Source organism: Pseudohongiella sp., from assembly GCF_040877505.1.
GTDB lineage: Bacteria > Pseudomonadota > Gammaproteobacteria > Pseudomonadales > Pseudohongiellaceae > Pseudohongiella.
In genome coordinates, this window is the sequence record NZ_JBBDNQ010000015.1 from 1 (window position 1) to 230,686 (window position 230,686).

202 protein-coding genes, 4 tRNA genes and 2 pseudogenes (1 of these 208 cut by a window edge) are annotated in these 230,686 nt (G+C 56.1%); 107 read left to right on the forward strand and 101 right to left on the reverse strand.

The window, feature by feature from the left end; translation table 11 throughout:
* The 5 genes and pseudogenes from WD071_RS04495 to WD071_RS04515 all read right to left on the reverse strand — a co-directional run.
* Window positions 1-322 (reverse strand): annotated as a pseudogene (locus tag WD071_RS04495) (GNAT family N-acetyltransferase); the annotation flags it as partial.
* 52 nt (window positions 323-374) lie between these two features.
* Window positions 375-1,628, reverse strand: a complete 1,254-nt coding sequence (locus WD071_RS04500) for a DUF3526 domain-containing protein (RefSeq protein ID WP_368047147.1) — start codon at window positions 1,626-1,628, stop codon at window positions 375-377.
* The gene (locus WD071_RS04505; RefSeq protein WP_368047148.1) at window positions 1,625-3,067 is read right to left on the reverse strand and encodes a DUF3526 domain-containing protein; all 1,443 of its coding nucleotides are present in this window, start codon (window positions 3,065-3,067) and stop codon (window positions 1,625-1,627) included. Before WD071_RS04505 ends, WD071_RS04500 begins: the two co-directional genes overlap by 4 nt.
* A complete protein-coding gene (locus WD071_RS04510) occupies window positions 3,064-3,801 on the reverse strand; it encodes an ABC transporter ATP-binding protein (RefSeq protein ID WP_368047149.1) in 738 nt (245 codons plus the stop codon). Before WD071_RS04510 ends, WD071_RS04505 begins: the two co-directional genes overlap by 4 nt.
* Entirely contained in the window at window positions 3,801-5,957 is a 2,157-nt protein-coding gene (locus tag WD071_RS04515; RefSeq protein ID WP_368047150.1) for a TonB-dependent siderophore receptor, read from the reverse strand. The genes WD071_RS04510 and WD071_RS04515 overlap by 1 nt, the downstream gene beginning before the upstream one ends.
* Before the next feature lie 265 nt (window positions 5,958-6,222).
* On the opposite strand from WD071_RS04515, the gene WD071_RS04520 reads away from it, so the two are divergent.
* Together WD071_RS04520 and WD071_RS04525 are read left to right on the forward strand one after the other, a co-directional pair.
* Window positions 6,223-6,999, forward strand: coding sequence for a M48 family metallopeptidase (locus WD071_RS04520; protein ID WP_368047152.1), 777 nt, complete (start codon window positions 6,223-6,225; stop codon window positions 6,997-6,999).
* Window positions 6,999-7,886 (forward strand): acyltransferase, encoded by an 888-nt coding sequence (locus tag WD071_RS04525; RefSeq protein ID WP_368047153.1) that lies wholly within the window; start codon window positions 6,999-7,001, stop codon window positions 7,884-7,886. Before WD071_RS04520 ends, WD071_RS04525 begins: the two co-directional genes overlap by 1 nt.
* Before the next feature lie 115 nt (window positions 7,887-8,001).
* Here WD071_RS04525 and WD071_RS04530 read toward each other — a convergent pair whose 3' ends face one another.
* Window positions 8,002-8,691, reverse strand: coding sequence for a DUF2306 domain-containing protein (locus WD071_RS04530; RefSeq protein WP_368047154.1), 690 nt, complete (start codon window positions 8,689-8,691; stop codon window positions 8,002-8,004).
* 178 nt (window positions 8,692-8,869) lie between these two features.
* On the opposite strand from WD071_RS04530, the gene WD071_RS04535 reads away from it, so the two are divergent.
* Window positions 8,870-10,063, forward strand: a complete 1,194-nt coding sequence (locus tag WD071_RS04535; protein ID WP_368047155.1) for a helix-turn-helix domain-containing protein — start codon at window positions 8,870-8,872, stop codon at window positions 10,061-10,063.
* Between the two features lie 158 nt (window positions 10,064-10,221).
* Here the strand turns inward: WD071_RS04535 and putP are convergent.
* Window positions 10,222-11,711 (reverse strand): annotated as a pseudogene (gene putP / locus WD071_RS04540) (sodium/proline symporter PutP).
* 136 nt (window positions 11,712-11,847) lie between these two features.
* On the opposite strand from putP, the gene ald reads away from it, so the two are divergent.
* Entirely contained in the window at window positions 11,848-12,969 is a 1,122-nt protein-coding gene (ald, locus tag WD071_RS04545; RefSeq protein ID WP_368047156.1) for an alanine dehydrogenase, read from the forward strand.
* A gap of 27 nt (window positions 12,970-12,996) precedes the next feature.
* Here the strand turns inward: ald and WD071_RS04550 are convergent, their stop codons facing one another.
* Window positions 12,997-14,727: an NAD-dependent malic enzyme gene (locus WD071_RS04550; protein WP_368047157.1), complete on the reverse strand. Its 1,731-nt coding sequence runs from the start codon at window positions 14,725-14,727 to the stop codon at window positions 12,997-12,999.
* Between the two features lie 177 nt (window positions 14,728-14,904).
* Between WD071_RS04550 and WD071_RS04555 the strand changes: the two genes are divergently transcribed.
* A complete protein-coding gene (locus WD071_RS04555; RefSeq protein WP_368047443.1) occupies window positions 14,905-15,111 on the forward strand; it encodes an Arc family DNA-binding protein in 207 nt (68 codons plus the stop codon).
* 167 nt (window positions 15,112-15,278) lie between these two features.
* Here the strand turns inward: WD071_RS04555 and WD071_RS04560 are convergent, their stop codons facing one another.
* The 6 genes from WD071_RS04560 to WD071_RS04585 form a co-directional block, all read right to left on the reverse strand.
* Window positions 15,279-16,400, reverse strand: a complete 1,122-nt coding sequence (locus tag WD071_RS04560) for a beta family protein (RefSeq protein ID WP_368047158.1) — start codon at window positions 16,398-16,400, stop codon at window positions 15,279-15,281.
* Window positions 16,401-16,403: 3 nt separating this feature from the next.
* Window positions 16,404-17,618 carry an ImmA/IrrE family metallo-endopeptidase gene (locus WD071_RS04565; protein WP_368047159.1) on the reverse strand — a complete coding sequence of 405 codons (1,215 nt, stop codon included), beginning with the start codon at window positions 17,616-17,618 and terminating at the stop codon, window positions 16,404-16,406.
* A gap of 11 nt (window positions 17,619-17,629) precedes the next feature.
* A complete protein-coding gene (locus tag WD071_RS04570) occupies window positions 17,630-17,884 on the reverse strand; it encodes a type II toxin-antitoxin system HigB family toxin (RefSeq protein ID WP_368047160.1) in 255 nt (84 codons plus the stop codon).
* A gap of 232 nt (window positions 17,885-18,116) precedes the next feature.
* Window positions 18,117-18,193, reverse strand: a tRNA-Arg gene (locus WD071_RS04575).
* Between the two features lie 54 nt (window positions 18,194-18,247).
* Window positions 18,248-18,400: transfer RNA gene (locus tag WD071_RS04580), tRNA-Arg, on the reverse strand.
* Between the two features lie 81 nt (window positions 18,401-18,481).
* Entirely contained in the window at window positions 18,482-20,059 is a 1,578-nt protein-coding gene (locus WD071_RS04585; protein WP_368047161.1) for a M48 family metalloprotease, read from the reverse strand.
* A 237-nt stretch (window positions 20,060-20,296) separates the two neighbouring features.
* Here WD071_RS04585 and WD071_RS04590 point away from each other — a divergent pair, with 237 nt between their 5' ends.
* The 4 genes from WD071_RS04590 (at window position 20,297) to WD071_RS04605 (ending at window position 25,010) form a co-directional block, all read left to right on the forward strand.
* The gene (locus tag WD071_RS04590) at window positions 20,297-22,486 is read left to right on the forward strand and encodes a PQQ-binding-like beta-propeller repeat protein (protein ID WP_368047162.1); all 2,190 of its coding nucleotides are present in this window, start codon (window positions 20,297-20,299) and stop codon (window positions 22,484-22,486) included.
* Between the two features lie 251 nt (window positions 22,487-22,737).
* Entirely contained in the window at window positions 22,738-23,298 is a 561-nt protein-coding gene (gene ectA / locus WD071_RS04595) for a diaminobutyrate acetyltransferase (RefSeq protein ID WP_368047163.1), read from the forward strand.
* Window positions 23,295-24,569 (forward strand): diaminobutyrate--2-oxoglutarate transaminase, encoded by a 1,275-nt coding sequence (ectB, locus tag WD071_RS04600; protein WP_368047164.1) that lies wholly within the window; start codon window positions 23,295-23,297, stop codon window positions 24,567-24,569. Before ectA ends, ectB begins: the two co-directional genes overlap by 4 nt.
* 57 nt (window positions 24,570-24,626) lie before the next feature.
* On the forward strand, window positions 24,627-25,010 hold the full coding sequence (locus WD071_RS04605; RefSeq protein ID WP_368047165.1) for an ectoine synthase: 384 nt from the start codon (window positions 24,627-24,629) through the stop codon (window positions 25,008-25,010).
* A 113-nt stretch (window positions 25,011-25,123) separates the two neighbouring features.
* Here the strand turns inward: WD071_RS04605 and WD071_RS04610 are convergent, their stop codons facing one another.
* The 4 genes from WD071_RS04610 to WD071_RS04625 are packed head-to-tail and all read right to left on the reverse strand — an operon-like array spanning window position 25,124 to window position 27,631.
* Window positions 25,124-25,699, reverse strand: a complete 576-nt coding sequence (locus WD071_RS04610) for a hypothetical protein (protein ID WP_368047166.1) — start codon at window positions 25,697-25,699, stop codon at window positions 25,124-25,126.
* A gap of 5 nt (window positions 25,700-25,704) precedes the next feature.
* Window positions 25,705-26,193: a hypothetical protein gene (locus WD071_RS04615; RefSeq protein ID WP_368047167.1), complete on the reverse strand. Its 489-nt coding sequence runs from the start codon at window positions 26,191-26,193 to the stop codon at window positions 25,705-25,707.
* Window positions 26,194-26,222: 29 nt separating this feature from the next.
* Window positions 26,223-26,900 (reverse strand): nitroreductase, encoded by a 678-nt coding sequence (locus WD071_RS04620; RefSeq protein WP_368047168.1) that lies wholly within the window; start codon window positions 26,898-26,900, stop codon window positions 26,223-26,225.
* Complete coding sequence (locus WD071_RS04625) at window positions 26,900-27,631, reverse strand: SDR family oxidoreductase (RefSeq protein ID WP_368047169.1); 732 nt, start codon at window positions 27,629-27,631, stop codon at window positions 26,900-26,902. Before WD071_RS04625 ends, WD071_RS04620 begins: the two co-directional genes overlap by 1 nt.
* Window positions 27,632-27,939: 308 nt before the next feature.
* On the opposite strand from WD071_RS04625, the gene WD071_RS04630 reads away from it, so the two are divergent.
* The 4 genes from WD071_RS04630 (at window position 27,940) to WD071_RS04645 (ending at window position 33,606) form a co-directional block, all read left to right on the forward strand.
* On the forward strand, window positions 27,940-28,305 hold the full coding sequence (locus WD071_RS04630) for a DUF4156 domain-containing protein (protein ID WP_368047171.1): 366 nt from the start codon (window positions 27,940-27,942) through the stop codon (window positions 28,303-28,305).
* 105 nt (window positions 28,306-28,410) lie between these two features.
* Window positions 28,411-31,176, forward strand: a complete 2,766-nt coding sequence (locus tag WD071_RS04635; protein ID WP_368047172.1) for an RND family transporter — start codon at window positions 28,411-28,413, stop codon at window positions 31,174-31,176.
* On the forward strand, window positions 31,173-32,078 hold the full coding sequence (locus WD071_RS04640; protein ID WP_368047173.1) for an outer membrane lipoprotein-sorting protein: 906 nt from the start codon (window positions 31,173-31,175) through the stop codon (window positions 32,076-32,078). The genes WD071_RS04635 and WD071_RS04640 overlap by 4 nt, the downstream gene beginning before the upstream one ends.
* Before the next feature lie 103 nt (window positions 32,079-32,181).
* Window positions 32,182-33,606 (forward strand): hypothetical protein, encoded by a 1,425-nt coding sequence (locus tag WD071_RS04645; RefSeq protein ID WP_368047174.1) that lies wholly within the window; start codon window positions 32,182-32,184, stop codon window positions 33,604-33,606.
* 37 nt (window positions 33,607-33,643) lie between these two features.
* Here the strand turns inward: WD071_RS04645 and WD071_RS04650 are convergent, their stop codons facing one another.
* The gene (locus WD071_RS04650; protein ID WP_368047175.1) at window positions 33,644-34,945 is read right to left on the reverse strand and encodes a dicarboxylate/amino acid:cation symporter; all 1,302 of its coding nucleotides are present in this window, start codon (window positions 34,943-34,945) and stop codon (window positions 33,644-33,646) included.
* Between the two features lie 135 nt (window positions 34,946-35,080).
* Here WD071_RS04650 and WD071_RS04655 point away from each other — a divergent pair, with 135 nt between their 5' ends.
* From WD071_RS04655 to WD071_RS04690, 8 genes are all read left to right on the forward strand, one after another.
* Complete coding sequence (locus tag WD071_RS04655; RefSeq protein WP_368047176.1) at window positions 35,081-35,827, forward strand: ferredoxin--NADP reductase; 747 nt, start codon at window positions 35,081-35,083, stop codon at window positions 35,825-35,827.
* Window positions 35,828-35,923: 96 nt separating this feature from the next.
* On the forward strand, window positions 35,924-38,932 hold the full coding sequence (locus WD071_RS04660; RefSeq protein ID WP_368047177.1) for a M16 family metallopeptidase: 3,009 nt from the start codon (window positions 35,924-35,926) through the stop codon (window positions 38,930-38,932).
* A 4-nt stretch (window positions 38,933-38,936) separates the two neighbouring features.
* Window positions 38,937-39,869 (forward strand): ABC transporter ATP-binding protein, encoded by a 933-nt coding sequence (locus tag WD071_RS04665; RefSeq protein ID WP_368047178.1) that lies wholly within the window; start codon window positions 38,937-38,939, stop codon window positions 39,867-39,869.
* Window positions 39,869-40,729 (forward strand): ABC transporter permease subunit, encoded by an 861-nt coding sequence (locus WD071_RS04670; protein WP_368047180.1) that lies wholly within the window; start codon window positions 39,869-39,871, stop codon window positions 40,727-40,729. The genes WD071_RS04665 and WD071_RS04670 overlap by 1 nt, the downstream gene beginning before the upstream one ends.
* A 41-nt stretch (window positions 40,730-40,770) precedes the next feature.
* Window positions 40,771-41,721 (forward strand): PDZ domain-containing protein, encoded by a 951-nt coding sequence (locus WD071_RS04675; protein WP_368047181.1) that lies wholly within the window; start codon window positions 40,771-40,773, stop codon window positions 41,719-41,721.
* A gap of 1 nt (window position 41,722) precedes the next feature.
* Complete coding sequence (locus WD071_RS04680) at window positions 41,723-43,297, forward strand: FG-GAP repeat domain-containing protein (protein WP_368047182.1); 1,575 nt, start codon at window positions 41,723-41,725, stop codon at window positions 43,295-43,297.
* Window positions 43,294-45,066, forward strand: a complete 1,773-nt coding sequence (locus WD071_RS04685) for an FG-GAP repeat domain-containing protein (RefSeq protein ID WP_368047183.1) — start codon at window positions 43,294-43,296, stop codon at window positions 45,064-45,066. Before WD071_RS04680 ends, WD071_RS04685 begins: the two co-directional genes overlap by 4 nt.
* Before the next feature lie 51 nt (window positions 45,067-45,117).
* Window positions 45,118-45,363: a hypothetical protein gene (locus WD071_RS04690; RefSeq protein WP_368047184.1), complete on the forward strand. Its 246-nt coding sequence runs from the start codon at window positions 45,118-45,120 to the stop codon at window positions 45,361-45,363.
* 2 nt (window positions 45,364-45,365) lie between these two features.
* Here the strand turns inward: WD071_RS04690 and WD071_RS04695 are convergent, their stop codons facing one another.
* Window positions 45,366-47,336, reverse strand: coding sequence for an SLC13 family permease (locus WD071_RS04695; protein ID WP_368047185.1), 1,971 nt, complete (start codon window positions 47,334-47,336; stop codon window positions 45,366-45,368).
* A gap of 155 nt (window positions 47,337-47,491) precedes the next feature.
* Between WD071_RS04695 and WD071_RS04700 the strand changes: the two genes are divergently transcribed.
* The gene (locus WD071_RS04700) at window positions 47,492-47,929 is read left to right on the forward strand and encodes an NIPSNAP family protein (RefSeq protein ID WP_368047186.1); all 438 of its coding nucleotides are present in this window, start codon (window positions 47,492-47,494) and stop codon (window positions 47,927-47,929) included.
* Window positions 47,930-47,960: 31 nt separating this feature from the next.
* On the opposite strand, the gene WD071_RS04705 is transcribed toward WD071_RS04700, so the two are convergent.
* On the reverse strand, window positions 47,961-50,309 hold the full coding sequence (locus tag WD071_RS04705; protein WP_368047187.1) for an SLC13 family permease: 2,349 nt from the start codon (window positions 50,307-50,309) through the stop codon (window positions 47,961-47,963).
* Window positions 50,310-50,485: 176 nt separating this feature from the next.
* Here WD071_RS04705 and WD071_RS04710 point away from each other — a divergent pair, with 176 nt between their 5' ends.
* From WD071_RS04710 to WD071_RS04745, 8 genes are all read left to right on the forward strand, one after another.
* Complete coding sequence (locus WD071_RS04710; protein ID WP_368047188.1) at window positions 50,486-51,580, forward strand: TAXI family TRAP transporter solute-binding subunit; 1,095 nt, start codon at window positions 50,486-50,488, stop codon at window positions 51,578-51,580.
* A gap of 18 nt (window positions 51,581-51,598) precedes the next feature.
* Window positions 51,599-53,620 carry a TRAP transporter permease gene (locus WD071_RS04715; protein WP_368047189.1) on the forward strand — a complete coding sequence of 674 codons (2,022 nt, stop codon included), beginning with the start codon at window positions 51,599-51,601 and terminating at the stop codon, window positions 53,618-53,620.
* A gap of 59 nt (window positions 53,621-53,679) precedes the next feature.
* Complete coding sequence (locus WD071_RS04720; RefSeq protein WP_368047190.1) at window positions 53,680-54,087, forward strand: hypothetical protein; 408 nt, start codon at window positions 53,680-53,682, stop codon at window positions 54,085-54,087.
* Complete coding sequence (locus tag WD071_RS04725) at window positions 54,087-55,433, forward strand: DUF58 domain-containing protein (protein WP_368047192.1); 1,347 nt, start codon at window positions 54,087-54,089, stop codon at window positions 55,431-55,433. Before WD071_RS04720 ends, WD071_RS04725 begins: the two co-directional genes overlap by 1 nt.
* 28 nt (window positions 55,434-55,461) lie before the next feature.
* Window positions 55,462-57,687: a transglutaminase domain-containing protein gene (locus WD071_RS04730; RefSeq protein WP_368047193.1), complete on the forward strand. Its 2,226-nt coding sequence runs from the start codon at window positions 55,462-55,464 to the stop codon at window positions 57,685-57,687.
* A gap of 65 nt (window positions 57,688-57,752) precedes the next feature.
* Complete coding sequence (locus WD071_RS04735; RefSeq protein WP_368047194.1) at window positions 57,753-58,817, forward strand: AAA family ATPase; 1,065 nt, start codon at window positions 57,753-57,755, stop codon at window positions 58,815-58,817.
* Window positions 58,818-58,827: 10 nt separating this feature from the next.
* A complete protein-coding gene (locus WD071_RS04740) occupies window positions 58,828-60,939 on the forward strand; it encodes a hypothetical protein (RefSeq protein ID WP_368047195.1) in 2,112 nt (703 codons plus the stop codon).
* 25 nt (window positions 60,940-60,964) lie between these two features.
* Window positions 60,965-62,146 carry a multidrug effflux MFS transporter gene (locus WD071_RS04745; RefSeq protein ID WP_368047196.1) on the forward strand — a complete coding sequence of 394 codons (1,182 nt, stop codon included), beginning with the start codon at window positions 60,965-60,967 and terminating at the stop codon, window positions 62,144-62,146.
* 17 nt (window positions 62,147-62,163) lie between these two features.
* Here WD071_RS04745 and WD071_RS04750 read toward each other — a convergent pair whose 3' ends face one another.
* From WD071_RS04750 to WD071_RS04760, 3 genes are all read right to left on the reverse strand, one after another.
* Window positions 62,164-63,828, reverse strand: a complete 1,665-nt coding sequence (locus WD071_RS04750) for a Na/Pi cotransporter family protein (protein ID WP_368047197.1) — start codon at window positions 63,826-63,828, stop codon at window positions 62,164-62,166.
* A gap of 88 nt (window positions 63,829-63,916) precedes the next feature.
* Window positions 63,917-64,873 carry a copper resistance D family protein gene (locus WD071_RS04755; RefSeq protein ID WP_368047198.1) on the reverse strand — a complete coding sequence of 319 codons (957 nt, stop codon included), beginning with the start codon at window positions 64,871-64,873 and terminating at the stop codon, window positions 63,917-63,919.
* Window positions 64,874-64,880: 7 nt separating this feature from the next.
* Window positions 64,881-65,294, reverse strand: a complete 414-nt coding sequence (locus tag WD071_RS04760; RefSeq protein ID WP_368047199.1) for a copper resistance protein CopC — start codon at window positions 65,292-65,294, stop codon at window positions 64,881-64,883.
* 216 nt (window positions 65,295-65,510) lie between these two features.
* On the opposite strand from WD071_RS04760, the gene WD071_RS04765 reads away from it, so the two are divergent.
* On the forward strand, window positions 65,511-66,635 hold the full coding sequence (locus tag WD071_RS04765; protein ID WP_368047200.1) for a PQQ-dependent sugar dehydrogenase: 1,125 nt from the start codon (window positions 65,511-65,513) through the stop codon (window positions 66,633-66,635).
* A 22-nt stretch (window positions 66,636-66,657) separates the two neighbouring features.
* Complete coding sequence (locus WD071_RS04770; RefSeq protein ID WP_368047201.1) at window positions 66,658-67,293, forward strand: carbonic anhydrase; 636 nt, start codon at window positions 66,658-66,660, stop codon at window positions 67,291-67,293.
* Here the strand turns inward: WD071_RS04770 and WD071_RS04775 are convergent.
* On the reverse strand, window positions 67,285-70,407 hold the full coding sequence (locus tag WD071_RS04775) for an efflux RND transporter permease subunit (protein WP_368047202.1): 3,123 nt from the start codon (window positions 70,405-70,407) through the stop codon (window positions 67,285-67,287). The genes WD071_RS04770 and WD071_RS04775 overlap by 9 nt on opposite strands.
* A gap of 39 nt (window positions 70,408-70,446) precedes the next feature.
* Window positions 70,447-71,769, reverse strand: a complete 1,323-nt coding sequence (locus WD071_RS04780; RefSeq protein ID WP_368047203.1) for an efflux RND transporter periplasmic adaptor subunit — start codon at window positions 71,767-71,769, stop codon at window positions 70,447-70,449.
* 418 nt (window positions 71,770-72,187) lie between these two features.
* Here WD071_RS04780 and speB point away from each other — a divergent pair, with 418 nt between their 5' ends.
* The 6 genes from speB (at window position 72,188) to WD071_RS04810 (ending at window position 79,171) form a co-directional block, all read left to right on the forward strand.
* Window positions 72,188-73,135 carry an agmatinase gene (gene speB / locus WD071_RS04785; protein ID WP_368047204.1) on the forward strand — a complete coding sequence of 316 codons (948 nt, stop codon included), beginning with the start codon at window positions 72,188-72,190 and terminating at the stop codon, window positions 73,133-73,135.
* 55 nt (window positions 73,136-73,190) lie between these two features.
* Window positions 73,191-75,137, forward strand: coding sequence for a biosynthetic arginine decarboxylase (gene speA / locus WD071_RS04790; RefSeq protein WP_368047205.1), 1,947 nt, complete (start codon window positions 73,191-73,193; stop codon window positions 75,135-75,137).
* A gap of 58 nt (window positions 75,138-75,195) precedes the next feature.
* Window positions 75,196-75,582 carry a PH domain-containing protein gene (locus WD071_RS04795; protein WP_368047206.1) on the forward strand — a complete coding sequence of 129 codons (387 nt, stop codon included), beginning with the start codon at window positions 75,196-75,198 and terminating at the stop codon, window positions 75,580-75,582.
* Between the two features lie 2 nt (window positions 75,583-75,584).
* Complete coding sequence (locus tag WD071_RS04800; RefSeq protein ID WP_368047207.1) at window positions 75,585-75,899, forward strand: hypothetical protein; 315 nt, start codon at window positions 75,585-75,587, stop codon at window positions 75,897-75,899.
* A 201-nt stretch (window positions 75,900-76,100) separates the two neighbouring features.
* Complete coding sequence (locus tag WD071_RS04805) at window positions 76,101-77,852, forward strand: pyrroloquinoline quinone-dependent dehydrogenase (RefSeq protein WP_368047208.1); 1,752 nt, start codon at window positions 76,101-76,103, stop codon at window positions 77,850-77,852.
* 50 nt (window positions 77,853-77,902) lie between these two features.
* Window positions 77,903-79,171: a DUF2254 domain-containing protein gene (locus tag WD071_RS04810; RefSeq protein WP_368047209.1), complete on the forward strand. Its 1,269-nt coding sequence runs from the start codon at window positions 77,903-77,905 to the stop codon at window positions 79,169-79,171.
* Window positions 79,172-79,192: 21 nt separating this feature from the next.
* On the opposite strand, the gene WD071_RS04815 is transcribed toward WD071_RS04810, so the two are convergent.
* Together WD071_RS04815 and WD071_RS04820 are read right to left on the reverse strand one after the other, a co-directional pair.
* Window positions 79,193-80,215 (reverse strand): hypothetical protein, encoded by a 1,023-nt coding sequence (locus WD071_RS04815; protein WP_368047210.1) that lies wholly within the window; start codon window positions 80,213-80,215, stop codon window positions 79,193-79,195.
* Window positions 80,212-81,693 carry a glutamate-cysteine ligase family protein gene (locus WD071_RS04820; RefSeq protein WP_368047211.1) on the reverse strand — a complete coding sequence of 494 codons (1,482 nt, stop codon included), beginning with the start codon at window positions 81,691-81,693 and terminating at the stop codon, window positions 80,212-80,214. Before WD071_RS04820 ends, WD071_RS04815 begins: the two co-directional genes overlap by 4 nt.
* A 178-nt stretch (window positions 81,694-81,871) precedes the next feature.
* On the opposite strand from WD071_RS04820, the gene WD071_RS04825 reads away from it, so the two are divergent.
* The 9 genes from WD071_RS04825 to WD071_RS04865 all read left to right on the forward strand — a co-directional run bounded on the left by WD071_RS04825 (window position 81,872) and on the right by WD071_RS04865 (window position 92,051).
* Window positions 81,872-82,408, forward strand: coding sequence for a DUF924 family protein (locus tag WD071_RS04825; RefSeq protein WP_368047212.1), 537 nt, complete (start codon window positions 81,872-81,874; stop codon window positions 82,406-82,408).
* 177 nt (window positions 82,409-82,585) lie between these two features.
* Window positions 82,586-82,792 (forward strand): hemin uptake protein HemP, encoded by a 207-nt coding sequence (gene hemP, locus WD071_RS04830; protein ID WP_368047213.1) that lies wholly within the window; start codon window positions 82,586-82,588, stop codon window positions 82,790-82,792.
* 114 nt (window positions 82,793-82,906) lie between these two features.
* On the forward strand, window positions 82,907-85,171 hold the full coding sequence (locus WD071_RS04835) for a TonB-dependent hemoglobin/transferrin/lactoferrin family receptor (protein ID WP_368047214.1): 2,265 nt from the start codon (window positions 82,907-82,909) through the stop codon (window positions 85,169-85,171).
* A 45-nt stretch (window positions 85,172-85,216) separates the two neighbouring features.
* The gene (locus tag WD071_RS04840) at window positions 85,217-86,137 is read left to right on the forward strand and encodes a hypothetical protein (RefSeq protein ID WP_368047215.1); all 921 of its coding nucleotides are present in this window, start codon (window positions 85,217-85,219) and stop codon (window positions 86,135-86,137) included.
* A gap of 141 nt (window positions 86,138-86,278) precedes the next feature.
* Complete coding sequence (locus WD071_RS04845; RefSeq protein WP_368047216.1) at window positions 86,279-87,430, forward strand: diguanylate cyclase; 1,152 nt, start codon at window positions 86,279-86,281, stop codon at window positions 87,428-87,430.
* Window positions 87,431-87,531: 101 nt separating this feature from the next.
* Window positions 87,532-88,614 carry a calcium/sodium antiporter gene (locus WD071_RS04850; RefSeq protein ID WP_368047217.1) on the forward strand — a complete coding sequence of 361 codons (1,083 nt, stop codon included), beginning with the start codon at window positions 87,532-87,534 and terminating at the stop codon, window positions 88,612-88,614.
* Window positions 88,615-88,820: 206 nt separating this feature from the next.
* Complete coding sequence (locus WD071_RS04855; protein ID WP_368047218.1) at window positions 88,821-90,860, forward strand: carbon starvation CstA family protein; 2,040 nt, start codon at window positions 88,821-88,823, stop codon at window positions 90,858-90,860.
* Entirely contained in the window at window positions 90,860-91,087 is a 228-nt protein-coding gene (locus WD071_RS04860; RefSeq protein ID WP_368047219.1) for a YbdD/YjiX family protein, read from the forward strand. Before WD071_RS04855 ends, WD071_RS04860 begins: the two co-directional genes overlap by 1 nt.
* Window positions 91,088-91,331: 244 nt before the next feature.
* Window positions 91,332-92,051 (forward strand): aspartate/glutamate racemase family protein, encoded by a 720-nt coding sequence (locus tag WD071_RS04865; RefSeq protein ID WP_368047220.1) that lies wholly within the window; start codon window positions 91,332-91,334, stop codon window positions 92,049-92,051.
* Window positions 92,052-92,055: 4 nt separating this feature from the next.
* Here WD071_RS04865 and WD071_RS04870 read toward each other — a convergent pair whose 3' ends face one another.
* The gene (locus WD071_RS04870; protein WP_368047222.1) at window positions 92,056-92,484 is read right to left on the reverse strand and encodes a YqaA family protein; all 429 of its coding nucleotides are present in this window, start codon (window positions 92,482-92,484) and stop codon (window positions 92,056-92,058) included.
* Between the two features lie 109 nt (window positions 92,485-92,593).
* Between WD071_RS04870 and WD071_RS04875 the strand changes: the two genes are divergently transcribed.
* The gene (locus tag WD071_RS04875) at window positions 92,594-92,818 is read left to right on the forward strand and encodes a DUF2835 domain-containing protein (protein WP_368047223.1); all 225 of its coding nucleotides are present in this window, start codon (window positions 92,594-92,596) and stop codon (window positions 92,816-92,818) included.
* 12 nt (window positions 92,819-92,830) lie between these two features.
* Here the strand turns inward: WD071_RS04875 and WD071_RS04880 are convergent, their stop codons facing one another.
* Window positions 92,831-93,598, reverse strand: coding sequence for a class II aldolase/adducin family protein (locus WD071_RS04880; protein ID WP_368047224.1), 768 nt, complete (start codon window positions 93,596-93,598; stop codon window positions 92,831-92,833).
* Between the two features lie 132 nt (window positions 93,599-93,730).
* Window positions 93,731-94,237: an Lrp/AsnC ligand binding domain-containing protein gene (locus tag WD071_RS04885; protein ID WP_368047225.1), complete on the reverse strand. Its 507-nt coding sequence runs from the start codon at window positions 94,235-94,237 to the stop codon at window positions 93,731-93,733.
* A 198-nt stretch (window positions 94,238-94,435) separates the two neighbouring features.
* On the opposite strand from WD071_RS04885, the gene WD071_RS04890 reads away from it, so the two are divergent.
* From WD071_RS04890 to WD071_RS04900, 3 genes are all read left to right on the forward strand, one after another.
* Complete coding sequence (locus WD071_RS04890; RefSeq protein WP_368047444.1) at window positions 94,436-95,743, forward strand: D-amino acid dehydrogenase; 1,308 nt, start codon at window positions 94,436-94,438, stop codon at window positions 95,741-95,743.
* A gap of 392 nt (window positions 95,744-96,135) precedes the next feature.
* Window positions 96,136-96,594, forward strand: coding sequence for an SRPBCC family protein (locus WD071_RS04895; protein WP_368047226.1), 459 nt, complete (start codon window positions 96,136-96,138; stop codon window positions 96,592-96,594).
* A 19-nt stretch (window positions 96,595-96,613) separates the two neighbouring features.
* Window positions 96,614-96,928, forward strand: a complete 315-nt coding sequence (locus tag WD071_RS04900) for an ArsR/SmtB family transcription factor (RefSeq protein ID WP_368047227.1) — start codon at window positions 96,614-96,616, stop codon at window positions 96,926-96,928.
* Window positions 96,929-96,965: 37 nt separating this feature from the next.
* On the opposite strand, the gene WD071_RS04905 is transcribed toward WD071_RS04900, so the two are convergent.
* Both WD071_RS04905 and WD071_RS04910 read right to left on the reverse strand, forming a co-directional pair.
* Window positions 96,966-97,421 carry an EVE domain-containing protein gene (locus WD071_RS04905; protein WP_368047228.1) on the reverse strand — a complete coding sequence of 152 codons (456 nt, stop codon included), beginning with the start codon at window positions 97,419-97,421 and terminating at the stop codon, window positions 96,966-96,968.
* A 22-nt stretch (window positions 97,422-97,443) separates the two neighbouring features.
* Complete coding sequence (locus WD071_RS04910; RefSeq protein WP_368047229.1) at window positions 97,444-98,247, reverse strand: sulfite exporter TauE/SafE family protein; 804 nt, start codon at window positions 98,245-98,247, stop codon at window positions 97,444-97,446.
* Window positions 98,248-98,408: 161 nt separating this feature from the next.
* On the opposite strand from WD071_RS04910, the gene WD071_RS04915 reads away from it, so the two are divergent.
* Together WD071_RS04915 and WD071_RS04920 are read left to right on the forward strand one after the other, a co-directional pair.
* A complete protein-coding gene (locus WD071_RS04915) occupies window positions 98,409-100,052 on the forward strand; it encodes an alkaline phosphatase (RefSeq protein ID WP_368047230.1) in 1,644 nt (547 codons plus the stop codon).
* A gap of 212 nt (window positions 100,053-100,264) precedes the next feature.
* Window positions 100,265-101,131, forward strand: a complete 867-nt coding sequence (locus WD071_RS04920; protein WP_368047231.1) for a hypothetical protein — start codon at window positions 100,265-100,267, stop codon at window positions 101,129-101,131.
* 183 nt (window positions 101,132-101,314) lie between these two features.
* Here the strand turns inward: WD071_RS04920 and icmF are convergent, their stop codons facing one another.
* Complete coding sequence (icmF, locus tag WD071_RS04925) at window positions 101,315-104,587, reverse strand: fused isobutyryl-CoA mutase/GTPase IcmF (protein ID WP_368047232.1); 3,273 nt, start codon at window positions 104,585-104,587, stop codon at window positions 101,315-101,317.
* A 172-nt stretch (window positions 104,588-104,759) separates the two neighbouring features.
* On the opposite strand from icmF, the gene WD071_RS04930 reads away from it, so the two are divergent.
* From WD071_RS04930 to WD071_RS04940, 3 genes are all read left to right on the forward strand, one after another.
* Complete coding sequence (locus WD071_RS04930; protein ID WP_368047233.1) at window positions 104,760-105,215, forward strand: MerR family DNA-binding transcriptional regulator; 456 nt, start codon at window positions 104,760-104,762, stop codon at window positions 105,213-105,215.
* Between the two features lie 18 nt (window positions 105,216-105,233).
* Window positions 105,234-106,427 carry an acetyl-CoA C-acyltransferase gene (locus WD071_RS04935; RefSeq protein ID WP_368047234.1) on the forward strand — a complete coding sequence of 398 codons (1,194 nt, stop codon included), beginning with the start codon at window positions 105,234-105,236 and terminating at the stop codon, window positions 106,425-106,427.
* Window positions 106,428-106,538: 111 nt separating this feature from the next.
* Window positions 106,539-108,170: a methyl-accepting chemotaxis protein gene (locus WD071_RS04940; RefSeq protein ID WP_368047235.1), complete on the forward strand. Its 1,632-nt coding sequence runs from the start codon at window positions 106,539-106,541 to the stop codon at window positions 108,168-108,170.
* A 79-nt stretch (window positions 108,171-108,249) separates the two neighbouring features.
* Here WD071_RS04940 and WD071_RS04945 read toward each other — a convergent pair whose 3' ends face one another.
* The 3 genes from WD071_RS04945 to WD071_RS04955 form a co-directional block, all read right to left on the reverse strand.
* Window positions 108,250-108,897 carry a hypothetical protein gene (locus tag WD071_RS04945; protein WP_368047236.1) on the reverse strand — a complete coding sequence of 216 codons (648 nt, stop codon included), beginning with the start codon at window positions 108,895-108,897 and terminating at the stop codon, window positions 108,250-108,252.
* 46 nt (window positions 108,898-108,943) lie between these two features.
* Window positions 108,944-109,603, reverse strand: coding sequence for a peroxiredoxin (locus WD071_RS04950; RefSeq protein ID WP_368047237.1), 660 nt, complete (start codon window positions 109,601-109,603; stop codon window positions 108,944-108,946).
* Window positions 109,604-109,786: 183 nt separating this feature from the next.
* Complete coding sequence (locus WD071_RS04955) at window positions 109,787-110,584, reverse strand: hypothetical protein (RefSeq protein ID WP_368047238.1); 798 nt, start codon at window positions 110,582-110,584, stop codon at window positions 109,787-109,789.
* 139 nt (window positions 110,585-110,723) lie between these two features.
* Between WD071_RS04955 and WD071_RS04960 the strand changes: the two genes are divergently transcribed.
* Window positions 110,724-111,386: a Fe2+-dependent dioxygenase gene (locus WD071_RS04960; protein WP_368047239.1), complete on the forward strand. Its 663-nt coding sequence runs from the start codon at window positions 110,724-110,726 to the stop codon at window positions 111,384-111,386.
* 18 nt (window positions 111,387-111,404) lie between these two features.
* Here the strand turns inward: WD071_RS04960 and WD071_RS04965 are convergent, their stop codons facing one another.
* The 3 genes from WD071_RS04965 to yfbR are packed head-to-tail and all read right to left on the reverse strand — an operon-like array spanning window position 111,405 to window position 115,880.
* On the reverse strand, window positions 111,405-113,975 hold the full coding sequence (locus WD071_RS04965) for a phosphoenolpyruvate carboxylase (protein ID WP_368047240.1): 2,571 nt from the start codon (window positions 113,973-113,975) through the stop codon (window positions 111,405-111,407).
* The gene (locus WD071_RS04970) at window positions 113,972-115,255 is read right to left on the reverse strand and encodes an MFS transporter (RefSeq protein ID WP_368047242.1); all 1,284 of its coding nucleotides are present in this window, start codon (window positions 115,253-115,255) and stop codon (window positions 113,972-113,974) included. Before WD071_RS04970 ends, WD071_RS04965 begins: the two co-directional genes overlap by 4 nt.
* Window positions 115,239-115,880 (reverse strand): 5'-deoxynucleotidase, encoded by a 642-nt coding sequence (yfbR, locus tag WD071_RS04975; RefSeq protein WP_368047243.1) that lies wholly within the window; start codon window positions 115,878-115,880, stop codon window positions 115,239-115,241. The genes WD071_RS04970 and yfbR overlap by 17 nt, the downstream gene beginning before the upstream one ends.
* A gap of 313 nt (window positions 115,881-116,193) precedes the next feature.
* On the opposite strand from yfbR, the gene WD071_RS04980 reads away from it, so the two are divergent.
* A complete protein-coding gene (locus WD071_RS04980) occupies window positions 116,194-116,499 on the forward strand; it encodes a hypothetical protein (protein WP_368047245.1) in 306 nt (101 codons plus the stop codon).
* Between the two features lie 33 nt (window positions 116,500-116,532).
* On the opposite strand, the gene WD071_RS04985 is transcribed toward WD071_RS04980, so the two are convergent.
* Window positions 116,533-116,847, reverse strand: coding sequence for a helix-turn-helix domain-containing protein (locus tag WD071_RS04985; RefSeq protein WP_368047246.1), 315 nt, complete (start codon window positions 116,845-116,847; stop codon window positions 116,533-116,535).
* A 284-nt stretch (window positions 116,848-117,131) separates the two neighbouring features.
* Here WD071_RS04985 and WD071_RS04990 point away from each other — a divergent pair, with 284 nt between their 5' ends.
* Window positions 117,132-118,700, forward strand: coding sequence for an AbgT family transporter (locus WD071_RS04990; protein WP_368047247.1), 1,569 nt, complete (start codon window positions 117,132-117,134; stop codon window positions 118,698-118,700).
* Between the two features lie 346 nt (window positions 118,701-119,046).
* Here WD071_RS04990 and WD071_RS04995 read toward each other — a convergent pair whose 3' ends face one another.
* The gene (locus tag WD071_RS04995) at window positions 119,047-120,789 is read right to left on the reverse strand and encodes a hypothetical protein (RefSeq protein WP_368047248.1); all 1,743 of its coding nucleotides are present in this window, start codon (window positions 120,787-120,789) and stop codon (window positions 119,047-119,049) included.
* A 378-nt stretch (window positions 120,790-121,167) separates the two neighbouring features.
* Here WD071_RS04995 and WD071_RS05000 point away from each other — a divergent pair, with 378 nt between their 5' ends.
* On the forward strand, window positions 121,168-122,349 hold the full coding sequence (locus tag WD071_RS05000; RefSeq protein WP_368047249.1) for an acetyl-CoA C-acyltransferase: 1,182 nt from the start codon (window positions 121,168-121,170) through the stop codon (window positions 122,347-122,349).
* Window positions 122,350-122,513: 164 nt separating this feature from the next.
* Here WD071_RS05000 and WD071_RS05005 read toward each other — a convergent pair whose 3' ends face one another.
* The 4 genes from WD071_RS05005 to arfB form a co-directional block, all read right to left on the reverse strand.
* The gene (locus WD071_RS05005) at window positions 122,514-123,080 is read right to left on the reverse strand and encodes an outer membrane beta-barrel protein (RefSeq protein ID WP_368047250.1); all 567 of its coding nucleotides are present in this window, start codon (window positions 123,078-123,080) and stop codon (window positions 122,514-122,516) included.
* 302 nt (window positions 123,081-123,382) lie between these two features.
* On the reverse strand, window positions 123,383-124,507 hold the full coding sequence (locus WD071_RS05010; protein ID WP_368047251.1) for a P1 family peptidase: 1,125 nt from the start codon (window positions 124,505-124,507) through the stop codon (window positions 123,383-123,385).
* Between the two features lie 88 nt (window positions 124,508-124,595).
* Window positions 124,596-125,036: a VOC family protein gene (locus tag WD071_RS05015; protein WP_368047252.1), complete on the reverse strand. Its 441-nt coding sequence runs from the start codon at window positions 125,034-125,036 to the stop codon at window positions 124,596-124,598.
* 34 nt (window positions 125,037-125,070) lie between these two features.
* A complete protein-coding gene (gene arfB / locus WD071_RS05020) occupies window positions 125,071-125,475 on the reverse strand; it encodes an alternative ribosome rescue aminoacyl-tRNA hydrolase ArfB (protein ID WP_368047253.1) in 405 nt (134 codons plus the stop codon).
* A gap of 449 nt (window positions 125,476-125,924) precedes the next feature.
* Here arfB and WD071_RS05025 point away from each other — a divergent pair, with 449 nt between their 5' ends.
* The 3 genes from WD071_RS05025 to WD071_RS05035 are packed head-to-tail and all read left to right on the forward strand — an operon-like array spanning window position 125,925 to window position 128,992.
* On the forward strand, window positions 125,925-126,926 hold the full coding sequence (locus tag WD071_RS05025; RefSeq protein ID WP_368047254.1) for a S1/P1 nuclease: 1,002 nt from the start codon (window positions 125,925-125,927) through the stop codon (window positions 126,924-126,926).
* Window positions 126,923-127,822, forward strand: coding sequence for a MipA/OmpV family protein (locus WD071_RS05030; protein ID WP_368047255.1), 900 nt, complete (start codon window positions 126,923-126,925; stop codon window positions 127,820-127,822). Before WD071_RS05025 ends, WD071_RS05030 begins: the two co-directional genes overlap by 4 nt.
* Window positions 127,823-127,840: 18 nt before the next feature.
* Complete coding sequence (locus tag WD071_RS05035) at window positions 127,841-128,992, forward strand: DNA alkylation repair protein (RefSeq protein ID WP_368047256.1); 1,152 nt, start codon at window positions 127,841-127,843, stop codon at window positions 128,990-128,992.
* 20 nt (window positions 128,993-129,012) lie between these two features.
* Here WD071_RS05035 and WD071_RS05040 read toward each other — a convergent pair whose 3' ends face one another.
* A complete protein-coding gene (locus WD071_RS05040) occupies window positions 129,013-130,119 on the reverse strand; it encodes an FAD-dependent oxidoreductase (RefSeq protein WP_368047257.1) in 1,107 nt (368 codons plus the stop codon).
* A gap of 102 nt (window positions 130,120-130,221) precedes the next feature.
* On the opposite strand from WD071_RS05040, the gene ltaE reads away from it, so the two are divergent.
* Window positions 130,222-131,265: a low-specificity L-threonine aldolase gene (gene ltaE / locus WD071_RS05045; protein WP_368047258.1), complete on the forward strand. Its 1,044-nt coding sequence runs from the start codon at window positions 130,222-130,224 to the stop codon at window positions 131,263-131,265.
* Window positions 131,266-131,273: 8 nt separating this feature from the next.
* Window positions 131,274-132,071, forward strand: coding sequence for an alpha/beta fold hydrolase (locus WD071_RS05050; RefSeq protein ID WP_368047259.1), 798 nt, complete (start codon window positions 131,274-131,276; stop codon window positions 132,069-132,071).
* 11 nt (window positions 132,072-132,082) lie between these two features.
* On the opposite strand, the gene WD071_RS05055 is transcribed toward WD071_RS05050, so the two are convergent.
* Entirely contained in the window at window positions 132,083-132,559 is a 477-nt protein-coding gene (locus WD071_RS05055; RefSeq protein ID WP_368047260.1) for a hypothetical protein, read from the reverse strand.
* A gap of 38 nt (window positions 132,560-132,597) precedes the next feature.
* Window positions 132,598-133,527 carry an Hsp33 family molecular chaperone HslO gene (gene hslO, locus WD071_RS05060; RefSeq protein ID WP_368047261.1) on the reverse strand — a complete coding sequence of 310 codons (930 nt, stop codon included), beginning with the start codon at window positions 133,525-133,527 and terminating at the stop codon, window positions 132,598-132,600.
* A 114-nt stretch (window positions 133,528-133,641) separates the two neighbouring features.
* Here hslO and WD071_RS05065 point away from each other — a divergent pair, with 114 nt between their 5' ends.
* Window positions 133,642-134,727, forward strand: coding sequence for a HupE/UreJ family protein (locus tag WD071_RS05065; RefSeq protein ID WP_368047262.1), 1,086 nt, complete (start codon window positions 133,642-133,644; stop codon window positions 134,725-134,727).
* Here WD071_RS05065 and WD071_RS05070 read toward each other — a convergent pair.
* From WD071_RS05070 to WD071_RS05080, 3 genes are all read right to left on the reverse strand, one after another.
* The gene (locus tag WD071_RS05070; RefSeq protein ID WP_368047263.1) at window positions 134,662-136,944 is read right to left on the reverse strand and encodes an anthranilate synthase component I; all 2,283 of its coding nucleotides are present in this window, start codon (window positions 136,942-136,944) and stop codon (window positions 134,662-134,664) included. The two genes, WD071_RS05065 and WD071_RS05070, sit on opposite strands and share 66 nt — an antisense overlap.
* Window positions 136,945-137,244: 300 nt before the next feature.
* A complete protein-coding gene (locus tag WD071_RS05075; protein WP_368047264.1) occupies window positions 137,245-138,396 on the reverse strand; it encodes a histidinol-phosphate transaminase in 1,152 nt (383 codons plus the stop codon).
* Window positions 138,397-138,544: 148 nt separating this feature from the next.
* Window positions 138,545-139,237: an SDR family oxidoreductase gene (locus tag WD071_RS05080; RefSeq protein ID WP_368047265.1), complete on the reverse strand. Its 693-nt coding sequence runs from the start codon at window positions 139,235-139,237 to the stop codon at window positions 138,545-138,547.
* Between the two features lie 261 nt (window positions 139,238-139,498).
* Between WD071_RS05080 and WD071_RS05085 the strand changes: the two genes are divergently transcribed.
* Complete coding sequence (locus WD071_RS05085) at window positions 139,499-140,809, forward strand: serine hydrolase domain-containing protein (RefSeq protein WP_368047266.1); 1,311 nt, start codon at window positions 139,499-139,501, stop codon at window positions 140,807-140,809.
* On the opposite strand, the gene WD071_RS05090 is transcribed toward WD071_RS05085, so the two are convergent.
* The 9 genes from WD071_RS05090 to WD071_RS05130 all read right to left on the reverse strand — a co-directional run bounded on the left by WD071_RS05090 (window position 140,798) and on the right by WD071_RS05130 (window position 152,437).
* On the reverse strand, window positions 140,798-141,484 hold the full coding sequence (locus tag WD071_RS05090; protein ID WP_368047267.1) for a zinc metallopeptidase: 687 nt from the start codon (window positions 141,482-141,484) through the stop codon (window positions 140,798-140,800). The two genes, WD071_RS05085 and WD071_RS05090, sit on opposite strands and share 12 nt — an antisense overlap.
* Before the next feature lie 2 nt (window positions 141,485-141,486).
* Entirely contained in the window at window positions 141,487-142,632 is a 1,146-nt protein-coding gene (locus WD071_RS05095) for an acyl-CoA dehydrogenase family protein (protein ID WP_368047268.1), read from the reverse strand.
* Window positions 142,633-142,635: 3 nt separating this feature from the next.
* Entirely contained in the window at window positions 142,636-143,898 is a 1,263-nt protein-coding gene (locus WD071_RS05100; protein WP_368047269.1) for an acyl-CoA dehydrogenase family protein, read from the reverse strand.
* Between the two features lie 190 nt (window positions 143,899-144,088).
* The gene (locus WD071_RS05105) at window positions 144,089-144,979 is read right to left on the reverse strand and encodes a DMT family transporter (RefSeq protein ID WP_368047270.1); all 891 of its coding nucleotides are present in this window, start codon (window positions 144,977-144,979) and stop codon (window positions 144,089-144,091) included.
* Window positions 144,980-145,014: 35 nt separating this feature from the next.
* A complete protein-coding gene (locus WD071_RS05110; RefSeq protein ID WP_368047271.1) occupies window positions 145,015-146,280 on the reverse strand; it encodes a serine hydrolase domain-containing protein in 1,266 nt (421 codons plus the stop codon).
* 70 nt (window positions 146,281-146,350) lie between these two features.
* Complete coding sequence (locus WD071_RS05115; RefSeq protein ID WP_368047272.1) at window positions 146,351-147,892, reverse strand: diguanylate cyclase; 1,542 nt, start codon at window positions 147,890-147,892, stop codon at window positions 146,351-146,353.
* 43 nt (window positions 147,893-147,935) lie between these two features.
* On the reverse strand, window positions 147,936-148,985 hold the full coding sequence (locus tag WD071_RS05120; RefSeq protein ID WP_368047273.1) for an alcohol dehydrogenase: 1,050 nt from the start codon (window positions 148,983-148,985) through the stop codon (window positions 147,936-147,938).
* A gap of 27 nt (window positions 148,986-149,012) precedes the next feature.
* Entirely contained in the window at window positions 149,013-151,118 is a 2,106-nt protein-coding gene (locus WD071_RS05125; RefSeq protein WP_368047274.1) for a 3-hydroxyacyl-CoA dehydrogenase NAD-binding domain-containing protein, read from the reverse strand.
* Between the two features lie 104 nt (window positions 151,119-151,222).
* Window positions 151,223-152,437 (reverse strand): 3-oxoadipyl-CoA thiolase, encoded by a 1,215-nt coding sequence (locus tag WD071_RS05130; RefSeq protein ID WP_368047275.1) that lies wholly within the window; start codon window positions 152,435-152,437, stop codon window positions 151,223-151,225.
* A gap of 161 nt (window positions 152,438-152,598) precedes the next feature.
* Here WD071_RS05130 and WD071_RS05135 point away from each other — a divergent pair, with 161 nt between their 5' ends.
* The 6 genes from WD071_RS05135 to WD071_RS05160 all read left to right on the forward strand — a co-directional run bounded on the left by WD071_RS05135 (window position 152,599) and on the right by WD071_RS05160 (window position 158,868).
* The gene (locus WD071_RS05135) at window positions 152,599-153,747 is read left to right on the forward strand and encodes an acyl-CoA dehydrogenase family protein (protein WP_368047276.1); all 1,149 of its coding nucleotides are present in this window, start codon (window positions 152,599-152,601) and stop codon (window positions 153,745-153,747) included.
* 446 nt (window positions 153,748-154,193) lie between these two features.
* On the forward strand, window positions 154,194-154,682 hold the full coding sequence (gene speD / locus WD071_RS05140) for an adenosylmethionine decarboxylase (RefSeq protein WP_368047277.1): 489 nt from the start codon (window positions 154,194-154,196) through the stop codon (window positions 154,680-154,682).
* A gap of 53 nt (window positions 154,683-154,735) precedes the next feature.
* Entirely contained in the window at window positions 154,736-155,602 is an 867-nt protein-coding gene (gene speE / locus WD071_RS05145) for a polyamine aminopropyltransferase (protein WP_368047278.1), read from the forward strand.
* A 163-nt stretch (window positions 155,603-155,765) separates the two neighbouring features.
* Window positions 155,766-156,677: a universal stress protein gene (locus WD071_RS05150; RefSeq protein ID WP_368047279.1), complete on the forward strand. Its 912-nt coding sequence runs from the start codon at window positions 155,766-155,768 to the stop codon at window positions 156,675-156,677.
* A gap of 11 nt (window positions 156,678-156,688) precedes the next feature.
* Entirely contained in the window at window positions 156,689-157,441 is a 753-nt protein-coding gene (locus WD071_RS05155) for an endonuclease/exonuclease/phosphatase family protein (protein ID WP_368047280.1), read from the forward strand.
* A 14-nt stretch (window positions 157,442-157,455) separates the two neighbouring features.
* Window positions 157,456-158,868 carry a phospholipase D-like domain-containing protein gene (locus WD071_RS05160; protein WP_368047281.1) on the forward strand — a complete coding sequence of 471 codons (1,413 nt, stop codon included), beginning with the start codon at window positions 157,456-157,458 and terminating at the stop codon, window positions 158,866-158,868.
* Here WD071_RS05160 and WD071_RS05165 read toward each other — a convergent pair.
* Complete coding sequence (locus tag WD071_RS05165; protein ID WP_368047282.1) at window positions 158,828-159,742, reverse strand: universal stress protein; 915 nt, start codon at window positions 159,740-159,742, stop codon at window positions 158,828-158,830. The genes WD071_RS05160 and WD071_RS05165 overlap by 41 nt on opposite strands.
* A 176-nt stretch (window positions 159,743-159,918) precedes the next feature.
* On the opposite strand from WD071_RS05165, the gene WD071_RS05170 reads away from it, so the two are divergent.
* From WD071_RS05170 to WD071_RS05185, 4 genes are read left to right on the forward strand one after another with little or no spacing between them, the layout of a single operon-like run.
* Entirely contained in the window at window positions 159,919-160,353 is a 435-nt protein-coding gene (locus tag WD071_RS05170) for a universal stress protein (protein WP_368047283.1), read from the forward strand.
* 12 nt (window positions 160,354-160,365) lie between these two features.
* Window positions 160,366-161,148, forward strand: a complete 783-nt coding sequence (fnr, locus tag WD071_RS05175) for a fumarate/nitrate reduction transcriptional regulator Fnr (protein WP_368047284.1) — start codon at window positions 160,366-160,368, stop codon at window positions 161,146-161,148.
* A 14-nt stretch (window positions 161,149-161,162) separates the two neighbouring features.
* Entirely contained in the window at window positions 161,163-161,597 is a 435-nt protein-coding gene (locus WD071_RS05180) for a YeeE/YedE family protein (protein WP_368047285.1), read from the forward strand.
* An 11-nt stretch (window positions 161,598-161,608) separates the two neighbouring features.
* The gene (locus WD071_RS05185) at window positions 161,609-162,040 is read left to right on the forward strand and encodes a DUF6691 family protein (RefSeq protein ID WP_368047286.1); all 432 of its coding nucleotides are present in this window, start codon (window positions 161,609-161,611) and stop codon (window positions 162,038-162,040) included.
* A gap of 38 nt (window positions 162,041-162,078) precedes the next feature.
* Here the strand turns inward: WD071_RS05185 and WD071_RS05190 are convergent, their stop codons facing one another.
* Complete coding sequence (locus WD071_RS05190) at window positions 162,079-162,984, reverse strand: spermidine synthase (RefSeq protein WP_368047287.1); 906 nt, start codon at window positions 162,982-162,984, stop codon at window positions 162,079-162,081.
* The gene (locus tag WD071_RS05195; RefSeq protein WP_368047288.1) at window positions 162,981-163,649 is read right to left on the reverse strand and encodes a fused MFS/spermidine synthase; all 669 of its coding nucleotides are present in this window, start codon (window positions 163,647-163,649) and stop codon (window positions 162,981-162,983) included. The genes WD071_RS05190 and WD071_RS05195 overlap by 4 nt, the downstream gene beginning before the upstream one ends.
* 225 nt (window positions 163,650-163,874) lie before the next feature.
* Here WD071_RS05195 and WD071_RS05200 point away from each other — a divergent pair, with 225 nt between their 5' ends.
* Window positions 163,875-165,221, forward strand: coding sequence for an MATE family efflux transporter (locus tag WD071_RS05200; RefSeq protein WP_368047289.1), 1,347 nt, complete (start codon window positions 163,875-163,877; stop codon window positions 165,219-165,221).
* A 245-nt stretch (window positions 165,222-165,466) separates the two neighbouring features.
* Here WD071_RS05200 and WD071_RS05205 read toward each other — a convergent pair whose 3' ends face one another.
* From WD071_RS05205 to WD071_RS05220, 4 genes are all read right to left on the reverse strand, one after another.
* On the reverse strand, window positions 165,467-166,546 hold the full coding sequence (locus WD071_RS05205) for a phosphotransferase family protein (protein WP_368047290.1): 1,080 nt from the start codon (window positions 166,544-166,546) through the stop codon (window positions 165,467-165,469).
* Window positions 166,547-166,579: 33 nt separating this feature from the next.
* Window positions 166,580-167,287 (reverse strand): histidine phosphatase family protein, encoded by a 708-nt coding sequence (locus WD071_RS05210; protein WP_368047291.1) that lies wholly within the window; start codon window positions 167,285-167,287, stop codon window positions 166,580-166,582.
* A gap of 134 nt (window positions 167,288-167,421) precedes the next feature.
* On the reverse strand, window positions 167,422-168,555 hold the full coding sequence (locus WD071_RS05215) for an acyl-CoA dehydrogenase family protein (RefSeq protein ID WP_368047292.1): 1,134 nt from the start codon (window positions 168,553-168,555) through the stop codon (window positions 167,422-167,424).
* 34 nt (window positions 168,556-168,589) lie between these two features.
* Window positions 168,590-169,789 (reverse strand): acyl-CoA dehydrogenase family protein, encoded by a 1,200-nt coding sequence (locus tag WD071_RS05220; protein WP_368047293.1) that lies wholly within the window; start codon window positions 169,787-169,789, stop codon window positions 168,590-168,592.
* A gap of 312 nt (window positions 169,790-170,101) precedes the next feature.
* Between WD071_RS05220 and WD071_RS05225 the strand changes: the two genes are divergently transcribed.
* Complete coding sequence (locus tag WD071_RS05225; RefSeq protein WP_368047294.1) at window positions 170,102-170,932, forward strand: SDR family NAD(P)-dependent oxidoreductase; 831 nt, start codon at window positions 170,102-170,104, stop codon at window positions 170,930-170,932.
* A gap of 12 nt (window positions 170,933-170,944) precedes the next feature.
* A complete protein-coding gene (locus WD071_RS05230) occupies window positions 170,945-171,742 on the forward strand; it encodes an undecaprenyl-diphosphate phosphatase (protein ID WP_368047295.1) in 798 nt (265 codons plus the stop codon).
* 18 nt (window positions 171,743-171,760) lie between these two features.
* On the opposite strand, the gene WD071_RS05235 is transcribed toward WD071_RS05230, so the two are convergent.
* On the reverse strand, window positions 171,761-173,146 hold the full coding sequence (locus tag WD071_RS05235) for a DUF4105 domain-containing protein (RefSeq protein WP_368047296.1): 1,386 nt from the start codon (window positions 173,144-173,146) through the stop codon (window positions 171,761-171,763).
* Between the two features lie 244 nt (window positions 173,147-173,390).
* Here WD071_RS05235 and WD071_RS05240 point away from each other — a divergent pair, with 244 nt between their 5' ends.
* From WD071_RS05240 to WD071_RS05250, 3 genes are all read left to right on the forward strand, one after another.
* Entirely contained in the window at window positions 173,391-174,944 is a 1,554-nt protein-coding gene (locus WD071_RS05240; RefSeq protein ID WP_368047297.1) for an acetolactate synthase large subunit, read from the forward strand.
* A 213-nt stretch (window positions 174,945-175,157) separates the two neighbouring features.
* Window positions 175,158-175,433: a PLDc N-terminal domain-containing protein gene (locus WD071_RS05245; protein ID WP_368047298.1), complete on the forward strand. Its 276-nt coding sequence runs from the start codon at window positions 175,158-175,160 to the stop codon at window positions 175,431-175,433.
* 53 nt (window positions 175,434-175,486) lie between these two features.
* Entirely contained in the window at window positions 175,487-176,509 is a 1,023-nt protein-coding gene (locus WD071_RS05250; protein ID WP_368047299.1) for an amidohydrolase, read from the forward strand.
* Between the two features lie 21 nt (window positions 176,510-176,530).
* On the opposite strand, the gene WD071_RS05255 is transcribed toward WD071_RS05250, so the two are convergent.
* From WD071_RS05255 to WD071_RS05265, 3 genes are read right to left on the reverse strand one after another with little or no spacing between them, the layout of a single operon-like run.
* On the reverse strand, window positions 176,531-176,962 hold the full coding sequence (locus tag WD071_RS05255) for a PaaI family thioesterase (RefSeq protein WP_368047300.1): 432 nt from the start codon (window positions 176,960-176,962) through the stop codon (window positions 176,531-176,533).
* 1 nt (window position 176,963) lies between these two features.
* A complete protein-coding gene (locus WD071_RS05260) occupies window positions 176,964-177,179 on the reverse strand; it encodes an NF038104 family lipoprotein (RefSeq protein WP_368047301.1) in 216 nt (71 codons plus the stop codon).
* On the reverse strand, window positions 177,172-178,257 hold the full coding sequence (locus WD071_RS05265) for a patatin-like phospholipase family protein (protein WP_368047302.1): 1,086 nt from the start codon (window positions 178,255-178,257) through the stop codon (window positions 177,172-177,174). Before WD071_RS05265 ends, WD071_RS05260 begins: the two co-directional genes overlap by 8 nt.
* Window positions 178,258-178,492: 235 nt before the next feature.
* On the opposite strand from WD071_RS05265, the gene WD071_RS05270 reads away from it, so the two are divergent.
* Window positions 178,493-179,239 carry a tetratricopeptide repeat protein gene (locus WD071_RS05270; protein WP_368047303.1) on the forward strand — a complete coding sequence of 249 codons (747 nt, stop codon included), beginning with the start codon at window positions 178,493-178,495 and terminating at the stop codon, window positions 179,237-179,239.
* Between the two features lie 7 nt (window positions 179,240-179,246).
* On the opposite strand, the gene WD071_RS05275 is transcribed toward WD071_RS05270, so the two are convergent.
* Both WD071_RS05275 and WD071_RS05280 read right to left on the reverse strand, forming a co-directional pair.
* Window positions 179,247-180,299 (reverse strand): aminopeptidase, encoded by a 1,053-nt coding sequence (locus WD071_RS05275; RefSeq protein ID WP_368047304.1) that lies wholly within the window; start codon window positions 180,297-180,299, stop codon window positions 179,247-179,249.
* 26 nt (window positions 180,300-180,325) lie between these two features.
* A complete protein-coding gene (locus WD071_RS05280; protein ID WP_368047305.1) occupies window positions 180,326-181,111 on the reverse strand; it encodes a glutaminyl-peptide cyclotransferase in 786 nt (261 codons plus the stop codon).
* Between the two features lie 45 nt (window positions 181,112-181,156).
* On the opposite strand from WD071_RS05280, the gene WD071_RS05285 reads away from it, so the two are divergent.
* Window positions 181,157-181,504, forward strand: a complete 348-nt coding sequence (locus WD071_RS05285) for a histidine triad nucleotide-binding protein (RefSeq protein ID WP_368047306.1) — start codon at window positions 181,157-181,159, stop codon at window positions 181,502-181,504.
* 26 nt (window positions 181,505-181,530) lie between these two features.
* Here WD071_RS05285 and mtnA read toward each other — a convergent pair whose 3' ends face one another.
* From mtnA to WD071_RS05340, 11 genes are all read right to left on the reverse strand, one after another.
* Window positions 181,531-182,625, reverse strand: a complete 1,095-nt coding sequence (gene mtnA / locus WD071_RS05290; protein WP_368047307.1) for an S-methyl-5-thioribose-1-phosphate isomerase — start codon at window positions 182,623-182,625, stop codon at window positions 181,531-181,533.
* A gap of 151 nt (window positions 182,626-182,776) precedes the next feature.
* Entirely contained in the window at window positions 182,777-183,190 is a 414-nt protein-coding gene (locus WD071_RS05295; protein ID WP_368047308.1) for an ExbD/TolR family protein, read from the reverse strand.
* Between the two features lie 255 nt (window positions 183,191-183,445).
* The gene (locus WD071_RS05300; RefSeq protein ID WP_368047309.1) at window positions 183,446-184,030 is read right to left on the reverse strand and encodes a TetR/AcrR family transcriptional regulator; all 585 of its coding nucleotides are present in this window, start codon (window positions 184,028-184,030) and stop codon (window positions 183,446-183,448) included.
* 194 nt (window positions 184,031-184,224) lie between these two features.
* On the reverse strand, window positions 184,225-184,950 hold the full coding sequence (locus WD071_RS05305) for a hypothetical protein (RefSeq protein WP_368047310.1): 726 nt from the start codon (window positions 184,948-184,950) through the stop codon (window positions 184,225-184,227).
* 34 nt (window positions 184,951-184,984) lie between these two features.
* Window positions 184,985-185,839: a carbon-nitrogen hydrolase family protein gene (locus WD071_RS05310; protein WP_368047311.1), complete on the reverse strand. Its 855-nt coding sequence runs from the start codon at window positions 185,837-185,839 to the stop codon at window positions 184,985-184,987.
* Entirely contained in the window at window positions 185,839-189,909 is a 4,071-nt protein-coding gene (locus WD071_RS05315; protein WP_368047312.1) for a YhdP family protein, read from the reverse strand. The genes WD071_RS05310 and WD071_RS05315 overlap by 1 nt, the downstream gene beginning before the upstream one ends.
* Window positions 189,910-189,962: 53 nt before the next feature.
* Complete coding sequence (rng, locus tag WD071_RS05320) at window positions 189,963-191,441, reverse strand: ribonuclease G (protein WP_368047313.1); 1,479 nt, start codon at window positions 191,439-191,441, stop codon at window positions 189,963-189,965.
* The gene (locus tag WD071_RS05325; protein ID WP_368047314.1) at window positions 191,438-192,070 is read right to left on the reverse strand and encodes a nucleoside triphosphate pyrophosphatase; all 633 of its coding nucleotides are present in this window, start codon (window positions 192,068-192,070) and stop codon (window positions 191,438-191,440) included. Before WD071_RS05325 ends, rng begins: the two co-directional genes overlap by 4 nt.
* Window position 192,071: 1 nt before the next feature.
* Window positions 192,072-192,560: a rod shape-determining protein MreD gene (mreD, locus tag WD071_RS05330; RefSeq protein WP_368047315.1), complete on the reverse strand. Its 489-nt coding sequence runs from the start codon at window positions 192,558-192,560 to the stop codon at window positions 192,072-192,074.
* Window positions 192,561-192,562: 2 nt separating this feature from the next.
* The gene (gene mreC, locus WD071_RS05335; RefSeq protein ID WP_368047316.1) at window positions 192,563-193,459 is read right to left on the reverse strand and encodes a rod shape-determining protein MreC; all 897 of its coding nucleotides are present in this window, start codon (window positions 193,457-193,459) and stop codon (window positions 192,563-192,565) included.
* 86 nt (window positions 193,460-193,545) lie between these two features.
* Window positions 193,546-194,586, reverse strand: coding sequence for a rod shape-determining protein (locus tag WD071_RS05340; RefSeq protein WP_368047317.1), 1,041 nt, complete (start codon window positions 194,584-194,586; stop codon window positions 193,546-193,548).
* A gap of 326 nt (window positions 194,587-194,912) precedes the next feature.
* Between WD071_RS05340 and gatC the strand changes: the two genes are divergently transcribed.
* From gatC to WD071_RS05360, 4 genes are all read left to right on the forward strand, one after another.
* The gene (gene gatC, locus WD071_RS05345) at window positions 194,913-195,200 is read left to right on the forward strand and encodes an Asp-tRNA(Asn)/Glu-tRNA(Gln) amidotransferase subunit GatC (protein ID WP_368047318.1); all 288 of its coding nucleotides are present in this window, start codon (window positions 194,913-194,915) and stop codon (window positions 195,198-195,200) included.
* A gap of 97 nt (window positions 195,201-195,297) precedes the next feature.
* Window positions 195,298-196,746, forward strand: a complete 1,449-nt coding sequence (gene gatA / locus WD071_RS05350; protein ID WP_368047319.1) for an Asp-tRNA(Asn)/Glu-tRNA(Gln) amidotransferase subunit GatA — start codon at window positions 195,298-195,300, stop codon at window positions 196,744-196,746.
* Window positions 196,747-196,749: 3 nt separating this feature from the next.
* A complete protein-coding gene (gene gatB, locus WD071_RS05355; RefSeq protein ID WP_368047320.1) occupies window positions 196,750-198,183 on the forward strand; it encodes an Asp-tRNA(Asn)/Glu-tRNA(Gln) amidotransferase subunit GatB in 1,434 nt (477 codons plus the stop codon).
* Between the two features lie 24 nt (window positions 198,184-198,207).
* A complete protein-coding gene (locus WD071_RS05360; protein WP_368047321.1) occupies window positions 198,208-198,537 on the forward strand; it encodes a PA4642 family protein in 330 nt (109 codons plus the stop codon).
* Window positions 198,538-198,592: 55 nt separating this feature from the next.
* Here the strand turns inward: WD071_RS05360 and rhlB are convergent, their stop codons facing one another.
* From rhlB to hemA, 5 genes are read right to left on the reverse strand one after another with little or no spacing between them, the layout of a single operon-like run.
* A complete protein-coding gene (gene rhlB / locus WD071_RS05365) occupies window positions 198,593-199,990 on the reverse strand; it encodes an ATP-dependent RNA helicase RhlB (protein ID WP_368047322.1) in 1,398 nt (465 codons plus the stop codon).
* Window positions 199,991-200,015: 25 nt separating this feature from the next.
* Entirely contained in the window at window positions 200,016-200,771 is a 756-nt protein-coding gene (locus tag WD071_RS05370) for a ThiF family adenylyltransferase (protein WP_368047323.1), read from the reverse strand.
* Window positions 200,764-201,648, reverse strand: a complete 885-nt coding sequence (gene prmC / locus WD071_RS05375) for a peptide chain release factor N(5)-glutamine methyltransferase (protein ID WP_368047445.1) — start codon at window positions 201,646-201,648, stop codon at window positions 200,764-200,766. The genes WD071_RS05370 and prmC overlap by 8 nt, the downstream gene beginning before the upstream one ends.
* A gap of 4 nt (window positions 201,649-201,652) precedes the next feature.
* Window positions 201,653-202,735 (reverse strand): peptide chain release factor 1, encoded by a 1,083-nt coding sequence (gene prfA, locus WD071_RS05380; protein WP_368047324.1) that lies wholly within the window; start codon window positions 202,733-202,735, stop codon window positions 201,653-201,655.
* A gap of 3 nt (window positions 202,736-202,738) precedes the next feature.
* A complete protein-coding gene (hemA, locus tag WD071_RS05385) occupies window positions 202,739-204,085 on the reverse strand; it encodes a glutamyl-tRNA reductase (protein ID WP_368047325.1) in 1,347 nt (448 codons plus the stop codon).
* Window positions 204,086-204,290: 205 nt separating this feature from the next.
* Here hemA and WD071_RS05390 point away from each other — a divergent pair, with 205 nt between their 5' ends.
* The 8 genes from WD071_RS05390 (at window position 204,291) to ychF (ending at window position 211,350) form a co-directional block, all read left to right on the forward strand.
* Entirely contained in the window at window positions 204,291-206,042 is a 1,752-nt protein-coding gene (locus WD071_RS05390) for a tetratricopeptide repeat protein (RefSeq protein ID WP_368047326.1), read from the forward strand.
* On the forward strand, window positions 206,039-206,665 hold the full coding sequence (lolB, locus tag WD071_RS05395; protein ID WP_368047327.1) for a lipoprotein insertase outer membrane protein LolB: 627 nt from the start codon (window positions 206,039-206,041) through the stop codon (window positions 206,663-206,665). The genes WD071_RS05390 and lolB overlap by 4 nt, the downstream gene beginning before the upstream one ends.
* An 8-nt stretch (window positions 206,666-206,673) precedes the next feature.
* A complete protein-coding gene (gene ispE, locus WD071_RS05400) occupies window positions 206,674-207,552 on the forward strand; it encodes a 4-(cytidine 5'-diphospho)-2-C-methyl-D-erythritol kinase (protein WP_368047328.1) in 879 nt (292 codons plus the stop codon).
* A 20-nt stretch (window positions 207,553-207,572) separates the two neighbouring features.
* Window positions 207,573-207,648 (forward strand) — tRNA-Gln (locus tag WD071_RS05405).
* Between the two features lie 213 nt (window positions 207,649-207,861).
* The gene (locus tag WD071_RS05410; protein WP_368047329.1) at window positions 207,862-208,818 is read left to right on the forward strand and encodes a ribose-phosphate pyrophosphokinase; all 957 of its coding nucleotides are present in this window, start codon (window positions 207,862-207,864) and stop codon (window positions 208,816-208,818) included.
* 128 nt (window positions 208,819-208,946) lie between these two features.
* The gene (locus WD071_RS05415) at window positions 208,947-209,597 is read left to right on the forward strand and encodes a 50S ribosomal protein L25/general stress protein Ctc (RefSeq protein ID WP_368047330.1); all 651 of its coding nucleotides are present in this window, start codon (window positions 208,947-208,949) and stop codon (window positions 209,595-209,597) included.
* A 12-nt stretch (window positions 209,598-209,609) separates the two neighbouring features.
* Entirely contained in the window at window positions 209,610-210,212 is a 603-nt protein-coding gene (pth, locus tag WD071_RS05420) for an aminoacyl-tRNA hydrolase (RefSeq protein ID WP_368047331.1), read from the forward strand.
* Between the two features lie 46 nt (window positions 210,213-210,258).
* A complete protein-coding gene (gene ychF / locus WD071_RS05425; protein ID WP_368047332.1) occupies window positions 210,259-211,350 on the forward strand; it encodes a redox-regulated ATPase YchF in 1,092 nt (363 codons plus the stop codon).
* Here ychF and WD071_RS05430 read toward each other — a convergent pair.
* Window positions 211,340-212,719, reverse strand: coding sequence for an amidase (locus WD071_RS05430; RefSeq protein ID WP_368047446.1), 1,380 nt, complete (start codon window positions 212,717-212,719; stop codon window positions 211,340-211,342). The two genes, ychF and WD071_RS05430, sit on opposite strands and share 11 nt — an antisense overlap.
* Window positions 212,720-212,993: 274 nt before the next feature.
* Between WD071_RS05430 and WD071_RS05435 the strand changes: the two genes are divergently transcribed.
* Window positions 212,994-213,070, forward strand: a tRNA-Met gene (locus WD071_RS05435).
* Window positions 213,071-213,259: 189 nt separating this feature from the next.
* Window positions 213,260-214,000 (forward strand): VC0807 family protein, encoded by a 741-nt coding sequence (locus WD071_RS05440; protein WP_368047333.1) that lies wholly within the window; start codon window positions 213,260-213,262, stop codon window positions 213,998-214,000.
* Here WD071_RS05440 and WD071_RS05445 read toward each other — a convergent pair.
* The 4 genes from WD071_RS05445 to WD071_RS05460 all read right to left on the reverse strand — a co-directional run bounded on the left by WD071_RS05445 (window position 213,997) and on the right by WD071_RS05460 (window position 218,939).
* Window positions 213,997-215,058: an ABC transporter ATP-binding protein gene (locus tag WD071_RS05445; RefSeq protein WP_368047334.1), complete on the reverse strand. Its 1,062-nt coding sequence runs from the start codon at window positions 215,056-215,058 to the stop codon at window positions 213,997-213,999. The two genes, WD071_RS05440 and WD071_RS05445, sit on opposite strands and share 4 nt — an antisense overlap.
* Window positions 215,042-216,712, reverse strand: coding sequence for an ABC transporter permease (locus WD071_RS05450; protein ID WP_368047335.1), 1,671 nt, complete (start codon window positions 216,710-216,712; stop codon window positions 215,042-215,044). Before WD071_RS05450 ends, WD071_RS05445 begins: the two co-directional genes overlap by 17 nt.
* Window positions 216,713-216,731: 19 nt before the next feature.
* Complete coding sequence (locus WD071_RS05455) at window positions 216,732-217,790, reverse strand: Fe(3+) ABC transporter substrate-binding protein (protein ID WP_368047336.1); 1,059 nt, start codon at window positions 217,788-217,790, stop codon at window positions 216,732-216,734.
* Between the two features lie 96 nt (window positions 217,791-217,886).
* A complete protein-coding gene (locus WD071_RS05460; protein WP_368047337.1) occupies window positions 217,887-218,939 on the reverse strand; it encodes a hypothetical protein in 1,053 nt (350 codons plus the stop codon).
* Window positions 218,940-219,207: 268 nt separating this feature from the next.
* On the opposite strand from WD071_RS05460, the gene WD071_RS05465 reads away from it, so the two are divergent.
* The 3 genes from WD071_RS05465 to WD071_RS05475 are packed head-to-tail and all read left to right on the forward strand — an operon-like array spanning window position 219,208 to window position 221,013.
* Complete coding sequence (locus WD071_RS05465; protein ID WP_368047338.1) at window positions 219,208-219,723, forward strand: hypothetical protein; 516 nt, start codon at window positions 219,208-219,210, stop codon at window positions 219,721-219,723.
* Window positions 219,723-220,427, forward strand: coding sequence for a HupE/UreJ family protein (locus tag WD071_RS05470; RefSeq protein WP_368047339.1), 705 nt, complete (start codon window positions 219,723-219,725; stop codon window positions 220,425-220,427). The genes WD071_RS05465 and WD071_RS05470 overlap by 1 nt, the downstream gene beginning before the upstream one ends.
* 31 nt (window positions 220,428-220,458) lie before the next feature.
* Window positions 220,459-221,013 (forward strand): hypothetical protein, encoded by a 555-nt coding sequence (locus WD071_RS05475; RefSeq protein ID WP_368047340.1) that lies wholly within the window; start codon window positions 220,459-220,461, stop codon window positions 221,011-221,013.
* Between the two features lie 82 nt (window positions 221,014-221,095).
* Here the strand turns inward: WD071_RS05475 and WD071_RS05480 are convergent, their stop codons facing one another.
* The 5 genes from WD071_RS05480 to WD071_RS05500 form a co-directional block, all read right to left on the reverse strand.
* The gene (locus WD071_RS05480) at window positions 221,096-221,542 is read right to left on the reverse strand and encodes a DUF6152 family protein (RefSeq protein WP_368047341.1); all 447 of its coding nucleotides are present in this window, start codon (window positions 221,540-221,542) and stop codon (window positions 221,096-221,098) included.
* Window positions 221,543-221,704: 162 nt separating this feature from the next.
* Window positions 221,705-222,631: a hypothetical protein gene (locus WD071_RS05485; protein ID WP_368047342.1), complete on the reverse strand. Its 927-nt coding sequence runs from the start codon at window positions 222,629-222,631 to the stop codon at window positions 221,705-221,707.
* Between the two features lie 85 nt (window positions 222,632-222,716).
* Window positions 222,717-223,403, reverse strand: coding sequence for a 2OG-Fe(II) oxygenase (locus WD071_RS05490; RefSeq protein WP_368047343.1), 687 nt, complete (start codon window positions 223,401-223,403; stop codon window positions 222,717-222,719).
* Window positions 223,404-224,273, reverse strand: a complete 870-nt coding sequence (locus tag WD071_RS05495; RefSeq protein ID WP_368047344.1) for a hypothetical protein — start codon at window positions 224,271-224,273, stop codon at window positions 223,404-223,406.
* A 48-nt stretch (window positions 224,274-224,321) separates the two neighbouring features.
* On the reverse strand, window positions 224,322-225,410 hold the full coding sequence (locus WD071_RS05500) for an MJ1255/VC2487 family glycosyltransferase (protein WP_368047345.1): 1,089 nt from the start codon (window positions 225,408-225,410) through the stop codon (window positions 224,322-224,324).
* Window positions 225,411-225,561: 151 nt separating this feature from the next.
* On the opposite strand from WD071_RS05500, the gene WD071_RS05505 reads away from it, so the two are divergent.
* From WD071_RS05505 to WD071_RS05525, 5 genes are all read left to right on the forward strand, one after another.
* Window positions 225,562-225,840, forward strand: a complete 279-nt coding sequence (locus tag WD071_RS05505) for an exodeoxyribonuclease VII small subunit (RefSeq protein ID WP_368047346.1) — start codon at window positions 225,562-225,564, stop codon at window positions 225,838-225,840.
* Complete coding sequence (locus WD071_RS05510; RefSeq protein WP_368047347.1) at window positions 225,837-226,742, forward strand: polyprenyl synthetase family protein; 906 nt, start codon at window positions 225,837-225,839, stop codon at window positions 226,740-226,742. Before WD071_RS05505 ends, WD071_RS05510 begins: the two co-directional genes overlap by 4 nt.
* Before the next feature lie 195 nt (window positions 226,743-226,937).
* A complete protein-coding gene (gene dxs, locus WD071_RS05515) occupies window positions 226,938-228,854 on the forward strand; it encodes a 1-deoxy-D-xylulose-5-phosphate synthase (RefSeq protein WP_368047348.1) in 1,917 nt (638 codons plus the stop codon).
* Window positions 228,855-228,891: 37 nt separating this feature from the next.
* The gene (cobO, locus tag WD071_RS05520; protein ID WP_368047349.1) at window positions 228,892-229,500 is read left to right on the forward strand and encodes a cob(I)yrinic acid a,c-diamide adenosyltransferase; all 609 of its coding nucleotides are present in this window, start codon (window positions 228,892-228,894) and stop codon (window positions 229,498-229,500) included.
* Window positions 229,501-229,522: 22 nt separating this feature from the next.
* Entirely contained in the window at window positions 229,523-230,407 is an 885-nt protein-coding gene (locus WD071_RS05525) for a cobalamin-binding protein (RefSeq protein ID WP_368047350.1), read from the forward strand.
* A 22-nt stretch (window positions 230,408-230,429) separates the two neighbouring features.
* Here the strand turns inward: WD071_RS05525 and ribA are convergent, their stop codons facing one another.
* Window positions 230,430-230,686, reverse strand: the 3' end of a protein-coding gene (ribA, locus tag WD071_RS05530; RefSeq protein WP_368047351.1) for a GTP cyclohydrolase II. 331 nt of this gene lie beyond the right edge of the window; 257 of the gene's 588 nt are visible here — the last part of the coding sequence; the start codon falls outside the window, past its right edge; the stop codon is at window positions 230,430-230,432.

Below are 230,686 nucleotides of genomic sequence, written 5' to 3' on the forward strand. Positions count from 1 at the left end.
AGACATCATCAATGATTCCCGAGGTAAATTCCACCTCGCCAGCCTGCTCCCAGATACCCTGATTGCGCCAGACATAGAGATAACCCATGCCGACCAGTCCAACGTCTGGCACGTCGGCCACCACCAGCAGCTTATCGGGATCGGGCAGGGATTTGCGCAGTACCTGTAACAAACGGTCGCGCTCAGACTCCTTCAGGCTTTGCGGCGGCGCACCTGAAACATGCAGAGCGAGTTTGGCGAGGAAATCCACCATCACGGGGAGATCTTCCGCGACGGCTTCCCGCACCAAAAATCTATTGTCTCGACCTGCTTTTTTTCCCATCTTACGGCTCCGGGCAATCGCCGCTTTGTTGACTGCTTAAGTTTAGCAGCGACTAATCTGTATTGAAAACCGGAAACCCCTCGAGACTCTCTCGCTTAAACGCAACCTCTTCGAACAGCAAAGGGTAGAAAAAATGTCTGATCTGCGCATGGTAATCACGAATTGTCTGGTCATAAACCAGCGCCGATCTCATGTCTGTTTCTGCCACGCTCTGTATTGCCCGAAGCACCGCCACTGGCGGTGACAACAACGCAACCCGACCCGTCATCGCATCGCGTTCCCTGATGGCCTCTCTGTAAGGCAGTGACAAAGGCTCTGCCGTTTCATCCCCCATCTGCTGAAAGGCGTAGTACCACTTCCAGTGGAATGGCACATCAACCGGAGCTGAATGTGACCATTCGGGATGGCTGGCATAAAACGGCTCCATGGTGGCCGATTTGGGCAGGTCCCAGGCAGCGTTTACGGTTTCGCGTTGCAGCAGGCTGATCTCGGCGCCATCAATTCCCGGTACCGCACGGTCAATCAACAGCTTGCCCGCCAGCGGCACCAGCAAGGCCAGTACCAGCCACAGCCCGGTCAGCACAGCAGCATTTACGGAAGCGGCCCAACGTCCGAACGCGATGGCACAAACCAGCGCTGTCCAGAACGCCACATTGGTCAGCACGATGCCGGAGATCACCAGCAGGTCTCCGGCGCCGGCGCCAAACAGCGAACCCATCAGCCACAGGGGCAACAGGCAGGCCAGCGCTGTGCCTGAGGACAGCACCAGCACCCGGGCCAGCCACACGCGCTGCGGCCTGGCGGCCGTCGCCGTCAGCATGGGAACGCGCCCGGCATCACGCTCGGAGGCATATACATCGTAGAGCAGCACGATGATGAACAGCGGCAGCAGAAACGCAATCACAAACGCGTAGTCGAAGCGGCCGGCCAGGCTGAGCTCAGGGTTGAAGTTGTCCGACTCGTGAATCTGACCTTCCAGCGCAAGCGCACGCACTCTCAACATCCAGGGCGATATATCACGTTGCCCGATGGCCAGAAATGCAGCGTCCGAGGGTGAATCGTAAGTCAGCGAGAAACCGGAGTAAGCGGCGCCGCCATAGTCGGTGGCGGCGTCGAACACTTCGGCAAGCTCCACCTCGGATTGGGCGAGCGCCCTGTCGATGGTATCGGTTTGCCGGCTGATTTCTGCCTGGCCCAATGAGATGGCCAACAGACACATGAGCGCCAATGCCAGCCAGGCGAAACGGGTGATACGGTTGGCACTGACAAAACGCGCCTCGCGACGAATATTCTGAATGACTTTCACACTTCACCTGCCTTGCGTGCAACGCGATTGATCAATACCACAGCTGCCATCAGCCAGAGTGCCATCACCAGTATCAGAGGCAGGGCAGAAGCCAGGCGCTCACCGACAGGCCGCGGCGTGAACGCGAAACCCTGCAGGCGTTGCCAGAAATCAGCACTGACGCGCGTGCGTTGCTCGGCCTCGTGGTCGACGCTACGCGCCGAATCATCGGCAAAATGCACTTCATTGGCGTGCAACGTATTGATTGACTGAATCAGCTCGAAGCGCTGCGCCTCTGCGGTATCCAGAAACCGCTGATGGTTGATCAGGTCGGTACCGGCAGTGCCCATGGACAGATTACGCACTGCGATATAGGGACTGACTACAGAGAACAGATTAATCACCCGTGCCTGCTCTCGCTGCGTAGCGTGTAATTCGCTGGCGTACTGGTTCATGACGGCGCTGCCTTCGGCTTCACCCTGCAATGAGACCAGACCACGGTAGTTGACGGGTAGTTCGTTAATGCTGTCCACACCGTACTCGTCCAGCACCTGATCCTGAAATGAACGGAAACCCGGGTCGTTGATATCGTGGCTGTCACCTACAACACGCATGTCGCGCTGGATAAGAATATCCATTTCGGTCTGGGTCTGTGACGTGACCAGGGTGGCAGCTGCATCTGCCGCAATCCGCGGCACCAGTATTGTGGTGACTGCCCACACGATCATCAGGGTGATCAGCGCTGCCCGGGCGCTGCGCGCGAGTGTCGACACTACCGTGATCAATACTACCCAGAATCCAAGATACGCTGCATGAGCCGCGAACACGATCAGAGCAGGCAGGGTTTCTGCCGGGTAACGCATACTGAGCCAGAGTGCACTGATCAATAACGGCAGAGTGGCCAGGGCAGCGACGCTGCCGATCGCGGCAGCCTTGCCCAACACCAGGGATCGGGCTGGCACCCCCTGCGCAATCAATTGCAGCATGGTGCCGCGCTCACGTTCGCGTACCACGCTGGTGAATCCCAACAGGATCAACAGCAAGGGTGCAATGACCTGCAAGGCGAAAGCCGGAGACACCACGCCCAGTCGTGTGAGCACAGATGTTTCGCGAGCCTCGGCGAAGGTCGCGGTGTTGCGGCGGTGACCTTCCAGGAAAATGGAGCGGCCGGTAAAGGGATCAACACCGGGATCGATAACCGACAGTGGCGCCGGTGTGCGGAACACATAGTGCCCGTAGTGCACCATGCGATGTGGGTGCCGCGCCGGCTGGCTGCGGAAGGTTTCTTCCGCTTCACGTTGATACGCTTCGCGGGTTTGAGCCTCGGATATCAGCTGTTGCGCCGAACTGGCCGCAGCAACAACAATCAGACCCAGCAGCATGACAATGACGGTGACGGCCAGGCGGGTACGCAACAAATGTTGCCACTCCCCGCGGGCAATACGCAGAGTAGTATTCACGCCGCCTCCTTGTTGGCGAAGCTGCGCTTGACCACATTCACATCGACATGAACAAGTTTGCCGTCGGCGTCGCGTGACGCGTCAAATTGATTGACCAGGTGACCATCGCGCAGCAGGCCGATACGGGAGGATACTTCACAGGCGCCAAACAGGTCGTGAGTCACCATCAGGATGGCGACATTGCGCTCACACAGTGTGATCAGCAATTGATGAAATTCCTCAACGGCAATGGGATCCAGGCCGGAGGTGGGTTCGTCCAGCAGCAGCACGGGCGTTTTCCTCAGCAGCGCCAGCGCAATGGCGACTTTTTGTCGCATGCCTTTGGAGAAACCGGCGCTGCGTCTGTCGCGCGCCTCCGGTTGCAGTGACACAGTGTCCAATGCCTCCTCTATAGCAACCGGGTCGGTATCCGAACCGGCCAGTTCCAGGAAATAACGAAGATTCTCGCGCGCACTCAGGTGCTCATACAGACTCGCCGTTTCCGACAGATACGCGAGTGAGCGGCGAACCGCTTCCGGCTCCTTCGATGCAGAATGCCCACAAACAGTCACCTCACCGGCGCTTGGCTGAAGCATTCCGATACAGGCCAACAAAGTGGTTGATTTGCCCGCACCGTTACCACCCAGTAAGGCGAACACTTCGCCGGGTGCCACTGAAAAGTTCAGATTCGACAGGACCTCCTGGCCCTGACGTGTCACATGTAATCCTTTAACTTCAATAATCGGAGTTGCCATTAGAATGTTACCTCTGCTGAAAGCCGGGCGCGACGTGGTGTACCAGGTTGTATCCACACCTGGGCGTAGGAGTTGGGGAAATACTCTTTGTCGAAAGCGTTATCAAGTTCAGCGCGCAATGTGATGTTGTTGCTGACGTTGTAGCCTGCATGCAGGCGCACCAGGGTATAGGCTGGCAGCGTGAAGTCGGTGGCGGTCTCGCCCAGGCGCTCCCCCACGTACAGGACACCGCCACCAACGGTGAAAGACTGGCCAGCCAGCATGAGGTCGCGACTGATCTGGGTGCTGAGTGTGTGCCGTGGCACATTGATCAGACGATCACCACTGGCTATCTGTCGGCCAAAATCCGTATCGAGTACACCCCGCGACGCCTCTGCATCGATATAAGCGTAGGAAATATGCAGATTGTACTCGGCCAGTCTGCCCATCAGGTCAAATTCGAGACCGCAGCTGCGCGCCTCTCCGATGGCGACCGAGAACCCGGGGTTTTGCGCATCAGAGCTGAGCATGTTTTTTTGTTTCTGCTCGAAGATCGCCACATTGCCCTGCAGTCGTCGATTCATCAGTTCAAACTTGACGCCCGCCTCCAGTGAACTGCTTTGATTGGGGTCGAATGCCCTTCCCGTAAAGTCGGCACCTGAATTGGCGCGAAAACCCTCACCGTAAGTACTGTAGAGACTGACCTCGTTGTTCACTGCATAGACCAGACCCAGCTGCGGACTGATACGTGTGTCCGATTGCCGTGCGCTATTACCATTGAGTCGATTGTCTGTGCGCTGGCTGAAATCGTCATGACGAAAGCCCAGACGTATTTGCAGTTGTTCAGTCAGATTTATCTGGTCCTGTACGTACAGCCCGGTTGCCTCAAGTACTTCGCGGCGATCGGTCAGGGGGGAAGTGGCCGGCAACGGGAACTGGCCATAGACAGGGTTGTAGATGTCAATGGCATAGGAATCCTGCAAGCTCGTGCCGGACCCAACAGCCGGGGCCCGGTAACGACGAAACTGCTGGTCGTTTTTAAAGCGGTCGCTGTCCACGCCCACAATAATGCGGTGAGTCAGAGGCCCGGTCATCATCTGGCCACTAAGTTCTGCACGCAATACTGCGTATTCTGCATCATAGGCTCGATGACGGCGTTGCCGGGTCAAATTACGGCCATCGATACTCAGACGTTGACGTGCACCGAAAAATTCCGGGTCTGAAGAGAAGCCGGCCAGGGAGGTGTCACGAAAGTTGGCCCCCAGCAATAATGCCCAGTCCTGGTTTATTTCATGGTTCAGTTCAAGTTGATGCCCCAGTACCCTGGCATCCATTGGACCATCGCCCGGTTCGCCGAGGAAGCGAGAAGGCGGCAGTTGTCCCGGATTCCCGTCAACGGCAACGATGCCGCGATCAAACGGCACCTTTTGGCGTGACGCTTCGAGTTCGTAAACCAGTGTTGTCCCATCAGCAATCTGGAGCAACATGGAGGGGAAGACGCCATATTTTTCGTAAGTCACTGTGTCACGGAAACTGTCGCCATCTTCAAAAAAGCCGACCATCCGGACAGCTGCCCGGTCCGCGATCGGATCAGAGCTATAGTCGGCATCCGCGCGCACGGTGCCGAAATCATCCGCACTGATTCGCAGCTGGCCAGCGGCACTGCCGGTAGGACGTTTGGTGCGCAAATTGACCGTGCCGCCGGGTTCACCGCGCCCGAAAAGTGCCGCCGAAGGGCCTTTTAACACTTCGACGGCTTCAATACCCGCGATGTCACGGGAACCACCGAAACCACGACCTGCATTAAAGCCATTCACCATAAAGTTACTGGGCAGATTACCGTCACCGGCAAAACCGCGCACGGCAAAGCTGTTCCACAAACCGCCAAAATTGTTCTGTCGGCTGATGGCTGCTGACAACGACAAGGCCTCAGTCAGCTCTGTCACACCCGCCTGATTCATCAGCTCGGTGTCAAGGACCTGAATCGCCTGCGGGGTTTCCAGTTCGGTGAAGTTGCCACGGTAGGCCCGGAACTGATTGGTGACGATTATTTCCTCGATGCCGCCGGCATTCTGTTCACTCTCGGCAGCACTCCCGGTACTCACGGTCGACTGCGCTGCTGCGATGCTGGTCAGGGTCGCACCGGACAGCAAAAAACAGACTTTAAGGGCAGGCATCACTAACGATCTGGAAGGGGGTCGGGCAGCCATGGGGAATCCTTTGTTGAGGTATAAAATAAAAGATATGCTATACCATAACAATTTATTGTCAACCCGGCTGCAACATTTTAAATAAGCGTGCCATGGAAAACCGCAACGTCAGCAGGGCTGCGCCCGATGTAGTGGGTCGCTGGCCCGACCGGTCATGACACTGGACAACGCCTTGATCCGGAGATACCTTACAGTCCTTCCTGTACTCTCTCTGACTCGCAAGGAGTCTTTCATGACAAGGTTTCAAACAGCTGGCCCGACGTTAGTTTTGCTGTCTTTGCTGATGTCCGCCTGTGCCACCTCGCCCACGGGGCGTTCCCAGATGTTACTGGTGTCAGAAGGCCAGATGGCCGCAATGGGTGACGAGGCTTTTAACCAGCTCAGGCAGGAGAACACTGTCAGCACCGATCAATCTCTGACCCGTTATGTCAATTGTGTATCCGATGCTGTTCTTGCCGAGGTGGATGGGAATCAAAACTGGGAGGTGGTGCTGTTTGACGACGACGCGGCTAATGCGTTCGCCCTGCCCGGTGGCAAGATCGGTATTTTCACCGGACTGCTCAATGTGGCCGAAAACCAACACCAACTTGCGACAGTCGTGGGACATGAGATTGCTCACGTCACCGCCCGGCACTCTGCAGCCCGTGTTTCCAACCAACTGGCCACCCAGATGGGAATATCGGTTCTCGCTCAGACCACTGGTATGGACCCGGGGTTGATCGGTATGGGCGCTAATCTTTTGCTTACCTTGCCGTACTCACGTGCCGACGAAACCGAGGGCGACCGCCTGGGCCTCGACTATATGGCCCGGGCCGGATTCGATCCCCGCGAGAGTGTCGCCCTGTGGCGTAATATGGCTCAGGCGGCCGGTGAACGACCACCTGAGCTCCTCTCCACACACCCCGCGCCCCAGGCACGCATTCGGGAGCTGGAGCAGCGAATGCCAGCTGCACTCAGCTCTTTTGACGCAGCCCGGGCCCAGGGGCGGCGGCCAGAATGCCGACCCTGATGAAACTACTGAGTAGTCTTCGCGTGGTGACGGCTACAATCCTGCTGAGCCTCAATTCGATCATTCATGTCACACCGTTGTTGCTGGTGGCCCTGATCAAAGCGATCATTCGTGTGGGACCGGTGCTGACGCTGTGTGACCGGGTTCTGATGGCCATTGTCGCCAGCTGGATCGATGTTAACAGCTGGATGTTCGATCACCTGACCAACACGGAGGTTGTTGTGACCGGTCTGCCCGACCCCATGCCTGAGGGTCATTTTCTGCTGATCTGCAATCACCAGTCCTGGGTCGACATTCCCGTCCTGCAGAAACTGTTCAACCGGCGCCTTCCGATGTTGCGCTTTTTCCTGAAAAGTCAGCTTATCTGGGTGCCGGTATTGGGACTTGCCTGGTGGGCACTGGACTTTCCGTTCATGAAACGCTATTCGCGCCAGCAGATTGAAAAGCGCCCAGACCTGGCCGGCCGGGACGCAGCCGCCACAAGAAAGGCCTGTGAAAAATTCCGCCGCATACCCGTGTCCATCGTCAATTTTGCCGAAGGCACGCGTTTTCGCACCGACAAACATGCAAACCAACAATCGCCGTTTCGGCATTTACTCAAACCAAGAGCCGGGGGCACCGCACTGGTGCTCGATGCCATGGCTGAGTCGCTGGATACCCTGGTGGATGTCACCATTACCTATCCCGAGGGTGCGGGCGAGCTCAACGATCTGTTTGCCAACCGGATCGGGCGCATCGTGGTTGACGTCCAGACCCTGCCCATTCCTGCCGAGCTGCGCGGTGGCGACTACCAGAACGATGAGGCCCATCGTGCACGCATGCAAGCATGGGTTAACGAGCGTTGGCAGATCAAGGACAAAACAATCGATCGCCTGCTGAAGCCTTAGTGCGCGATCGATTCCTCCAGCGCACGGTGAAGAGTGATCACCGTCCGGAATTATTTACTGGTTCGGAGCAAGCCCGGGGGCTTTCCTGAATTGTCCGTCATTTCGGGATAGAACCCTATCGGGGAAGCACCCGTATCAACCACTCGGCAACAAGAAGATTGGCTCCTAATCCAATGAGTCTATCGTAATCATGAAGCAGTTGAGCCAGGAGTGGCCCCAGTGTGTCAACTTGTCCGAGCGTCAACACGGCAAGGATTTCGATAAACAAAGGCGTTACCACCGCAAGAGTGATAGCAACCGCCCTGTACATCCATCGTCTGTGCGCTGTGATTTGTTGATTGAGCACATAATAAAACGCCAGTGAGAAGGCCACGACCATACCCGTGCTCACGATGACCAGGCCAATGTAACGCATGCCAAGTTCTTCCGGCGTTAAAACGTGGTGCATCCAGACCCCGGAAGCAGCCAGAATGTAAGCACTGAGTAGTGCAATTCGCCCACTGACGCGATGCCATTGGGGATGTTTTTGCCGCAATGCTGGCGAGAACTGCAGTGGGACTGTCAGAAAAAAGGCGACACCACTGGAGCCGTGAACCAACACTGCCAACGGTGACTCAAAGTAGCGTGCATTGACTAGGGACATTAGAAGTGGGGAATCCATTGGGCCCAGTAATACCCCCAGCACAATAAAAATGGCCGGAACCCCGGGGATTGCGGTTAACACAAATAAAGTGCCTACCAACGGCCAATTATGCGTTGTAGTAGCAGGGGAACTGTCGAGTTTATGCACACGGGTGAAGGTCATCTGATTGTCTCATTTTGGCTGTTTGGTTAAGATGCCTTCCATGTTGCGCCAAGCTGCGGGAATCGTCGTCCGGATCCATGGGCTCGTACTTATTTTTGTCCGATACGATAGGCTTGGCCGTCCATCTGCCGACTAACCTGCAGAATTTAAAGGAATTATAAGTAAATGGAAGATCACCGTGTCTGATAGCGCCGTTGTTTACTTTCTGACTTGTGTTTCCCTGGCCATCATCGCATTTAGCGTTCATCTCCTGCTTTTACGATCAACTAAACAGGCAGTGTATTTGCCTTTGGCGGGCTGCCTGGCTGCGATTGCTGTGTTGATTTGCCAGCCAGTATTAAAAGAGCTCGCGCCCAGCCTGCAAGTATTGTTTTTGCTGCTTGCGTTACCTGCGTTATACCTCATCCCGCCCTGCTTTTGGCTTTACGTACAAGGCATCACCAGTAGTACAAAATGGCAACTGGGCCGCACTCATCTCAAACATTTTGTCCTGAGCGGGGCTGGGCTATGCATTGTCATCGGTGCATTACTGCTGCCCGGCGAATTACGCCATGCGATCCTGGTAGACGGGGACGAAGCCATGCTGGCATCAACAACGAGTATGGTGCGTTACATTGTTTATGGCCTCCTTATCATCACATTTATTCTGGTGTTGGGTTGGATCGTGCAGGCAGGCTTCTATGTTTATGTCGTGTACCGTCGCCTGAATAGTTATCGGGCTCAACTGAGGGAATTATTCGCCAGTACCGAGGCGCAGGAAGGGCGCTGGATTCTGTGGATTTTACTCGCGGTAGGCGGCGTCTGGCTGTTTGCTGCGGGCACCCTGCTGTACGACAACCTGGTTGCCCCTGTCCAGACAGATGCTGTGCTCAGGAATCTGGTGATTCTGGTCATGATCTGGAGCGTGGCCATATGGGGGTTGCGGCAGAAACCAGGTTTTGAAGAGCTGTATCAAAGTAATAGTGAGACGCAGGAGGTGCTCAAATCGATTACGGAACACAAATACCAGCGCTCTGCTTTAAATGCGCAATTGGCCGACAGTATCGTGACCAGACTGACTTATGCCATGGAATACGATCGACTCTTTTTGGATGCTTCTCTCTCGTTGCCCAAGCTTGCAAAACATATTTCTCGGTCGGCGTACCATATCTCGCAAACCTTGAATGAAACGATGGGGGTAAATTTTTTCGATTACGTGAACCGTTACCGCGTCAATGCCGCCAAAGAACAACTAAAAAACACAGATGATACGGTACTGGATATCGCGATGAATGCCGGCTTTAACGCCAAGTCCTCGTTCTATACTGCGTTCAAAAAAGAAACCGGGGTCACGCCCAATCAATACAGGAAGGCAGAAAGGACCAAGTCATGACCACGACCTCCCCGGGTACCGCGCAGGCGCAACCCATGACCCGAGTGGAACAGATGCTGCAGCGAACGCTGTTTGCTGACATTTTTAGATTGGGTGCGCTGGCGCCATTCGGCTTGGCGCCTGGCGATAGCAAAGTGGATGTACTCCATCTAGATGCATTACCTGCTGATAGCCTGAAATTCACCGGTGTCTGCCGTCACCAGGCTTCCAACAGTGATGGCGATCCAGGAAGCGATAAAACCCGGAATGATCTCGTAAACGCCCGTACCACCCATGAATTCGACGTTCCAGCCAAGCGAAATCCAGATCACCACAGTCGCAGCGCCAACAACAAGTCCCGCTAAGGCACCCGTGCCATTCGTGCGGGGCCACATCAGCGACAGGATAATCAATGGTCCGAACGCTGCACCGAAACCCGCCCAGGCATTACTGACCAGCGCCAGAACCTGAGAGTCCGGATCGGACGCGATCACAGCTGCCATCAGACCCACGGCAACAACACAGCCCCGGCCTGCATTGACATACTCGCGGTCCGTCGCCGCCTTACGCAGAAGCAGGCGATAGAAGTCCTCGGTCAGCGATGACGACGACACCAGAAGCTGGCTGGAAATAGTGCTCATCACAGCGGCCAGCAGCGCGGCATAAAGGAAGCCGGTAATCAGTGGATGGAACAACAACTCAGACAGAATGATAAAAATGGTTTCCGGGTCCGCCACATCCAGTCCATTTCTGAGCGCATAGGCCCGGCCGAAAATGCCCAGGGAAACAGAACCGACCAGTGAAACGCCCATCCAGGTCATGCAGATATTGCGGGCAATCGGCACATCTTTCAGGGTGCGAATTGCCATGAAACGGACGATGATATGGGGCTGCCCGAAGTAACCAAGACCCCAGGTGACCGCAGAAAGCCAACCAACAAAGGTTAGACCCTCGGTCCACGACAAGAGTGTCGGATCAACATCATTCAGGGTTTCAGACGCCTGGGCAAAACCCCCTCCGCCTTCGCCGAACAGCACCACTGCCGGCATAATCACCAGGGCCAGCATCATGATGCAACCCTGAACAAAATCCGTCATGCTCACCGCCAGGAAACCACCCACAACCGTGTACGCCAGCACCACACCCAACGTAATAACAATACCCGTGGCGTAATCACTCAACCCACCAACATTCATGATTCCCGCAAAGGCACTTTCAAACAACTTGCCGCCTGCAACCAGGCCGGACGCGGTATACACAATAAAAAAACAACGATCACGAGCGCTGAGACCGTTCGCAACGACAATGCCTGCGTAGGAAAACGATTCGCCAGGAAGGCCGGAATGGTAATGGCGTTTCCATAGTGGACAGTTTGCTCGCGCAGCCTGGGTGCCACCAGGATCCAGTTGATGAGCGCACCCACAAACAGGCCAATGCCAATCCAGGCAGACGCGAGGCCCGATACATACAAAGCCCCGGGCAGACCCAGCAACAGCCATCCGCTCATGTCAGATGCACCCGCAGACAAGGCGGCAACCTTGGGGCTGAGCGTCCGCCCGCCCAGCATGTAGTCTTCCGAAGATGACGTTGATGTGCGCATCGCGTACACGCCGATGATTATCATCAGCCCAAAATAGCTAAACAGGCTTATCCAGGCACCAACAGCCATGGAACGTCTCCGGTTATATGAGTCAGGTTCAATTTTGTATAGTATGGTTTATTGAATCAAAAATCAGCGAGTACATTTCGCAAGTAACTTTCTATACCAAAGAATTCTTTGAACGACTTTCTACAAGGAGCTTTCTATGCATGTCGGAATACCCAGCGAGATCAAGAATCGAGAGTTCCGGGTCGGTCTTTCACCTGCGTCGGTTCGCGAACTAGCGACTCATGGACACCAGGTATCCGTTCAGAAAGATGCAGGTCTGGCCATCGGCTTTACCAACCAGGACTATGAAAGGGCCGGTGCGACTATCCTGCCTGATGCTGCGGAGATCTACGCACGTTCCGATATGATCGTGAAAGTCAAGGAGCCACAACCCGTTGAGCTGAGCATGCTCAGAGAGAATCAGATTATTTTTACTTATCTTCACCTGGCTGCCGACCAAAAGCAGACCGAAGGGCTGATCTCCTCAGGTGCAGTGGCAATCGCTTATGAGACAGTCACTGATGACAAGGGGGGCTTGCCACTGTTGGCGCCCATGTCCGAGGTTGCTGGTCGTCTGTCAATCCAGGCAGGCGCACACGCCCTTGAAATGAGCCAGGGCGGCAGCGGCATCCTGATGGGTGGTGTTCCAGGGGTACCTCCGGCAAAAGTAACCATCATTGGCGGTGGGGTTGTCGGCACCAACGCAGCCCGCATGGCAGTCGGGATGGGGGCAAATGTCACCATCATCGACCGATCTCTGGTTCGTCTTCAGCAGCTTGATGATTTGTTTCAGGGCCGCATTACAACAGCTTATGCCACACAGGAAAGAATCGAGGAGGAGCTACTGCAATCTGATCTTGTGGTTGGCGCCGTTCTCGTCGCCGGTGCTGCTGCACCCAAACTGGTATCCCGGGAGATGGTTAGCAGAATGAAACAGGGGTCAGCCATGGTAGACGTCGCAATCGATCAGGGTGGTTGTTTTGAAACATCTCACGCTACAACTCACGAAAATCCGACATACCTGGTAGATGGCGTCGTTCATTACTGTGTTGCCAATATGCCCGGTGCAGTTGCCCGCACGTCGACACTTGCGCTTAACAACGCCACGCTGCCGCATGTTCTGGCAATCGCCAACAAGGGGTGGGAGGCCGCGCTCCGAGACAACAAGCACCTGCTGGCCGGACTGAATGTTTGCAGAGGCAAAGTCACGTATAAAGCTGTGGCTGACGCGCTTGGCCTAGAACATACGCCGGCACAAGAGGCAGTACCTCGCGCCTGAAGGGTGCGCCGGAAGCGAAGCCAGCCCCTAACGCGCCCGCGCGGCAATCCTCCGGTACTCACGATATACCGGCGTCCAGAAGTTTCGCTCAATGATTTCTGCCAGCTCATCATCGGGAATTTCACGCGCATGCCCCTGACTCATCGCCATCTTTGCCACGGCAAACGCGATCTTGCGGCTGATCTGCGGTAAATCTGTCAGCGGCGGCAAAATTGAAGCCGACGGGTCCTCAATCTGCGGCGCATTTTCTGACAAGGTGATGCTGGCGATCATCAACATTTCATCAGTCACGCGCGCTGACTTGCAGGCAATCACACCCAGGCCGATGCCGGGGAAGATGTAACTGTTATTGCACTGCGCAATCGCATAGGTTTTGCCTCTGTAGTCCACTTTGCCGAACGGGCTGCCGGTGGCCACGATGGCGCGGCCATCGGTCCATTCCAGCACCTGCGCCGGGGTTGCTTCCACCTGACGCGACGGATTGCTCAACGGCAGAATAATCGGGCGCGGACAGCGCGCCTGCATCCGGCGCACAACCTGCTCGGTGAACAAACCCGGTTTGCCCGACACACCGATGAGCACACTGGCGCCCACGTTGTTGATTACATCAAGCAGACTGGCGTACTGGTTGTCTCTTTCTAAAACCTCTTTTTCCAAGACCTCTCTTTCTAAAACCCAGGCATCAAGCGCCGCTTTCGGTTGCATCAGCTTTGCCTGGAAATCCATCAGGTTTTGCATTCCCTCGGTCAGCAGTCCAAAGCGATCCACCATAAAAATCTGTGAGCGCGCCTGCGCATCACTCAGGCCTTCGGCGATCATGGCACTGATGATGAGTTCTGCGATGCCGCAACCGGCTGAGCCTGCCCCGACAAAAACAATACGTTGCGCACTCAGCCTCTCGCCTTTTTTGCGGCAGGCGGCCAGCAACGTTCCCAGCGTGACTGCCGCCGTGCCCTGGATATCGTCGTTAAAACAACACACACGATCGCGGTGGCGCTGCAGCAAAGGCATGGCATTGGGCTGTGCAAAGTCCTCGAACTGAATAAGTACGCCTGGCCAGCGCGCTTGCGCGGCGTCGATAAACTCGTCGACAAAGGCGTTGTACTCATCGCCCGTGATACGAGGATGACGCTTGCCCATGTACATCGGATCGTCCAACAAGATTGGGTTGTTGGTGCCAACATCCAGCGCCACCGGCAGCGTGTAGGCCGGGCTTATGCCGCCTCCTGCCGTATAAATAGCCAGTTTGCCAATCGTGATACCCATGCCGCCTATGCCCTGGTCGCCAAGGCCCAGCACACGCTCGCCGTCGGTCACCACAATCACTTTAACTTTGTCTTTGGACACGCTGTGCATGATGTCCGTCATGTACTCACGTTCTTCGTAAGATACAAAAATGCCGCGCGCGCTGCGGTAAATGTCGGAGAAATGTTCACAGGCATCACCCACCGTGGGCGTATAGATGATGGGCAGCATTTCCACCAGGTGCTCGCTGATCAGGCGATAGAACAGCGTCTCGTTGGTGTCCTGCACAGCGCGCAGATAAATATGCTTGTTGATTGGGTCTTCGAAGCTGCGATACTGCATATAGGCCCGTTCAACCTGGCCTTCAATGGTTTCGTAACGAGGCGGCAACAGGCCCAGCAAATTAAATGTGCGCCTTTCTTTTTCGGTAAATGCAGCACCTTTGTTCAGCAACGGGGTTTCCAGCAGCGTGGGGCCAGCATAAGCGATGTACAGGGGTTTGCGTGTAGACATTAGAAGCTCGTAAAAAAAGGATCAGCAGACTCTTCGTGTTGGACAGAGTATATACGTTTTGGCCTTGTTATTCCGGGCATATTGACAAGCACCAACCATTAAACCAAAACGCAACCATTACGAAACCAAAGAGACTCCGGTATAGCTACCGTTACCTTTAAAAACATACCAGACGACCTGTACGAGCAGTTGAAACGGGCTGCCAATGCGCACCATAGGAGCGTAAACAGTGAGCTTATTCATTGCCTGGAAAAAACGTTTAAGCCAACGCCTGTCTCTGCCGCAGAGCTCGCCGAAAAAGCGCTTGCGCTGCGCAGCCGGGTACTCGCAAAGCAAGTGGATCCCGAGGAAATCAATGCCGCAATCAATCAAGGCAGAGAATGATAGTAGCGGACACCAACACCATCGCATACCTCTACCTGCCCACTGAACATACCGATCATTTGGTTTCTGAATCGCCACCAGTTCTCTAGACACTACCCAATACACTCACTCCCTCGTTTTACTCCTGAGCATCACGTAGCGTCGAGTGGGTTGTTAGGATGGCTTCCCTATCCTTCTACTGTCACAGCGCGCGAAGCGGTAACACGCTCAAATTCGGCAACTTCCGCAACCACATATGCAAGGTGGTGGTTCGTATCAATAGCGATCCACTGACCAGCGTTACCCTTGAATTTCTTGGTGCTGCATCGATGTATCTCACTGTCACCCCAACTAAAATTAGCGCCGAGGTAACGACCAGAATCAATGATTTTTTGTGCGAGTTCCCACATCTGCTCACCCTTTGGAGGTTTACTGAGTGAATGACCTCGTGCTACAAAATATTCCTTATCAATGGTATGGCGAATCTTGCCGTTTGTGTTTGGGCTTCTTATCCCTTCATTTGAATGGGGGCCGCGAACACCGTAGTCACCAAAGTAAATAGGGAATTGAGGGAACCGCTGGCGAGCGCTTCGCCAAAGCAGCATTTCCTTTCGCAATACCACTCCACAAGAGTTTTGCTTCTTCACAGCTTCATTTATAGTTTTAGGCAAAGAGCACCCGGCTATCGAAAAGGACATAAAACGATAACTTGAAATCAAATTAAACAGCGACTCGAATTTATCAATTAAGTCAGTCGCACCGAGGGGGGTGACATCCTCAAAATCCAAAATGACATGACAGTTAGCGGGATCAAGTTCGAGCAAAGATATAATTTCGTCCAAATTTGCTTTGAAGAAGTCGGGTTCTGCAGAATCTTCGAAGGCTGTGTGATCTAGCCGAATACAGAATTTACCCTTGTGAGTGCGCGCGATACTCTGTAGTGCCATTTGGTATTCCAAGATACTCCAACGGTCATAACCAACAACCGGCACGGCCTTAACGCCCATGAGCTCCAGAGCTTGATAAGCGTATGGGATAATGTGTTCCCCTTGCTCGTTCGTTGCTGCTGGGCTCCAATGATAAGCATCGAACATCGCATTTTTCCCCGCCCACAAACGCCCAATTTCTTCGCTGGTATCGTCAATGAACTCTGTGATTGGTGTCGAGCTTTCCCGATACTTCTTCCTGTCTGGTACCTTGGGCAACTCGAACAGCGGAATTATATTTTCAGCGTTCCCGGGTTTGGTGTTTTCCAGTGCGGTAAACTCCGCTGTCAACGCTTTGAGAATTGGGAAATAGGTGGTGTTCATAAATTAAGCCTCACATTCCTCGGGGGATGGTAACAACTTGCGTACTTGATTCTGTCCCACCAAGTCGGAGAACAGGCCATAATTTCCCGATTCCTTTCGGAGTCTGCCAGCAATAATTGCCGGAGAAATCTTTAACTCTTTAGCAAACTTCTCAATTGATTCCTTACTTGGAGACGTGTAAGCCTCGCTTCTACGCCACTGTACACGTGGGATAAAGGCTTCCCGGGCCAGCCGGTTTGCCTCAGCCTCGCGTCGATCCTCGGATGAAGCATCGAGATCATCAAGAAAGGCGTCCCCGTCCGTCACATGCTTCCAAATGTGTGCGACCTCATGAATGAGGGTATACCAAAAGTTGTCTAGCCGGTCGTACCGTAACGTGAGCCCAATAATCGGGGTGCCATCAGCATCTTTTAGTGCAGCCCCGTCTAACAATGTGCCTTTTAGCGCGGGCTCGATAACAACGGCTATACCTGATTTTTCCAGTTGTTCGATTGCAAGTGACGGCCCCACATCAAACCGGCTCAATTGTGCCAGTTCCTTCAAATAACTTGCGGAGAGGACATCAGCATCGAATTCAGCCAAGCTATCTTTTTTATTCCGGGCTTTTTGAATTACCCGGGCTAACCAAGCATAGAGTGCATATCTTGAAGTTGGTGTTTCCGCTTCCCCATAGAACGTCTTTCGAAAAGACGCAGCACCAAATTGCAGCCCCGCATTAGATATGAAGCCTTTTACCAAATCTTCAACGCTATCCTTCGACACTTTGCCAATATTTTCGATCCAGCCCCGGCGAGTCATTTCTTTAATAGGGAACTTCGACCAATCCACTCGCCCTTTGGCAACAGGTGAGTCCGGGAGTGAGGCTCCCACTAGGGTATCCGCAGAAATGCCCAAACCAATCGTTAAAGCCCTAATCATCTGAACAGTTAAGGGGCGCTTACGGTTCAGGATCTCAGAAACACGGCTGCTTGTCCCAAAATACTGAACAAGGTCAGCTTGTTTCAAACCCTTTTCATTCATACGGAATAGAATCGCGTCGATAGGGTCCGGGCTCTCTACCGGATACTTAGAATTCTCGTAAGCTTCCAATAGCACTGTAAGCAGTTCCAGCCGCTCGCTCTCTTTCGAGTTCAGTTTTGGACCTTCGGAAATGAGGGCTTGGACCTCGTCAAGGTAGGCTCTATATTGTTTTTCTGTACGAATTACCTTAGCTTCCATAATATCTGTCTTCACTGTAAACCCGTGATAATAGCGACGCCCTGTTGAAATGAAATTTGCACATAAATTTTTTTCCCGCAATCGTTGATTGGAAAAACGAATTGACCTGAATCAGCCTGTCGAACTTTTGGAAACTGACTACTCACATCAGATGGATGCCTCCAATTCGCAGTACAAAGCTCAGAGACCCATGCGCACAACCAATTACGCACCGTCTCATCGTCACGCAAATGTGGTTGCAATTTTTCTCTCCCTAGCAGTCGCATAGATCACCGAAGTTCCCATTTTGGTAACATAATAAATGACTGAAATATACTTTGCAAGCTCCCAATATGGGAATTTTCAAAGGCGCGGGGATTTTTTAGAATTTTGATCTGTTGGAAATAAAAAAAGGCCGCTAAATAAGCGACCTTTTTAACCCCACCTCAATAATTTAGGCGGGTATTTAGGCGTATAAAATTTTAGACCGCCTGATAAGCCCAGTTAATACTGGCAATTTGGCGCACCCGGAGAGATTCGAACTCCCGACCAAGTGGTTCGAAGCCACCTACTCTATCCAGCTGAGCTACGGGTGCGTAACTTGGTGTTGTATTCTCTTCGCTACTGCCACCAACAGTAACTGCGTCTCCGGCAACCCGGAGAGATTGATTCGCAATCCGCATGGGCGGATTACTCACCCCTAACGGGGCGGCTTTTCAGCCGTCCAAAACGCAATGCGTTTTGTCGAACTCCCGACCAAGTGGTTCGAAGCCACCTACTCTATCCAGCTGAGCTACGGGTGCACAGCGGCGAGGATTATACAGAGATTGGCCACCGCGCCCAAGCGCTTTTTCCCCTGATGGCATACGCTGCAAGCTTGACGCTCAATTGACCGACGCACCCCGGACCAGGACTTGTGCCTGCACCGTCTGCGGGTCGGTTTCTGCCGGTAATGTCAGACCGGAGGCCACATCGCGTGCCTGACCGGAAGCGAGTGAACCCACCGAAACAGCGCGGCGAACACCTTCCCTGCCCACTGAGGCCTGCAATTCCAGCTCGATATTACGCAGGTCGACTGGCGCACGGTTGACGACACGCAGCTGAATTTGCCCGCCAGAGCCGACAAAGGCCTGAGCCTGCACATAGGCGCCGGGATTATCGGCAACGTCCAGGCGTATGTACGAGGCCTGCGCCTGTGCACCCAATTCACCTGGTGCTGCCGCTGCCTGTTGGAAGTATTGCTTGGCAACCCCTCTGTCATTGGCGGCCAGCGCCATGGTGCCCAGTTCGTTCATTGCCAGTGCAGTCGGCAGCAAGTCCACGCTGGCCTGCAGATCGGCACGAGCGCGACTGTCATTGCCTTGCCGGGAATACGCCAGGCCACGTCCCAGGTAGTAATCAAAGTAGGCATCATCACGGGCAAGGGCCTGATTATAGGTTTCAATGGCAGCGCCGTAGCGGCGCTGCATCAATGCGATGTCTGCCTTCAGCCCATAGAAACGGGCTTCCTGCGGCACCATGCGGATAGCCGTATCGAGTTTCTGTTCGGCCTCTTCAACCTTGTCATCGCGCAGCAAGGCGTAGGCTTCGTCGAACGCTTCGTAGGCTGGCTGAGTCTCGCGCAACCGGGCTGTGCGCTGCTGGTAGCGTTGCTCGCCCAGTTCACCGTCGGTATAACCTTCAGCGCGCAGTTGCGCCGCCAGTTCCCGGTTATTCTGTACCCGTTCGGTCGAAGCCGGGTGGCTGGCAAAAAGCCCGTCCAGCCAACCCGGCGCGTTGCCCTCCGACAAACGCACAAAGGCTTCCTGCAGGCTGACTGCCGCTGCCGGATCATAACCGGCCTCGGCCATATAGCGGGTACCGTAAAGATCACCCTCACGTTCGGCATCGCGGCCATACCGCGTGCTGATCAGTTGCGCCCCCAGTTGAGCTCCGCCGACGATAAATCCCGCGTATTCGTTATTCTGTGCTGCAATTGATGTCACCATCAATGCACCCTGCAGCAACATGCCACGCTCCATTGACTGTGCGCCGTGACGAGCCGCCGAATGCACAACCTCGTGGCCGAGCACGGCGGCCAGTTCTGCTTCATTGTTAAGTTCGGTCAGCAAGCCCCGGTTGATAGCGATCTTGCCACCAGGCAAGGCCCAGGCGTTGGGCACGGAACTGTTCAGCACGACAAACTCGTAGGGCAGTTGCCGCGGGCTTTGTTCGGCCACCCGCTGACCCACTTCACTGACATAAGCGGTCAGTTCGCGGTCGATCTGCCACTGCCCACCCTGACTCTGCTGGGTTGGCCGGTAGTTCTCCTGGCCCAGCGCGATTTCCTGGCGTTCGGATACCATGGTGAACTCGCGATCGCCGGTGACCGGGTTTTCCGCGCAGGTAGACAAACCCAGTATCAGCAAGACCGCTGCCAGGCGGCGCAAACGTGCAGGCTGTTTCCTTGTCTCTGTAGTCATGATGGTGCTCCTGCGCTGCGGTCCGGGGTATTGCCTGGGCATCGATTGTAGTCCTCGCGGTGACCGACAGCAATCGCCGTGATGCGCCCACTCTGACACGTTCTGTTGCAGACCGGCGCTTTCTCGCACGCAACAAACACGGTAATATCCGGTCTGTTTCAGCAACACCGCCGTAATAATTAGAAAAATTCCCCGGAAAAACATCGTCATCCGAACCCAGGAAAGAGGAGAGTCCGCTTGATCAGATTTCTGCTGCTCATGATATTACCCGTTTTGGCGTCTGTAAGTGCGCTAGCGCAGACAGCGTCGGTCGAACGTGGTGCCACCCTGTTTCAGTCCGAATGCGCCCGTTGCCATGTGCAGGCTGATATTGAAATGCGCATCAGCAACGACTGGCTGGGCCGCCCCGCCAGCGAACTGCACAGTGAAATCATGGCCACCATGCCTGCGGAGACCCCGGGATCACTGAGCCCGGATCAGTACCTGGACCTGACTGCGTATGTCCTGCAGATGGCAAATGCCGTCCGTATAGGGGATGGCATGACGCTGCCGCAATTGGCATCTCTCAACATTGAGCGCGGGGCAGCAGGTGCGGGACCGGCGTACTATCCCTGGACCAGCATGAATGGCGGACTGAATTCCAATCGCTACTCGCCACTGGAACAGATCAATGCCGACAACGTTGATGACCTTGAAATCGCCTGGACCTGGCAAGGCGCCAACTTCGGACCACGCCCGGAAGGTCTTAACGTAACCTCTCCGATCATGGCTAACGGCGTCCTTTACGCCACTGTGGGCACCACCCGCAACGTGGTGGCCATTGATGCGGGTACTGGTCAGACGCTATGGATGTGGCGCCCTCAGGAAGGCCAGCGCTTTGATGATTCGCCGCGCAAGAACTCCGGCAAGGGGGTTGCCTACTGGACTGACGGCGAACAGGAAATCATATTTGTAGTGACCCCTGGATATTATCTGGTGGCCCTCGATGCACGCGACGGACGCATGGTCGAATCGTTCGGCAACGGTGGCACGCTGGACCTGATGGACGGCATGCGTTTCACCGACGTACGCGATGACCGCGACATCACCCTGACCTTTCCACCGATTGTGATTGAAGACGTGCTGGTCGTGGGTGCTGCGCATCAGGTCAGTATGCGCCCGCCTACCGCAGACAACGTCAAAGGTGATGTCCGCGCGTTTGATATCCGCACCGGCGAGTTGCTGTGGACTCATCGCAATATCCCGGTTGAAGGCGAAGAGGGTTATGACACCTGGCTTGACGGTTCAGCCCGACACACGGGCAATGGTGGTGTCTGGACGGCCATGTCGGCAGACCCTGAGCTGGGCTTGGTTTATCTGCCGGTTGAATCGGGCACCGGTGACCGCTTCGGCGGTGATCGTCCGGGCAACAACCTGTTTACCGGCTCGGTGGTGGCGGTCGACTACCGCACCGGCGAACGCCAATGGTATTTCCAGCATCTGCGACATGACATCTGGGACTACGACACGCCGTCTGCGCCAGTGCTGGCGGATCTGCCTGACGGGCGCAAGCTGTTGGTGCAGATGACCAAACAGTCTTTCGCCTATGTGCTGGATCGCGAAACCGGCGAGCCAATCTGGGAAATGGAAGAACGCGCGGTGCCCCAATCCGATGTACCCGGTGAGTGGACGGCCGACACGCAGCTGTTCCCGACCAAACCACCGGCTTACGATCGCCAGGGTTTTGGTGAAGATGATCTGGTGAACTTCACGCCGGAAATTCTGGCCAAAGCCAAAGAAGCGGTCAAACCCTATCGGATGGGCCCTCTGTTTCAGCCGGCATCGCTGGCTGAGGCGGAAGACGGCACCATCGGTACACTGAGCCTGCCCGGTACACTGGGCGGTTCGAACTGGGAAGGCGCCGCTTACGACCCCGATACCGGTATGATATATATCCCCTCACGTACTGACGTGGCTGTGTTATCACTGGTGCCCGGCGCTGAATTCTCAACGGTCGACTGGATCCAGGGCCCGGCGCGCACACCCAATGTTGATGGCATTCCCATCGTGCAGCCACCGTGGGGCCGCATCACGGCACTGGATCTGACCAGCGGCGAGATGGCCTGGTGGATCGCAAACGCCGACACGCCCGAGCGTATCGCCAATCATCCCTTGCTGGAGGGCATCGAATTGGAACGCACCGGCATTCCCACGCGCGCCGGCCTGCTGGCAACCAAAACCCTGCTGTTTGCCGGTGAAGGACAAGGTGGCAACCCTGTATTCCGGGCGCATGACAAGGCGACCGGCGAAATCATTGCCGAAATAGACCTGCCCGCTTCGCAGACTGGCCTGCCGATGACTTATGCTCATGAAGGTAAACAGTATATTGTCATGTCAGTCAGTGGCGACGGCCCGGCGCAGTTTGTAGCGTTGACCCTGCCTGACTGAACCCATCGGGCAGACGCCTGCTCTCAAGGCTATACCAATAGCGGTGCCTGGCAAAGGTGCCGCTTTTTTTTGCCCTGTATTCTGCACTGGCTTTTACCCTGTCAAAGAGCAGCCGACCAAGTGGTTTAGACATCAAGGCACTATTTTGATATAATTATCACGTTTTCATTATTCATAAATAAAAACTATAAGCAGAAAACATCCACTCTGAATCAAACTTTCATTAACAAAAGGGAAATAGACCAGTTGTTATGACTACATTTCAAGAAGCGCCAGCGCTTCAAGAAAGACCCGACCCCCGACAAAGCATTCAATTACGCACCCCGACCTCGGAAGATGGTGCGCCGGTCCATAATCTGATTCGCAAAAGTGCGTTTCTGGACGATAACTCCCTGTACTGCTATCTGGCCATCTGCACGCACTTTTCGCAGACCAGTATTGTTGCCACCATGGGTGAGGATATCGTCGGGCTGGTAACAGCATACATCCCGCCCGAACAGCCAGACACCTTGTTTGTCTGGCAAGTAGCGGTAGACACGGTCGCGCAAAAACAAGGCCTGGCCGGCCGCATGTTGAATGCCATTGTGGCATCCAGGGCATGTGAATCAGTTCGCTACGTGGAAACCACAGTCACCAGCGACAACGCCGCATCACGTGCGATGTTTGCTGCTCTGGCCCGACGCAACGACTGCGGCATTGAGGAATCTGTCATGTTTGACAGGCAGAGACATTTCCTCAACCTGCACGACACAGAATACAAATTGCGCATTGGCCCTCTTAGCAAAGACACCCTCGATGGAGAACAGAAATGACAGACATTTTTCAGGATATCGAATCCGAAGTACAAAGTTACGCACGCGCCTTCCCGGTGATTTTCGACAAAGCCCAGGGCGCCTATCTTTATGACACAGACGGCAAAGCCTACCTGGACTTTCTGGCCGGCGCAGGCACGCTGAACTATGGTCATAACAATCCGGTACTGAAAAAAGCATTGCTCGCGTACATCGAGCGTGACGGTATTGCTCACGGTCTGGACATGCACACCAGTGCCAAGGAAGAGTTCCTGACCAATTTGAGTGAGCTGATCTTCAAGCCACGTGACATGAACTACATGGTTCAGTTCACCGGACCGACCGGCACCAACGCGGTCGAGGCTGCACTGAAGATTGCCCGTAATGTCACCGGCCGACACAACATCGTGGCCTTTACCAACGGCTTCCATGGGGTATCGCTGGGCGCGATGGCAGCAACCGGCAACTCACACCACCGCGATGCCTCGGGCATTCCGCTGGGCGGCGTGACGCATCTGCCGTACTCCAACTACATGGGTGAAGAGCTTGATACAGTGAAGTTCTTCGAGAACCTGCTGGAAGATTCATCCAGTGGTCTGGACAAACCGGCTGCGGTAATCCTGGAAACCATTCAGGGTGAAGGTGGTCTGAACGTGGCCAGCAATGAATGGCTGCGCGCCATCGAAAAGCTGTGCCGCAAACACGACATTATTCTGATTGCCGATGACATCCAGGCCGGTTGTGGTCGCTCGGGCCGCTTCTTCAGCTTTGAAGAGTCAGGCATCAAACCGGACCTGATTACGCTGTCGAAATCGCTGAGTGGTTATGGCCTGCCCTTTGCGGTGACGCTGATCAAACCTGAACTTGACACCTGGAAGCCGGGCGAACACAACGGTACATTCCGTGGCAACAACCACGCCTTTGTCACCGCCAATGCAGCATTAAAAGAATTCTGGTCAGACGACAAATTCCAGAACGACGTGCAGAAAAAAATTGCACACCTGACCATGCGGCTGAAAAAAATCGCCGGCAAGTATGACAAGAAGCTGATCAAGGCCAAAGGCCGCGGTTTCATGCAGGGTCTTGAATGTCGGGACGGTGAACTGGCTGGTAAAATCTGCAAGTACTCCTTTACCAAAAACCTGGTCATCGAAACCAGCGGCGCCGACAGTCAGGTTGTCAAATGCCTGTGCCCGTTGATCATCACCATGGAAGAGTTGGACAAGGGCCTGGATATTCTGGAAGAAGCGGTCGCGCATACATTCCAGAAAGAACTCAGCATAGCGTCCTGAATCGCTGACTGAGCATTGGACCCGGACCCTGAATTCAAAACCTGAAAGGATGACAGTATGATAGTTAGACAGCTGAAGGATTGTGAACAGAGCGATCGTCGTGTGGAATCAAAAACCTGGCAGAGTGTTCGCATGCTGCTGGCAGACGATAACATGGGCTTTTCGTTCCACATCACAACCATTTTTGCCGACACCGAAACCCATATGCATTACAAGAACCACCTGGAGTCGGTGTACTGCATTTCCGGTAAAGGTGAGATCAAAGATCTGGGCACTGGCAAAACACACGCCATAACGCCGGGCACGCTGTACGTGCTGGACAAGCATGACAAGCATATTCTTTATGCCCATGAAGAGCTGAGTCTGGCCTGTGTCTTCAATCCGCCGGTCACCGGCCGTGAAGTACACGATGCTGATGGCGCCTATCCCGCCTCATCGTAAGCGCTGAAAGCAATAAAAAAGCCCGCCCCTGACCGTATCAGGGGCGGGCTTTTTTTGTCTGCTGATTTATGCCTGCTGATTTATCCCAGCTGAGCGCTGCCAGTGCCGGTCCGCTAAAAAGCAGTCAGGCCGGTGACGGGAATAATGCTGGACACCAGAATCAGATAAACCAGATTGAACAACAACAGACCATAGTGTATTGCGCGATTGTTGGTAAACAGAAGCCAGATCACCGACAGACTGACCAGCACGGTGCCCAATGAACGACGCATCCAGGACTCGGCAAAATCGGGCAGCAAGGGGTCTGATGCCCGCGCCAGCACCAGAAATATGATCACCATACAAAAAAACCAGTTCTTGGTCTGGAAGTAATGCTCTTCCAGGTCCATTTTCTGGTAATAGCGCAACTCCGGTGTCAGCACAAAGGTCAGCAACACCATCATGATGGGCGCCGCCAGGAACAGTACCATCGGCGCCACCTTGGTAAAATCGTAGACCTGATATTCCCAGAACCCCAGGTAATGATAGGTGATAATGATCAGCAGCCAGAACGACCAGCCCGCCAGTAACCAGGGATGGCTGACACGGTGGCGGGCACGGATGATTTTGCCCCAGCCCATCAACAACTCAGCCATGGCAAATGCGACCACGACCGAGACAAACATCATGATGAACTCGAATTTGGACAAGGGACCTACTCCGTGTCCTGGTCAGCCAGAAAAGCGGCCAGCGCCTGTCTGTTAAGCGCCTCGGCCTGATCGTCATAAACGATTTTTTCCAGCAGGCCTGCCAGCGACGCTCTGAAGTCATCCGGATGCAGGTAGCCTGCGACATGACCGTCTTCGGGCTCAAGCGCTCGTTGTTTCAGGTCCCGGCGGTGATCTTCACTGATAATGACAACCGGCGACGGATCACGCAGTGGACTCTTGCGCTCAAGCGCTCGCAATCGATACAGAAACTGATCTCTGGGTTTTTTGTGACTGTTCCAGCCGGTAATGATGCACGCCAGCTTGTTGGTCAACCAGCCAAAACCGCGGTCGTACTGATGTACCGCATCCATGGCATTGCTTTCATTATAGGTATTGATGCTGGTGTACTTTCCGGTGATACCGATTTCCGCAGCTACGTCGTCTACCAGACGATTATCAATGTCGTAGATCAGGATGACAGGTTTGAAACGCATTCGGTGCCCTCGGGCTTTTAATTATTTTTTTATGAATCACTTTTTATAAAAACACTGGCCGATGTCGGTTCGCGTGTAGTGCGCGTGCGATTGGCTGGCACTGCGGTATCTTCATAACCAAATGCCAGTCCGAACAGTATACGGGTTTCATCACCCAGACCAAAAGCATCGCGTACCAGCTCCGGGTAGTTGCGCATGGTACCCATCGGGCAACTATGCACACCATTGGCTACCATCGCCAGCATCAGGTTCTGCGCATACATCCCGACATCAATTGCTACCGTGGTGCCAAAGGCCCTGTCCATTCCGATAAACGCCATATACGGCGCATCAAAGAACTCAAAGTTGCGCAGCACCGCGCGCTCGCGACCTTCCCGGTCATGGCGTTCAATGCCCATTTGCGAGTACAGGGCAACGGCGCACTCCACCTGGCGTTTGCGGTACTCACCGTCAAAGTCGCCCCGGTATTCATAATCCGGGTTAGCGGGCTCGCGCGCGATTACCCGGCGCTGCATTTCCGCGCTGAGACGGTCACGCAATTCACCGGTGGCAACAAAAACCTTCCAGGGCTGGACATTGCAGTTGGACGGCGCCAATTGTGCCAGCTCAAAAATCCGGGTCAGTACCTCATCGGGTATTGCGTCCGGCAGGTAGCCGCGCACTGAGCGACGCTGATGTATTGCATCATGCAGAGTCATGTCACTCATCAGCTTAACAACTGCCCGCCGTCGACATCGACGGTCGTTCCGGTGGCATAACCATTGAGCATCAGGTAAACCAGCGCGCTGGCCACCTCTTCCGGACGCCCGATACGGCGCACCAGCTGCCCTTGCGTCATGGCACCAACGCGCTCTGACTTCTCCGCACCCATCCAGTCAAACAGCGCGGTGTCAATAATGCCGGGGGACACCACGTTGACCCTGACCGGGCTAAGCTCGACCGCCAGACAACGCACCATATTCTCAACCGCCCCGCCGACACAGCTCAGCGCCGACATATTGGGTTTGAAGCGCCGCGCAGGTGCACCACTGACAAAGGTAATGCTGCCATCTTTGGCAACAAAGGGGGCTCCTATGCGGGCAACTTTGGCATAACCCCACAATTTGCCGAAGGCGGCCTGAAATTGTTCCTCGGTCTGTTCGACAAACGGTTTCAGGGTGCGTGTTCCCCCGGTTGCTGCAGACACCAGATGATCAATATGGCCGATTTCGGTGAACAATTTAGTCATCGCCGCGTCATCGTGGGTGTCCAGCTGCACCAACTCAACCTTGCCTTCAGTGGCAGTTCGCGCTTTTTCCATGTGTTCGGCCGACCGGCCGCAGGCCCATACCCTGGCGCCCAGCTTGCTGGCGGCAACCACTGTCGCCAGACCAATACCCGATGTTCCGCCTATCACCACCACATTTTTTCCGTTCAGCACGGTTTCAGGTGCCTGCATAAATCGTCTCCAGCGTAAGTTGCGAATGGCGAGATATTACCACAAATGCTGTCGGGCCCGCCGGTACCACTGACACGGTGTCAAAAACCGTGACGTAACGCACATCTTTTAGCCATTCGGGCAGTTGCTAACTGCCTGAGAACAAGGATAATACTGTGCGTAAGACAGGCTGCTGAATGCATTCATAAATGTCGACTGACACCTGATTTCGTCGGCTGCATACAGACAGCAACAATCACGGGCCTCCTGATGTTTGATGGGGCTTTGGGTATTTCATGAGGCTAAGCGTATCAACAGGACTATCTAGTATGAGCAGGTCAATCAACCTTGAATATTCTGCGAACACTGGCACAAAAACCGGTGCCCGTTTTGCCATGTTGGGCGCCATTGCCCTGATATTGGCAGCCTGCGGCAACAGCTGGGTTCAGATCACTCCCGAGGGCGAACGTGTCAGTCTTGCCACGGCTGCCGACATAGGCAATTGCCAGCGCGTCGGTGTTGCCAACGTCAATGCCCTGGACAGTATCGGATTCGTCAATCGCGGTGCCAATCGGTTACAGGAAGAACTCGTGAGTCTGGCGCGTAATGAAGCCGGCGAGATAGGCGGCAATCGGGTAGTGCCCGAATCAACCATTGATGAAGGACGCCAGACCTTCGGTATTTACCGGTGTTGAAAACACAGCCGGCAATCTAGCAACATCACAACAGAACACGGCCAATTACAATAAATCAATCAGTCCTTGTGTGAAGCGGTAACAGGACGTACTGGAGTTTTCCCGATGGAGAATGGGCTTCTGGTGCTCAGCCGCTTTTTCGCCATGGCACCTGGCACAATGGTCAGATACAGGGCACTGGTTTGCCTGTTGCTGCTGGTCGGCACTGCGCTCAGCGTTTACAGCATAGCCACTCGCACCAGCCTGGACATGAGCATCGACAGCTTCCTGGACCAGCGTGATCCGGCCATTGAAGCGCTGAATTCATTTCGCACCCAGTTCGGCAGCGACGACTCGGTGTTTCTGGTATATGAAGCGCGTGATGGCAATGTGTTTTCTGCTGAGTCCCTGCGGGCGGTAGACGAGCTTACCGATAAACTGCGCAACTGGCGTGACCTCAACGCTGCGCACTACAACGCTGATCTGACGGAACTTGACCAGATACGCCGGGTGCAATCCATCACCACGCTGCGTGTCCAGCGAGTTGACGGTGATACCCTGCAGTCTGACAACCTGGTTCCGGATCCCATCCCGGACAGCGCTGCAGAGCTGGCTGCGATCCGTCAGGAAGCCATGGCGCAGGACGACTACCGGCTGGCATTCTATTCCGCAGACGGCCGCTTCGGTGCCCTGATGCTGCAAACCACGTTTGGCGCCGTACCCGTCGAAGGTTTTGAGCCTGCCGTTAATGCGGGTGATGTAACACTTGGCGATTCTTTTACCGATTTTGGCAACCTGACCGGCGATGGCAGTTTTGACCTTCACTTCGATGAAAGCGCCACCGTGGAAGACATCCCCTTCCAGACTGTTGACATGATCGAATATCAGCGCTTTTTTAGTGCCGTCAGCGACGTTTACGCCGACGTGGAAGATACCCTGGAGTTTTACCCTATCGGCAATCCACCGTTGATGGCCTGGGTCTATGAGGTACTGCAGCAATTCGTCTGGCTGGCGGTCGGCATGGTCGCAATTTTTATGTTTTTGCTGCGCACCCTGTTCCGCTCCTTCAGCGCTGTTGTGTGGTCAATTCTGACCATCGCACTCAGCCTGACCTGGACCTGGGGTATAACAGTCGCCCTGGGGATAACGCTGTCAACGATGATTTCACTGACGGTGCTGCTGGTGTTCGCGGTCGGCATAGCAGACTGCGTGCACGTCATGAGCGCGTACTTTGTCTACCGTCAGCAGGGACAGGAGCATGATGACGCGTTGACCGGTGCCTATCGCAAAACCGGACTGGCCATCATGGTCACAACCATCACTACCATGGCCGGTGTGCTGGCGCTCACCACGTCCGGCCTGGTACCGATCCGTGTGTTTGGTGCCATGTCAGCCCTGGGTGTGTTCATGGCATTCTTTTTCACTCTGGTGATGCTGCCAATTCTGCTCAGTGTCTGGCACCCCGGCGCCGACTCCGACCAAAAAGGCAACAAGCCCACGGGCGCGCTCCTGGCATTCTGGCAACAATGCCCCCGGTCAATTCGGGGATTGATGTGCGCGGCAGTAATACTGGCCCTGATGTGGCTGACCAGTGTTGCGCTGGCACTGTATATCGCTCTGATAGCCGTACTGGCGTTGGCCGTGCTGCGCTGGCAGGACAACCTGCTGGCCGCCTGCCCGCCACTGGTGGCCAGGCGGCCGCTGACAATACTGCTGGCATTTGCCGCCGTTTTTGTCGCCTCCGTTTACGGCACCAGTCAGGTCCAGATTGACAGCAATATTTCCGAGCTGACCCGGCAGGACAGCGCGCCACGCATCGCCTACAACATTGTTGATGAACATATGGCTGGCGCCCAGAACATTTCCATCATGATCGACAGCGGTATCAGCGACGGCCTGATGGAGCCGGCATTGCTGCGCGCCATGGAGCAATTGCAGGACCGGATCATGACGCGTTATCCGGATGACGTGTCCCGGACCTATTCGCTGTCGAATATCGTGAAAGACACCAACCAGGTAATGAACCAGGACAACCCCGACTTCTACCGCATCCCCGACTCCGCCACCACCGTGTCACAGCTGATGTACCTGTTCAACAGTGCCAATCCGGAAGAACGGCGCAGCCTGGTGTCGGATGATTTCAGTCGCAGTCATATCACTATCAATGCATACAATGCTGGCTCATATCAGTATCAACTGTTTTTTGAAGAGCTGGGTGCGGAAATTGATAGCGTGTTCACACCACTGCAGGCACAGTTTCCGGACCTGGAAGTTACTGTCACCGGCTCGGTACCATTGATGATGCGCGCCATGGATGAAATAGCACAATCACAGTACAGCAGTTTCCTGCTGGCCCTGGGTGTTATCAGTGTGATCATGATCGTGACGCTGGGCTCGGTGCAGGCGGGCCTGATCTCCATTGTCCCCAACCTGATTCCGGCTCTGCTCGCCTTTGGCTTGATGGGGCTGCTGGACATTCCGCTGGATACCGACACCCTGTTGATCGCACCCGTGATTATCGGCATAGCGGTAGATGACACCATCCACTTCATGACACACTACCGTGTCGAACTTGTGCGCACGCGCGACATGCAACAGGCCCTGGACAGCACCGTACAGGATGTGGGCCGTGCTGTTCTGTTCACAACCATGATACTGGGTCTGGGCTTTGCTATTCTGGGTTTCTCGGAGTATCTGGGCATGGCCAAGATCGGTATTTTTGGCGCGCTGGCAATTTTTGTTGCCCTGTTGTGTGACCTGCTGCTTTTGCCCGCACTACTGATGAAACTGAAACCACGCTTTGGGCTCAAAGGTCCGATAAAGGAATTTGACCTGACTGGCAGCAACAACACTGCCCGGATTACCAGCAAACACGCCGGAGATAATGCATGAAAGTTTCGTTAAACGGCATGCTGTATGCCGCTGCTTTTTTTGCCACTGCGTTTATCGCATCCGCCCACGCACAAGACAGCACGCAACTCAACGGGCGGGAAATTCTTGAACGCGCTGAAGATAACCAGCGCGCTGTTGCAGATGCCGCCTTTAACCGTATCCAGCTATCCAGCTGCCGGTTCGGGCTGCAGAACAATCAGATCACTTGCGCCGAACGCCCCCGGGTCAAAGCCCTGGAGTCGGTCAGCATCAATACCGGCGTTGATAACCGTGACACTCAATCCATTTCGATTGTGCTGGAACCGGCTGCCGAGCGCGGCATAGGCATGCTCAGCTATTCATACGATGATGCCGGGCGTGACAATGAGACCTGGCTTTACCTGTCGGCATTGGGACAGGTCAAGCGCATTGCCAGCGGCAACTCTGACGATGATTCCGAATCTGCATCCCTGTTTGGTTCCGAGTTCACTACCGAGGATCAGGACACCGGCAAACTGGAAGAGTACGAGATAAATATCCTGGAAGAGAGCACTGAATCGGGACGTGAGGTCTGGGTGATAGAGACCATACCCAACGCCGAGCGCGCCCGTAAAACCCGGTATGCACGTACCGTGCAGTATATCGACAAGGAACGTTTTGTGGTCCTGCGCGCAGACATGTATGACCGCCAGGGTCGCGAAATCAAACGCTTGATGGCATCCCGCATTGAACAGGTTAATGGTGTGTGGACGGCGCGTTCGCTGACCATGATGAACCTGGTCGCCAACCGACTGTCCAATATGGCGATTCTGGAAATCAACTCCGGTATCGATGTGCCAGAGAACTTCCTGACCCCCCGCACACTGACCGATGTCGCGTTCCGTGAGGCCGAACTCAGCCGGATTCGCGAACAGGTAGATTGAGACCAACGGAGTGCCCGCGAACGGACCAGAAAAATTGAGGACCGGACTGTTGCCAACAACCCGCGCACGCAGATTTTGCCGCCAGCTCGCCTGTTGTTATTGCTTGCTATTTCCGTTTTCCGGCCTGTCAGCTCAGCAAGACGATAACGCCGACTTCCCCGACGATGTCGAATTCGGCAGCCCGGACTTTGATAGCAGTGCGTTTGACGCGGCTGCCTTTGACGACAGCATGTTTGATGGTGCGGACTTGTTTGACGCTGACACCGAAGATCCCGGCAATTTCCGCTTCCAGCTCAGCCAGCAGATGGTTGCCCATCTCAGCAAACACACATACCGGACACCCGCCGGCACAACAGACACACAACACCGGGGCCTGGAGAATAGCCGCCTGGGCCTGAACATTCGTTATCAGAATCCGTTTGCCGTCGGCTGGCTGTTGCAGGGCAGCGGCCAATTGCGCGCCTACCTGCCCGGCGACTACGAACATGACAATCCCGGGCGTGATGGCTGGGAGTGGCGCCTGAATGAGCTATTTCTGCAACGCAGCGGCGAACGCAACAGTTTTTCGTTTGGTCGGCAGACCATTGTCTGGGGTGAGACCATCGGTATGTCTGTGCTTGATGTGATCAACACCACCGAGTATCGCGACCTGACCATCATCGATATCGAGGACGCCCGTCTCAATCAGTGGCTTGCGATCTGGGATCATTTTGGCGACAACGGCAATTGGTCCAGCTTCATCAACCTGTACCCGGAGTTTGACCCGGTGCCGGTAACCGGCAGCCCCGTGTTTCCCGAACCGGTGCAGATCAACGGCCAGCCTCTGCGGCTTGGCAGCCATGATCGCGACAGAGAATTGTTTGAAGCCGGTACCCGCTGGAACCGTTCATTCACTGGCAGTGACATCGCCGTGATGGCGGCATGGCTGTACGAAAACACATTACGCTACACCCCTCCGATTGACGGCACCCATCGGGCACAATCACATATCAATGATTATGCGTTGCTGGGTTTCAGTTCCAACCGCGCCATTGACCGACTGCTGCTGACCTTTGACCTGGCTTACAACCATGGTGTGTTCGTGGATACTTTGCGCCGGGTACCCGACGGAGATGGCGGCAGCATGTGGCTGCCAGCCCTGGACGAACAGAATCGCCTGAGTATGGCGGCAGGTTTCGAATACGGCATTTCCGCCACCCGCCAGATCAGTCTGGGCATTCAGGCGCAAAGGTTTGTGGGTTTGCCCCGGGACACAGATGCCATGCAATGGCTGAACCGCGACTCCACAGGCAACGCTCTGTTGCGCTACAGTCATAGCCTGCGCAATGAGGAGCTGATGCTGTCGACCACAGTGCAGGCAGCTTTGGACGGGGACCAGGTGCTACTGAACCTGATGGCTGATTACCGCTTGAGCGACGCCTGGGAAGTGGCGGGTCAGCTCATTCTGACCCACGCATCTGACGATAACGCGCTCTACTTTCTGGATCGCGACGTGCGCGCGGGGCTGACCCTCAGTTGGTCCTTCTGACCCTCAGTTGTCCCTTCTGACAGACTGCTGACCGGCATCAGACATCTGTTTCTGCTGTCGACACAGCCGCACGGCGGCTTTTCCCGGTAGAATCAAATACATCCTTATCGAATTCATTTTCCCAGTTCGCCACAGCAGTCGCCACCGACAGGTCGCCGGTAACATTGACGCTGGTTCTGAGCATGTCCAGCGGGCGGTCAAATGGCAATACAAACCCGACCACCACCGCAATCTGCTCAGGCGTCAAGCCGATGGTTGCCATCACTGCCGCCATCAGGAACACCGAGGCACCGGGCACCGCTGCCGTGCCAATAGAAACCATGGTTGTGGTCGCCGCGACCAGCAGATAGTCGACCAGGCCCAGTTCAACGCCAAATACCTGCGCGGCAAACACCGACACCACGCCAACGTAAATCGCCGAACCATCCATATTGATGGTTGCGCCCAGCGGCAGAACGGTGGATGCAACGGCCGGTTTGATGCCCAGGTTTTCTTCCGCCGCCGTCATGGTGACGGGCAGTGTCGCCATACTCGAGGAGGTAGAAAACGCGACCAGCATGGCATTTTTGGCACCCTTGAAAAATTTGACCGGCGACAGACCAAGACCAAACTTCATGATGCTGCTGTGCACCACAACGGTATGCACGATACAGGCGATGATCACCGTAGAGGCCAGCGCCACCACGTCGAGCAGCGCCGCTGCCCCCTGCGTACCGGCGACCCAGGCAATCAGGGCGAATACACCAAACGGGGCAAATTCCATGACCCAGTGCGTCAGTTTCAGCATGATGTCCGCACCCGCATCCATCAACGTCGCCATCGGTTGGGCCGGTTTGCCCACCACAAGAATGGCCATACCGAATATCACAGCAAAAAAGATGATCGCCAACACGTCACCGTTGGCCAGTGCGGCAACCGGGTTGGTAGGCACAATCGACATCATCTGATCACGAAAAGATACCGGGTCCTGCAGTGCGCCCGGCGTACCACCGGTAAGGTCAACACCGGCACCCGGTTGAATGACGGCCGCCAGCAGCAAACCGACCGAGATGGCGACCGCAGTGGTACCCATATACATGACCAGCGTCTTGATACCCAGTGAGCCCAGTTTTTTCGGATCACCCATGGCAACCACGCCGGATACAATCGTGATAAAAATCAGTGGCACTACCACCATCTGAATCAGACGAATGAAAAGATCACCGATCCAGCGTATCGATTGCGCACCTTCACCCCAGATCACACCCACAATCACGCCCAGAACCAGGGCCAGAACGATCCGCTTCCAGAGCGGTGTCGTAAACCATTTTTGAGTAAAAGTTTTTGCTGTACCCGCCACTTTTGTCATCCTCTTTAGTGATGTTTGTCTTAAGGTATCGATTTCGGGACAGACTATCTAAATCCTTGACGAAGTGCCAATTATTTCCATTTATGCGACAATGTCACATTGAGATCGCACAGCAGGCAGGACTTCATGACAGACTGGGTCAAAGGCGTGGTAGTCACTAACACGCACTGGACAGACAATCTTTTTTCACTCCGCATCCAGGCTGACATTGCCCCTTTTCTGGCCGGCCAGTACACCAGCCTGGCGCTGGATGTTGATGGTGAGCGCGTCGCTCAACCCTACTCCATCCTTAGCGGGCCAGACGAGCAGCCGCTGGAATTCTTCTTTTATACCCAGATCGAGGGTGATCTGTCGCGCGCTTTGTCCCGAAAGGTTGAAGGTGACGTCGTCTGGGTACAACAGCAGCCGGAAGGCACACTGACCCTGGCCGGCATCACCGGGCCGGGCAAAAACCTGTGCCTGATGGCAACCGGGACAGGTGTAGCGCCCTTTGTTTCCATGCTGAAAACTGACCAGCCATGGCAGATGTTCGATCACGTCGCATTGGTCTATGCCGCGCGCATCTGGGACGATTTTCAGTACCGGGAACTGTTCGAGTCGTTGACACAGCGTTATCCGGGTCGCTTCTCCCTGTTACCTTTCATCAGCCGCGAAGTGCGCGCAGGCACACTTCATGGGCATATCCCTGACAAACTGCGCAACGGAGAGCTGGAGCAGCACATGGGCTTCCGGCTCAGCCCTGAGGACAGCCATGTCATGTTGTGTGGTAACCCGGGCATGATCAAAGACGCTGTCGGGATACTGCAGGCCCGGGGATTCAGCGATAACCGGCCGGGACAGCCCGGGCAGTTGAGCTACGAAAGCTACTGGTAAGCGACATCAGCTACTGACTTGTCGTCAGGTCTGGATTTCTGCAGGAATTTCTATACATTAGAGGGCTGCCGCAGGTATTTTCCGGAGACTTTTGTCATGTTCACGTCACCATCAACGCTTTTCAGCCGATTGCTCAGCCAGCCTCTGCAACAGACGAGGCTATGCGCCGCCCTGTTGGCAACAATTTTAGCCGCCTGCACACCGGACTCCTCTCCCCCTGCATCGCCGGACAGCGCTGCCACCACAGGCGCAGATCAGAGTGCGACACCCTACACCCGTATTTATCCGCCGCATCCTGATGATGCACTGGCTGCCCACATTTACGAACTTGATAACGGTCTGCGTGTCTACCTGACACAGAACCCCGAAGAGCCACGATTCTATGCGGAGATCGCCGTACGTGCGGGCAGCAAGCAGGATCCGGCCAATGCCACCGGCCTGGCGCACTATCTTGAGCATTTGCTGTTCAAAGGCAACCAGTCGCTGGGCACACTGGATTACAGTGCAGAACAACCGCATCTTGAGCAGATAGAAGCGTTATACGAACAACACTTCAGCGAAACTGATGAACAACGCCGCGACGAAATTTACGCTGAAATCAACCGCATTTCACAATTGGCCGCGATGTACGCCGTGCCCAACGAAATCGACACGCTGTACAGCAGCATGGGGGCCAGCGGCCTGAACGCCCACACCTGGCACGAAGAAACCGTATACAAAGTAAGCCTGCCCGCCAACCGCTTGCAACAATGGGCCGCGATTGAAGCGGACCGCTTTGTTGACCCGGTGTTCAGAATGTTCCACACCGAGCTGGAAGTGGTCTACGAGGAAAAAAACCGGACCCTGGACAACCGCGACCGCATCTCCTATTACGCACTGGCGGACCTGCTGTACAAGAACCACCCCTATGGCCAGCAATCCACCATTGGTGATGCCGAACATTTAAAAAATCCCTCGCTGGTGTATATCCAGGACTATTTCGACACCTGGTATGTGCCCAATAACATGGCGATTTTTATCAGCGGTGATATTGATATCGAAGAAACCATGCAAGTCATCAGCGACGAATTTTCCGACTGGGAAGCCAGACCACTGCCGCCGGCGCAATCCTGGCAGGAAGCGCCGATCACCGACATAGAGCGTGTCACGGTGACCTACCCTGGCCAGGAAGAAGTGCAGATGGCGTTCCGCACAGTGCCTGTTGCTCACCCCGACCAGGAAGCACTGATGCTGCTGGACATGATTCTGGACAATCGTACCGCCGGCCTGATCAACCTCAATCTGAATCAGCGCCAGCGCGTGCAGGCTGCCGGCTCGTCACCGGAGTTTCTCAATGACTACGGCTCCCAGCGCTTGTGGGGCGTGCCTCGCGAAGGCCAGTCACTGGAGGAAGTGGAGGCCTTGTTGCTCGAACAGCTGGATATCATCAAGCGCGGCGAATTCGACGACTGGATTCTGCCAGCCATTCTTAATGACTTCCGGCGCATGAACATGCGCGCGCTGGAATCAAACACAGCACGCGTGGCTGATATGCGCTCTGCATTCCTCAGCAACAGCGACTGGAACTATCACATCAACCAGATGGCGCGGCTGGAAGCGGTCACAAGACAGGACATTGTTGACGTTGCCAATCGGTACTTTGGCGATAATAACTATGTGGCCGTGCACCGTGTTGACGGCCCTGCCGTCATTCCGCCGGTGGACAAACCACAAATCGATCCGGTGCAGATTGACCCAAGCCGCCAGTCACAGTTTGCCGCCCGGATTCTGGCCATGCCTTATGAAGAAATTGAGCCGACTTTCCTGGAGGCGGATCGTGACTACCAGATTACCGGGTATGCACCGGATGTACCGCTGTATTACGCCCGCAACCCCCTGAACGAATTGTTCACGCTCAGCATCAGTATCGATATCGGCACCGAAGAGAACGACCTGCTGAGTCTGGCCGGTGCGCTGATGGGCAAAGCAGGGACTGAAAACCTGTCCGCAGAGGAATTGCAGAAAGAATGGTATCGCCTGGGCAGTGATTTTGGCCTGAGCAGCAGTGCCAATGAAACCAGCATCGTCATCACGGGTCTGGACTCACAATTTGAAGAATCACTGGCGTTGATGCTGGAACTGATCAGCGCGCCCCGCGCCGACGAGGAAACATTTGCTGATCTGAAGGCGACAATACTGCAGGCCCGACGCGAACAACGCGAAGACCCACAAGCGATCAGTCAGGCGCTGTATCTGTATAACCGCTATGGTGACGAGTCTCCCATGTTGCAGGCGATGAGCAGCGACGCTATCGCAGCGGTCGAGCTCGACGACCTGGTTGCACTGATCAGTGGTCTGCAACAGTATCAGCACCGCATCAGCTACACCGGCTCAATGCCGCTGGAGCGAGTCACCGCCATCCTGCGCGACCACCATCAGCCCGCCGATCTGCTGGCGCCCCCCGCCTATCAATACCGTCGTGCCCGTCAGATCACTGATAACGAGATCTATGTCATCCATCGGGAAACCGCACAGTCACAGGTGCGCCTGGAATTCCCAGACGGCACCTACCAGGAAGACCTGGTCGTGCCCGCATCGGTGTACAACAGCTACTTCGGCGCCAGCATGTCCAGTGTGGTGTTTCAGGAGTTGCGCGAGGCACGCGCACTGGCGTACTCGGCCGGCGCGAACTACGCCCAGGGCAGTCGACTTGACGCACAAACGATGGTGCTGGGTGCTATCGGCTCTCAGAACGACAAGGCGGTGGAGGCGACCGCTGTTTTTGTAGACCTGTTCGACAACATGCCGCGTTCCAGCGACCGTTTTGAGGACGCTGTGAATTCCCTGCTCAACCGCTACCGCACCTCCACCGTTGGTTTCCGGCAGATCCCGGGCACAGTCTATGCCTGGCAACAGCTGGGCCTGAACGGTGACCCGCGTCGGCAGCGATTTGCCCAGCTGCAGGAAATGACGCTGGAGCAGCTGTTGCAGTTTCAGCAGACCCATGTCGCGGGTCGTGCAAAACTGATTTCCATCGTTGGAGACACCAGCCGGATAGACATGGACGCACTGGCGGAGCTGGGTACTATTCGTGAACTGACGGTTGCTGACGTTTTTGTGGAGTAGCGCCATGGCGGGTGCCGGATCAGCCGAACAGGTGTTGTCGATTTCAGCGCTGGACAAGCGTTATGGCAACACACCTGTGTTGACGCAATTAAATCTTGCCGTGCAGCGGGGTGCCATTCACGGGCTGGTCGGACTCAATGGCTCCGGCAAAACCACCACCCTGGAGTGTGTGCTGGGCATGCAGGCCTTCCAGGCTGGCGAACTGCAGGTTATGGGCCGACATCCATCCCGACTCTGGCAAGGCCGGGGCGACGTCGTCGGCATTTTTGACGCGCCCAGCCTGCACCCTGCGCTCACCGTACGTCAGGTGCTTGAGCACGCCCGGCTTGTTTGTCATCACCCCGTGCGCACGCCGGCTGAAGTCGAAACACTGCTGGGTATCAGCCGCTACAGCAAATACAAGATTAAACAGCTGTCACTGGGCAATCGGCGTCGCGCCTCTATCGCCCATGCGCTCATCGGCCAACCCGAATTCATTGTTCTGGATGAACCGTTCAATGGCCTTGATGCAGGTGGTGTGGAGGATGTGCTGGCGCTGATCCGGCAGCTCAACCGCGAGCATGGCACCACCTTCCTGTTATCCAGCCACCAGCTGGCCTATCTGGAGAATATTTGTAGTCACCTGGCCATTCTGCATCAGGGCCGTATCGTGCTCAGCGACAGTGTCAATACACTGTTTCACAGTGAGCTGGCCCGCCTCAGCATTCGTTGTGATCCGGCTGACAAAGCCCGCGCCCTGCTCGCCGGCATCGCCGGCGTCAGTGACATCACTCATCACAATGCCGATCCGCAGGGCTACCTCAGCATGACCGTAAGCAACATTGATGCAGCCACCATTAACCGCACACTGGTGCAGGCGGGTGTGTCTGTGTCGGGGCTGGAAATGCAACAACCAAGTCTGACCCAGCTGTTCCACGATGTTGTGGAGGCGCACTGATGGATGGATTCATCACGGCATTAAAAGCCGAATTGTTTGTTGCCCTGCGCAGCAACCCGACCCGCCTGGTCGTGTTGTTGCCCGCTGTCATCAGCGCGCTGCAACTGGTGTTGATGAGTTTTCGCAGTGCCGGTGAACAGGCGCGGGATGCGCTGACAGGTCAGGGGTTCAATCAGGGCACAGTTGACGGCGCTGCGGCCTGGGGCGCACTGGTAGATGCCATGTCCACCGGCCTGACGCTGATCGGACTGACACTGGTTGCTTATGCCGCCTGGAGTTTTGCGGCTGACAAGGATAGCGGTGCACTGCGCCATTTATTGATCCGCCGGGTCAGCAGACGCGCATTGGTGCTGGCTAAGCTGGTATGCGCACACATCGTGGGCGCCCTGTCGGTGGCACTGATGCTGGCTGCTGCCATACTGACCGCCAATGGTCTGTGGGACTTCGGCCCCGTTGTTGAAGATGGTTACGAACTGATCGGCATTGACGAGATTCACCGCGAGATACGCACGGGTCTGACCCTGGCGCTGATTCCGCTGCCGGCAGCCATCGCACTGGGCACGCTTATTTCCGTGAGCACACAGAATGCCACCCAGGCGATTACCGCTGCGCTTGGTCTGACCCTGGCACTGGATATCTTTAAAGGACTGATGGGGAATTTTTCCGGCTACCTGTATGTCACCTATCAAGCCTCCTTGTTGAACGAGTCATATCTGAACGACGTTGGTCGCCTGGTGCGCGGATTCTCTGACGTGCTGATTGATCCGGCAGCACTGCAACTCAACCAGTGGGCACCATGGCCACAAATGCTGGTGTTTGTCACCCTCAGCCTGCTGGTGGTTGGATACCGGAAATTATGAAAGTGCTATGCAGCAAGGTGCGCTTGCAAGGGAGTTGTTAGATGCGGTCAATCAATACTGTGTTGCTTTGCCTGATCTCGCTGAGCGCATGTGTCAGCCATGAACCACTGCAACGCGTGCCGACCCTGTCGTTGTCACCGGAGAATGTTGTGCTGTCGGGTGGCACCGGCGCCCCGCAGACAGCCGGCATTAATTTCGGCCTGACCGGCGGCATCAATGAGAGTGACTCCCTGACCAATATCAGTGTTTTGCCCGGCATCCGGGTGCGTGCTGTCGCGCCCGGTGGTGCCGCCGAACGCGCCGGTATCCGTGCCGGCGATGTTATCCTGCGCATAGACGGCGATGACAGCAATCATCCCGACGTGCTCGATGCACTGGCAGTGCAGACCACCGAGGCGCGCAGCTTCGACTTCGAGGTGCGCCGCAACACCACGGTGTTCATGGCGACCCTGAACGTCACACCGCTGACCGACCAGCAAACTGCGCCGGTAGAACTGTACCGCGCCGACCCGGTGCTGCTGCGTGCCGGTTTCACCACCGAGCTGCTGCGCGACAGCGATGGCGGCAGGGTATCAGGGGCACGCGTCGTGCGTCTGTTTGATGACAGCCCTCTGGCCAGTGCCGACATCCGCACCAACGATATCATTCTGACGGTCGACAACAGACCGGTAGAATCCGCGCAGGGACTGGTCACTGTCTTGGCACAGAACTACACAGCAGGCGATCGTGTCACGCTTGGCGTGAGCCGCGACAATGCCGTGCGTTACCAAGGCATTGATTTATGGCATCCGGGCCGTAAACTGAGCCGGCTAAGCCTGTGGCCATTGTTCAGTTATGAATCCACGGCAGAGCCGGACCAGACCCGTATCAGAGTGGGTGACCTGATCCTGTTTTCCTTGTTTTCCTTCCAGCGCAATGGCGCCGAGCGCGAGTACAATATACTGGGCCTGTTCCGCACTGCCAGTGACTATGGTGAACTGATTGAGGAATGACATGCGCAGGTGCCGTATCACAAGGTTGGCTGCAGCCGTGCTGATGGCTGGCTCCAGTATCTGTGCCACAGGGGTACTGGCGCAGGAAGCATCACGCCCGCTCAACTATATCGCGTCGCAGATCCCGGCGCCGGAGTGGCCCAATCAATGGGTGATGGCCGATCTCGACGGCGATGGGCACGAAGACCTTGTGCTTCCGCAATGGAGCGCTGATACCGGCAGGCAATTGCTGGTGTTTCTGCAGCAGCCCAACAACCGGTTTCCTGCCCGACCATCCAGTTACATTGCCATCCTGCCAGAAATAGTGGCCGTGGGCTTTGCTGATTTGCGCCCGGAGCCCGGGGTCGAGTTGTTATTGTTCACCGGCACCGCCGCCTTCAGCCTGTCGTCAGCCATTGATGGCTACAGCGGCAATATCCGGCCCTTGTTTGAATGGCCTCTGATTGCAGCCATTCCCGATCGCAGAGTGACCGAATTCCTGCCTCCACCCACTGACATCAATGGTGATGGTCACGTAGATCTGTTACTGCCCGGCCCGGAAGGCTACGGTCTGTTTCGTGGCGGACCCGATGAGCAGTTTTCGCAGGTACATGTCTTCTCCACGGTCAACGAAGAACTGGACCCGGCGGACCTGCCCGATAGTGCCGGACGTTTTTCCACACAGGTGGAAATCAACCGGCAGGATGGGCTTATCGTCCGGATCAACGCGCGTCCCAATTCTGCTTTTGAAAATTTTCTCGGCGATACCAACAGTGACAACAACGTGTTGCTTGATCGCAGTCACTGGCTGCCGCCTGCGGTACTGAGCGCCATGACCGATGCTGATGCCAATGATATTGTCTACCTGAATATAGGCAACGATATTCGTGGTCAACTCAATGTACTCGCGCAGCAGCCTGATGGTCACTTCAATGCACAACCGGACTGGCAGGGGCCGATCGACATGGAGGGCGATATACAGCTCCTCGACATCAACGGCGATGGCCTGACCGACGTCATGCGTATTGTGGAAGACGGCGACAACTGGGACGTTTTTTTTCATGTCAATCGAGGCGGACATTTTGCTTTTGACCAGCCCGACCAGGTCATGCGTTTCAGCGGCTACGATTTGCAAATCGGTGTCAGCGATATTGCGGGCAACGGCTATCCGGTGCTCAGTGTCAGCTACTACACCATCCCGGTTGTTAATGCGATTCGCAATACCAGTGTTGTGCGCACCCAATTACTCTATGGCAGCAACAACAACCGCGAACAATACCGGTTTAATGCCCGGCCCGATTTCAGTCTGGAGGAGAGTTTTTCCGCCAGCAGCATCCGTGGCCTGTCCAGCCCCATTTATCTGAATGCGGATCTCAATGGCAACGGCCGCATGGATGCCCTGTACCTCACCGCCGAGGGCACCCTCGCGGCCAGAGCCATCGATGACAACCTGCAATTTGCCAGCGAACCTTTTTGGCAATACGTGCCGGAGCGCACGATCATCGGGTTCAGCGTGCAGGATCTCAACGCGGATGGCATTCCGGATATCCTGTTGAATCACTCCAATACAAGCACCGTGCTGGTATCTTCGCCATGACCTGTTATCACCCAAGAGCCTGTTTAAAAACTGCCGGTTATGGCACAGCCTGTCTGTTCCTGCTGGTGCCCGGTCTGCTTGTCGCCGATGACAGCCTCCCCGGCTACCGGGAATTTGCATTCTCGCTGCCCCCATCAACCGAACGCATGCTGATTGTCGATGCCGATGGTGATGGCCGCAATGACCTGATGGCATTTGCCGACAACACCATCAGCCTGTACTTCCACACCGCCGGGGGCTTCGATTTTACCACCCCGACCGCACAGCTGGAGCTGCCCGGCAAGGCCGTGGGCTGGGACATCAGTGACAACTACTCTGCCAGTGGCGCCTATTCCCTGATCGCGCTCATTGACGGTAATCGGGTTTTGCGCTGGCAAATCCAGGATCAACAATTCAGTGATGCCACCCCCTTGCTCAGCGAGTTATCCGGCTTTCTTGGTCAAGGCGTTTACCGACTCAACTTCTCCCGCGATATCAATGCTGACGGCCTCGATGATCTGATTATCCCTGGCGCAGGCCAGCTCGCCCTGCATATACGCAATACAGATGGCAGTTACCAGCAGCCACTGGCGATATCATCAGACATGCAACTGCGAACCGTGCTGACGCCCGACAATCCCCGCAATCTCAGTGTTATCGGTTCGGATGACCGACGCCAGCAACCCGTTGACCTGACCCGGGACGTGGGTCAAACGCTGCGCATTCCATTGATGTCGCTGCGCGATGTAAACGGCGACGGGCGGGGCGATCTGATTTCCGATACCGATGAGCGGTTTGATGTATTTCTGGCCAATGCCGACGGCAACAGCAATTACTTTTCATCTGCACCAAGCTACAGTATTGACCGCACCGCTATCCGCGAGCGCCTGGGTGACTTTGATGTTGATCAGCTCGACTTTGCCAACCTCACCGGCGTGCTGGCGCTGACCCATGAAGAAATTCTGCAGGACATGAACGGTGATGGTATTGATGACATGATTCTGCGCGAAGGCGGTCGTGTTGCCCTGCACCTGGGAAGCAGCGAAGGCATTGGTTTTGACCAGGCAGACCAGATCCTGCGCTCCGGCGGCAACGTGCTGAGTGTCTTCCTGCACGATGAGGATGGTGACGAACAACCCGACCTCTGGTTATGGCGCGTTGAACAGGTGTCCCTGGGCGATGTGTTCTTGTGGCTGGCGATATCCGGTACCATCAATATCGAGGCTTTTGTTTATCCCAACGAAGGCGATACCTTCGCACGGCGACCCGCACGAAGGATTACCGTCGCCCTGCGCTTTCCTTCGGCAGTGAGAATGCTAAGTTCGGTGCAGGACATCAGGGATCGCGCCAGCAATACCGGGGTGGTAGTGCCAACAACCCGCGCCGCGCTATCAACGGGGCCGGGAAACACCCCGGCAATGGGCACTGCCATGGAGGATCTGCTGGTCTTGCTGGGCGATCAGGTCAATGTCTTTTATCGCGCGCTGACACCGGCAGCTGATGCCGACGAGGACCGCTTTCTCGCCTCGATTGACTACGAACGCGGCCGTGACAACTATGAAATCGATGTTCGTCGCATCATCGACGAGTTCGACATCGGGGTAAATCGTGATCTGAACTCAATCAGTGACCGGCAGCCGGATATCAGTCTGTCGTTGGCGACTGAAGCGCAGCGCGGCGATATTGTTGCAACCGACCTGAACAACAACGGCAGGGACGATATTTTTGTGTTCCTGGAACGCAGTGATACTGCCGTTAGCGGTGTGTTATGGTTGTCGGGCATCGAATGATGCCAGCCAAACAGATACCTTCTTCCCAGATACAAGCCAGGACAGAAAACAATGAAAAAAATTGTCTGGATAAGCTTTATCAGCGCACTTGTCATCGTCAACCTGCTCGCCTTTGCCGCTGACAGGTTCGGCGATGTGTATATTGCCATGCCCTACCGCCTGGTCGTGGTACTGAGTATTACCATGATCAGTTGTGTATTCGGCGGCGCCTGGATGTTGCTGAACGCAGCTGATGAGGAAGTGCCCGTCACCAAAAACGAATCATCAACAACGCATGACAGCGAGCACCAGGACTGACATTACAGGGGCCAGACCCAGAGCAATACCGGCAGACTGACACACACCACCACGATGTCGACCGGCAGACCAAGGCGCCAGTAATCACCGAATTTGAACCCGCCCGGCCCCAGAATCAGGGTATTGTTCTGATGCCCTATCGGCGTCAGAAACGCGCAAGACGCACCGATTGCAACCGCCATCAGGAACGAATCGGGATTAACATTGAGCTGCGCTGCCAGGCTGATCGCCAGCGGACACATCACTGCGGCTGTCGCTGCATTGTTCATGAAATCAGTCAACAGCATTGTCATGATCAACATCAGAGCCAGGGCAATCACGGGATCGCCCTGCGCGATCGAATCCAGCAGCACCGAGGCCATTACGTCAGTTGCACCGGTACTGGCCATTGCGCCTGCAACCGGCAACAGCGCACCTAGCAATATGATCACTGGCCAGTCGATGGCCTCGTACACGGCTCGCATGGGAATTATTTTCAGCGCCATGTAAATCAATACTGCTGTGGCAAATGCAACCGAGACCGGTAACACGCCTAGCGCGGTAACACCGATGGCACCCAGAAATATGGCGCCGGCCATAAAGGCACGGCCCTTGACCGGCACTCTGATATCGCGCGCGGCCAGCGGCACGCATCGATAATCCCCGGCAAAGCCTGCGACTGCTTCCGGCACTCCCTGCATTAACAGCACATCGCCCGCCTGCATTGTGGTCTGGCGCAGGCGCTTGATAGATCGGCGGCCCTGGCGGGATACCGCCAGCAAATTGATGCCATAACGCGTGCGCAGTTCAATATCAGTCGCCGAACGCCCGACCAGTGTTGAACCCGGCATGACCGCCAACTCCTGAATGACGATTTCATCGGATTTGGAAACAGATTTGGTTTCCGTTTCGGATTTTTTTTCATCGCTGGTGGTTTCAGTCTTTTTCGCAGTATCACTTTTGCGGGCAGCGCTCGCCGTCTCCGGCCTGTTCGGTGTGACTCTCTTGCCCCCCCGCTTCCTCGTACCGTTTTTGTCAACAGATGCCTCGGTGCGTTCATCAAGGCTGGATTCATCCTCGTGCTCGTGTGCCGTCTCATCGACCGGCACTTCCTCTTCCAGTTTCAGGCCCAGGCTCGACAACGCGGCCCCCATGGACTCGGGTTCCGCCTCGATAACCAGAATGTCATCGTCACGCAGAACCCGACGGGAGTAAGGCGCGATGACCCTGACATCACCGCGCACAAGACCCACTATCTGCGCATCAGCTTTTTCCAGGATGACTTCTACTTCGCGCAGGGTTTTGCCAACTGCTTTGCTGCCGCTTGGAATTCTGACTTCGGTTAGATATGTGCCCGTCTCAAAGCTGGACGCTTCCGCATTGCGTCGGGCCGGCACCAGCCGCCAGCCAATCAAACCGACAAACAGGATGCCCACCAGGGTAATCGACAGGCCCACCGGCGTGAAATCAAACATGCCAAAGTGGCCAAGACCCGCTTCATTGCGAAACCCCGACACAATCAGGTTAGGCGGCGTACCGATCAATGTGGTGGTGCCGCCCAGGATGGACCCGAAAGCTAATGGCATCAGAACCCGGCCTGGTGGCAAACCCAGCCGCGATGCCACCTGAATCGATACCGGCATTAACAGCGCCAGGGCGCCTACATTATTCATGAAGCCGGATAAAACCGCTGCCAGCGCAGTCAATGCAAAAATACTCAGAGTCGGGCCGGTGTTAGACGGCAATACCTTTTTGGCCAGGGCATCAACGGCGCCGGTAATCTGCAAGCCGTAGCTGAGCACCAGGACGCAGGCAACGGTAACCACTGCCGGATGGCCGAAGCCCGCAAACGCCACGTCGGCTGACACCAGTCCGGTGAGGATACAGGCCAGCAAAGCGCCCCCGGCTACCATGTCATGTCGCCAACGTCCCCAAATGAACATGCCCATGCTGCAAACCAGAATGGCAATGATAGTCAGCTGGTCTGCAGTCATGCGTGCGCTCCAATAGCCAGATATTGGGGAATACCCTGTGGCGTTATTAGACACCAAGGTCAGGTCATGGGCAATGCCCGCACGCTTGTTGTGTGACGCCGATTTCTGCTACGCTCCAGCGACCATGCAGTAACTGCATAATAAGGAGATTGATCGTGAAAACAACAATGTGCAAAAGAATGATTAACACCCTGGCCTCAGCGTCCTTTGTGGTGCTGGCGGCGCTACTGTCCCCCGGCCAGGCCCTGGCTCAGGACAATGGCCCGGTCTTCGAGCTACGCACCTATACCGCGACTCCCGGCAACCTCGACAAGCTGCTGGCCCGCTTCCGCGACCACACCATGGCGTTGTTCGAAAAACACGGCATGACCAATATTGGCTACTGGCTGCCTGTCGACCCCGAAGAAGCCGAAGACACGCTGATTTATCTGCTTAAACATGACAGTCAGGAAGCGGCCAACGCGTCCTGGCGCGCTTTCGGCTCCGATCCGGCATGGGCTGTGGTCAACGAGGAATCCAATCGCGATGGCGCAATTCTGCAGGGCGTCGAGCGCAAATACCTGACGGCAACAGATTTTTCCCAGATGAAATAACATGCACGGGCAACCCGGGCGGGCGCAGTGCTTACAGTGGCCAGACGATTGGCATAAGGATTGCGCCCACAATAAAGATCAGCAAGGTCAACGGTAAACCAAGCTTCAGAAAATCCACAAACCGATAACCACCGGGGCCCATCACCAACACGTTGGTCGGGTGCGACACCGGACTGGCGACACTCACTGCCGCAGCCAGCGCAACAGCCATCATGGCGGCATGAGGCTGCACGCCCAGACCGATGCTCACCGACAGTGCAATCGGTGCCATCAGCACCACCAACACCACGGTGGGTATGATAAGCGTGCCCACAACGGTAAGAAAGTACAGACCTGCAACAGTCAGCCAGGGGTTGTAGTCGCCGGTCAACTGCAATAACTGTTGCGACAGATAGGCCGCCGCCCCGCTGCCCTGCATCGCCGCCCCCAGTGGCATCATGCCTGCCAGCAGCACAATCGAGCGCCAGTGGATAGCCTTGTAGGCCTGCTCCATGTTCAGGCAGCGCCCCAACACCATCAGGGTGGCACCGATCAGCGCGGCAATGTAGATCGGCATCAGACCCAGAATGGACAGCAGCACCACCAGCGCCATGCAACCCACGGCAATCGGTGCGCGCGACTTGTCCACCTCCGGTGCAGACACCGGGTTCAGAATAATCAGGTCACGGTTTCTGTTCAGCTGCGCCAATTGTTTGAGTGGTGCCACCAGCAACAGCGCATCACCGCGCTGCAGTTCCATATCGCCAAGGCCGGAGCGGTAGGGGCGACCGCCGCGCCAGACCGCAGCCACTTCCACTTGCCAGGCTTCACGCAGTTTCAGGTCTGCCACGGTTTTGTTGTTGATCCATTTGTGCGGATGCATGATGGCCTCAACCATGGCCAGTTTGCCCTGTTCAAAAATTTTCATATACGGCGTAGCATCATCCAGCATGCGCAACTGCTGCAGGCCGCGCAATAAATCGAAATCCTCCTGACGGCCCTGCACCAACAGCAGATCGCCCCCTTTGATCTCTTCGTCCGCTGGCAAAGGGCGGATGAAATCACCGTCCCTGAACATCGCCAGCAAACGCAGATCAAAGGCCTTGCCCAACCGGGAGTCACCAACGCTGCGCCCGGCCAGCGCCGCGTCTTTCGGTACTTTCAGCACCAACAGGCGTTCATCGAGATGGTACTTCTGCAGCACGCGCTCTTTGTCCAGCGCGGTGACACCAATGAACTTGAACTTGTCGCATAAAGCCTTGAGAACTTTTTCGTCTCCCTGAATCAACAGCTGATCACCACTGACAAAGGTATAGTCTGACAGGCGTGTTCGACGCACTGTCTCCCCGCTGAGCACTGCCAGCAACCAGGATTGTGTTGATTCGTAGAATTCAGCCGCGGTCATGCTTTTACCGGCCAGGGCAGAGTCATCACTGACAGTGACTTCATAGAGGCCGGCATCCTCAAGCAGGCGATCATGAAGTACCGGCGCCTCTCTTTCGATGGACAGCTCGCTCCACTGCCGTAACAGTTTGAAGCGATCCAGACGTCCCTGTGCCAGCAGAATATCACCTGCCTGCAGCCGGGTGACCGACGAAGGCAGCGCCTGTGTATGGCCCCCGCGACTGAGCGCAATAATCATCAACCCGGCGGCAGTGGTCAAACCCGCTTCGCCCAGACTTTTGCCTACCAGCAAGGATTCTTCCGGTACCTGAACCGCGAAAATACGCTCCTGCAAACTGTAAAGTTCGCGCAAATCACGACTGTCACCAATTTCGGCCACAGGGTCACGGGCGGGCAGCCAATGCCGACCGACCAGAGCTACAAATGCCGTGCCCACCAACAGAACCGGGACCGCGATGGGTGCGAAATCAAAGAATCCGAAGCCCTCAAAACCGGCCTCTTGCAGTGCGGTACTGACCAGCAAATTGGGCGGTGTACCGATAATGGTAAGCGCGCCGCCCAACAGACACCCAAACGCCATTGGCATCAACAAGCGTGATGGCGTGGCACCGACCTGACGGGCAACACCCACCACCACCGGCAACAGCAGTGCGGTGACGCCAATATTGTTCATGAAAGCCGACAGCAGGCCCGCCAGCAGCATGAAGGTAATGACCAGGGCCATTTCGCTGTCGCCGGCGACCCTGATCACCCGCTGCCCCATCATGTCGGCAATGCCGGCACGGGTCAGGCCATCACTGAGGATAAACATGGCCCAGATCGTGACGACCGCGGGATGGCTGAAGCCAGCGATGGCCTCCTCCGGACTGACCAGACCCGTCACCGCCAGCGCACAGAGCACCAGCAGTGCGACCACATCCATGCGCAGTTTTTCGGTGGCAAAAAGCAGCACCGCCACCAACAGAATGGTCAATACCAGTGCGATATCAAATGTCACTCAAACAATCCTTTTGTATGTCATGCAGCGTTAATACCACGGCACCATCATAATCCCAAAAAAAACCTGAAACATCAACATGATAAATACGAATCATGGAATCTGGCGAGGCCGCCCGGGGTTTCACCTGCCTGGTGTCGGCCTTCGGCTGGCCTGATTGAGCTTTGCCAGGAAATGTGATTATATCTGCGCCCATGAAGACACGTCTGATAATACTGCTGATAACCGCCCTGTCACTGGCCGCATGCTCCGACGAGCTGGCGAGTAACCGGCCCTTTATTCTGACCACAGCCACCACCGGCGGTGCCTACTATCCCATTGGCGTGGCCATTGCCACCATCGCCAAGTCGCAGCTCAGTGAAGACTATGACATCAGCCTGTCAGCTATCAGTTCGGCCGGCTCACTGGAAAACATTAAACTGTTACGCGACAACCAGGCCCAGTTCGCCTTGCTGCAAGGCCCGTTTGCTGCCTGGGGCTGGAATGGCGAAGGCCCCATCGGGCGTCCGCAGACCCATCTGCGCTCGGTCGGCGCAGTCTGGCACAACGTGGAGCATTTTGTGCTGATGACAGAACTGGTGGAAAACGGGAGCATGCAGGACTTCCGTAACCTGGATGGTGAACGTTTTGTGCTGGGTGCCCGCAACTCGGGCGCCGAACAGACCGGCCGCTACATTTTTGACGCGCTGGAAATCGATTACGAAAACCGTCTGTCGCTGGCCTACATGGGTTACGGCGGCGCCGCCAATGCCATTCAGGATGGCAATATTGTCGGCATGAATGTACCCGCCGGTGCGCCGGTCAGCGCGATTACCCAAGCCTTCGCCCAGATGGGGGAAGACATCACTCTGCTCAATTTCACCCAGGAAGAGCTCGATGCCATTAACCGGCGCTACGACCTGTGGGACTGGTATGACCTGCCGGCAGGAACCTACCCGAACCAGAACGAACTGGTACGCTCCATCTCCAGCCCCAATGTGCTGGCGGTTCGCGCCGATGTGCCTGAGGATGTGGTTTATCACATCACCCGCACCATCTGGGAGAACCTGGCGGCGCTACAGGAGATTCATGGCGCCACCCGCGACATGCGGCTGGAACGGGCGACACGCGGACTCGGTGCGCCACTGCACCCGGGCGCCATTCGCTACTACCGGGAACAGGGTCTTGAGATTGCGCCTCATCTGATCCTGCCTGGCGACGACCGGCCCGCTGACGCCAGTGTGCCGTATGCAACTGATGCTACGGTCGACAACAGCACCACAGAACAATAATAGCAACGAGTCCGCACTATGAAATCACCTTTACTGAAATGGGCGGCGTTTTTATTTGCCCTGTTTCACGTCTACGTCAACGTCTTTGCCACGATGTCGGAGTTGTGGTTCTCGACCATACACTTTGGTGGTTTTGTTGCGCTGTGCGCACTGTCCAGCAATGAGAAAAATGCCGACGGTGTAACACCCACCCTGCCCATGAAAATCCTCAATGTGGCACTGGCTGTCGCCGCGGTGATCATCACTGCCTACATGATACTGTTCGAAGACGCACTGTACGCGCGCGAAGCCGAATTTATACTGTCGGATTACATCATCACAGCCGTTGCCGTGGCCCTGGCCATTGAATTCACCCGCCGTACCACCGGCTGGTTCATGCCCGTTCTGATCCTGATTTCCCTGAGCTACATCCTGTTCATGGGCCGCTACATCACCGGCGTGTTCTCCTTCCCCGGTCTGAGCCTGGAAACCGTGCTGTATCGCAGTTATTTCAGTGAAGAAGGCATGTTCGGCCTGACCGCCAATATCTCAGCTACCTATGTGTTCATGTTTATCCTGTTCGGATCTTTCCTGCTCAAGTCAGGTGCCGGTGACTTTATTGTCAACTTCGCGCGCTGCCTGGCCGGGCGTTTCACCGGGGGCGCCGGTATCGTAGCCGTGGTGGGGTCGGGTCTGATGGGGTCAGTGTCCGGTTCAGCCGTCGCCAACACCGTCTCTACCGGGGTCATTACCATTCCGATGATGAAACGCTCAGGCTTCCCGGCCCAGTTCTCCGCCGGCGTGGTGGCGGCCTCATCCACCGGCGGCGCATTGATGCCGCCGATCATGGGGGCGGGTGCATTTGTTCTGGCCAGTTATACCCAGATTCCCTATCTGCACATTATTTCGGTCTCCGCGTTGCCCGCCTTGCTGTTTTACCTGACCGTCATTTTCTTTGTCCGTATCGAAGCCAAGCGCCTGGGTCTGATCGCAGACAAAGCCGGCGACCACGAAAGCATCTGGAATGTGGTCAAGCAGGGCTGGCACTTCATTATTCCCCTGGCCGTGCTGGTCGGTCTGCTGGTGGCGGGTTATACCCCGATCCGCGCAGCCGCCGTCGCAATACTGGCCGTCATCGTATCGTCCTGGTTGTCACCGACACCGATGAAGCCCGGGGATATTTTTGAAGCCACGGTTGATGGTGTGCGTACCATGGTGTCGACGGCGCTGCTGCTGGTTGCGGTCGGCCTGATCATCAATGTGGTGACCACCACCGGACTCGGCAACGCCTTTTCACTGATGATTGTAGAATGGGCCCAGGGTAGCCTGTTGATCAGCCTGGTGCTGGTTGCCCTGGCCTCCCTGATTCTGGGCATGGGCCTGCCGGTGACTGCCTCCTATATCGTGCTGGCAACACTCGCTGCTCCCATTCTTTACGACCTGATTGCCCAGGACCAGATGATCGCCGCGCTGCAGGCAACCGACCTGCCCGCCAGTGTCACCGCCACCATCAACCTGTTTGGCGGTGACCCGCTGGTGGCATTACGGGAGATGCCGCTGGAGATGCGGCAAATACTGCGCCAGGAGCTCCTGAGCCCGGAACTGCTGACAGGCATGTTGCTGAGCGCACACCTGATCATTTTCTGGTTGTCGCAGGACAGTAACGTGACGCCGCCGGTTTGTCTGGCCGCGTTCGCTGCCGCCGGTATTGCCGGCACCAGACCCATGGCGACCGGCGTCACGTCATGGAAAATAGCCAAAGGCCTGTACCTGGTCCCCGTGCTGTTTGCCTATTCGCCCCTGATTTCAGGCACCTGGCCGGAGCGCTTTTACACATTCTTCTGGGCCTGCATCGGGATGTTTGCGATGGCGGGTCTGCTGCAGTGGCGTCTTGATCGCCCGCTGAACCTGATCACCGCTGCAATGCTTGCCGTTGGTGCCGGTCTACTTATGTGGGCGCCCTTGACGGTGTATCATCATATCGTTGGCGCTACGCTGGTGTGTGCTGTCGTATTCTGGCAACGTCGTCAGAATAAACTGGAGAGTCCGGTACAGGCCTGAACGAGCACCACAACATTCGATTACGGACAAGCTTTAATGCTTAAGAGACGTACCCGCTCATGTTTTCTGAAAAAGAACTTAATCTGGAAGAACATGAACTGCGGGAGCAGATTCGAAGCCTGTCCGGGGTTCAGCGGCAATTCTACCTGGCCCAGGAAAGCGCCCGCCTGAAGGATCCCGATCGCTATTTGTTATTAAACTGGCTGTTTCCGCTGGGCCTGCATCATTTCTACCTGAAGCGCTGGGGTCGAGGTGTCATCAACATGGGTCTGACGATGGCTGGCCTGGCATTGCTGCTGGGCACAGGTGAGCGTTTGTATGGTGCCATGTTACTGACAGCCGTGGTATTCATCGAGATTCCGCAATTACTCAATGCCCGGCACCTGGTACACAGTCAGAACAATCGAATCATGGCCAAATGTCTGGCGCGTGCCCAGAGACATCCAGGCAACAAGGATGCAGGCTAATGCTCGCCGAGACTCACCGCTTCATGTCACTCATGGCACGTATCCGTCAACTGCACACCCGGGTTCAGGCTCTCGGCGCGCGACTGCGTCCACATTTTCCGTTTTCCGTGGCCGGACTGTCGGTTCTTGCCCTGGCACTGCTGGCCCTGCAGGGGTTCGGCTATCAGCGTATGGACCTTGTCGTGTTTGCACTGACCGTGTGCGCACTGAGCATTGTCACTTTCAGTGTCCTGATGGTCACCGTGACCGGGCTGCTGCTACGCCAACGACTGCACCGGCTCACCGAAGAGGCACTGCCCGCCTGCCAGGCAGAAGCCGGCTTCCCGAATGAAACCGGGTTTCGCCTGCCTGCACTGGCCTGGTTGCCGCTGATGACACTGGAATGGCAGGTCATCGCGCCGGACCATTTTGCTACTGTCAACAGGCTCAATCCGGACGACAACGCCGTTGACGAGGAGATCACGCCTCTGCAGCGTTGCCGCAGCAATCATGTTGTGCGCCTGTTCACGCTGCGTGACGTGCTGGGATTGTGTCGTTTTTCATGGCGCCAGTCGCAACAGGTCTCACTGCAGGTATTGCCGCAGACCGGGCGCATCCGTACCTTGCCGGTGCTACGATCCATGGAGTCTGAAGACGGCATACCCAATCCTGCCGGACGCCCTGAGGGTGACCGCATGGACATTCGACGTTATGCGGCGGGTGACTCGGTACGCGACATCATGTGGCGGGTATACGCGCGCAACCGGCACCTGAACGTGAGGCTGGCAGAAAGAAGCGTGTTCCACACCGATCGCACGCTGGCCTATCTGGTCACCGGAGACGCTGATGAAGCTGCCGCCGGCGTCGCCCGTTTCGCCCTGACTCAGGGCGCTATTGGCTCGCCGTGGGTCTTTGGCGCAGACGCCAGCGATGACAGCGCAAGCTCCCTGGCTGCGGCCCTGCCGCTGATTGCCGGCTCGCGACTGATCAAAGAGCGCGGTCAATCGCAGACGCCTGACTATGGCCTGGAGCGTTTTCTTGACCGGCACGGGTCCAGCCAGTCTGCCTGTATCATTTTTGCACCGGCCACCCCGGGTGCATGGACGGAGCGGCTCAAACGCACGCTGCAAATGTACCCCGGACCATTTTCGGTGGTGCTGAGTACGGATGGCATCAGTGACGAGAAACCCCGGCCATGGTGGCAGACCCTGGTTCTTGCCAATGCGGAATACGGCAGAGGCACGCAAGACCAATCCACCTCGACCTTACGCCATTTGATGCTTGAGTTTCATAAACTCGGGGCGCATGTTGTAATGGTTGACCGCGTATCCGGTCTGTCTTTTGACCAGCATTTGAAAAGAGTTTAATGTCGTTAACCTATGACTGACCTATACCATGAGTGAAACTTCGCAGCCGCACAGGACGATGGCGCCGACAACGCAGCCAAGGCTACAGCAAAGTGCGATCAGAGCACTGATCCTGGCGACCGCCTGCTGGGTGCTGAGCACGCCTTTAACCACTGTCGCCGGCTCCGCTGCGGCCTTTACCGGCTGCCTGCTGGCCTGTCTCTGGCTGGACCGACAACCGACCCGCGCACGTCTGTTCCGCCTGCGCTCACCTCTGATTGTACTCATGATCCTGATCACCATCGCCCTGGGTGGCGTGGTGGGGAACTGGCTTACCGGCGCATCCCTGATGGCACAAACACTGGGCGCCATGGCCAGCTATCAACTGGACCAGATGCTGTTCTGGCTGCTGTTGGCAGGGGGCATTGGTCTGACCCTGCGGCTGCTGGCGCGGCGCCACAGCTGGGGCAGCATTCCGGAACTGCTGTTCGTTGCCAGTGCGTTTGTCATCACCCTGGCCGCTCATCAGCGCGGCATGATCGACAGACCTTACTTCATCGGCGATTTTGCCCTGATACGCGGCATTGATCCCTCGTCAATACTGATGGCCATCGGCGTTGTCGCGGTGCTGGCGCTGGCAGTGCTCCTGATGATGGAAAACAACCACAAGCGCCTGCCCTACCATTTCTCGGTACTCGCCGTATTGTGTTTCTCTCTGCTGGCCTATGTGCAGTTTTTTGGTATGCCCACACCCAGCCTGACCAACGACCTGGGGCTGACCGGGCAGTCAGCAGCAGGTGGTAGTTCACAATCGGACAACCCGTTCCGGGATGGCGAAAACGACGCCAGTGATCGTGAGGCGCCCGTCGCCATCGTGCTGTTCCGTGATGACTACGAACCCGACAGCGGCGCTTACTACTTCCGCGAATCGGCTTATTCCCAGTTTAACGGCACGCTTTTATGGACTGCCGAGGACGACAGCCTGGACCAGGATCTGGTGGCGGAATTCCCGTCTTCACCCATTGAGGTATCCGACCAGATACCTGCCCAGGACAAACGCCGACGTGTAACCACCACTATTGGTTTACTGACACCGCACCGCAGCCCGTTTGGCCTGGATGCCCCGGTCCGGTTCGAGCGCGCGCCCAATCCCAACAGCCTGCGTTTCCGTCAGACCTACACTGTTGACTCACTGGTACCCGAATTCGATTTCCCGGATCTCATCGGTCGCCAGGCGGGCTCACCGGACTGGTCAGTGTCGCAATGGGCCGAATACCTGGAAATGCCCGATGACCCCCGTTACGGTGAATTCGCGCGGGAGCTGATTGCTGATCTGCGCCCGGCGTTTGCCGAGGATCCTTACGCCAAAGCGCTGGCGGTCAAGGAGTGGCTGGACACCAACGGCATTTACAGCCTGGCCAATGAACACGCCTATGCCAGTGATCCGGCGGCCTCGTTTCTGTTTGGCGACATGACCGGCTACTGTATTCACTTTGCCTACGCCGCCACTTACCTTTATCGCAGTCTCGGCATTCCCGCCCGTGTCGGTGTGGGATACTCGGTACCATCGGCCAACAGGGCCGGCGGCTCCGCTTTGCTGATACAGGCCGTGCACGGCCATGCCTGGCCGGAGATCTACCTGCAGGACCTGGGCTGGGTCATTGTAGACCCGACCCCTTCGCAGACACTGGTCGACATGTCGACTGATCCGCAGGATTCATTGCAACAGATGCTGGGCGACATGCTGCGTGACGATGCGGCGTTTGAAGCCTTCCTGCGTGATCAGGGCGGTGACAGCCGCTGGTCGCTGGCCGGTATGGGCCGCGCCATCCTGGTCCTGATCACAGCATTGCTGAGCGCTGCTTATCTGATCAGAATTTACCGGGCGCGAATCCCCGCCTGGGCCAGTACACCGCATCAGTATCGGCTCCAATACCGCGCCGCACTTGATCAGTTGTCGACGTTTGGCATTGTGCGCCGACACGGCGAAAGCCGGGAAGCCTTCGCCCGCAGACTGGCGCCTTCATTGCCCACGTTTGTACTGCTGACCGATCACCATCTGCGCGCCGCACCCGGCTATGGGTTGGCCCCGGCGGGTGCAATGCAGCTGGTTTTTAACCACCAGAATAATGACCAGAACAACGGCCAGGACAACGACCGCCAACACTGGCAACAGTTGCGCAACCAGGTGCAGCAGGAACTGGCGCAATCGCAGCCACACTGGCGCCGATTGATTGCCGTGGTACATCCGGCGCCCTGGTTAAACGCCCGTTAGTCGGCAACAATAAACGCATAAACAATCCACCAGATTATCTTTGAGCATCCAGGCAGGAGTAAAGCATGCAAGTGATGGAAGCGACGGCCCCGACGACCACGGCTTTGACCGAGGCCAGTAACGTCCTGCAACGACTGGCGGGTGCCGTGCGCGCTCAGGTAATCGGGCGCGATGAGGTGATTGACCTGACCGTGATTGCCTTGATGGCGGATGGACATGTACTGCTGGAAGACTTCCCCGGCTCCGGCAAAACCACGCTGGCGAAAGCACTGGGTGAAGCCATTACAGACGACGCGGCCATTACAGATGCGCCGACATCTGCGGCATCATTACACGAGGTGCCCATCGCCGCCTTCCGCCGTATTCAGTTTACCCCCGATCTGCTGCCATCGGACGTCACCGGTAGCCCGGTATTTGACACCAACAGCAATAGTTTTCATTTCCGTCACGGGCCGATATTTGCGCACGTGGTACTGGCAGATGAAATCAACCGTACCTCGCCCAAGGTTCAGTCTGCCATGCTGGAGGCCATGGGCGAGAAACAGGTTACTGTCGATAACATTACCTATGCCCTGGATCCGCTGTTTTTTGTCATCGCCACGCAGAACCCGCTGGATCTGGTCGGCACTTACCCGCTACCGACGCCGCAACTGGACCGCTTCCTGTTCAAGATCACGATGTCACATATCGATCGCGACGCCGAGCTGGCAGTGCTGGACACCTGGCAGCAGCGCCGCAACCCCGATGCTGACCGCATCCGCGTCGGACGCAATGAAATACTCAGTGCTCGCCGCAGTATTGATCAGCATGTGTACATCGCCGGTGCTATCAAGACCACGCTGGTTGACATCTCGCGTGCACTGCGTGCCGATGACAGGGTACTGCAGGGCAATTCAACCCGCAGCCTGGTATTGATCCTGCCTGCGCTACAGGTACTGGCCGCCCTTCGCGGCCGCAACTACGTTAACGCCGATGATCTGGAAATGCTGCTGCCACATGTGCTGGCACACCGTGTTGAACTGGCACCGGGCGTCGCCGATTTTGCCAGAGTCTTGCGCGATTGCATGCGTGAACCACTGGAGCAACTGGCGCGCAGCACACTTAAGGCCCATCACCCGTCCGACACATGAAACGGTAGCCATGACCCAGCAAATCTTGTCCCAGCAAATCCTGTCACAGCAATTCTTGCCACAAGCGCCAGTCAGATCCCGGCTGACAGCCCTCGTCAAAAATGCACTGACGGGACTGCTGCTGTCCGTGCTGCTCCCGCATGCGGTATTGCAGGCTCAGGAAAGTGAAGGCGACTTTGATTCAATCCAGTTCAATTCGCAGCGTCTGTGTTTTGGCATGAGCGGTATTTCCGAGGAACGTGCACTGGCCATCTGCGATGCTCTGGCGCTGGGTGAAAATGTGCGCGCCCGGGAACTGGCCCAGCAATGGGTATCCGATGCGCCCGAAGCGCCCGGCGCCCAGTTCGCCCTGGCCGAAGTACTGTTCCGCATCGAAGGCAATTTGCCGCGCGCCCTGTTTCACCTCAACATTGCCGAATCGCTGACCAATTATGGTTCTCTGGGCCGGGCCATGGAATCAGGCAACCTGGAGTGGCATTACCTGACCCTGAGCCAGCTGTCCTATGCCCATCAGTTGATCGGTGATCAGGAAAAATCCCTGGCGTACCTGGACCAGATCAGTAGCATTTACGGACAGGATACCGAGTCATTCCGAGGCTGGCCGCTGATCAAGATGAAGCGCTATGATGAGGCACGCGCCAGTGCCGAAAAAGTGCTGGCGAGCAGCGACAATCCCCGTGATCGCAGCCGCGCCTGGAACACGCTGTGTGCCGTTGAACTGGCCGATCTGCGTCCTGCGGAATCGCTGCAGGCCTGCGAGAATGCCATGAGCGAGGACGAAGACATAGCCGCTTCACAGGCATCAGAACTAGACACCGTGCATCTGCTCAACGCATCCGAAGTGTCGTTGAACCTGCTCCGTTTCGACGAGGCCGAGGACTATCTGGATCGTGCCTCGCGCCAGATTGACCCGGACAGTGTCGGTAATCCATGGGTCTACAAGTTATACCTGTACATGAACCAGGGCCGCTTTGATGCTGCTCGCGATGCGCTGGACAATATGCTGGTCTGGCGCGACAATCAGTCCCCGCTGGTGGGGGTCATGAACCGCGCCGATCATTTCATGGTCAGCGCAGTATTCCTGATGCTGGCCGGTTATCCGGATGACGCTGCCCGACTCACCCAGACGGCACTGAACCAGCCCGATCGCACCGGTTCGTATACCGCCGACGAAGACCAGAAGGATTCGTTTGCCGCACTGGTCAACAGCGTTGCTCACAAAATACGCTATGAACGCATGCGCGAAGAGCTGGCCACCCATCCCCGATTGGGTGCCTGGCGCCTGCGAATCGAAGCCCAGGCGGCCCGCTTCCGTGCCTGGCGCTCGGCACGTCACGCCGCATCCCTTTTTGCAGACGAAGAAACCCTGAGCAACCGTCTGCGTCCTTATGCCCCGTTGGACGTCCACATCCCGGAGTGGCTGGAACCGGAGCTGATAGCGTTGATGGGGCCAGGTGTCATGAGTCAGCTTCTGGGCAGCGCTGCCGGAGACGGGGCGTTCGCGCTCAATCAGGGTTACGTATTTGCTTACCAGACCGAAATAGCAGCGCAACAAAACAGGCATGGTGAAGTACTGGACATGGCTGAACAGGCTTTGCGGCTGCTGCCTGCCCAGGAGGTCATGTTACGGGCGCGCGTGTCGGCGCGACTGGCCAGTGCAGCATGGCAGGAAAATCAGGCGGAGCGCGCACTGGACCACTACGCCGCAGCACTGCGCCAGGACCCGACCGTTTTACGTCGGCTGAATCTGGCTGTTCCGGTCACCCCCGGCGGCAGTAACAGTGAACTGGCAGCCGAACTGATATCCTATCTGGACCGCTCGCCCAGATTTGTCATTAACGAGCGCGGACTGCCGCTTGAAATCATGTCGACACAGACGCCCGGTCTTTGCCTGCGCGATACGGCCGGCGACGCCCTGTCCTGCGCAGAGCTGCAGACACCGGAGAACCCCGGTGACGACAGCCAGGCTCAGCTCCTGGCGCGTCAGTTCCACGACAGCACGTTCAGTCTGGCGTATACTATCGACCGGTCCAAACGCGTAGCCCTGCTCGGCAACAGCGTTATCTTCAGCAATCAGAACTCCGCCTCGCAGCAAAGACAGGACACCGTCTTGCAGCGCTGACGTCTACACTTCAGGTCAGGTTTTTATGCACGATATCCCGGGGTCCCTGTCTCGTGGCTTGATACTGTTGCTTGCCGCCGCCTCGGCACTGGGGCCGGTCGCCATGCAAATCATGCTGCCCGCCATACCCATCGTACGCGAACGCTTCATGGTCAGTACCGGCACTGCACAGCTCACACTCAGCCTGTCGATGTTGTCCATCGCCATTGCCACCCTCATCTATGGCCCGCTGTCGGATCGCTACGGACGACGCCCCATCATGCTAATTGGCATCTGCATCACCGTTTTTGGTTCGGTGTTGTGCATGCTGGCCGGCAGCATTGAATGGCTGATTGTGGGTCGTATCGTACAGGCAGCCGGCGGTGCGGTGGGACTGGTGCTGGCGCGCGCCATTGTCCGCGACGTTTATCAGGCTGATGAGGCCGCCGGTATCATCGCCACCCTGGTCATGGTCATGGTGGTGATGCCCATGCTGTCGCCGGTGATCGGCGGTGAGATGCTGGTGCGTTTTGACTGGCACTCCATCTTTTACCTGGTGGCGGCCATCAGTATTGTCATGCTGGTTGCCATGTTCCGCTATTTACCGGAAACCTTGCATCGCAAAGTGAATTTCACCGGTGTCGGCAGCATGCTGAAAGGGTTTGCCACGCTGTTGCGCGCACGCACATTTTCTGCGTATGCGTTCAACGTCGCCTTTGTCTCGGTGGTATTTTTCAGTTTCATTTCCGCCGCACCCGAGATCATGGTATCGGTGTTCAATCGCCCACCCAACGAATACGGCTACTACTTCATCATGATTCCGCTGGCCTTCATGGTCGGCAATTATATGGCGCGCGGATTATCAAAAAAATGGGGCATCCACCGCATGATCAGCATGGGGTCACGGCTGAGCATCATTGGCATCGGCATCGCCATCGCACTGCAGCTGGGTGGCCTGCACCATCCCCTGGCGCTGTTTACACCGGTCGCGCTGAGCACCTTTGGCAACGGTATTTCGCTGCCCAATGCCCAGGCCGGTGCCATCAACGAGTTTCCGGAGATGGCGGGCAGTGCCTCCGGCCTGACCGGGTTTCTGCAGATGGGATTGTCGGCCGTCGCAGCGCAACTGGTCGCGCTGCTGTTCAATGGCACCGTGTATCCGATGTTGCTGCTGATGCTGGTTGCAGCCTTGATATCACTGTGGAGTTTCACCCGGGTTGAGCGCTGAACGCATATTGTCAGCCATCAAAGTCCGGTGTGTGCCTCGACGTAGTTCACGGTGTGATTCTTGATGTGCTGCAGTGACATGAACATGTCGCTGTAGGTTTGTGCGGTCATTACCTGGCATTGCCCTGCGCGCAGACGATCCAGGTGTCGTTCACGCATGTCCTTGCCCAGCTTTTTGATCTGTTTTGAATCCGCAATCAGGGATTTGAACTCCGCTTTACTGGCATCACGCTCACGTGCCCTGGTCAGACGGTCAAAGTACGCAGCAACCTCGTCAAAGAAGGTCAGGATATCGGCCCAGGCTTCCGGGCTGATATCTTCGTTGCGCTTGAACAGCCGACTGCGGTAGATGCTGAACGACTGCAGCGCATCGGCAATGCTTTCGATCTCATCGGCCATTCGCATCAAACCATAGGAGCGCTCGGATTGATCCTGTGAGACGGAGCCGGTTAATACAATGGTGATGAAATTGATCATCTCCTCCTCGATATTATCGGTAATATCCTCGAGGTGATTGATACGCTCGAACAGTTTCTTTTTGTGCTTGGGCGCGGTGACATATTCCCGGCTCACCGCAAACATTTCCCGCGTAATGTCGATCATGTTGTCCATTTCCAGCCCTGCCTGCTGCAGGGCCATCTCCGGCGCCATGGTGGTGCGGCTGCCCAGATATTTGAGCTTGTGAATCTCTTTCTCGTCTTTTTGTGGCACCAGCCAGATCACGGTTTTGGTCAGAAAACCGATCAGGGGAATCCAGAACAGTACATTGAGCACATTGAACATGGTATGCGCCACTGCGATGTGCCAGCCGATATTGGGCCGCATGCCCTCGGCATCCTGAAGATTCGCTTCCCCACCAACAATAAAGTCGATAAAGGACACATACCAGGGGAATATGGCGATAAACAGGATGGCGCCCAGAATATTAAAAATGGCGTGCGCGCGGGCGGTTCTCACCGCTGAGGTATTGGCACCGATGGCTGCCAGTTGTGCGGTAATGGTGGTGCCGATATTCTCGCCAATGATCAGTGCCACGGCGGTGTCGAAATTGATCACACCAGTGGCGGCAAGGGTGATGGTAATGCCCAGCATGGCCGAACTGCTTTGCACCAGCACGGTCAGGAAGCAGGCAAGCACCACACAGGCCAGCAGGCTGGGCAGCGACTGAGCATCGAACAGGTAGAGATAGGAGATGAAATTTTCGTCAGTGCGCAGTGGCACAAACGCTCCGCTCATAAACTCCAGGCCGGTAAATATCAAACCTAGTGCGACGAACGCTTTACCCAGAGTATTGAGCCAGGTCCGTTGTGCAGCGACCATCGGGTAGATACCCAGCCCTATAAGCAACAGCCCATACTTGCCGATTTTGAAAGAGATAATCCAGCCGGTGACCGTGGTACCGATATTGGCACCCAGAATGACGCCAATGGCCTGCCTGAGCTCCATCAGACCGGCGTTGACCAGGCTGACCGTCATGACCGTCGAAATGGTGCTGGACTGGACAAACACCGTGATGCCAATACCTGCCAACACCGCCATCACACGGTTACGTGTCAGCGATGCCAGGATGCCGCGAATCGCCTCCTGGCCACTGGATTGCAGCGACTCAGACAGGTACTTGAGACCCAGAAAGAAGATGCCCAGGCCACCGATAGCGGTATACGAAATTTCGAAATAGTCCATGGGCGCGAAGTCTATAAAATGCGCCGCAATATTACAATTTCTTTACAGTTTGATGACAGATGTATTTTAATGAAGTGCGACACGGCGGTCAGCCTGGCGGTCCGGCCAGCGTCGTGAGAGCCGCCGTGATCAGTAGAACAGAGGCTGCCAGCGCAATCTGGAAACCGATTGAGCGGCGCAAATACCGCGCCCCGCTTAATACCAGCTCAGGCACAAGAAAGAATCTGTGCCTGGCGCTAAGACCCAGCAACGCAACAACCAGCAGCAATTTCAGCAGCAGCCATTGCCCGTAGGAAGAGGTCAACAGCCCGGACAGGCCACCGCTCAGCCGCCACGCCAAGTACAGGCCGCTGACTAGCAATACACCCAGCACAATCCACGCAGCCTGCCCGAACAATACCATGAGCATATGAACAGCATGCCGGTCCATCTCACTTTTGTCTCGGGCCCCCGAACGGCACACGACGTGCAGGGGGATCAAGGCACCGATCCACAGACAAACCGCAGAAATATGCAGCACCAACATCAGTCGGCTGACGATACCCAGTTCACTGACATGGCCGAGCACTGCAAAAGACACAGCCATGCACAACAGGGCACCGGCGGCCAGGATCGTCAAAACCTGCGCAGACAATATCCAGGGTACTTTTTTTGTAGCGGTCGCAGCCGACGGCCATGAGCGCGCGATGTACCAGAGGCCGGCGGCGATCAGCGCCAGAAAAAAACCGGACAGGCGCCACCGCAAACCATCGCCAAGGGTGGTCTGCGCCAGTATCTGGGAGATGACCGGATCAAACATGCCGCCGAGGCCACGCTGGTTGACAGCGCCGACCTGAAACAGAAAAAACAGGCTGGAGGCCAGAATGCCCAACACAGTCGCCGGCAGCAGGTAGTGTGAAATCAGGCCTTTGCCGAGCTCAGGTCCGCCAGTCGGGACCTGACGACACAGCCAGGCCACAAAAACAGCGCCGGGAATCGCCAGCATGGCCATATAGGACAGCCACTTGCTTACCAGTATCGCAATATCCCAGATCCCTGCGCTCACGACCGGCTCAGTGGTGGTGATGTTCGTTGTTAGTGTGATCCTGCACTTCTGCCTGCTCGCCGCCCTCGCTGACGACAAAATTGAAGGTGCCGCTGACGGTATGCCCATCCGGGCCAATAATCGTCCAGTCGACAGTGTGGGCCCCAATCATCAGCTCGGGCAACTCATGCGTGAAAGAACTCTTCGCCTCAGTAGACGGGCTGAAACCAAGGTCTATGTTATGACTGGCGCCATGAACCAGTGCCAGACGCAACAGGCGGACATCATCATTAAAATTCAGGATCAGCGCCTCCGGCATGGTCACAACAGCCTCGTGGCCGGGCGCGGACGACACCAGTTCACCGTGCGCCAGTGCTTTACCTGCAGGAATGACAAGCGCAGCGCACATCAATAAAGCGTTTAACCGGGACAGCACTTTCATAACAACTCCTTGATAAATGTGTATGCTTGATAGTATCGCATTGTACACTGCTGCGCTTAATGCATGCTGAATATCAACTGTGACACTTCGTCGCACAATTCATGGCACAACTCATGGCACAACTCATGGCACAACCCATGTCACAACGAATCCATGCTGAAACTATCACCATAACGCTATACAATAAATCATCGCTCAACTACTTGGGGAATTATCATGAAAAAGAAAACCTGGTTCGGCACCGCCGCACTGACGCTTGGCTCTTGTGCCCTGCTTTTTTCAGTCAGCAGCAATACGCTGGCGCAAAACTTACCTGAATTCACCCTGGAAACCATAAATAGCGAAATATCAATGCCCTGGGGCATGGTATGGCTGCCGGAAGGCGACATGCTGGTCACCGATCGCAATGGCGAAATCTTCCGTGTCAGCAACGGCCAGATTGGTGATCCGCTGGGCGGCGTTCCGGAAGTCCATACCAACGGCCAGGGCGGTCTGCTTGACATCGTGCTGCACCCTGACTACGCCGCGAATGGCTGGATTTACCTGAGCTATGCCAGCGAAGAAGGTGAAGGCGAAGGCAGCAACACGGCCATCATCCGGGCCAGACTCGACGGCAATAGCCTGACAGACCACGAAACTCTGTACAAAGGCGCTGAAAACTCCATGCGCGGGCAGCACTACGGCGGTCGCATGATTTTTGATAACGAAGGTTATCTGTACTTTTCCATTGGTGACCGCGGCGATCACTTCACCAATGTGCAGGACCTGAGCCGCGACGGTGGCAAAATCTATCGCCTGAACGCCGACGGCAGTGTGCCCGCTGACAACCCCTTCGTTAATCAGGACGGTGCCCGCGCAGCCATCTGGTCCTACGGCCACCGCAACCCTCAGGGCATTGACATAAACCCGGTTACCGGACAGGTCTGGGCCAGCGAACATGGCCCGCGTGGGGGTGACGAAATCAATATCGCCGAGGCTGGCAAGAATTACGGCTGGCCCTATGTTGGTTATGGTATCAACTATAACGGTGAGCCCCTGGCCGAAGCCACTCAAGGTGAAGGCATGGAACAACCCATCTGGTACTGGAACCCATCCATTGCGGTTGCCGGCATTGCCTTTGTAACCAGCGATCGTTATCCGGCGCTGCAAAATCACCTGCTGGTGGGTGCCCTGCGTGCCACCAAGCTGGAACTGCTGGAAATTCATGATGACCGTGTGTTGCGTCGCACCGACCTGCTGACCGACATCGGCCGGGTTCGTGCCGTGCGCCAGGGGCCGGATGGATACGTGTATCTGGGCATTGAGGGCGAAGGCATCAAGCGCCTGGTACCAAGTAACTGATCAGGCAGGAAAGTGAAACAGCATGAGTGAGAAATTACTGGAAGGTTATAAACGCTTCAAAGCAGGTTATTACGCACAGAACAAAGACAAGATACGGGAGCTGGCGCAGGATCAGAAACCGTCCTATGTGCTGATAACCTGTTGCGACGCCCGGCTCGAACCATCATTAATATTTGATACCGAACCGGGAGATTTGTTTGTCATTCGCAATGTCGCCAACCTGGTGCCGCCGTACGAAAAAGAAGGCGCGTACCACGGCACCAGTGCGGCACTGCAGTTTGCCATTACCGTACTGGAAGTACCGGAGATCATTGTTCTGGGTCATTCCCGCTGCGGCGGCATCCGCTCACTGGTGATGGACCAGGACAAGATGGAAAAGGATTCGTTTATTTCTCGCTGGATGTCGATCGTGGCACCGGTAGCGAAGCTGGCGGATCCGGACAGGCTGACGGATCCGGCAACCTTCACCCACTGTGAGCAGGCTGCGGTAGGTTACTCGCTGTGCAATCTGATGACCTATCCCTGGATTGCCAGCCGCGTAGATTCCGGTGCCCTCAAGATGAACGGGTGGCACTACAACATCTACAGCGGCGCGCTGAAAAAAGTGCACGATCAGGATACTATTTCTACTATCGTAGAAGAGTCCGAATCAGACTGACGTAGCTGCTTTGTCACCGCTGTTGCTGTGGCCCGCTTTGCGATCAGGCAAGCGGGCTGCAATCCGGTCCCTCAGATCATTGGCAGCCACGTACACAATCGGGATGAACACCAGCGTAATCAGCGTTGATGCGACCAGCCCGCCGATCACCACACGCGCCAGCGCGGCCTGCATCTCGGCCCCGGCACCAAAACCTACCGCCAGCGGGAAAAGACCCAAAACGGTTGTCAGGGTGGTCATCAGGATCGGTCGCAGACGCAGCCGACCCGATTTGATCACTGCAGGTATGATATCCATGCCCTCTTCGCGTCGCATCAGGTTGATATAATCCACCAGAACAATGGCATTGTTCACCACAATGCCAATCAGCATCACCATACCCATGAAACTCTGCATATTAAGCGTTGTTCCCGTCAGCATCAGCGTGGGCACAACGCCTATCAATGCCAGAGGCACCGAGAACATTACTATCAGCGGATCCAGGAAGCGTTCAAACTGCGCTGCCATGACCATGTAAATCAACACCAGCGCCATGATGATCGCCATCACAAAATCCTGCTGGGCCCGGATCTGTTCCTCGTATTCACCGCCATAAACGATGGAAAAACCGTCGGGCAATGTCAGATCGGACAATTCCGCCTGGATCAGCTCGATAGCATCCCCCAGGGCAACACCATTTTCGAGATTGGCGTTGATGTAGGTGACCCGTTGACCATCGATACGACGAATGTCGGTCGGCCCCCGGTCATAGGACGTGGTGATCAGCGACGACACCGGCACCACCTGGCCATCGGCGGCACGCACAGAGATATTGTCGATATCCTGAACATTGAGCCGGTCCTGCGGCCGCAGCCGGACGATGATATCAATCTCATCACCCTGCTCCCGGTACACACCCGCGCGCGTGCCACCGATACTGCTTTGAATCGCCCGGCTGATGTCGGCAACACCGATGCCCAGACTCGCCATGCGTTCGCGATCAAACCGCACATTCTGCTCGGGCCGACCTTCCAGGCGACTGAGATTGACATCAGCTATGCCGGGCAGCGGTTCTATGCGATCACGAATCTGCTGAGACACTGTTTCCGCAACATCCAGGTCATAACCCCGCAACTCTACCTGAATGGCATCCTCACCCCCGGAGCCAAAAATTCGCCGCATTATCCACAGGCCGCTCTGCGCCCTGACCCGAACCCGCATGCCCGGAATCGCGGTTTCCACGCGTGCCCGGATATAGTCGGTCAGTTCATCCGCGTTCATGCTGCGCTGTCCCAGATCGACCAGCGTAATTTCAATCTCGGCGTTGCTGTTGCGAACATCACGGGTGTAATGCACAACATCTTCCCAGGGCAGAATAGCCTGGACAATATTGTCCATTTCCATCATGTAAGAGTGCAGAATGGCGATATTGGTGCCCTCATCCATATCCATGCGAATACTGATGGTATCTGCTTCTGTTTGCGGCGCCAGTTCATAAGAAAGATATCTGACGCCAAAAACAGACAACCCCATCAGCAGCAGCGTCGCACCGACAATACTCAGACGATGGTTCAGCGACCAGCCAAGGATGGACTCATAGCGCGATTCGATCCGGTTCAGGATGCGTTCGTTGCTAGTCACAGGACCGGTGCGCTCGGCATCGGGCACCACGGTAAGAAAGCGACTGGCAAGCATGGGCACGAGCGTCAGCGCCACAAACAAAGAGCACACCAGCGAGAACACAACCACCAGCGCCAGTTCCTGGAACATGGTACCGGTCAGGGTCTGCATAAAAATGACAGGCAGGAAGATGACACAGGTGGTCAGTGTTGAAGCTATGATCGCACCGGTTACCTGTTTGGTTCCCAACTGCGCGGCTTTTTTCCTGGACGCGCCATTCTGGCGCAAGCGCACAATATTCTCGATCACCACAATGGCATTGTCGACGATCAGGCCAACACCCAGTGCCAGCCCCCCGAAACTCATCTGGTTCAGAGTCAGGCCACCAAAAAACAGCAAGGCAAAGGTCGCAATAATCGCAATAGGAATCGCAACCGCAATAATACTGGTGATGGAACCGTTGCGGAAAAATGCCATCAAGACGATGACGGCAAGAATGCCACCCCAGACCGCGGAGTTGCGCACACTGTCGATGGACTCCTGAATGAATTCGCTCTGATCCGTGACAATGATCATGTTCATGTCGGAGCGTTCTTCATTGATACGTTCGGCTTCCCTGCGAATCTGCTCGGCAACGGCCACGGTGTTGGCACCCTGTTGCTTGCGGATACCCAGTCGCAGCATGGGCACGTCATTGATCTCAACGTAGCGGCCCATATCCGCCCGTGCGTACTCCACATCGGCCACATCGGACACACGAAGCGCCACGTCGTTTACCGTGCGTATAACCGTGTCGCGTATTTCATCAATATTGCTGTATTCACCCAGTGAGCGCACATACAGATCACTCAGGCCACGCTGGACGTTGCCACCAGGCGCATTACTGCTTTCACTGCCGATGGCCTGCGATATGTCATTCATGGTCAGGCCGCTGGCCAACAGGCGATCGCGGTCCACTTCAATGCGAACTTCGCGGTCTATGCCGCCCCAGACATCAATGGCCCCCACGCCGGGAATCTGTTCAAACCGGCGCCGCAGGTCTCTTTCCAGCACTGTGGTCAGGTCCATCAAATCCATGTTGGACTGAGCACCCACAATCACAATAGGAGAATCATCAGGATTAAAACGGTTTATGCGGGGCGTATCCGCATCTTCGGGAAGCTGGCGACGCAATCGGTCCAGCGCCTCCCGCACGTCATTGGTGACTGAGTCCAGATTGGTGCCCTGGGCAAACCGGATGGAAACCCAGCTGTTGCCTTCGCGGGAATTGGATGACATGCGCTCGACGTTCTGTACCGTACTCAACGCATTTTCCAGCGGCTCGGTAATCAGCAGCTCCATCTCTTCGGGTCCCACATTGGGGTAGCTGATCTGGACCGAAAGTTCTGGCATCTCGATGGGCGGGAGAAGATCGACCGGCAGGAACCTGAAGCCGAGTGTGCCTAACGTGATAATGATCAGGAAGATCATTGTTGTCGCGATTGGCCGTTTGATAGAATTGTTGGTCAGTGCCATGTTGGGGTGTCCGCGTCAGAGTGCTGGATTAACGGCCTGTCAGCTGTCCGAAAGTGCCTGTCGGGCCTCGCGTGACTGCTCAATGATATTGAAGATATCCCGGCTTTGCATGCGCTGCATCTGCATGATGCGATCCCACTCCATCAGGCGCGCTCGCGCTTCGGTGACCGCGCCAACCAGCATGTTCTGGCCAACCGTGATCACCCATTGACCTTCATCTACGCCACGCACGCCACTGGCCATGCGGCCACCGGCCACTATATCAATAGGGATAAAGCTGACAGGCATCGGCGGTGATACCGCGGGGGCACCTTCAACCTCAACCACCGGGCGCAGTTCCTCGCCAGGCGCATTCATCACGTAGACACCTTCGATGCCGGTGCGCGGATGCCGGTATATGGCACTGTTGGGAATCAACACCGCCTCTTCGGTTTCACCGTACAACACATCGACATTAACAAACATGCCCGGGCGCATCAGATTATCCGGGTTGGACATGTCGATGTATGCTTCGGTACGCAGCGTCTCGGGATCAAGAAACGGTGAAATGCGTGAAATATCCGCGTCCAGTATGGTATCGGGCCAGTTGTCAGAGTACAGATTCACCGACATGCCTTCACGTATATAGTTAAGCATGCGTTCGGTCAGCAGGACCTCGATGCGCACCTCGTCTACGTCACCGATCATAAACAGTGGAGTGCCGGTACTCGCCATTTGACCGCGCTCGGCGTTGCGCAAACCCACCAGACCGCTGATCGGGGCACGAACTGTGGTATTGACCAGTTCCAGCCTGCGCTCTTCAAGCTGGGATCGCGCCTGGTTTTCCTGCGCTTCGCGCAGATCCACATTGGCCTGGGCAACGGCAACCTGAACGTCAATGGTCTCCAGATTCGCCGTGGTCTCCAGCTGGCGTTCGGTCAGCTCACGCACCCGGCGCGCCTGATTTTCCAGTTGCTGCAGATTTGCCGCAGCCTGCCGCGTCTGCGCACGTGCGATCTCCAGCCCGGCCACAGCCTGTTCGTAGCGTTCTACATATTCCGAATCACGCAGTTGTACCAGCGGGTCGCCAGCGTTGACGTAGTCGCCGTTGTCGACATAAATCTCTGTGACAGGGCCCGATACTTCCGGGTAGATTTCGGTCTGGTTGCGGGCACTCACCCGGCCGGTCAGTCGCTCTTCCAGTGGCAGGGCGCCACGCTGAGCCTGCACTGCCTCGACAGCCGGAATCGACACTTCCTGCTGAAAGCCGCCGGGACCGCCCGCGCCGCCAGCCTGACCGTTGGACCTGCCATCCCCGCTACAGGAGATCATCAGAGCTGTCGCAGAGGCAATCAAAAACGCATTGCGGGCGGGTCGGAGCATGTGTGCTGAAAAGATCATGACTGAGTAAGCCCAAATTAAATTGTGTGTTATCGCAACTATACGCGCGCCGCCCTGAACTGGCTCAAGGGCATTTAAAATCAAGCGTTTACCGGTGCAACATAGCCAGCGCCATAGCGAGAATCAATCTTAACACCTGCCTGCTGACTTGTTTTACCGTTCTTTCATAGTATTGTGTTACAAGTGTTGTCAAATCAGATACTTTTGCCCGATTGTCGCCCGGATTCAGTCATGTTGCCGACAGTTTGGCCCACTTGGCATATTTGTGCTGTTGGTTTAAGTTAACTTGTACGACACAGGCGTAAATTTCCGTTGGTCACTGACCGACATTTTTTCAGGTCACGGTTATCAGAACCATGGCCGCCAACACCACTAAAAACGCAGTTCAGGAAAACCTTTTATGAGCAGTTGGGACAACGCATTCACCGGCAAACCCGGCACCGGCGCCGTCAATTCGCACAGCTTCGGCGGTGCTGTCAGCTTTTTCCGTACCCCGTTTGGTCGTGACCTGAGCGATATCGACGTCGCTGTCATGGGCATTCCGCTGGATATCGCCGTCACTAACCGCTCAGGTGCCCGTCTCGGGCCCCGCGCGATTCGCAATGCCTCAATGTCGCTGGCATGGGAACGCCCCTGGCCCTGGAAGACCGATCCGCTGGAGGCGCTCAGAGTTGTTGACTACGGTGACTGTGAAAACAACGAAGGCGGCGGCCTGCTCAGCATCAAACACATTGAGTCCTGGATCAGCCGGATTCTGGACACCGATACCGCCACGCTGCTGCTGGGCGGGGATCACTTTATTTCCTACCCCAGCCTGTGTGCACACTACAAGAAACACGGCCCGATCGCCCTGATCCATTTTGATGCCCACACCGATACCTGGCCGTCCTCTGGCGAAGGCATCAACCACGGCACCATGTTTTACAAGGCGGCGAAGGAAGGCATTGTCCTGCCCGAACATTCGATTCAGATCGGCATCCGCACCACCAATGATGACACCCTGGGCTACGACATCGTCTTTGCACCGCAGGTCCACGAGCAAAGCGCGGCTGCGATCGTCAAACGTATCAAGGAGCGGGTCGGTGATCGTCCGGCCTACATTACCTTCGATATTGACTGCCTGGATCCGGCCTTTGCTCCCGGCACCGGCACACCGGTCCCTGGCGGCCTGTCGTCATTTCAGGCGCTCAATATCATCCGTGGCTTGACCGGTATCAATCTGATTGGCATGGACGTTGTCGAAGTAGCGCCGGCATATGACCACGCCGAACTGACGGCACTGGCGGGCGCCCAGATCGGCATAGAGCTGTTGGCGCTCTTCGCCGAGTGCAGAGCCGGCAGAAAATAACGTAGACACCGTAGCTGATCCAGCTGCGGTCCTTTAAGGAATTGAGGTATTTTGCATGACAGAACAACAAGTGCCCGCATGGAGCCTTGACGATGCGCACGATATGTATGCCATGGACGTCTGGGGCGACGGATTTTTTGCTATAAACGACAAGGGCAACGTGTGTGTCCGCCCCATCGAGGGCCAGGACATCAGCGTCGATATCAACGATGTGATCGCCGAGGCGCTTGAGGAGGGCTCGACACTGCCTCTGATTGTGCGCTTTCAGGATATCATCAGCTCACGCGTGAAACGCCTGAACCGGAAGTTCCGGGATGCCATCGAGGCCGCTGAATACGAAGGTGTTTACCGCAGTATTTTTCCTATCAAGGTCAACCAGCTGCAGGAAGTTGTTGCCGAAGTCATTGAGGCGGGACGCGAATTCGACATTGGCGTCGAGTGTGGCTCCAAGGCAGAGCTGATGGCTGCACTGCCCATGATCGGCGCTGATACCCTGATGCTGTGCAACGGCGTTAAAGACCATGTCATGCTGACCATCATGCTCAACGCCCAGCAACTTGGCCAGCAGGTCATTCCCATCATCGAAAAGTACTCCGAATTCGAACAACTGATGATCCTGGCCGATCAGCGCGAACTCAAACCCCGTCTGGGCGTCCGCGTAAAACTCAACACCCGTGGGGCCGGACGCTGGTATGAGTCCGGCGGCGCACGCTCCAAATTCGGCCTCACCGTGCCCGAGCTGGTGCGCCTGGTCAAGATTCTGGAAAAACACGGCCAGGGCGACTGCCTGGAGTTGCTGCACTTCCATCTCGGCAGCCAGATCTCCGACATCCAGGTGCTGCGCAGCGCCGTCAAGGAGATCACCCAGATATATGCGGATCTGGTATTGCGCGGCGTCAACGTCAAATTCCTGGACGTCGGTGGCGGTCTCGGCGTGAACTACGGTGGCGACTACGATAACCCGGACTCATCCATCAATTATGGCCTGCGCGAATACGCCAACGTGGTGGTCTACGCCGTCAAGGAGATCTGCGACGAACGCGGCGTGCCCGTGCCAACCTTGTTATCAGAGAGCGGACGGGCCCTGACTGCCCACCATTCCATGCTGGTCGTGCCGGTGCTGGGCGTACACCGGCCCGACAGCCCGCCGATGCATGATGAAACGCCTGCAGACTCCCCTTCCGTGGTGACCCGAATGGAAACCGCCTACCAGGAGGCCAGCAGCGCCGACGTGACCGGCATTCTGCTGGAGTGTTACCACGATGCGCGAGAGGCACGCGAAGAAGCCGACCAGCTTATGCGCCTGGGTTATATGACGCTGGACCAGTTGGCGCACACTGACAGTCTGTACTGGAGCACCTGCCGGGAGGTACTGCATAAACTGGCGGCAGCAGAGCTGGTACCGCCTCCCGTCGAACAGCTGGAATTGGAAGAGCAACTGACCGATCTGTACCTGTGCGACTTTTCAGTTTTCCATTCCATTATTGACCACTGGGCCATCCAGCAGGTGTTTCCGGTCATGCCCCTGCACCGCTTGCAGGAGCGTCCCGACCGACGTGCGCAGGTGGTCGACCTGACCTGCGACTCGGACGGCAAGATCGATCAGTACGTGCATGGCCACGCCAATACCAGCTGGCTACCGCTGCATTCTCACAAACACGGCGATGCTTACCATATTGGCATTTTCCTGGTCGGTGCCTATCAGGAAATTCTGGGCGATGCCCACAACCTGCTGGGACGCGTTGACGAGGTTCACGTCTACGCCAAAGAAGACGAAACCGGCAATTTCTGGATTGAGGAAACCCTGAAAGGCATCTGCATCAAGGACATGCTCAGTCAGGTGCAGTATTTCCCCAATGACCTCGACCGTCGCATGAGCGAGCTTATCCGCAAACAGATCAACGCCGGTGTTATCAAGGCCGCGGAAGGCACCAGAATTCTGAACAACTATACCAAACGCCTGGATGAGAGCACTTATTGCACAACAGACGTCGTGCGCTGACTACCCACGATAACTTTCAAAAACAGACATCAAAAACAAACATTAAAAGGACATTGTTATGGCAACTAATATGGACACCCGGTATTCGGAACACCCGGCCATGTTCAGAAACAACCCTCTGGGGTTTATTCTGGCAGTGCTGCTGATTCCGGTCGCTATCGGCATTGTCATCCTGATGGTGTGGTACCTGAAATGCAAATCCATCAGACTGGATTTCATCGGTGACGACCTGGTGCTGGAACGCGGCCTGCTGAGCAAAGACAGGACCGAACTGGATGTAAGCCGCATCCGCACCGTCAATGTCTACCAGTCTTTCTTCAATCGCATTTTTGGTGTCGGTCGAATCTCGATCTACACGGCGGGCGACGACCCTGAAATCGATGTCAGCGGCCTGCCAAACCCACACGATCTTCGCGAACTGATCAAGGCCCGACAGGATAGCTGAACATGACCGGAGAAACAGGCGAAAAAGACAAGAAAGACGCCAGGGCCCTGGCCATAGTTTTGATCATTCTGGCACTGGTGCTGACAGCCAGCGCAATCTTCGCCATGCCCGCACTGGCCGAATTCAACGAAACCTTTCTGGCGCCGGGGCTGGGTTTGCGGGAGTCATCTCTTATTGCGTTCATCGCAACGCTGATCTTACTGGTGGTATTCGCCGTCGCTGCCGGTGACGGCCTGCTGGGCGAAATACAATTCATGCTGCTGGGCTTCTTTGCCTTCTTCCTTGTACTCTGGCTTCTGGTTGCCTGGATTTTCTGAATTTACGCTCAGGCACCCGGGACTCCGGGAGCGCCCGCACCATGAATTAACAACGGCTCGACCCGAAATTTATGGCTTATGCCTCCTGGCCCTTCATAAAACGGCCAGGTTATTTTATAACGACAGTGCACGAATTTGGCAGTCAAAAACAAAAATCAAAAAAACGAGGCGTGATCGATCACGCCGTATCGGGCTGAAGATATGATGAGTTTAAAACAGGCGGGCGGCATAGCCATACTTGCCGGATTAACATTGGGTGGCGCGTCGGCCACAGCACAGAATCAGGGGCAGGCGCTACTTGATGCCCTGACCCCGGTGTCAGATGCCATGCTGCAGAACCCGCCGGCCGAAGACTGGCTGATGTGGCGCCGCACCTGGGACGCCTACGGCTTCAGCCCTCTGGATCAGATCAACACCAGCAATGTCGCCGACCTCAGTGAGGCATGGCGTGTATCTCTGGGTGCGGGCTCCAGTACGCCAACACCCCTGGTACACGACGGCGTCATGTTCCTGCTCAACGCCAATAATATGCTACTGGCCATGGACGCCAGCAACGGTGACCTGCTCTGGTCCTATCACCATAAGCTGCCAGAAGGTGCCACTCCCAGCTCCAAGTTCGGTATTGCCTTGCACGGCAACAAAGTCATCATGCCAACCAATGATATGCGCATGCTGGCACTGAACAGCAAAACCGGGGATGTTATCTGGAATCATGCGGTAGCGAACATTACGACCAGCGGTCGCGGCCACACCTTGCGTGCCACGCCCATCATCGCCAATGGCATGGTAATTCAGGGGGTCAATGCGACCATGGTGCCCGAAGGCGGTTTCATCATCGGGCTGGATCTGGAGACCGGAGAGGAGATCTGGCGCTTTTATACCATCCCGCGCCCCGGCGAGCCTGGTGACATGACCTGGAACGGCCTTGAACTGGCCCAACGCAGCGGCGGCTCTGTGTGGATGCCACCCAGCTATGATGCTGAACTTGATCTGGTTTACTTCGGCACCGCACCCACCTACGACACGGCACCCCTGTTGAACCCGATAACCGAACACGGCGTCACCAATGACGCACTGTATACCAATTCGACATTGGCGTTGCGCCCGAGGACTGGCGAACTGGTGTGGCACTACCAGCATGTTGCCAATGACCAATGGGATCTGGACTGGACCTACGAACGTCAACCGGTCTACCTGCCCGTTGACGGTGAAATGCGCAAAGTGGTTATCACCGCCGGCAAGATGGCCCTGTACGATGTGCTGGATGCCGCCAACGGCGAGTACCTGTATTCCATGGACCTGGGGCTGCAGAATGTGGTCAAGTCCGTTGATCCGGTTACCGGCGCCAAAACCATGAACCCCAACGCCACTCCCAGCGCGGACATTGCGCAACTGGTGTGCCCGTTTGCCGCCGGTGGTCGCAACTGGCAGGTCAGTTCCATCAATCCGGACAGCAAGATACTGTATCTGCCTATCACCCAGATGTGCATGAACGGCGGACCGACTGGCCAGGGTGGCATTCTGTCGACCGGCGCGTCGCTGAGTCCGACCCCGGTACCAGGCCGGGAAGGCGAATTCGGTCGCCTGCAGGCCGTTGATCTGGAGACACGCGAGTTGCTGTGGGATTTCCGGGAAATGGCACCACCGACTACCGCTATCGTTGCCACCGCCGGCGGTGTAATTTTTGGCGGCACACTCGATCACCAATTCAAGGCCCTGGACGAAAGCACCGGTGAGATTCTGTGGCAAACCGATACCGGCGACATACCGGCGTCCTTCCCCATCACCTATATGGCAAACGGCAAACAACATGTCGCCCTGGTCATCGGCCAGCCAACGATTCATGCCGGCACGTTTATGGGCGCTGTCACTGCCATGACCGGGGGTGCAGAGGGTCCCATGGGAAATCTGCGTAATAGTGGCGCCGCTTTGGTGGTTTATGCGTTAGACTGACAGCCATCAACCCGCAGGGACCAGACCCACGCGATGACAGGGAGTATTGATTGGCGCCACTTATCTCGCTAGCCCGCCTCAAACTGCTGTTTTTTCAACTGCGTGAACGTCTGTGGGTGCGTCCGCTGCTGATGTGCATCATATCTGTCCTGGCAGTGCTTGCAGCGCAATATGCTGACAGCACTTCGCTGGTTCGATATACGCCGGATATTGCTCTGGACTCCATAGAAACGCTATTGACGGTCCTCGCCACCGGTATGCTTGCCATCGCCACGTTTTCCGTAGGCTCCATGGTCTCCGCCTATGTCTCCGCGAGCAACACCGCCACACCTCGCTCCTTCAGTCTTGTTGTCTCTGACGACGTATCACAAAATGCGCTGTCGACTTTTGTCGGTGCCTTCATTTTCAGTGTGGTGGCAATTACCGCAGTGAAAAATGATTTTTTCCAGGAAACCGGCCTGTTTTTCCTGTTTTTGATGATCCTGCTGGTATACGTTTTGGTGGTGCTGACGTTTGTGCGCTGGGTAGACCGCATCGCGCGCCTGGGCCTGCTTGGTTCGACCATCGCCAAAGCCGAAAAGGCTACCGCCGCAGCGCTGTACCGGCGCCGAAAAGCGCCCACCCTTTGTGGACAAAAAGCATCATCGCCCGAGGGCGGACATTCAATTTATGCGGACAATGTCGGTTACGTACAACAAATTGATATGGAAGCACTGCAAAACTGTGCCGAACAACATGATTTACGTATCAACGTTGTGGCGCTGCCAGGCACCTTTGCCACGCCAGCGCGCGCACTGGCAACCATTCTGGATGCAAGAGACGGCGACAATGAACACGTCGCCAACGTGAGCCGGGCATTCAGCATTGGAAATGACCGCCTGTTCGATGACGACCCCCGATTCGGCCTGATAGTGTTGTCAGAAATCGCCGGGCGGGCGCTGTCGCCTGGCATCAACGACCCCGGTACTGCGATTGATATTACCGGGACACTTGTGCGCCTGTTCTCCGACTGGGGCAAACCAGTCAATGCTGACGAACTTGACGAGGTGATGTATGACCGCATCACCGTCCCTGAACTGGATGCCTGTGACATGTTTGACGATGCCTTCACCGCCATCGCGCGCGATGGCGCAGGGCATGTGGAAGTAGCGATACGATTGCAGAAAGCCCTGCATGTGCTGAGCCTGAGCAGCAACCCGAACGTGCGCGATGCCGCACGCCGACATGCAAGGCAGGCACTTGAACGGGCACGGCTGGCGTTGCGATTGCCGGCAGATTTGTTGGCAGTGGAAGCCGTCGCCAGCCTGACTCTGGATTAAAGTCACTGGCAAACGCTTTTTTCAGGCTGGAACAAAGTACAGCAGACAGTCGGACCGGGCGATCTCGGGACTGTTGGTGACCATAAAAAACTTCATGCGCACACGCGTGACCAGGCAGCCACCTTCAGCACAGAAAAAATCCGGCAAGCGGTCATCGCCCTGGCTGGTTCTGGCCTGCAGCACGTTGGTCAGCTCCCCGGTAAGCCAGGCAATTTTTGAACCTGGCTCGACATAGTTAAAGTTTAATTGCTCCAGGTCAGGAAATACGGAGACACCTGGCACTAAAAGAGCTTCATTGCCGTAATCAATGGACGCTCCCGGCAGCAGCTCAAGGCGCAGGGGATGGTAAAAATAGTCCATAATGACATCATTTGGCGCCCGATCCAGCACCCGGTCCAAAGTCATATATTGCGTCAGCCCGATAAGCGCAGTGCGATCTGACTCTTCGCTGCGGGCGCCCCCGCATTCAATGGTAACTACCGGACAAAAACGTCCACTCAGATCCATCACCGACCCCAGTACCAGATCCGTCATCACCACGCGATGGGAGAACAAGCCGATGAGCGACTCGTGTTCATCGTCCATAAAGGTGACCACCCCAAAGGCTGGTCCCACGCCAGAGGTATTGTGGATATCGATCAGGGCCTCGGGCGCCAATGTCTGCCAGCAATCCAGCAGTACCCTGGCCAATTGGCTCTGCGGGTTGTCATCAAAGGGCGCCTTGAAACTGCGATTCGGATCACGTTGACCCGGCAGCATCCGGTGCGAGAAGAATGGCTGCGCGCGCGCGGCTTCGACGTTGACAATAAAAATATGAATATCTACAGCCGGCTCGATGCCCTGTTTCAGCAAAGCATGAACGGCGCTGAGTCCGGACGGTTCATTGCCGTGCAACAGGGTAACCGCCACGCGGCAGCGACTGCCGTCACGCCCCGGCAAATGAATGTGCGTCGGCCCCTGCAATGCGCATAAAAAGTCCACCAGTACTGGCGCAATCTCATCCGGATGCGGATTTCGCCACTCATGCAAACGCGGCGATGTCATGACAGACTCCATTGCGCCACCGGCACATTCTGCAGGCTGTTTCGCTGATAGTCCTGCTGCATGGCCAACAACGCTTCTTCCAGTGACATGGTTTTTTGTAAGGCAGCAAGCCTGTCCAGCTGCCATTGGGCCCCAGTTTGCCGGGATTCCAGGCGCTCACGGATGATCTCAAGCAAAGGCGTGAAATCCGATTCAACAAAGCCCATTTCCGATAATTGCCTGGGCAGCATGGGTAACAAACGAGCCAGTATGCTGGCGGCGGAATGATACTCCGGCTCACTCTGGCCGGTGGACGGCCAGATTATTTTGGCGGCCAGCCCTTTCTCGGCCGCCCGATAGAAGTTGCGCACACAATATTCAAACGGGATCGAAGGAATCAACTCGCCCATGGATGCCTGTAGTAAGCGCGCAAGCCCGATCATCAGGGCGGCGTTTGCCATCATGTCCTTGATACTGGGGCCAGCAGGCAGAGTCCGCATTTCGATCCGCAGATGGCCTCCGTCCGCCGGGTCATACACCGGACGATTCCATAACCACACCGTGCCCATCTGCAATCGTAGTTCGCTTAATTGGGGAGCCTGGCCAGCACTCATGACCACAAACGGATCCTCCTCACCACACACCGGCAGAATGGGGCGATACAGCCGAACAGCCTCGGCAAAGAGTTCGTAAGCGCCGTGGCGAACCCAAGCATTGCCATAATTCACCCGTGCCGGCCTCGGATGCAAAGGGTCAGGTCTACGACAATCAATAGATTGCTTGAACAGGGGCACACGGGTTTCGTGCCACAAGCGCTTGCCAAACAACAAGGGCGAATTGGCAGAAATTGCCATCACCAGCGGGGTCACCAGTTGAATGGCATTATAAAGATCGGCAAACTCAGCGGGCCTGACCTTGAGATGAACCTGAAAGGAGGTATTGGCGCCCTCCAGCGTGACATCTTCCATCTCCATATCGATCCGGTCTTCGCCATGGATATTGACGCTAAAAGGCCCGCCGCGAATACGTCGCAACTCATCAGTGAGCGCATGATAACGCGGCTCATCGGTCATCACCGGCAAACCCAGGTCATCGGGCGTCAGGGTTGGCAAAATACCAATCGGAAAAACACTGCCCTGCCAGTGTCCTGCGCAGGCATTGATACGTGAAAGCGCAGTCAACGCCTGTGCTTCAGTCTTGCCGAAGCAACTGTCCCGCACCAGTACCGGACTGAAATTGTATTCGAGATTAAACCGGTTCAGCTCCAGCGTCAGCTGATCGTCGCCCAGCGCCTGTTGAATCTCTTTATTGATCGGTAGCGGGCGACCCTGCTCATTGACAATATACAGCTCCAGCTCGGCACCGAAGGACATGGGGCCGTCACCGAAACCCGGCGTCTGCAATAATTTTTCCAGGCTTTTCAGGTTACTGCCAAGCCGGTCGCGGAACCTGACAAAATCTTCCTCAGTGAAGTCTGTACGCTCTGTCGCCTGTCCCATCAACCCTCCTTTTTAACTGGCCGGCACCGCCGGGACTGTCTCCGACGCTCAACTAAACCCAACTACATCCAGCCAGCTCATGCCAATGTACCCGCCCCGGTGGTGACAGGAACGTTAAGCCAGAATAACATGAACCCACACATAACCTGACCCGACTTTGCAAATGCGAGGACGCACAATGCCTGAAGACATTCTGACATTCTGGTTTGACGAGCTGAAGCCTGCCCAGTGGTGGAAAAAAGACACGGATTTTGACGCCATGATTGCTGATCGTTATGCGGAACTGCATACCCGGGCCATACAATGTGAGCTGTATTCGTGGCGCCGGACCGCCCAGGGTCGGCTGGCAGAGATCATCGTACTGGATCAGTTTTCGCGCAATATGTTCCGGGATACCGCTCGGGCGTTCGCTGCGGACCCTCTTGCCCTGGCACTGGCCCAGGAAGCTGTTGCCGTCGGCGCCGATGCGGCACTGACCCCCATACAGCGCAGCTTTCTGTACATGCCCTACATGCACAGCGAATCACTGTTGATACATGATCAGGCCGTTGATCTGTATACACGTAATGGCCTGGAAGATAATTTGAAATTCGAGATCAAGCACAAGGAAATCGTTGAGCGTTTTGGCCGCTATCCGCACCGCAATGCAATCCTGGGGCGGCCATCAACCCTTGAGGAAACCGAATTTCTCAAGCAACCGGGCTCATCCTTCTGACATAAACCTCGTCCTGTAAGCCTGCTCCGTCCTGATCTCCCGGTCTGCGATCCCTCCCGGAAGCCCGGGATACGGGAAGCAACAAAAATCATCTAATGATAATGATTATTGTTTGCGTTTTAAGAATTTTGCTTTTATCATGGCCTTTCCAATATGACATCAGGCGTCAAGCCTCTGATGCCTGATCGGCAATTTGAGCAAAAAGGAGTGCAACCCATGGCCGAAAGCTGTCACAAGCCGGCCACAACCGGCATCAAACCAGCAGAACCCGCTGTCAGCAGCAAAGCTCTGTTCAAGGGCCGCAGGCTCATCACCATTGAACACAATGGAGAGCACTATGCCCTGCGCATCACGGCAAGCGGGAAGTTGATTTTAACCAAGTAAGTGTGACCTAACGCTGCGATCCCCTCATTGCAGCGGTTTCGAGTCCAGCCAGCCACCCTGTTGCGAACATGCATGGCAGCCAGCCCGACTCTCTTTTACAGGAGAGCTATGCCCATGCCCACAACATCTGCATCCACCACATCCCTGTTCAGGCAGCACCGGTACAAGCGCAAAGCGCTCAGCGTTCTGGTACCCCTGTTGCCGCTAATGAGCGCTGCTGCCATGTCGGCTTCTGCTCAGGAACACACCGCTGTCGATGCGGTCGATGAGGTGATAGTCACTGCGACCTACCTTCAGCGCAGTGTGCAGGAAATCGCCGGGACTGTATCAGTTATCAGCGACGAAGAGATTCAACAAACACTGGCCGACAGTCTGGCCGATGTCATCCGCTACCAGCCCGGTCTTGGCATGGACAATGCGGCTCGCGGCGGAGACGAAGGGTTCAGCATTCGCGGTATCGGTGGCAACCGGGTATTGACTGTCATTGACGGCGTGCGCAGTACCGATATGTACGCCGCAGGCCCTTCTTCGTATGGCAAGGACGGTTTCGAAGTCGACGATCTGAAAGCGGTCGAAGTCATACGCGGTCCGGCCTCGGTGCTTTACGGTGCCGACGCCCTGGGTGGTGTTGTACTGTTAAGGACACGCGATGCAGCCGATTATCTGGCGCCGGGGCAGAACCTGCATACCGACATACGAGCCGCTGGGAGCAGCGACAACAACCAGAGCAAGGCAGGCGCGACCATCGCCGCACAATCGGGCAGTATTGGCAGTGTATTGCAATTGACCCGCCGCGATTTTGAGGAGCAGGAGATTAAAGGTTCGGGGGCGCTGAATCCTCAGGACGGCGAGAGCAACAACCTGTTCTGGAAAACACGCTGGGATGCTTCAGCTGATCAGGCTTTCAGTCTGGCCATTGATGCCAATGAACGCACTATTGACACCCGCCTCGACAACGAACTGGGCAGCAGTGTGTCCCGATCGGTAGGCAGCGACACCACTGACCGCTTGCGAATCAGCCTGATGCATGACTGGTCACTGCAAAGTCCGCTGGCGGACAACATCAGCACACGATTGCATCGACAGCGCACCGATGCCAATCAGCAAACCGAGCAGACCCGCACCAGTTACGCCTTTGTAAACCCGATGAACCCGGCCAGTTTCCGGGGCAGTCAGGCCAATCGTTTTACCAGTCTCGAGTTTAACCAGGACACCGTCAGCGGCATGATCATCGCAGACAAGCGACTGTCTCTGGGCAATGCAAGCCATAACATGGTTTATGGCATCAGTTATGAACACACAGATACCGAACGCCCCCGCGACCGGTTCGATACCGAACTGAGCACCGGTGCCATCAGTCGCGCCATTCCCAGCTACCCAATGGCGCCGCCGGAAGTTTTTCCCAACAAGACATTTCCGGATACGCGCACAGTGCGCAGCGGGGTATTTTTTCAGGATGAAATCTCTCTCATGGACGAGAACCTTATTGTCATTCCGGGCGTGCGCTATGACCGCTACCGGATGGACCCACGTATGGATGATCTGTTCACCGGCACCGGGGATATTTCCGACTGGGGTGGTTTTGAGATCAGCAAGTTTGATGAAAACAATGTGTCCTGGAATCTCGGCGCCATCTACAAGGTCAACGCCAGCCTGAGCACCTTTGCCCAGTACGCCGAAGGTTTCCGGCCACCCAATTTTGATGAAGCCAACCAGGCTTTTGTTAACCTGGGTCACGGTTATGCCACCGTCCCGAACCCGGACCTGGAAGCAGAAACCAGCCAGGGCCTGGAAGTCGGTCTGCGTGGCACAACCGACACCGGGCGTTATACCGTTGCCGTGTTCGACAACCGTTATGACGACTTCATTGAAAGCGAACTGGTGGGCATGCAGGACGGCATCATGCTGTTTCAGGACAGCAATGTGGGCAAAGCCCGCATCTATGGCGCCGAGGCGACTTACGACTGGCAGTTAAGTGCGCAGTTGTCATGGCGCAATTCACTGGCCTGGGCCCGGGGCCGGGACGAAAGCAGCCGGACTGAACTCAACTCGGTTGATCCGGTAACGCTGGTCAGTGGGTTACGCTACCAGAGCAGCGAGCGCTGGGCCATCGAAGGCATTGCCACCGTTGTTGGTGCCAAAACCAGGGTGGCCGCGGATGATCAGGTCACCGGCGAAGCCTATCAGGTCCTGGATCTGGTCGGGCACTATAACCTGACGCCCAGAGCCAGTATCCGCTTTGGTGTCTTCAATCTGCTTGATACGCAATACGCGCGCTGGAGTCGCATTCGCGGGCTAAGCGCAGACGACAGCAGCGCAATCGCCGACCGCCAGGCGCCTGGCATCAACGCCCGGCTGGCTGTCAATTTTTCATTTTAACCAATATTTAGCTGCCCGCTTGCCGGCAGACAGGAGAGTTTTGTGATGACCATTATTCGAGGCGTTTCGCTGGCCACATGGTGTTTTCTGATGCAGGCAACCGCCATTCATGCCCAGAACCTGAGCACCATCAGTGAAGGAAAATTCGGTGTTGTTGTCATGGCACATGGCGGGGCACAGGACTGGAATAACGGCGTAACCGAGATGCTGCGGCCATTAAGCAGGCAATATGACATGGAAATCGCCTTCGGTATGGCAGACGCCTACTCATTGCAGGAGGCCGTCAGCAAGCTTGAGTCGCGTGGTGTCACCGACATCGGCGTGGTGCGCCTGTTCATCAGCGGCGAAAGCTGGCTGGAGCGCACAGCGCAAATACTCGGCCTGCAGGAAGGCGCACCCGAACGGCCTGAACCAGAACCAGCGATGCACGGTGAACACGGCGGCCACGCACAACACAGTGGACACCGGATGGAATTCTGGCGTGTGGACAGCGATGCCCGGTTTCGCCTGAGCCAGGAAGGCCTGTCCGAAGCACCGGAAATGGATGCGGTTCTGATCGAGCGGGTCATGGGGCTGAGCAGTAATCCGGCAAACGAAGATGTACTGATACTGGCGCACGGCCCAGGTGATGATGCTGAAAACGAACGCTGGCTGCAGTATATCAATGAGCGCACGGACGCCCTGCGCAACGGATACAACTTCAATAACATAAAGGTGGCCACCCTGCGCGAAGACTGGCCAGAGAAACGCGAGGCAGCGCAGCAGATTGTGCGCGACTATGTGGGTGCCGCCAACGCTGCCAGCCGAACTGCGCTGGTGGTGCCGTACCGCGTGCATGGCTTTGGTCCCTACGCCGACGTGCTGGAAGGCCTGGACTATGTGGCTGACGAAACCGGGCTGGTGCCCCACCCGGCGGTGGCCGACTGGATAGAACGACAGATTCAGTCGCTGGCGCCAAGCCCCTGAGGCGAAGCACTGACCTACAGTAGCGGGTCTGAAGTACAAGGTGCCTTCCGCTTCGTAATACCGGCTGGACGGCATTGTCATTAGCGGCTATCCTCAAATTCGATCAACTCCACAAGATCGATACAGGAAACCGCATTCGACATGCTAGAACTGGATATTGCCACGCTGACTCTGACCTTTGTCAGCATGGCGTTCACCACGGTTATTGTGCTGCTGCTGATCTGGCGCATCAATCGCGATATGCCTGGTGTAACACTCTGGTTGCTGGGTGGTGTGTTACTGCTGACGTCTACCTTGACATTGTTTCTGGGTGTGCGACTTGAATTTCCCGATGGCGTGGCGCCTTTCGTGAGCAACTCCCTCAGTTTGCCTGGCAACATGTTATTGATGGAAGGCACCTTGCGCTTCCGGGGTTTTGCCAGTCGGCGCCGCTGGCTGTTTCTGCTCGCCCTGATCCCCGTGTTCTTACTGGCATCGTGGATCAATCGCTTTGACGCCGCAGCCCGGTACATATTCCACGACTCCTTCACCATGACCTTTATGCTGGTGACGTCGGTCGCTTTTATCTGGCGCCCCGCAGGTCGCGATGAGTTGTACGCCAATATTCTCGCCAGCTTTGGCTCGGCTTTGATGGCACTGTCGATCGGCGCTCGACTGCTGACGGCAATGACCAACAGTGACCAGGTCATGGGTGGCACCGGCTCGACGGTGACCCAGTGGTTCCTGTTCACCGGCACCAATTTTTATGTGATGTGGATGTTCGGCATCAGCGTGGCGTGTTATTTCCGCTCCCGACAACAGGTCATGCAAATGGCGCGCGAAGACTCCCTGACCGGATTGCCCAACCGTCGCTGCATTGATGAACGACTGGAGCAGACCCTGGCGGAAAGCAAGCGTAGCGGCGAAACCTTCGCCGTCATCATTGCGGACATCAACGAGTTCAAGCTGGTTAATGATCGCTTCGGTCACAGCGCTGGCGACAGGCTGCTGCACGGCATCGCCGATCGTCTGCGCAATGCTGTGCGAGCGGCAGACTTTGCCGGTCGCCTGGGGGGTGACGAATTTCTGATACTCGCCCGCCTGGTAGATTCCGATGAAACGCTCGAACAGGTGATCAACCGTTTGCGCACACGCCTGGAAGGTCCTCTTGACGTTCCTGGCGGCAGCTTTAATATCAGGGTCAGCATCGGCGCCGCCGTGTGCCACGCAGGCGGCGAGACAGCCGACCAGTTACTGCGTATTGCCGACGCTGACATGTATCGGGACAAAGCGCGTATCAGAGCAGAAAAATAAACCCCGGACCACTGGACGTTGCTTTTTGCTGTCGTTATGCTGCGCCGCATAATCACCCTGAAATTACCGAGTGTGATCACAATAGCTGCCGGAGTACCGTTATGACGATCGTATTGTTTGTTGTGGGTCTGGTTTTTCTGATTGCAGGTGCTGAAGCCCTGGTGCGCGGCGCCTGCCGCCTTGCAGCTGCCATCGGCATTTCGCCGCTGGTCATCGGACTGACGGTAGTTGCCTTTGGCACCAGTGCACCCGAGCTCGCCGTCAGCGTCAAGTCCGCTTTGTCCGACCAGGCCAGCATTGCCGTAGGTAATGTCGTCGGCAGTAATATTTTTAACGTGCTGTTCATTCTGGGCGTATCCGCGCTGATCGTGCCGCTGGTTGTCTCCAGCCAGTTAATCAGAATCGATGTGCCCTTTATGCTCGCCCTGTCCGTCTTTGTTCTGCTGCTGGCACTGGACGGCGGTTTCAGCCGAATCGACGGCATCATTCTGTTTGTTGGTTTGCTGGCTTACATCACCGTGCTGATTTATCTGAGCCGCAGGGAAAGTGCCGCCGTCAAGCAGGAGTTTGCGCAGGAGTATGGCATTGCTCCGACAGCCAAAGTTGGCTGGCTGAAGGATACGGCATTGATTGTCATCGGGCTGATATTGCTGGTGACCGGCTCGCGCTGGTTCGTCGACAGTGCCGTCGCCTTCGCTCAATATCTGGGCGTCAGCGAATTGATTGTAGGCCTGACCATCGTGGCGGCCGGCACTTCAATGCCGGAAGTCGTGACGTCAATCATTGCTGCATTGCGCGGTGAGCGTGACATTGCTGTCGGCAACGTCGTGGGCAGCAACATTTTTAACCTCATGGGCGTGCTGGGTATCGCCAGTATCATCGCCCCCTCTGGCATTGCCGTGTCGCCCGAGTTCGTGCGTTTCGACATCCCGGTCATGATTCTGGTTGCACTGGCCTGTGTGCCCATTTTCCTGACCGGTGGTGTCATCAGTCGGCAGGAAGGTTTTGTGTTGCTGGCGTATTACGTGGCTTACACGGTTTATCTGGTCCTGGTCGCGACCAGCAATCAGGCACTGACCTGGTTTGGACCGCTGATGCTGTACGGCGCAATTCCTCTGACGTTTGTAACCATGCTGGCACTGACAGTCAGAGAACTCCGGCGTAAAAAATCGGCAAAATCGTAAGCCACTCTGTCACTCTGCGCCCGGGGCATAAACGACCCTGGGCGTTACGGCACCGTGGCCATCGCTTTGGCTGTGACTGCCGCCGTACTGCAATTACTGTTCCATAAATCACGTCACAAAAAATTTCATATTACCTCTCTCCCGCTGCTTGCAAAGCAGGCGTATGCTGATGCCGCACTATCCTCTTAGTGCCGGAAACCAACATCATGAAAGAAAAACTTATGTGGGGCGTGATCGCCCTGATCGGTGCGGTGTGCCTGGCCGTGCTGGCCTTGCACCGTGGCGAAACCATCAGCGCGTTGTGGCTGGTCGTAGCGTCGTTGTCTGTTTATCTGATCGCCTATCGTTTTTACAGTCGTTTTATCGCCGATAAAGTGTTGCTGGTGAACCCGGCGCGGCCCACACCCGCGCACCGGATGGCGGACGGACTCGACTATGTACCGACGCACAAGTGGGTGCTGTTCGGTCACCACTTTGCCGCGATTGCCGGCGCCGGCCCCCTGGTCGGCCCGGTACTTGCCGCGCAAATGGGTTACCTGCCCGGTACCCTGTGGATACTGGCAGGTGTTGTGCTGGCGGGTGCTGTGCAGGACATGATCATCCTTTTCCTGTCGACCCGACGCGACGGTGCCTCGCTGGGTGAAATGATCCGGCGCGAAATGGGATCGGTCGCGGGCATCGTGGCCCTGATCGGTATCATGGCGATTCTGATCATCCTGCTGGCTGTGCTCGGCATGGTTGTGGTCAAGGCCCTGATCGGCAGTCCGTGGGGCGTGTTCACGCTGGCGGCCACCATACCCATCGCATTGTTCATGGGCATTTACCTGCGGTACATCCGGCCCGGAAAAGTGGGCGAGATTTCAGTCATCGGTTTTGGTCTGCTGATGTTCGCGCTGATCTACGGCCAGACCGTTGCCGCCCACCCGTACTGGGGCCAGGTCTTTTACCTGGACGGCAAAACCCTGACGCTGTGGCTGATGGCTTACGGTTTCATTGCGTCGGTGCTGCCGGTGTGGCTGCTGCTGGCACCGCGCGACTATCTGTCAACCTTCCTCAAAATCGGTACTATCATTGGTCTGGCCATCGGCATTCTGGTGGTCAATCCACCCTTGCTGATGCCGGCAGTGACGCCGTTTATTGATGGCACTGGCCCGGTGTTTTCCGGTTCCCTGTTCCCCTTCCTGTTTATTACCATCGCCTGCGGCGCAGTATCCGGTTTCCACGCACTGGTGTCTTCCGGTACCACACCCAAGATGATCGATAATGAGGGACACGTGCGCCCCATAGGGTACGGTGCCATGCTGGTGGAATCCTTTGTTGCCATTATGGCGTTGATCGCAGCCTGCGTGCTGGACCCGGGTGTCTATTTCGCACTGAACAGCGGACCTGCGATCATCGGTACCACCGTGGAAAGCGCCGCTGCGGCCATCAGTTCCTGGGGTTTTGTGGTGACACCGGAAACGCTGAGCCAACTGGCCACTGACATGGGCGAGGGCAGCATTCTGTCGCGCACCGGCGGCGCTCCGACCTTCGCCGTGGGTATGGCGCATATCCTGTCGCAGGCCCTGGGTGGCGGCGCGATGATGGCGTTCTGGTATCACTTTGCCATCCTGTTTGAAGCCCTGTTCATCCTCACCACGCTGGATGCCGGCACGCGTGTCTGTCGCTTCCTGATGCAGGACCTGCTGGGTACCGCCGTGCCCACGTTAAAAGACACCAACAACCTGTTCGGCAACCTGCTGGCCACCAGTCTGGTGGTCGCGGGTTGGGGATACTTTTTGTATCAGGGCGTCGCTGATCCGTTTGGCGGTATCAATACCCTGTGGGCGCTGTTCGGTATCTCCAACCAGATGCTGGCAGGCATCGCGCTGATTCTGGCCACGGTGGCACTGGTGCGTATGGGTCGTGGTCGACTCGCCCTGGTGCCGGCAGTACCGGCGGCATGGGTCTTGTTGATCACCCTGATCGCTGGCTGGCAAAAACTGTTCAGCGAGATTCCGGCCATTGGTTTCCTGGCGCACGCCGAGGTGTTTGCCAGCGCCATCGCCCGCGGTGAAATACTGGCCCCGGCCACCACCATGGCGCAGATGGAAGCGGTCTTGTTCAACGATCGCATCAATGCCTTCATGACCGCGTTTTTTATGGTGATCGTGGTCACCATGGTCTTCTTTGCCTTCAGGGCCATCCGTCAGGCGTTAAACAATCCGTCTTCTGACGACATGATTGCTGCGCGGGAGTATGCGTGATGAATGCCGGCAATTATTTACGTCCTGCCACATTGCGCCGGGGGCTGTCGTTGACGGCCCAGACCCTGCGCCTGATGATAGGCGTCGGTGATTACGACGCATACCTGGCACACATGCAGTCACACCACCCGGACCTGCCGGTACTGGACTACGCTGCCTGGTATCGCAACCGGGTGGATGCCCGCTACGGGGGCGGCGACGGCAAGGTCAGTCGTTGCCCCTGTTAGGGAGCCTTTGAACAAGTCTATGAGCACTCTGGGCGGGGCCTGGCGCGCGCCGCTGCCGCGTTGTCGTACTTGCCAAGGGCTACGGCCATTACCTTCGCACGACGCCTTGCAGCAACACGCGCCAGACTCCCGCAGAGCAACCATAGACTTATTCAGAGGCTCCCTTGTGTTTCACCTGCCGCGCTGACCTGTTATAAAGGGTGGATAAGGACATCCACTTTTACGCAGACAGGCGGACAAAAAGATGAAAACCATTGGCATGCTCGGCGGCATGAGCTGGGAATCAACACAAAGTTATTACCGCGCCCTCAATGAAGGCATCAAGCAGAAACTGGGTGGTCTGCATTCAGCCAGAATCGCCATGGTCAGTGTCGATTTCGCCGAAATCGAAACCCTGCAGCATCAAGGGGACTGGGCGCAGACAGCAGAGATTCTTGCCGACGCTGCGGTGTCCGTGCAAAACGCCGGCGCCGACTTCCTGCTGATCTGTACCAACACCATGCACAAGGTGGCACCGCAGATTCAGGCCAGGCTCGACATCCCCATTCTGCATATCGCTGACGCCACCGCCCGGGTATTGATTAACAACGACATTAAATGTGTCGGGTTGCTGGGTACAAAATTCACCATGGAACAGGACTTCTACAAGGCGCGCCTGCAAGCGCAGGGTATTGAGGTACTGGTGCCGGATGAAAACGAGCGCGCAATCGTACACGAAGTCATTTATTCGGAACTTTGCCTGGGTGTTATCAACAAAACGTCAAAAGCACGTTATCTGGATATCGTTGCCCGGCTGGCGGAAAGTGGCGCGCAGGGCGTGATTCTGGGTTGTACTGAAATCGCCTTGCTGATTCAACAGCAGGACACGCCAGTGCCCTTGTATGACACCACCGCAATTCATGCCCAGCAGGCGATTGCGCTGGCACTGGACGAGATCCCGCTGAACAGCATCAGCCAGGGATAAACTGTCATTCCGGGAACAGACCTGCGGCGAGCAGCAACAATACGGCGTAACGCACACCCTTGCCAAGCAGCACCAGTGCAACAAACAGGGCGAAACGCATTCGCAACATGCCGGCGACAAAGGTCAGCGGATCACCCACCACTGGCAGCCAGGCAAACAACAGACTCCAGTAACCATAGCGATTGAATTGCTTTTCCGCGCGCTGCAGACTGTCGCGGCTGACAGGAAACCAGCGTTTGTCCTCAAAGCGCAGGATTTCACGGCCCAGGTACCAGTTCACACAGGAACCCAGGGTATTGCCGGCGGTGGCCGACAACCAGAGCAGGCCGGGGGCAAGACCTTGCTGAAACAGTGCCAGCAACAGCAACTCAGACGAGGCTGGTAACAGCGTAGCAGCAACAAAACCGGTGATGAAAAGCGACAGGTATGACAAGTGACTCTCTTTCTTTATAATCAGGCTTTAGACGTAGCAACGATCTGTCGATACCAGGTCGTCAATATGCCCCTGATCTCTGGCCAGCAACAAAGTTCGGTTTTTACATATGCCACAAACCCTGATTGTTGACCTGCGCATCAGCGCCGATGAATTCCTGCGGCACTACAAAGGCTCCGCGCGGCATGTCTCCTGTCATGCCCGAGACGGGCGGCGAGTGCAGTTTCCGACGACAATCCTGCAACGCTTCGTCAGCCATGATGGCATCAATGGAAGCTTCAAACTGGAGCTTGATGACAACAACAAATTGATTGCGGTGTCCCGGCTTGGCTAAGCTTGCCAAGAATCAGCCTCGATAGCTGTCGTCCTTGGCATCCAGAGTCCGAATCAGCCCGGGCCATAACAAAGGTGCGACCTTGGGCAAGGTCTCCGACTGCTGGCGGGTGGTTTCAATGGCCGCCTGCGACGGGTAATTGAGCTCGCCACCGGCCTGGGCACGAATCTGTTTTTCGCAGGCATTCTCCAGAAAGTACATCAGGGTAAACGCTTCGGGCACGGTTTTACCCACGGTCAGGGTGCCGTGATTGCGCAGGATCATGATGTCCTTGTCGCCCAGATCGTTAACGATGCGCTCGCGCTCATCGAGATTCAGCGCCACGCCTTCGTAGTCATGATAGGCGATACGTGGATGTACCAGCATCGCGGTCTGGGTAATCGGCAGCAGCCCTTCCTTCTGCGCGGAGACTGCAGTGCCGGCATGATTGTGAAGGTGCATGACACTACCGGCGTCGTCGCGGGCCATGTGAATGGCGCTGTGAATGGTAAACCCGGCCGGATTGATCCGGTAACCGTTGTCATCAACAATCTCACCCTGATGATCCACTTTCACCAGCGATGACGCGGTGATTTCGTGAAACATCAGGCCGTAGGGATTGATCAGAAAATGATCATCGCCACCCGGCACCCGCGCTGACAGGTGGGTGAATATCAGATCATCCCAGCCAAAATGCGCCACCAGACGATAGGCTGCCGCCAGATCAACACGAACCTGCCACTCCTCATCACTGATATGTGCAGGGCGTGACGCAAACAGGTTTTTCGGGTTGGCACTCATTTGATTCCTCCGGATACATTAACTGGCAGGTCACGATTGTTGCCTGTTGCGGCAGTGGTTTCCAGCACTTTTTGCGCTGGCACACCGTCAGCGCCAGCAGTATGATTGGCAACGAGCTATACTGCCATGTCCTCACACCGTGTCGGGCACATCATCCGGTACCGGCAATTCCAGCGTCTCCTTGATTTCTTCCATGACGATGTAACTTTTGGATTCACGCACACCGGGCAGTGTCAGCAGGATATCCCCCAGCAGCTTCCGGTAAGACGCCATTTCCGAAATCCTGGCCTTGACCAGGTAGTCAAAATCACCGGATACCAGATGGCATTCCAGTACATGCGGCAGTTTGATGGCGGCGCGGCGAAAGTCTTCAAAGATAGTGGCCGATTTTGAGGTCAGGTTGATCTCCACAAACACCAACAAATTGGCCTGCAGTTTGTGCGGATTCAGTCGGGCGCCGTAGCTGAGTATGAACTTTTCCCGCTCCAGGCGTTTGACCCGTTCCATGCAGGGTGTGGTCGATAAACCCACACGCTCACCCAGGTCTACATAAGAGATACGTCCTTCGCGCTGCAGAATACGCAGGATCTGGCGATCAATCTTGTCCAGCTCACGGCTGGAGGCTCTGCGTGTTTTCATGACTTATTCCTGCCGAAATAAAAATTTTCAGAGTTATTCACTAGCTTAATGTCTGTATTCAGAAAATACACAAAGTCGACTCGTCTTACAATGGCCTCCTTACTAATCCACGATTCAAACCGCCCACTACCAGGGCGAAGGACCGGGAACACTATGTTTAACGCAAGTTCCGAGCACAACGCCAACACAGGCCACAGTATGGTTCTGGGCAGCGGCGTGATTGGCATCACCACCGCCTGGTACCTGGCTAAGGCCGGTCATCAGGTTACCGTGGTCGATCGCCAGCCCGGACCTGCGCAGGAAACCAGTTTCGCCAACGCCGGCATGATATCACCCGGCTATTCTGCGCCCTGGGCGGCGCCAGGTGTGCCGTTGAAAGCCATCAAATGGCTGCTCTCCAAACATGCGCCACTGGCCATCCGCCCGACCGCTGACCTGCAACAGTACCGCTGGATGCTGCAGATGCTGCGTAATTGCACCTCGGCACGGTATGCGGTAAACAAGGAGCGCATGATGCGGCTGGCGGATCACAGCCGTCAGTGCCTGATTGCCTTGCGTTCGGAAACCGGTATTGACTACGAGCAGCGCCAGCGCGGCACCCTGCAAGTGTTCCGCACCCAAAAACAACTGGACGCGGCGGCGCAGGATATTGCCGTGCTGCAGCAACTGGGCGTGCCTTTTGAGCTACTGGATAAAGCAGGTTGTGTGCGGGCAGAGCCGGGACTGGCCAGCAGCAAGGAAAAATTTGTCGGTGGCCTGCGCCTGCCGCTGGACGAAACCGGCGACTGCCAGCTGTTTACCGCCGAGCTTGAGGCTCGCTGCCGGGCGCTGGGCGTGCAATTCAGATACGGCTGCGACATCAACACCCTGAACAGCACCGGTCATCACATGACCGGTGTTGATATCACGACGGCTGATGGTGACAAGGAAACCCTGACTGCCGACAATTATGTGCTGGCACTGGGCAGCTACTCACCCGCGCTGGTAAAACCCCTGGGCATCGATTTGCCAGTTTACCCGGTTAAAGGTTATTCACTGACCATTCCGGTACGCAATGAAAACCAGGCGCCGGTCTCAACCATTATGGACGAAACCTACAAAGTGGCCATCACCCGCTTTGACGACCGTATCCGTGTCGGCGGCACCGCAGAACTGGCCGGGCATGATCTGCGCCTGCGTAGCAAACCGCTGGCAACACTGCGAATGGTTGTGAACGATCTGTTCCCTGATGGCGGTGACAACAGTGACACCCGTTACTGGGCGGGCCTGCGTCCGATGACACCGGACGGCACCCCGGTGGTGGGCGCAACGGCAATACAAAACCTGTATCTGAACACCGGCCACGGCACGCTGGGCTGGACCATGTCATGCGGCTCCGCGCATGTCCTGTCCGACATCATGACCGGGCGACGACCGCAGATCAGCATCGAGGGCCTGGATATAGGCCGCTATTCGGCGCAGGCGGCTGCACTCCAGTCATTTGAGACCGGGCTGACAACATCGTAAATCAAGGCGGTTTGCGCCAGCACAGAAAGCTGCTGGCGCGCCTGATGTTTCTTGTTTAGCGGCGGGCTCAGTATCGCTAGCACTTGGCCATCGTTGGTCACCTCAATCTCCTCTCCAGATGCAGCCATTTCCATATATTTTAATATGTTGACGCGCAGTTGGCTGACGCTAATGGTACGCATGAGCTACCTCTTATTAATAGTTGCACTGTCATTCATTAGTCACGAAGAATGATGTACAGCTTTGTTTTACTTTTAACTATTTAAACTATAGCAGAGTCAAAAACGATTGCCTCGCTTACCTTTTCCAACAACACATCATAAAAAGCGCTACTTTCTGGTTGCATTTATCGTCGAAATGCATTTATGCTATGCGCAACCAGGAGGTTGCATATGAACAGTCAAGACAAAATCGTAAAAACAGTTGATATCAAGGCGCCCGTGTCGCGAGTCTGGCAGGCCATCAGTGATTACCGGCAGTTCGGCGAATGGTTTCGGGTGAAACTGAACGAGCCCTTTGTGGCAGGCGAAAAATCAACCGGTGCCATGACTTACCCCGGCTACGAAGGGTATGAGTGGCTGGCGATCGTGGAGACAGTCGAGCCGGAAAGCATGTTGTCGTTTCATTGGTTCCATGAAGGCGAGGATTCAGGCCTACCCCTGAGCGAAGAGCCCAGCACACGCGTCGAACTCCGTCTTGAAGCCATCGACGGCGGTACCCGTCTGACCATTACCGAGTCCGGCCTGGCGGCGCTGCCTGAATCGCTACGTGCCGACATCATTCGCAGCAACACCCAGGGCTGGGACATTCAGGCGCAAAACATCAGTGAGTATGTGATCAGCCATGCCTGAACAGTTGCGGGATAACGTCATGCCAGACGATGCAGCGCCGATTTTTGCCGCACTGGGTGATCCGACGCGGTTGGCACTGCTAGGCAGACTGCAGGACGGGCAGCCCCACGCCATTGTTGAATTGACAGCAGGCAGCGGGCTGAGTCGCCAGGCGATCAGCAAACACCTGGCGGTATTACATGAGGCCGGACTGGTGCAGAGCCGACGCGTGGGTCGCGAAAGCCGCTACCTGGTTCGCCCGCAAGGCGTTCAACAGGCGCGCAGCTACCTGGCGATGGTGTCACGGCAATGGGATGACGCTCTCGGTCGATTAAAATCCTTTGTTGAGGACTGACAGCAAGGCGGCGGGGTCGTCTATGCCGTGATGCCAATCAACACAGGGCCAGTATGATGTTCCACTCCGCCTCGCTGACGGGCATGATTGACAGCCGATTGCCTTTTTTCACCAGCGGCAGCGCCTCCAGCCCGGGCACGCCCCTGAGTTCATCCAGTGCAATCAAACGCGGCAGCTTTTTAACGAATACCATATCCACGGCCGTCCATCGCGGCTTGTCCGGGGGACTTTTGGCATCATGGTACGGAGATTTTTTATCAAACTGCGCCGGGTCCGGATACGCGCTGCGCACCACCTTCACAATGCCGGCAATACCGATATGCTTGCAGCTTGAATGATAGATAAATATCTCATCACCCACGGCCATGTCCCGCAGGAAGTTGCGCGCCTGATAATTGCGCACGCCCTCCCACACAATGGCCTTGTCGGGATGATCGGCAAAGTCCTCAATACTGCATTCGTCCGGTTCGGTTTTCGCGAGCCACTTCGCCATGAATGTTTTCCCTTATCGCTTTTCAGTAGGTCAGAACCGTGCGCAGCATCTGCAGCGCCAGCAGGATCACCAGGGCGGCGAACAGTTTCTTCAGGGTTGCTACCGGCAGGCTGTGGGCCAACTTAGCCCCCAACGGCGCCGTCAGAAAACTGGCCGCGGCCATCATCAGCACGGCGGGCCAGTATACAAATCCGATGGTATACGCGGGCAGGGTGGCATTGCCCCAGCCATTGAGCACGTAACCCATGGAACCGGCCAACGCGATGGGCAGGCCCACTGCCGCCGAGGTACCAATGGCGGTTTGCAGGCGCACATTGCACCACACCAGAAACGGGACCGTCATGGTACCGCCGCCGATGGCCACCAGTGCCGACACGCCGCCTATGCCGCCCCCGACCGTGGAAAGACCCGCCAGTCCAGGCAACTCCCGCGCCGGATCCGGTTTGCGGTTCAGAATCATCTGCACCGCCACATAGGTCATGAACAGACAGAAAAAGATGGCCAATGGCTGCGGCGACAACCAGGCCGCCAGAAAGGTCGCTGCAAAGGTGCCCACGACTATGCCCGGCGCCAGACCACGTACCGCGGGCCAGAGCACGGCACGATGTTTGTTGTGCGCGCGCAGGCTGGCGATCGAGGTAGGCACGATCGCCGCCATGGACGTGCCCAGGGCCAGATGCACAACATAATCGGGGGCAAAACCCTGTGCCACAAACATCACGGTCAATACTGGCACCATGACCGCGCCACCGCCGATGCCAAACAGGCCGGCCAGGAAGCCGGTCACGACGCCAAGTAACAAATAGCTGACAATCCAGATAATCACGCGTTAGTCTCTTGCTGAATGATGTACCGCCATTATCATGGCAAACAGTGACGGATGTCTAACCAACCCCTGATGCACACAGGCCAATTGTCACCAATCTGTCGTGTTGTTTCACTAGCATGGAAACCCTATCAGTCGCCACCCCAGACAGGAGCCTGCCAATGCCCTCTTCCCAGAAAACCTCGCAGCATCGCCTCAATCGTCGTCGTTTCCTGCAAGTGTCAGCTACCATGCTGGGCGCCCTGTCTGTGCGCGGCCTGCCCATTTACGCCGCTGCCGCAGCTCACTTCACGCATGGAGTTGCCAGCGGCGATCCGCTGCAGGATCGTGTCATTCTGTGGTCACGGGCACTGCCGGGCAGTGGGCAGGCCGAAAGTATTGATGTGCAGTGGCAGGTCGCCAGTGATCAGCGCTTTGAGCAAGTGGTCGCGGCCGGTAGCACACTGACCGGGCCGGAGCGGGATTTCACCGTCAAGGTTGACGCCAGTGGACTGGAAGCCGGGACGTCATATTTCTATCGATTTATCGCTCAGGGCATCCACAGCCCGGTCGGGCGTACGCGCACCCTGCCCGCGACAGGCGTTGAGCAGGCGCGGCTGGCGGTGGTGTCCTGCTCCAACTATCCGCAGGGCTACTTCAACGTCTATCGTGAAATCGCCGAACGCGATTGTGACGCGGTCGTGCATCTGGGCGACTACATTTATGAATACGCTGAAGGTGGTTATGCCAATGCCGAAATGCTGGATAAAGGGCGCCATGTGCAACCCGAACACGAAATCGTATCGCTGGAAGACTATCGCATGCGTTACGGACTGTATCGCTCCGATGCCGACCTGCAGGCCGTGCATCAGGCGCATCCGTTTATCTGCGTGTGGGATGACCATGAAATTACCAACAACACCTTTGTCACCGGGGCGGAAAATCATGACCCGGATCAGGGCGAAGGCGAATTTGGTGCACGGCGCCGGGCAGCCATCCGGGCCTTCTACGAATGGCTGCCGATCCGCGAACAGGGCACCATAGAAGACGGCATCATCTATCGCAGTTTCGATTTTGGTGATCTGGCCAGCCTGATCATGTTGGACACCCGGCTTGTGGCGCGCGATGAACAGCTGACTCACGAGATGAACATCGACACGCTGCGTCGCGGTCTCGCCGACCCTGCCCGCACTCTGCTTGGCAGCACCCAGCACAGCTTCCTCGAGCGCGAACTGCGGCGTTCCGCCGAGGCTGGTATTCCCTGGCAGGTCATTGGTCAGCAGGTCATCATGGGGCGTAAGGAAATACCCCTGGTCGCTGATGAAGAATTCGCTGACGACGTGCGTCCGGGCATTGCATCCAGCCGCTACGGCATGCTGCGCCAGCGTGGTCAACTGGGTCTGCCGTTGAACCTGGACGCCTGGGATGGTTACCCCGCTGACCGCGAACGGGTCCTCGACCTGTTCCAGCAACACGCCAACAACGCTGTCGTGCTTGCCGGCGACACCCACAGCTCCTGGGCATTTGATTTGCACGATGATGAGGGCGATGCCATTGCTGTGGAGTTTGGCACCCCCAGCGTCAGTTCGCCGGGGTTTGAAAACCTGTTGCCGCTGCCGGAAAACGAACTGGTGGCAGCCTTCATGCGCAACAGCCCGGAAATGCGCTACATGCGCGGCCTGGGCCGGGGCTGGCTGGAGCTGGACATCACACGCGAGCGCGTCGCCTCGCAGTTTCTGTATGTGTCAACAGTGATGGAGCAGGCGTATGAGGTGGAAGAGACGCAGCCCCTGCTCGCATTTGCCGGTGAGCATGTTATTCGTTAGGGTTGGTGATGAAGATGAAGATCAATACCAACCAATCGACCCATTGAGTTACCAAAGATCTGCTTCACGTCATATCTTGGCTTTTGGGTGAATAAGTTATTACTTTCAGGCTTGTCCTCAGCGCAGAGTATCCCCGCAAGGACTGCGGGGATGGTTGCGTCCCTGTCAATTCGGATATAGGATTCCAGAATTGATGCTAGAGGCTCAGCACTATGAAAGTTCCTCTGAACGCTCTCGGTTTCTGTCTTGCCAACTTGTTCATAAATTCGTTAGCGTATGGCCAGCCCTTGGAAGACACTTTGCGCCAGCGGTTTGATACCTTCCTGCAGGCGGGCAGTGACCGCAATCTGACGGGCTTTAGTCATGTCGTGTCGCGTCGAAATCTCAATACCACTGATAATTTTCTCGCAAGCACTGGACGGGAAATGGGGGCTGAACATCTAGATACGGTGGGCCATACACTTCCCGCCCTTGACCAGGCCCAGATTGTTCAGACAATGGTGGAGGGTGCCACCGCTGGGCTGGTACTAAAGACAGAGGCCATACACCCTCTCCGTCAACCGGCCGAAGAACCCATGGTAACTTTCCTGTTCATCCGGTTTGTACAGGAAGATGAATCATGGAAAGTAGATCATGTTCACACGTACTCCAAACCTCAATTCACTGAATCAGGAGCGGAAACAATCTTTGACGAGTCCTGGATTCCAGAGGATAGGGCGGTAAACGGCAAGGTAGAGCCAGCTCCCGATCTTTTACCTGTTGCCACGATCATGGGGCAAGTGGTAGTCAATTGCACTGGCTGCACCGTGAAGGTTTCGATCAACGGTATTGAACAAATATCCGGAGGTGTCGCGATTGTCATGGGCGGGCTGCGTGACGGACTGAATACTATCGCGTATTCGCTGTATCGAGGCGAAGCCTCTCCGTTTACCCAAAAACTGTCGGTCACTCTGGCTGTCGACGCATCGACGACCGAAACCGTGTTCAGCCAGGATTTGCGGGAACTGGAAGACGGCGATTACACAGCGACATTCGAAGTGACAGCGCCTGACCCGCCATTTCATTTTGGAGACATGTAAGGAAGTTTTGGGTTCAGTCCACAGGCAGTTCGCCGTTTTTTGCTCCCTGCAAAAACGGCATTTGCCCGCCAGGGATGGCGGAAATGCCTGCAATGCAGGAGCAATTGCAGGCGCCGCCATCCCTTACCTTCGGTCCGCCGTTTTTTGCTCCTGCAAAAACGGCATTTCCGCCGTCCCTGGCGGTCACATATTCCTGCGATACTGGCCACCGACCTCGAAGAAGGCGTTGGTGATCTGGCCCAGGGAGCAGGTCTGGACGGCGTCCATCAGCACTTCGAAGACGTTTTCGTTGTTGATGGCGGCCTGCTTCAGGCGCTCGATGGCCTGCTCTGATGCGCTGGCGTGACGTTGCTGGAAGTCGCGCAGGCGGCGTATCTGACTTTGTTTTTCCTCATCGGTCGAACGCGCCAACTCGACGGTGAACTCCGCTTCGTCATCCTGACCCTCAGGATTGAGGAAAGTATTAACACCCACGATGGGCAATGAACCATCATGCTTTTTGTGCTCATAGTGCATGGATTCATCCTGAATTCGGCCACGCTGGTAACCGGTTTCCATCGCGCCCAGCACACCGCCACGCTCGGCGATGCGTTCAAACTCCTGTATCACCGCTTCCTCAACCAGATCAGTCAACTCGTCTATGATAAAGGCGCCCTGGTTCGGGTTCTCGTTACGTGCCAGACCCCACTCTTTGTTTATGATCAACTGGATCGCCACTGCACGGCGTACCGATTCACCGGTAGGCGTGGTGACAGCTTCATCGTAGGCATTGGTGTGCAGGCTGTTGCAGTTGTCGTATACCGCGATCAATGCCTGCAGCGTGGTGCGAATATCATTAAACGACATTTCCTGGGCGTGCAGCGAGCGACCCGAGGTCTGGATATGGTATTTCAGTTTCTGACTGCGCTCGTTGGCGCCGTACTTTTCACGCATGGTGGTGGCCCAGATGCGCCGTGCCACCCGACCCAACACGGTGTATTCCGCGTCCATGCCGTTGGAGAAAAAGAAGGACAGATTGGGCGCGAAATCATCGATGCTCATACCACGCGCCAGCCAGGCTTCGACAAAGGTAAAACCATTGGACAAGGTAAACGCCAGCTGAGAAATCGGGTTGGCACCCGCCTCGGCAATGTGATATCCCGATATGGACACGGAATAAAAGTTACGTACCTTGTTGGCAATAAAGTACTCCTGGATATCACCCATCAGCTTGAGGCTGAACTCGGTTGAGAAAATACAGGTGTTCTGGCCCTGGTCTTCTTTCAGAATATCGGCCTGCACGGTGCCACGCACGGACGCCAGGGTCTGGGCTTTCAGCTGCGCCGCTTCCTGCTCATTGGGTTCACGACCCTGCTCGCTGCGGAATCGATCGACCTGCTGGGCAATGGCTGCATTCAGAAACATCGCCAGAATGGTGGGTGCCGGGCCGTTGATGGTCATTGACACTGACGTGGTCGGGTGACACAGGTCAAAACCGTCGTACAGGGCTTTCATGTCGTCCAGGGTGGCAATGGAAACGCCTGAGTTGCCCACTTTACCGTAAATATCCGGGCGTTCGTCAGGATCGAAACCATACAGTGTTACCGAATCAAACGCCGTAGACAGGCGCTTGGCCTCGGCATGCTCGGACAGGGATTTGAATCGACGGTTGGTGCGGAAGGCGTCACCCTCGCCGGCAAACATGCGCGTCGGATCTTCACCTTCGCGTTTCACCGCGAATACACCCGCCGTGTAAGGAAAACGACCCGGCACATTCTCCAGCGCCAGCCAGCGCAGGATATCACCATGATCGTTGAAGCGAGGCAATGACACCTTGGGCACACGTGTGCCCGACATGGTCGTCCATACCAGCGAATTGCGCTGTTTCTTGCCGCGTATGTCCGTCACCAGTTCATCGGCAGCATACTCACTTTGCAACACGGGCCAGCTCTCCAGTAACGCAGCGCTGTCGCCATCCAATAATTGATGTCGCTGTTTTATCAGACCGGCCAGTTTCTCTGCCAGAGCGTCTGCCGCATCCCCTGCGCGGGCCATTTGTTGCGTCGCTTCCAGTTGCTGCAGTTCGCGGGCGACCACCGCCTGCTGTTCCACCCGGCGCCGGTAATCGCGCACCGTATCAGCAATCTCCGCCAGGTAACGCTGGCGCTGAGGCGGCACAATCACCGTGCGCTGCGTCGAGGTGCGGGTGGCTACAGGCGCCAGTCTGTGCTCGAAGTCCGGCAAGCCGTACTCAGCCAGCACCGGCACCAGCGCCTGATACAGCGCCGTGACGCCATCGTCGTTAAAGCGCGCGGCAATGGTGCCATAAACCGGCATCTGCTCTACGGTTTTGTCAAACGCGACCCGGTTGCGCTGTACCTGCTTGCTGACGTCACGCAGCGCATCTTCACCACCTTTGCGATCGAATTTGTTGATGGCAATGACATCGGCGTAGTCCAGCATGTCGATTTTTTCCAGCTGACTGGCAGCACCGAACTCGGGCGTCATCACATAAAGCGAGCTGCTCACATAGGGCACGATGCCGGCATCGCCCTGACCGATGCCCGGGGTTTCAACTATAATCAAATCGAACCCGGCAATTTTTACGCTGCTGATAATGTCACGCAAATACGTCGGCACTTCGGTTTCAGAACGCCGGGTCGCAATTGAGCGCATATACACCGAGGGGTGGTATATCGCATTCATGCGCACCCGGTCACCCAGCAGCGCGCCACCGGTACGGCGCCGTGTCGGGTCAATTGCCAGTACCGCGATGCGCAGCTCATCATCACTGTCCTGGCGCAGACGCAGAATCAGTTCGTCGGTCAGCGATGATTTGCCCGCACCGCCGGTGCCTGTGATACCCAGCACCGGAGTATTACCCACTGCCTCAGCAGCCTGTTGCAACTGCGTCTTTTGTCCGGCGTCCAGTGCGTCAATTTCCAGCGCGCTGATCAGCCGGGACAACGCGAGCCGATCACCGGCCTGCGCAGCGGCGATATCCGGCCCTGGCCCCATTTTGCGTTCAACGGTGACCTTGTGCATGATGTCATCAATCATGCCCTGCAGGCCCATGGTCTGACCGTCTTCCGGCGAATAGATGCGACTGACACCGTAGGCATGCAGCTCCTTGATCTCGCTGGGAATGATGACCCCGCCGCCGCCGCCAAAGACCTGAATATGGCCAGCACCGCGCTCACGCAGCATGTCCACCATGTACTTGAAGTATTCTATGTGACCGCCCTGATAGGAGCTGATGGCAATACCCTGCACATCTTCCTGCAAGGCTGACTCAACAACCTCCTGCACTGAACGATTGTGCGCCAGGTGGATAACCTCTGCGCCTGACGCCTGCAGCATACGGCGCATGATATTGATGGCGGCATCATGGCCGTCGAACAGGCTGGCCGCGGTTATGAAGCGAGGGAATTCCAGCGCCGGAGATGAGGCCGGGCGAAGTTTGACGACTGATGACACGATACTGCTCCTGTCGGCTCACGGACAAGCCAGAGTGATGCTGAATTTGTTATTATTTGCCTGTTGTCTGTCATAGGTTCAACTGACGATTCTGACGGCAGTTGTCCTGCAGACCAAGGTCATTTATTATATTGACGTTAACGTTAACGTCAATCAAGGAATTCAAAGCAAAATGCCAGACACCACCCAAGCGCTGAGCGACAGTTTTTTGCGCAGCAATGCCCTGGACCCCCTCGATGACGGCCTGAAAACCTATACCATCTCACAGTTGGCCAAGGAATTTGACATCACTACCCGCGCTATTCGTTTTTACGAAAGCGAAGGCCTGCTGACGCCCGAACGCGACGGCCGCAACCGCTTGTACAGCCAGCGCGACCATACCCGGCTCAAACTTATCCTGCGCGGCAAACGCCTGGGGTTTTCGCTTGATGAAATTGGCGAGATGTTTGACCTGTATGACTCATCAACCGGCGAACTGGCGCAACTGCGCCACGTGCTGGACAAAATTGGCGAGCGCAAACAGATTCTCAAACAGCAGCTGGAAGATATTCAATTGAGTCTGCACGAACTCAAGGAATTCGAATCTCAGTGCAAACACCGCCTGTCGCAGATGCGCAGCAATCACTAACCGAAGGACACCACACCCATGAATAAAGATTCCGTTGTCATTCTCGGCGGCGCCCGGACCCCTATTGGCGGCTTTCAGGGTCTGTTTTCATCAGTCACCGCACCTGCTTTGGGCATTGCCGCCGCCAAATCAGCACTGCAACGTGCAGGCCTGGATCCCGCGCAGCATGACAGCGTTATCGATGACGTATTGATGGGCTGTGTGCTGCCCGCTGGCCTGGCACAGGCACCGGCACGCCAGGTTGCATTGGGCGCGGGACTTTCCGTCACGACGCCATGCACCACGGTCAACAAGATGTGTGGTTCCGGCATGAAAACCGTGATGATGGGCATGGACCAGATCCTGGCGGGACACGCTGACACAGTGCTGGCTGGTGGCATTGAAAACATGACCCAGGCGCCGTACCTGATTCCCAAAGGCCGCAGCGGCCTGCGACTGGGCCATGGCGAACTCAAGGATCACATGTTCCTGGACGGTCTGGAAGATGCCTACACCGGCCGTCTTATGGGCAGCTTTGCCCAGGAAACGGCCGACAAGCACGGCCTGAGTCGGGAAGACATGGACAATTACGCCATTGAGTCACTCACGCGCGCGCAAACTGCGATCAGGGAAGGCTGGTTTGACGCAGAATCCGTGTCCGTCGATGTCAAAGTCGGTCGCACAGACACTACCGTGCAGCACGATGAGCAGCCGGGCAAGGCCAACCCCGACAAGATACCCACGTTGCGCCCGGCCTTTGCTGCGGACGGGACCATCACAGCGGCAAATTCATCATCTATATCTGATGGTGCAGCCGCCGTTGTGCTGATGCGCGAAAGCACTGCCCACGATAAGGGTCTGCAGCCGATGGCGCGTCTGCTGGCTCAGTCCAGCCATGCCCGTCATCCCAGCGAGTTTACGGTGGCACCCATCGGCGCCATCCAAAAAGTGCTGGCGAAAACTGGCTGGTCGGTTGACGACGTCGATCTGTTCGAGATCAACGAAGCCTTTGCCATGGTGCCCATGCTGGCCATGCGGGAACTCGGCCTGGACCACAACAAGGTCAACATCCACGGCGGCGCCTGCGCCCTGGGTCATCCCGTGGGTGCTTCGGGCACACGTATCATCGTGACGCTGATGTATGCGCTTAAAAAACTGGGCAAAACCCGGGGCATTGCCAGTCTGTGCATTGGCGGTGGTGAAGCGGTGGCGGTGGCGATTGAGCTCGTGTAACAAAATGGTGCATAGTGTTCAAGAATTCCGGATCGCAGCCGATGTTTATCTGACTATAAATTGCCAGACGTAAATTGCTGGACGTCAGACACGCGCTGCGAGGAAACTTCGATGCTGGGAAAATTTACCATTGCCAAAAAACTGTTCCTGAGTTTTTCGGCGGTTCTGCTGATCATTTTTTCCCTGATGTTCGGCGTCTGGCGCAGCCTTAGCGACATTGACGCTAACGTCGATCTGAATGTACATACTTACAATGTGATAGACGATGCCCGAACCATGATGGCGGGGCTGATCAACATCCAGACTGGCCTGCGTGGCTACGCGATGACTGGGGATACAGCCTTTCTGGAACCTCTGGAACTGGGCACAAATGATTACACCCGTATGCGCATTGCTCTCAATGAACTGGTGTCGGACAACCCGGTTCAATTACAACGCATAGCTGACATACATCAACAGTATCAAAGCTGGATGTCAGAAGATGTCGAGCCGCTTCGCGCACTGACCCTGCAAGTCAGTCAGGGCCTGGCAGAGCAATCGCAGATCACTGCGCGAGTGGCCGAGGCGACCGAGAAGGAAAAAATGGACGCCATGAAGGACCTGGTTGTCAACGTGATACGGGAAGAACAGTCCTTGCTGGATGAACGCCGTACGACCATGACTGCCAGCCAGGATTTCGCGTTGCTGATACTGGTGGCCGGCGGCCTGATAGCAGCCATTCTGGCGGTCGTGATCGCGCTGTCCCTGTCCCGAAATATCGCCACCCGTCTTGGTAACATGGTAACCGCGGCCAGACAGATCGCCGATGGAAAGCTCAACACCCGCGTTCCCAGCGATGGTTCCGATGAGGTGGCAGATCTGGGCAAAGCCTTTAATGACATGCAGGAACGTCTGCGCAATATGATTCAGGCGATTACCCAGGGCTCCGAGCAGTTGCTGGGCGCATCAGAGCAGATTTCCAGCGCTTCCAACCAGCTCTCGGTGGCTACCAGCGAACAGGCCCAGTCTGCCGGCGCCATGGCTGCCACGGTGGAGCAACTGACAGTCAGCATCAGCAGCGTCGCCGAGAATGCCAAAGAGGCGCATAGTATTTCATCCGATGCCGGCCTTCGGTCCGAACAAGGCGGCGAAGTGATTCAGCGCACACTGGAAAGCATGCAACGTATCGCCGACACGGTGCAAACCTCCGCCAGGCAGATTGGTCAGCTTGAGCAGGTTTCCGAGCAAATAACCAGCATCGTGCGTGTCATTCAGGAAATCGCCGATCAGACCAACCTGCTGGCTCTTAATGCCGCCATCGAAGCGGCCCGTGCCGGCGAGCAGGGTCGGGGCTTTGCTGTGGTGGCAGACGAAGTCAGGCTGCTGGCACAACGTACCAGTTCGTCCACGCAGGAAATCGCCGACATGGTTAACAAGATCCAGCAAGGCACGCAGGATGCGGTATCTCACATGAACGTGGGTGTGGAACAGGTGAACTCCGGAGTTTTGCTGGCAGGACAGGCAGGCGAGGCTATTGTAGAAATTCGTGAAGGCGCCAGCCGTGTGGTTTCCGTCGTAAATCAGATCAGTAGCGCACTGCGCGAACAGGACAATGCCAGCCAGGACGTTGCCCGCAATGTTGAGCGCATCGCGCATATGTCGGAAGAAAACGATCAGGCTGTAAGTGAAACCACCCGGGCGGCCGTAGAGCTGCAAAAACTGGCCCAGGAGCTGCGCGCCCAGGTCAGCCAGTTCTCACTATAAAAAGGGCATTATAAAAAGGGGACGGAGGAGATTTTGCTGAGAAAAATCCCCTCCGTCCCCTTTTTGTACTCAACACAAATCAGTCAGTCGCAAAGCAGTAAAAATACCCGTTACCACCACTGCCCTGCAAATCCTGCAGACTGCAACCACGTGAGCCGTGGGCGCTATTCCAGGAAGTGGGGGCGGCACCGCCACCCTGACGGTCGTGGTGGCCCACCTGGGCACTGCCATCAGAGTTACTGGTCCAGTTGCTACAGGTGTGGTCCTCCCCGTCTGTGAAGGCATTGCCGTTGGCATCAGAGCCGGTCAGGATATCGTGCTGGTTGGGACTGTCGCCGCGCCCGTTAACCACCGCGCCGGTTTCGGTCAGCGAATTTTCCTTACTCAGTGCGTTGTTGTCACTGTGCAGGTCATCCACATTGGCGGCAACCTGAACCCCATTGGCGTTAAACCACGGGCCTGTGCCGATGCGGTCACGGGCATTGACCGCAGGCATACCGTTGCGCGGCTGCGCACTCAGATACGCTGCCCAGCTTTTGCCGGTGACGCCTGCAGCCTGTGCCAGGATCGCGCAGTGCATGTCAGCCCCGGCCAGGCCGCCCAGATTGGCGCCGTTACCGGTGCCGGCACTGGTAATAAAAAAGCTCAGGCTGTTGTCTTGCGCAGACGCGCCTGCGGAAATACCCAGCGCCAGTGTCGCCAGTGCGATTGAGATTGCTTTTTTCATGATGCTTGTCCTCTGTCTGTTGTTATTCAATGGGTTCAGGCATCGCTCACTTCGGTTGTTTGGCTACTCTCAAATACGGCTTCAGTGCTTTCCAGCCGTCAGGGAATTTCTTTTTCGCATCTTCGTCGCTGACAGATGGCGGGATGATGATGTCCTGACCATTTTGCCAGTTTACCGGCGTTGCCACGGTGTGTTTGGCTGTCAACTGAATGGAATCGAGCAGGCGCAGGATTTCATCAAAATTGCGGCCACTGGTCATGGGGTAGACGAGGAAGGCCTTGATCTTTTTGTCCGGCCCGATGATGAACACGGCGCGCACGGTGGCGTTGTCAGCGGCCGTGCGCCCTTCGGCAGAGCCTGGCTCGGCTTCCGGTAACATGTCATACAACTTGGCCACGTTAAGGTCGGTATCACCAATCATGGGAAAATTGGGCGCCGTGCCCTGGGTTTCCTCGATGTCTTTCGCCCAGCCGGTATGGTTCTCTACCGGGTCCACGGACAGGCCAATGACTTTGGTGTTGCGCTTGTCAAACTCAGGCTTTAGTTTGGCGGCGTAACCCAGTTCGGTGGTGCAAACGGGCGTATAATCCTTGGGGTGGGAAAACAGGATGGCCCAGTTATCACCGATCCAGTCGTGAAATCTAATCTCGCCTTCAGTGGTTTTTGCCGTGAAGTCCGGCGCAATCATGCCAATTCGAATACTCATACAACTCTCCTTTTTCGCGCCCTGCTGTCAGAACGCGTCGGTTACTCAATATCTCGACACACAGAATACTACTGTCTGCAGGCAATATGCGAATTCCGGAAAATAACGGGAGAGAAGCAATGTTCAGCCAGCGGCCTGCACTGCGGCAGACTCGCTGACTGGTCAGGGACCAAAGCAGGGGGATCAGAGCCGGGAAACAGCCAGCTCCACGCGACTGGCAGCCCCGTAAATGACCGACGGCTCCGTATGCAGGCGCTGTGGTGGCTGCAGGCCGGTCCACGCCGGGTGCACCAGGTCCAGTTGCTGACGAATCGCCGCAACTGTATCAGTGTCGCTGCTCAGGGTTTCCACTCGTGCCAGTAAATCATAGGCTACGCGGATAAAACCCAGTGCATCCTGGTACTCGTGGGCATTCTCCAGGCCCAGATCGTCGCCCACGGCAATGTCATATTCCGCCGCCGCCGTGCTTACCAGGTCCACGATGACATCACCCAGCAGGCGGGCGTCCTGATCGGGCACCGCCTGCTCGGCTGCCGTGATACCCTGCAACAGAGCTTCATAGGCCGCTTCAACCTCGGCCAGCGGTTCACCGTTTTCCACGGCAACGGCCAGCGCAGCCAGCTGATCGGCGAAACCGGGTGCATCGCGCGCTTCCAGCGCAGGCTGCAACGCCGCGTAAATTTCGCTTTCCGGATGTTTCATGTGCGTGGCAGACGCTTCTGCGTCGCCTTCGCGATACAGGTTTACGCCCACATTGAGATGACCGCGGATAAACGCCAGCTGCCCCAGATAGACCGCATCACTGGCGATGGAATCTTCACTGCTGGCGCCCTCACCACCTTCGCCGCCCTCGCTGGCAGTCATGGTGCTGTGGTCCATGCCCGCCATACCCGGGCTTTCTTCATTACCGCAGGATGTCATGGCCGCACCCGCGACGCAGACAACGCCCAGACTCAGCCAGAGTTTGCTTTTTGACTCCATGACAGAAGATCCTCTACTAAAAAGAAAAATTTAAGCTATGCTTCGAACAATGCCTTCCGGATGATTGCCTTACGGCACCCGACACACTACACTGATCGCAGCTTACACCAATCAATAATCATTCTCAATCGCATTCATCATGATTTTACCTGTAACCGGGGTGCTGTCCCCTGACCTGATCAAAATCTGCCGGCGACTGGCCAGCGACGACACTCTGTTTGTTGACGGTCGCAGCACCGCAGGCTGGTACGCAAAGCAGCATAAACACAACCTGCAGGCCCGACCCACGGCACAGGTGCAAAAGCTCATGGATCAGATCAGCAGCGCCATTCAGGGCCATGAACTGGTGCAGGCAGCTGCCCGACCCAAAACGATCATCAGAATGCTGCTGAGTCGATATGATGAAGGCATGCACTACGGCACTCACGTCGATGATGCACTGATGGACGGGCAGCGTACCGATGTGTCATTCACCGTATTTCTGAATGAGCCGGAAACCTATGACGGTGGCGAACTGGTGATTGATGAGCCATCAGCGGAGCGCCCGTTCAAACAGGCGGCAGGTTCTGCGCTGTTGTACCCCTCCAACACCCTGCACCGGGTCATGCCGGTCACCCGTGGCCGACGGCTGGTACTCGTAGGCTGGATGCGCAGCCTGATCCGGGATCCGGCACAACGCGAAATGCTGTTCGACCTGGAGCGCAGCATTACCCAACTACGCAGCGCCCCTGATCAGGCAGAGGCGCTGGCGCTGCTGTTGAAAACGCGCAGCAATCTGCTGCGCATGTGGGCCGAAGACTAACCGGGTGCGGCATCGGATCTATGCCGAGTTGCGCGCTGCGTTGATATTGCCAAACAGGGTGCGCACCACCATTTTTTCGTATACCGCCAGCCGCTTTTGATCATCCTGTTCACGGCATTCGCGGATGCGTATCAGCGCATACTGCTGAATGGTCAACAGGGGCAGCACCACGCGCTCGCGCAAACGGATACTGAGTCGGCTACGCGCATTGTCCTGCAAAAGCTCTTGCTGACCGGCCACTTTCAGCACCATTTCCCTGCTCAACAGATACTCCTGATAAATGTCCTGCCAGAACTCGCCAAAACGCGGATCACTTTCCATGTAACGGGTCAGTTCAAAGTTGGTTTTGCTCATGCTCTGCATACTGTTAGCGATCAGGGCACGGAAGAATCGTGAGCGCTGGTACAGGTCCAGGCAGGCATCCAGGCGGCCGAAATCCTCCTGCGCCTTCAACGCAGTGCCCAGGCCATAAAACCCGGGTACATTCTGTTTCAACTGACTCCACGACCCGACAAAAGGAATCGCGCGCAGATCTTCAAACTTCAGGGCACCACTGCCGCCCCGTTTGGAAGGACGACTACCAATATTGGCCATCGCGTAATACTTCAGCACGCTCATTTCTTCCAGATAGGGCATGAACAGCTCGTGTTGCTTGAACGCCTCATACTTGGCGTAGCTGCGCTCGGCCAGATCACGAATCAGGTTGCGCTGCAAATCGTCCAGTTCGCGATCGGCGCGGTCAATCAGATTATTTTCCAGCCCTGCCGTCATCAGTTGCCCCAGGTTATGACTGGCGGCAACCTTGATGCCGTAGTGCGAGCTGATGGTCTGCCCTTGTACGGTCATCTGTATCTGATTGCTTTCTATGTTCTTGCCGTGTGCCGCATAAAACAGATACGCGTCACCGCCGCCACGTGCGGGCGGGCCACCGCGGCCATCAAAGAAAATCACTTCCATACCCGCCTCGCGCGACACCGTGGTAATGGTTTCCTTGGCGGAATAAATCGCCCAGTTGGCCATCAGGTAGCCACCGTCCTTGGTGCCGTCAGAGAAACCCAGCATGACCGTCTGGCGTTTTCGTCGCTGGCGCAAATGCGCCTGGTAGTGCTCATTCAGATACAGGCTGGTCATCGATTCGCCACCGTGGCGCAGGTCATTGACGGTTTCAAACAACGGCACAATGTCTACGCTGATCGCATCGTCGCCCCAACCACACAGACGGAACAGCGCAATGACGCGTGCAACATCCACCGGGCCCCGGCAATTGCTGATGATGTAGCGATGAGCGCCGCGCTCACCGTTGCTGGCCTGAATGCGGCGAATGACGTCGAATGATTCAATGGTATCGCGCACCACCGGGTCTTCGAACTGGCTGACGTCCACCTCGCCCTGACACCGGAACAACACATTGACCTGATCCTGTTCGGTCATTGACTCGAAGTCGTCGGGCAACACACCTTTGACCTTGTCGGCAATTGCGTTCAGCGCACCGGCAATCACCCGGCTGTCCTGACGAATATCGATACTGGCAAAATGAAAACCAAACAAGGTCAGTTTGCGTCGAAACGAGCGCAAAGGCTCCAGATACATGGATTGATAACGATCAATGACAAGTTTTTCCGCTTCATCCAGGGCGGAGAACATGTCAGTCAGACTGATGTCGTCACGGCCGGATTTGTCCACCAGTTCGTCACGAATACGCTTTTCGAGACGGTCCAGCAATTCGTAAACACCGTGAAAGCTCAGGCGACGTTTTAGTGTTCGTAAATCCTGGTGATAGCACTGCAGAACTGCGTGGCGTAATCGCGCAGCGACCCGCAGTGTTGTATCGGTGGTGACAAACGGGTTGCCATCGCGGTCACCGCCCGGCCAGAAACCGATACTGATCAACTCGCTGTTGCTGTTAATGGATTTGGGATAGCGCGCCGCCAGCGGATCCACAATATCTCCAATGGCCGGATAGAAAATATTGCCCAGATACCAGGTGAGTAACACCGCCTCATCATAAGGCGTCGGCTTTTCCTTTTTGAAAAAAGGCGTATTGCCCAGCTGCTGCAGCAAGTCACGCACTTCGCCAATCCTGGCACCGCCAATGGCATCACTGAGGTCGGAAATAATTGCCAGTACCTGCCCCGGATAGAATTGGGTAGGATGCGCCGTGAGCACCACGCGCACGCCAAAACTGGCCAACAACTGACCGAGTTTCTCTGCACTGCCGTCGTCTTCAGCGCGCTCGGTCAAGCGCAGCAGCGAGCTCTTGTTTTCAATCTGGTGTATCCGGCTATAGGCGGCGTCTTCCAGCGCATCAATCAGAACGACCTGGCGCTCTACATACTGGATGATTTTGAACAGAAACTGCAACTGCTCATCCTGGGTAAAATGAGCGCGGTGCTGCTCAAAGAAATCACCAATTATCCTGACCGGATCGTGACCCTGTTCAAGTCCGCTCTCACAGGATTCAACCAGCAATGGCAGCAAGGTGCCGGTCTGTTCCACCGCATCCAGCGGCAGCGTCAGAAACAAGCTGTTATAGAGCTGATAATTCAACTCCACCAATTCTTCAAAAAGTTTTGCAGTCTGATCAGTCATTCAGCACCTGTGACGGGTGTCGGGTTTCGGGGATACGACGCCAACATCATCAGCGACGCGATAAATACATACACGGCACAGCTACCAAACAAAGCGAAGGCATCTACACCGTTGTCTATAAAATAACCAAATAATACCGGCGATATCGCTGTTGCCAGCACCATGATAGCCATCGTCATGGAGCGTATGGCGCCCAGTTTACGCGTCCCGTAGATCTCAGGCCAGAGCGACCCGGTAATGGGTGGGCTGCTGCCCGATGACATGCCCAGCAGGGCCAGCATCACTAACGCCCCCGCATCACCTGTCACCAGCGCTGCCACCAGCATGCTGATTAACATGGGCAACAGAAAAATGCCAACCAGTCGAGGACCTTTGAAACGGTCCACCAGCATACCGGAGGCCAATGAGCTGAGCCAGTGCACCGCGCCATAGACAACGAAACAGATTGCCAGCCAGCTCACGCTCCAGCCTTTTTCCACGATCAGGAAATTCTGGTGGATAAAGACACCAGTGATCAGGAACGGGTTGGCCATCAGTCCCGGCAGCGCCAGCCAGAAACGGTAGTCACTCAGCACCACACGGCGGCCGGCGGCCGTATTGGCGGATGTTGATGCCCCGCCGGACGGGCTGACCGGCGCTGCAGGCAGCAATGGAATATGGCTGCGACTCAGCAGCCAGAGCATAAAAGGGATCAGCACCAGCACAGCAGCAACAGCGATGAAAGCGAAACTGGCTTGCCAGCCGATGGCCGCAATCATGGCAACAGCGGTCAATGGCAGCACGATCTCACCCACCGGCACACCCGACATGGCAATGCTGAGAGCTTTGCCACGCTTCTCGCTGAAGTAGCGGGACATGGAGGTCATGCCGCCGTGAGGCAGTAACGCCTGACCAAACAGGCGCAACAGAAAAAATCCAATCAGCAGCGTGACAATTCCCGTGGCCTGCGACAACACCGCCAGGCCCACTGCCAGCCCCAGCGCCACAGACACGGCGTAACTGCGCAACGACACGCGATCAATCATCCCCCCGGCCCAAACCACGACTATCGCCGAGATCAGGGTTGCCAGGGAGTAAGCACTGCCGTACTCGCCCGCACTCAGACCCAGTGAACGCTGGATATCGGCGCCGAACCAGGCAATAAAAAATGACTGACCAAAATTGCCCCAGAACACAGCGGTAAAACCAAAACCAAGCAAGGCCCAGTGCTGCCGGATAAATCCCAGATATCCCGTCAACTTGCTCTCCAGTGCGATATCGCGCTCATCGCAATAATTCATCCAGCGTCAGACCATAGCTGGGTGCAAATGTTTCCAGAAAATATTTGACCTCGGGGCAGTCATCGCGCTCCAGACGCTTGCGCACATCTTCTTCGGCCTTGCGGAATTCCGGATTACCGGCCTGCACTTCTGCCTTGCACTTCAGATAAGCACAAATGGTATCAGCGGACTTGATCAGGGTGTGAAATTCAGGGGAAATTTCCGCCTCCACCAGAACCGGCCGAAAATCGGCTTTCAGATCATCCGGCAACAGATTCAGCAGTTCATGATCGGCCTGATGCTCGATGGCCTTGTAGGCCTTGGTGATTTCAGGCGAGTGGTATTTGATCGGTGACGGCATATCACCGGTAATAACTTCGCTGCAATCATGGTACAACGCAGCCACAACCACAGCATTGACATCAACGGTACCACCAAAATAACGGTTCCTGGCTAATGCCAGGACATGGGCAATGGTTGCCACTTCCCAACTGTGCTCCATGACGTTTTCGCTGATCACATTGCGCTTCATGCCCCAGCGCTGCAACCAGCGCAGCTTGCTGATATAGGCATAGAAGTGGCTTCGCACGGTGGCGGGTTTGCCCATTGCGGTGCTGGTTGCGGGCGACTTGCTGGATACAGACATAATGGATCTCGACAGTAACGCTGAGAATGGCTTTAGAGAGAGACTTGCGATGACATTATAACCGCGAGATACCACCGATGCGCGCAGGATCTGTATCAATATGCATTCTCTGCGCAATCTTCTGCACAATCCCCTGAATCCCCTGAATCCCCTGAATCCCCTGTACAAGTTCTGTGCAATCTCGGCGCAAGGTTTGGATAGCAGGCCCGGCGCTGATAAGATGTTGCAGTAGCCTTCATGTCAATCATCATTGCGCCACTAGCGAGCGTAGCCGTGCATGAGCACTAAGCCGGGAATGAACACAGTGCGGGAAATGAAAACAATGGGTCCGTTGTCAAGGTTGCTCAGCGGTAAATATGGACTGGCCCTGACCTATTGGGTGCTTTACCTGACAGGCGCAGTGGTATTTTTTATTGCCGGAAGCATCGCGGTCGCCAATGAGGCCTGGACGCTTTATGTCACGCTGCTGGGACTTACACTGGCATGGACATTTGTGCTGTTGACCGGGATCAGGCTGGCCTATCAGGGGGAGGATCCGGGCAAAGCGCTGGGCAGAATCGCGATGTTGTTTTTGCTGCTTAACCTGACCAATGCCCTGGCCACGCTGAGCTTTATCTGAGCTGGTTTTCCCGGACTCTTATTTCCCCGGCTATCATTTCCCCGGTTTGGCCGGTTTACCCTTGCGGGCCGCTGAATCATGCACCATGGCCGGGGACCGACCGTCGGATACCCGGGCCGAGGGCGGATAAACCCGTGCCACGCTCTTGGGCGGGAACAGATCCCCCACATCCACCTGAAAAACTTTGCACAACTGTTCCAGGGTATCCAGGGTAACGTTCTGGTCTTCGTTCTCAATACGCATGATAGTGGACTGTGCGACACCCATTTTACGGGCAAATACCCGCTGCGGGACGCTGCCCCGTGCATTCCTGATGAAAGCTGCCAATCTTGCGCGCAAGTGAACCATACATGGTTTATACTTTCATTAATGAACCACATGCGGTTCAGCTGACTCTACACCAGCTAGAATCAACACCAGCAGGAAGCAAGCAGCACCCTCGGGGGCGCGCCGTATCCAGCGATACTGCCGCCCCCGATTCTTGTTAATTCCCCCGTCACGCCCTGTCCTGCTGACACCCTGTTTGCGCCACCGCGCCAGCTGAATTATGCTTGCCACGTTAACAGACCGTTACCTGGCTCATCTGCTGAACGCGGCCTCCCAATAATAAGTTCCCGGCAAAGGACTTCAACATGGCTCAGACCCCTCCTGTCACTCCCCGTCAACCCGGCATTCTTGGCTGGATTGAATACAACGGCAACCGCCTGCCCGATCCGGTGTTCATTTTCCTGTGGCTGATACTTGTTGTTGTCGCCATCAGCGTGATCGCGGCGTTGGCCGGTTTGAATGCCGTTCATCCGACCCAGTTACAGGCCGACGGCAGCCCGCTGATCATTGAGGCGGCCAGCCTGTTATCGGCCGACAATATTCAGCGTCTGCTGGTTGAAATGCCAACAACGTTTACTCACTTTCATCCGCTGGGTTATGTGCTGGTGGTAATGCTGGGCGCGGGCGTAGCCGAGCGCAGCGGTCTGTTTGCTGCCGTCATGAGCAGTGCGGTCAAAGCTGCACCGGCAGCCCTGTTGACGCCGGTGGTGGCACTGCTTGCCATGCTGGGAAACCTGGCAGCCGATGCGGCCTATGTGGTGCTGATACCTCTGGCTGGCGTGGTGTTTGCGGCGGCCGGACGGCATCCGATCGCCGGCATTGCAGCCGGTTTTGCCGGTGTTTCCGGCGGCTTCTCGGCCAACCTTATTCCGGGCCAGCTCGATGCACTGTTGTTTGGTATTACCGAGGCCGCGGTCGTAACGCTGGACACCAGCTGGGTGATGAACATCGCTGGCAACTGGTATTTCATTGCCGCCATGACATTCATCTACCTGCCGGTTATCTGGTATGTCACTGACAAGATGATCGAACCGCGCCTGGCACCTTTGTCGGCCGAGAATAAGGGTTCGGCCGCCATCACTCAGCGCGAATCCGATGAACTCAGTGATGACGAGCGCAAAGGTATGCGCCGTGCCGGGCTGGCAGCGCTGGTCGTGATCCTGATGTGGGTGTTCATGTGTTTTGCTCCGGGCACACCGCTGATTAATGAAGATGGTGGCGCGGCCAGCATGCAGCCATTCTACCAATCACTGGTCGCTGCATTTTTCATTCTGTTCCTGGCCTGCGGCTGGGCTTATGGCAGTGCCACGGGTAGCGTCAGCACGCACCGCGATGTAGTACGCATGATGTCGGAGGCAATGGCTGATTTGTCGTATTACCTGGTGCTGGCATTTGCTGCTGCGCATTTTGTTGCCATGTTCAACTGGTCCAATCTGGGTTTGATTTTTGCGATCAATGGCGCCGCTGTCATTCAGGCCACGTCTCTGCCCATGCCGGTATTGATGGCCCTGATCATCCTGCTTACCGGTCTGATCAATCTGTTTATCGGTTCGGCCAGTGCCAAGTGGGCACTGTTGGCACCGGTACTGGTGCCGATGCTGATGCTGCTGGGCATCAGCCCGGAAATGGCAACAGCCGCCTACCGTGTGGGTGACGGCGCCACTAATATCATCACCCCGCTGATGCCTTACTTCCCGCTGATCCTGGCCTTCTGCCACCGCTGGCAGAAAGACTTCGGGCTGGGCAGTCTGGCGGCGACCATGATTCCGTACAGTATCTGGATGATGATCACGGGTCTGATTCTGACCATGCTGTGGATCTGGTTGGGGCTGCCGCTGGGGCCGGGGGCGGTGTCCAGTTATGAGTTGCTGTAATTATGATTTCCAGTTAACTGAGAGGTCAGCGCCTGGCGGCTCGTGGCTGCAGAGGGGGAGGTTCCTCGGGTACACCCTCGCTCACAACCCCCTCCACATCCACGGCCTGGATCCACTCCAGTAGGACGTCGGCACAAGCCTGTCGGGGCTGGGTGTCACCTGAAGGGGCTTATGCGGCAGGGAAGCCGCATAAGAGCCTCCACGGACGGATCCACGGCGTCCCCTGAAGGTGACACCCAGTCACGACAGGCGTTCCGACACGAAGCCTGGGACGAACGTACCACAAACGTAAAAAAAGGGACGATGGATTAATTTCCTTCGCCCCTTTTTCGTTACTACAAGTGTTTTACTGCACGGCAACCTGCTCGGTGGCGGGTTCGGGGTCTACGTACTGCCAGCTGACCGCGCCGAAGAACATTTCATCCCAGCTTTGCAGCCCCCACGGCACTGAGCGATCAGGGTCCGGATTGGCCTTGTTCTGGCTGGAGTTGTCGAACGCCCCTGTTGCCACAATCTTGGTACCGGCAGGCACCAGCTTGGGCTCGCTCAGCTGGTATCGCAACTGCCAGTTGTAGTTGTAGTTGGCAATGTTGATCAATTCCTCACTGCTGCCATCGGGATACTGCGCTTCGAAGCGCATACGCTTGCCGCGGAAGTGCATGTGCGGCAGGAAGGAATGCAGGTAAGCATCGCGTGGCACAGTGATGGTCTGTGCCATTTCGAAATCCGGATCATTGGGCGGGATATTGGTCCAGGTCGGCGTAAAGATGCAGGCGCATTGTCCGGACATGCGCTTACCCGGCACATACCCCTCCGGATAGAACCAGATGCCGATTTCACTGGCATCAACCGTTTCACGCCCGGTGGTGGTGTAGTGCAATTGCAGCGCCAACTGAGACCCGGCACGCAGCAGCCCACCGGTGTTTTCCGGCTCATGGTAGGGCTCGGCGCCCGGAATATAAGCGGTGATGGAGGGTTCATCAGGGTTGCTGCCACCCAGGAAATTGCGTCGGCCATCGGATCCTGGCGGCAAAATGCTGTTCAGTGTGTGGTGCAGTACCGTGTGATCGCCGGCAATATACTGACTCGCGCGCACCCATCGATCCTCGGTCAGGCCTTCAAATGGCACCACAACATTACGATAATCCAACACGCCAGTGGCGGGAATGGACTGCGGCGGCACTTTAACAATCAGGTCAGGTTCCCCGAAGGCCCACTCGGACGCCGGCCAGCTCAGGTCCGCCAGCGGATCCTGCGGACCGTCGAATTGCGACCCCTGGGCAATCCAGTGCAGGATGGTCTGCTGATCTTCCACAGAAACAGTGTAGCTGTTCTCGAAATCACCAACATGCGGGTCGATCTGTCCCGGCGGCATACGCTTGGTCATCAGCACTTCGCGTATCATCGGGGACCAGCCTTGCGCCATGTTGTGGCTGTTCAGGGCAAACGGCGCGATTCCGCCTTCGCGGTGACAGGACGCACAGTTTTCCGCGAGAATCGGCGCAACCTCGTTGCTGTAGGATATTGTTCTGGCCATGTTGTTATCGCGAGCCGGATAGCTGATGGTCTCTCCGGCAACGGCCAGCTCGGGAGAAGAAACCGGGCTGCCAGCATCAATATCGGCCAGCGCCTGCTCAAGACCGCTCACCGGGCCGCGATAAACCAGGCTAAAGGTGCGCGGGTCGAGCACCAGCACTTCACCGGCCGCGCGAACCTCCATGGCTTCAGCAATCAGCTGGGCGTCGTCAATAAGCACCGGGATATCGTGACCCTGCGCAGCTGCTGCGGCAGCAACCGAGTTGCGGGATTCACCCAGGGGATTGAGCAAAAAGAACTGGAAGTCGTCGCCGTGGACATTTTTAAGGGCCTGAAACGCTGGCAGAGCGTCTTCCGCGGCGCCACTGCTGTTGGTGTGTACCAGCAGCACCACTGCCTTGCGGTTGTCGTACCAGGCGATATGGTGGAACAAGCCCTGATGATCCAATAACGCAAAATCACCAACACGTTCGTTGGCGAGCAGATTTGAGCCAAGGGTCATACCAAGCACGGCCAGGGCCGACAGCGACACATTCAACAGACGCTTTTTCATGAATTCCTCCGGGATAGGGCACTATTATTCGTATTATTCAATTTTGTTCAATTCGGCCCGCAGGAAAGACAACCAGACCGTTCATCCTTGTTTATGCTTCGACGCTAGCACGACGCTCAGAGGCACACAATAGCGGCACGTCCAGATGCAGGGCGCTTGCGACAGAGGGGGCAGGCGGCGATCATGGGGGGGCCGCAAGCCAGTTGCACAAAAGGGGCTGAATGGATTCACTGAGGGGTTCTGAAATCAGCATATTTCCGTTACACTTGCTCCCGAACAAACGCTCAGTCACCCATGAAAACGCCTCTTAGTTAGTTATTTATATTATCGTTTTCAATGTGTTAACAAGAATTTTATAGACCAGACAAAGGACCTATCATGAAAGAAGCTGTCATCGTCGCAACAGCCCGCACGCCTATTGGCAAAGCCTACCGTGGGGCATTCAACAACACCGACGGCCCCACCCTGGGTGGTCACGCAATTAAAGAAGCCGTCAGCCGCGCCGGTGTAGGCCTGGACGAGATTGACGACGTGGTAATGGGCTGTGCTGTGCAGCAGGGCACCACGGGCTACAACATTGGTCGTCTGGCGTCGGTCGCGGCCGGCCTGCCCAACACCGTGTCCGGCATGAGCATGGATCGCCAGTGTGCGTCCGGCATGATGGCCATTGCCACCGCGGCCAAACAGATAGTCTGTGACAATATGCCAATCGTTATTGGTGCAGGCCTGGAATCCATCAGTCTGGTGCAGAATGATCACCGCAATAAATACCGGACCGTTGACGACAATGTGATCGCCCTGTCGCAGCACGCTTACATGCCAATGCTGCAAACTGCTGAAGTGGTTGCCAAGCGTTACGGCATCAGCCGCGAGGCACAGGACGCGTACAGCCTGCAGAGCCAGCAGCGCACGGCCGCGGCTCAGGCCGCCGGCAAGTTTGACCAGGAATTGGCACCGATGGAATCCACCATGGGCGTCATGGATAAAGAAACCGGCAAGGTAAGTTTCAAGAACGTCACCCTGGGCAAGGATGAAGGCAACCGGCCGGAAACCAATATCGAAGGTCTGTCCGGCCTGAAGCCGGTCATCGAGGGCGGCTGCATCACCGCAGGCAATGCCAGTCAGTTGTCGGACGGTGCGTCTGCCAGCGTATTGATGGACAGCAAACTGGCTGAGCAGAAAGGCCTGTCACCGCTGGGTGCTTACCGCGGCATGGCGGTTGCCGGTTGCGATCCGGACGAGATGGGCATTGGCCCGGTATTTGCCATTCCCAAACTGCTGCAGCGCTTTGGCCTGAAGATGGACGACATTGGCCTGTGGGAGCTCAATGAAGCATTCGCTGTGCAGGTTCTGTACTGTCGCGACAAACTGGGCATCCCGGATGAGCTGTTGAACGTAAACGGCGGCGCCATCTCTATTGGCCACCCGTACGGCATGAGCGGTGCGCGCATGGTCGGTCACGCCCTGATAGAAGGCAAACGCCGTGGCGCCAAATACGTGGTATGTACCATGTGCATTGGCGGCGGCATGGGTGCAGCCGGCCTGTTCGAAGTTTACTGATTTAAAAAGAAAAGGGGACGGAGGGAATACTTTAAAAAAGTATTCCCTCCGTCCCCTTTCTCACTTCAATAAAGCACATCCATGTGAACATCCGTGTCACACTGCCTGCTACTTCCCTTCGCACATCCGTGTTAACTCTGTCACCTGAACCCGTTCAGGGCTGATCAGAACGTAAATTTCAAACCTGCTGATAACACGTCCACCCTGGAGTCGAAATCACCGCTGGCGATGGGACCAATTTCATCGCGCTCCAGATCCACATCCAGGCGATCGTAGGCCACTCGCAGATCCAGACTTTCGGTAATGCCGAATTGCATACCGGCGCCGTAGGTAAGCTCATTTCCGCTGAAGGAATCACTGAAAGAACCTACCCTCACATCACTTCCCCACCAGAATCGACCGGCCTTGGCAAACAGGGAGAAACTATCGGTGAGCGGCAAACGTCCGGTCGCCGCCACGCTGTACCCATCAATGTCGGAGCTCGCCAGATCACCACCTGAGCGGCCGAAGTCCGTGTATCCACCTTCGATGCCGATATAGGGATTGATCTGCCAGCCGGCAAAAAGCTGGGGAGCTGTGTTGTCATCGTCGAATTCGCTGTCATCGACACTGACCAGTCCGTAGGCGCCGCCGACGTAAAGCCCGGTTTCGTTCGCCAGCATGGATGTGGAATACACGCCCGCTGACAGGCCAGCGATAACGCATATAGTCTGTAGTGTGGTTTTTCTCATAATCAGCTCCTGCTGTTCTTGATTCCCGATAGTAGTAAGCGCCGGGGCTTACACTCGAGGACCTTTGCAACCACCATGCCACAATAATATATTGTTTATTTTCAAAAGCTTGGATAAATAGCATGGCAAAGAGAAACACATATGTGTTTGGCAACAACAACAGATTTAGTGCCGTGACGCTATGTCACTGATATAGCTGGGGATCGTGTGTTGGCATGACCCAACACATCATCTTGAATGGGGCCGTTTATGGGGACGGAGGGAATAAAAAGTATTCCCTCCGTCCCCATAAATGCTCCCATTCAAGGTTCGAGGAAGCGTATGACATCGGCTACGGGGATTGCAGGGTACTGACCGTTATTGATGCCTTCGACATCGCTGGCTTTGAACAGAGCATTGTAAACGGCCTCTTCGGTAGCTTCGACGACTGCCTGGAACAGCGGTGTCATATGTTCATTAGGCAGGTCCTGCAAGGTATGTAACTGCTCACGTCGCTGCGCGGTACGCCTGACGCTTTCCGCCGTTGAGAAGGCCAGCGCATAGTCGCCGGAGCCATTGGACATCGCCGAACCTGTGCGAGCGATCCCCAGAAAGGATCGCGCCGCCAGACGCTCCAGATTCCGATCCGACAGGGGTGCATCGGTTGCGATAATAACCATCACCGATCCATCCGGACTGGTCGCGGTTGCCGCGGGACCGGATACCGCCTGCAGATCTTGTGGACTCACAGGAGTGCCCATGATCATAAGTTCGCCTCCGTAGTTGGTTTGCACCAGTACACCAACAGTAAAACCACCATCACGTTGCGGCAGCACGCGAGAACTGCTGCCGATGCCACCTTTCCAGCCAAAACTCACTGTCCCCATGCCAGCGCCAATGCTGCCTTCGGCAACCGCACCGGAGCGTGCTCCCCTAATAGCATCAAGCGCATGATGGGGCTGCACCGCCCGCAAGCGGATATTATTGATTCGACCATCGTTGGTCTCACCCACCACAGCATTGACCGAGCGCACATCCTCATTGCCAGCCTGCACCAGCGTCCACTCAATCACACCTGCAGCAACCTCTGGCACGGACAACGTATTGGTCAACAAAACCGGCGTCTCCAGCTCTCCCAGCTCAATAACCTGGGTCGTGCCCATCATCTTGCCAAAACCGTTTCCTTGCGAAAATCCGGCCGGAACCTTGTCCTGATAAATGTTGCCAGCGTGCGGCAAAATAGCAGTAACCCCGGTTCGCACGGCGTCATCGTCAACAATGGAAACATGCCCTACAAGCACGCCCGCCACATCGGTGATCGCGTTATAGGCGCCAGGGCTGTAGATGCCAGGCGCGATGCCAACGTCACGCGCACGCGGATCGTCATCATTTGCCCATGTGACAGCGCTGCAAATTATCAGCACAGTGGCGAATGTTATGGATTTCATAATAATACTCTCTGTGAAAAAGGGGACGGAGGGAATAAAAAGTATTCCCTCCGTCCCCTTTAAAGCGCCTTTTAAAGCGTTTAAATGATCAGACCGCAAACAGTTGCGACTCAATATCCTGAAAAGCCTTGAACTCAAGTGCATTGCCGGAGGGATCAAGGAAAAACAAGGTTGCCTGCTCGCCGGGTTCACCCTTGAAACGAATGTAGGGTTCGATAATAAATTTTGTACCGATGGCCCTGAGCTTCTCTGCCAACACGCCCCATTCGCGCATACCCAGCACGACACCAAAGTGAGGCACAGGGACACCATGGCCGTCCACATGATTGCTGCTCTGGTTGACCTGTCCCTGCTTGCCAATAGTGGGATTCACATGCACCACCAACTGATGGCCAAACAGATTGAAATCAATCCAGTGATCGGAACTGCGGCCCTCCGGCAATCCCAGAGTTTTACCGTAGAACTCGCGCGCTTCTTCCAGGTCGCGGACCTGGATGGCGAGATGAAAAGGTGTCAACGTACTTGTCATGCGGCCAGCCTCCTGACGGTTTGCGACATTGTATTCATTCCGGGCTCGGTTTGCCCCGTAAAGATTTGGTCGTACTCAGCTTGCGCTTGCCGTCAAGCCGCTTGCGTTTGGCCGAGCGCGGCACCCGCGTGGGCCTGCGCGGTGCATCCGTGTGCGCGGCATCCGCGATCAGCGCCTGCAGCCGCCGCAATGCATCTTCGCGATTCTTTTCCTGAGTCCTGAAGCGCTGGGCTTTGATCACAATCACCCCGTCGCTGGTCATGCGCCTGTCCTTGCGCGCCAGAACCAAGGCCTTGACCTCATCAGACAAGGAAGATGCCCCCACATCAAAACGTAGATGAATCGCAGATGACACCTTATTGACATTCTGCCCGCCAGCACCTTGCGCCCTGATGGCTGTCAACTCGACTTCCGCTGGTAAAATTTCAATAGAACCCATAAAAAATATTCTTCCTGCTTAAAAATGACACTGTGCTGTCATTTTATTGATTTGATGCGCTTCAAACTGGTGCAACCGCACCTAAAAAGAACCAAAACGAATCGTCAGCCTGGACGCCGATCTGAAAAATTTTCAGATCAGCACCAGTAGATAATTCGCCAAAAATAAATTTAATCTTAATTATCATACAGATAAAAATCGATAATAAAAACTGGCACGCACAATGCATTATTACAGACGTAGCACTGATATTCCCCTATCAGCTGCTAGAAATGGAACTGACTCTCCCCTTTTCCATTGATGGGTGATACTAGCCCACGTGATGCGCACGGAATTACCGGTCATCACGTGGGCATTTTTTTGTCTGCAATAAACATGCTGCCCTGACTGGTCTGATACAATTCGTCCCATCCTGACCCTAATCGTCTTCTACCTGCCCGGGAGTTGCCATGCCAGACAATATTTTGCTCAGTGCATGTGCCCGTGTTGTTCTGCTGCTCGGCGTCCTGGCGCTGTCTTCCCTGGCGCAGGCCTGGGATGCTACCGGGCATCGGCTCACCGTCTATGTCGCCTACGAATCACTCACCCCGGCGCAACGCAGTCACTGGCTTGAGGTTTTACGGCAACACCCCCGTTATGACGACGATTTCCTCGGCGAAATGCCCGGGCACATACGCACTGCATCCAACAACGAACAGGCGCGCTGGCTTCTGGGCCAGGCTGCCGTGTGGCCGGATCTTGCGCGCGGACTGCCCGATGCCATCCGGTCCCGCTACAACCGCCCAGACTGGCACTGGATCAACGGCGCCTGGGTGCGTGATGAAGCAGAGACCCAGGGCAACCTGTACATCGATACCGCGCCACTGCCAGATATAGCCGGCCAACCTGCCAGCAACAGCCAGCATGCCTCCCATGCCGACAATGTGCTTACCGCGCTGGAGCGGTCCTACTGGCAACTTGAGCATGACACCGATGCCGAACAGCGTGCACTGGCACTGTGCTGGACACTGCACCTGATTGGCGATATTCATCAGCCTCTGCACACCGGTGGACTGGTATCGGCACGATTATTCCCCGATGGCGACCGTGGTGGCAATGCCATTCGCATCGGCAACAGCAATCTGCATGCTGTCTGGGACCAGGCACTGCGCGGACCCAGGCTTGATGACAGTTTACCGGAACTGATCGGACTGGCGACCAGTTTGCCGGACAATAACGTGTTTGAACCCACTCGCTGGCTGCAGGAAAGCCGCAGCATTCTGCTGCGACAGGTGTATCCCGCTTCCGTCATCGATAACGTACGACGCAGTGAGAACACCGGCGACAATCCGGGCAGCATCGCTTTGAGCAATCGCTATCGGGACACCATGACAACCACGGCCGCAATCCGTATTGCCGAAGCAGGCGTACGGATAAGCAAAACTTTATCGACTATCACTGGAAACCCATGATCGTACCTTTCCGTTACCAGGCGCCCGTCGGCGCATTGATGAAAACCCTGTTGGCAGCCGCACTGTTCATCGCACCGTGCTACGTATTTGCCGCCGAAGAAACCGAGCCGGTGATGCTCGAGAAGCCACTGTGGGAACTGGGGGTGGGCGCAGGTGCCCTGGTACAGCCGCATTACCCCGGCTCATCCGAACACCAGACCCGTGGCCTGGGCCTGCCCTATGTGGTTTACCGCGGCGATGTTCTGCGCATCGGCGATGGGCAATCCGCCCGCGCCGTTGCTGCTGAAAACAGTTTTTACGAACTCTCTCTTTCCTTTGCCGCTGCATTTGACGCCGACAGTGATGGCAACGAACTGCGTGAGGGCATGCCCGATCTGGACTTCATTTTTGAAGTCGGCCCCCAGTTGGTATTCAGTCTGGCTGATTTCAAATACAGCGACACCAGCTACAGTGAGGTGGAGTTGTCATTGCAGGCACGCGCAGCATTGTCTACCGATTTTGGCAGTGTCGATCACCATGGCTACGTATTTGAACCCATGTTACGTTATCGACACTATGGTTTGTTTTCACCAAATTTTGAAGGAACCGTTTCTGTCAGACCGGTATTGGCAACGCGTGATGTACATGGCTATTTTTACGACGTGGACAGCGAATTTGTCACCGCAGAGCGTGCGCAGTATCATGCTGAGTCCGGATATTTTGGCACCGGTATCAATTTTTCCGGCACCTGGCATATCAATGACAAAGCCCGGATGTTTGCCGGTATGCAAACCAGCTTCCATCATGGCGCCGAGGATCGCGACAGCCCCCTGTTCGAAGACGATTTCACGCTTGGTTTTGCCGTTGGTTTTATCTGGTCGCTTATAGAAAGTGAGCGCACAGTCATGCGCCCATGACACAACAGGTCCAGTATCATGGCAGAACCCCTGAAGAATCAGTATGGCCCCGAGATACCGCAGCGAATCGCGGACATGATCACCGCGGTGTACCCCGCTTTTAAACGCAAAGCTTTCCTGGACTACACATTGGCTGCCTATGATTCCCTGGAGCTGATGCCTCGTGGCTGGCATATCGCCGATGGCCTGCACCATGCGCTACCTGCCGACTATGCACAGGCAATTGATATCCTGCTGACCTCGCTCCCGGACGCAAAACCAGCCTTGAGCGAGGACTCCCCGACCCAGGATCGCGAAGGCGGATCCTTAGCGCCGTTCCTGTTCATGCCACATACATTTTTTGTCGCACGTTATGGCCTGCATGATTTCGAGACTTCAATGCGCGCGCAATACGAACTGACACAGCGCTTTACAGCCGAATTCAGTATCCGCCCGTTTTTGCAGCAACACAGAGAGGCAACACTGAAAAAGCTACAGCAATGGCTGCAGGATCCAAGTGAACACGTCAGACGACTGGTATCGGAAGGTACCCGGCCCCGTCTGCCGTGGGCATCACGACTGCCTGATTTTCAGCGCGACCCAACACCGGTGCTTGCCTTGCTCGAGCAGCTTAAAGACGACGACTCCCTCTATGTGCGCAGGTCGGTCGCCAACAACCTGAACGACATCGGCAAGGATCACCCTGAGGTGTTGCTGACAACAGCAGAGCAATGGTCCCGAAACGCGAGCACACATCGACAATGGATTGTGCGCCATGCCTTGCGCAATCAGATCAAAGAAGGGCATCCGCGTGCGCTGGCTTTGTTCGGATTCAGGGCCGCAACCAACATTGAGCTGCAAAGCGCAGATATCAGCCCGGCAAAGGTGCGAACCGGCGCCAGCGTCAACTTTAGCGTGACAATAACCAACAGCGCCGCCAAACCGCAGGCCCTGCTGGTCGACTTCCAGGTGCATTTTGTCAAAGCCAACGGCACGACGCGCGCTAAAGTTTTTAAACTTACCCAGACTAATCTGGATGCGGGCGCATCCGTCAGTATCGGCAAACGAATCTCGTTGGCGCCAATGACCACTCGCAAGCTCTACTCTGGCCACCATCAGATAGACCTGCTGATCAACGGCCAGCCATATCCATTGGGATCCTTTGAGCTGGAGGCGGAACTGCAACGGTAACTGCGCTGTCAGACCACTGCTCAGTGGTCTGACACGCGGTGTCGTTTCATGAAGCGCTGATCAAGGTGATTCTTCCATTTCCCCATCAGCCTGCCACTTAGCGTCCAGCCGGCATAGTGCAGCAAGGCGCCACCGTCAGCGGTTGACAGCAACGCCAACGCGGTTCTCTGCGGCTTGTAATTTACCATGGGCTGACGGGTGAGTTTCGCTCTGATATTGATTGCCAGAATCGCGCCGTGTCGCACAGAATAGACACCAGACTTACGGCTGCCCTGATGCGCCGCGCTGTCTCCTGCTACAAAGACTTCAGGAGCGGACACTGCTTGCAGTGTGTCGCCAACTCTGACAAAACCCGCATCGTCACACGCCAGGCCACTGTGCTGGTACCAGTCCAGTGCCGCCGCACCACTGGCCAGTACCAGCGCATCAAGCTGCTGTATCGGTCGACCGCCGACGAATACATGCCCGTTTTTTATCTGATCGACGAAACCACCCTCATGCAATTTGATGCCACGCGCCAGCAGCAGCCTACGTGCGGCCTGTATGAGACCAGGCGCCTGACCGCTTAGCAATTCATTGGCGCACAGGACATGCAGCTCACTGCGAGGCAGGCTTTTGCGTAGTGCCAACGCCAGTTCCACGGCAGCGGCGCCGCCACCGAGTATGCCAAGATGCTCTGGTGCCGCGCCCTGTTGCCAGCGCAGCCAGCTTTGATGAAATGTGGAAAATGGCTTGGCCGGCACCAACTCCATGCTGCCATCATTCAGTACTGGCGAGGGCGGCTTTGAACCGGTATTGATGGAAAGACATTGATGAATCAATTCACCTGAGTGCGCCAGACTGACTCTTCGCTCAGCGGCGTCAAGCGCCACCACGCTGTCGTCACGCAATTCGATGCCCAGTGCCCGACACAGAGGTGCGAGTGCGATAGCACATTCCTCGACGTTGTAGCGCCCCGCCAGCAAGCCGGGCATCATGCCTGAGTACCAGGCATGACTGCCGGGATTGACAAGTATCGTTCCCGTCGGCGGCCGGTACCCGGTATCCAGCCAACGTCGCAGCATGACGAGGTGGGCGTGCCCGGCGCCGGCCAACACCAGGGGACTGGCTGTCACAGTATCGTTCAAAGGTCTGCATCCGAGGACTTAAAGGTTAATAGTACACGACCGGGAAATCAGTTAGCATTATCCGCGTCACACCGACACAAAAACAGCGTGAACGAGGACAATATGCCTGATAATAACTCACCCGCGTGGGTAGACCTGCGCAGCGACACGGTGACAAAACCAACCCAGGCCATGAGACAGGCCATGTTCGTTGCCGAGGTTGGCGACGACGTGTGGGGTGAAGACCCGAGCGTCAAACAGTTGGAACAGACTCTGGCCACGATGGCCGATATGGAAGCCGGTCTGTTCATGCCCTCAGGCACCCAGTCCAACCTGGTCGCGCTGTTGACACACTGCGGTCGCGGTGACGAGTACATTGTTGGTCAGCAGGCGCACACCTACAAATACGAAGGCGGCGGTGCCGCTGCACTGGGTGGCATCCAGCCACAGCCACTGCCCATGCAAAGCTTCGGCGGACTGGATCTGGATGAAGTCGAGGCCGCGATAAAACCTGATGACTGTCATTTTGCCCGCAGCCGCCTGTTATGCCTGGAGAACACGGTGCATGGTAAAGTGCTGCCCCTTGAGTACCTGGCGCAGGCACGCAACCTGGTCAACGAGACCGGCCTGCAGTTACACCTGGACGGCGCCCGCGTTTTTAATGCGGCTGTTGCCCTGCAATGCCCTCTCTCCGACATCACCCGACATTTTGATACCGTTTCCATCTGCCTGTCCAAAGGTCTCGGCGCACCCGTCGGATCGGTTTTGCTGGGACCGACAACCTTTATTGAACAGGCCAGCCGTTGGCGTAAAGTCTGCGGCGGTGGCATGCGGCAGAGCGGTTTGCTAGCGGCAGCCGGGCTGCACGCTTTGACCCACCATATCGAACGCCTTGCAGACGATCACCGGCGCGCCTCTTCACTGGCCGACCGTTTGCTGCAGGCCGGCTATACGCTGGATATGCCCCAGACCAACATCCTGTTCATCAAGGTTGCAGGCATCAACCGGGAACACCTTGCGCAATGGCTGGAACAACACCGGATCAAGGCCGATTGCCTGGGTCGTGACAGCATCCGGCTGGTAACACATCTTGATATAAACGATGCGGCGCTCGAACGCGCAGCGCAGGCCTTTGAATCATTCATGAACGAGGGACACATAAAATGAGAAGCCTCATGAAAAGCACAATAATGCTGCTGACACTGTTACCGGTGTTGCTGTCATGTAATTCCGTGCAGGCCTCGCGCGAAGCCGCAGACGATGAAAGCATGATAAATGACCCCCGGGTACAGCATCGCAGTTACACCTTTGAGCCAACCGGCGAAACCCTGCCCTATGCTTTATTCGTGCCCGGCAGCTATCAACAGACCGACGGTTCCGTACCACTTATCGTGTCCCTGCATGGACTGGGGCGGACTTACGACTGGCTGATGGGTTACGAGGGCTTTCTCGATTACGCTGAACAGTATGGCTTCATGGTGGTCACGCCGCTCGGATATGTGCGACGCGGATGGTACGGCTCCCGCCCCACGGAAGATCCCCTGCATGCGCAGTACAGCGAGGCTGACGTAATGGCGGTCATTGATCAGGTTAAAACCGAATTCAATGTCGACGCTGAACGTACTTACTTGTGGGGACACTCGATGGGGGGTGCGGGAACCTACCATATCGCCGTCAACAACCCGGACATGTTTGCCGCCCTGGCCGTGGCTGCCCCTGCGCCCCACCCGGACCAGTCACCAACGATACTGTCGGAAATCAGGGACACACCGATATTGGTACTGCAGGGCACCGAAGATGAACTGGTGTCGGTCGAGATGACCCGGCACTGGGTCGCGGCCATGCGGTCAGTCGGCATGCCGCATGTGTATGTTGAACTCGAGGGTGCCGACCACAGTAGTTTCATCGCCCAGAACCGGGAAAATATGCGCAAGGTAGTCAACTTTTTTGATACCGTCGGCGCCCGCCGCTGACGACATGTAGCTCAATCGGCTTCGGGCTCTGCGAAGATTCCCAGATCGCGGATCCGATCAAAGTAACCGCTCACTCGCAGGTCTATGACGATCTCTGAATCGGTGTCATTGCGATAGTACCAACCGTGTTCGCCGCTGACCGGTGCCACGATGCTACCGAATGAACTCATGCCCTGCTCCTGCTCGCGGTAGCGATACCAGTAGGAATCATCGTCTGGATCGTGACCGTGAAAGTCCACATACACCGGTGCACTGGCAATCCACTGATACATCAGCACCTGATCCTGCTCCATCACCGCTTTAATTTCTGTACGCTGAGTGGGCTGCAAAACAACCTGTACAGTCTCGCTGCGATAAGGTCCCTGATGATTCTGATAGGCGGCCGGATTTTCCAACGGTGTCGGGTCTGCCATGCCCGATTCCGAACAGGCCACCAAAAATGAGCCTGCAAGACAAACCAGGCTGGCATTTAACATAAATCCCTTCATTGTAATTTTCCTCGTCGTTTTTTGTTCTGCGGCTGTCTTTAGTGAATCAGATCGCCTCGATCCTGAAACAGCAAGGCAATCTCGGACGCGTCAAACCGATAATCGGTGCCGCAGAATTCACAGGCGATACTCACCGCACCTTGCTCAGCAACAATGCTGTCCACCTCTTCCTTGCCAATCGAAATCAGTGCCCGCGCCGTGCGCTCACGGGAACAGCTGCACTGATAGTGGAATTGTCTGGGCGGGAACAGTTTCACCTCTTCCTGATGATACAGTCGGTGCAACAACTCTGCATTGCTCAGCGCCAGCATTTCACTGGGCGTCAGGGTCTGCGCCAGCGTCAGCAGATGTTGCCAGCTTTCCTCGCGCGCATCTGCATCACTCCCTGATGCACCGGGCAGCTGCTGTATCATGAAACCACAGGCCTGGTCTTCATCAACGGCAAAATAGAACCAGCTTTGCAATTGTTCGGATTGCGCAAAATAAGTCTGCAATGATGCCGCCAGGGATTCGCCCTCCAGAGACACAATCCCCTGGTAAGGGTCAGCGTGACGTGAATCGACTGTAATCACCAATACGCCGTTACCGGTCAGTGCATCAAAATCGGCACTTTCGGGCGCCACATCAAAGCGGGCAATGCCCCGGATTGCGCCTTCGCTGGTGCACTCCGCCATGATCAGGTTCAATTCACCATCACCTCGCACCTGCAGCACCAGCCGACCGTCATACTTTATCGCCGAGCCCATCAACACACCTGCCGCCAGAAATTCACCCAGCAGGCTGCTCACGGCGGGCGGATAGGCGTGATTGCTGACCGTATCAGTGTAACTACGCGTCAAACGAACAATCTCCCCACGCACATCGGCATCGGCAAACAAAAACCGCTGGCAGATATCAGTCGATGCATTGTCTGCCGAGGTTTTATGCACCTGGCTTTTGTCGGGTGTTGATGAACTTGATTCAGACATACTGTTTCCCATGCTAGCAATCTTGTAGCCCTGAAGGCGGACATTTTCATTCCGCTTGATGATACCATTCTACGCACGCCGGAGGAGGATGGACAATATATGAGAGGCATGAACATGACCGATACGCATAAACAGCACATTTGCCGCACCCCACGTTGGTTGCTGCTATGCGGCCTGGCTATGGTAACGCTGCCCGGTATCGGCATTGCTCATGACATGACCGACACTGCGCGTGAACGCATGGCGTCAGGTGGTTACCTTGAAGTCATGTGGACCGGCGCAGAACATATGCTCAGCGGTTATGACCACTTGTTGTTCCTGCTTGGCGTGATGTTCTTTCTGAGCCGATTTACAGACATTCTGAAATTTGTCACTGCCTTCACCGTTGGTCACACCATCACCCTGATCGCAGCGACCTATGCTGGCATCACCGCCAACCACTACCTGATCGACGCCGTCATCGCTGTCACGGTTGCCTACAAGGGCTTCGAGAACCTGGACGGTTTCCGGCGCTGGCTGGGCATCAATGCGCCCAATCTGTTGCTGATGGTCTTCATCTTCGGCCTGATCCACGGCTTTGGACTTTCCGCCCGTCTGCAGGAAGTCACGCTGGCCGACGACCCGGCCCTGTTGAGCAAAATCCTGCTGTTCAATGTCGGCGTGGAATTCGGCCAGATTGCAGCACTGGTGGTGATGGCCTTTGCCATCCGCGCCTGGCAACATGTCAAGGGCTGGGCGCTGGTCAGCAAAATGACCAACATTGCACTGATCATCGCCGGTGCCGGGCTGCTGGTGTTCCAGCTCTATGGCTACGCGCAGGAACGCGGCGCAGCGCAGGATATCCGCTTCGACATTTTCAGTGACCGCGAGCAGATGATGGGCCAGGTAAGCCATGCTGATGGCAGTGCACTGGCCAACGCGGATTTGCTGATCATGCCCCTGAACACGGATATCACGGAGCCCAGCGAATTAAGCACAGACAGTCAGGGCTGGTTTGTGTTCAGCGGCCGGATTGACCAGACCTACCGCGTGCAACTGGCTGATAACAGTGCCGCCATCGACGTCACGCTGGGCACTGTTGCCGACGAGCATTTACATGAACTGCATATTCCGTTTTATGTCTACATCGCCATCTTACTGTTGCTGTCGGTGATACCCGCCAACATGCTGCGCAGACGCGAAAGGCCGATGCAAAGCTGAAGTACGCACGACGTTGCGGATCAGTTGATCACCCGCACCCCGCGCCAGTGTCAACAAGGACTCAGGATGAAACTGCACGGCAGTCCAAGGTTTGTTTTTGTGCTCTATTGCCATGATGCTTCCGTCATCACCACTGCGAGCGGTGATCTCGAAGCCGCCTGGCACCTGATTGGCATGGATCGAGTGGTAGCGTCCCGCGTCAAAAGGACTATTAACCCCATGGAACAGATCGCTGCCGTCATGCTCGATGGCAGACGCTGAGCCATGCACCGGTCGTGGCAGCAGAGACAGGGAGCCGCCCGCGTATTCAATCATGGCCTGCAAGCCCAGACAGACACCAAAAACGGACACGTTCAGCGCTTCACATAAGGCCAGGGTTGCATTGCAATCAAAGTCTGCCGGCCGACCCGGTCCCGGGGACAATATGACAAGATCAAAAACCTGTGTCTTTAATGCCTCGCGCGCAGGTTCCGGACGCAGGGTCTGCACATCCACCCCGGCAGCCCTGAACCCTGCAGCCAGGGTATGAACAAAGGAGTCCTGATGATCGACCATCAAGGCTCGCATGCCTGCATCAGGCCTGCTCGCCACCCCGGACACCGTGGGCCGTACGGATGTTACCGTGCCGGGACCAGGGCGCAACACCGCCAGCAGGGCAGACGCCTTCAGCCTGGTTTCCTGCTCTTCCGCAACCGGGTCGGAGTCCTGCAACAGCGTTGCTCCGGCGCGCACCAGTGCAACTGAACTGTCTATCTGCACGGTTCGGATCGTCAGTCCGGTATCCATGCTGCCATCAAAACCCAGTCGACCAAAAGCGCCACCGTACCAGCGGCGGGGCGATTTTTCGTGATCTTCAATAAATTGCATGGCACGTTGTTTCGGGGCCCCGGTTACGGTGACAGCCCAGGTGTGGGTCAGAAAAGCATCCAGCGCGTCAAAACCCGTCAGCAGCCTGCCCTGCACATGGTCAACGGTATGAATCAGCCTTGAGTACAATTCAACCTGGCGCCTGCCAACTATGTCAACGCTGCCGGGCACACAGATACGGCTTTTGTCGTTACGATCTACATCCGTACACATCGACAACTCGGCCTCGTCCTTGGTTGAATTCAGCAGCTGTCGTATGCGCTCAGCGTCCTCCAGTGCATCTGCCCCCCGGGGAATGGTCCCTGATATCGGGCAGGTCTCAATCAGGTCACCCTGCGCTGCATCCGGTTTCACCCGCACGAACATTTCCGGCGATGCCGATATCAGATACTCCTGCTCCCCCAGATTGATGAAAGCAGCATAGGGAGCGGGATTGTTGGCGCTGAGTTTATTGAAAATGACAGAGGGTTTGCTGCGCAACGGTGTACTGAATGTCTGCCCCGGGACCACCTCAAAGAGATCACCACGCTCGAACAGGGTCTTGGCTTTTTCTACCAGCGCCGCATATTCGCCGGGTTCATGGTCACAATGCAGCGAGTCCTGCTGTCTCTGTGCACGGGCGCTTCCAGTATCATCATCACCCACCATAGCGGGTGGCACCAGCGCGCCCTGCCTGCGCAGACCTCCGGTAGTCTGCTGGTTACCGGCTGAGTCCAGGCAAACAAACTCGAATCGATGAATGACACCGGCCCCGCTTTCTGATTCCAGCGTCAGAATTTCGTCGGGCAGATACAACACCAGGTCTCGCTGGGCAGAAGAGCGTTGCAGGCGTTGTTTTACCGCCTCAAACTGGAACGCCAGATCATAAGAGAATGCACCATAAAGCCCCAGCAGGCGATTCTGCGGACAAGCGAAATGGGTTATGAGCTGACGCAGTATCGAGAACACACTGGGCTGACGGGTTCGCATCTCTTCGGTAAAAAAACCGGTCTGTTCAGTGACGTGACAGACAAGCCGGGTAGCCGTTACCAACGTCAACTGGTAATCGGTGCTGCTATTAATCAGCGCCCGGCGGCATTCATGCAGTAACAGTTCACCTCGGGCATTCAGTGCCTCGATGTGGACTTCGTGCTGCCTGGCCGTCACCTGCACTGGCGGATTAACAAAAACCAGTTCATGACGACGGTAGCGGCCCGGATAATCAACACTGCAAACCATGGCCATACCACGATGATCATCCAGCATGGTCAGGCGACGCGCCATTTCTGTGACCCCGTCGCAGGCTTGCTGCTGATGCGTCACACTGACTCCACCGGCAGTGCTGAAACGGGTCTGAATTATGTGATTCACGCTGATTTCCTCTCGTATCAGAGAGGCTGCACCCGTAGCCGGGGCGGCGTAGGAATCGATAGATAATCAAGGTGTTGAAACAGGATTTTTATCAAGACACAGGCCGCCTTCCTTACGGGGGCAGCCTGAAAAAGACATTGATCAGATGATCTGATCGTTATTTTTCTGGCGGCCCTTGTCGGTAAACCACCAGAAATAAAGTGCTTGAATAGTCATGGGGCGCAATAATGCGCCAGCCTGAACGACTTTGTCAAGCCGGTGTTAAACATGCGCCGCACCGACCTGATCTGCGCGCGGACATTAGCTGTACAGGGCCTTATAAACCTGCGCGAAATACGCCATCTCCTCCGGCTTCGCCATACTGACGCGAGCCCAGTCACGGAATGGCGGGAACGGTCGACCAATAAGAATGCCCGCTTCACGCATGGCCGCGCTGACTTCGTCGATATCGCGGCCGGTATGAATGAAGGTGAAATTCGCATGTGATTTGATGTAGGGCACGGCCATCTCCTCGCACATGGCCTCCACAATGTCGAGTGCCTTTCGATTCTGCTGCCGCGTGTAGTCCTGAAATGCCATATCCTGATAGCTGGCCAGCGCCGCCCGGGCACCCGCGATATTCAACTGACCGGTCATCTTGTTATTGATATCAGCGATATGTTCAGGGTGAGCAAACGCAAAACCCACGCGCAAGGCCGCCAGACCATGAATCTTGGATGCGGTGCGCGAAATGATGATATTGCGATGACCATCGCGAACCAGTCCCATCATCGATTCATAGGCCGGATCGTCCACAAACTCATGGTATGCCTCATCAACAAACACCATGCGATCACGCGAAACTTCCAGCACAAAGTCACGCAGGGCATTTTTCTCGATCAGATTGGGAATCGGATTGTTGGGGTTACACAGGTACACCATGCTGGTATCGGGACGGATGGCTTTGTACATTGCCTCCAGATCAGTTTCCATATTGCTGTTGACGGGAACCCGAATCAGCTCCGTGCCAAAGTCACTGGCATAACCAATCAGGCCGCCAAAGGTCGGATCCGGGCACACCACCGAACCTGGCGACAGGCTGGCCATCAGACCACCAACACAAAGAATTTCACCCGACCCGGAACCAATAGCAACGGACTCTTCCGGAACGTTTTCCTGAGTGGCAAGGTGACGCAATAGTTCAGCACCATGATTCAGATACTTGTTACCGTCAACCAGCGCCTCTGCAATTGCCTCGCGGGCTACCTGGGAAGGACCGTAGGGGTTTTCGTTGCTGCTTGCCCGGATCATGTAATCCGGCCGTGGTATCGCAGCCAGGGCGCTGTTCAGGAATTTGACTGATGGCGTAAAGGGAGTCGCCGGAATGCCACGCAATAAACTGCCACTAATGCCCGCGCCCAAAAATGCAGCGCCGCCCAACAACATTTTACGCCTGCTGATAATGCCCGTCATATGAATCGCCTCCGGTTGCAAAAACCGTCACTGGTTAATGATAAGTGGTGCACATAAAGAAGCTGAGCTTTTAGTTTGAACTATTCAATTCCAACGACTGAATGCATTTTCCGTACCATTTACCAGCCCCGTGAAGGCAACGAACGACTTACCAGGAAATTGGCGAGCCGTCATAGGCAATAAAGTGTCCGCTATCGACCGGCCTGGCACCCTGGATGACATCGAGTAAACCAGCAACACTGGTATTGGTGTCAATCAGCGCCTTGGGGCCACCCATGTCGGTCAATACCCAGCCGGGATGCAGACTCAGGACAATAAACTGTTCCGGCTGCAAGTCCACAGCCAGTGATTTGACGCCCTGATTAAGTGCACATTTGGCAGTACGGTACAAATACGAGCCACCGCTGCCGTTATCGCTGATCGAGCCCATCTTGGAGCCGATAAAGGCCAATCGCCGATCACTGCCCTTACGCAGATTGGGTAACAGCGCCTGGGTCAGCAATATCGGGGCGATCACATCCACCAGCATGACATCGGCCCAGTCGCTTTCACGCAAAGAACCCAGGTTGGCATCACGTGGCCCGTAAATACCTGCGTTGTTGATCAGCACATCAATCGCATCGCCGTTAAGCGCATCTACCAGAACCTGACGAGACTCTGCACTTGCCAGGTCCAGGGGCAGTACCCGAAGCGAGCCGTTGGCCTGTTGCAAGTCCCGCAGTTCAGGGACATTTTCCGGATTTCGGCAAGTTGCCACGACATCATGGCCCTGCGCCAGCACCTGCTTGACAAACTCCAGCCCGATGCCGCGATTGGTACCCGTGATAAAATACTTCGCCATTAAACTAACCTCTTGATTTAACTTGATATAAATTACGACAATAGTGATGATGTTGCAGTGCCTCTAAGGTACCACTTTGTACGCTGACTGTCAGGCTGCCGCAAATATCAAGGCACCTGACGCGGGCTCATGCCACCTGTGTGACTTACCAGCCCTGTGTGGTATAAACTTCCGGACAGTTGTTCATTATTGCTCAAGTGCCGTTCCTGCCATCCACTGGCTGTCAGGTATGCGCGCTTACTACATCGATAGAGGCCCATCATGAAAAAACCATCCCTGCCCATCTGCCTGGCCAGGCTGCTGCTGACGTCAGCGCTGTCAGTGCTGGCGTTTGCTCCTTCCCTGTACGCCCAGGAACGCGACCTGGCACGCGTAAGCCCGGAGGAAGTCGGCATGAGTGCCGATGGCATCAATGACCTTGCCCATGCCATGCGTCAGGAGGTCGACGAGGGCAATCTTGCCGGTGTCGTCAGCGCGCTGATGCGAAACGGTAAACTGGTCCACCTTGACGCTCACGGCTATCAGTCCATTGAGGCGCAGGAAGCGATCTCGGAGGACACCATTTTCCGCATCTTCTCCATGACCAAGCCGGTTACCAGCGTTGCCATGATGATGTTGCTGGAGGAAGGCAGGTTTTCACTGGACGATCCAGTATCCCGGTATATTCCGGAGCTTGCCAATCTGGAAGTTGCCATCGAAGACGGCCCCGGCGGTTTTCCGGTCACCGAACCGGCCAATCACGAAATGACCATCCGCGAACTGATGTCGCACACCGGCGGCCTGACTTACGGTTTGTTCTCACGCTCCCAGGTTGATTCGCAGTACGTGGCAGCAAACATTCTTGATACCGAGGGCACTCTGCAGGACATGATCGACAAGCTGTCGCGGATCCCGTTGCGTCAGCAGCCCGGTACGCTGTGGCACTACAGTGTCTCGGTTGACGTTCAGGCCCGGCTGGTTGAAGTGCTGTCTGGCATGCCTTTTGATGAGTTCCTGCACGCGCGCATATTCGAGCCACTGGGTATGACGGATACCGGCTTTTATGTGCCGGAGGAAAAGCGCGAGCGTTTCGCAACCATGTATATGTCGGGCGAAAACGGCCTGATTGCACCCAACGATGGTTTCGGCGGTGATTATCGTGCGTCCGTCAAGCTCTTCAGTGGCGGAGGCGGCCTGGTATCCACCATAACGGACTATATGCGATTCACGCAGATGCTTGCCAATGGGGGCGAACTGGATGACGTGCGCCTGCTCAATGAGTCGTCGGTCGAAGCCATGCGCAGTAATCAGTTGCCGGAAGGCATGGAGGAAATCCCCGGCTACCCGGGCAACCAGTTCGGCCTGAACTTCGCGATCGTGGCTGATCCAGCCCGCAACGACGGCATGAGCGAGGGCAGCTACTGGTGGTGGGGCATTGGTGGCACCTGGTTCTGGATAGATCCGGTGGAAGACCTCGTTTTTATTGGCATGATCCAGAATCGTAACCTGGGTTATGCGCGTCAGTTACAGGGCATCAGCAAGCGGATGGTTTACGGGGCTATTACCGAACCAGCTACTGACTCAGCGCCGTAACACCATCAACCATCGGCCTATGTTGAGTATGTTGGCCAGCGCCCCGGCGAAATAAGTCAGTGCCGCGGCCTTCAGCACCTGACGCACACCACTGTACTGTTGTGGCGAGATATACTCGCCATCAACCAGTATGGGCAGAGCCTTGTTGAAGCTCGCGTCCCACTCTTCCGGCAGTACAATCAGATACGCCAGCGCGCCAAGCAACTGCATGATCACACTCAACGCGATGACGGTACCTACCGCAACGGGGGATCGCAGCACCAGCGCTGCCACCGGTACCGACATCATCAGGGCAACACCGAATTTGCTGAACTTCGATGCCATCGGTATATACTTTTTTCGCAATTCAAAAATAGCTTCATTACGATGAAACTGGATTGCGTGGCCGACTTCGTGAGCAGCCACCGCCACCGCCGTCAGCGATCGCCCTTCATAATTGCTGGGACTCAACCGAACTGCTTTGGCGCCGGGATCAAAGTGATCACGTCCCTCCTCGGTTTGTTCGACCACGATACCTTCAAGCCTGAAGCGGGAGACCAGATGCTCCGCCAGCTCGCCACCCGTGCCAGCCATAGCGGGATCCTGCCGGTGGTGTTTTTTCATGACGTACCGCACCCAGATCTGAGGCAGAAACGCCAGCGCGGCCAGCAAGCCCCCCATCACCAGCAGGATCATGATCAGAACCCGCGCAAACTGGCGTACCGGTCGCGATGAAAGGCGGCGTCACCCAGCGTTTGCTGAGCAACACGCGCCCGCTTCAAATAGAACCCGATATCAAATTCGTCCGTCATGCCGATACCACCGTGCATCTGCACCCCCTCGTTGCTGACCAGCATATACACTTCCGACAACTTGGCTTTACACATACTCGCCAGTGCGGGCAGGTCCTCGGCCTCATCGCCCCGGTCCAGTTCGTACAACGCTTTTATTACCAGCGACTTGCACAGCTCGATCTCCGAATACATGATAGCAGCGCGATGTTGCAGTGCCTGAAATGCGCCGATCTGTACTCCAAACTGAGTGCGCTGCTGCATGTACTCTACAGTACGTTCAAATACTTCCTGAACGCCGCCCAGCATTTCTGCCGCAAGGCCGATGCGCCCGATATCCAGTGTGCGCGACAGCGCCTGCCAGCCTTTTCCTTCCTGCCCCAATAAAGCCTCATCAGGCACTTCTACATCCGTAAAGTGGATATTGCCGACATTCCGGCTGTCCACCATGCTCAATTTCTGCACTTCAATACCCTGGCTGACCGTATCAACCACAAACAGACTGATTCCGTCCTGTTCACCGGTTTGCCCGTCAGTACGGGCAACCACAATGATCTGGTCAGCGACATGGGCGTCCAGTACAAATTTCTTGGTGCCGTTCAATATGTAGCCTGAACCCGTTTTGACCGCTTTCAGCTCAATATGCAGGGGGTTGTGAATAGCAGTCTCCTCCAGCGCCAGCGCCATCACGGTTTCGCCCGCAGCAATACCAGGCAGCAACTCCGATTTCTGTTCGTCACTTCCCGCCAGATTGATCAGCGTTGCGCTCAGCAATACAGTTGATACCAGTGGAGTCGGTACCAAAGTGCGTCCGGTCTCCTCGAGCACCAACCCCAGGCCGGAATAACCAAAATCAAAACCACCGTATGCCTCGGGAATAGCCATGCCAGCCCACCCAAGCCCGGCCATGGTTTGCCACAGTTCGGCCGCATAACCCTGGGCATCCCTGTTGTCGCGGATACTGCGCAGCACCGACACAGATGCTTGCTCACGGCAGAAGTCGCGCGCCGACTGTTGCAACATCAACTGATCTTCATTCAATACCAATGACATAATTCAAACCCCCGCCTGTTTCTTGCCAACAGTGCTGCCAACCATGGATGTCATGTCAGGCAACCCCAGTACACGCTTGGCAATGACGTTCAACTGTACTTCGTAAGTACCACCTTCAATGGAATTGCCCTTGGAGCGCAACCATTGTCGGGTAACACTCAATTCCTGCGGATCAAAATCACTGCCCGCCTCCGTCAGTGACTCCCACCCCAGAGCCTGAGTGCCGGCGGCCTGCAACGCCAGTTCATAACGACGCTTGTTAAGCTCGCAGCCGTAATTTTTCAGCATGGATGATGTCGCATTGGGCCCTTTGCTTTGTTTGGCTTCCTGCGCCGAGCGTTGCGAGGTCAGGGCAAAGGCTTCGCTGTCGATCAGAAACTGGGCGATCTGGTCGCGCAGCACCGGGTCTGACAGTTCAACCACATCGCCACGGTACAACATGGCGGTTAGCGCGAGATTGTCAGCGAGACCACCGCGATTGTTGCGACCACTGCTAAGTCCGAAACCGGAAATCATGGTGCGTTCGTGTTGTAACAAACGCTTGGCAATAGTCCAGCCATCATTCAGACGGCCAACCAGATTCCGCGCGGGCGCCCGCACATCGTCAAAAAAGGTTTCACAGAAAACCGAGTTACCACTGATCAGTTTGATGGGTTTGGTGCTGACACCCGGGCTGGCCATGTCGAACAGGATAAAGCTGATGCCACTGTGTTTCGGCGCCTCGAAATCGGTACGTACCAGACAAAATATCCAGTCTGCCTGGTCAGCATAGGACGTCCAGATCTTGGAGCCGTTGATGACATATTCATCGCCATCCAGTATTGCCTTGGTGCCCAGTCCGGCCAGATCAGAGCCGGCCCCCGGTTCACTGTAGCCCTGACACCAGCGAATCTCGCCGCGCACGATTTTAGGGATATGCTCGAGTTTCTGTTCGTGCGTAGCCATCTCCAACAGAACCGGTCCCAGCATACTGATACCAAAGCTGACCAGAGGCGGGCGCGCCTTGATACGCTGCAGCTCCTCAGCCAATACCAGGCTCTCCGCCTTGCTCAGGCCACCACCTCCATATTCGGCAGGCCAGGTGGGCGTTGTCCAGCCCCTGCCTGACATACGCTCCAACCAGATTTTGCTGTCCGGGTTCTTGAATACCGCATTGCGTCCGCCCCAGACGGTCTCATCTTCGGGCATCGGCGTGCGCATCGAGGCCGGGCAATTTTCTTCCAGCCAGGCGCGGGTTTCCGCACGAAAAGTTTCCAGGTCTTGCAAGGCACACCTCCGAGGTTAAATAGACAGTTGAATCGAGAATTGAATTGAGAGTTGTGATGTCAGTAAAACATCGAGTTTAGCAAGGAGAAAGGGCAAACTCTACGCTTTGGCAGGCGCAAATCAGGTACTGAAGAGCTACTTTTTTATGCAGGCAGCTATTTATACAGACAGCGCCTGACGCAGGCAGCTTTCAGCGTGCCAGTCGGCGTACCAGGCGAGGCAAACGCCCGTCAATAAAGGCCAGGCCCAGAAAAATCACCAGCATACCGGTCAGGTGAGAGGGCAGGATAACCTCCTGCAGGAATACTGTGCCCAGCACAATTGCTGAAACCGGCGCGATCAGCGTAGTCGTCGAGAAATTGGTTGCACCAACCAGCGGCAACAAGCGGTACATAATCTGGAATGTAAACGCTGTCGAAATCAGCCCAATAGCCAATGCCGCCAGCCAGGTCCCTGGCAAGGTCATGACGGGCAAGCCTTCAATTGACAACGCAACCGGCAACGACGCAACGGCAGCGCCCGTCAAGGCAATCGACGTCAGCGCTGTTGGCTCCACATCGCGGAAGCTTCGGGCCACATTGAGTGCCAGGGCGTAACACAAAGTCGCCAACAGGCAGGCGCCTATCGCCCACAATCGCGTATCTCCGCCGCCCTCGAGTGCGGGCAAAGCGAGAATGGTCACCCCGGCAAAACCAGCAATCACACCCACGGTTTTGGTCCAGGTAATCCGCTCGCCATTCAGCCAGAAATGGGACACCAGTACCGTCATGATCGGCGTCAGCGCATTCACAATGGCAGCCACTCCGCTTGCCAGACTGGCCTGTGCCAGCGGGAACAAAGCAAACGGGATGGCATAATTGAGCACACCCAAGAGTCCCAGTTTAAACCACAGCACCGGATCCCTCGGTACTGATTTGCGCATGGCCAACAGAAACAGCCAACACCCCAGGGCACCAATGCTGACCCGCAGTGCTGTCACCCACAATGGTCCCAACTCACGAATCAGCAGAGCATTAAAAATGAACGAACCGCCCCAAACTGCTCCCAGAAATACGATCCAGAACCACTCACGTAACGTCATGCAATCCCCCTGGCGCAGCCTGGACCAGCAGGCACTTATTCAATGATGGCCTGATTGACAACATTGTGAAAACCCTCACGAATACTGATATGCGTATAAGGCCTCACCTGCGTCAGGATTATCGCCACCAGCTCTTCCGCCGGATCAATCCAGAACAGCGTACCGAACGCCCCGCCCCATGACACCGACCCTTCCGAATCCGAGGTGTGTGCCACCGCGCGATCCAGCACAACCGAATAACCCAGACCAAACCCCATACCCGGGCCACTCAGCCACAAAGGCAGATCACCGGTATGATTGGCAAACATCAGTTCCACGGTTTTAGGTCCCAGCAAACGCACTCCATCAAGCTCGCCGCCGTTGAGCATCATCTGTTGAAAACGGATGTAATCATGCGCCGTCGACACCAGGCCACCGGCACCGGAAAAGAAGGTACGTGGTTCGGCCACATAGCGACTGTTAGCATCCCCAACTTCAGTCAGCATGATGCGGTTGTCATTGTCTGTATCCGGACCATACAAGGTCGCAAAACGGTTTACCTTGTCTGGCGGCAAATAGAAATGTGTGTCGTGCATCTGCAGCGGCCCGAAGATTCGCTCACGCAAAAATGTGTCCAGATCCATACCGGAAATCACCTCAACCAGACGACCGACAACGCTGGTCGCGGCAGAATACTCCCAGCGCGTGCCTGGTTCATAGCGCAGCGGCAGGGTTGCCAGTCGCGTCGTCCAGCTGGCAAGGTCTTCGTCGCCGCGCACGGCAGATATTTGTGAATAACGCGGTACATCACCACGATAGCTGTTCATCAGCCCGGCAGTATGGGTCAGGATATGGGTAAAACTGATCGGTGTGGGTGTTGGCTCAAGCCGGGTGCTGCCATCTTCATTTTCGATTTCCAGCATCATGTCGCTGAATTCGGGCAGCCAGTCGGAAATGGGATCGTCCAGCTGAAACCAGCCCTCTTCATACAAGATCATCAGGGCAACTGAAACAATGGGTTTGGTCATCGATGCCATGCGGAAAATGGTGTCCGTGGTCATTTCCTGACCGCGCTCCACATCCTTCATGCCCTGCGCATTAAAATGCACGACTTTGCCCTGACGTGCCACCAGCGTCACTGTGCCGGCTACCAGCTCGCTGTCGATATGGCGTTGCATGAAATCATCAATGCGCTGCAAACGCTCCGATGACATGCCTACACTTTCAGGCTCAGCCATGGGCAGCCCGGAAGCAGGGGTATCGGCAAGGGTATGACTGGAAAACAGCAACAGTGTCGGGAGAACCAATCGACGTATCAACATGGTAAAGAGCCTCTTTTTCTTATAATTGAATCAGCAGTATACACCAGTCGCGCTTGCAGCTTGGTCGTGCTTACAATTTGTTCGCGGCAACGGCCGGATCTGCCGGGGACACGCACACGCGGTTACGCCCTGCGTTCTTGGCGCGATACAGGGCGTGGTCAGCCTTGGATATCAGCGCGTCCAGGGTGGCTAGGCCATCCCACTGCGCCACGCCGAAGCTGGAGGTCACCATGACCGGCTTACCATCAATGCCCGGTTGCAGTGCTTCCAGGGTAGTTCGAATTCGCTCGGCGATCTGACGTGCAGCCTCCAGATCTGCCTCTGGCAGCAGAATGATGAATTCCTCACCACCGAAACGACAAAACAGATCGCCGGGACGAATAACATCTTTGACCGGTCCTACCAGGTTCTGCAACACCCTGTCACCCGCCTCATGACCGTAGACGTCATTGATCTGCTTGAAGTTATCAAGGTCAAACATGATCAGGGAGGCAGGCGTGTCGTCAGATCGCAATCGTTGCAAAGTCTTATGGGCAGTATCCGTGAAAAACCGTCGATTGCCGATATCGGTCAGAAAATCGGTAGCGACCAATCGCTGCAAACGTTCATTCGCCTCCAGCAACGCGTCATTGGTTTGCGCCAGTTGATCGGTTCGCTGCCGAACCCGGTATTCCAGCGTTCGACTTTGCTGTCGCATTTCTTCCAGCAGAATTGCCAGCCCCACTGACACGAGGGCAAACACGGCAAGGTACTCCTGGGTCAGCCATACCGCATGCTCCGCACTGTCGGAACCGTAAACGTAGTTGCCCATCATCAATTGCTGCACCGCCACCACGGCGGTCACCATCACTACGATAACGGTGCCGTTAACACCAAACCGGATCGCCGACCAGATGCCGAAGGGCAGCAACATGACCGGTGTCAGATGAAACTCCAGCGCCTCCTCAAAACCGCCAGGGGCGAAAGCCCAGGGGGCCATCACAACAAGCGCCAGCAACAAGACACCATACTCAATCAGCTGTCGCCAATTAATCTGCGGCGGTACTTTTTGTGCGAAGCGTACAAAACTGACAAATAGCGGTGTCAGCAACAACAAACCCAGCGCATCGCCGAACCACCACAACCGCCAGAGTGACAGATAGCTGGAATCATCGCGCCCCAGCCAGATATAAATGCCAGCGCCGGCCAGGCCGGCCAGACATGACGCCAGCAAAGGGCCAGCGATCACGAAGTGCAACGCGCTACGAACCTGGTCAAACGCAAAGGGGCGATTGTGCACACGCAGGATCAACCAGGCTACCAGCGCTGATTCGGCAAGATTGATCAAACCAAAGGCTGCCGCTGCGGGCAGGGGAAATATTGAGTAACTGACAAGAATTTCTGCGCTCAGGGCAGATAATGCAAGAAACGGCCATTGCCTGATCGGCAGCAGAAGAAATGCCGTAAGCAGTACAGCATTGGCGGGCCACAGGACGGCGATGCCCGATGCCGTCACCGTAAAGCTGGCGCCCAGCCATGCGCCAGCATAGTACACGACACCGACCAGCAACATATTCCGCAAAGCGTAAATCAGACTTAAACCGTTAGCTAAGATCAGATTGATTGCTCCCAAACAGACCATGGTTGCTGTTACACAGCAGCAACCATGGTAATGCTTACAAAGCGATCTGGCTACGCAATACTACCCGTCCCTGAACCTTGCCCGCCTTGAGATCAGACAAGGCCTGCGTTACCTGCTCCAGGGGGCGCTCTTCGATCCTGATCGGCGCGATCTTGCCAGCGCGTACCAGTTCCATCAACTCGCCCATCTCCTGCAGACTGCCAACGTAGGTGCCCTGAATGGTACGGGCACTCATGGGAATGAAGGGAAGAGGTATGTTCAGCGCGCCACCGTACAGACCCACGATGATGATCTTGCCGCCTTTGCGCAGACAGCCCATGCCGTAGTTGACAGATGCCTCTGCGCCAACGAAATCGATCGCCGCGAATGCGCCGCCGCCCGTCAGCTTCTTGATTTCCTTGATGGTGGATTTGTCTGAAGAATTGAACACGGCCTTTGCGCCCAGGGCCTTCGCTGCTTCCAGTTTGCCGTCGTCAATATCAACCACGATGGGTTTGATACCCTGGGCCAGGGCAACCTGCAATGCCATCATGCCGACACCACCAGCGCCGATGAGCACCACTTCATCACCGTCGGTCAATTCACCGACCTTCTTCAACGCGCTGTAGGCAGTCAGGCCTGAGCAGGCATAAGTCGACGCCAATGCGTCATCCACGCTGCCTTTGTCAAACAGATAACGCGGATGCGGAACCACGACATGGTCGGCGAATCCGCCCTGCGCTACCGTCCCCAGACCGCGGCCGGGTGTGCACAGGTGCTCTTCGCCACGACGGCAAGAGGCGCACTCCCCGCAGCCTATCCATGGATAAACGACGCGCCGGTCACCGACATTGACGTCCTTGGCCTCAGGACCCACAGCAACAACTTCGCCAAAGATCTCATGTCCCAGCACCAGGCCGGGACGCCCGACCTCAAGTTTTTTGTCATTGCCCAGATTGAATTCACCATCATGCAGGTGGATATCCGAGTGACACACGCCACAGGCAAGCATTTTCACCAGCACTTCCGTGCCTGCCGGTGTGGGTGTTGCCGTTTCTGTACGCTCAAGCGGCGCGCCGGGCGCCGCAGTCTGATAAGCAATCATGCCTCTTCCTCTTGTGCTTGATCTCTTTTATGAGTTCTCTTTGGCCCAATCGGCAAAGGTTTTATCTTCGCTGGCCAGTTTGACCAGCAGCGGTGCCGGTTGCCAGTAATCCTCTCCCAGGGTGCGGGCAAACTCATTGATGCGAGCAACCACGTTTTTCAGACCCACCTCATCGGCATAGAACATCGGGCCGCCTTTGGCGGCCGGGAAACCATAGCCATAAAGATAAACCACATCGATGTCACCGGGACGCTGAGCAATGCCCTCATCCAGAATCAGGGCGCCTTCATTGATCAGGGGGAAGAACAAACGATCAACAATTTCCTGCTTGCCAATTTCACGCTGCGTAATACCCAGCTCTTTGGCTTTCTCACGAATCAACGCCTCAACTTCCGGATCGTTCTGACGCGCACGGGTTGCTGCATCATATTTGTAATACCCGGCACCTGACTTTTGACCCATGCGACCCATTTCCACCAGTGCGGTAGCAATGCAATGGGTTTTAGGGTCGTGGACCACATCCGTACGAGCCTGACGGGCTTTGTAGCCAATATCCAGACCAGCCAGGTCGCCCACAGCCAGCGGGCCCATGGCCATGCCGAATTCTTCTGCAGCCGAGTCGACCTGCTCCGGAGTCGCACCATCAAGCAACAACATATGCGCCTGGCGGCCATAACCCTGCAACATACGGTTGCCAATAAAGCCGTAGCACACGCGCGACAATGCGCACACTTTGCCAATTTTTTTGCCGATCTGCATCACAGTCGCCAGTACATCGTCTGCTGTTTTGTCTGCGCGGACGACCTCCAACAGTTTCATCACGTTGGCCGGACTGAAGAAGTGCATGCCGACAACATCCTGCGGGCGCTTGGTCGCTTCGGCAATCAGGTTCACGTCCTGATAGGAGGTATTGGTGGCCAGGATTGCACCGGGTTTGCAGGCAGCATCCAGCTTGGCAAAGACTTCCTTTTTAATATCCGGACTTTCGAATACCGCTTCAATGGCCAGATCGACATCACCCAGATCGGCATAATTGGTCGTGCCACTGATCAGTGCCATGCGCTTGTCCATGTCCTGCTCAGACATACGGCCTTTCTGCACGGTAATGCTGTAGTTCTTGCGGATGATGCCCAGGCCACGTTCCAGCGCTTCGTCATTGATCTCTACCATGATCACCGGGATACCAACATTGGCGAAGCACATGGCAATGCCCCCGCCCATGGTGCCGCCGCCAATGATGGCAACCTTTTTGATGTCACGTACTGCCGTATCTTTCGGCAGCCCCTTGATCTTGCTCGCTTCGCGCTCAGCGAAGAAGGCATGGCGCATGGCACGCGACTGCGGTGAGGTGACCAGTTCAGTGAACAACTCCCGCTCTACCGCCAGGCCTTCGTCCATGGTCTTGTTAACCGCCGCCTCGACGCAGGACACGATGCGATCCTGCGCGATCTGACCGCGCGCGCGCTTGGCCAGAGCCTTGCGGTAACCGTCAAAGAAACCGGGTTCAACACTGGAGGGGTCAATGGTGATGTCACGCACGCGTTTCAGCGGCGCACCCGACTCTACCAGGTCTTTGGCATAAGCCACGGCAGCTGTCTGCAGGTCGTCTCCGGCCAGCACTTCATCAACCAGCCCCATGTCACAGGCTTTGGCGGCGGCAATCGGGTCGCCCTTGGTGATCATGTCCAGTGCCGCTTTGACACCAGCAATACGCGGCACGCGCTGGGTACCACCGGCACCCGGCAGAATACCCAGCTTTACTTCCGGCAGACCGACCTTGGCCGACGGCACTGCGCATCGGTAGTGACAGCACAATGCCGTTTCGAAACCGCCACCCAGCGCGGTGCCGTGAATGGCTGCGATGACGAGTTTTGATGAATTCTCCAGGGCCGTCAGCACATCAGGCAGCGAGGGGTCTTTTGGCGGTTTGCCAAACTCAGTGATATCGGCACCGGCGATAAACGTACGTCCTTCGCACATCAACACCAGCGCATCGGTGTCGTCTTTCTGGGCATTTTCAACTGCCTTCAGAATGCCTTCGCGAACAGCCTGCGACAGCGCGTTAACGGGCGGGCTATTGACCTTGATAACTCCGATATTTTCGACTACTTCGTAATTGACGACATTGGACATGGATTGATCCTTTACATTAATTTGACAATATTTATTTTCCGAAACCAGCTGCTTGTTGATAAATTATTTTACAAACGATAATTCCGGAATGAATTAACAGCGGTTCAGTCGAGGCGCTCTATGACTGCAGCCACGCCCTGGCCGATCCCGATGCACAAACTCACCATGGCGTAACGACCGCCGGTTCTCTCCAGCTGGCGCAAAGTCGTCAGCGCGATTCGTGCACCCGAGGCGCCCAGCGGATGGCCCACGGCGATAGCACCGCCATTTGGGTTGACACGTGGATCATTGAAATCAACTTCCAGCATTTTCAGGCAACCCAGCACCTGGGTAGCAAACGCCTCATTGATTTCGATAATGTCCATATCGGACAATTTCAGGCCCGCACGGTCCAGCGCCTTGCGCGCGGCAAACACCGGCCCCAGACCCATGACCCGCGGATCAACGCCGGCAATGGCTCCCGCGATGATGCGGGCGCGCGGCCTGACACCATATTTTTCGCCCATGGCAGCGTTGCCGATGATCAGCGCCGCGGCACCATCGTTAATGCCGGACGCGTTGCCCGCAGTAACCACACCGCCTTCGAACAGGGGACGCAAACCGCCCAGTACGTCCACCGTGGAGTCGGCGCGAGGATGCTCGTCAGCATCGACAATGCGTGGCGGCTTCTTGCGACCCTGCGGCACTTCCACCGGGATGATCTCGTCCTTGAAGAAGTCAGCGGCCCGCGCGGCTTCATATTTGGCCTGTGACGCAGCAGCAAAGATATCACTGTCTTCCCGGCTGATGCCTAGGTCCTTGGCAATATTGTCAGCCGTCTGCGGCATGGTGTCGTCACCAAAACCCTTTGATATCAGCGGGTTGGTGAATCGGGCACCCAGCGTACTATCAGCAATCTGCTGGCCACGATCAAAGGCTGACTGCGCTTTCGACAGAATCAGCGGGGCCCGGCTCATGGACTCGACTCCACCGGCCAGGAACAGAGCACCTTCACCGGTCTTGACCCCGCGACTGGCATCCAGCACCGCCGCCAGCCCGGAGCCGCACAAACGGTTGACGGTCAAGCCACCAACCGATGTCGGCATGCCTGCCAGCAACGCAGCAAACCGGCCCACATTGCGACAGTCCTCGCCCGCCTGATTGGTATTGCCCATGATCACATCCTCATAGGCTTCCGGGTTGAAGACATTTCGCCCCACCACGGTTCTTATTACATGTGCGAGCAGGTCATCGGGACGCAGCGGCGACAGGGCACCACCGTGGCGGCCAAATGCGGTGCGGCCACCATCGTAAATAAAGGCATCGTGTAATTGACTCATAGGACTGTTCTCTTGTTCCCCATATCATACAAAATAAGCAGGGCCGCAATGGTAGCACAAGCAAACATACCGTGGAATTCGACTCGGGGCAGGCAATCGCGTTATTATGACGAGCTTTCGTTCTATAGAATTATTGGCAACGTTTACGGCAGGGGCTAGGCATGATACGAGACCAGGAAACGCTTAATCAACTTATTGATATTGTTGATCGTTTTGTACGCGAGCGGTTGGTTCCCGCAGAGCATCAGGTAGCAGAGGATTATAAGGTTCCTGACGAACTAATTCAGGAAATGAAAGAACTGGGTCTGTTCGGGATGACCATTCCAGAGGAATACGGCGGCCTGGGCCTGACCATGGAAGAAGAGATCCATGTTGCGATGGCGCTGGGTCGCACATCACCGGCTTTCCGCTCCATTCTGGGCACCAACAACGGTATTGGTTCAGCTGCCGTGGTGTTTGACGGCACCGAAGAGCAGAAGCAAAAATTCCTGCCCAAGTACGCCAGTGGCGAATGGGTCGGATGCTTTTGCCTGACCGAGCCGGACGTGGGCTCCGATGCCGGGGCATTAAAGACCACCGCCGTGCGCGATGGCGATCATTACATTATTAACGGCACCAAGCGCTACATCACCAACGGCCCGGTTGCCGATACCTTCAATGTCATGGCCCGCACCAACCCCGACATCAAAGGGGCGCGCGGCATTTCTGCGTTCATTGTGGAAAAAGGCACGCCGGGGCTTAGCCTGGGCGCCATCGACAAGAAAATGGGCCAGGCCGGATCGCTGACCTGTGACGTTATTTTTGAAGATTGCCGGGTGCCTGCTGCCAATCTGATTGGCGAAGAAGGCCAGGGCTTTATTACTGCCATGAAAGTGCTGGACCGCGGTCGCCTGCACATCGCCGGCTTCAGCGTCGGCATCGCTGAACGCCTGATTGATGACGCATTGCACTATGCCATGGAGCGCAAACAGTTCGGCAAACCCATCGCCGAACACCAGCTGATCCAGGCCATGCTGGCAGATTCCAAAACCGAGAGCTATGCTGCCAAATGCATGGTACTGGACGCTGCCCGCCTGCGCGATGACGGCAAGAATGTCAGTACCGAGTCAGCCGCCTGCAAGCTGTTCGCCACCGAAATGGTTGGCCGCGTCGCCGACCGCGCCGTGCAGATCCACGGTGGCGCGGGTTATGTCTCCGAGTACGCCGTGGAGCGTTTCTACCGCGATGTACGCCTGTTCCGCCTGTACGAAGGCACCAGCCAGATCCAGCAGATCATCATCGCCCGCAACATGATCAAGGACGCTTCCTGACACAGGAGGTTAATAGGGACGGAGTGTGTATTCTTGCAGGCTTGCCCGAGCCCTTCGGGTGATGGGTGCTGGCTTGAGCAGCGTATGCGACCCTGGGATGGTCGCATCCGAGCCCCCCAGGGATGGGTTTACGGGCGTCTGCGAAAGCCAGCACCCATCAACCGAAGGGCGGTAGCTAAAAATCAACGATATATCCTCCGTCCCCATTACGAGCAAAATCAGCGCAAAAACGGCAAAATACGCAAAATTCTCTTGTATTTCAGCCAGAAATCCATAAACTGCGTTCCCTCTGTTGCTTCGCGTATTTTTAAATGGCAAGGCAACCTGGAATTCTTCGTTAAATTAACCACGCATGGTGTGGAGGCTTATAGCCCGACGAATACTGTCTAGTTGCAGCAAAACGCAGGTTTATAAGTTCACCGCCATCTTTTTTTGGGGCCCGGATTATGAGCACAATCTCCTCCATTAAAGAGACTCCCAAACCAACCGACACCAGCGCAAATGAGAGTGAATGGCCTACTTTCACCGGCGCGCCGGCGGACGAGGCGAAAGATCACTTTATACATCGTAATGGACTGGAATTTGCCGGCACACATTTGCTGATAGACTTCTGGGGCGCCGAGAATCTGACTGACCTCGACACCATGGAAACAGCGTTCCGCGCCTGTGTCGAACAATGCGGTGCCACCCTGCTGCACATTCACATGCATCATTTCACGCCCAACGGCGGCATCTCCGGCGTTGCTGTCCTGGCCGAGTCACACATCAGTGTGCACACCTGGCCAGAGCGCGGGTACGCAGCGTTTGATATTTTCATGTGCGGCGACGCCCAGCCTGAAAAAGCCGTACCTATCCTTAAGGAAGCGTTCCGCCCGACGCGGGTAACGGTTGGCGAACAACTTCGAGGCCTGACCCAGTCCGCGACCGAAGAGTAAAACCGGTCAACACCTCCCTCGCAGCCCCGCCGTCGTAGCCCAGGAGACGCCTGATGCCAGCTCGTCATTGGACAGAAACACTATACTCGGGTTACGGCCAGTCCTTCGCTGTCGACGAAATACTGTTCGAGCACAAAACCGAACACCAGCACCTGATGATCTTCAACAACCAGCAGTTCGGCCGTGTCATGGCGCTGGACGGCATTGTCCAGACCACCGAGCGTGACGAATTCATTTATCATGAAATGTTGACTCATGTGCCGTTAATGGCACATGGCAATGCAGCTCGCGTGCTGATCATCGGTGGTGGTGACGGTGGCATTCTGCGCGAAGTGTGTCGGCATCAATCGGTAGACCATGTCACCCAGGTCGAAATCGACCAGGCAGTTATCGACATGGCACGTGAATACCTGCCCGCTCACAGCAATGGTGCCTATGACGATCCACGCGCCAATATTGTCATCGGCGACGGATTCGAATTTGTACAGACCACAGAGCAGCGTTTTGACGTCATTATCTCCGACTCCACTGATCCGCAAGGCCCAGGCGAAATTCTGTTCACCAAAGATTTTTATGCCGGCTGCCAGCGCTGCCTCAACCCGGGCGGCATTCTGGTCACTCAGAATGGCGTGGTATTCATGCAGGCTGACGAAGTGACCAACACGGCAGCACGGTTAAATCGGCTGTTTAAGGATTGGCATTTTTATGGCGCTGCCGTGCCGACCTATGTCGGCGGCATCATGACCTTTGCATGGGCCAGTGACGATTCATCTAAACGTCACACTGACCTGCCCACCCTGCAACAACGCTGGCAAGCCAGCGGCATACATAGCCGCTATTACACCCCCGCGCTGCATCATGCCGCTTTCGCTCTGCCGCAGTATGTGCTGGACAAACTGGCTCCGTTAAAACACGCCTGAGTGCTTCATTCCCCAGGCTGACTTGACAAGCACGCCATTGTGTACCCAAGATGAACTGCCTGTTATGAACTGGCTATTATGAACTGGCTATTATGAACTGGCTATTGTGAACTGGCTATTGTGAATTGCCGACGTAGTGATCCCTCGCGGAGCAAGCAGCACTGTGGAAAACCTGAAAAAATTACTGGTCATTGTTGACCCGGATAATGACAGTGATTTTGTCATCGAAAGAGCAATACTGCTGGCATTCTACGGAAAGGCACAGGTATTGCTGATCATGAACAAGGCCAACGTTTTGCCACAGAACAATGATGTTAATCCGGGGCTGGCATCGCGTTTCTTCCGGGCCCAGAAACAGAGTTTCCTCGAGCACTACCAAAACAGGCTGGCCGCACTCAAAACACGATTTGAAACTCAGGGCATTGATACGGAGACCTTTTTCTCCGCTGAGAAAAATGATGCAGCGGTAATCCTGGAAAAAATCCGTGAATTCCAGCCCGACATGACGCTTAAAAGCGTACAGAAAAAATCCGCACTGTCGCATATTCTGATTACCAACACTGACTGGAAACTCGTCAGGAATTGCCCGTCCCCCCTGTTGCTGGTAAAAGCCCGCCCCTGGTTTGAAGATGGCGCTGTTCTCTCTGCCGTAGATCCCCTTCACAGCAAGGCGCAGCAGAATCAGCTCGATCATCTGCTGCTCGACACCACGGTCAGGCTGGCACGCTCGCTTCAACTCAGCGCCAGAGTATTTCACTGCTATTTTCCCGATCTGAGTTCCATGTTTCCCAAAGTGGTTGATGCCGAGGCATATGTCAGAGAGGTTCGCGCAATTCACTGGGACAAGATCAAGACACTGGTCAGTGAACACGGTGTATCTGAAGATCAGGTGACCATGACACGTGGCGACCTGATCAAGACCCTGCTGCAGACCATTCGCAAAGATCGTGCAAATATTCTGGTCCTGGGAGCGCTGTCCCGGAACGCAGTAGAAAGCGCCATTATCGGCAGCACAGCGGAAAAAATCCTCTACGACACACCCTGTGACGTCCTCATCATGAAACACAACAGGTAGCACTCCAGATCATGTCCGGAACGCATTTTAGAATCCTGACGCTAAATATCCACAAAGGCTTTGCAATGGGACCCCGCCGCCTGGTGCTATCGCATATCCGGGAACAGCTCCGCAACAGTCGGGCCGACCTGGTGTTTTTGCAGGAAGTGGTGGGGGACAACCAGAAACATCAAAAATCACTGCGTCACTGGCCAGCCGAAACCCAGCTGGAGTACCTGGCCGACACTGTGTGGACGCACCATGCCTACGGCAAAAATGCCATCTATCAACATGGCCACCATGGCAACGCCATACTCAGCGCGAACCCTTTTTTAAGCTGGGACAATATCGATGCCTCGTTTGTGAATTTCTCACAACGTGGTTTCCTGCATGGTGTGGTTGCCAACAATATTCACTTGATCTGCATCCACTTGGGGCTGTTGGCAAAAGAAAGACATCTGCAGACAGCCAGGCTGATAGATCACGTAAACCGAAGCATACCTGCCGATGCCCCACTGATCATCGCCGGTGATTTTAATGACTGGCGGCTTAAAACACACCGTGCGCTGCGGGCCGGCCTGGGCGTCACCGAAGCACATGAATTTACCAAAGGTCACTGCGCAAAAACCTTTCCGGCATTCATGCCCGTGCTGCCCATGGACAGAATCTACCTGCGCGGCTTTGACATTCATGCCTGTGATACACTTTCGGGCAATCACTGGCGGGAATTTTCTGACCATTGTGCCATGATGACGGATGTCAGCCTGAGAGACCCGCAACCATAGGAGCAGACACCACGATGCGAGAGTCATTGATCTGGTTACTTCCGATTGTGTTGCTGGCTATCGGCCTGTTTACAGCGGGACATGCACTGCTTAACAAACGCGATCCGAAAGCTGCATTCGGCTGGATTGCGCTGTGTATCATTCTGCCCCTGGCCGGCCCGATTCTGTACTACCTGTTTGGCATCAACCGGGTACGCAGCCGGGCCCAAAAAGACTACTCCAGTACACTTAACCGGGATGCGCTGACCACCATCCCGGACCCGGCCGGCACGACTTTTCGGCCTCTGTCCACAGTCGGGGAGTCTCTGACCCAAAAAGGGCTGAGCGCCTGCACGCAATTTGACATGCTGGAAAATGGCGAGCAGCTTTACCCTGCCATGTTACAGGCCATTGACTCGGCACAGCACAGAGTGCTGCTTGCCTCCTACATATTCGACCACAACAACAGCGGAATAAAAATTGCCGACGCACTGGCCGCGGCCGTTCGGCGCGGCGTCAAGGTCAAGGTTATCGTTGACGGCCTGGGTGAAATGATGAGTTGGCCGCGTATTGGCGGTGCACTCAAAGACCGCAACATCGAGTTTGTGCGCTTCAACCCGCTGACACTCATACCGCCGTCGCTCAATATCAATCTGCGCAGTCACCGCAAACTGCTGATTGTCGATGGCCGGTGTGCCTTTACCGGGGGCCAGAACATCGGCGACCGCCATCTGGCAGAGCGCCTGGAAAACCCGGACCGGGTGCTGGATATGCACTTCCGCCTGCAGGGAAAAATAGTTGACGATCTGGAATGGGCTTTCTGGCAAGACTGGTATTATTGTACAAAATCCAGACCAACAGAACCTTTTGTAGGCAGCAATACCAATACTGCTGATGCCCAGACCTGGTCTCGCCTGATCCTGGATGGCCCGAACAAGCATCTCGACAAGCTCAACAACCTGTTGCTGGGCGTTATTTCTGCAGCCAGATCCCGCGTGTTGATAATGACACCCTACTTCCTGCCGACATTCGATATTATCGGGACCCTGATAGCTGCGCATTTGCGCGGTGTGCAGGTTCAGATTCTGCTTCCGGGTCACAACAACATTATGGCAGCACACTGGGCCATGCAGAATACCTTGCGGCAGCTACTGGAAGCCGGGCTGGATATTCGCTATCAACCCGCTCCGTTTGTACACAGTAAATTGTTGATCGTGGACGACTGTTATACCCTCATCGGGTCCGCCAATATGGATCCGCGAAGTCTGCGGCTCAACTACGAGCTGGGGGTTGAACTATTTTCAGATGAGGTCAACGCCCGTGTCTCCAGGTACTATACGGCAAAGGCAGCTGCCGCCAGCCGCATCAGGATTGAGGAGCTTCGCAACCGAAGCCTGCCGTCACGTCTCAGAGATTCTCTGGCCTGGCTTTTTTCACCTTATCTGTAAAACCCGCGGGTTTGACCACAAGAACGTCCTGATCAACACGGTCCAATAGTTTCTCCGCTGTACTGCCGACAAAAAACCGATCTATCGCGGCGCGCGATACTGCACCCATTACCAGAACACTGGCGCCCTGTTGTTGCAGAAAAACAGGCAGTGAATGCCTCACGTCTTCGTCGCTGATGAAAAGCGCATCGTCCGCAATTGCGAAGGCTGCCAGCAAGTCAGCCGTCTTCTCCCGGTACAGAGCCTTGTCCACCACCAGCGGGTAAACGCCCGACACCGGTGCCTGATAACACGAGTGGAACAGCTTCACATCACCGTGGGTGAGTTTCGCAAGCGCATGCGCGACGCCGGTTAATTGATGATCCAGATCAGCAGGTTTATCGTTGCTGTGCACGGGATCGACGGCAGCCACCAGCAGCGGATGCTCGGGCCAGGCCTGGTCCTTGACCAGAAGCAGGGGACATGGGCAGTACCGCAACAGCTGCCAGTCCTGATGTGAAAGCAACAGGCGCGCAATTTTTTCATGATGCCGGGTACTTTGTATCAACAGATCAGGTTTGTCAGACAGCACCTTCTCTATCACTTTCTGATAACCCGGATTGCCCCAGAGAGCGTCTACCTCAACAGTAAAACCCTGCTGCCTGATCACCAGGGCCATATCTTCCAGCAATAACCGATTCCGCTCGACGTGCTCCTGCCGGAGCAAACGGGCCTGCGGCGGATCAAAATAAAAACCGTCTTCCAGATAGGTATTGTGGTCACAGATTACCAGTTCCAGACTGGCGCCGCTGACCCGCGCCAGGCGGATGGCTTTGTCGAGCGCCGGTTGATCATCTTGCCCCTGGTCAATCACAACCATAATTTTTCTGAGCATGAACATGACGGCCTCCGCCTGAGATGTCACTGGGTAGGTTTTCAGAGTATGCCAATACCCAAAAGTAATCAATCGGGACGCGGCTGTGTCCTTCTCATTTTGCGGGCTCTCGGTTAAACTCGGAAGCAGGCGTGTATCGCCCGCAATCCACACTAAGCACGACGGAGCAAAAGATCATGAGCTATCAAAGCGTATTAGTCGCCGTCGATTTATCCAACGAGTCCGCCGGCATCATAGAGCGGGCGCTGGAGCTGGCGGGGGGTGATGCTGGCAAGATCTACCTCACACATGTCGTAGAGCCCGTTGCAGCGGCCTATCCCATCGACGCCTATGCCATCAACATGACCAAATTGCAGGAAGAGGCAATGGCCATTGCCAGCCAGCGGCTTGCCGGTATTGCGGAAAAGCACGGTATCCCGGCAGAACACCAACTGGTCCTGGCCGGCGCTGCCGCTACCGAGATTCGCAGCAAGGCCGAAGAAATCGGTGCCGATCTGATTGTTATCGGCAGCCATGGCACATCGGGCTGGAAACTGTTACTGGGCTCTACCGCCAACAAGGTACTGCACGGCGCCAGCTGCGACATCATGACTGTTCGTGTCGGCAAATGAAGGGAGACCAGAATGTATCAAACTGTTGACCAGCGCGGCAATACTGTCAGTCCCGGTGCCAACGCCATAAGCGCGCGCGCCTGCCCGCACAATCCAGCCGTAAGTTGCAGCAATTGCCGGCTCAGCGACCTGTGTCTACCAATTGCGCTGAACAAGTCGGAAATCGATCAGCTTGACAGTATTATTGAACGCAATCGCCCACTTGGCAAAGGTGAGCATCTGTATCGCCAGCGCGATGAGTTTCGGTCCGTGTATGCCGTGCGCAGCGGCAGCTTCAAGTCTTACGTCCTGACCAGCGACGGCAAAAGCCGTGTCACAGGTTTTTGCATGCCCGGTGAAATTCTGGGTATGGACGGGATTGGCAGCAAGGTACACGGGGTATCCACCATGGCCCTGGAACATTCATCCATTTGCGAAATACCATTCTCCCAACTTGAAAAACTGAGCCATCAACTGCCCAACCTGCAAAGCCGCTTTTTTGCCATCATGGGCAACGAAATCGTCAAGGACCAGCACATCCACACCTTGCTCAGCAGCTACACGGCAGAGCAACGACTGGCATCGTTTCTGCTCAGCCTGTCAACGCGTTTCGCTCGTTGCCAGCGCTCCCCCGACAGATTCCTGTTACAAATGACTCGTGGCGATATCGGAGAGTATCTGGGACTGACACTGGAAACGGTCAGCCGGGGCTTTTCAGGGCTGCAAAAAAAGGCAATTATCTCAGTGAATAACCGGGAAATTGCAATATCAGATATGACCAGCCTGAAGGCCATCCTCGGCGAACACGACCACTAGGGGAGTCATCACGCATGGCAATAGACTGGGTATCGTTCACGCCCTGGACGGCGTTGGCGGGTGGCGTGTTAATAGGTCTGGCCGCAGCATTGTTCATTCTGTTGAACGGACGTATCGCCGGGATTTCCGGTATCGTTGGCGGTCTGTTAAAACCACAACGCGGCGACAGTCTTTGGCGCGTTCTGTTTGTCGCGGGCATGCTACTGGCACCACTGATCTGGTTGATGCTTGCTCAATTGCCAGCCATCCGGATTGATGCGAGTTACCCTTTGCTGGTGGTTGCAGGCCTTATTGTCGGCATCAGTACCCGCTACGGCGCCGGCTGTACCAGCGGTCATGGTGTATGCGGCATATCGAGGTTATCGCCGCGCTCGATTGTGGCAACACTGGCGTTTATGGGCACCGGCTTCCTCACGGTGTTTATCGTTCGTCATGCGCTCGCGCTTTAAGGACTGATACCGTGAAAACTCACTTTATAACCGCGTTTCTGGCCGGACTGATCTTTGGTGTGGGGCTGCTTGTCTCGGGCATGGCAAACCCGGACAAGGTGCTGTCTTTTCTTGATCTGGCAGGCGCCTGGGATCCGTCGCTTGCCCTGGTCATGTTGGGCGCTATTGCGGTCGGCCTGATCGCCTTCAGCCTGATTAAAGGACGCAGCCAGTCATGGCTCGGGGAACCCCTGCGCCTGCCCGGCAAAACAAAACTGGACCGCCGACTGATACTGGGCAGTCTCGGTTTTGGCGTGGGCTGGGGACTGGCCGGATTCTGCCCAGGACCGGCACTGGTCGCGCTGGGCGCGGGCGAGGCAAAAGCAGCGGTGTTTGTTGCCGCCATGCTCGCGGGCATGGGTCTGTTCGAATTGATCGAGAGCCGCAGACAGGCCGGCAGTTAGAGCCAGACGTTGAACCACTGCCCGCTGAGGGAAAACCCTCAGTTCAGCAAATTGGCCGGCGAATATTGATCTGTCAGCACCCGCGTCGACGTGTCCCAGTCCGGGCGTGTGGTCAGCCGGGGCGGATACTCCATCAAGTTGACACCATAAGGTTCAAGCGCGTCGTACAGCTCGCGCGCCGGTGATCTCAATTCGCCGGGCGACGGCAATTCACTCCTGGTCGCCAGAATTAGCCGGTTGCCGCTACCGGGCAGTTTAAAATTGTAGAATTCGCCAAACACTGCCTGGTAGGTCACGGACTCATAATCATAAAGGCGGCTGGATGAAAACGTATTGGCAACCACAACCCCGTCAGGCGTGAGTATCGCCCTGACTTCTTCCAGAAATTCCTTGCTCAGCAGGTGTTCAGGAATGTACTCGCCGGAAAAGGCATCCAGCACAATGTAGTCGTACTGTTCGCCCCGCAAACCGGCACGTTTGATGAACACGCGGGCATCAACCACATGCGCCTGCATGGCATCGTCTTCACGAAAACCAAAAAAATCTTCTGCCACGTTCAACACCGCCTGATCGACTTCAAGCACATCAATATACGCATCCGGAAACAGATCCCTCATTGCCATGGGAATGGTACCGCCACCCAGACCGGCCACCAGCACTCGCTCAGGATCGGGGTTCAGCAGCAGGCCGGCAAAACTCATTTTGGTGTAGCTGAATACCAGTCTTTTGGGGTCGCGCAAATCCATGCAGGTCTGGTTCATGTCACCGCGATGCACGTTGAACAACATGCAACGCTGGTTATTGAACTCGGTCACCACCACATCGCGATACTGTGACCGTTCTTCATGAATAATCTCACGCTGGGCATGAGTCTGCGTCATTGTCATGGCCAGTATCAGTATTATAAAAACCACTGAAGCTGAAATGCAGATCGACGTTTTCACCTGGCAACCTCCGGAGTGGTAGCGGTATTTCCGGCATCAGCCGTGGTCCGCGACGGACTGCGACAGGTCCACATCACGGCGCTGGCGCACAGCAGCAAAGCGGCGACGCAGCCCCACATCACGGTGTTGATGTTGAACCACAGAACAAAATAGAACGACGTCCCCAGCGTACCCAGCGCGCTGCCCAGGGTCGATACAAAATACAGCATGCCCGCGACACCACCACTGTGTTCCTGAGACGACACCAGCAGACGCACGGAGTACGGCGACACCATGCCCATGGCGCAGATCGGCAAGAAGTAGAGCAGCATCGCCGTCAGCAGTGAGCCGTAACGCGGATCCTCTACTGCCACAAAAATACTGCTCATCACAGCATCTGCAAAGAAGATGATGGGCAGACAGAGCGCCGCCGCCAGCACAAAAAACGATGCAAATACCCGGGGCCCCGGGCGGCGCAATGACAAACGCCCACCCCACAGATAGCCCAGAGACAGCGACAACATGAAAACGGCAATAATGCTGCCCCAGACATGCACGCTGCTGCCGAAATAGGGTGCCAGTACCCGTCCCCCCAGCAATTCGATAGACATGATGGCAAAGCCGTTGATAAACGCAACACACAGGATGACCAGGCGCGTCACCGGCGTGTGTTTAATAGGCGCCACAGAGGGTTCTGGCGTTGACTGCGGTAAATCCGAAACTGCTGACATCCGGGGCATTCCTGTGGCAGGCACAAAAAAATTAAAGACAAATGGATGTCGAGGGTACCACAGCGGAGTCAGTCCGATCAGCCCCCGAAATCACGATATTTGCCAAATTACGGACATAAGCGTATTCTCTTGCGCCTGTCATCCTGCCACCTTAATCCTGGCCAAGCGCAGATCATACCGATGTCGTTGACTTTGCCCACTACGCCCCCCAAGCGCCTAAGCCTGTTCAAACTCGCCGGACCGACAATCGTTGGCAACCTGCTGCTGTCCATTGTCCACCTGGCAGCAATCAAAATCGTCGCAGCACTGGGCTCAGACGCCGTGGCCGCCGTCATTGCAGCCGACCGCATTTACATGGCCGTGCAACTGATCATTTTTTCCATCACCGCGGGCACGACCGCCATGGTCGCTTACGCCTGGGGCGCCAACAACCCTGACGAGGCAGACCGCGTCGTCAAACTTTCTGCCATTGTCACCCTCGCCGCATCCGTTGTGCTGTGCGCCGTCATGCCATGGTTGGCGCGCCCGTTGGTCGGCATTTTCGGGTTACAGGGAGAGATGCTGGATCAATCGGCGCATTATCTGACGCTGCTGATTTTCTTTAATATCTTTTTCTCTTTCCTGGCAGTGATCAGCGCCGCCCTGCGTGCGGCCGGGGATGCGATGACACCCGTGTGGGTCGCTGCCATTGGCAATGTTGTTAATATCCTGCTGGCCTACGCACTGGTCTACGGCGTCGGTTTTGTCCCTGCTCTGGGCATTCAGGGCGCCGCTTATGCCGCCGGTCTGTCCTACGCTCTGGTGGCCGTGCTGTTCTACCTGCTTTGGCGTAAACAGCGATTGCTGCTGAAACCGATGCCGCAACCTTTTCTGGAGCGCGCGCGATTCCGTAAACTGATGCGTATCGCGGTACCTGCCGGCATTGAGCAGTTCATCTTTAATGTGTCCATCATAGCGTTCATGTGGGTAGTCTCACTGTATGGCACCGAGGCCTTTACCGCCTACGGCATTGGCGTCAACATACTGTCGATCTCCATCGTTATCGGTATGGGGTTTGCGATCGCGACCGCCACCATGACCGGCCAGAACCTGGGCGCGGGACAACCCGATGAGGCTGAGCACGCAGCCTGGCGTAATCTGAAAATATCCTTTGCCACCATGGCTGTCATCGGCCTGGTACTGGGCGCCAACGCACGGATCATCGGCAGCTTTTTCATCAACGACCCGCTGGTGCTGGACTACCTTGTTGCGCTGACCGTTATGGTGGCAGTGGTGCAGCCCATGATGTCGATAGAGTTCACGCTGGGCGGGGCCTTGCGCGGGGCCGGGGATACCCGCTCGCCTGCGCGCATCATGGCGACCGGTTTCCTGTTTGGACGCGTCATCCTGACCGCAGTGTTCTATTTTCTGGAGCTGAGTGTGTACTGGATTTATGCTGCGCTGATCGCAGACTACATCATCAAGTCATCGATGTATCTGGTCATCTTCCGGCGCGGCAACTGGAAGACAGCGTACAGCGGCGCGTGAAACTACATGAAGATGGCACAAGGCCCGGGTGGAGGTTGTGCGTCCAGGATCAATCAGGCCATGTATTCTTCTGCCCGTTCACAGCCGATCAGCGGGAGGACTGTCCGAGTCCCGAGCAGCGAGGCTGCGAGGTCGCCCGTTTTTGAAACCATAGGCGCCCCGCCGGCTGTGAACGGGCAGAAGATGGTCGATCCTGGACCCACAACCTCTACCCGGGCCGCTCCTCATAAAAACAAGAAACGAGCTCAGAGCTTTGACCGCTCCACCACCAGCTCACACATCTGCCGCAAACTGTGCACCTTATCGATCAGCCGCGCAAAGCGCTCATCTTTGGTCAGACCCTGATCATAACGGTAATAAATCTGTTGACCGATGCCAGCAAGCCGGAACAGACCGAAACAGAAATAGAAATCGATATTGTCCACGGCAATACCCGTGCGTTCGCTGAAACGGGCCACAATCTCCTCGCGGGTAGGTGCCCCCGGCGCATCACTGGGCATAGCCCGATATTGACGGAAAAAATCCGGATCATCGGCCTGAGCCCAATACCCCAGCGTGCAGCCCAGATCCATCAGGGGATCACCCACCGTTGTCATCTCCCAGTCCAGCACGCCAATCATCTGCAGCGGGTTATCCGTCGACCAGATGACATTGTCCAGCTTGTAATCATTGTGGATGACACCCACCACGCCGCTTTCGGCCGGCATTTTATCTCGCAGCCACGCCATTATCGGAGCAAAATCCGGCGCGTCATCAGTCACCGCCGCCTGGTAGCGCTTGCTCCAGCCTTCGACCTGACGGGTAACATACCCTTCTGGCTTACCAAAATTCTCCAGCCCTGCTGCTTTCAGATCTACCGAATGCAACTCCCCGAGCACATCAAACAGGGCAAAGAACTGCTCCCGCACCTGCGCTGGTGACAGGTTCAACCCGGCTGGATATTCCCGGCGGATAACAATGCCCTCGATGTATGACATCAGGTAAAAATCGCAACCCAGCACGCTGTGATCATCACAAAAATGCACAGGCTTGGGGGCATATGGGAAGACCTTGTCCAGCGCAGTAAGAATACGGAACTCTCGTCCCATATCATGCGCAGATTTGACCTTGCTGCCGAAGGGCGGGCGGCGCAGCACCCATTTGTGTTCGCCACTGCTCAGCAGGTAGGTCAGATTGGAATAACCACCCGGAAACTGCTTCACGCTTAGCTGATCAACCAGTTTTCCCAGCACGGGGCGCAGATGCTCGCGCAATACATTCAGGTCAAGTTCTTCGCCGGCTCGTACCTGCTGCGCTTGATCTACCAATCTGGTTTCCTGAGTCATGACTCTTCCCTTGTTCAGTATCTGTTTTTGATTTTATCTGAAGGTGACCAGGTCGCGCCAGGCCGGCACTTCAAGGTGCGGCAAGGCGTTGAATGTGGCCAGCGACACTTTGCCACGGCCGTAGACCAGCCTGGTGACCGAACTGTTATTTACCATCCAGTTGGTGACGATCGTCTGATTATCCGGCAATTGCAGGGCACGCTGCAATGCCAGCGCAATAACACCCCCCGAGGTCGCCACGAGCACACGGCTGCCACCCGTGTGCCGCTGCATCAATTCATCCAGCGTACCATGGACACGGTTCTGAAAATCGCGCCAGCTTTCAAAGCCGACATCGTCCGGCGTTGCCCGCAACGTGCCTTTGATCCAGTGTGCGGTGGCTGCCTCGAGCACAAGCTGAAATTTTTTACGATCCGTGATTGGCAGCGTCAGGCCCTTGCCAAAACCTTCAGCGTCGGCATGGTCGCGCAGATACATTCGGATGATAGGCTCGCCGTTGTATTCGTTAAGCCCCGGGTGTACCTGTATCTCTGCCGACGCCGGCAGCAAAGCGCGCAGCCCATCAGCCGTCTCAATCTGGCGTACCAGTTCTCCGCTGTACAGTTGATCAAATCGCTCGCCCAGCGCCTGCCAATGATCAGCCAGAATGTCGATCTGGCGTATACCCAGAGGGCTCAATTTGTCGTATGAATCGGCACCAAACGACGCCTGTCCGTGTCTTACCAGTATGAGTTCGCTCAAACGCCGCTTCTCCAATCAGACTGTTCAGAAAAAACCTGCATAAATCGAATAATAAAAAAGGCTGCCTGCAGTTACCAGGTCAGCCTTTTATTCATGACACTACTCTGCCAACAAACCGGGCGCTGGCTCCGCTATTACAGCGTAGCGTAACGCATGGTCTGATAATCGGTGTCACCAAACTGGTGTTCGATTGTTGTGACACGTTTAAAAAAGTGACCAACATCGAGCTCATCAGTGATTGCGATACCACCGTGAATCTGTACCGCTTCCTGGCCCACTTTGCGCATGGCACGGCCAACACGGCTCTTGGCGGCGGCGACCATTCTGGCTTTATCGGTCGCACTGGCGGCACTGTCGAGTTTCATCGCAGCCATGATCACAATTGAACGGGCCAGCTCACACTCGACGAACATCTCCGCCATACGGTGCTGTAAAGCCTGGAATGTGCCAATAGCAACTCCAAACTGCTTGCGTGTCTTGGTGTATTCCACTGTCTTCTGCAGCAGGGAAGCCAGTGCGCCAACGGCTTCAGCGCTCACAGCCAGGGCGGCACGATCAACCACTGCTTCCAGAGCAGCCAGCGCCTTGCCTTCAGTGCCCAGCAAGGCATCATCCGCTACCTTGACGTCCTGCAGATGAATTTCGGCTGCGCGATGGCCATCCACAGCTGTATAGGCACGTTTGCTGAGCCCTGAAGCAGTGGCATCCACTACAAAAACGGAAATTCCGTCACGATCAAATTTTTCGCCCGAAGTACGCGCCACCACCAGCAATTTGTCAGCAGCAGGACCGTTAAAAACAACAACCTTGTCACCGGCAATCACATAGCCGTCTCCGTCCTTGCGCGCTGTGGTAGCAACTGACGCCAGATTGTAGCGGCTGTCGGCTTCAGCAAACGCCGTTGCCAATTGCAACTTGCCTTCCATAATCGCGCCCAGCATTGCCTGCTTTTGCGCATCGCTACCAAGTTCACTGATCAGCCCGCCGCTGAGCACTGCCGTTGCCAGAAACGGCTCCACGACCATGCCTTTGCCGAACTCCTCCATGACAACCATGAGATCCACCGCGGAACCACCAAAGCCGCCATCCTCTTCCCTGAACGGCACCGTCAGCCAGCCCAGTTCAGCAAACAGATTCCAGTAGTCTTCACTGAAACCCTTGTCGCTCTCAATCAATTTTTTGCGTGTATCAAAGTCGTACTGGCCTTTCACAAACTTTTGCACGCTGTCTTGCAGCATCTGCTGCTCATCACTGTAGGAAAAATCCACGATGTGTTACCTCTTGAAAATAGTCAGTGTGCGATTACAGGCCCAGCACAGCTTTGCTGATAATGTTTTTCTGGATCTCATTGGATCCACCATAAACCGACTTCTTGCGGTTATTGAAATAGGTATTCGAACTGGCTGCCGCCGAGCCCTTACCGACCTGCTCACCGTCAAAGCCGCCAGTGAACTGCTCCGGCACGTGCGGCAAACTGTGATACGCAGCCACTTCCATGTAGAGCTCATCAATGAACTGGGTTGCCTCGGTACCAACGATTTTCAAAATGGATGATTCGGGTCCCGGCGCCTTGCCCACACTGACAGCAGCCAGCGTGCGCAACTCAGCGAACTCAAGCGCCAGCACCTGGATTTCAACTTCTGCCAGCTTACGCACAAAAACCGGGTCATCCAGCAAGGTGCCACCATATCCATCAGCAGTGTTGGCAGCCAGCTTGCGCAGCTTTTGCAACTTGAGTTTGGAGTTTGGCACTTGCGCAATATTGGTACGCTCATGCGTCAACAGGACTTTGGCATAGGTCCAGCCTTTGTTTTCCTCACCTACCAGGTTCTCAACCGGCACCTTGACGTTGTCGAAATGAACCTCGTTCACTTCCGGCTCACCGTCCAGCAAAACGATGGGTGACACTTTGATGCCCGGCGTTTTCATGTCGATGAGCAGAAAACTGATACCTTCCTGTTTCTTCACCGTGTTGTCGGTGCGAACCAGGCAGAAGATCCAGTCGGCATACTGGCCCAGCGTGTTCCAGGTCTTGGTGCCGTTCACGATATAGTGGTCACCTTCACGCACTGCGGTGGTCTTCAGGGACGCCAGGTCAGACCCTGCATTGGGCTCGGAATAACCCTGACACCACCAGACATTGCTTTGCAGAATATCAGGCAGGAAACGCTTTTTTTGCTCTTCATTACCGTAGGTATAGATAACCGGCGCAACCATTTTCACGCCGAAGGCCACAGGCTCCATGGCGCCATAGAGGCCCATTTCCAGCGCAAAAATGTATTTTTGTGTCGGGGTCCAGCCGGTACCGCCGTATTCCTCGGGCCAGTTGGGGGCTACCCAGCCTTTTTTGTAGAGAATCTTCTGCCAGCGCACAAAGTCATCTTTTTCAAGCTTGATGCCATTGTCCACCTTGTGTTTGATGTCCTGCGGAAATTCCGCCTTTAGAAAGTCCTGTACTTCTTTCTGAAACTCTAATTCTTCAGCAGTGAAATCAGCATTCACAGGGAATCTCCCAAAACAATAAAAAATTCAGTTGGTTGCAAGTATAAAAAGCGAAACCCAATCCACCTTTACCTCTCTGCATTACGGCTGTTGGCCGCCGCCAGATCATGTACTTTCAACACACGATTCGCGCAAGGAGCCAGACTTTAACACTTTTTATCAGCCATGAAAACGCAATATTCGAACACTTGTTCGATAATTTGCCGCTGTCTTCACTGGCCTTCAGGCGGTCAGGTTCTATATCATCGCGCGGACGCCGGACCAGGCCAACCCGGCTCCCTTAAATCAATCCGGAACCACAAGGAATGCACGATGACAGATACGCCGATGGACATTTTCCGACCCGACCTGTTCCGGGGTAAAACAGCGCTGATTACCGGCGGCGGACGTGGTATCGGGCTGGCAATCGCGGAGGGTTTTGCCCGTTATGGCGCCAATCTCGTGATTGCCGGGCGCCATCAGGACAGTCTCGATGCCGCTGCCGGGCGATTTGCCGCCAGCGGCACCGACTGCCTCGCCATGCAAACCAACATCCGTGATATCCCGGAGGTGGAAGCACTGGTAGCGGCAGCGACGGAACGCTTTGGCCACATCGACTTTCTCATCAACAACGCGGGTGGTCAGTTTCCCGCACGGCCTTCGCAAATCAGTGACGGTGGCTGGCGCGCAGTAGTGGACCTCAATCTGAATGGCACGTGGAACATGTGCAGCCGCATTGCGCCGCTCATGGCCGAGCGCGGCTTTGGTGCTATCGTCAATATGGTTCATGTGTATTCGTATAACCGCGGTGCACCGCCATTTGTACATTCCGGCGCCGCCCGTGCTGGTGTTGTCAGCATGACCCAAAGCATGTCCTACTATTTGGCACGCAAGGGTGTCACTATCAATAGCCTTGCACCCGGCACCATAGACACCCAGGGTGTACATGAAGAAGAATTTGCCTCGGCGGAGTACCGTGATCTGGCCGAATCGACCCTGCGTGATGTGCCCGCTCATCGCATGGGCTCGGCAGAAGAAGTGGCGGCAGTGACACTGTTCCTGTGTTCACCGGCCGCCCGTTACATCAATGGCGCAAGTATCGTTGCCGACGGTGCCCAGTTTATGGGCAACTGGGCACCGATGGTCGACCCCGAGCAATATTAAAGAGAACTGCACATGGATTGGCTGCAAATCATTGTACTCGCACTGGTTCAGGGCATTACTGAGTTTCTGCCTGTGTCCAGCTCTGCCCATCTGATCCTGGTGCCAGTGCTGACAGGCTGGCAGGATCAGGGACTGGCATTTGATGTCGCTCTGCATATTGGCAGCCTGGGCGCCGTGCTGATTTATTTTCGCCAGGATATCCTGGTGATGACACGCAGCTGGGCACATTCCCTGGTGACACGCCGGCTGGACAGTGACGCCAGGCTGGCCTGGGCCGTCCTGCTCGGCACTATCCCCGTAGGGCTGGCGGGGCTGGTCTTTGACGATATCATCGCTGACACCCTGCGCTCCCCTCTCTACATGGCCGCAGGACTGATCCTGTTTGGCATTGCACTGGGCTGGGCAGACTGGAAACACCGGGGGCAACGGGATGAACGCCAGCTCACCTGGAAGGACGTGCTGTTTATCGGCATCGCACAGGCCATAGCGCTGCTCCCTGGCACGTCGCGCTCCGGCATTACAATTACGGCGGCCCTGTTATTGGGACTGAGCCGGGAAGCGGCGGCCCGGTTTTCATTCCTGCTATCGATACCCGTTATTGTGATTGCATGTGGCCTGATGACGGTCGAACTGATCGATAGCGGCAACGATACCGACTGGCAAGCCATGTTTGCGGGTGTGGTTATTTCAGGTATCAGCGCGTACCTGTGTATTCACTACTTTCTGGGATTTATCAAACGCATTGGCATGCAGCCTTTTGTCATTTACCGCATTGCTCTGGGGCTGGTATTGATTGTGTTCTTCGTATAAGTTCCGTCAGGCCGGACATCAGGTAAAACGGATTGAGCGGACCCGGCTCATACCGGCGGTCGTTGCCAACAGCGCGAATACCGCCAGGACAGGCAGTACAAACAGCAGCAGGGAGCCCAGTCGCTGTTCTGTCAGGCCAAACAGGGCAATCACCAGGTACACCAAAACCGCCATCACGTGGATGACAAAATAGGTAATCACCCATTGATGGCTACCGTTGCTGACGGCCCACGCGCGACCGGTCAGCAACCAGCGAACCGCTACCCATGCACCCAGCAGATCTGTCGGCCAGAACAGCAACAAATTCAGATTGCCATGGATATCCTGGTGACTGGAGAACAACCAGCCCAGGCTCATGATCAGCCCGTAAACACCACTGAACAACGCAATGACCAGGCCCATCAAACCCAATACGCGGTAAGTCAGAGCCGGCATGCGCAGAGTCAGACCCGGCTGACTGGAAAACAAGGCGATGGATGCACGTTGCAGGCACAGCAGCAAAAGCACGCCCGGTATTAGCAGTAACGCTGCCAGATGGTAAGGGTTTGGGCCTGACTCAGGCGGAGGAAACTCCATCAATACCTGCTGATCTGTCAGCAAGCCGGCCCGCGCCAGCCGTTCGCGCAGAGCCAGGGGCAGAAACATCTGCTCCCACTGTGTCATGCGCCGGTCGATACGCTCATTCATCAACACATCAAGCGAGAATGAGATCAGCGGCAGACTGGCATAATGGGCACGCACTTCGTCGCGAAAGCTGGATTGTGTCAGTGCCCTGCTCTGTTCGCTGAGCATGCCGCCCAGCGCTTCATCCAGGTAATCACGCACACGTGTTGTGCAGTTGTCGAAAAAATAATCATAGTCGTAAACAATGTTCTCATCGCGGATATTCCACGCCAGACGCTCATACAACCGGCGCTTCTGGGCATCAGTCAGCACCAACTGATCTTGCCAGACTGTGCGGCCTTCCTGCTGATAGCGACCGAGCTCCCATTCCGGCGGCGCCACTCCCAGCCGGTAATCCATGATTCCGCGCGCGAAATTGGCCGCAAAGCGGACATAACCAATGCTGGCATCAAACAGACCCCAGTTAAAAACCAGATCGGTATTGGTGCTCTCGTCAACCATACGCAAGGCGGTATGGCCAAAGTTGTCCCAGACTTGATCACCCACATCAACGGTTATCAGGTAAAACCTGAGCTGACTGAAATCGGCAGGCAGCCGTATCCCGGCGCCGTCGATGGGAGCAAGCTGCGGTGTGGCGTCCTGCGCCTGAAGGTTACTGGCGGCGATGCTGGTGAGCAGAATGATCAGGCTCAGCAGTCCGCCGCGAATTTTGCCACTGGCAAACGGTACACGGATACTGCACAGCAGCCGTAAAACATGAATCAACTTAGAGGAAATCAATGATCAGCGATGCTTCTGTTGAGTAATCTGTTGTTTGCCGGAGCGTGCTTTTTGCCATGTGATGTCATGACAAGCACTTTAATGCGCCATCATATCAAAGAAATCAATGTGATCAAGCAAACATTGTGCGACCTGGCCTTTGCCAGTTCGCCTGTCTTGCGCAGCTTGCCGTCCTTCGCGTCAGTGCCTATGATAGCCTCCTTTGATAACCAGTATAGCAAATACAACCACGGAGATTAGTGCCATGAATGGTGCCCGAGCCCTTATCGAAACACTGGCCAATTGTGGCGTAGAACTGTGCCTGGCCAACCCTGGCACATCCGAAATGCACCTGGTACAGGCACTGGATCAGGTGCCAAAAATGCGCAGTGTACTGGCCCTGTTCGAAGGCGTGTGCACGGGCGCTGCCGATGGTTATGGCCGCATGACCGGCAAACCTGCGGCAACCCTGCTGCATCTGGGGCCGGGCCTGGCCAATGGCATTGCCAACCTGCACAACGCACGCAAAGCCGGCACCCCCATCATCAACCTGGTGGGTAATCACCCACAGTTCCATATGGGATACGACGCGCCGTTGACCTCAGACATCGACACGCTGGCGCGCAACGTTTCCTCCTGGATCAAATCCTGCAGCACCGCCGACACGCTGGCGCAGGATGGTGCTGAAGCCTACACCGCAACCTTGCGCGCGACACCCGGGTCGCGGGGACAGATCTCCACCCTGATTCTGGGTGCCGATGCCGCCTGGGGCGATTCGCCGGGTGTCGCCAAAACCAACGGCATCCCGCGCCGTGCCGAGGTGGACGCCAACAACATCGAAGGTGTCGCCCGGGTACTGGAAAGCGGTGAAAAATGTGTTGTTGTACTGGAGCACGATGGTGCGACCCCTGCCTCGCTGGAGATTGCCGGACGCATCAGCGCAAAGACCGGCTGTCGCATCATGACCGGCACCTTTCCGGCTCGCATAGACGGTGGCGCTGGCACGGTCGCAGTGGAACGAATGCCCTACTTTCCGGAGCATATTCTGGCATCCCTGGAAGGTGTCAAACATCTGGTTCTGGTCGGCGGGCAGGCACCGGCCAGCTTCTTTGCCTACCAGACCACGCCCAGCAGCCTGGTCCCGACAGGCTGTGAAGTCCATACCCTGGCACGTATCGAAGAGGACGCCAACAACGCTCTGCAGCAGCTATCCGAGCGCCTGACGGCAGACTCTGCCGTTGCCGCCCGTTTCGAGCGCGAAGACCTCACGGTCCCCAGCGGCGAGATGAAAACACGCAGCATGTTGCAGGCCATCGCAGCCACCCTGCCCGATAATGTGATTGTCGCCACCGACTCGGGCGCAGGCAGCGCCGCCTACCCGGTGTGCCAGACGGCCGCGCCCGCCACCTGGTTGAGCCTGACCGGCGGCTCTATCGGACAAGGCAGCCCGGTGGCAACCGGAGCTGCACTGGCCTGCCCGGATCGTCGTGTGCTGGCCCTGCTGGGCGATGGCGGTGCCGCCTACACAATTCAGAGTCTGTGGACACAGGCGCGTGAACAGCTGAACGTGACCACTGTCATCTTTGCCAACCGCAAATACAATATCCTGAATATCGAGTACGGTCGCCTGGGGGTAACTGATGTCGGCCCCATCGCTGCCAGCCTGTTTGACATCGGCAACCCCGACATAGACTGGGAAATGCTGTCCAAAAGCATGGGCGTGCCCGCAGCTACAGCCAGCACGACAGAGGAGTTCGCCCGCCTGCTGACACGCAGCTATCAGGAGCCAGGGCCTTTCCTCATTCAGGCCCTGTGCTGACGCCAGCGGACAACTGCGCTGGTTCAGACAGGCAATGGTTGAGCAATTTCGCCAAGGATTGGCGCCTGGCGCCCGATGATCGCTCAAGACGACAGCTACATCATTGTATTTTAATGATTTTTATATTGGCATGGAATTAGCTTGATGACTGGGTAGACACCGGGTTCATACCTTAACCGGTCATTTTAGCTTCCACTGCCGGAGAGTCCGACCATGAATGTCGTTAAAAACGTTTGCACCATCCTGGTATTCCTTGTGCTTGCCATGCTGGCACTGCCGTTAATTGGCGCCGGCCTGGGCCTGCTGGTCGTTCTGGCGGCTGTTTTTATCTGGTTGTTACCCATTCTGATGATCCTGAATTCGGAAAAGACCAGCGGAGGGGAAAAACTGGCCTGGATTCTGGCCATTATTTTCCTGTCATGGTTTGCCTGGATATTCTACTTCCTGCTGGCGCCGATCAAACCAAGACGGGATTACTGGTATGATTAAGTACAACCATGATTAAGAACAGCAACCGCTGACAGCAAAGCAGGCGAGGACACATGGCCCAGATGACACCCGGCAGCCCTGAATGGCTGCAACAGGTTCAGGAAGATATCATCGACCCACAGCGTCCCATTATTGATCCTCACCACCACCTGTGGCGCAAACGATTTAATCAGGATTATCTGCTCACGGATCTGTGGGCTGATACCGGCAGCGGTCACAACGTACAACAAACCGTTTTTATTGAATGCCGTGCGTTCTACGACAAGGATGCGGCGCCTCATCTGCAGTCGCTCGGTGAAACCCGGGTCATCACGGACATGGCCAGGCAAAGCCATCGGCAGCCCGGACAGGCACAGCTGAACGGTATTGTGGCTAACGCGGATTTGCGCCTGGGCGCCGAGCCCGAAGCCCTGCGCGAGGTCCTGTTGGCGCACCGGCAAATAGCCGGTGATCTGTTCAAAGGCATACGACAGGCCGGCGCGCGCGACCCCAGACCGGAAGACCTGGTTATCCCCGGCCCGGCGCCGGCCTATCTTTACGGCCAGGAAAGTTTCCGCCAGGGTCTGAGAATACTGGGTGAGATGGGATTAACCTACGACACCTGGCACTATCACCATCAGAACGAAGATTTCTGTGATCTGGCTGAGGCAGTGCCTGACACCACCCTGATCCTGGATCATTTTGGCACGCCGCTGGGTGTGGGTATCTATCGGGGCTCACGCGACGCCATTTTCACCCAATGGAAACAGGACATGCGGCGCCTGTCACGCTGCCCCAATGTCCATGTCAAACTGGGCGGGCTGGCAATGCCGGACAATGGTTTCGATTGGCATACTCGAGAGCGCCCGGCCAGCTCCGACGAGCTGGTGGCCGCACAGAAATCCTACTACATGCACATGATTGACTGTTTCGGGCCGGAGCGCTGCATGTTTGAAAGCAATTTCCCGGTAGACAGGCTGTCCATCAGTTACCCGGTGGTATGGAACGCATTCAAGAAACTCAGTATCGGGTTCTCCGAAAGCGAAAAGCACGCCATGTTCTATGGCACCGCCGCCAGGGTTTATCACCTGACGTAGCGGATAGTGTTTAATGCACTGTCAGGCGGGTCGTGGTACGCGTTTCAGCACGCCACTGCTGGTCAATATGGTTTTGCCATTCGCCTCGATGACCGCCCGGGCAAATATCAACGATCCGCCCTTGCGCGTCACTTCACCGCGCCCGGTCACCATATCCCCGTCAAAGGCCGGCCCGACGAATTCATTATTGCAGGTCACTGTCACCACACCTTCGTGTGTGCCCCCGATGGCCGCAAGACATAACGTATAATCGGCAAACATCATCAGAATTCCGCCATGCAGTGTGTTGTGTGCATTGCAGTTCTCGGATCGCACACGAAACGCGGTGACAATGTCTTCGCCATCAAGTTTGAAAAAAAACGGTCCGTTATGATCTTCCGCACGATCACCATGCCAATGGTTGTAACCGGCAGGCACATCAATCAACGCCGATTTGTCCTTGCTGCTGTTCACGTTAGTTTTTGTCCTCGTCCTTGTCATCATCGTCGTCGGTTACCACATCCACAGCCGCCCCGGCGACCTTGAACGGTACCTTGGCCACCTCCAGAGTTACATCCACTGCCGAACCGACCACAGTGCCCAGACACCCGGTCAACAGCAGAAAAACCCCGCATACCAGTGCTCGGAAAATGCGCGGAAACACCGTTTTTGGCAGGATCTGATCAGACATGTTTAATCCTCTGCGTTCGGAACGCCTGAATTTTTTCCAGGCCAGCACCGGTTTCGACCATCACCCGGAACTCATCGGCCAACCGCTCACTTTCCCGCAACACATGCTGCCAGTAACGCAATCGCTCAGCAGCATCCAGTTTTTTGAAATCGTTACGATCTGGTATCTTTCCGTACGGTAATGTCGAGACAAATTCCCGCGACGGCGACAGCAACACAACATTGTCAAAGTGCCCTGCCCGCACCCGGCGCCACGGTACAAACCGATCGAACCAGCCGGGCGTTAACCCCGCGTAAAAGTGCGGGTACAGTACCAGCCCTTCAGCCTGTTGAAAAGGCAAATCAAGGTGATAGTCGGTGATACCACCATCGCGAAACACGCTACCATGCTCAGTCCCGACCACATCGCGCACCGACTCCATGACAAATGGAATTGATCCACTGGCCATCAGGGCATCCGTGACATTGTCCGGCGTCAAGGCAATGTAGCGGCTGGGAAGATCGGTCAATGGCAGCGTCTGTTCTGTGTCCAGAGGGTTGTGGAAAATATGACGCTGAAAGAACCAGCTCAGACTCCGCCGGCTCACCAGATTGGTGGCGGCGCTGGCGGCCAGACCCATTGTCAGAGGCAGCCTGCGGTCCGAGCCTAGTGGCCCGCGCACCCGGTCGGCAATGATGTGCAGACGCATGATCGGGTTGCCGACAATCTCGTCAGCACCATGCAGTCCCATGACTGCCGCCAGCATTTTTCTCGCTTCCCGGGTAATTTCATGCATATCCGGATCCCGGGAATACGTCTGCTGCGAGTAGAACCCTGCCAACCTCTCCAGCGCCATCAAAGGATTACGCTGGGCAAAGCAGGCCAGGCGCCAGGCACCGGCGGACGAACCAATCATGTGCAATGGCGCTTGTCTGTCGGCAAAGAACGAGGCGGCAAGGTAGCGGTCAAGGCCGTGCAGCACAAACCACTTGGGGCCGCCAGAGGCGCCGGCCAGCCAGGAAAAATTCTCTGCTGCAAAACCTTCGCTACGCAAAAGCTTGAGTGCCCGGGGGCCAGCGAAGATATTAAGCGCGGACATGCTGAATCCCTGTCATCTACTTTTGCACCTTGCAATAAACACCATCGTGAACCAGCATTATAATTTAAACTTATGGCAAGGCCAGTCGCCAGCGTCACAAATTATTACAGCTTGCCATCACGACCACTTGGCCAGCAGCGTCACCGCCCGTTACTATCAGAGATTCAGGCTTGCCCGATCAATCAGGCGCAGGCACAATTATTCAGATTTTACTTTTGCAGGTTTGAACAATCGTATGAGCAAATCGATAAACACGCAGTCAACATTACGTTCTGGCGGCGCCCTGCTGGCGCTGGCGGCCATACTGCTGGTCTCGCCCGTGTCAGAGAGTGTCGCGCAACCCGGCGGAACGGTTCAGGAGCGCGCGGCCGCGTCCACGAACTCGGAGCTGGCTCAGAGGCACTATCGACGCGCAAATACCTATAACAATCTCGAGCGCTATGACGAGGCGCTGGAAGAGTATCGCCTGGCCGTGGCTGCCGATCCGAACCTGGCCGACGCCTATCGTAATCTGGCCAACATCTACCTGAGTCAGGATCGCCTGGAAGAAGCCATCCCGATGCTGGCACGTTTCATTGACCTGCAACAGGAAGCCAGCACACCACTGACCGCCTCGCTGAAGACCATCGGTGAGCTGCTGCGTAGATCCGAGCGCTACGACGAAGCGATCGACTATGATGTCCGGGCCATCCGTGCAGACCCCAGGGATGATTCCCAGGTGCACCTGATGGGCAATCTTTACGACAGTGCCGGTCACGTCGACAAAGCAATACGAATCTACCAGGCCGCCACCGAGATGATGCCTGACAATGCCTTCATGAACCGGACCCTGGGCCGACTCTACGAGCGCGAAGGCCGCCTGGAGGATGCACTGACAGAGTATCGCAAGGCGGCAACTACCGATCTTGATTCCCAGTTCTACCGTGAGCTGGTGCAGAACCTGGAAACCCGGATTGATCAGCAGATGCAGGGACAGGGCTGACCAGCGTTCAATCCGCCGCCAGCAACCCGGCAAGCCGATGCTGTCGCGCCTCGGCGGTCAATGACGCTATGTCAGCGACCGCCAGGTAGAACACTGCAAAATCATTGCCGCTACGGGCAAACAGCGCTTCAAATGCCGGCAACCATTCGTAATACGAGCCTACCGTAGCAAGCTGTGCATTATTCAGTGGCCCCTGAAACCAGCCCTGATAACGACCGCCGGGATCCCCTCCCTGTTCGCGCCATAACTGTCGCATTTGGTCTTGCAGCAAATGCTTCTGCGCTCTCATGTCGTCAATGCTGATATTGCTGGCATAAAGGGTCGCAAAGCGATTGCGGTAATCCAGCACAAAATCGATAAACTGCTGATGCTCGAGTATTTCTTGCATCGACTGCTGGTAGAGATGTGGCTGCTCCTGCTCATCAAGCCAGCCCCGCAGCCCTTCCTGGCTGACAAAACTGGCGAAACTTTCGTTAAAGGACGTATCACCGGGCAGGTAAAGTTTCTGGTGCGCCAGCTCGTGAAAAATCAGCGCGGCCAGTTGATGATCGGGCCGATGAATGATTGTGCTTGGTACCGGGTCATTGAACCAGCCCAGCGTTGAGTAGGCATCCACGCCCCCCACATACACATCGAGCCCTTGTGCCCGCAGATCGGCTGCATAACGCAGCGCTGAGGCCTCTGCAAAATACCCGCGATAATCAACGCAGCCGGCAACCGGAAAACACCATGACGCTGGTTGCACAGACAGAGCCGGCGCAGCAAACACATTCCAAACCAGATGGCGACGCTCAAACTCCACATAACTGTTGTAGCTGCCGCCAGCAGGCAGGCCGAGATGTTGTTCCGCATAGCTTATTGCCTGTTGAATAAGCAACAGTTTTTGCCGCAATTCAGGCTCAAGTTCCGGATCGGCCAGCAAATCCGTTATCGGCTGACGTTGCCACAACAAAGAGGCCTGGCCACTTACCGCCTGGGCATAGTAGGCCACGCTGTCGCAGGCACTCAGGCTGCCCAGAACAGCCAGGGCCAGCAGCAAAACCCGTAATTTCCCAAGCATTCGACAACCCGGTCTGGCTTGAGCAGTCAATTCCGCTCGCGCAGTTCTATCTCAAAGATATGCGCCCACAGCTTGCCTGTGACCAGCAGCCTGTTGTTGTCCGCATCCCAGGCAATACCGTTGAGCACAGCATCATTGCCCCCGGCAATGGTCTGTTCGCGCAAGCCGCGCAAATCGACAACTGACAGAACCTCGCCGCTCACCGGATCGATGCGCACAATTTCGTTGCTGGTCCAGACATTGGCCCAGATCTCACCATTAATGTATTCCAGTTCATTCAGATAACGCAGCGGACGCCCCTCGACAGTTACCGCCAGTCTGCGCACTTCCCGGAATCCGTCGGGATCATAAAAATACAGCTGATCACTGCCGTCACTGACGATCAGATGTTCACCATCCCAGGCAAGCCCCCAACCTTCGGTCGGAATGTAATGCGAATCCACACTGTCGAAGGTTTCCAGATCGTGCACAAAAACCATGTTTTCCCGCCAGGTCAGCTGGTAGATGCGCTCACCGGCAATGGTAATACCTTCACCAAAATAACGACTGCCCAGGGCCTTGCGCTTGAGCACCTCACCGTCGTCCAGGCGCATTTGCAGCAGCGATGATTCGCCATAACGACCGGTACCCTCGTAAAGGTATCCTTCGTGCATCAGCAGCCCCTGGGTAAAAAACCGGGTGTTGTGAGGATAGGTATTGACCACCTCGTAGTCGAATATCCTGATCTCTCCACGCGCGCCACAACTGGCCGTGAACAGCCAAAAAAGCAGTACCAGCTGCCGCGCGCCCAGGTGAATTTGTTGATGCATCATGTTATTTTCCGTCATCAATCTTCCAGATATTGAGGATACCAAACTATGACAGACCCGTGCCTGTTTTGTGCTATCGCTGCCGGACAAATTCCATCCCAAAGCGTTTACAGCGATGACCATGTTTACGCGTTCCATGATATTAACCCGGCCGCGCCAACACACATACTGGTTATTCCCCGCAAGCATCTGAGCAGCGTATGCGATGCGGGCCCGGACGACGAGGCCCTGATGGGCAAACTGTTATTGGCCGGACAGCAAATCGCCAGGGATCAGGGACTGGCCGCAGACGGCTTCAGGCTGGTCATCAACACGGGCGACAATGGCGGTCAGACCGTACATCATATACACCTGCATGTACTGGGCGGGCGGCAACTGACATGGCCACCCGGTTAGGCTGGCATCACTGGTCTTCAGGATGATCACACCCGGGATTTTATATCCTGCAGGCCCTTCGTCGTGGCCGGGAATACACCTTTTTCGGTGATAAGACCGGACACCAACCGTGCCGGCGTTACGTCGAAACCAAAATTGCTGATGCTTGTACCCGGTGGTGAGATAGCGACCTTGCGTATCACGCCCGCGTCATCAAGACCCGAGACATGACTGACTTCATCGCCGGCGCGCTGTTCAATCGGAATCTGCCTGACGCCATCATCGAGCTCAAAATCAATGGTTGATGTTGGCAACGCAACGTAGAACGGCACCTGATTATCAAAGGCTGCCAGTGCCTTCAGATAAGTACCGATTTTATTGCAGACATCACCACTGGCAGTTGTGCGATCACTGCCGACCAGGCACACATCCACCATGCCGTGCTGCATCAGATGGCCACCGGCGTTATCAACCACAAGGGTGTGGGGCACGCCGCTGTGCGCCAGTTCCCAGGCAGTCAGTGAGGCGCCCTGGTTTCGGGGACGGGTTTCATCAACCCAGACATGCACGGGCATGCCAGCCTGATGTGCCTTGTAAATTGGCGCCAGCGCCGTTCCCCAGCCACCGGTGGCCAGCCAGCCAGCGTTGCAGTGCGTCAGCACGTTAATGACCGGTGAGCCACCGCGCTCCTGCTTGGCAGCCTGTATCTCCTGTAACAATGCCAGACCAAAGTCACCAATGGCGCTGCAGGCGGCGGCATCCTCAGCCAGCATGGTTTTTGCCATCTCCAGCGCCGCGTCGGCACGCTGATGTTGAGGCACTGACACCAGCCCGTCCCTCAGGCGGGACAGCGCCCACTGCAGATTGACTGCCGTGGGCCGGGTTTTTGCCAGTTGATCGCAGGCTTGTGCCAGGGTATCAGGATCTTTCTTCAGGGCCAGATGCACACCAAACGCAGCCGTAATCCCAATCAGCGGTGCGCCACGAACATGCATGCAGACAATCGCGTCACAGGCCTGCTGCAGAGTATCGATGACCATTATTTGAAGGTCATGCGGCAGGCGCGTCTGATCAATGATCTTCAGCTGCTGCGCCGAATCGTCATACCACAGCGTGCACATCTCATTACTGGCATTGCTCACTACTGGGCTCCTGAGGGGGTAGGTGAGTCAGGGATGCTGTCAGGGAACCAGTCAACATGGGCTGGGACAACAACATTTTAACGGTCCGGAAACAAAAAACGCACCTCGTTGGGTGCGTTTCCTGGATTCGTAGCTGAGAAGTCAGCGTCTGTTACGGCTCAACGATTGAGATGTTGGCGATACCCGCCTGTCGCGCCGCATCCATCACCATCACCATGGTGCTGACGTTTGACGTCTCGGCAGGACGGATGATGACGGTCGCAGACGGGTTTTCCGCCTTGAGACGGTCGATATTTGCACGGATCTGACTTTCGGGCACTGCCCGTGGCGCGCCGTTAAACCGAATTTCATTATTCTGGCTCAGTTCAACCAGGATATTCTTGTTTTCATCGTCCGTTTCAGGCGGCGTGTCATTATTCTCGTTACTGGCGGCATCAATGGCCTGCTCAGACAGGAATGTTGCGGTCACCACAAAGAAAATCAACAAGATGAACACCACATCAAGCATGGGTGTCAGGTCTATATTACCTTCGTCTTTCTTTCTGCTACCTGCCAGTTTCTTCATTGTAATTACCACACAAATTTCAAGTATTTGTTTTTATTGACTTTCCAGCGCACCATCAGGTGATGACGACTGTCAGTCGAACGCCGTTGCAGTGCGGGGAGCCCCGACACGTAATGCCCCAAGTATACCTGATATCGACCTGACCACAACAGGGCAATTAACACATAGACCCGGGGCCTGACGGCCTGGCAAACTTTTGCCAAAAGTACCTGTTTAACTAAGTACCTGGCCTGAAAAGTACCTGTGCAGCTGGACTTATTTCAGGGTGTTGACGGTGAAGGCCACCACTTCAGCCAGTTGTTTGGCATTTTTGCCTTCGCGTGAGTGCACGCGCAAACCGCTCAACGTGTTCATCAACACGTCAGCCGCCAGTTCAGGGTTCACACCTTTGCTCAGGTTGCCCGCCTTGTCTGCGTCTTTCAGGCGCTTAAGCAATGACTTACGAATGTTCCCGTAGTAATTTTTGACAAGTTTCTGGATATCCTTATCGTAATTGATGCTTTCGCAGAAGGAGTTGACCAGCAGGCAGCCCATGGTGCGGCGCTTGTTACTGGCACTGAGCACGGCCAAATCGAAATATTTCTCAATGGCCGCCCAAGGTGCCAGTTCTTCGTCATTCAGGGACGCAGCCAGCTCTTTGTCAATTAGCTTGCTGTAGTGTTCAAGGCAGGATTTGAAGAAGGTGTCTTTATCTCCGAATGAGTTATACAGCGTTCCACGATTTATGCCGGTTACATCAAGCAATTTCTGCACCGAGCTGGCTTCAAATCCTTCACGCCAGAACTGCTCCATTGCATTGGTCAACACATCTTCGTAAACAAACTCGACTGGTCTTGCCATAATAAATCACACACTCTGGGGTTGGAAAAACGGATTATTGGAACGAACCAATACAACTACTCATCTATATACGGGAGGATTCTAGACCATCGACCGGGGTTTTTACATCTAATGATACAAAATGCCACAATTGCGCACGATTGCGGCAAACGCTGACGCAATCTGGTATTTCTGAACATCCATACAGTTTAGCATCAACGCCCTGCCCCCAACAAATTCAGCAGCGCAAATACGAGCCCGAGCATCCCGCCAACCACACCGCCCCAGACCACAAGCCAGCCCAGATGCTGCTTTATCATCTTCTGCACGATCATCTTGACCTGCTGCGGTGTCAGTTCCTGCAAGCGCCTGTCCACCAATTCCTCAATCCTGCCCAATACCGCCTCGCTGTGGCTGACCGCGCTGACTTTCTCGCTCAACGCACTGGCAAAGACCGGCGACGCAACGAAATCATGCAGGTACTCCCGCATACGCTGTGCAAACGGCTGTCTCAAACCGTCCAGCGCTTTGGGGCCACCAATCATTCCAATCATGCCGCCCATGGAGGATTGCATGATCGCCTCTGCCAGCGAGTCAAATGCCTTGTCCAGGTCCAGTTCATCTATCATCGTCGGCAGGAGTTTTTCGACACCGCTGTTCATCACCGTCTGCGCATCAAAGAAGCGATCCAGATTTTCTGCACTGAAAAACTGTTGCATGATCAGGTCTTTGATGCCGCTCTTGAATTCTTCAAAATGCAGCGCTATCACGCCGGAGCCATAGAAACCGGGAACGCGCTCGAACAACATGTGGATGGCCAGGGAATTGGTCAGCGCACCCGATAGCGCAAACAGACCCGTCCCCAACACCAGCGCGCCATATGGCGCGGGCAGTACAATACCGAGCCCGGTCAGTACCAAGGCAGCTAGATTAGTGATCAAACCTTTGTCCAACGCTCTACTCCCTCATTTGACATTACAGACGCCGGTGCGAGAACACCGGCATTTTACGACGCAGCTCATGCAGAGTCGGCAGATCGATATCCGCTACCACGACACCCTCTCCGCTTGCCAGAACATCCAGCACACGTCCCCACGGGTCGATGATCATGCTATGACCATAGGTTTCGCGACGCGCGTTATGCACACCGCCCTGGCCTGCCCCGATCACGTAACACTGATTTTCTATGGCACGTGCACGCAGCAACACTTCCCAGTGCGCCTCGCCGGTTACGCGCGTAAAGGCGGCCGGCACGCTGATCAATTCGACTCGCTCGTTGAACAAACGCCGATACAGCTCGGGAAAGCGGACATCGTAGCAAATCGACAATCCCAGACGACCGACGCCGGTATCAACGGCAACAACATCGTCGCCTGCTTCAAAACTGTCAGACTCGGCATAACGGGCCTGTTTGTCACTGACCTCCACATCGAACAGATGCATTTTGTCGTAACGGGCAATAATCGCGCCGCTACGATCAAAAACCAGCGATGCCGGCCGAACCCGACCATCAGTCAGCTGCTCCACGGGCCGGCCTGTCCGCTCTGGTCGCGTCAGCAAAGGTATCGTGCCGGCCACCAGTTCGATATTGTGAAGACGTGCCTGCGCCGACAGAAAACCCTGCAGCAGGCCGTCGAAATCACCTTCATGCTCAGCGAACCTGGCCTGCGGCCCGCCGTCGAGCACGGCAAAATTTTCCGGTAACACCACAAGCGCCGCACCGGCAGCGGCAGCCTCGGCTATCAGTCTGCCGGCAGACTTTATGTTTGCGCTAATATCCGCCGTGCTGACCATCTGCACAGCCGCCACGCGGGATTTTCCTGTCGGCATTAGCTGCCTCCTCCTGTGAATACCTGATTCAGCCGTGGCTCCAGCCCTTCCCAGGGGCCGTCCAGTGTATAGTGCGCGCTGGTCAGATCATCGACCTGCTCACCAAATATCTGATCAAAGAGAAAAACCCCGACTGCGACCTGCCAGTTGATCAGGTTATTGAGTGCAGCCAGACCGCTGAGCCAGGGAATGTTGTCGCTTATGGGCAAGGTGATGTAAAGATCCCCGTCGATGGTTTCTGCGGCAAGATCGACTTCGCCCGCAATCTGAAACAGGCTTGAAGGCCCGATGATCTGCAGACGGTCTTCAATCGACAGTATCCCGTCTTCCAACTCAACCTTCCCTCGGATTTCGTCATACGCCAGCCCGGAACCAGTGATATCGTCACTGAAACGCAAGCGCCTCAGAACGGCATCAAAATTGATAATACTGATAAGGCGCAACGCACTGTTGGCGACGCCGGCTCGTTGCTGAAAGCGACCATTATTGACCTCAAGGTTAATCTCACCATTCAGACCGAGTGCGGAGAAGTAAGCGGGACTTCCACGCCAGTGCAGGCTGGAATCGAATCTGGCTGATGCGCTCTGAATAGTGGGTGCATAACCGAAGGCACTGAGTACTGCCGCCAGATCGGAAGCGCCAACGATACCCGTAAACTCACTGTCATGAACATCACCATCATAATTCCAGCGAAACGTTGCCGGTTCTTCCTCACTGCCAATGCGCAGGCCGCGTGCGTCAACAATCAGATCACTGAACCTGGCACCCTGTGCATCCGGTTGCATCAGGAATTGCCATTGGCCAAACGATGAACCCGCCATGGTCAATTCGTCAATGGCCAGGCGGAGATTGGGGAACTGCCTGGGATCAAGGTTCGCCAGCGGATCGGTGCGCGGCAGAATAAACTCAACCGTCGGCAGTTCCTGCAGATCCAGTTCGGTTACGGTGCCTGTTTCTGCCTCTGTGTCTGCCACATCAATATCAGGCTGCTCCGCAACAGCGACCTCATCTTCAACCTCACCGTCTATCGAACGGCTCAGATGCAGATGATCCAGGCTGATATCCCAGGGCTCCCCATCCCCACTGGGCGGACGCACCATGCCGGCAATAGAATCGCTGGTCAATCCGAGTGTCCAGATGTCATTCTCCTCCGCCAGCTGAACACTGACGTTTTCAAATGTTTCATCAAATACTGCCAGCCGCCCGATCATCAACTCAGCAGACCCCGTAAAACCCGGATCGAAACCGGCCCCGGCAGCCCGATTGCTATCACTGTTGTCTGTCAGCCGGGCAATTGCATCCGTCCAACTATCAACATTTATCTCAGGTATTGTCCCCAGCACCGACACGCCCGGCGCGGACTCGTTCAACCGCCTGACACGCAGGCCGTCGTCCGTTGCCCCAAAGTAAATCAGACCGTTGTAAACATTACTGTCACGCAGGCTCAGGTTCATCTGCACCACATCCTGCAGGGCAATACCCAACGACGGCGCCAAGGGTATAAAATCCAGAGTCATGGTAAACGATCTGGTCTCATCTTCTGCTTTGGCAAATGGTGCCGGCAGACTGAATGCAACGCCATCAAGATCGCTGTTGATCCGCAGGCGGGGATGCAACAGCCCGTTGCTGATGCCTGAGTCACCGTAAATTGGCAGTCTCACCTCAGCGGTATAGGCCGACTCTCCTTCTGCCTCAGCCAACAGGCCGGATACCAGAGCAGGCATTCCTGGCCAACCCGCCAGCGCTGCCATCGCTACTTTCCCGCTGACACTGACACTGGCACCTTCAGGCTCACCTTCCATGCCATCGGCGCGGATCTGTACATCAACAACATCTCCCAACAACGTTGCAGTCATGTTCTGGCTTTCAAGGCCTGCACTGGAGCTGTAGAGCAATCGTCCTGACAGGTCACCCACATCAAGTTCAAACTCAGGCATAAAAATACTGTTGTCTTCGAAGGCAAACGCCAGGTCAATCTGGGGTTGCGCGTTGTCGACCGACAACGGAATACTCAGCGCGAGTTTGAAGTCTGTCTCGCCCTGCGCCTGCCAGGTAGACAGGTACTGACCTATGCCTTGAGTCACAGGCGTCGCCTGCAGATAGCGCAGACCCTGTTGAGCGCTGCCACGGCCATCGCCACTGACCGTCAACCAGCTGCCCCCTTCCGGGCTGGCACGCACTGAAGCGATGCTGGAGTTGAAGGAAATACCCAGAGAACTGCCGGCCGATGCGGCTATATCTACCGCACCATTATCAATGGTCACAACGCCGTCCAGTGCCTCAATTGCCGGCCACTCTTCAGCAAACTTTAAAGTGCCATCTGCCAGTTTGTAGAACATCTGCAACGTTCGTTCCCGGGGCCCGGCGCCCTGTTGTACACGGCCCCGAAAAATGAGCCCGCTGCCAGCGGCCTCCCCATCAACGACGGCATCATTGACCCACTGTAGTATGCCTTGCGCCGATTGAGGGGCATTTGGCGCGGTAGGCAGGTACAGCGATTTTTGCGAGACGTCCGCCGACAAGGCGCCAATCATCAATTCCAGATTAATGTACCGGTTGTCTCCGCTCTGAATCTCGGTGGAAAATCGGGCACGGGCGCGCAAGTCCGCCGACTCGGCCACAACCACTGTGCTGGCCAGATGAATGTTGAGATCTGATGTCCAGTCGGCACGAAAACCCATCCGGCCATTCAGCCGCTGATATACCCATTGATCGTTGAACAGACTGGGTAGCTGTACCGTGATATCGTCACTGTCAACTTCAACAAAACCTTCCGCAATCCGCTGATCTGCATCAAAAGCAAGTTCGACGTAACCATCAACACCCCAGAAGGCAGGGGCACCTCGATGGGCACTGATAGCCGCCGCGCTCAGGTTTGCCTTTAACTCGGCCGTTTGTATCGCATCACCATTGAGCTCAGCATTAATCCGCAGGTTCTGCAACAGACCGCGCGGATTGAAGCGCTCGGTTTCATCGCGCAAGACGCCTTCTGGTGCCAGGGCCTGAATCAGGCGTGATGCCAGGCCCATGTCCACGGCATCAATATGCATGGTTGCCTCTACGCCTTCCCGGTAGTGTGCGGTAATGCCGCCGGAGGGCCAGCTGCCGTTGGCAGCATCAAACGCGAAATCTTCCACGTCTAGCTGCCAGCTACCATCATCGGTCAAATGCTCCAGCTTCAGCCAGCCGATGCTGAGATTCTGCAGGCGGCTTCCCGCTTCCCGCTCAAGCTCAAGATCGGCGCTGCCACGCCAGACAGCGGATGCCAGGTTTCCCCGCTGAACGCCCAGCCACAATTCGCCGTTTAAGGTCATGTCATTGACAGCCACACCCGCAGGCTGAAACCGGTGCAGAAAATCACTGTAGTCGGCTCCGGGCAAGGACGCATAGATTTCTCCCTGCATCTGCGCAATGCTATCCCCGATCAATTCCCCCTGCACGAACAAAGCAGCATCAATGCCCTCCTGTTCAGCAGACAGCTCAACAGCATGTCGGCCATTCAGGCTCTGAAAACGAAGGGTGGCATCTGTAAAACGGGAAATCTCCCCATTGTTATGATGGAATGCCAGGCGCGTCCGCACCAGCTCAATCAATGCCAGACTCTTCAACCATTCCAGAACCTGAGCGGAAGATACCGGTTCCGGGCCTGTTGCGATGATGCCCGCCAGAGCCCAGCCACCGCCATCCTGCTCGTACAACGCCAGGTCGAGTTGTTCAACCGTGGTCCTGCCCAGAACTGGCCGAAGTTGTCTCAGACTGGCGGTCATATCAGGCGCGAAACTGACCCGCTCCAACAACAAGGGTGCCGACTCTTCGTCCGTGCGAGCGTTGATCTGAAGATCGTGAACGATAAATCGGGGGCCAAAGCGTTCCCAGTCACCCTCGATGCTGCCAATCCGGACATCGGCATCCAGCATCTGTGACAGCCGCTGCTCAACGACCCCGGTATAATTTCCCACCATCGGTGCCAGCTGTCTTCCGAGACTGACATACAGCGCCAGCGCTACCAGCATCACCAGTAGCACCGTGAACGAAACCTGCAGCATCGCCCGTCCGATGGATTTGCTCAAACGAAGAATCATAGGGGCCTGTCGAACTGCGTGTCTGTCAAAATAGCTGCCTGTCAGAACAGAACAACGTCATATTGTTCCTGAGTATACATGGGTTCAACCTGAAACCTGATCGTTTTACCTGTCAGCGCTTCCAGGTCCGCGAGCGTTGCAGACTCTTCCTCCAGCAGACGATCAACCACAAGCTGAGACGCCATCACCAGCAATTCATCGTTTTCATAAGCCCGGGCAACCCTCACGATCTCACGAAATATCTCGTAGCAAATGGTTTCCGGTGTTTTCAGACGCCCACGACCTTCGCAGACCGGGCATGGACAACACAAAACCTGTCCCAGACTCTCGCGTGTGCGCTTTCGCGTCATTTCAACCAGGCCCAGCTCTGAAATGCCCGAAATCATGGTACGGGCATGATCCTTCTCCAACGCTTTGGTCAGCGTGCGTAAAAGCTGACGCTGGTGCTCCGGCTCAACCATGTCGATAAAATCGAGAATAATGATGCCGCCAAGATTTCTTATACGCAGCTGCCGGGCAATGGCTGTCGCCGCTTCAAGATTGGTTTTCAGGACGGTTTCCGCGTGATTCTTGCTTCCCAGGTAACCACCCGTGTTTACATCGATGGTTGTCATGGCTTCGGTCTGGTCGATAATCAGATCGCCACCAGACTTCAATTTGACCTGGCGACCCAGTGCCTTGTCCAATTCATCATCAATGCTGTACAGATCAAAAATGGGCCGCTCGCCGCGATAGAGCTCTACGCGCTCCAGAGAGTCGGGAATAAAGTCACCAACAAAGTTGTTGATCTCGCCAAAGGCCTCCTCGGAATCGACGCGAATTCTTTCGACCTGGGGCGTAATCAGGTCTCGTACCGCCCGCAGATACAGCGGTAGATCACGATACAGAACCCTGATTTCCCTGGTTTTTTCAATACGTCCGGCCACTGTAGCCCAGAGCTTGCGCAAAAACCGTATATCCTCGCCCAGCTCGGCATCAGTGGCACCTTCCGCCGCAGTCCGGATGATGAACCCGCCCTTGTCCGGTGTCACCTCCCGGTCCAGGCACTGCGAGAGCATGGCTAGCAGGCGCTCGCGCTCCGCTTCATTTTCCAGCCGCAAGGAAATGCCAATATGCGCATTTCGGGGCAGATACACCAGATGCCGGGACGGCAGAGTCAGATGCGTCGTCAGGCGGGCACCCTTGGAGCCAATCGGGTCTTTGGCAACCTGGACCACGATCATCTGGCCTTCATGCAACAATTTCTGTATATCAGTAGTACCCGCATCGGCAACTTCCAGGCCATCGGCTCCGATGGCTGCGATATCGGCGGCGTGCAGGAAGGCAGCCCGCTCCAGCCCGATGTCCACAAACGCCGCCTCCATTCCCGGCATCACGCGAACAACCTTGCCCAGATAAATGTCTCCCACATGGCCACTGCGGCTGCGACGCTCAATGTAGATTTCCTGCAGCAGACCATTTTCTATCAGCGCCAGGCGGGTTTCCCTGGGCGTGACATTTATCAGTATTTCTTCACTCACGCGTGACTCTCCAGTGCATTCCTGATGCCAAAACCGGCCAATAGCCTGCCGGTTTCGAATAGCGGCAAACCTACTACACCGGAATAGCTGCCTTCGATCTTTTCGACAAAAAGCGCCCCTGACCCCTGCACCGCGTAAGCGCCGGCTTTGCCCTCAGGCTCACCATGGCGCCAGTAGGCCGCGATGTCGGCATCACTCAATTCGCGAAACCAGACCCGGGTGTGCACCGTAACAACTTCGGCGCGATTTCCCTGCATCACACAGACGGCAGTCAGCACCTGGTGACTGCGTCCGGCCAGCATACGCAGCATTCGCGTGGCATCTGCCTCATCCTGCGGTTTGCCCAGAATCACATTGTCACACACAACAATCGTGTCCGCGCCTAACACCGGACAACGTGCAAAAATCTCCGGCAGGGCGTTTACCGATGCCGCCTTTTGCCGCGCCAGACGACTGACATAGGCTTCCGGGCATTCCCCTGATAACAAGGTCTCATCAGTGTCATGCACCAGAACACGATACGACACACCAATCTGATCAAGTAATTCACGGCGTCGTGGCGATGCCGACGCCAACACGAGTCGGCCGACATCACCAGCAGGAGAAACAGAATTGACCGGAGGAGACATCTCAGCGCACATCAAAGCCGCGACGCAACTGGCGCAGGACCACAAACAACCATGGCCATACAAACGCGCTGGACAGAGCGCCCAGCAGGAACAACAGACTGCCGGCATCGGTCTGCTCGGTTGCCACCTTGATCCAGTAAGTAATGGTCATATTCAGCCCGACCAGCGCCAGAATCATGCCGCTTTGCTGCAACGCAGAGAACATGCGCAGTCGCTGATGCAGACTGAGGGTAATATAGGCAATAAGGGCGAATGACAGTGCGTTCAGCCCCAGCAGCGAGCCTTCCAGAATATCCATGAACAGTCCGGCAAACCAGGCCGCACCGATACCTACGCGGTAGGGCAGGGCCATGATCCAGTAGATCAGCACCATGGCTACCCATTGCGGGCGGTAGTGCATCGCCCAGTCGGGAAATGGCACGATGGCCAGCAAATAAGCCAGCAGCAGACTCAGAATGATGATCCACAAGCCGTTTGCTCTGGGTATCATGTCTACAAACCTCCCTGAGCGTCAGTCTGAGTGTTGTTTTCATCGGCTTCCGGCGCCGGAAAGTCCTGAATCAGCTCAAGGTTGCTGGCGCCAATGACCTCGTCGTCAGGCACCACCAGCATCACATGGCGGGTGCGATCCATCTGCGCCAGCGGGCGCGCTCTGATCTGCGCAAATGGCTGACCGGGGTCATGGAATACACGGGTGACTTCCGCGACCGGATAGTCCTTGGGGTAACGCTGGCCCAGGCCGGAACTGACCAGCAGGTCACCCACCACGATATCCGCCGTATCAGGCACATACTCCAGCTCCAGCCCGGGAACATCACCTCTGCTGCCACGGGCGATAGCACGCTCACCATTGCGATTGACCTGCACCGGGGTGCCATGGCGCGAATCGGTGATCAATAACACCCAACTGGTAAATGGCAGCACTTCAACCACCTGCCCCATCAGACCATGCGCATCAAGTATGGCCTGGCCTTCAAAAACACCGTTGTGGGCACCGCGATTGATCAACACCCGCCGGGAGCCAGGGTCATTGGATACATTGATGATTTCTGCCGTGATGACACGTCCCTGCACAGCCTGCGAGGCTTCCTGTAACGCACGCAGGCGGCTGTTCTCACTGGCAAGACCTGCCAGCAGCTGCAGCTCACGCTGGGCAAACAACAGCTCCTGACGCAAACGGGCGTTTTCTTCGATAAGGTCACGCTGTGAAACAAAGACGTCGTCAATCCATGACGAGGCGCGGGCAGGCATATCTGCCACCCAGTACACGGGAGTGCTTAAATAGGCGACGGTGAAGCGAACGCGGTCCAGATAATCGAAACGCGAATCCGCAAACATGACTCCCAGCGACAGCGCCAGGAATGCAAGCATGCGATACTCCAGCGACACACCCTTGATAAATAAGGTTTTAATAGCAGAACCTCAGCCTGTTCAGCATTAGTCACCTGGTTGGCAGCAGCCCTCGTTGACGGGAACTACTCCAGAGTCAACGCGTCTATTTCGTTGGAATCCATCAGTTCCATGGCCTTACCACCGCCCCTGGCCACGCAGGTCAGCGGATCATCGGCAACAATAACCGGCAAGCCTGTCTCTTCCGACAACAACTTGTCCAGGTCTTTGAGCAACGCGCCACCACCGGTCAGTACCATGCCACTTTCGGCAATATCCGAGGCGAGCTCCGGCGGCGACTGTTCCAGCGCACTTTTCACAGCCTGCACAATAGCAGACAGGGTTTCCTGCAACGCTTCCAGGATTTCGTCACTGTTCAGGGTAAAGCTGCGAGGCACGCCTTCTGCTAGGTTACGGCCACGCACGTCAATTTCACGCAATACACCCTCTGACGGGTAGGCGCAGCCGATTTCTTTCTTGATCCGTTCAGCCGTGGCATCCCCAATCAGACTGCCGTAATTGCGGCGCACGTGGGTGATGATGGCTTCGTCGAAACGGTCGCCACCGACACGGACGGACTCAGCGTAGACAATACCGTTCAGGGAGATGATGGCAATTTCGGTGGTACCGCCACCGATATCAACAACCATCGAGCCGCTGGGCTTCTCGACCGGCAGACCCGCACCAATGGCTGCCGCCATGGGCTCTTCGATCAGACGCACCTCACGTGCGCCGGCACTGATGACCGACTCGCGGATGGCGCGACGCTCAACCTGCGTGGATTTGCAGGGTACACAGACCAGAACACGGGGGCTGGGCGGGAAAAAACTGTTTTCATGCACCTTGCTGATGAAATGTTGCAGCATTTTCTCGGTGACCTGAAAATCGGCAATAACGCCGTCTTTCATTGGCCGTATGGCGGTGATATTGCCTGGCGTGCGGCCCAGCATGCGCTTGGCATCGGCGCCCACCGCAGTAACGGTTTTCTGCCCGTTGTGGTTACGAATGGCTACAACTGACGGCTCGTTCAGGACAATACCTTCGCCGCGGACATAAATCAGTGTGTTCGCCGTGCCCAGATCAATCGACAGGTCGTTGGAGAACATTCCCCTTATTTTTTTGAACATTGAATTCTTGCTTACCTCAACATTAATCGGAACGGTCCGGAAGCCGGACCCGTTAATCTACTCTTACAGCAGACAGACAAAACGAGTGACAGTTCCTGCCCCGGAACAACCCTGGCGGGCAGATCTGTGACGGAACGATTGCAAACCTGGAAGGAAACTGTTGCCTCAGACCGGTCATAATCCCGTATAATCACGGCTTCTCCAGCAAATAGATACGCACTCTAGCAATGCTCATGTATTAGGGCAAGTATCAAAAACATTCCGGGGTCGGGCTTGAGTCAAGAACCTGGCAAGGCCGGTATTATCGCACACTCAGGAGCCTTTTGATGGCATTAGACAACACAGACGTGGAAAAAATTGCGCATCTGGCACGACTGCAGATCAGCGCGTCGGACACGCTGGAAGTTGCCCAGCGAATCACCAACATCCTGGACATGATTGACCAGATGCAGGGCGTGGACACCTCACAGGTCGCACCCATGGCGCATCCTTTTGATGCCAGCCAGCGGCTGCGACCGGATGTGGTGACCGAAACTGACCAGCGCGACTATCTTCAGAAAATCGCGCCCGCCACGCAGGACGGCCTCTATCTGGTCCCCAAAGTCATCGAGTGACACGCCATTTGCCATCACGCTCAACCCGCGCTCGCACATTGTCAACAACATCTCTGACTGCTGAAAACCATCAGATCAGGCAAGGATACAGACGCTTATGTTAAGCAAAACCGTTGCTGAACTGGCCACTGCACTGGCCACCAAGGACGTGTCCAGTGTAGAACTGACACAGGCCTACCTGGACCGCATTGCAAAATTGAACCCGACGCTGAATGCCTATGTGACCATCACCCCGGAACTGGCACTGACACAAGCCGCTGCGGCCGACGCCCTGCGCGCTGCCGGCAAGGCCACCCCGTTAACCGGCATCCCGATCGCGCACAAGGACATCTTCTGCACCCGGGACGTGTTGACTGCCTGCGGTTCACGCATGCTGGCGAACTTCATCTCGCCCTACGATGCTTGCGTGGTTGAGCGCTTGCAGGCTGCCGGTGCGGTCATGCTGGGTAAAACCAACATGGACGAGTTCGCCATGGGCTCCTCCAACGAAACCAGTCATTTTGGCCCGGTGCACAACCCCTGGGATCAGGCCCGGGTGCCAGGCGGCTCATCCGGTGGCTCGGCTGCCGCTGTGGCCGCCGACCTCTGCGCCATGGCCACCGGCACCGATACCGGCGGCTCAATTCGTCAGCCCGCGTCGTTTTGCGGCATTACCGGCCTCAAACCGACTTATGGCCGGGTCTCGCGCTGGGGCATGATCGCATTCGCGTCCAGTCTCGATCAGGCCGGCCCGTTGACCAAAAGCGCTGAGGACGCAGCCCTGATACTGAACGTCATTGCCGGCGCCGATGCCCGCGACTCTACCTGCCTGGATATTCCGGCGGAGGATTTTACCGCACAATTGAATCAGCCCTTAACAGGCCTGCGCATCGGACTGCCCCGCGAGCATTTCAGTGGCGGACTCAGCGGCAAGGTGCAGGAAATCCTGCAACTGGCCATCAAAAAGCTGGAAAGCCTGGGCGCGACATTCAAGGATATCGATCTGCCCAACAATCACTTGTCGGTGCCGGCGTATTACGTCATCGCACCAGCGGAGGCGTCCGCCAACCTGTCACGCTTTGACGGTGCCCGCTTCGGTTACCGCTGCGAAAACCCGGCCAACCTGGAAGACATGTACAAGCGCAGCCGTGGTGAAGGTTTTGGTGACGAAGTCAAACGCCGCATCATGGTCGGCACCTACGCCCTGTCTGCGGGCTACTACGACGCCTACTACAAAAAGGCACAGAAGATACGCCGCCTGATCAAGGACGACTTTGATACCGCGTTCAAGGATGTGGACCTCATTCTTGGCCCGACCTCACCGCATACCGCCTTCAAACTGGGCGAAAAAAACAGCGACCCGGTCACCATGTACCTGGAAGACATTTACACAATTGCGGTGAACCTGGCTGGCCTGCCGGGCATGTCCCTGCCCGCCGGGATGCTGGACGGGCTGCCCATCGGCATGCAACTGGTCGGCCCCGCGCTGTCCGAATCGCGCCTGCTCAATGTTGCCCATCAGTTCCAGTTGCATACCGACTGGCACACACAAAGACCGGAGGTATAACGCATGACCTGGGAAACTGTTATCGGTCTGGAAGTACACGTACAGCTTGCGACAAAAAGCAAACTGTTCTCGGGCAGCAGCACCCACTTTGGTGCCGCGCCCAACACCCAGGCCAGCCTTTATGACCTGGCGATGCCGGGCACACTGCCGGTGATGAACGAAGAAGTCCTGCGCATGGCCGTCAGTTTTGGCCTGGCGGTAGATGCCGAGATCGGCAAGCACTCGGTTTTTGACCGCAAGAACTATTTCTACCCCGATCTGCCGAAAGGCTATCAGATCAGTCAGCTCGACTTCCCGACCGTGGGTCGCGGAACCTTGAAGATTCAGACTGAGGACGGTGGCGAAAAAGCCATTGCCATTACCCGCGCGCACATTGAGGAAGACGCCGGCAAATCCCTGCATGAAGATTTCCAGGGCATGTCCGGTATTGACCTGAACCGCGCAGGCACACCGTTACTCGAAATCGTCTCCGACCCGGACCTGCGCAATGCCAAAGAAGCGGTGGCTTATCTGAAAAAGCTGCATTCAATCATTCTTTATCTGGGCATCTCCGACGGCAATATGGCGCAAGGGTCCATGCGCTGTGACGCCAACGTGTCCATTCGCAAAAAAGGCGACACGGAATTCGGCACGCGCACCGAGATCAAGAACGTCAACTCTTTCCGGTTTGTGGAAAAGGCGATCAACTACGAAGTACAGCGCCAGATCGAGTTGCTGGAGGACGGCGGCCGTGTGGTGCAGGAAACCCGTCTTTATGACTCGGACAAGGATGAGACACGCTCAATGCGTAGCAAGGAGGTCGCCAATGATTACCGCTACTTCCCCGAGCCTGACCTGTTGCCGCTGGTCATCGACGACGCCTTTATCGATGCCGTTCGCGCCACCCTGCCGGAGCTGCCGGATGCCCGCTGTCAGCGCTTTGTCACGCAGTATGGCCTTAGCGAATACGACGCCGAAGTGCTGACCAGCAGTCGGGACATGGCCGAGTACTTTGAGGCCGTGGTAAAACTCTGTGGCGATGCAAAATTGTCCGCCAACTGGGTGACTGCCGATTTGCTGGGCATGCTCAACAAACAGGACCTCGATATCAGCCAGTCACCGGTCAGCCCGGAATCTCTGGGCACGCTGATCAGCCGGATCAAGGACAACACGATTTCCGGCAAAATAGCCAAAACCGTATTTGAAGCACTGAGTGCGGGTGAAACCGGGGTCGACGCCATCATCGAAGCACGCGGCCTGAAGCAAGTCACCGACACGGGTGCGATAGAAAAGCTGGTGGATGATGTGATCGCGGCGAATCCGGATCAGGTAGCACAGTATCGCGGCGGCAAAGAAGCTGTATTCGGCTTTTTTGTCGGTCAGGCCATGAAACTGTCAAAAGGCAAAGCCAACCCGGCTCAACTCAACGAATTACTGCGCAAGAAATTGAACGCGTGACGGGAAAAACATCAAGAGGTTAGCATGATCGAAGAGAAAAAAACCGGCAAGGAAAGGACACAGCCCGCCACCCGCAACGAAGAGTGGTCGGACGAGCGCATCAGATCATTTCTCGACCTCGAGCCACCGGAGAGTGTGCCTGCGGCCTATCACATTCTGACCAAGGCCTATCGTGGCATGTTGCCCGAACACTTTGCCCGATTCGTGCCGTTTTTTGTCGCTGCCGGGCACGATGTCAATGTGACCCTGCCCAACGGCACTACCTTTCTGGATCACGTTTCCCAGCATCGCGCGGCAACACCCTATATTGAGGTACTGGAGGCGGCCGGCGCCAAACGTGGCAACCCGGCCTGATCACCGAGTTTCAACTCAACATGTTTCAACTCAACATGTTCCAATTCATCATGGCTCAACGCCGGGGACGGGGCCTGCTGTTACCGCCCTTGCCACCGCTGCTTCTGCCGCCACGTGTTGAAGGCTTTGATTCATCCTTGAAATGAGAGGGCCGCGTGAATGCCGGCGGCTCCGCGAGCATGTCTGCTTCAGGGTAGACGCAGGGCAACTTCTGGCCCAGTTTTTCTTCAATATTGGGCAATAGAAACGAGTCTTCCTCGCAGGCAAAACTGATCGAAGTGCCAATGGCGCCGGCGCGTCCCGTTCGGCCAATACGGTGCACATAGTCTTCCGCTTCCTCGGGCAGGCTATAGTTAATGACATGGCTCACGTCATCAATATGCAGACCCCGGCCGGCGACATCGGTTGCCACCAGCACCTGGATATCCCCGTCGCGAAACGCTTCCAGAGTCTTGACGCGTTTGTTCTGTGCAATTTCCCCGGACAACAATCCGCAGCTGACCCCATTGCGATACAAACTGTCGGCCAGTTTGCGCACCTGATCACGGCGATTGTTGAAAACAATGACCTTGTCTGCACCTTCAGCCTTGATGAGATTGTACAGCAGCTTGTATTTGTCTTCGGTGGTCACCAGGTACACGATCTGCTCAATGGTATCGGTGGCCACGCGCTCCGGCGCAATCTCGATCATGATCGGATCCATGGCCCAGCGCGAGGTCAGCTCAATGATTTCCGGTGTAAAGGTGGCGCTGAACAGCAGTGTCTGGCGACAGTCCTTGTGTGGCGTGCGGCTGACGATGGTACGTACCTGCGGAATGAAGCCCATGTCCAGCATGCGGTCAGCTTCATCAATCACCAGTATTTCCACCAATCCCAGATATAACTGGTCGTTCTGCAAAAAGTCGATCAGGCGACCCGGTGTTGCTACCACGATATCAACAGGCCGGGAATCCACCGCAGCCAGCTGCTTTTTGTAGTCCTCGCCACCGACCAGCGTCACGACGTGAAGCCCACAGCCTTTGCTCAGATTCTGCGCATCACTGGCAATCTGCATGACCAGCTCACGCGTGGGGGCCAGAATCAGCGCCCGTGGCTCGCCGATAAAGCGTTCATCTTTAATCGGATTCTTTAATTGGTCATTGATGATGGTAATCAGAAAAGCGGCCGTTTTGCCTGTGCCGGTCTGTGCTTTACCGGTCACGTCGTAGCCGCGCAAGGTATAACGCAGGCTCTGCGCCTGAATCGGCGTACAGAACTTGTAACCAAGCTCCTTGATCGCGCGCTCGAGCGGTTTTTCCAGCTCGAACTTACTGAATGGGATATCAGGCACTACCGGCGGCAGCTCCGCGGCCGACTCCGGCTCACTGACCACTTCACGGGCATCATCGACAGACGCTGTTGCTTCAGGCAGGGCTTCTTTGCCCGCTACTTCTTCGTTTTCAATGTTCTGCATGTATAACAACCTTTGATATAACTTTTCAGGGAGCGCCCGCGCCGCATGCTGAACATGCCGGGTCGCGCGGCAAACGCAATTCACGCCAAGTTGAGGTCATGGCATCGAACAACAACAAACGTCCGCACAGGCTTGTGCCCATACCGGATAAAACCTTGATCGCCTCCAGCGCCTGCATGCTGCCAATCACACCGACTACCGGTGCCAGCACGCCATTGCGCGAACAGCTCATCTGCTCATCATCGCCACCATGGTACAGACACTGGTAACACGGACTGTCCGGCTGCCGGCTGTCAAACACCGCAACCTGGCCCTCAAGCCTGATTGCTGCGCCGGAAACCAGCGGCACTTTGTAGTGCACGCAGATCTCATTAATGGCAAAGCGCGTGCTGAAATTATCACAGGCATCAATAACAAGATCGACCTGATCACTGACCAGACGCGCCAGCAGAGGTTTATCAACGCGCTGATGGATCGTGGTAATTTTTACGTCCGAATTCAGTGCCGTCAACGTCCGCTGTGCCGATTCGACTTTGCTGTCACCCAGCGCTGCCTCACGATGCACAATCTGCCGCTGCAGATTGCTGATTTCGACGATGTCGTCGTCGACCAGAATCAGATGGCCGACACCGGCAGCAGCCAGGTACATGGCCACCGGACTGCCCAGCCCGCCCATGCCAACCACCAGCACTGTCGACTGCAGCAGCCGCGCCTGCCCCTCTATATCAAAGGCGGGCAGCATAATCTGTCGACTATAGCGCAATAACTGCTCATCACGCATGTGTGTTTTCTCCCGGCGCCGCATGGCGCCCCAGTGTCACCCGCTCGTGACCTGCCAGATCACGCTCGCTGCGCACGCCTGCAAAACCCTGGGTGGTCAATAACGCCCGAACATCGGCGCCCTGTTCATGACCGTGCTCAAGCAACAGATACCCCCCGTCACGCAATCGCAGCCGTGACTGCTCACAGATTATCGCCAGGTCACGCAGGCCGCGCCCGTCGGCGACCAGCGCCGCGCGCGGCTCAAACAGCAGGTCACCTTGTTGCAGGTGCGGATCATCATCGGCAATATACGGCGGATTACTGACGATCATGTCAAAGCACACAGCGGCTGGCAACGCCTCGCACCAGTCCCCCTGGGTAAAGCTGACACCATCAAGCCGCAGACGCACGGCATTTTGCCGCGCCACAACCAGGGCCTGTTCGCTTCGATCCGTGGCATAAACCTGCCAATGCTGACGCTCACTGGCCAGTGCCAGCGCAATCGCGCCACTGCCCGTACCAAGGTCAGCCACCACCATCGCCCTGCCAGGGTCATCGGCACTGACCTGCTGCCCCAGGGTCAGCGTCAGCTCGACCAGCAGCTCCGTTTCCGGCCGCGGAATCAGTACCGCAGGCGTCACCTGCAAGTCCAGGGTCCAGAAGCCGCGACACCCGGTCAGGTAGGCCACCGGTTCACCGGCTGCACGGCGCGCCACAAACGCAGCAAAGGCCGCGCTCTGCTCGCCACTCAAAACAGACTCCGGACGGCTGAACAGAAAGCTGCGCGACTTGCCCAGCACAAATGCCAGCAGAACCTCAGCATCCAGCCTGGCACTGTCACTCAGCACCAATGCGGTTGTGGCCTGGTCAAGCGCCTGGCGGATACTCACCGTCATATCGTCACGCGGCCAGCTCTGCCAGCAGATCGGCCTGATACTCATGGACCAGCGGCTGGATGATCACATCCAGCTGACCTTCCATGACTTCGCCCAGTTTATAGAGCGTCAGATTGATGCGATGGTCGGTCACCCGACCCTGCGGGAAATTGTAGGTCCGGATGCGCTCGGAACGGTCACCCGAACCGACCAGCAAGCGCCGGGTATCGGATTGCTGTTTATCCGCAGCCTGCTGCGCCATGTCATTGAGGCGGGCGCTGAGCAGAGACATGGCCCGGGCACGGTTCTTGTGCTGGGAGCGTTCATCCTGACACTCCACCACCATGCCCGTTGGCAGGTGCGTGATGCGTATCGCTGAATCGGTTTTATTGATGTGCTGACCGCCGGCACCACTGGCTCTAAAGGTATCAATGCGCAGGTCGGCCTTGTTCAGTTCAATCTCTTCCAGATCATCTGCCGCCGGCAGAATCGCCACCGTGCAGGCCGACGTATGGATGCGGCCCTGGGTTTCGGTTTCGGGCACGCGCTGCACGCGATGCGCACCGGACTCGAACTTCAATTGCCCATAAACCTGGCGACCTTCGATTCGACTGATGATTTCCTTGTAACCACCGTGCTCACCGGGACGCTCACTGATGATTTCCATACGCCAGCCTTTAAGCTCGGCATAGCGGGCGTACATGCGGTAAAGATCACCGGCAAACAGGGCCGCCTCGTCACCGCCGGTGCCCGCACGAACTTCCAGGAACACGTTCATGCTGTCTTTTTCGTCTTTGGGCAATAACAGCTTCTGCAGGTTCAGCTCCAGTACTTCGATGTCCTGCCGTAACTGACGCGACTCCTCATCGGCCATCTCGCGCATCTCAGGATCCGGGTCGCGCGCCATTTCCTGTGCCTGCTGCAGGCCTTTTTGCGCAGCAAGGTAGGCTTCAAATTCGTGCACCACCGGCTCGATATCGGAAAACTCCCGGGACAGGGCGCGAAAGCGATCCTGGTCTGCAATCGTTTCGGCATCACTTAACAGCGCCTGTAGCTCCTGGCAGCGTTCGGCCAGGTTTTCCAGTTTTTGATAGATTGACGTTTTCATGGTTTATTCACCCAACCCGAACAATTCCTGCGTCAGACGAATCAGATCCTCGCGCCCCTCGGCACTGGCTTTTTTCATCTGCACACTGGGCGCATGAATCAGTTTGTTGGTGACACTGCGGGCCAGAGCTTCCAGCACCTGCTCTGCCGGCATACCTTTTTCCAGGGCGCGCAGAGCCTTTTCCAGCTCCAGCTGTCGTATCTGGTCAGCCTTCTCGCGGTAGGCACGCAAGGTCGCCACGGCATTGAGCGCGCGCAATTGCCGCAGGTACTCCTCTACCCCGCGCTCGATGATGGCACTGGCCTGCTCGGCCGCGAGCGCACGGCTTTTGACGTTATCTTCGATGACATCACGGATGTCATCAACACTGTAAAGATAAGCATCGCTGATCTGCCCTACTTCCGGTTCGATATCGCGCGGCACCGCCAGATCAACCAGCAACATGGGTTTGTGACGGCGTTTCTTGATAGCCCGCTCGACGGCGCCCTTGCCCAGTAGCGGCAACTGACTGTTGGTGGAGGACACAACAATATCGGCCTGTTCCAGCTCGTCGGGAATATCTGACAGCAACACACCCCGGGCGCCGAACTTCTCACCCAGCGTGACGGCGTTCTGCAAAGTACGGTTGGCCACGACAATGCTGCGCACACCGCGTTCGGTCAGGTGCCGGGCCACCAGTTCGATGGTATGGCCGGCACCGATCAGCAGCGCATGCAGACTGCCCAGATCAGAAAATATCTGCTCAGCCAGCGTCACTGCGGCATAGGCCACGGATACCGGGTTTTCGCCGATTGCGGTATCGGTGCGCACTTCTTTGGCTATCGAAAACGCTTCCTGAAACGCGCGGCCCAACTCGGCCTTGGCAACGCCCAGCTCTTTCGCAACAGCATAGGCTGATTTGATCTGACCCAGAATCTGGGGCTCGCCCAGCACCATGGAGTCCAGACCACAGGCGACTCGCATCAGATGACGGATAACATCATCGCGCCAATGAAAATAACTGCAGCTGCCAAGCTCCGACACATCAACGCCATGATACTGACTCAGCCAGCTCAAAAGTTTCTGCTGTTCAAATTGCAGGCGGGAGGGATCAAACTGTGCATTCGCATCAATCAGCATGGATTCTGCGCCCTGCGCGACCGCGCCCGCCTCGGCGGCAGGTCCACCCAGGTCTATGTCGACGTACAACTCTGTGCGATTGCAGGTCGATACGATGACGGCTTCCCTGACATGCTCAAGTGCGGTCACGCGCTGCATCGCGTCTGCCATTTTTTCTGGCGGAAACGCAACCTGCTCCCGAAGGGAGACATTGGCAGTATTGTGATTGATGCCGAGCAGAACCAGCGCCATAGAGAGCCTTGCTGAAAAAATGCGCTATCTTACTAAAACTCGGGGCCGTTTTCCTGCTTTTATGTGCAGACCGCACCCCTGTTTTGCATTAGCGAGTACGTATTATGCGCCCGGGCCGGTCACAATTGTAGTCTTGCCGCAGAACAGTTGTTAGAATCAAACGGTGCCCCAAGGCTCTACCAGAGGCACCTCAAGACCGGAAACTATGACTAAATCCTTACATCGCCTGTTATATCTCAGCCTGCCCCTGCTGGCCGCCTGCTCCGCCCTGGAGCCTGCGCCAGATGCAACGGACACTGCGCCCGCGCCCCCTGAGTCGGTAGCGAGCGAACCCGTGGCATCGACCGAAGAACCCGTGGAATACGGCAACTTCACCGGTGATCAACTTGAAAGAGCACTGCTGAGCGAATTTGGTGGCATGCGCGGTTACCTGCCTCAGGCAGCGGAGAATTATTACGAACTGGCGCTTGAGACCAGCGATCCCGGCATCATTCGCCGCGCCGTCGAGTTTGCCTCCGCCACCGGCAACAACGAAGCCCTGATACAACTGGCCCAGTTATGGCTGCAACAGGAACCGGACGCGCTGGATCCGCATTTGATTGTCGGTTACGAGTTACTGGAACAGGCCTTGTATGTCCGCGCTCTGCCACACCTGGATCAGGTGCTGACGCTGGGCGGCAATGTCGATTTCACCGCCATGACAGCGCGAACCTTTTCGCTCGATAACCGTCAGCGCGAAATTATCGCTGATGAGCTGGAGAATATGCTCTCGCGCCATCCGGACGAAGCTACCCTGTACTACGCATTGGCCCAGCTCTACGACCAGAGCGGCGACACAGCAGGTGCCGGTGAAATCCTGGCAATTGCCCGCGAGCGGTTCGGCGACAATCCGCGCACCGCATTGATCGAGGCACAGTTGTTGCAAAATGCGGGACTGGCTGATGATGCTGAGACCTTACTCGGCGACGCGGTCACGCAATATCCGACGCACCGTCTTCTGCGTTACAGCTATGCCCAGATATTGGTGCAGAATGAAAAACTGCGCGAGGCGGCCATCCACTTCACGGAACTGCTGCGTCTTGCACCCGGCGATCTGGAAACGCTGTATTCACTGGCACTTATCAATCTGGAGCTGGAGGAATATGAGCTTGCCGAAGATCAACTGCAAACACTGCTGAGTGCCGGCCACCGAAACAATGAAGCGCATTTTTACCTGGCCGTCATTCTTGAAGCACGCGAGGATCTCGCCCGGGCGTTATCCCATTATCAGCAGATAGGCCCTCGCTCCAACGCCTTCCTGTCGGCGCAACGACAAATCATGCGCCTGTTTGTTGCGCTGGAGCGATTTGATGACGCCACCAGTTGGCGGGTGCAGCGCAGCGCGGCAACACCCGACCTGGGGCCGATACTGCCAGCACTGGAAGCTGAAGCCCTGATCAACGCAGGCTTCGATGACCGGGCCGATGCTGTGCTGGATGAAGCCCTGGCGAGCTACCCCGACAATATCGATCTGTTATTTGCCCGAACACTGCTCAGCGAACAGCAAAACGACATGCCCCAGGTGGAGAAAGACCTGCTCCGCATTATCGACCTGGATCCGGACAATGCGCGCGCCCTGAATCACCTGGGATATGCCCTGACAGTGCGCACGGATCGTTACGATGAAGCGCTGGACCTAATCCAGCGCGCTATTGCGATCACGCCCGATGACCCGGCCATCATCGACAGTCTGGGCTGGGTACAATACAAGCTCGGCCGCCTGGACGAGGCTTTGGCGAATCTCAAAACGGCCTACGCTGCGTTTCCGGACGCAGAAGTGGCCGCTCACCTCGGCGAAGTACTGTGGATGCTGGAAGAACAGGATGAGGCGCTCGAAATATGGCGCGAAGCGCTTGAGCAGCAACCGGACAGCGAACATGTGCTGGACACCATGGACCGCCTGGTGCCCTCGGAATGAGCATTTCCCGGATTCACGTTCCCGTCTGGGTGTTGATGTCACTGATCCTGGCCGCCTGCTCGAGCACCCCGCGTATCGATGCACCGGTCAATACTGAGTGGGAGCAGCGTCGCCAGGTACTGGGTGCAATTTCCAACTGGGAATTCATTGGCAGCCTTAACGTGCGCGACGCCAGCGATGCGCACAGCTCGCGTATACGCTGGCAACAGAGCGGCGATGTTTACCAGATCAACCTGTGGGGGACGTTCAACGTGGGCGCTACCCGGATCGACGGCCGCCCGGGTGAGGTGCAGATTACCCAACAGGGAGAGGACCCGGTGTTTACCGAGTCACCGGAAGCCCTGCTGTATCAGGAACTGGGGTACGAGCTACCGGTCACCGAACTGAATTACTGGATCAAGGGTATCCCGGCCCCCGGTCCCAGCAGTGATCTGGAGTTTGGCGAAACCAGTCAGCTGCGGGCATTTCGCCAGATCGGCTGGCAGATCAGCTATATGGCCTACACCAATTTCGGTCTGGAAACCCTGCCCACACGCATCCGGATCGAGAAGGCACCCTTGCGTCTGGACCTGACCCGGCTGCGCTGGACGCTGCCTGATGTCCCGGCCAGTACCGGCGACTGAGATCAATAATGACAACGGCTGACCACATCATCACGTTGCCCGCCCCGGCAAAACTCAACCTGTTCCTGCATATCACGGGGCGCCGCAGCGACGGTTACCACACATTGCAGACCCTGTTTCAGCTGCTGGATTATGGCGACGAACTGCGTTTCAGCTTGCGCACCGACGGGCACTTGCGACTCACCTGCAATGACACCAGCCTGAGCAATAACGATAACCTGGTGCTGCGCGCTGCCGGGCTGCTGCGGCAAACGCTGAACATCAAGACCGGCGCCGACATCCACCTGATCAAACGCATTCCGGCAGGCGCAGGGCTTGGTGGCGGCAGCTCGGATGCCGCCACCGCCCTGCTGGCCCTGAATCAGCTTTGGCAAGGCGGATTGTCCCGCACCAGGCTGGCTGAGTTAGGGCTGCAACTGGGAGCCGATGTACCGGTTTTTGTGTTTGGTAACAGCGCGTGGGCCGAAGGCATAGGCGAGGAACTTGAACCCGTTACCCTCGCCGAGCAGTTTTTTGTGGTGCTAACCCCTGCATGCCATGTCACCACAGGCACGATTTTTTCACATCAGCAATTGACACGGGACTCAACAGCCATCAAAATGTGCGCCTTTCTGGCAGGGCAGTCCCGGAATGACTGCGAAACACTGGTCAGAAAATTGTATCCGGCGGTGGATGCAGCGCTCGACTGGTTATCACAGTTTGCACCGGCCCGCATGACCGGCACAGGATGCAGTGTGTTTGCCGCGTTTCCGGATGAGGCGCATGCCAGAGCTGTATTGCAGCAATTGCCGACTGAAGCCAGCGGCTCTTTGGCCGGCCTGAGCGGCTTTGTCGCCAGAGGGATCAATCAATCGGCCCTGGCGAGCTTTGATACAGGCAGTAAATAGCTTAGAATAACGATGTTTTTTGGGGTGTCGCCAAGTTGGTAAGGCACAAGGTTTTGATCCTTGCATGCGTTGGTTCGAGTCCAGCCACCCCAGCCATATTTCAGGAGTCGGTGTTTGTCCGCGCTGCCAGTACGCCGGCGCCAGGCAGGGCCCGACTCTGGTCTGCCGGTTTGATGCAGCATCTAAGCGATCATTCAACGACCACAACGAATGACCTGGGCGGACAAGATCATCAAACGACCACAGCACAAATCAACCCCTAAAAAACGCTCTAACTGCGCTAACGGCAAGTCAGAAGGTAATCTTTCCATGGCTAATAATCTGATGGTCTTCACCGGCAATGCCAACCCCATGCTGGCAGAAAAAATTGCCCGCTACATTGGTATTCCCCTCGGTGACGCTCAGATCGGTAAATTCAGCGATGGCGAAATCGCTGTCGAGATCAAGGAAAACGTGCGCGGCAAGGATGTATTCATCATCCAGTCGACATGCGCGCCGACCAATGACAGCCTGATGGAGTTACTGCTCACTGCCGATGCCATGCATCGTGCCTCGGCCAACCGCATCACTGCCGTTATCCCGTACTTCGGTTATGCCCGCCAGGATCGCCGCGTGCGCTCAGCCCGCGTCGCCATCAGCGCCAAAGTGGTTGCCGACATGATTTCTGCCGTGGGCGTTAACCGCGTGCTGACCGTTGACCTGCATGCCGAGCAGATCCAGGGTTTCTTCAGTATCCCGGTAGATAACGTTTACGGCTCACCGGTACTGACCGACGATATCGAACTGCAGAAATACGAAAACCTGACTGTGGTATCGCCTGACATTGGCGGTGTGGTGCGTGCAAGAGCCGTAGCCAAACAGCTGAATGTAGATCTGGCCATCATCGACAAACGACGCCCGCAGGCCAACGAAGCCCAGGTCATGCATATCATCGGTGAAGTCAAAGGCCGCACCTGCCTGATCGTCGACGACATGGTGGATACCGCCGGCACGCTGTGCAAGGCGGCCGCTGCCCTGAAAGAACACGGCGCGTTGAAAGTTGTCGCCTATTGCACCCATCCGGTGCTGTCCGGCAACGCGGCCGAGAATATTGCCAACTCAGAGCTGGACTCTCTGGTGGTCACTGACACCATCCCGCTCAGCGACAAAATCAGCAAGTTGCCCAATGTGCGACAACTCAGCATGGCACGCCTGCTCGCCGAATCCATTCGCCGGGTCAGTAACGAAGAATCCATCAGCGCCATGTTCGAAAGCGCCGAGCTGTAAAACTGCAGGAAACTGAATTTCCATCCGGAAATTTACACCGGGGTATTGATTTGACAGTGCCCCTTTTACCGACACGTCTGCGTAACCGGTCGCAAGTGAAACAGACGTTTTAAAACTGGAGACATAACATGTCTAATGAGTTTGATCTGAATGCAACAGCCAGAGAAGACCTGGGGAAAGGTGCGAGCCGCCGCCTGCGTCGTCTGGCCGATGAAGTCCCGGCGATTATTTACGGTGGCAGCAAAGCCCCGCAAAATGTTGCCATCCCGCACAAGGACATCCTGAAAGCAACGTCCAACGAAGCGTTTTTCTCGCACATCATCACCCTTCACGTTGATGGCAAGAAAGAACAGGTTGTTATCAAGGACCTGCAGCGCCACCCGGCCAAGCCACGTATCATGCACGCTGATTTTCAGCGCGTCAGCGCCAAGCAGACCATTCACGTCAAAGTGCCTGTTCACCTGCTTAACGAAGACAAGTGTAAAGGCGTCAAGACTGGCGGCGGCAGCATCCTGAAGACCATGTCCGAAATTGAGGTCATCTGTCTGCCCAAAGACCTGCCGGAATATCTGGAAATCGACATGATCGATCTCGATGTGGGCGAAGCCATTCACATCTCCCAGATCAACTTCCCCAAGGGTGTCACCAGTCTCGAGCTGTCACACGGCAACGACTCTGACCACGACCACGCCGTGGTAACAGTCCAGCCGCCACGCGGCGGTCTGCTGGATGGTGAAGACGAAGATGGCGAAACCGACGAAGAAACCACTGAAGAGTGATTTTCGCCCGCTATGAGCACTGAACCGCTCAAACTTATTGTGGGCCTGGGTAACCCCGGCCCACAATACCGTTTTAACCGACACAACGTCGGTGTCTGGTTCCTGCAGGCGATCTGCCAGCAGTACCAGGGTGAACTGCGACCGGAATCCCGTTTCCACGGCGAAACCGGTCGTGTTCATATTGATGGTCAGGACATACGCCTGCTCTTTCCTACCACGTTCATGAATCGCAGCGGCCTGTCGGTAGCGGCACTATGCCATTACTTCGACATTACCCCTGCACAGATGCTGGTGGCCTATGATGAAATCGATTTCCCGGTTGGCACCACCCGCCTCAAAGCCGGCGGTGGTCACGGTGGCCACAACGGCATTCGGGACATCATTAATGCTCTGGGTGGTGAACGCGGATTCTATCGCCTGCGCATAGGCGTCGGGCATCCCGGCGACAAAAGCAAGGTTGCCAACTATGTATTGAGTAACCCGGGCAAGGATGACAGCATCCAGATTGAGCATGATCTGGATCAGGCCCTGCGCGTACTGCCAGTCGCGGCCAGTGGTTTATGGAATAAAGCCATGCTCGAACTCCACAGCCAAAGCGCGCCACCAGGCGAGTAAAGACACCTCTACCCCAAAATAACAGCTGACTACAGGATTCATACTCATGGGTTTCAAATGCGGTATCGTTGGTTTGCCCAACGTTGGTAAGTCCACTTTGTTCAATGCCCTGACCAAAGCCGGCATTGCGGCAGAGAACTTTCCCTTCTGCACCATCGAGCCCAACTCCGGCATCGTCCCCATGCCCGATCCGCGGCTGGATGTACTGACTGACATTGTTAAACCGCAAAAAACCATTCCTACCAGCATGGAGTTTGTCGACATCGCAGGTCTGGTTGCCGGTGCCTCCAAAGGTGAAGGCCTGGGCAATAAATTCCTGGCCAATATCCGCGAAACCGATGCCATCGCACATGTCGTACGCTGTTTTGAAGACAGCAATATCGTGCACGTCGCCGATGCCATTAACCCGGAAGCAGATATCGAAACCATCAACACAGAACTGGCGCTGGCCGACCTGGAAAGTGTGGAGAAAGGTATTCAGCGCCTGACCCGTGTCGCCAAAGGCGGCGACAAAGACGCGGTGCGCCAGATCGCCCTGTTTGAACGTGTACGTGAACACCTGGACACTGCCCGACCGGTACGCACTCTGGGGTTGAATAAAGACGAGGTCGCCGACATTTACGGTCTGCACCTGCTCACCATCAAACCGACCATGTACATTGCCAATGTCGACGAAAACGGCTTTGATAACAATCCGTTGCTGGATCGCGTCGCCGCGGTGGCTGAAGCCGAGGGCGCAGTGCTGGTCCCCATCTGCAACAAGCTGGAATCGGAAATTGCAGAACTGGCCGATGACGAAAAACTGGAATTCCTGCAGGACCTGGGCATGGATGAGCCCGGCCTGGATCGTGTGATCCGCGCCGGTTATCAGTTGCTGGGGTTACAGACCTACTTCACTGCGGGCGTGAAAGAAGTGCGTGCCTGGACCATAAAGGCCGGCTCAACAGCACCGCGTGCGGCGGCGGCGATTCACACCGATTTTGAGCGCGGTTTCATTCGCGCCGAAGTGATTGGTTACGACGACTTTGTTGCCGGCAAAGGTGAACAGGGCGCCAAGGATGCCGGCAAGTGGCGCCTGGAAGGCAAGGAATACATCGTGCAGGATGGCGATGTGATTCACTTCCGGTTTAACGTGTAGCCACCAGTTGCGGGCGCTGCTCCAGATAAGGGACCAAGGCTTCATACGCCAGGGCAAATTCCAGCACGCGTTTGTCGGCTCCGTAGGGGCCGATTACCTGCATCCCCATGGGCCTTCCATCAGCATCAAAGCCTGCCGGTACATTAACGACAGGTAATCCTGCAAGGCTGGCAAGCACCACCACCTCCATCCATCGATGATAGGTATCCATCTGCTGCCCATTGATTTGCGCAGGCCAGTGAATATTCTTGTCAAAGGGGAAAACCTGAGAGGACGGCAGCACCAGAAAATCATAACGTTCAAACAACCCTGCCACGGCTTTATACAATTCCTCGCGCAAAACGTCGGCCACTTGCATGTCCTCGTTCGTCAACCCCAGGCCTTGCTCGATTTCCCAGATCAATTCAGGTTTCAGCAACTGATGGGTAGCCGGATCATGATAGAACGCTTCCATCCGCTGCCTGGATGCATGGCGCAGCGTAGTCCACGACAACCATAACAAGGCAGGGTCCATGGGCAATGTCGCATGCGTAACAATGACGCCCTCTTCTTCAAGCACCTCGAGATTCGCCTCACACAAACCCAGGATGCCGGGTTCGACTGCCAGGTAGTGTTGCAGGTCACCCAGCCAGCCGATACGTAAGTCCGGCAGCTCCAATCTGGCGTAAGCCCCACGCTCAACACCTGTCATGGTATGCAGCAATTGAATGGTATCTTCAGTATTGCGCCCCATCGGCCCGGACGCAGACAATGATCTTTCGCCATCGGACTGACTGGCACTGGGCCGAAAGCCAATGACGTTATTGAATGCGCCCGGGTTCCGCACTGATCCCATCATGTCACTGCCATCGGCGACGGGAACCATTTGCGTACCCAAGGCGCTGGCTGCACCCCCGCTACTGCCGCCAGCGGTCAAATCGGGGTCATATGCGCTGCCCGTGGCACCGAATACAGGATTATAGGTCTGCGAGCCCAGACCGAACTCAGGGGAATTCGTTTTGCCCACAAAAATGGCACCCGACCCACGTAAGCGCGCCACCATGGGGCTGTCCTGCTCTGCAACCCTGTCGGCGTACATCGGTGATGCGCTGGTATGAATAAGGCCTCTGACCGCTGCCAGGTCCTTCACTGCATGTGGCATTCCGTGCATCCAGCCACGGTATTCCCCACGTGACAGAGCCAGGTCTGCAGAGCGGGCCTGTTGCAACAGCTCACTATCATCGACTTCACCGACAATTGCGTTGTAAACCGGGTTGTAACGCCGGATCCGGGCCAGATAGGCTTGCATGACTTCTGCACAACTGACATGGCGCGCGCTGATAGCGGAAGACAGCTCGGTTGCACTCATGGCGGTTATGTCTGCTGGCAACTCGGCAGCGCTTAACCCCGGCAGCCACGAATTCCAGCAAAGTATGGAACCAGCAGTGCCAACACTCTTCCGAAGAAAGCTACGACGATCCATCTTAAACTCCTGTCAGTGAGTATGCTTACATGATGGAACAAGCAATTTACAGACCAAGGGGCCTGGATACCCGGCTTTACGTCCTGGAACCGAGGTCGCTTTGCCTGAAAAATTGATGTTCCGACGTACTCAGGATCTTGACAAAAGGTTGCTAAATGGACAGAATGCGCATCCTCTTAATGGCTACGTAGCTCAGTTGGTTAGAGCACAGCATTCATAATGCTGGGGTCGGTGGTTCAAGTCCACCCGTAGCTACCATATCAGGACACCGGTGCAGCTTATGCCGCTGTCATGACGGTGTTGCAGAATGCCCCGACGTCACGCGCCGGGGCATTTTTTTTAGATTCATTGCGAGGATTTCCGTATACTGCGGCGTCATGCTTTATATACGCCGCTTTGTAAATCTACAGGGTTAATTTGCAGGGTTAATAACAGGTATCCGGATTCATGACCGACAGCTCCTCTGCCAACACACCGCCTCCGACAGACAAAACCGGGAAACCTCGCGGCGGCTTTCTCGGAAATCTTGCCTTTAACATCCTGATCCCCGTCATTATCTTAAGCCGGTTCAGCGGCGATGACAGCCTGGGGCCAACCTGGGGCATTGTCATCGCGCTGGCCTTCCCGATTGGTTACGGCCTCTGGGATCTGCGCGAATCAGGCAAAATCAACCCCTTCTCGGTGCTGGGCGTGGTCAGTGTTTTCCTGACCGGTGGCATCAGTCTGCTGGAGCTGGATCCGCAGTACATTGCCATCAAGGAAGCGGCCATCCCTGCCGTCATCGGCCTGGCCGTGCTGATCAGTCAACGCACCCGCTTTCCGCTGGTCAAGACGCTAATACTCAACGCCCAGATGATTCGTGTTGACGCGCTGTACTCGGCGCTGGCAGCCAAAGGCAATACCGCCGTATTCGAACGCCGACTGTCGCAGGCGTCACTGATTATTGCCGGGTCGTTCGGATTGTCATCCGCGCTCAATTACATCCTGGCGCGCATCATTCTGGTGAGCCCACCGGGTACCACAGCGTTCAATGAAGAGCTTGGGCGCATGACGGCACTGAGCTATCCGGTGATCGCCCTGCCCAGTATGATTGTGCTATTGATCGCAATCTGGTTTGTGTTCTCCCAGATCAAACGGCTGACAGGCGAAAGTCTGGAGCACTTCCTGGTAGATCAGACCAAGAGCTAAACGCTGGCTTCTGCTTCCAGCGGAAACACCACCAGGTGATCCATTTCCACACGGATACCTATCTGCATACCCTTGGCATGCACATGATGGCTCGGTACCAGGCTCTGTACCTGAGCACCGCTGGCCAGCGCCAGCGTGTACATGAATTCTGCGCCGCGGAACGCCTTCGCCAGCACTTTGGCAGTGGCCGGACTATCGTCGTCGTGAATCACATCATCGGGCCTGATCAATACCGACACCAGCGCGCCTACCTCATGACCAAGAGCCTGATCAGAATGCAGCACACCCAACTCGGTGCTCACTGAAACATCATCGACAACGGTGCCAGGCAGAAACACACCCTCACCAACAAAGTCGGCCACGTAGGCCGTTGCCGGCTCATGGTAAAGCGCAAACGCGGTGCTCCATTGCAACAGTTGTCCGGCGCGCATAACGCCAATCTCGTCAGCCATGGCGAAGGCTTCAAGCTGGTTGTGGCTGACCAGTATCGAAGTGATGCCATCCTGCTTGAGCACCTCGCGAATCTCGCGGGCGATATCTTCGCGCAACTCCACATCCAGACTGGCGAAGGGTTCATCCAGCAGCAGAATTGTTGGTTTGGGCGCCATCGCGCGCGCAATCGCAACCCGTTGCTGCTGACCGCCGGACAGACGATGCGGAAAGGCCAGTAACAAATCACCGATGTGCAGCATATCGGCAAGCGCATTGATGCGGCGCTCACGTTCCGCGGCGTTAACATGTCTCAGACCAAAGGCAATATTTTCTTTCACGGTCAGATGCGGGAACAGTGCATAGTCCTGAAACACCATGCCTACCTGACGCTTTTCCACTGGCAGTTGAAACCCGGGCTCACTCACCAGTTGACCGGCCACACTGACGTGACCGCTGGTCACCGCTTCAAAGCCCGCAATTGCCCGCAACAGGGTAGTCTTGCCGCAGCCACTGGGGCCGAGCAGACAACCGATATCACCTTCATTCAGGCGCAGGTCAATATGTTGAACGATGGGCGTTTTCTCCAGTGCCACCGAAACATTGTTCAATTCAAGTGCGTACGTCATGACCGGGCCTGGATCCAGAAATCGATAGACTGATGATGATAACAGGAATAATGCCGGCCAGAACAATCATCAGCGCAGATGCCGCAGCTTCTGTCAGACGCTCCTGATTTGCCAGCTCATAGGTACGAATGGCCAGTGTATTGAAATTGAATGGTCGCAGTATCAAGGTAGCAGGTAGCTCTTTTAATACATCAACAAAAACCAACAGGCTTGCTGTCAACAGACTGCCGCGCAACATGGGAATATGAATACGGCGCAGAATCTGCCAGGAGCCCATGCCCATTGAACGCCCGGCATCGTCCATGCTGGGCCTGATTTTACTCAGCCCCGCGTCCACCGTGTTCATTGCCACCGGCAGAAAGCGCACGATATAGGCAAACACCACCGCGACCAGGGTGCCACTGAAAATCAGTCCAGTGGAGATATCAAACCGCGCCTGCATCCAGGCATCAATCGAGTTATCCACCCAGGCGAAAGGAATCAGCACACCCACAGCAATAACCGTACCCGGTATGGCATAACCCAGACTGAGCACACGCACGCTGCCGCGCATCAGCATCATGGGTTGCAGGCGTTTGGCGTAACTGATGAACAGACCCAGCACCAGCGCGATCACAGCTGCTGTCAGGGCCAGCCGCAGACTGTTGAACAGAAGCGTGCCAAACGCACTGAAATCGACCAGGTGCCGCGTGTCCCAGGCCCAGTACGCCAGCTGCAGGAAAGGGATGAGAAACCCCAGCGCTACCGGGGCCGCACAAAAGGTCAATGCCAGCCATTTGCGCCAGCCATGCAATTGGATTTGCGGCAGCCGTGAATATTTGGTGCTGGTGTGGTGGTAGCGCGCCCGATTACGCGACCATTGTTCGGTCAGTACCAGCGCCAGAATGAACAACATCAGTACCGCCGACAGCTGCGCCGCGGCCGTGCTGCTGCCCATGCCAAACCAGGTGCGGAATATGCCGGTGGTGAAGGTGGATATGCCGAAGTACTGCACGGTACCGTAGTCAGCCAGCGTCTCCATCAACACCAGTGCCAGACCCGCTATGATGGCCGGACGCGCCAGCGGCACCGCAACACGGGTAAATGCGCGCCACGGTCCTGCGCCCAGCGTGCGGGACACTTCCAGCACGCATACCGACTGTTCAAGAAAAGCCATGCGGGAAAGCAGGTAGACGTAAGGGTACAGCACCAACGACAACATGGTGACTGCGCCCCCCAGGGAACGGATCTGCGGAAACCAGTAGTCGCCAAAGCGCAGGTCGAACGTTTCGCGGATAAACCCCTGCACCGGGCCGGTGACGTCGAGCATGCCGGTGTAGGTATAGGCAATGATATACGCAGGCATCGCCAGGGGCAGTACCAGTGCCCACTCCAGCAGACGACTGCCCGGAAACCGGTTCATGGTAACCAGCCATGCGGGTGCTACCCCAAGCACCAGCACCAACAGCCCTACCCCCGTCATCAGCATCAACGACTGAGCAATGTAATCCCACAACAGGGTATCTGCCAGGTGCGCCCAGACACCATCGCTGCCTGAGCCGATGGATGAGAACACCGTCAGTACCGGAACGCTGAGCAATAAACAAAGGGCAATAATCGCAATTATTGCCCCGTGTTTTACCATGGCTGTCTTTAGCGTAAACGATCCGGTCAAAGCGCTGCCATACCCCAGTTTATCTCCAGCCGGCTCTGTCCATTACACGCACGGCCTCGGCATTATGGATACCAAGCTGATCCAGCGCAAGCGGGTCGGCCTTGAATTCGCCCCAGGATTCCAGCGTGGCACTGACCGGAATATCGGCACGCACCGGATATTCGTTATTGGCTTCGGCGTACCAGGTCTGTGCATCATCACTCACCATGTACTCCAGCAATTGAATGGCCTCTGCACGGTTGGGCGCATGCTCGCTGACCCCTGCGCCACTGACATTGATGTGCGCGCCACGGCCATCCTGGTTGGGCCAGAACACGGCCACTGCCTGCGCCTGCTCCACCTGATCGTCGGAGGTAGCATTCAGCATCCCTGCCAGGTAGTAGGTGTTGACCACGGCGAGTTCACACTGACCAATGGCAACGGCGGCAATCTGATCACGGTCACCGCCCTGAGGATCACGTGCCATATTTGCAACCAGGCCGCGCGCCCACTCTTCAGTGGCCTCTGCGCCATGATGGCTGACCAGAGAAGCCGTCAGTGACTGGTTATAAATGTTGGATGATGAACGAATGCAGATCTTGCCTGCCCACTTCGGGTCAGCCAGATCTTCGTAGGTCGACAGCTGTGCCGGATCTACCCGTTCCCTGTCATACACAATGACACGTGAGCGCAGGGAGACGCTGAACCAGTGATTTTCCGCATCACGATACTGTTCCGGAATCTGCGAGTTCAAAACCGCTGACTCGACAGGTTGCAACAGGCCCATTTCCTCGGCCCGATGCAAGCGGCCGACATCCACAGTCAGCAGAATATCTGCGGGTGAGTTGGCGCCTTCCAGGTCCATCCTGGTAATCAATTCGTCGGCGCCGCCGGTGATCAGGTTGACGGTAATGCCGGTCTGCTCAGAGAAGCGATCAAGGATGGGCTTGATCAGATTTTCCTGGCGAGCTGAGTACACGTTGACCTCGGCAGCGCTGACAACACCCGCTGCCAGCACGCTCAGTGCCGCCAACGAGGACAAACAGGCTTTTTTAATTGATCGTGACGTGCCAACACGATTTTGCAATCCAAACAACATACCAACCTCCCGGAACAGAAATGTCTGAAAACCGGGATAATGATAATTGCTCTCATTTAGATTTGCAATTTATATATTCACCTCACTGCAAATCAGTTACTGCCCGGCATCTGCCTCTGCCCGTCGCGCACCCGCCAGAATCCCCGGCAGGCCATAGTTACCTTCATGACAGGCATATTCGTAAAGGCGCGCATCGCTGGTATTGAAGCTCATTTCACCGCGCCAGACCTGGGTGTAGTACACCGGATCCTCGACTTCAAACTCATACAGAATCTGATCGTCGGAGTAGCGGGTAAAACGCTCGATAACCCGCCCCTCATCAGACAGGTTGACCTGGGCACCACCGGCCTGTTGCGGATGCAGATGACGGGTTTCGACAACCAGCGTGTCACCTTCCCACCAGCCAACAGAGTCGCCGAGCCACTGCTGCAGCTCGGCAGGGCGATGCTCGCCATTGATGGGAATGATGCGTGCATCCTGGTTCATCTCAACCAGTATCATCAGGTAGTCGTCGGTCTGCACAAACTGGTAGTTGTTGTTATACAGCACATTCAGCATGGGAGGACCGCCGGTGCCGCCAAACCCTATCAGGCAGCGTTCTCCCAGCGAGCGGCCCTCGGGGCCATCGTTGCTGCTGAAATGGGCGCGAAACTCGCGACGCAATTGCTGTCCTTCTTCGGAGTAAGGAATGCGGCCGTCTGCCGGTTCAGTAATCCAGGATGTGCGGTGCTCACCTTTGACCACACCAAAACTGCTACCCGGATCAATCCAGAACGCATTGTAACCACGCCCCATGCCCAGATCCGAGCCATCCAGCAGCTCACCTGCCTGCAGATTGTCGTCAGTTGCCTGCCTGACATTTTGCGGATGCGCCGCGGTGACAGCGGCTACCTCATCGGGATCCAGCACCAGCTTGTCATAACGGTCGTTGCGCTGCAGGGTAGTAATCGACGCGTTGGTCCACAGGCCCTGAAAATCCGGTTTGCCCCCCGGTGTGCGCGGAGGCTCGTACGCCTCTTCCGCCGAATAGCCGGGCAAGCACACCAGCAAAGCTGTCAGACCCAACATAGGTGCCAGCAGGCGGCGCCCGGTTGATGTTGATAACGCGGCGAGTCCGCCTGCGCCCCCGGATAGTTCAGGATGAGTCATGGTCCCGATTCCCCTGTCATTATTGTTTAAGGAACAGGCTTCAAACTAAACCACCTGTGCCCAGGAATCAAGAACTGCTGCCGCTCGTGTATAGCCCCCGCCTATCGCCAGAAGCCCACGGGTATGAGGCAAAATGCCGCGCAGCAACAACGAACCCGTGTGTTGATATGCGATACTGTACGGGCTTATCATGAACGATTAAATTGTAGTCGGCCCGGGTTGGACACAATACCCTTCAAACGCGGCATGGCCTATCATGGGAAACTGTATGACATTCTCCAGACACCTGAAACCCTGCCTGTTGCTCAGCACCGCCCTGATCGCCGCCTGCGGTGAATCCGCCGTAGAACCCCCTGAGGTCAGCAGCGGACCTGAGTACAACCTGACGCTGAACATGACCGACTTCATGAATCGGGTATTGGAGCCCTCAGCTGATGCCCTTTGGCGTTCGGCAGGCTGGGTGCTGGACGAAGTGGACGGTTACTACGAGTTGTATCCCACTGATGACGAAGGCTGGCAACGTGTTGAAAATCAGGCTGCCATGATTGTCGAGGCGGGCAACGCCATGATGCTGCCCGGCCGCGCGCTGCCACAGAGCGAGTGGATGACCTATTCCCAAGCCATGAGCACCGTTGCCCTGACCGCCATGCAGGCCGCCAGAGAGCAGGACGAGGAAGCCCTGTTCCAGGCTGGTGCCCAGCTTTACAGCGTCTGTACTGCCTGCCATCAGGCGTTTAACCCGGAGATCCTGTCGCGCTTTGCGCCCGGCAGTCTCGCTGACTGATGGTTAGCGAACGCCCCATTAAACACATCCTGTTGCTGTTGACTGCGCTGGTATCGGCAACGCTGCTGGCTGGTGCGCAGGCACACAATATCGCTGACGGCGATGCCGCCTTTGTCGCCGGCAATGCCGGTGCGGCCGTGGTGCCGTTCATCTATCTCGGCGCCAAGCACATGGTGACCGGCTACGATCACCTGCTGTTTCTCGCCGGTGTTGTATTCTTTCTGTCACGCCCTGGCCAGATCGTCCAGTACGTTACTCTGTTCGCGATTGGCCACAGTATCACCCTGATCGTTGGCGTGCTGGCCAATATTCAGGCCAACGCCTACCTGATTGACGCCATCATCGCATTGTCCGTGGTTTACAAAGCACTCGAGAACATGGGCGCACTGCAAAGACTGGGGCGCTGGCATCCGGACACACGTCTGGCAGTGCTGGTATTCGGCCTGTTCCATGGCTTTGGTCTGGCCACCAGCCTGCAAGAACTTGAACTGAATCCCGACGGCCTGATTGTCAATCTCATCAGTTTCAACATTGGCGTGGAAATCGGACAGATCATCGGCCTTTCGCTGATTATTGCTGCCTTCAGCCTCTGGCGCCAACATCCGGGTTTCGACAGAACGGCCTTTGTCAGCAACGCAGCCTTGATGTGCGCAGGTTTTGTCCTGCTGATTTACCAGTTGACCGCCTGGCAGCTTGCCGGTTGATCCCGAAAACAATTCGCAGGAGATTCTAATCATGGAACAAAAACAGACGAACCGTCATCTGGCAGTTGCCATCAGCGCAGCATTTATCGCGGCAATCGCCATATTCGTGGCCATCATTCTGCCCGCTGAATTCGGTCGGGACCCTCTGGGTACCGGGCGCCTGCTGGGGCTCAGCGGTGTAGCGGAAACCACGGCCGATGCCCTCAACACACAGCTGGAAGTTCACAAAACAGATGAAGTCGAATTTATTCTGGAGCCGTTTCAGTCACTGGAATACAAGTACCTGATGGACCAGGGCAATGGCCTGGTCTACAGCTGGCGCGCTGATGGCGAGCTGTACTTTGACCTGCATGCGGAAAACATCACTGTTGAAGACTACGAGGAAAGCTATGCAGAGGGTGAAGCGGCTCAGGACATGGGGACCTATGAAGCAGCCTTCAACGGTATGCATGGCTGGTTCTGGGAGAACCGCGGTTTCGACAACGTCACTTTGCGCCTGAAAACATCAGGGTTCTATGTCAATGCCACCGAATACCGCGGTGGCGGCAGTACTGACCGCTCACTCACACCCGTATTCGAAAACTGACCCGACTGCAGAAACAGGACACACAAAAAAAGCGCCTGGCTGAACAAATTCAGGCAGGCGCTTTTGGTTTCAGACCAGGATTTTACTGCCCTGGATCAGCACCATCTTCCGGTGCTCCGATGCCTGATGAACCCATGAACAGTTTGCGACCATCCGGGAACGTGATATCGCGACCATTGGCGCGACACGCTGGCGAACACAGACGGTCTTTGCTCTGATAGCCGGTCACCACGATTTCTGTGCCAATTTCCAGTGAGTTGCGGTTGATGCCACGACGCAGCAGCGTGTTCGGCGTACCGCCCTCAGCCATCCAGGCCTGCTCACTGCCATCATCATTGGTGTGGCGCAGGTGGATCCAGGAATGGGGATTAATCCACTCCACACGTGTAATCGGACCACTGAGCGCCACCGGCAGGTTGGCATCAAATTCGGCAGAGAACGCGTGGTGCGCGGTTGCCGGCGTTTTTACGCCCATGGCAGCAATGCCACCAACGACTGCTACCGCAGCTACAAGCAGTTTCATTTTCATATTAATCACCCCTATTCATTTAGCTAAGCTAGGTAAAATTCTACATCTCTAGACACCCCGAATCCAGTGCGGATCGGGTCTGCCTGGCGCCTGACACCGGTCTTTGGTCTCATTATCCGGTGTCAAGCCTTAACACCACCTGAATACATCAAGTGCCGCCGTTCAGAACGGCATTGTCATGTTTTCTATCGGCTCGCCCTTACGGAAACGGCCAAACAGCAACTCTTCCACAAACTCCACACATTTGAACTGGGGGAGCTCGAAATTTTCTTCAAGTCTGCGATAAATCGGCATACTGATGGTCCATGGCTCGGTATAGAGCTGCGGATCCTCAATCGTGGCTTCGTATTGAATCACGTTCTCGTCCACCATGGTGTAACGCTCTGTTACGGTGGACTCCCATGACCGATAGTTACCCGCACGGTCATACCAGGTCTGATCGATCAGGCCCGACACCTCAACTACAAATGTGTCACCTTCCCAGTAACCATGGGACTGGCCCATCCAGGAGTCAATCGGCGCCTCACCCGGATCTTCCAGATATACATTGCGCACTGCGCCGGCAAACGAATACGCTATAAAAAACGCACTGTCGCTCTGGAATATCTGGAATGGATGCGGCAGATAGGTCGCGCGCGGAACACCTGGCATAAAACATTTGATCTCGGGATCACGCGCCAGCCAGTTTTCCCGGTTTTCATCGCGCTGAGCCAATGCTTCGGGCTTGTAAGGGATGTAACCGTCATTGGTGGTGATCACGCCCTGGCTGGCCGGCACGGCGCCGACTGCGCCCATTGCCACCACTTCCGGTGCCGGTACCGGCACAAAGTCACCCGGAACCATGGCGAAGGCCGATTTTGGTGGCGCCGGCTCCAGGTTATTGTTGGCATTGCTCAACACCTGCCAGATCCCATTCAGATCCGGTTTGCCATCAGGCGTACGCGGGATCGACGAAGCGGCTGTGCTGCTTTGAGCTTCAGCGGCAGGCGTCAGTTGAGTGGAAGTTTGTGGGTCGCCCGGTGAGCAGGCCAGAAAGCCTACGGCGACTGCAGCGGATAATAATTGTAATTTTTTGAACCCGTTAAGCATATTGTTATACACCTCCCCTTGTGATCGATCGATATAACCATTTCGGTTTTTAGCTGTCAAGCGCAAAAAGACAAGTGTCACAACGCTAGCGGGGAGGGTCGGGGCGATCGGCAACACTGCCGTTGACACGAAACCAGCCGGCGATACTGTAGCGGTCCCGGGTAGACGGCAACACCTCGTGCGGAACTTCGGTACTCAGAAACACCACGACCGTGCCGTACGCTGGCATGACTTTCTGCAGCGCAGCGTCGCCATCAACATCATAGACCACCAGTTCACCGCCATCAGCCAGTTGCCAGCCCGGGTTCAGATATGTCACCAGCGACACGACCCGCCGCGCACCCCGCTCGCTGCCATCAGGGCGAAACGCGTCAACATGCTTTTTGTAGAAATCACCCGGCTGGTAATGGGCAAAGTGCGATTCGAAGGAAAACAGTCCCAGAAATAACTGCCGATTCAGAAATGTCTGCAGTCGGCCACACCAGGCCAGCCATTGCTGTTCCGTCTCGCCGGTACCCTCTATCCACCTGATCCTGTCGCGCCGTATAAAGCGGTTAAGCACATGATCGCTGCTACGCCCGACACCCGCCAGTGCGAACCGACACTCGCTATCTGTCCTCACCTGCGCGAACAGATCAGCGGCCAGCCCCGACGGCAGCGCGTTTGCCACCACAACCCAGCCCTGATGCTGAAGCCCCAGAGCAATCTGCTCGAAAACGGAAAGTTCATGCCCCGGGCCGTCGCCCGGCGGCAGCATGTCAAGTGCGCCCAATCAGACCTCTTCCTGGCTGTTTTTCATGATCTGGTCCAGATAGGTGCTGGTGCGGGTAAGCTCATAACGCCTGAATTTGATACGCGGATGAAGCTCGCGCATGCGCGAGCTCAGCAGACCATGCGCCGAATGCAGCTGGGCGTCGGTGATGATGCCGTTATTGTCGCACTCGCGCGCCAGCTTCAATAAGCGGTCAAAGTTCACAATAAAGTTTTCAGTATGGGTCGTGCGGATCTGCGTACCGTAAAACAGGGGCAACAGGTTTTCACTGCGGCCCGACAGGATCAGGAAGCGGCGCGAGAATATCTCAAAATCGCCGGTGGCGAACTGATGCCACATTTCCATGAACTGGGCATCGCTGATACTGGCATCGCCAGTCGGCCCCTTGCTGGACTGCAACAGCAACCCGCTGATGCCGCCAAGCTGGCGCCGGGTGTTGTCGGCTATCTTAAAAAACGTTTCCTGCCGGGCATTGCGCTCATTAGCCGCCAGCGCCTCAGCCTGTCGTGCCGACACAACATTGCTGTGATAAAGCTCACGGTTATTCTGCGCCAGAATGGTTTGCTGGATAAACAGGCCAATCACCAGCCAAAGAAACGCCAGCGGGGCAAACGCGCCTTCCAGAAAATTACCCATCTCATCAATGGGCAACTCACCAAAATTGCCCCACCCCACGTTTGATGCAATGTACAGGACACCCATCAGCAGCCAGATCAGGGTGACAACCAGGCCAAACAGAATACGCCAGTCGCTGCGATCAAACGCGGTACTGCCGGACGCCGGCGCAGCAGCGGTCTCAGGTGCGGTCTCAGGTACCGTATCAGCTGACGTGTCAGATTGTCTGTTGTCATGTTCTCGTATATTCGGCATGTAACCACCCCAGGTAGGGCGGCAGAATACTGCGCCCCCGGGTGATGGTCAACACAGACGCGCGCCCGGAACAGCCAGGTCATCAGCCAGCAGACTCTCCAGCTTGCTTTTGATGGCAGAGTTGGCATCACGTCGACCCTGCTGCTGATGCCCGGCGGCATAAGCCATGACATTGGATTTTAATGTTGGCAGGCGGCCAAAGAAATCTTCGATCGATGCGCGATCCGGTTTCTGGACATTGACACCGAAACCCAGCTCTGCCAGACAAATTGCGTTCAGCTGTTGCTCAAACTGCCCGATCATCGGGAGCGCCAGATAGGGTTTGCCCAGGTAGATTGCTTCACTGATCAGGGTAAAACCGGCGGTCGCGACCACCGACTGGCAGCTTTCCAGGTCGCGCAGGAATCCTTCTGTGCTGAACGGGCGGTAGCACAGATTGCCATCAACACCGTCCCGGTTACAGCCATAAACAACAAACCGCTTATCGGGAAAGGATTTCAGAAGGGTCAGAAGGTGTTCAAAATGACTGGTCACGTAAACCAGGTGATGATCACCGTCATGTGGCTTGCAGGCCATGACTTCACGGCGCAAAATCGGTGGAAACAGAAATATGCGCTCATTCTTGCGCTCACCGTAATAATAGGTTGTCGCCAGCGCCACGGTCGGCGCCGGCACCATCAAACGAATCAGCAGCACCGTTATCCAGCGCGACAACAGTAGTCGTGGTGGTGAACGGAACTTCATGTAGCGCATACGGTGCTGGTTATCCAGGCTGATCAGGGGCAAACCCCGCAATGTCGCCAGCCACGCCGTCGTGGGCTCGAAGTCAGAGATGACGCAATCAGGCTGAAACGTCCTGAACTGTTCCAGCAAAGCCTTGATTCGTTGCACTGCCCTGCCGCCCCGACGCAGGTTGTGCCACAGGGTTTTAAGCGGTCTGACCCGGTTATTCTCACAGACGATATGAAGACCTTCTATTTCGATGGTCTCAAACTCCGCGCTCATATTCCGGTAGCCACGATCATAACTGACCACCCTGACTTCGTGTCCGCATGCCTGCAGATGCCGGGCCATCTCTGTTGCCCTTGAGGAATGTCCGGAACCTTCTCCCGATACGCCGTACAGTATTCGACTCATTAGTCGCCCTCCGTGTCAGCTTGCTGGTGGCAAGTATAGGGAAGAATTGTGACAATCCCGTTATGGCAGGGACGGCACTTTACCCGGGTGCATTGATTGCCATCCGCGTGCAGACCACGGATAATTCACTTCCCGAATGAAGGACGCAGTCATGGCAGCCAAAAACACCGCAAAAACCGACACAACTCAGTTGGCACCGGGCTTTGAAGAGTCAATGGCACAGCTGGAGACTCTGGTCAGCGACATGGAGGATGGCAACCTGAGCCTGGAAGAAGCCCTCAGCGCCTTCGAAACCGGCATCAAGCTCACCCGGCAGTGCCAGCAGGCACTTCAGGCAGCGGAACTGAAGGTGCAGATTCTCAGCAATCCGGACGGCGAACCGTCCGCCATGATTATCGATGACAACGGGCAAGACGAGGCCGAACCATGAGCCAGGTATCGCAGACCGATCTGCCGGCCTTCCTGCGGGACTGCCAGCAGCGCTGTGCTGAACAGATGGCTTTGCACCTGAACAACCTGCCATACATGCCCCTGCGGTTGACGGAAGCCATGCGCTACAGCACTCTGCTGGGCGGCAAGCGCATCCGCCCCGCACTGGTGTATGCCAGCGCCGATGCGGTAGCCGACAGCACACCTGCCGATGCCGATGTGGCGGCCTGTGCCATCGAATTCATGCATTGTTATTCACTGGTACATGATGACCTGCCAGCGATGGACAACGATGATCTGCGACGTGGCAAACCGACGCTGCACCGGGCGTTCGACGAGGCAACCGCCATACTCACCGGAGATGCGCTGCAGGCGCTGGCGTTTCAGATAATCGGTGACGCCGACAAAATCAAAGGCGAATTGCGCCTGCGCATGCTGCGTGTGCTGGCTCAATCGGCGGGCTGCCAGGGCATGATAGCCGGCCAGGGTATCGATCTGGCCGCGGTAGGCAAGTCGTTGAACGTCGACGAACTGGAAACCATGCATCGCTTGAAAACCGGCGCACTGATCAGCGCCAGCGTGGAACTGGGCGCACTCAGCGCCGGATGCACCGAGCCGCAAACGCTTGAGGCCTTGCGCCGGTACGCGCGCTGCATCGGCCTCGCATTCCAGGTGCAGGACGATATTCTCGATGTCATCAGTGATACCGCCGTCCTGGGCAAGACACAGGGCGCTGACGAAGCCCGCAACAAACCCACCTATGTGAGCCTGCTGGGCCTTGATGGTGCGCGCAGGAAGGCCGGCATACTGGTCGCGGAGGCAGCTGAGGCATTGTCGTCTCTGGGCCCGAGGGCTCGCATGCTGGACGCAATTGCCGGGTACATCACATCACGGCGACACTGACCACCGCGGCCATGAGCCCCAATATTAAAGGTTTGACCATGACACGGCTGTGGATTAACGTAGCTGACTATAAACTTAGACCACTTGGGCCAGATCGACTACTGGAACGATTTACCAATTTTTTGCTGACTGCCGGCTTTCTGCTGGCTGCTGGCACCTCACACGGCGCCGACGCGCAAGCTCAGGCTTACACCCATGCTTAATGAAATTCCTCTTAGCCGACCGGAAACACCGCTACTTGATCAGGTGAACTCACCGGCCGAACTGAAACAACTGGATCCGGAAATGTTCGTGGATCTGGCACGTGAGCTGCGTCAGTTTCTACTGTATTCGGTAGGCCAGACCGGCGGTCATTTTGGTGCCGGGCTGGGCGTGGTCGAATTGACGATTGCCCTGCATTATGTGTTCGACACCCCGGACGACAAACTGGTCTGGGATGTGGGTCACCAGAGTTACCCCCACAAAATTCTTACCGGTCGCCGGGAACAGATGTTGACCATGCGTCAGCCTGACGGACTGGCTGCCTTCCCCTGCCGCAGTGAAAGCGAGTATGACAGTTTCGGCGTCGGGCACTCCAGCACCTCGATCAGCGCCGCGCTGGGCATGATGGTTGCCGCCCGCCAGCAGGCACAGGATCGTCACATCATTGCCGTGATTGGCGATGGCGCGATGACAGCAGGCATGGCGTTTGAAGCGCTGAATCATGCCGGGGAACTGGACGACAATGTTCTGGTGATCCTGAACGACAACAATATGTCGATCTCCAAGAATGTAGGCGGACTATCGAGCTATTTTGCACGCATGTGGGCCAGCAAACCCTACAACTTCATCCGGTCGGGCAGCAAGAAGATGCTTTCTCATATCCCACCCGCCCTGAAAGCGGCGCATCGTGCCGAAGAGTACATGAAGGGAATGGTGTCACCCGGCACCTTGTTCGAAGAAATTGGCTTTAACTATATTGGTCTGGTCGATGGTCATGATACCCATCGCCTGATCGAAGTCCTGCAAAACATCAAGCAACTGCGTGGCCCGCAGCTGCTGCACATCGTGACGCAGAAGGGCAAGGGTTACGAGGCATCGGAGAACGATCCCTTTGGCATGCATGCGCTGACCAAGATTGAAGCCAAGCCTAAACGGCCATTGGCTGCCGGTCCGGACAGCCCGAATTATTCAAAGGTGTTCGGAGACTGGCTTATTGACATGGCCGCGCAGGACAACAAACTGGTCGCCATCACCCCTGCCATGAGCGGCGGCTCCGGCATGGACAAATTTGCCGAGCAATACCCGGAACGTTTTTATGATGTTGCCATCGCTGAACAACACGCTGTCACCTTCGCTGCCGGCATGGCCTGTGACGGGCTCAAACCGGTGGTCGCAATCTACTCCACATTCCTGCAGCGCGCTTACGATCAGTTCATTCATGATGTTGCATTGCAGAATCTGAATGTGCTGTTTGCCATCGACCGCGCTGGTTTGGTCGGCGAAGATGGCCCCACCCACGCAGGCAGCTTTGACCTGAGCTTCATGCGCTGCATTCCCAATCTGGTGATCATGGCGCCCAGTGACGAAAATGAATGTCGGCAAATGTTGACTACCGGGTTTCAACACACGGGCCCGGCGGCCGTGCGCTATCCGCGCGGCAAAGGGCCGGCGGCGGCAATCGAAACAGACATGCAGGCGCTTGCGCTGGGCAAGGCCCGGCTCAAACGCAAGGGCCACAAGGTGGTCATTCTGGCGTTTGGCAGTATGGTACAGCCAGCACTGACGGCGGGTGAAACACTGGATGCTACCGTGGTGGACATGCGCTTCATCAAACCACTGGACGAGTCCCTGATATGCGAGCTGGCTGGCCAGCACGCATTGATCGTTACCGTGGAAGAAAATGCTGTTGCCGGTGGTGCCGGCTCTGCTGTCAATGAGCTGTTGGTGCAGCGCGATTTCCAGATCCCTGTGCTTAATATAGGCCTGCCGGATACGTTTTTGCAGCATGGCCGCGTACCCGACATGCTTGCCTCGGTGGGCCTGGATCACGACGGCATCCTTAACGCCATAGAAAACAAACTGGCGCGCTGCAAGATACCTGCTCGTGCGCCGCAAGCCAGCGCCGAATAATTCAATGCATTCGTGAGAATCAATACCGGGAAGATTTATGGAGTCCAGCAGCGAACGTAACGCGCGGCACAAAAAAGCCATGCAACGCAAAAAAGAACATGTTGATCAACGCATCGCCGCAGCAACCATCGACAAGGGGCTAATCGTCGTGCTGACGGGCAATGGCAAAGGTAAAAGCTCGTCTGCCTTTGGCATGCTGGCACGCAGTGTCGGCCACGGATTGCGCTGTGGTGTGGTGCAATTTATCAAAGGACAATGGGAATGCGGGGAACACCTGCTGTTCAATCAACATCCGCTGGTGGAATTTCATGTCATGAATACCGGTTTCACCTGGGAAACCCAGGATCGTGAAGCGGATATCGAAGCTGCCGTGTCGACCTGGGCGCACGCAGAAACGCTACTGCAGAACCCTGATATCAAGGTGGTGCTGCTCGACGAGTTGACGTACATGCTGACCTACGGTTACCTGGACGCAGCCAGGGTGATCAAAGCCCTGAGCGACCGGCCGACAGATCAGCACGTTATTATCACGGGCCGTAATGCCAACCAGGCTCTGATTGATCTGGCGGATACTGTCAGTGACGTCACCGATGTCAAACATGCGTTTAATGCCGGCGTCCGCGTGCAAAAGGGTATTGATTATTAATCCTGGGGAGTTCATCAAGACCATGCCTGTCCTGAGTCGTGCCCTGATGATGATCGCGTTGCTGCTGCCGGGTTTTGCTGCCGGCAATGCTGACAACGCACTCAGCGTCACTGACGACAACGGCACACGCATCTCGCTGGATGCACCCGCCCGGCGCATCATCAGCCTGGCACCTTCAATGACCGAACTGCTGTTCAGCCTGGGTGCAGACCAGCAACTGGTCGGTGTCATGGACTACAGTGACTACCCGCCCGCCGCCCTGACGCTGCCGGTTGTCGGGCGTTACGACTCGCTGGATATGGAACGCATTGTCGCGTTGCAGCCGGACCTGATAGTGGCATGGCGCAGCGGCAATCCGCGTGGCGCGCTGAATCGCCTGGAGGCACTGGGCTTTCCTGTCTATGTCGCCGAACCCGATTCACTGCACAGCATCGGCGAGCACCTGGAACGTCTGGGCATTCTCTCTGGACACCCCTCGCAGGGCACTGAACTCAAGCGACAATTCAGCGCCCGCGTCAGGCAATTGCGTGAAGAATTCGGAGGCAAGGAAGCTGTCAGCGTGTTCTACCAGGTATGGCATGCGCCCATGATCAGCGTCGGCGGACAGGAGCTGATTAATGACATGATTCAACTGTGTGGCGGGGTGAATATCTTTGCCGGGTTGCCCGTCGGCCCCAAGGTAAACCTTGAGGACGTGCTGGCACGCAATCCGCAGGTCATCATCGCCAGCGGCTCATCTGCCGAGGCACCCGACTGGCTCGACGAGTGGCTGCGCTGGCCGCAACTGGACGCTGTCGCCGGTCAACACCTGTATGTCATCCCACCGGATCTGGTGCAACGTCATAGCATTCGTGCCTTGCAGGGCGCCCGTCAGATGTGCGGGCATATAGACCAGGCTCGCTCCTGAGCCTGTCCTCGCGCGACCAGACTCAACCCCGCAACAGATGCCCCATCTTGCTGACTTTTACCGCCAGATAACTCTCGTTGTGACTGTTGAGGCCGGTCTCAATGGGCACCCGCTCCGTCACCTTGATACCCAGCGACGTCAGCGCTGCAACCTTGACCGGGTTGTTGGTCAGCAGACGAACCTTATCCACGTCAAAATGCGCCAGCATGGGTTTGCAGACTTCATAGTCACGTCCGTCTGCTGCAAAACCCAGTTGTTCATTGGCTTCGACCGTATCGG

Excerpts from the sequence above, each read along its gene's own strand:
- WD071_RS04630 (WP_368047171.1), top strand. The coding sequence starts at position 27,940 with ATGAGCAGGTCAATCAACCTTGAATATTCTGCGAACACTGGCACAAAA.
- WD071_RS05080 (WP_368047265.1), bottom strand. The coding sequence starts at position 139,237 with ATGGCGAAGTATTTTATCACGGGTACCAATCGCGGCATCGGGCTGGAG.
- speA (WP_368047205.1), top strand. The coding sequence starts at position 73,191 with ATGACAGAACAACAAGTGCCCGCATGGAGCCTTGACGATGCGCACGAT.
- WD071_RS05170 (WP_368047283.1), top strand. The coding sequence starts at position 159,919 with ATGAGCTATCAAAGCGTATTAGTCGCCGTCGATTTATCCAACGAGTCC.
- WD071_RS04640 (WP_368047173.1), top strand. The coding sequence starts at position 31,173 with ATGAAAGTTTCGTTAAACGGCATGCTGTATGCCGCTGCTTTTTTTGCC.
- lolB (WP_368047327.1), top strand. The coding sequence starts at position 206,039 with ATGAGCATTTCCCGGATTCACGTTCCCGTCTGGGTGTTGATGTCACTG.
- ectB (WP_368047164.1), top strand. The coding sequence starts at position 23,295 with ATGACAGACATTTTTCAGGATATCGAATCCGAAGTACAAAGTTACGCA.
- WD071_RS05225 (WP_368047294.1), top strand. The coding sequence starts at position 170,102 with ATGACAGATACGCCGATGGACATTTTCCGACCCGACCTGTTCCGGGGT.
- WD071_RS04515 (WP_368047150.1), bottom strand. The coding sequence starts at position 5,957 with ATGCCTGCCCTTAAAGTCTGTTTTTTGCTGTCCGGTGCGACCCTGACC.
- WD071_RS04615 (WP_368047167.1), bottom strand. The coding sequence starts at position 26,193 with ATGCGTTTCAAACCTGTCATCCTGATCTACGACATTGATAATCGTCTG.
- WD071_RS04620 (WP_368047168.1), bottom strand. The coding sequence starts at position 26,900 with ATGAGTGACATGACTCTGCATGATGCAATACATCAGCGTCGCTCAGTG.
- WD071_RS05270 (WP_368047303.1), top strand. The coding sequence starts at position 178,493 with ATGAGCAAATCGATAAACACGCAGTCAACATTACGTTCTGGCGGCGCC.
- WD071_RS04900 (WP_368047227.1), top strand. The coding sequence starts at position 96,614 with ATGCCAGACGATGCAGCGCCGATTTTTGCCGCACTGGGTGATCCGACG.
- WD071_RS04935 (WP_368047234.1), top strand. The coding sequence starts at position 105,234 with ATGAATAAAGATTCCGTTGTCATTCTCGGCGGCGCCCGGACCCCTATT.
- WD071_RS05265 (WP_368047302.1), bottom strand. The coding sequence starts at position 178,257 with ATGTCCGCGCTTAATATCTTCGCTGGCCCCCGGGCACTCAAGCTTTTG.
- WD071_RS05360 (WP_368047321.1), top strand. The coding sequence starts at position 198,208 with ATGATCGAAGAGAAAAAAACCGGCAAGGAAAGGACACAGCCCGCCACC.
- WD071_RS04930 (WP_368047233.1), top strand. The coding sequence starts at position 104,760 with ATGCCAGACACCACCCAAGCGCTGAGCGACAGTTTTTTGCGCAGCAAT.
- WD071_RS05245 (WP_368047298.1), top strand. The coding sequence starts at position 175,158 with ATGAATGTCGTTAAAAACGTTTGCACCATCCTGGTATTCCTTGTGCTT.
- ychF (WP_368047332.1), top strand. The coding sequence starts at position 210,259 with ATGGGTTTCAAATGCGGTATCGTTGGTTTGCCCAACGTTGGTAAGTCC.
- WD071_RS05050 (WP_368047259.1), top strand. The coding sequence starts at position 131,274 with ATGAAAAGCACAATAATGCTGCTGACACTGTTACCGGTGTTGCTGTCA.
- ispE (WP_368047328.1), top strand. The coding sequence starts at position 206,674 with ATGACAACGGCTGACCACATCATCACGTTGCCCGCCCCGGCAAAACTC.
- WD071_RS05370 (WP_368047323.1), bottom strand. The coding sequence starts at position 200,771 with ATGCGTGATGAGCAGTTATTGCGCTATAGTCGACAGATTATGCTGCCC.
- WD071_RS05300 (WP_368047309.1), bottom strand. The coding sequence starts at position 184,030 with ATGGCAAGACCAGTCGAGTTTGTTTACGAAGATGTGTTGACCAATGCA.
- WD071_RS04905 (WP_368047228.1), bottom strand. The coding sequence starts at position 97,421 with ATGGCGAAGTGGCTCGCGAAAACCGAACCGGACGAATGCAGTATTGAG.
- prfA (WP_368047324.1), bottom strand. The coding sequence starts at position 202,735 with ATGAAAACGTCAATCTATCAAAAACTGGAAAACCTGGCCGAACGCTGC.
- hemA (WP_368047325.1), bottom strand. The coding sequence starts at position 204,085 with ATGGCGCTGGTTCTGCTCGGCATCAATCACAATACTGCCAATGTCTCC.
- ald (WP_368047156.1), top strand. The coding sequence starts at position 11,848 with ATGCATGTCGGAATACCCAGCGAGATCAAGAATCGAGAGTTCCGGGTC.
- WD071_RS04890 (WP_368047444.1), top strand. The coding sequence starts at position 94,436 with ATGGTTCTGGGCAGCGGCGTGATTGGCATCACCACCGCCTGGTACCTG.
- WD071_RS05455 (WP_368047336.1), bottom strand. The coding sequence starts at position 217,790 with ATGTTGTTTGGATTGCAAAATCGTGTTGGCACGTCACGATCAATTAAA.
- pth (WP_368047331.1), top strand. The coding sequence starts at position 209,610 with ATGAGCACTGAACCGCTCAAACTTATTGTGGGCCTGGGTAACCCCGGC.
- WD071_RS04855 (WP_368047218.1), top strand. The coding sequence starts at position 88,821 with ATGAAAGAAAAACTTATGTGGGGCGTGATCGCCCTGATCGGTGCGGTG.
- WD071_RS04845 (WP_368047216.1), top strand. The coding sequence starts at position 86,279 with ATGCTAGAACTGGATATTGCCACGCTGACTCTGACCTTTGTCAGCATG.
- WD071_RS04750 (WP_368047197.1), bottom strand. The coding sequence starts at position 63,828 with ATGGACTATTTCGAAATTTCGTATACCGCTATCGGTGGCCTGGGCATC.
- WD071_RS05135 (WP_368047276.1), top strand. The coding sequence starts at position 152,599 with ATGATACGAGACCAGGAAACGCTTAATCAACTTATTGATATTGTTGAT.
- cobO (WP_368047349.1), top strand. The coding sequence starts at position 228,892 with ATGGAGTCCAGCAGCGAACGTAACGCGCGGCACAAAAAAGCCATGCAA.
- WD071_RS04735 (WP_368047194.1), top strand. The coding sequence starts at position 57,753 with ATGCAAGTGATGGAAGCGACGGCCCCGACGACCACGGCTTTGACCGAG.
- WD071_RS05075 (WP_368047264.1), bottom strand. The coding sequence starts at position 138,396 with ATGACGGGCATTATCAGCAGGCGTAAAATGTTGTTGGGCGGCGCTGCA.
- WD071_RS04510 (WP_368047149.1), bottom strand. The coding sequence starts at position 3,801 with ATGGCAACTCCGATTATTGAAGTTAAAGGATTACATGTGACACGTCAG.
- WD071_RS04625 (WP_368047169.1), bottom strand. The coding sequence starts at position 27,631 with ATGCAGGCACCTGAAACCGTGCTGAACGGAAAAAATGTGGTGGTGATA.
- dxs (WP_368047348.1), top strand. The coding sequence starts at position 226,938 with ATGCTTAATGAAATTCCTCTTAGCCGACCGGAAACACCGCTACTTGAT.
- WD071_RS05440 (WP_368047333.1), top strand. The coding sequence starts at position 213,260 with ATGACCGACAGCTCCTCTGCCAACACACCGCCTCCGACAGACAAAACC.
- WD071_RS05000 (WP_368047249.1), top strand. The coding sequence starts at position 121,168 with ATGAAAGAAGCTGTCATCGTCGCAACAGCCCGCACGCCTATTGGCAAA.
- gatB (WP_368047320.1), top strand. The coding sequence starts at position 196,750 with ATGACCTGGGAAACTGTTATCGGTCTGGAAGTACACGTACAGCTTGCG.
- WD071_RS04990 (WP_368047247.1), top strand. The coding sequence starts at position 117,132 with ATGGCTCAGACCCCTCCTGTCACTCCCCGTCAACCCGGCATTCTTGGC.
- WD071_RS04940 (WP_368047235.1), top strand. The coding sequence starts at position 106,539 with ATGCTGGGAAAATTTACCATTGCCAAAAAACTGTTCCTGAGTTTTTCG.
- WD071_RS04775 (WP_368047202.1), bottom strand. The coding sequence starts at position 70,407 with ATGGCACTGACCAACAATTCTATCAAACGGCCAATCGCGACAACAATG.
- WD071_RS04960 (WP_368047239.1), top strand. The coding sequence starts at position 110,724 with ATGATTTTACCTGTAACCGGGGTGCTGTCCCCTGACCTGATCAAAATC.
- WD071_RS05105 (WP_368047270.1), bottom strand. The coding sequence starts at position 144,979 with ATGACGTTACGTGAGTGGTTCTGGATCGTATTTCTGGGAGCAGTTTGG.
- WD071_RS04585 (WP_368047161.1), bottom strand. The coding sequence starts at position 20,059 with ATGACTACAGAGACAAGGAAACAGCCTGCACGTTTGCGCCGCCTGGCA.
- ectA (WP_368047163.1), top strand. The coding sequence starts at position 22,738 with ATGACTACATTTCAAGAAGCGCCAGCGCTTCAAGAAAGACCCGACCCC.
- WD071_RS05095 (WP_368047268.1), bottom strand. The coding sequence starts at position 142,632 with ATGTCATTGGTATTGAATGAAGATCAGTTGATGTTGCAACAGTCGGCG.
- WD071_RS05390 (WP_368047326.1), top strand. The coding sequence starts at position 204,291 with ATGACTAAATCCTTACATCGCCTGTTATATCTCAGCCTGCCCCTGCTG.
- WD071_RS04675 (WP_368047181.1), top strand. The coding sequence starts at position 40,771 with ATGCGGTCAATCAATACTGTGTTGCTTTGCCTGATCTCGCTGAGCGCA.
- WD071_RS05260 (WP_368047301.1), bottom strand. The coding sequence starts at position 177,179 with ATGTCTGATCAGATCCTGCCAAAAACGGTGTTTCCGCGCATTTTCCGA.
- WD071_RS04995 (WP_368047248.1), bottom strand. The coding sequence starts at position 120,789 with ATGAAAAAGCGTCTGTTGAATGTGTCGCTGTCGGCCCTGGCCGTGCTT.
- WD071_RS05120 (WP_368047273.1), bottom strand. The coding sequence starts at position 148,985 with ATGATTGCTTATCAGACTGCGGCGCCCGGCGCGCCGCTTGAGCGTACA.
- WD071_RS05410 (WP_368047329.1), top strand. The coding sequence starts at position 207,862 with ATGGCTAATAATCTGATGGTCTTCACCGGCAATGCCAACCCCATGCTG.
- WD071_RS04850 (WP_368047217.1), top strand. The coding sequence starts at position 87,532 with ATGACGATCGTATTGTTTGTTGTGGGTCTGGTTTTTCTGATTGCAGGT.
- WD071_RS04695 (WP_368047185.1), bottom strand. The coding sequence starts at position 47,336 with ATGACTGCAGACCAGCTGACTATCATTGCCATTCTGGTTTGCAGCATG.
- gatC (WP_368047318.1), top strand. The coding sequence starts at position 194,913 with ATGGCATTAGACAACACAGACGTGGAAAAAATTGCGCATCTGGCACGA.
- WD071_RS04745 (WP_368047196.1), top strand. The coding sequence starts at position 60,965 with ATGCACGATATCCCGGGGTCCCTGTCTCGTGGCTTGATACTGTTGCTT.
- WD071_RS04525 (WP_368047153.1), top strand. The coding sequence starts at position 6,999 with ATGAAACTACTGAGTAGTCTTCGCGTGGTGACGGCTACAATCCTGCTG.
- WD071_RS04885 (WP_368047225.1), bottom strand. The coding sequence starts at position 94,237 with ATGAAAACACGCAGAGCCTCCAGCCGTGAGCTGGACAAGATTGATCGC.
- WD071_RS05180 (WP_368047285.1), top strand. The coding sequence starts at position 161,163 with ATGGCAATAGACTGGGTATCGTTCACGCCCTGGACGGCGTTGGCGGGT.
- WD071_RS04660 (WP_368047177.1), top strand. The coding sequence starts at position 35,924 with ATGTTCACGTCACCATCAACGCTTTTCAGCCGATTGCTCAGCCAGCCT.
- WD071_RS04895 (WP_368047226.1), top strand. The coding sequence starts at position 96,136 with ATGAACAGTCAAGACAAAATCGTAAAAACAGTTGATATCAAGGCGCCC.
- WD071_RS04820 (WP_368047211.1), bottom strand. The coding sequence starts at position 81,693 with ATGGGACAGGCGACAGAGCGTACAGACTTCACTGAGGAAGATTTTGTC.
- WD071_RS04635 (WP_368047172.1), top strand. The coding sequence starts at position 28,411 with ATGGAGAATGGGCTTCTGGTGCTCAGCCGCTTTTTCGCCATGGCACCT.
- WD071_RS05525 (WP_368047350.1), top strand. The coding sequence starts at position 229,523 with ATGCCTGTCCTGAGTCGTGCCCTGATGATGATCGCGTTGCTGCTGCCG.
- WD071_RS05065 (WP_368047262.1), top strand. The coding sequence starts at position 133,642 with ATGACCGATACGCATAAACAGCACATTTGCCGCACCCCACGTTGGTTG.
- WD071_RS05025 (WP_368047254.1), top strand. The coding sequence starts at position 125,925 with ATGCCAGACAATATTTTGCTCAGTGCATGTGCCCGTGTTGTTCTGCTG.
- WD071_RS05090 (WP_368047267.1), bottom strand. The coding sequence starts at position 141,484 with ATGATCCTGCTGGTGATGGGGGGCTTGCTGGCCGCGCTGGCGTTTCTG.
- speD (WP_368047277.1), top strand. The coding sequence starts at position 154,194 with ATGAGCACAATCTCCTCCATTAAAGAGACTCCCAAACCAACCGACACC.
- WD071_RS04965 (WP_368047240.1), bottom strand. The coding sequence starts at position 113,975 with ATGACTGATCAGACTGCAAAACTTTTTGAAGAATTGGTGGAGTTGAAT.
- WD071_RS04950 (WP_368047237.1), bottom strand. The coding sequence starts at position 109,603 with ATGAGTATTCGAATTGGCATGATTGCGCCGGACTTCACGGCAAAAACC.
- arfB (WP_368047253.1), bottom strand. The coding sequence starts at position 125,475 with ATGGGTTCTATTGAAATTTTACCAGCGGAAGTCGAGTTGACAGCCATC.
- prmC (WP_368047445.1), bottom strand. The coding sequence starts at position 201,648 with ATGACGGTGAGTATCCGCCAGGCGCTTGACCAGGCCACAACCGCATTG.
- WD071_RS05510 (WP_368047347.1), top strand. The coding sequence starts at position 225,837 with ATGAGCCAGGTATCGCAGACCGATCTGCCGGCCTTCCTGCGGGACTGC.
- speE (WP_368047278.1), top strand. The coding sequence starts at position 154,736 with ATGCCAGCTCGTCATTGGACAGAAACACTATACTCGGGTTACGGCCAG.
- WD071_RS04915 (WP_368047230.1), top strand. The coding sequence starts at position 98,409 with ATGCCCTCTTCCCAGAAAACCTCGCAGCATCGCCTCAATCGTCGTCGT.
- WD071_RS04780 (WP_368047203.1), bottom strand. The coding sequence starts at position 71,769 with ATGCTCCGACCCGCCCGCAATGCGTTTTTGATTGCCTCTGCGACAGCT.
- WD071_RS04665 (WP_368047178.1), top strand. The coding sequence starts at position 38,937 with ATGGCGGGTGCCGGATCAGCCGAACAGGTGTTGTCGATTTCAGCGCTG.
- WD071_RS05460 (WP_368047337.1), bottom strand. The coding sequence starts at position 218,939 with ATGACTCATCCTGAACTATCCGGGGGCGCAGGCGGACTCGCCGCGTTA.
- WD071_RS04945 (WP_368047236.1), bottom strand. The coding sequence starts at position 108,897 with ATGAAAAAAGCAATCTCAATCGCACTGGCGACACTGGCGCTGGGTATT.
- WD071_RS05240 (WP_368047297.1), top strand. The coding sequence starts at position 173,391 with ATGAATGGTGCCCGAGCCCTTATCGAAACACTGGCCAATTGTGGCGTA.
- WD071_RS04740 (WP_368047195.1), top strand. The coding sequence starts at position 58,828 with ATGACCCAGCAAATCTTGTCCCAGCAAATCCTGTCACAGCAATTCTTG.
- WD071_RS05295 (WP_368047308.1), bottom strand. The coding sequence starts at position 183,190 with ATGAAGAAACTGGCAGGTAGCAGAAAGAAAGACGAAGGTAATATAGAC.
- WD071_RS05125 (WP_368047274.1), bottom strand. The coding sequence starts at position 151,118 with ATGTCCAATGTCGTCAATTACGAAGTAGTCGAAAATATCGGAGTTATC.
- WD071_RS05445 (WP_368047334.1), bottom strand. The coding sequence starts at position 215,058 with ATGACGTACGCACTTGAATTGAACAATGTTTCGGTGGCACTGGAGAAA.
- WD071_RS04815 (WP_368047210.1), bottom strand. The coding sequence starts at position 80,215 with ATGACATCGCCGCGTTTGCATGAGTGGCGAAATCCGCATCCGGATGAG.
- gatA (WP_368047319.1), top strand. The coding sequence starts at position 195,298 with ATGTTAAGCAAAACCGTTGCTGAACTGGCCACTGCACTGGCCACCAAG.
- mreD (WP_368047315.1), bottom strand. The coding sequence starts at position 192,560 with ATGATACCCAGAGCAAACGGCTTGTGGATCATCATTCTGAGTCTGCTG.
- WD071_RS04825 (WP_368047212.1), top strand. The coding sequence starts at position 81,872 with ATGCCTGAAGACATTCTGACATTCTGGTTTGACGAGCTGAAGCCTGCC.
- yfbR (WP_368047243.1), bottom strand. The coding sequence starts at position 115,880 with ATGTCTGTATCCAGCAAGTCGCCCGCAACCAGCACCGCAATGGGCAAA.
- WD071_RS05015 (WP_368047252.1), bottom strand. The coding sequence starts at position 125,036 with ATGACAAGTACGTTGACACCTTTTCATCTCGCCATCCAGGTCCGCGAC.
- WD071_RS04985 (WP_368047246.1), bottom strand. The coding sequence starts at position 116,847 with ATGGTTCACTTGCGCGCAAGATTGGCAGCTTTCATCAGGAATGCACGG.
- WD071_RS05205 (WP_368047290.1), bottom strand. The coding sequence starts at position 166,546 with ATGACTCAGGAAACCAGATTGGTAGATCAAGCGCAGCAGGTACGAGCC.
- WD071_RS04880 (WP_368047224.1), bottom strand. The coding sequence starts at position 93,598 with ATGAGTGCCAACCCGAAAAACCTGTTTGCGTCACGCCCTGCACATATC.
- WD071_RS05500 (WP_368047345.1), bottom strand. The coding sequence starts at position 225,410 with ATGAGTCGAATACTGTACGGCGTATCGGGAGAAGGTTCCGGACATTCC.
- WD071_RS04530 (WP_368047154.1), bottom strand. The coding sequence starts at position 8,691 with ATGACCTTCACCCGTGTGCATAAACTCGACAGTTCCCCTGCTACTACA.
- WD071_RS04980 (WP_368047245.1), top strand. The coding sequence starts at position 116,194 with ATGAAAACAATGGGTCCGTTGTCAAGGTTGCTCAGCGGTAAATATGGA.
- WD071_RS04565 (WP_368047159.1), bottom strand. The coding sequence starts at position 17,618 with ATGGAAGCTAAGGTAATTCGTACAGAAAAACAATATAGAGCCTACCTT.
- WD071_RS04860 (WP_368047219.1), top strand. The coding sequence starts at position 90,860 with ATGAATGCCGGCAATTATTTACGTCCTGCCACATTGCGCCGGGGGCTG.
- WD071_RS05495 (WP_368047344.1), bottom strand. The coding sequence starts at position 224,273 with ATGCCGAATATACGAGAACATGACAACAGACAATCTGACACGTCAGCT.
- WD071_RS05055 (WP_368047260.1), bottom strand. The coding sequence starts at position 132,559 with ATGAAGGGATTTATGTTAAATGCCAGCCTGGTTTGTCTTGCAGGCTCA.
- WD071_RS05005 (WP_368047250.1), bottom strand. The coding sequence starts at position 123,080 with ATGAGAAAAACCACACTACAGACTATATGCGTTATCGCTGGCCTGTCA.
- WD071_RS04765 (WP_368047200.1), top strand. The coding sequence starts at position 65,511 with ATGAAAAAGAAAACCTGGTTCGGCACCGCCGCACTGACGCTTGGCTCT.
- WD071_RS05275 (WP_368047304.1), bottom strand. The coding sequence starts at position 180,299 with ATGCTTGGGAAATTACGGGTTTTGCTGCTGGCCCTGGCTGTTCTGGGC.
- WD071_RS05485 (WP_368047342.1), bottom strand. The coding sequence starts at position 222,631 with ATGCTTAACGGGTTCAAAAAATTACAATTATTATCCGCTGCAGTCGCC.
- WD071_RS04715 (WP_368047189.1), top strand. The coding sequence starts at position 51,599 with ATGAAATCACCTTTACTGAAATGGGCGGCGTTTTTATTTGCCCTGTTT.
- WD071_RS04800 (WP_368047207.1), top strand. The coding sequence starts at position 75,585 with ATGACCGGAGAAACAGGCGAAAAAGACAAGAAAGACGCCAGGGCCCTG.
- WD071_RS05155 (WP_368047280.1), top strand. The coding sequence starts at position 156,689 with ATGTCCGGAACGCATTTTAGAATCCTGACGCTAAATATCCACAAAGGC.
- WD071_RS04920 (WP_368047231.1), top strand. The coding sequence starts at position 100,265 with ATGAAAGTTCCTCTGAACGCTCTCGGTTTCTGTCTTGCCAACTTGTTC.
- WD071_RS04730 (WP_368047193.1), top strand. The coding sequence starts at position 55,462 with ATGAGTGAAACTTCGCAGCCGCACAGGACGATGGCGCCGACAACGCAG.
- WD071_RS04605 (WP_368047165.1), top strand. The coding sequence starts at position 24,627 with ATGATAGTTAGACAGCTGAAGGATTGTGAACAGAGCGATCGTCGTGTG.
- WD071_RS05470 (WP_368047339.1), top strand. The coding sequence starts at position 219,723 with ATGGTTAGCGAACGCCCCATTAAACACATCCTGTTGCTGTTGACTGCG.
- WD071_RS05325 (WP_368047314.1), bottom strand. The coding sequence starts at position 192,070 with ATGTCTCCTCCGGTCAATTCTGTTTCTCCTGCTGGTGATGTCGGCCGA.
- WD071_RS05310 (WP_368047311.1), bottom strand. The coding sequence starts at position 185,839 with ATGCCGACAGGAAAATCCCGCGTGGCGGCTGTGCAGATGGTCAGCACG.
- WD071_RS04680 (WP_368047182.1), top strand. The coding sequence starts at position 41,723 with ATGCGCAGGTGCCGTATCACAAGGTTGGCTGCAGCCGTGCTGATGGCT.
- WD071_RS04770 (WP_368047201.1), top strand. The coding sequence starts at position 66,658 with ATGAGTGAGAAATTACTGGAAGGTTATAAACGCTTCAAAGCAGGTTAT.
- WD071_RS04570 (WP_368047160.1), bottom strand. The coding sequence starts at position 17,884 with ATGCGACTGCTAGGGAGAGAAAAATTGCAACCACATTTGCGTGACGAT.
- speB (WP_368047204.1), top strand. The coding sequence starts at position 72,188 with ATGAGCAGTTGGGACAACGCATTCACCGGCAAACCCGGCACCGGCGCC.
- WD071_RS04520 (WP_368047152.1), top strand. The coding sequence starts at position 6,223 with ATGACAAGGTTTCAAACAGCTGGCCCGACGTTAGTTTTGCTGTCTTTG.
- WD071_RS05465 (WP_368047338.1), top strand. The coding sequence starts at position 219,208 with ATGACATTCTCCAGACACCTGAAACCCTGCCTGTTGCTCAGCACCGCC.
- rhlB (WP_368047322.1), bottom strand. The coding sequence starts at position 199,990 with ATGCAGAACATTGAAAACGAAGAAGTAGCGGGCAAAGAAGCCCTGCCT.
- WD071_RS05085 (WP_368047266.1), top strand. The coding sequence starts at position 139,499 with ATGAAAAAACCATCCCTGCCCATCTGCCTGGCCAGGCTGCTGCTGACG.
- WD071_RS04835 (WP_368047214.1), top strand. The coding sequence starts at position 82,907 with ATGCCCACAACATCTGCATCCACCACATCCCTGTTCAGGCAGCACCGG.
- WD071_RS05285 (WP_368047306.1), top strand. The coding sequence starts at position 181,157 with ATGACAGACCCGTGCCTGTTTTGTGCTATCGCTGCCGGACAAATTCCA.
- WD071_RS05030 (WP_368047255.1), top strand. The coding sequence starts at position 126,923 with ATGATCGTACCTTTCCGTTACCAGGCGCCCGTCGGCGCATTGATGAAA.
- WD071_RS05505 (WP_368047346.1), top strand. The coding sequence starts at position 225,562 with ATGGCAGCCAAAAACACCGCAAAAACCGACACAACTCAGTTGGCACCG.
- WD071_RS05340 (WP_368047317.1), bottom strand. The coding sequence starts at position 194,586 with ATGTTCAAAAAAATAAGGGGAATGTTCTCCAACGACCTGTCGATTGAT.
- WD071_RS04560 (WP_368047158.1), bottom strand. The coding sequence starts at position 16,400 with ATGAACACCACCTATTTCCCAATTCTCAAAGCGTTGACAGCGGAGTTT.
- WD071_RS04955 (WP_368047238.1), bottom strand. The coding sequence starts at position 110,584 with ATGGAGTCAAAAAGCAAACTCTGGCTGAGTCTGGGCGTTGTCTGCGTC.
- hemP (WP_368047213.1), top strand. The coding sequence starts at position 82,586 with ATGCCTGATCGGCAATTTGAGCAAAAAGGAGTGCAACCCATGGCCGAA.
- ltaE (WP_368047258.1), top strand. The coding sequence starts at position 130,222 with ATGCCTGATAATAACTCACCCGCGTGGGTAGACCTGCGCAGCGACACG.
- WD071_RS05475 (WP_368047340.1), top strand. The coding sequence starts at position 220,459 with ATGGAACAAAAACAGACGAACCGTCATCTGGCAGTTGCCATCAGCGCA.
- WD071_RS05480 (WP_368047341.1), bottom strand. The coding sequence starts at position 221,542 with ATGAAAATGAAACTGCTTGTAGCTGCGGTAGCAGTCGTTGGTGGCATT.
- WD071_RS04875 (WP_368047223.1), top strand. The coding sequence starts at position 92,594 with ATGCCACAAACCCTGATTGTTGACCTGCGCATCAGCGCCGATGAATTC.
- hslO (WP_368047261.1), bottom strand. The coding sequence starts at position 133,527 with ATGTCTGAATCAAGTTCATCAACACCCGACAAAAGCCAGGTGCATAAA.
- WD071_RS04865 (WP_368047220.1), top strand. The coding sequence starts at position 91,332 with ATGAAAACCATTGGCATGCTCGGCGGCATGAGCTGGGAATCAACACAA.
- WD071_RS05110 (WP_368047271.1), bottom strand. The coding sequence starts at position 146,280 with ATGTTGATACGTCGATTGGTTCTCCCGACACTGTTGCTGTTTTCCAGT.
- WD071_RS05130 (WP_368047275.1), bottom strand. The coding sequence starts at position 152,437 with ATGAGTCAATTACACGATGCCTTTATTTACGATGGTGGCCGCACCGCA.
- WD071_RS04690 (WP_368047184.1), top strand. The coding sequence starts at position 45,118 with ATGAAAAAAATTGTCTGGATAAGCTTTATCAGCGCACTTGTCATCGTC.
- fnr (WP_368047284.1), top strand. The coding sequence starts at position 160,366 with ATGTATCAAACTGTTGACCAGCGCGGCAATACTGTCAGTCCCGGTGCC.
- WD071_RS05250 (WP_368047299.1), top strand. The coding sequence starts at position 175,487 with ATGGCCCAGATGACACCCGGCAGCCCTGAATGGCTGCAACAGGTTCAG.
- WD071_RS05035 (WP_368047256.1), top strand. The coding sequence starts at position 127,841 with ATGGCAGAACCCCTGAAGAATCAGTATGGCCCCGAGATACCGCAGCGA.
- WD071_RS04725 (WP_368047192.1), top strand. The coding sequence starts at position 54,087 with ATGCTCGCCGAGACTCACCGCTTCATGTCACTCATGGCACGTATCCGT.
- WD071_RS05230 (WP_368047295.1), top strand. The coding sequence starts at position 170,945 with ATGGATTGGCTGCAAATCATTGTACTCGCACTGGTTCAGGGCATTACT.
- WD071_RS04795 (WP_368047206.1), top strand. The coding sequence starts at position 75,196 with ATGGCAACTAATATGGACACCCGGTATTCGGAACACCCGGCCATGTTC.
- WD071_RS05165 (WP_368047282.1), bottom strand. The coding sequence starts at position 159,742 with ATGCTCAGAAAAATTATGGTTGTGATTGACCAGGGGCAAGATGATCAA.
- WD071_RS04655 (WP_368047176.1), top strand. The coding sequence starts at position 35,081 with ATGACAGACTGGGTCAAAGGCGTGGTAGTCACTAACACGCACTGGACA.
- WD071_RS04550 (WP_368047157.1), bottom strand. The coding sequence starts at position 14,727 with ATGTCTACACGCAAACCCCTGTACATCGCTTATGCTGGCCCCACGCTG.
- WD071_RS04840 (WP_368047215.1), top strand. The coding sequence starts at position 85,217 with ATGACCATTATTCGAGGCGTTTCGCTGGCCACATGGTGTTTTCTGATG.
- WD071_RS04760 (WP_368047199.1), bottom strand. The coding sequence starts at position 65,294 with ATGAAAGTGCTGTCCCGGTTAAACGCTTTATTGATGTGCGCTGCGCTT.
- WD071_RS04720 (WP_368047190.1), top strand. The coding sequence starts at position 53,680 with ATGTTTTCTGAAAAAGAACTTAATCTGGAAGAACATGAACTGCGGGAG.
- WD071_RS05010 (WP_368047251.1), bottom strand. The coding sequence starts at position 124,507 with ATGAAATCCATAACATTCGCCACTGTGCTGATAATTTGCAGCGCTGTC.
- WD071_RS05200 (WP_368047289.1), top strand. The coding sequence starts at position 163,875 with ATGTCGTTGACTTTGCCCACTACGCCCCCCAAGCGCCTAAGCCTGTTC.
- WD071_RS04685 (WP_368047183.1), top strand. The coding sequence starts at position 43,294 with ATGACCTGTTATCACCCAAGAGCCTGTTTAAAAACTGCCGGTTATGGC.
- WD071_RS04670 (WP_368047180.1), top strand. The coding sequence starts at position 39,869 with ATGGATGGATTCATCACGGCATTAAAAGCCGAATTGTTTGTTGCCCTG.
- WD071_RS05160 (WP_368047281.1), top strand. The coding sequence starts at position 157,456 with ATGCGAGAGTCATTGATCTGGTTACTTCCGATTGTGTTGCTGGCTATC.
- WD071_RS04970 (WP_368047242.1), bottom strand. The coding sequence starts at position 115,255 with ATGAATTATTGCGATGAGCGCGATATCGCACTGGAGAGCAAGTTGACG.
- WD071_RS04805 (WP_368047208.1), top strand. The coding sequence starts at position 76,101 with ATGATGAGTTTAAAACAGGCGGGCGGCATAGCCATACTTGCCGGATTA.
- WD071_RS05415 (WP_368047330.1), top strand. The coding sequence starts at position 208,947 with ATGTCTAATGAGTTTGATCTGAATGCAACAGCCAGAGAAGACCTGGGG.
- WD071_RS05280 (WP_368047305.1), bottom strand. The coding sequence starts at position 181,111 with ATGATGCATCAACAAATTCACCTGGGCGCGCGGCAGCTGGTACTGCTT.